The 230,686-nt window shown below is 41.3% G+C and carries 209 protein-coding genes and 3 pseudogenes (1 of these 212 cut by a window edge); 77 read left to right on the plus strand and 135 right to left on the minus strand.

What is annotated here, in order from left to right; all coding sequences use genetic code 11:
• The 3 genes from carB to dapB form a co-directional block, all read right to left on the minus strand.
• Positions 1 to 2,390: the 5' portion of a carbamoyl-phosphate synthase large subunit gene (carB, locus tag A7985_RS05180; protein ID WP_065789357.1), read on the minus strand. It extends 829 nt beyond the left edge of the window; 2,390 of the gene's 3,219 nt are visible here — the first part of the coding sequence; its start codon is at positions 2,388 to 2,390; the stop codon falls past the left edge of the window.
• 18 nt (positions 2,391 to 2,408) lie between these two features.
• Positions 2,409 to 3,545 (minus strand): glutamine-hydrolyzing carbamoyl-phosphate synthase small subunit, encoded by a 1,137-nt coding sequence (gene carA, locus A7985_RS05185; protein ID WP_063382842.1) that lies wholly within the window; start codon positions 3,543 to 3,545, stop codon positions 2,409 to 2,411.
• A 210-nt stretch (positions 3,546 to 3,755) separates the two neighbouring features.
• Positions 3,756 to 4,556, minus strand: coding sequence for a 4-hydroxy-tetrahydrodipicolinate reductase (dapB, locus tag A7985_RS05190; RefSeq protein ID WP_065789358.1), 801 nt, complete (start codon positions 4,554 to 4,556; stop codon positions 3,756 to 3,758).
• A gap of 390 nt (positions 4,557 to 4,946) precedes the next feature.
• Between dapB and A7985_RS05195 the strand changes: the two genes are divergently transcribed.
• The 8 genes from A7985_RS05195 to A7985_RS05230 all read left to right on the plus strand — a co-directional run bounded on the left by A7985_RS05195 (position 4,947) and on the right by A7985_RS05230 (position 17,577).
• A complete protein-coding gene (locus A7985_RS05195) occupies positions 4,947 to 6,260 on the plus strand; it encodes a Na+/H+ antiporter NhaC family protein (protein WP_065789359.1) in 1,314 nt (437 codons plus the stop codon).
• Positions 6,261 to 6,369: 109 nt separating this feature from the next.
• Complete coding sequence (locus A7985_RS05200; protein WP_065789360.1) at positions 6,370 to 7,149, plus strand: nucleoside-binding protein; 780 nt, start codon at positions 6,370 to 6,372, stop codon at positions 7,147 to 7,149.
• 294 nt (positions 7,150 to 7,443) lie between these two features.
• A complete protein-coding gene (locus A7985_RS05205; RefSeq protein ID WP_065789361.1) occupies positions 7,444 to 7,947 on the plus strand; it encodes a hypothetical protein in 504 nt (167 codons plus the stop codon).
• A gap of 680 nt (positions 7,948 to 8,627) precedes the next feature.
• Positions 8,628 to 12,590, plus strand: coding sequence for a TOMM system kinase/cyclase fusion protein (locus A7985_RS05210; RefSeq protein WP_065789362.1), 3,963 nt, complete (start codon positions 8,628 to 8,630; stop codon positions 12,588 to 12,590).
• A complete protein-coding gene (locus A7985_RS05215) occupies positions 12,587 to 13,531 on the plus strand; it encodes a BMA_0021/BMA_0022 family TOMM bacteriocin (RefSeq protein WP_065789363.1) in 945 nt (314 codons plus the stop codon). The genes A7985_RS05210 and A7985_RS05215 overlap by 4 nt, the downstream gene beginning before the upstream one ends.
• Positions 13,532 to 13,585: 54 nt before the next feature.
• Positions 13,586 to 14,347: a phytanoyl-CoA dioxygenase family protein gene (locus A7985_RS05220; protein ID WP_065789364.1), complete on the plus strand. Its 762-nt coding sequence runs from the start codon at positions 13,586 to 13,588 to the stop codon at positions 14,345 to 14,347.
• 3 nt (positions 14,348 to 14,350) lie between these two features.
• Complete coding sequence (locus tag A7985_RS05225; protein ID WP_065789365.1) at positions 14,351 to 15,490, plus strand: amidohydrolase family protein; 1,140 nt, start codon at positions 14,351 to 14,353, stop codon at positions 15,488 to 15,490.
• Entirely contained in the window at positions 15,487 to 17,577 is a 2,091-nt protein-coding gene (locus tag A7985_RS05230; RefSeq protein ID WP_065789366.1) for a YcaO-like family protein, read from the plus strand. Before A7985_RS05225 ends, A7985_RS05230 begins: the two co-directional genes overlap by 4 nt.
• A 483-nt stretch (positions 17,578 to 18,060) precedes the next feature.
• On the opposite strand, the gene A7985_RS05235 is transcribed toward A7985_RS05230, so the two are convergent.
• Positions 18,061 to 19,791, minus strand: coding sequence for a winged helix-turn-helix domain-containing protein (locus A7985_RS05235; RefSeq protein WP_176716683.1), 1,731 nt, complete (start codon positions 19,789 to 19,791; stop codon positions 18,061 to 18,063).
• 160 nt (positions 19,792 to 19,951) lie between these two features.
• On the opposite strand from A7985_RS05235, the gene A7985_RS26825 reads away from it, so the two are divergent.
• Both A7985_RS26825 and A7985_RS26830 read left to right on the plus strand, forming a co-directional pair.
• Positions 19,952 to 20,593: a hypothetical protein gene (locus A7985_RS26825; RefSeq protein WP_256096644.1), complete on the plus strand. Its 642-nt coding sequence runs from the start codon at positions 19,952 to 19,954 to the stop codon at positions 20,591 to 20,593.
• Positions 20,594 to 20,688: 95 nt separating this feature from the next.
• Positions 20,689 to 21,435, plus strand: a complete 747-nt coding sequence (locus A7985_RS26830; protein WP_256096645.1) for an amidohydrolase family protein — start codon at positions 20,689 to 20,691, stop codon at positions 21,433 to 21,435.
• 45 nt (positions 21,436 to 21,480) lie between these two features.
• Here the strand turns inward: A7985_RS26830 and A7985_RS05245 are convergent, their stop codons facing one another.
• Complete coding sequence (locus A7985_RS05245; protein WP_065789367.1) at positions 21,481 to 21,849, minus strand: cupin domain-containing protein; 369 nt, start codon at positions 21,847 to 21,849, stop codon at positions 21,481 to 21,483.
• Between the two features lie 95 nt (positions 21,850 to 21,944).
• On the opposite strand from A7985_RS05245, the gene A7985_RS05250 reads away from it, so the two are divergent.
• From A7985_RS05250 to A7985_RS05290, 9 genes are all read left to right on the plus strand, one after another.
• The gene (locus A7985_RS05250; protein WP_065789368.1) at positions 21,945 to 22,868 is read left to right on the plus strand and encodes a LysR family transcriptional regulator; all 924 of its coding nucleotides are present in this window, start codon (positions 21,945 to 21,947) and stop codon (positions 22,866 to 22,868) included.
• A gap of 122 nt (positions 22,869 to 22,990) precedes the next feature.
• Complete coding sequence (locus tag A7985_RS05255; protein WP_065789369.1) at positions 22,991 to 25,522, plus strand: TonB-dependent receptor plug domain-containing protein; 2,532 nt, start codon at positions 22,991 to 22,993, stop codon at positions 25,520 to 25,522.
• Positions 25,523 to 25,905: 383 nt separating this feature from the next.
• On the plus strand, positions 25,906 to 26,658 hold the full coding sequence (locus A7985_RS05260; protein ID WP_176716685.1) for a DUF3450 family protein: 753 nt from the start codon (positions 25,906 to 25,908) through the stop codon (positions 26,656 to 26,658).
• A complete protein-coding gene (locus A7985_RS05265; protein WP_065789371.1) occupies positions 26,655 to 27,953 on the plus strand; it encodes a MotA/TolQ/ExbB proton channel family protein in 1,299 nt (432 codons plus the stop codon). The genes A7985_RS05260 and A7985_RS05265 overlap by 4 nt, the downstream gene beginning before the upstream one ends.
• Complete coding sequence (locus tag A7985_RS05270) at positions 27,946 to 28,329, plus strand: MotA/TolQ/ExbB proton channel family protein (protein WP_065789372.1); 384 nt, start codon at positions 27,946 to 27,948, stop codon at positions 28,327 to 28,329. The genes A7985_RS05265 and A7985_RS05270 overlap by 8 nt, the downstream gene beginning before the upstream one ends.
• Positions 28,326 to 28,736 carry an ExbD/TolR family protein gene (locus A7985_RS05275; protein WP_065789373.1) on the plus strand — a complete coding sequence of 137 codons (411 nt, stop codon included), beginning with the start codon at positions 28,326 to 28,328 and terminating at the stop codon, positions 28,734 to 28,736. The genes A7985_RS05270 and A7985_RS05275 overlap by 4 nt, the downstream gene beginning before the upstream one ends.
• Positions 28,736 to 29,392, plus strand: a complete 657-nt coding sequence (locus A7985_RS05280) for a hypothetical protein (RefSeq protein WP_065789374.1) — start codon at positions 28,736 to 28,738, stop codon at positions 29,390 to 29,392. The genes A7985_RS05275 and A7985_RS05280 overlap by 1 nt, the downstream gene beginning before the upstream one ends.
• Before the next feature lie 4 nt (positions 29,393 to 29,396).
• Positions 29,397 to 30,758, plus strand: a complete 1,362-nt coding sequence (locus A7985_RS05285; protein ID WP_176716686.1) for a tetratricopeptide repeat protein — start codon at positions 29,397 to 29,399, stop codon at positions 30,756 to 30,758.
• A gap of 12 nt (positions 30,759 to 30,770) precedes the next feature.
• On the plus strand, positions 30,771 to 31,214 hold the full coding sequence (locus A7985_RS05290; protein ID WP_065789376.1) for a DUF2799 domain-containing protein: 444 nt from the start codon (positions 30,771 to 30,773) through the stop codon (positions 31,212 to 31,214).
• A 136-nt stretch (positions 31,215 to 31,350) separates the two neighbouring features.
• Here A7985_RS05290 and A7985_RS26185 read toward each other — a convergent pair whose 3' ends face one another.
• Positions 31,351 to 31,485: a bacteriocin-like protein gene (locus A7985_RS26185; protein ID WP_141685264.1), complete on the minus strand. Its 135-nt coding sequence runs from the start codon at positions 31,483 to 31,485 to the stop codon at positions 31,351 to 31,353.
• A gap of 109 nt (positions 31,486 to 31,594) precedes the next feature.
• On the opposite strand from A7985_RS26185, the pseudogene A7985_RS27130 reads away from it, so the two are divergent.
• A pseudogene (locus tag A7985_RS27130) lies at positions 31,595 to 31,861 on the plus strand (phage portal protein); the annotation flags it as partial.
• Between the two features lie 13 nt (positions 31,862 to 31,874).
• Positions 31,875 to 32,171, plus strand: coding sequence for a hypothetical protein (locus A7985_RS05295; protein ID WP_141685265.1), 297 nt, complete (start codon positions 31,875 to 31,877; stop codon positions 32,169 to 32,171).
• A 585-nt stretch (positions 32,172 to 32,756) separates the two neighbouring features.
• Here the strand turns inward: A7985_RS05295 and A7985_RS05305 are convergent.
• Positions 32,757 to 32,996 (minus strand): PapB/FocB family fimbrial expression transcriptional regulator, encoded by a 240-nt coding sequence (locus A7985_RS05305; protein WP_065789378.1) that lies wholly within the window; start codon positions 32,994 to 32,996, stop codon positions 32,757 to 32,759.
• A gap of 346 nt (positions 32,997 to 33,342) precedes the next feature.
• Here A7985_RS05305 and A7985_RS05310 point away from each other — a divergent pair, with 346 nt between their 5' ends.
• On the plus strand, positions 33,343 to 33,585 hold the full coding sequence (locus tag A7985_RS05310) for an ogr/Delta-like zinc finger family protein (protein WP_065789379.1): 243 nt from the start codon (positions 33,343 to 33,345) through the stop codon (positions 33,583 to 33,585).
• Here A7985_RS05310 and A7985_RS05315 read toward each other — a convergent pair.
• From A7985_RS05315 to A7985_RS05430, 24 genes are all read right to left on the minus strand, one after another.
• On the minus strand, positions 33,571 to 35,517 hold the full coding sequence (locus A7985_RS05315) for a tetratricopeptide repeat protein (protein WP_065789380.1): 1,947 nt from the start codon (positions 35,515 to 35,517) through the stop codon (positions 33,571 to 33,573). The two genes, A7985_RS05310 and A7985_RS05315, sit on opposite strands and share 15 nt — an antisense overlap.
• A gap of 25 nt (positions 35,518 to 35,542) precedes the next feature.
• Positions 35,543 to 36,091 carry a hypothetical protein gene (locus A7985_RS05320; protein ID WP_065789381.1) on the minus strand — a complete coding sequence of 183 codons (549 nt, stop codon included), beginning with the start codon at positions 36,089 to 36,091 and terminating at the stop codon, positions 35,543 to 35,545.
• 354 nt (positions 36,092 to 36,445) lie between these two features.
• Positions 36,446 to 37,402 carry a hypothetical protein gene (locus A7985_RS05325; RefSeq protein WP_065789382.1) on the minus strand — a complete coding sequence of 319 codons (957 nt, stop codon included), beginning with the start codon at positions 37,400 to 37,402 and terminating at the stop codon, positions 36,446 to 36,448.
• The gene (locus tag A7985_RS05330; RefSeq protein ID WP_065789383.1) at positions 37,375 to 38,073 is read right to left on the minus strand and encodes a hypothetical protein; all 699 of its coding nucleotides are present in this window, start codon (positions 38,071 to 38,073) and stop codon (positions 37,375 to 37,377) included. The genes A7985_RS05325 and A7985_RS05330 overlap by 28 nt, the downstream gene beginning before the upstream one ends.
• Position 38,074: 1 nt before the next feature.
• Positions 38,075 to 38,557: a baseplate complex protein gene (locus A7985_RS05335; protein WP_065789384.1), complete on the minus strand. Its 483-nt coding sequence runs from the start codon at positions 38,555 to 38,557 to the stop codon at positions 38,075 to 38,077.
• Positions 38,554 to 39,180: a hypothetical protein gene (locus A7985_RS05340; RefSeq protein WP_256096646.1), complete on the minus strand. Its 627-nt coding sequence runs from the start codon at positions 39,178 to 39,180 to the stop codon at positions 38,554 to 38,556. Before A7985_RS05340 ends, A7985_RS05335 begins: the two co-directional genes overlap by 4 nt.
• The gene (locus A7985_RS05345; RefSeq protein WP_065789385.1) at positions 39,173 to 39,379 is read right to left on the minus strand and encodes a hypothetical protein; all 207 of its coding nucleotides are present in this window, start codon (positions 39,377 to 39,379) and stop codon (positions 39,173 to 39,175) included. Before A7985_RS05345 ends, A7985_RS05340 begins: the two co-directional genes overlap by 8 nt.
• 8 nt (positions 39,380 to 39,387) lie before the next feature.
• Entirely contained in the window at positions 39,388 to 40,095 is a 708-nt protein-coding gene (locus A7985_RS05350) for a hypothetical protein (RefSeq protein WP_065789386.1), read from the minus strand.
• Positions 40,088 to 40,645, minus strand: coding sequence for a phage tail-collar fiber domain-containing protein (locus tag A7985_RS05355; RefSeq protein ID WP_065789387.1), 558 nt, complete (start codon positions 40,643 to 40,645; stop codon positions 40,088 to 40,090). The genes A7985_RS05350 and A7985_RS05355 overlap by 8 nt, the downstream gene beginning before the upstream one ends.
• Positions 40,642 to 41,439 carry a hypothetical protein gene (locus A7985_RS05360; RefSeq protein ID WP_065789388.1) on the minus strand — a complete coding sequence of 266 codons (798 nt, stop codon included), beginning with the start codon at positions 41,437 to 41,439 and terminating at the stop codon, positions 40,642 to 40,644. The genes A7985_RS05355 and A7985_RS05360 overlap by 4 nt, the downstream gene beginning before the upstream one ends.
• Positions 41,432 to 42,568 carry a baseplate J/gp47 family protein gene (locus A7985_RS05365; protein WP_065789389.1) on the minus strand — a complete coding sequence of 379 codons (1,137 nt, stop codon included), beginning with the start codon at positions 42,566 to 42,568 and terminating at the stop codon, positions 41,432 to 41,434. Before A7985_RS05365 ends, A7985_RS05360 begins: the two co-directional genes overlap by 8 nt.
• A complete protein-coding gene (locus A7985_RS05370; protein ID WP_065790039.1) occupies positions 42,558 to 42,884 on the minus strand; it encodes a DUF2590 family protein in 327 nt (108 codons plus the stop codon). Before A7985_RS05370 ends, A7985_RS05365 begins: the two co-directional genes overlap by 11 nt.
• Entirely contained in the window at positions 42,884 to 44,743 is a 1,860-nt protein-coding gene (locus A7985_RS05375; protein WP_065789390.1) for a hypothetical protein, read from the minus strand. Before A7985_RS05375 ends, A7985_RS05370 begins: the two co-directional genes overlap by 1 nt.
• A complete protein-coding gene (locus A7985_RS05380) occupies positions 44,734 to 45,621 on the minus strand; it encodes a phage tail tape measure protein (protein ID WP_065789391.1) in 888 nt (295 codons plus the stop codon). Before A7985_RS05380 ends, A7985_RS05375 begins: the two co-directional genes overlap by 10 nt.
• A 175-nt stretch (positions 45,622 to 45,796) precedes the next feature.
• Positions 45,797 to 46,081 (minus strand): putative phage tail assembly chaperone, encoded by a 285-nt coding sequence (locus A7985_RS05385; RefSeq protein ID WP_065789392.1) that lies wholly within the window; start codon positions 46,079 to 46,081, stop codon positions 45,797 to 45,799.
• Positions 46,071 to 46,697 (minus strand): hypothetical protein, encoded by a 627-nt coding sequence (locus A7985_RS05390; RefSeq protein ID WP_065789393.1) that lies wholly within the window; start codon positions 46,695 to 46,697, stop codon positions 46,071 to 46,073. Before A7985_RS05390 ends, A7985_RS05385 begins: the two co-directional genes overlap by 11 nt.
• Positions 46,697 to 47,149, minus strand: coding sequence for a phage protein (locus tag A7985_RS05395; protein ID WP_065789394.1), 453 nt, complete (start codon positions 47,147 to 47,149; stop codon positions 46,697 to 46,699). Before A7985_RS05395 ends, A7985_RS05390 begins: the two co-directional genes overlap by 1 nt.
• A gap of 9 nt (positions 47,150 to 47,158) precedes the next feature.
• On the minus strand, positions 47,159 to 48,259 hold the full coding sequence (locus tag A7985_RS05400) for a DUF2586 domain-containing protein (protein WP_065789395.1): 1,101 nt from the start codon (positions 48,257 to 48,259) through the stop codon (positions 47,159 to 47,161).
• 17 nt (positions 48,260 to 48,276) lie between these two features.
• On the minus strand, positions 48,277 to 48,939 hold the full coding sequence (locus A7985_RS05405; protein WP_141685266.1) for a hypothetical protein: 663 nt from the start codon (positions 48,937 to 48,939) through the stop codon (positions 48,277 to 48,279).
• Positions 48,932 to 49,405, minus strand: coding sequence for a phage tail protein (locus tag A7985_RS05410; protein WP_065789397.1), 474 nt, complete (start codon positions 49,403 to 49,405; stop codon positions 48,932 to 48,934). Before A7985_RS05410 ends, A7985_RS05405 begins: the two co-directional genes overlap by 8 nt.
• A complete protein-coding gene (locus A7985_RS05415; protein ID WP_065789398.1) occupies positions 49,402 to 49,839 on the minus strand; it encodes a head completion/stabilization protein in 438 nt (145 codons plus the stop codon). Before A7985_RS05415 ends, A7985_RS05410 begins: the two co-directional genes overlap by 4 nt.
• An 80-nt stretch (positions 49,840 to 49,919) precedes the next feature.
• A complete protein-coding gene (gene gpM, locus A7985_RS05420; RefSeq protein ID WP_065789399.1) occupies positions 49,920 to 50,618 on the minus strand; it encodes a phage terminase small subunit in 699 nt (232 codons plus the stop codon).
• A 75-nt stretch (positions 50,619 to 50,693) separates the two neighbouring features.
• Positions 50,694 to 51,731, minus strand: coding sequence for a phage major capsid protein, P2 family (locus A7985_RS05425; RefSeq protein WP_065789400.1), 1,038 nt, complete (start codon positions 51,729 to 51,731; stop codon positions 50,694 to 50,696).
• Between the two features lie 10 nt (positions 51,732 to 51,741).
• Positions 51,742 to 52,641 (minus strand): GPO family capsid scaffolding protein, encoded by a 900-nt coding sequence (locus A7985_RS05430; RefSeq protein WP_065789401.1) that lies wholly within the window; start codon positions 52,639 to 52,641, stop codon positions 51,742 to 51,744.
• A gap of 190 nt (positions 52,642 to 52,831) precedes the next feature.
• Here A7985_RS05430 and A7985_RS05435 point away from each other — a divergent pair, with 190 nt between their 5' ends.
• The 3 genes from A7985_RS05435 to A7985_RS05445 are packed head-to-tail and all read left to right on the plus strand — an operon-like array spanning position 52,832 to position 55,979.
• On the plus strand, positions 52,832 to 54,607 hold the full coding sequence (locus A7985_RS05435; RefSeq protein WP_065789402.1) for a terminase large subunit domain-containing protein: 1,776 nt from the start codon (positions 52,832 to 52,834) through the stop codon (positions 54,605 to 54,607).
• On the plus strand, positions 54,607 to 55,668 hold the full coding sequence (locus tag A7985_RS05440) for a phage portal protein (RefSeq protein WP_141685267.1): 1,062 nt from the start codon (positions 54,607 to 54,609) through the stop codon (positions 55,666 to 55,668). Before A7985_RS05435 ends, A7985_RS05440 begins: the two co-directional genes overlap by 1 nt.
• Positions 55,668 to 55,979 carry a hypothetical protein gene (locus tag A7985_RS05445; RefSeq protein ID WP_065789403.1) on the plus strand — a complete coding sequence of 104 codons (312 nt, stop codon included), beginning with the start codon at positions 55,668 to 55,670 and terminating at the stop codon, positions 55,977 to 55,979. Before A7985_RS05440 ends, A7985_RS05445 begins: the two co-directional genes overlap by 1 nt.
• A 139-nt stretch (positions 55,980 to 56,118) precedes the next feature.
• Here the strand turns inward: A7985_RS05445 and A7985_RS05450 are convergent, their stop codons facing one another.
• On the minus strand, positions 56,119 to 56,772 hold the full coding sequence (locus A7985_RS05450) for a hypothetical protein (protein ID WP_065789404.1): 654 nt from the start codon (positions 56,770 to 56,772) through the stop codon (positions 56,119 to 56,121).
• Positions 56,773 to 56,786: 14 nt separating this feature from the next.
• Complete coding sequence (locus A7985_RS05455; RefSeq protein ID WP_065789405.1) at positions 56,787 to 57,023, minus strand: PapB/FocB family fimbrial expression transcriptional regulator; 237 nt, start codon at positions 57,021 to 57,023, stop codon at positions 56,787 to 56,789.
• Positions 57,024 to 57,369: 346 nt separating this feature from the next.
• Between A7985_RS05455 and A7985_RS05460 the strand changes: the two genes are divergently transcribed.
• Complete coding sequence (locus A7985_RS05460; RefSeq protein ID WP_065789406.1) at positions 57,370 to 57,612, plus strand: ogr/Delta-like zinc finger family protein; 243 nt, start codon at positions 57,370 to 57,372, stop codon at positions 57,610 to 57,612.
• A 41-nt stretch (positions 57,613 to 57,653) separates the two neighbouring features.
• Here A7985_RS05460 and A7985_RS05465 read toward each other — a convergent pair whose 3' ends face one another.
• From A7985_RS05465 to A7985_RS05510, 10 genes are all read right to left on the minus strand, one after another.
• The gene (locus A7985_RS05465) at positions 57,654 to 58,451 is read right to left on the minus strand and encodes a hypothetical protein (RefSeq protein WP_065789407.1); all 798 of its coding nucleotides are present in this window, start codon (positions 58,449 to 58,451) and stop codon (positions 57,654 to 57,656) included.
• A 31-nt stretch (positions 58,452 to 58,482) separates the two neighbouring features.
• Positions 58,483 to 59,316, minus strand: coding sequence for a hypothetical protein (locus A7985_RS05470; protein ID WP_141685268.1), 834 nt, complete (start codon positions 59,314 to 59,316; stop codon positions 58,483 to 58,485).
• A gap of 13 nt (positions 59,317 to 59,329) precedes the next feature.
• Positions 59,330 to 61,882: a replication endonuclease gene (locus tag A7985_RS05475; RefSeq protein WP_065789409.1), complete on the minus strand. Its 2,553-nt coding sequence runs from the start codon at positions 61,880 to 61,882 to the stop codon at positions 59,330 to 59,332.
• 2 nt (positions 61,883 to 61,884) lie between these two features.
• Complete coding sequence (locus A7985_RS05480) at positions 61,885 to 62,160, minus strand: hypothetical protein (protein WP_065789410.1); 276 nt, start codon at positions 62,158 to 62,160, stop codon at positions 61,885 to 61,887.
• 22 nt (positions 62,161 to 62,182) lie between these two features.
• On the minus strand, positions 62,183 to 62,767 hold the full coding sequence (locus A7985_RS05485; protein WP_065789411.1) for a hypothetical protein: 585 nt from the start codon (positions 62,765 to 62,767) through the stop codon (positions 62,183 to 62,185).
• A 103-nt stretch (positions 62,768 to 62,870) separates the two neighbouring features.
• A complete protein-coding gene (locus A7985_RS05490) occupies positions 62,871 to 63,068 on the minus strand; it encodes a hypothetical protein (RefSeq protein WP_065789412.1) in 198 nt (65 codons plus the stop codon).
• Positions 63,069 to 63,081: 13 nt separating this feature from the next.
• Positions 63,082 to 63,435 carry a hypothetical protein gene (locus A7985_RS05495; RefSeq protein ID WP_065789413.1) on the minus strand — a complete coding sequence of 118 codons (354 nt, stop codon included), beginning with the start codon at positions 63,433 to 63,435 and terminating at the stop codon, positions 63,082 to 63,084.
• Positions 63,435 to 63,737 (minus strand): hypothetical protein, encoded by a 303-nt coding sequence (locus A7985_RS05500; protein WP_065789414.1) that lies wholly within the window; start codon positions 63,735 to 63,737, stop codon positions 63,435 to 63,437. The genes A7985_RS05495 and A7985_RS05500 overlap by 1 nt, the downstream gene beginning before the upstream one ends.
• Entirely contained in the window at positions 63,734 to 64,042 is a 309-nt protein-coding gene (locus tag A7985_RS05505) for a hypothetical protein (RefSeq protein WP_065789415.1), read from the minus strand. The genes A7985_RS05500 and A7985_RS05505 overlap by 4 nt, the downstream gene beginning before the upstream one ends.
• Entirely contained in the window at positions 64,039 to 64,326 is a 288-nt protein-coding gene (locus tag A7985_RS05510) for a helix-turn-helix transcriptional regulator (RefSeq protein ID WP_081310432.1), read from the minus strand. Before A7985_RS05510 ends, A7985_RS05505 begins: the two co-directional genes overlap by 4 nt.
• Positions 64,327 to 64,493: 167 nt before the next feature.
• On the opposite strand from A7985_RS05510, the gene A7985_RS26375 reads away from it, so the two are divergent.
• The gene (locus A7985_RS26375) at positions 64,494 to 64,979 is read left to right on the plus strand and encodes a helix-turn-helix domain-containing protein (protein ID WP_065789416.1); all 486 of its coding nucleotides are present in this window, start codon (positions 64,494 to 64,496) and stop codon (positions 64,977 to 64,979) included.
• A gap of 184 nt (positions 64,980 to 65,163) precedes the next feature.
• On the plus strand, positions 65,164 to 65,934 hold the full coding sequence (locus A7985_RS26380) for a hypothetical protein (RefSeq protein ID WP_065789417.1): 771 nt from the start codon (positions 65,164 to 65,166) through the stop codon (positions 65,932 to 65,934).
• Between the two features lie 150 nt (positions 65,935 to 66,084).
• Here the strand turns inward: A7985_RS26380 and A7985_RS05525 are convergent, their stop codons facing one another.
• The 6 genes from A7985_RS05525 to A7985_RS05535 form a co-directional block, all read right to left on the minus strand.
• The gene (locus A7985_RS05525) at positions 66,085 to 66,483 is read right to left on the minus strand and encodes a hypothetical protein (protein ID WP_065789418.1); all 399 of its coding nucleotides are present in this window, start codon (positions 66,481 to 66,483) and stop codon (positions 66,085 to 66,087) included.
• Complete coding sequence (locus A7985_RS05530; protein ID WP_065789419.1) at positions 66,483 to 67,040, minus strand: hypothetical protein; 558 nt, start codon at positions 67,038 to 67,040, stop codon at positions 66,483 to 66,485. The genes A7985_RS05525 and A7985_RS05530 overlap by 1 nt, the downstream gene beginning before the upstream one ends.
• A gap of 26 nt (positions 67,041 to 67,066) precedes the next feature.
• On the minus strand, positions 67,067 to 67,222 hold the full coding sequence (locus A7985_RS26385; protein ID WP_176716687.1) for a hypothetical protein: 156 nt from the start codon (positions 67,220 to 67,222) through the stop codon (positions 67,067 to 67,069).
• A gap of 185 nt (positions 67,223 to 67,407) precedes the next feature.
• The gene (locus A7985_RS26390) at positions 67,408 to 67,551 is read right to left on the minus strand and encodes a hypothetical protein (RefSeq protein ID WP_176716688.1); all 144 of its coding nucleotides are present in this window, start codon (positions 67,549 to 67,551) and stop codon (positions 67,408 to 67,410) included.
• Between the two features lie 15 nt (positions 67,552 to 67,566).
• The gene (locus A7985_RS26395; protein WP_176716689.1) at positions 67,567 to 67,716 is read right to left on the minus strand and encodes a hypothetical protein; all 150 of its coding nucleotides are present in this window, start codon (positions 67,714 to 67,716) and stop codon (positions 67,567 to 67,569) included.
• 387 nt (positions 67,717 to 68,103) lie between these two features.
• Positions 68,104 to 68,715, minus strand: a complete 612-nt coding sequence (locus A7985_RS05535) for a hypothetical protein (RefSeq protein ID WP_065789420.1) — start codon at positions 68,713 to 68,715, stop codon at positions 68,104 to 68,106.
• A gap of 427 nt (positions 68,716 to 69,142) precedes the next feature.
• On the opposite strand from A7985_RS05535, the gene A7985_RS05540 reads away from it, so the two are divergent.
• The 3 genes from A7985_RS05540 (at position 69,143) to A7985_RS05550 (ending at position 71,441) form a co-directional block, all read left to right on the plus strand.
• Positions 69,143 to 69,502, plus strand: a complete 360-nt coding sequence (locus A7985_RS05540) for a helix-turn-helix transcriptional regulator (RefSeq protein ID WP_065789421.1) — start codon at positions 69,143 to 69,145, stop codon at positions 69,500 to 69,502.
• A gap of 16 nt (positions 69,503 to 69,518) precedes the next feature.
• Positions 69,519 to 70,061 (plus strand): ImmA/IrrE family metallo-endopeptidase, encoded by a 543-nt coding sequence (locus A7985_RS05545; RefSeq protein ID WP_065789422.1) that lies wholly within the window; start codon positions 69,519 to 69,521, stop codon positions 70,059 to 70,061.
• A 1,005-nt stretch (positions 70,062 to 71,066) separates the two neighbouring features.
• Positions 71,067 to 71,441 carry a hypothetical protein gene (locus tag A7985_RS05550; RefSeq protein WP_065789423.1) on the plus strand — a complete coding sequence of 125 codons (375 nt, stop codon included), beginning with the start codon at positions 71,067 to 71,069 and terminating at the stop codon, positions 71,439 to 71,441.
• Positions 71,442 to 71,540: 99 nt separating this feature from the next.
• Here the strand turns inward: A7985_RS05550 and A7985_RS05555 are convergent, their stop codons facing one another.
• A complete protein-coding gene (locus A7985_RS05555) occupies positions 71,541 to 72,260 on the minus strand; it encodes an excalibur calcium-binding domain-containing protein (RefSeq protein WP_065789424.1) in 720 nt (239 codons plus the stop codon).
• Between the two features lie 196 nt (positions 72,261 to 72,456).
• Between A7985_RS05555 and A7985_RS05560 the strand changes: the two genes are divergently transcribed.
• From A7985_RS05560 to A7985_RS05570, 3 genes are all read left to right on the plus strand, one after another.
• Positions 72,457 to 72,861: a hypothetical protein gene (locus A7985_RS05560; RefSeq protein WP_141685269.1), complete on the plus strand. Its 405-nt coding sequence runs from the start codon at positions 72,457 to 72,459 to the stop codon at positions 72,859 to 72,861.
• A 213-nt stretch (positions 72,862 to 73,074) separates the two neighbouring features.
• Positions 73,075 to 73,608, plus strand: coding sequence for an SLATT domain-containing protein (locus A7985_RS05565; protein ID WP_081310433.1), 534 nt, complete (start codon positions 73,075 to 73,077; stop codon positions 73,606 to 73,608).
• Positions 73,609 to 73,619: 11 nt separating this feature from the next.
• Positions 73,620 to 74,987: a reverse transcriptase domain-containing protein gene (locus A7985_RS05570; protein ID WP_065789426.1), complete on the plus strand. Its 1,368-nt coding sequence runs from the start codon at positions 73,620 to 73,622 to the stop codon at positions 74,985 to 74,987.
• 24 nt (positions 74,988 to 75,011) lie between these two features.
• Here the strand turns inward: A7985_RS05570 and A7985_RS05575 are convergent, their stop codons facing one another.
• Positions 75,012 to 76,214: a tyrosine-type recombinase/integrase gene (locus A7985_RS05575; RefSeq protein ID WP_065789427.1), complete on the minus strand. Its 1,203-nt coding sequence runs from the start codon at positions 76,212 to 76,214 to the stop codon at positions 75,012 to 75,014.
• A 125-nt stretch (positions 76,215 to 76,339) separates the two neighbouring features.
• Between A7985_RS05575 and sbcB the strand changes: the two genes are divergently transcribed.
• Positions 76,340 to 77,809, plus strand: a complete 1,470-nt coding sequence (gene sbcB, locus A7985_RS05580; RefSeq protein ID WP_065789428.1) for an exodeoxyribonuclease I — start codon at positions 76,340 to 76,342, stop codon at positions 77,807 to 77,809.
• A gap of 41 nt (positions 77,810 to 77,850) precedes the next feature.
• Here the strand turns inward: sbcB and A7985_RS05585 are convergent, their stop codons facing one another.
• The 8 genes from A7985_RS05585 to A7985_RS05625 all read right to left on the minus strand — a co-directional run bounded on the left by A7985_RS05585 (position 77,851) and on the right by A7985_RS05625 (position 86,878).
• Positions 77,851 to 79,020: a cystathionine beta-lyase gene (locus tag A7985_RS05585; RefSeq protein WP_065789429.1), complete on the minus strand. Its 1,170-nt coding sequence runs from the start codon at positions 79,018 to 79,020 to the stop codon at positions 77,851 to 77,853.
• A 3-nt stretch (positions 79,021 to 79,023) separates the two neighbouring features.
• Complete coding sequence (gene nudC, locus A7985_RS05590) at positions 79,024 to 79,959, minus strand: NAD(+) diphosphatase (protein WP_081310434.1); 936 nt, start codon at positions 79,957 to 79,959, stop codon at positions 79,024 to 79,026.
• A 262-nt stretch (positions 79,960 to 80,221) separates the two neighbouring features.
• Positions 80,222 to 81,016 carry a glucosamine-6-phosphate deaminase gene (nagB, locus tag A7985_RS05595; RefSeq protein WP_065789431.1) on the minus strand — a complete coding sequence of 265 codons (795 nt, stop codon included), beginning with the start codon at positions 81,014 to 81,016 and terminating at the stop codon, positions 80,222 to 80,224.
• A gap of 252 nt (positions 81,017 to 81,268) precedes the next feature.
• Complete coding sequence (nagX, locus tag A7985_RS05600; RefSeq protein ID WP_065789432.1) at positions 81,269 to 82,396, minus strand: transmembrane glucosamine N-acetyltransferase NagX; 1,128 nt, start codon at positions 82,394 to 82,396, stop codon at positions 81,269 to 81,271.
• A 68-nt stretch (positions 82,397 to 82,464) separates the two neighbouring features.
• A complete protein-coding gene (gene nagA, locus A7985_RS05605) occupies positions 82,465 to 83,583 on the minus strand; it encodes an N-acetylglucosamine-6-phosphate deacetylase (protein WP_065789433.1) in 1,119 nt (372 codons plus the stop codon).
• A 2-nt stretch (positions 83,584 to 83,585) separates the two neighbouring features.
• Positions 83,586 to 84,497 (minus strand): N-acetylglucosamine kinase, encoded by a 912-nt coding sequence (nagK, locus tag A7985_RS05610; protein WP_065789434.1) that lies wholly within the window; start codon positions 84,495 to 84,497, stop codon positions 83,586 to 83,588.
• Between the two features lie 247 nt (positions 84,498 to 84,744).
• The gene (locus tag A7985_RS05620; protein WP_065789436.1) at positions 84,745 to 85,587 is read right to left on the minus strand and encodes an isopenicillin N synthase family dioxygenase; all 843 of its coding nucleotides are present in this window, start codon (positions 85,585 to 85,587) and stop codon (positions 84,745 to 84,747) included.
• Positions 85,588 to 85,768: 181 nt separating this feature from the next.
• Entirely contained in the window at positions 85,769 to 86,878 is a 1,110-nt protein-coding gene (locus tag A7985_RS05625; RefSeq protein ID WP_065789437.1) for a response regulator, read from the minus strand.
• Between the two features lie 107 nt (positions 86,879 to 86,985).
• Here A7985_RS05625 and A7985_RS05630 point away from each other — a divergent pair, with 107 nt between their 5' ends.
• Positions 86,986 to 90,768 carry a PAS domain-containing hybrid sensor histidine kinase/response regulator gene (locus tag A7985_RS05630; protein ID WP_065789438.1) on the plus strand — a complete coding sequence of 1,261 codons (3,783 nt, stop codon included), beginning with the start codon at positions 86,986 to 86,988 and terminating at the stop codon, positions 90,766 to 90,768.
• Between the two features lie 44 nt (positions 90,769 to 90,812).
• Here A7985_RS05630 and A7985_RS05635 read toward each other — a convergent pair whose 3' ends face one another.
• Positions 90,813 to 91,502 carry a DUF3334 family protein gene (locus A7985_RS05635; RefSeq protein WP_065789439.1) on the minus strand — a complete coding sequence of 230 codons (690 nt, stop codon included), beginning with the start codon at positions 91,500 to 91,502 and terminating at the stop codon, positions 90,813 to 90,815.
• A 117-nt stretch (positions 91,503 to 91,619) separates the two neighbouring features.
• On the opposite strand from A7985_RS05635, the gene cmoA reads away from it, so the two are divergent.
• Both cmoA and cmoB read left to right on the plus strand, forming a co-directional pair.
• The gene (cmoA, locus tag A7985_RS05640; protein WP_065789440.1) at positions 91,620 to 92,345 is read left to right on the plus strand and encodes a carboxy-S-adenosyl-L-methionine synthase CmoA; all 726 of its coding nucleotides are present in this window, start codon (positions 91,620 to 91,622) and stop codon (positions 92,343 to 92,345) included.
• A 10-nt stretch (positions 92,346 to 92,355) separates the two neighbouring features.
• On the plus strand, positions 92,356 to 93,324 hold the full coding sequence (cmoB, locus tag A7985_RS05645) for a tRNA 5-methoxyuridine(34)/uridine 5-oxyacetic acid(34) synthase CmoB (protein WP_065789441.1): 969 nt from the start codon (positions 92,356 to 92,358) through the stop codon (positions 93,322 to 93,324).
• A gap of 201 nt (positions 93,325 to 93,525) precedes the next feature.
• Here the strand turns inward: cmoB and A7985_RS05650 are convergent, their stop codons facing one another.
• Positions 93,526 to 95,079, minus strand: coding sequence for an AbgT family transporter (locus tag A7985_RS05650; protein WP_065789442.1), 1,554 nt, complete (start codon positions 95,077 to 95,079; stop codon positions 93,526 to 93,528).
• A gap of 218 nt (positions 95,080 to 95,297) precedes the next feature.
• On the opposite strand from A7985_RS05650, the gene A7985_RS05655 reads away from it, so the two are divergent.
• The 6 genes from A7985_RS05655 (at position 95,298) to A7985_RS05680 (ending at position 101,951) form a co-directional block, all read left to right on the plus strand.
• On the plus strand, positions 95,298 to 96,140 hold the full coding sequence (locus tag A7985_RS05655) for an HDOD domain-containing protein (protein ID WP_065789443.1): 843 nt from the start codon (positions 95,298 to 95,300) through the stop codon (positions 96,138 to 96,140).
• A gap of 275 nt (positions 96,141 to 96,415) precedes the next feature.
• Positions 96,416 to 97,963: a response regulator gene (locus tag A7985_RS05660; RefSeq protein WP_065789444.1), complete on the plus strand. Its 1,548-nt coding sequence runs from the start codon at positions 96,416 to 96,418 to the stop codon at positions 97,961 to 97,963.
• A gap of 203 nt (positions 97,964 to 98,166) precedes the next feature.
• A complete protein-coding gene (locus A7985_RS05665) occupies positions 98,167 to 98,976 on the plus strand; it encodes a PD40 domain-containing protein (RefSeq protein ID WP_065789445.1) in 810 nt (269 codons plus the stop codon).
• A 407-nt stretch (positions 98,977 to 99,383) separates the two neighbouring features.
• Positions 99,384 to 100,013: a hypothetical protein gene (locus A7985_RS05670; RefSeq protein WP_065789446.1), complete on the plus strand. Its 630-nt coding sequence runs from the start codon at positions 99,384 to 99,386 to the stop codon at positions 100,011 to 100,013.
• Positions 100,014 to 101,513 carry a sensor histidine kinase gene (locus A7985_RS05675; protein WP_065789447.1) on the plus strand — a complete coding sequence of 500 codons (1,500 nt, stop codon included), beginning with the start codon at positions 100,014 to 100,016 and terminating at the stop codon, positions 101,511 to 101,513.
• Between the two features lie 12 nt (positions 101,514 to 101,525).
• Positions 101,526 to 101,951: a response regulator gene (locus A7985_RS05680; RefSeq protein WP_065789448.1), complete on the plus strand. Its 426-nt coding sequence runs from the start codon at positions 101,526 to 101,528 to the stop codon at positions 101,949 to 101,951.
• Positions 101,952 to 101,997: 46 nt separating this feature from the next.
• On the opposite strand, the gene A7985_RS05685 is transcribed toward A7985_RS05680, so the two are convergent.
• The 3 genes from A7985_RS05685 to A7985_RS05695 all read right to left on the minus strand — a co-directional run bounded on the left by A7985_RS05685 (position 101,998) and on the right by A7985_RS05695 (position 104,927).
• The gene (locus A7985_RS05685; RefSeq protein WP_065789449.1) at positions 101,998 to 103,050 is read right to left on the minus strand and encodes a hypothetical protein; all 1,053 of its coding nucleotides are present in this window, start codon (positions 103,048 to 103,050) and stop codon (positions 101,998 to 102,000) included.
• Positions 103,051 to 103,451: 401 nt separating this feature from the next.
• Complete coding sequence (locus A7985_RS05690; RefSeq protein ID WP_065789450.1) at positions 103,452 to 103,913, minus strand: hypothetical protein; 462 nt, start codon at positions 103,911 to 103,913, stop codon at positions 103,452 to 103,454.
• A gap of 36 nt (positions 103,914 to 103,949) precedes the next feature.
• A complete protein-coding gene (locus A7985_RS05695) occupies positions 103,950 to 104,927 on the minus strand; it encodes an aldo/keto reductase (RefSeq protein ID WP_065789451.1) in 978 nt (325 codons plus the stop codon).
• Between the two features lie 152 nt (positions 104,928 to 105,079).
• Between A7985_RS05695 and A7985_RS05700 the strand changes: the two genes are divergently transcribed.
• Together A7985_RS05700 and A7985_RS05705 are read left to right on the plus strand one after the other, a co-directional pair.
• Positions 105,080 to 105,952 carry a LysR family transcriptional regulator gene (locus A7985_RS05700; protein ID WP_218061281.1) on the plus strand — a complete coding sequence of 291 codons (873 nt, stop codon included), beginning with the start codon at positions 105,080 to 105,082 and terminating at the stop codon, positions 105,950 to 105,952.
• A 154-nt stretch (positions 105,953 to 106,106) separates the two neighbouring features.
• A complete protein-coding gene (locus A7985_RS05705) occupies positions 106,107 to 107,282 on the plus strand; it encodes an NRAMP family divalent metal transporter (protein ID WP_065790043.1) in 1,176 nt (391 codons plus the stop codon).
• Positions 107,283 to 107,329: 47 nt separating this feature from the next.
• Here A7985_RS05705 and A7985_RS05710 read toward each other — a convergent pair whose 3' ends face one another.
• The 14 genes from A7985_RS05710 to fadI form a co-directional block, all read right to left on the minus strand.
• Positions 107,330 to 107,608, minus strand: a complete 279-nt coding sequence (locus A7985_RS05710) for a YfcL family protein (RefSeq protein ID WP_065789453.1) — start codon at positions 107,606 to 107,608, stop codon at positions 107,330 to 107,332.
• A gap of 13 nt (positions 107,609 to 107,621) precedes the next feature.
• Positions 107,622 to 108,743, minus strand: coding sequence for an ATP-NAD kinase family protein (locus tag A7985_RS05715; protein ID WP_065789454.1), 1,122 nt, complete (start codon positions 108,741 to 108,743; stop codon positions 107,622 to 107,624).
• On the minus strand, positions 108,733 to 109,287 hold the full coding sequence (locus A7985_RS05720) for an elongation factor P hydroxylase (RefSeq protein ID WP_065789455.1): 555 nt from the start codon (positions 109,285 to 109,287) through the stop codon (positions 108,733 to 108,735). Before A7985_RS05720 ends, A7985_RS05715 begins: the two co-directional genes overlap by 11 nt.
• Before the next feature lie 142 nt (positions 109,288 to 109,429).
• Positions 109,430 to 110,125, minus strand: a complete 696-nt coding sequence (locus A7985_RS05725; RefSeq protein WP_065789456.1) for a TorF family putative porin — start codon at positions 110,123 to 110,125, stop codon at positions 109,430 to 109,432.
• Positions 110,126 to 110,127: 2 nt separating this feature from the next.
• Entirely contained in the window at positions 110,128 to 111,345 is a 1,218-nt protein-coding gene (locus tag A7985_RS05730; protein WP_065789457.1) for a choline transporter, read from the minus strand.
• 159 nt (positions 111,346 to 111,504) lie between these two features.
• Entirely contained in the window at positions 111,505 to 113,157 is a 1,653-nt protein-coding gene (gene betA, locus A7985_RS05735; RefSeq protein WP_065789458.1) for a choline dehydrogenase, read from the minus strand.
• An 8-nt stretch (positions 113,158 to 113,165) separates the two neighbouring features.
• The gene (gene betB, locus A7985_RS05740) at positions 113,166 to 114,629 is read right to left on the minus strand and encodes a betaine-aldehyde dehydrogenase (RefSeq protein ID WP_065789459.1); all 1,464 of its coding nucleotides are present in this window, start codon (positions 114,627 to 114,629) and stop codon (positions 113,166 to 113,168) included.
• Positions 114,626 to 115,222 carry a transcriptional regulator BetI gene (betI, locus tag A7985_RS05745; RefSeq protein ID WP_065789460.1) on the minus strand — a complete coding sequence of 199 codons (597 nt, stop codon included), beginning with the start codon at positions 115,220 to 115,222 and terminating at the stop codon, positions 114,626 to 114,628. Before betI ends, betB begins: the two co-directional genes overlap by 4 nt.
• 376 nt (positions 115,223 to 115,598) lie before the next feature.
• Complete coding sequence (locus A7985_RS05750; RefSeq protein ID WP_065789461.1) at positions 115,599 to 118,703, minus strand: efflux RND transporter permease subunit; 3,105 nt, start codon at positions 118,701 to 118,703, stop codon at positions 115,599 to 115,601.
• Positions 118,700 to 120,016 carry an efflux RND transporter periplasmic adaptor subunit gene (locus A7985_RS05755; protein ID WP_370671163.1) on the minus strand — a complete coding sequence of 439 codons (1,317 nt, stop codon included), beginning with the start codon at positions 120,014 to 120,016 and terminating at the stop codon, positions 118,700 to 118,702. The genes A7985_RS05750 and A7985_RS05755 overlap by 4 nt, the downstream gene beginning before the upstream one ends.
• Entirely contained in the window at positions 120,000 to 121,400 is a 1,401-nt protein-coding gene (locus A7985_RS05760) for an efflux transporter outer membrane subunit (protein WP_065789463.1), read from the minus strand. The genes A7985_RS05755 and A7985_RS05760 overlap by 17 nt, the downstream gene beginning before the upstream one ends.
• Positions 121,401 to 121,757: 357 nt before the next feature.
• Complete coding sequence (locus A7985_RS05765; RefSeq protein WP_065789464.1) at positions 121,758 to 122,165, minus strand: hypothetical protein; 408 nt, start codon at positions 122,163 to 122,165, stop codon at positions 121,758 to 121,760.
• Positions 122,166 to 122,486: 321 nt separating this feature from the next.
• Entirely contained in the window at positions 122,487 to 124,589 is a 2,103-nt protein-coding gene (gene fadJ, locus A7985_RS05770; protein ID WP_065789465.1) for a fatty acid oxidation complex subunit alpha FadJ, read from the minus strand.
• Entirely contained in the window at positions 124,590 to 125,900 is a 1,311-nt protein-coding gene (fadI, locus tag A7985_RS05775) for an acetyl-CoA C-acyltransferase FadI (protein ID WP_065789466.1), read from the minus strand.
• A 293-nt stretch (positions 125,901 to 126,193) separates the two neighbouring features.
• Here fadI and A7985_RS05780 point away from each other — a divergent pair.
• From A7985_RS05780 to A7985_RS05820, 9 genes and pseudogenes are all read left to right on the plus strand, one after another.
• Positions 126,194 to 127,149 (plus strand): annotated as a pseudogene (locus A7985_RS05780) (AAA family ATPase).
• 15 nt (positions 127,150 to 127,164) lie between these two features.
• A complete protein-coding gene (locus tag A7985_RS05785) occupies positions 127,165 to 128,106 on the plus strand; it encodes a DUF58 domain-containing protein (protein WP_065789467.1) in 942 nt (313 codons plus the stop codon).
• Between the two features lie 5 nt (positions 128,107 to 128,111).
• Positions 128,112 to 128,546, plus strand: a complete 435-nt coding sequence (locus A7985_RS05790) for a DUF4381 family protein (protein WP_065789468.1) — start codon at positions 128,112 to 128,114, stop codon at positions 128,544 to 128,546.
• Entirely contained in the window at positions 128,539 to 129,525 is a 987-nt protein-coding gene (locus tag A7985_RS05795; protein WP_065789469.1) for a vWA domain-containing protein, read from the plus strand. The genes A7985_RS05790 and A7985_RS05795 overlap by 8 nt, the downstream gene beginning before the upstream one ends.
• A gap of 1 nt (position 129,526) precedes the next feature.
• Positions 129,527 to 131,401, plus strand: a complete 1,875-nt coding sequence (locus A7985_RS05800; RefSeq protein WP_065789470.1) for a vWA domain-containing protein — start codon at positions 129,527 to 129,529, stop codon at positions 131,399 to 131,401.
• Complete coding sequence (locus tag A7985_RS05805; protein ID WP_065789471.1) at positions 131,395 to 133,038, plus strand: BatD family protein; 1,644 nt, start codon at positions 131,395 to 131,397, stop codon at positions 133,036 to 133,038. Before A7985_RS05800 ends, A7985_RS05805 begins: the two co-directional genes overlap by 7 nt.
• Positions 133,039 to 133,090: 52 nt before the next feature.
• On the plus strand, positions 133,091 to 133,600 hold the full coding sequence (locus A7985_RS05810) for a sigma-70 family RNA polymerase sigma factor (protein ID WP_065789472.1): 510 nt from the start codon (positions 133,091 to 133,093) through the stop codon (positions 133,598 to 133,600).
• Positions 133,601 to 133,605: 5 nt separating this feature from the next.
• The gene (locus A7985_RS05815) at positions 133,606 to 134,328 is read left to right on the plus strand and encodes a DUF3379 family protein (protein WP_065789473.1); all 723 of its coding nucleotides are present in this window, start codon (positions 133,606 to 133,608) and stop codon (positions 134,326 to 134,328) included.
• Positions 134,329 to 134,439: 111 nt separating this feature from the next.
• Positions 134,440 to 135,303, plus strand: a complete 864-nt coding sequence (locus A7985_RS05820) for a Tim44 domain-containing protein (protein ID WP_065789474.1) — start codon at positions 134,440 to 134,442, stop codon at positions 135,301 to 135,303.
• Positions 135,304 to 135,327: 24 nt separating this feature from the next.
• Here the strand turns inward: A7985_RS05820 and A7985_RS05825 are convergent, their stop codons facing one another.
• From A7985_RS05825 to A7985_RS05865, 9 genes are all read right to left on the minus strand, one after another.
• Entirely contained in the window at positions 135,328 to 136,203 is an 876-nt protein-coding gene (locus tag A7985_RS05825) for a hypothetical protein (protein ID WP_081310436.1), read from the minus strand.
• A gap of 4 nt (positions 136,204 to 136,207) precedes the next feature.
• Positions 136,208 to 136,876 carry a response regulator gene (locus tag A7985_RS05830; RefSeq protein WP_065789475.1) on the minus strand — a complete coding sequence of 223 codons (669 nt, stop codon included), beginning with the start codon at positions 136,874 to 136,876 and terminating at the stop codon, positions 136,208 to 136,210.
• 100 nt (positions 136,877 to 136,976) lie between these two features.
• Positions 136,977 to 138,542: an ATP-binding protein gene (locus A7985_RS05835; RefSeq protein ID WP_256096647.1), complete on the minus strand. Its 1,566-nt coding sequence runs from the start codon at positions 138,540 to 138,542 to the stop codon at positions 136,977 to 136,979.
• A 161-nt stretch (positions 138,543 to 138,703) separates the two neighbouring features.
• Positions 138,704 to 139,000: a PilZ domain-containing protein gene (locus A7985_RS05840; protein ID WP_065789476.1), complete on the minus strand. Its 297-nt coding sequence runs from the start codon at positions 138,998 to 139,000 to the stop codon at positions 138,704 to 138,706.
• A gap of 9 nt (positions 139,001 to 139,009) precedes the next feature.
• On the minus strand, positions 139,010 to 139,393 hold the full coding sequence (locus A7985_RS05845) for a response regulator (RefSeq protein WP_063373982.1): 384 nt from the start codon (positions 139,391 to 139,393) through the stop codon (positions 139,010 to 139,012).
• A gap of 85 nt (positions 139,394 to 139,478) precedes the next feature.
• Entirely contained in the window at positions 139,479 to 143,360 is a 3,882-nt protein-coding gene (hrpA, locus tag A7985_RS05850; protein WP_065789477.1) for an ATP-dependent RNA helicase HrpA, read from the minus strand.
• Between the two features lie 79 nt (positions 143,361 to 143,439).
• Positions 143,440 to 143,868, minus strand: coding sequence for a CBS domain-containing protein (locus A7985_RS05855; protein WP_065789478.1), 429 nt, complete (start codon positions 143,866 to 143,868; stop codon positions 143,440 to 143,442).
• Between the two features lie 87 nt (positions 143,869 to 143,955).
• Positions 143,956 to 144,954: an isoaspartyl peptidase/L-asparaginase family protein gene (locus tag A7985_RS05860; RefSeq protein WP_256096661.1), complete on the minus strand. Its 999-nt coding sequence runs from the start codon at positions 144,952 to 144,954 to the stop codon at positions 143,956 to 143,958.
• 300 nt (positions 144,955 to 145,254) lie between these two features.
• Positions 145,255 to 145,965, minus strand: coding sequence for a SapC family protein (locus tag A7985_RS05865; protein ID WP_065789480.1), 711 nt, complete (start codon positions 145,963 to 145,965; stop codon positions 145,255 to 145,257).
• Positions 145,966 to 146,267: 302 nt separating this feature from the next.
• On the opposite strand from A7985_RS05865, the gene A7985_RS05870 reads away from it, so the two are divergent.
• On the plus strand, positions 146,268 to 146,963 hold the full coding sequence (locus tag A7985_RS05870) for a DUF6445 family protein (RefSeq protein WP_065789481.1): 696 nt from the start codon (positions 146,268 to 146,270) through the stop codon (positions 146,961 to 146,963).
• Here the strand turns inward: A7985_RS05870 and A7985_RS05875 are convergent.
• The 5 genes from A7985_RS05875 to pgi form a co-directional block, all read right to left on the minus strand.
• Entirely contained in the window at positions 146,960 to 148,504 is a 1,545-nt protein-coding gene (locus tag A7985_RS05875; protein ID WP_065789482.1) for a tryptophan halogenase family protein, read from the minus strand. The genes A7985_RS05870 and A7985_RS05875 overlap by 4 nt on opposite strands.
• Before the next feature lie 288 nt (positions 148,505 to 148,792).
• Positions 148,793 to 151,435 (minus strand): TonB-dependent receptor, encoded by a 2,643-nt coding sequence (locus A7985_RS05880; RefSeq protein WP_065789483.1) that lies wholly within the window; start codon positions 151,433 to 151,435, stop codon positions 148,793 to 148,795.
• A 796-nt stretch (positions 151,436 to 152,231) separates the two neighbouring features.
• A complete protein-coding gene (gene pgl / locus A7985_RS05885; RefSeq protein ID WP_065789484.1) occupies positions 152,232 to 152,942 on the minus strand; it encodes a 6-phosphogluconolactonase in 711 nt (236 codons plus the stop codon).
• The gene (zwf, locus tag A7985_RS05890) at positions 152,942 to 154,414 is read right to left on the minus strand and encodes a glucose-6-phosphate dehydrogenase (RefSeq protein WP_065789485.1); all 1,473 of its coding nucleotides are present in this window, start codon (positions 154,412 to 154,414) and stop codon (positions 152,942 to 152,944) included. The genes pgl and zwf overlap by 1 nt, the downstream gene beginning before the upstream one ends.
• A 315-nt stretch (positions 154,415 to 154,729) precedes the next feature.
• Positions 154,730 to 156,376, minus strand: coding sequence for a glucose-6-phosphate isomerase (gene pgi / locus A7985_RS05895; protein ID WP_065789486.1), 1,647 nt, complete (start codon positions 156,374 to 156,376; stop codon positions 154,730 to 154,732).
• Positions 156,377 to 156,759: 383 nt separating this feature from the next.
• On the opposite strand from pgi, the gene A7985_RS05900 reads away from it, so the two are divergent.
• Complete coding sequence (locus A7985_RS05900) at positions 156,760 to 157,818, plus strand: LacI family DNA-binding transcriptional regulator (protein ID WP_065789487.1); 1,059 nt, start codon at positions 156,760 to 156,762, stop codon at positions 157,816 to 157,818.
• Here A7985_RS05900 and A7985_RS05905 read toward each other — a convergent pair.
• The 3 genes from A7985_RS05905 to A7985_RS05915 form a co-directional block, all read right to left on the minus strand.
• A complete protein-coding gene (locus A7985_RS05905) occupies positions 157,777 to 159,834 on the minus strand; it encodes an aminotransferase class V-fold PLP-dependent enzyme (protein ID WP_065789488.1) in 2,058 nt (685 codons plus the stop codon). The two genes, A7985_RS05900 and A7985_RS05905, sit on opposite strands and share 42 nt — an antisense overlap.
• A 155-nt stretch (positions 159,835 to 159,989) precedes the next feature.
• A complete protein-coding gene (locus A7985_RS05910; RefSeq protein WP_065789489.1) occupies positions 159,990 to 161,066 on the minus strand; it encodes an AI-2E family transporter in 1,077 nt (358 codons plus the stop codon).
• Positions 161,059 to 161,313, minus strand: coding sequence for a hypothetical protein (locus tag A7985_RS05915; protein WP_141685271.1), 255 nt, complete (start codon positions 161,311 to 161,313; stop codon positions 161,059 to 161,061). The genes A7985_RS05910 and A7985_RS05915 overlap by 8 nt, the downstream gene beginning before the upstream one ends.
• A gap of 283 nt (positions 161,314 to 161,596) precedes the next feature.
• On the opposite strand from A7985_RS05915, the gene A7985_RS05920 reads away from it, so the two are divergent.
• The 5 genes from A7985_RS05920 to A7985_RS05940 all read left to right on the plus strand — a co-directional run bounded on the left by A7985_RS05920 (position 161,597) and on the right by A7985_RS05940 (position 165,175).
• The gene (locus tag A7985_RS05920; RefSeq protein WP_065789491.1) at positions 161,597 to 162,262 is read left to right on the plus strand and encodes a hypothetical protein; all 666 of its coding nucleotides are present in this window, start codon (positions 161,597 to 161,599) and stop codon (positions 162,260 to 162,262) included.
• A 1-nt stretch (position 162,263) separates the two neighbouring features.
• Positions 162,264 to 163,715 (plus strand): beta-barrel assembly-enhancing protease, encoded by a 1,452-nt coding sequence (locus tag A7985_RS05925; RefSeq protein ID WP_065789492.1) that lies wholly within the window; start codon positions 162,264 to 162,266, stop codon positions 163,713 to 163,715.
• A gap of 125 nt (positions 163,716 to 163,840) precedes the next feature.
• Complete coding sequence (gene arsC, locus A7985_RS05930) at positions 163,841 to 164,188, plus strand: arsenate reductase (glutaredoxin) (RefSeq protein ID WP_065789493.1); 348 nt, start codon at positions 163,841 to 163,843, stop codon at positions 164,186 to 164,188.
• Between the two features lie 4 nt (positions 164,189 to 164,192).
• On the plus strand, positions 164,193 to 164,744 hold the full coding sequence (locus A7985_RS05935; protein WP_065789494.1) for an NAD(P)H-dependent oxidoreductase: 552 nt from the start codon (positions 164,193 to 164,195) through the stop codon (positions 164,742 to 164,744).
• Positions 164,741 to 165,175, plus strand: coding sequence for a DUF2069 domain-containing protein (locus A7985_RS05940; RefSeq protein ID WP_065789495.1), 435 nt, complete (start codon positions 164,741 to 164,743; stop codon positions 165,173 to 165,175). The genes A7985_RS05935 and A7985_RS05940 overlap by 4 nt, the downstream gene beginning before the upstream one ends.
• 95 nt (positions 165,176 to 165,270) lie before the next feature.
• Here A7985_RS05940 and A7985_RS05945 read toward each other — a convergent pair whose 3' ends face one another.
• Positions 165,271 to 165,585, minus strand: coding sequence for an RnfH family protein (locus A7985_RS05945; RefSeq protein WP_065789496.1), 315 nt, complete (start codon positions 165,583 to 165,585; stop codon positions 165,271 to 165,273).
• Positions 165,585 to 166,019 carry an SRPBCC family protein gene (locus A7985_RS05950; RefSeq protein WP_065789497.1) on the minus strand — a complete coding sequence of 145 codons (435 nt, stop codon included), beginning with the start codon at positions 166,017 to 166,019 and terminating at the stop codon, positions 165,585 to 165,587. The genes A7985_RS05945 and A7985_RS05950 overlap by 1 nt, the downstream gene beginning before the upstream one ends.
• Positions 166,020 to 166,161: 142 nt before the next feature.
• On the opposite strand from A7985_RS05950, the gene smpB reads away from it, so the two are divergent.
• Positions 166,162 to 166,641: an SsrA-binding protein SmpB gene (gene smpB, locus A7985_RS05955; RefSeq protein WP_023401520.1), complete on the plus strand. Its 480-nt coding sequence runs from the start codon at positions 166,162 to 166,164 to the stop codon at positions 166,639 to 166,641.
• Positions 166,642 to 166,914: 273 nt separating this feature from the next.
• Here smpB and fabB read toward each other — a convergent pair whose 3' ends face one another.
• Positions 166,915 to 168,129, minus strand: a complete 1,215-nt coding sequence (gene fabB / locus A7985_RS05960) for a beta-ketoacyl-ACP synthase I (RefSeq protein WP_065789498.1) — start codon at positions 168,127 to 168,129, stop codon at positions 166,915 to 166,917.
• Between the two features lie 181 nt (positions 168,130 to 168,310).
• On the opposite strand from fabB, the gene mnmC reads away from it, so the two are divergent.
• Entirely contained in the window at positions 168,311 to 170,296 is a 1,986-nt protein-coding gene (mnmC, locus tag A7985_RS05965) for a bifunctional tRNA (5-methylaminomethyl-2-thiouridine)(34)-methyltransferase MnmD/FAD-dependent 5-carboxymethylaminomethyl-2-thiouridine(34) oxidoreductase MnmC (RefSeq protein ID WP_065789499.1), read from the plus strand.
• A 26-nt stretch (positions 170,297 to 170,322) separates the two neighbouring features.
• On the opposite strand, the gene A7985_RS05970 is transcribed toward mnmC, so the two are convergent.
• Positions 170,323 to 171,186: a flagellar protein MotY gene (locus A7985_RS05970; protein WP_256096662.1), complete on the minus strand. Its 864-nt coding sequence runs from the start codon at positions 171,184 to 171,186 to the stop codon at positions 170,323 to 170,325.
• Positions 171,187 to 171,409: 223 nt separating this feature from the next.
• Between A7985_RS05970 and rnt the strand changes: the two genes are divergently transcribed.
• Entirely contained in the window at positions 171,410 to 172,078 is a 669-nt protein-coding gene (gene rnt, locus A7985_RS05975) for a ribonuclease T (protein ID WP_065789501.1), read from the plus strand.
• 52 nt (positions 172,079 to 172,130) lie between these two features.
• On the opposite strand, the gene A7985_RS05980 is transcribed toward rnt, so the two are convergent.
• From A7985_RS05980 to A7985_RS06005, 6 genes are all read right to left on the minus strand, one after another.
• Positions 172,131 to 173,762, minus strand: coding sequence for a DUF342 domain-containing protein (locus A7985_RS05980; protein ID WP_065789502.1), 1,632 nt, complete (start codon positions 173,760 to 173,762; stop codon positions 172,131 to 172,133).
• A gap of 500 nt (positions 173,763 to 174,262) precedes the next feature.
• Positions 174,263 to 175,918: an H-type lectin domain-containing protein gene (locus A7985_RS05985; protein ID WP_065789503.1), complete on the minus strand. Its 1,656-nt coding sequence runs from the start codon at positions 175,916 to 175,918 to the stop codon at positions 174,263 to 174,265.
• A 212-nt stretch (positions 175,919 to 176,130) separates the two neighbouring features.
• A complete protein-coding gene (locus A7985_RS05990) occupies positions 176,131 to 176,664 on the minus strand; it encodes a GNAT family N-acetyltransferase (protein WP_065789504.1) in 534 nt (177 codons plus the stop codon).
• A 208-nt stretch (positions 176,665 to 176,872) separates the two neighbouring features.
• The gene (locus A7985_RS05995) at positions 176,873 to 184,078 is read right to left on the minus strand and encodes a leucine-rich repeat domain-containing protein (RefSeq protein WP_065789505.1); all 7,206 of its coding nucleotides are present in this window, start codon (positions 184,076 to 184,078) and stop codon (positions 176,873 to 176,875) included.
• Positions 184,079 to 184,564: 486 nt separating this feature from the next.
• On the minus strand, positions 184,565 to 185,059 hold the full coding sequence (locus tag A7985_RS06000) for a nuclear transport factor 2 family protein (RefSeq protein WP_065789506.1): 495 nt from the start codon (positions 185,057 to 185,059) through the stop codon (positions 184,565 to 184,567).
• A gap of 107 nt (positions 185,060 to 185,166) precedes the next feature.
• Entirely contained in the window at positions 185,167 to 185,940 is a 774-nt protein-coding gene (locus A7985_RS06005) for an isocitrate lyase/PEP mutase family protein (protein WP_065789507.1), read from the minus strand.
• 144 nt (positions 185,941 to 186,084) lie between these two features.
• Here A7985_RS06005 and A7985_RS06010 point away from each other — a divergent pair, with 144 nt between their 5' ends.
• Both A7985_RS06010 and A7985_RS27065 read left to right on the plus strand, forming a co-directional pair.
• Positions 186,085 to 186,978, plus strand: a complete 894-nt coding sequence (locus tag A7985_RS06010; protein WP_065789508.1) for a LysR substrate-binding domain-containing protein — start codon at positions 186,085 to 186,087, stop codon at positions 186,976 to 186,978.
• A 402-nt stretch (positions 186,979 to 187,380) separates the two neighbouring features.
• A complete protein-coding gene (locus A7985_RS27065) occupies positions 187,381 to 188,661 on the plus strand; it encodes a methyl-accepting chemotaxis protein (RefSeq protein WP_176716690.1) in 1,281 nt (426 codons plus the stop codon).
• A gap of 95 nt (positions 188,662 to 188,756) precedes the next feature.
• Here the strand turns inward: A7985_RS27065 and A7985_RS06020 are convergent, their stop codons facing one another.
• The 8 genes from A7985_RS06020 to A7985_RS06055 form a co-directional block, all read right to left on the minus strand.
• Positions 188,757 to 190,232: a cytochrome P450 gene (locus A7985_RS06020; protein ID WP_065789510.1), complete on the minus strand. Its 1,476-nt coding sequence runs from the start codon at positions 190,230 to 190,232 to the stop codon at positions 188,757 to 188,759.
• 3 nt (positions 190,233 to 190,235) lie between these two features.
• Entirely contained in the window at positions 190,236 to 190,844 is a 609-nt protein-coding gene (locus A7985_RS06025) for a chorismate--pyruvate lyase family protein (RefSeq protein WP_065789511.1), read from the minus strand.
• A gap of 22 nt (positions 190,845 to 190,866) precedes the next feature.
• Positions 190,867 to 192,414 carry an NAD(P)-binding domain-containing protein gene (locus tag A7985_RS06030; protein WP_065789512.1) on the minus strand — a complete coding sequence of 516 codons (1,548 nt, stop codon included), beginning with the start codon at positions 192,412 to 192,414 and terminating at the stop codon, positions 190,867 to 190,869.
• Between the two features lie 97 nt (positions 192,415 to 192,511).
• Entirely contained in the window at positions 192,512 to 194,068 is a 1,557-nt protein-coding gene (locus tag A7985_RS06035; protein ID WP_065789513.1) for an amino acid adenylation domain-containing protein, read from the minus strand.
• Positions 194,065 to 195,207: an acyl-CoA dehydrogenase family protein gene (locus A7985_RS06040; RefSeq protein WP_065789514.1), complete on the minus strand. Its 1,143-nt coding sequence runs from the start codon at positions 195,205 to 195,207 to the stop codon at positions 194,065 to 194,067. The genes A7985_RS06035 and A7985_RS06040 overlap by 4 nt, the downstream gene beginning before the upstream one ends.
• Before the next feature lie 41 nt (positions 195,208 to 195,248).
• Positions 195,249 to 195,791 (minus strand): NAD(P)/FAD-dependent oxidoreductase, encoded by a 543-nt coding sequence (locus tag A7985_RS06045; RefSeq protein ID WP_065789515.1) that lies wholly within the window; start codon positions 195,789 to 195,791, stop codon positions 195,249 to 195,251.
• Between the two features lie 39 nt (positions 195,792 to 195,830).
• Entirely contained in the window at positions 195,831 to 196,469 is a 639-nt protein-coding gene (locus A7985_RS06050) for an NAD(P)/FAD-dependent oxidoreductase (protein WP_065789516.1), read from the minus strand.
• Positions 196,466 to 197,542, minus strand: coding sequence for an alpha/beta fold hydrolase (locus A7985_RS06055; RefSeq protein WP_065789517.1), 1,077 nt, complete (start codon positions 197,540 to 197,542; stop codon positions 196,466 to 196,468). The genes A7985_RS06050 and A7985_RS06055 overlap by 4 nt, the downstream gene beginning before the upstream one ends.
• Before the next feature lie 295 nt (positions 197,543 to 197,837).
• On the opposite strand from A7985_RS06055, the gene A7985_RS06060 reads away from it, so the two are divergent.
• Genes A7985_RS06060 through A7985_RS06070 form a run of 3 tightly spaced genes read left to right on the plus strand, consistent with a single transcriptional unit; the run spans position 197,838 to position 200,014 of the window.
• Positions 197,838 to 198,428, plus strand: a complete 591-nt coding sequence (locus tag A7985_RS06060; protein WP_065789518.1) for a carboxymuconolactone decarboxylase family protein — start codon at positions 197,838 to 197,840, stop codon at positions 198,426 to 198,428.
• Positions 198,429 to 198,438: 10 nt separating this feature from the next.
• Positions 198,439 to 198,759 (plus strand): 2Fe-2S iron-sulfur cluster-binding protein, encoded by a 321-nt coding sequence (locus A7985_RS06065; RefSeq protein ID WP_065789519.1) that lies wholly within the window; start codon positions 198,439 to 198,441, stop codon positions 198,757 to 198,759.
• 10 nt (positions 198,760 to 198,769) lie between these two features.
• Positions 198,770 to 200,014, plus strand: coding sequence for an NAD(P)/FAD-dependent oxidoreductase (locus A7985_RS06070; protein ID WP_065789520.1), 1,245 nt, complete (start codon positions 198,770 to 198,772; stop codon positions 200,012 to 200,014).
• Between the two features lie 65 nt (positions 200,015 to 200,079).
• Here the strand turns inward: A7985_RS06070 and A7985_RS06075 are convergent, their stop codons facing one another.
• The 5 genes from A7985_RS06075 to A7985_RS06095 form a co-directional block, all read right to left on the minus strand.
• Positions 200,080 to 200,895, minus strand: a complete 816-nt coding sequence (locus tag A7985_RS06075; protein WP_065789521.1) for a sterol desaturase family protein — start codon at positions 200,893 to 200,895, stop codon at positions 200,080 to 200,082.
• A gap of 120 nt (positions 200,896 to 201,015) precedes the next feature.
• On the minus strand, positions 201,016 to 204,147 hold the full coding sequence (locus A7985_RS06080; protein ID WP_065789522.1) for an efflux RND transporter permease subunit: 3,132 nt from the start codon (positions 204,145 to 204,147) through the stop codon (positions 201,016 to 201,018).
• Positions 204,147 to 205,499 carry an efflux RND transporter periplasmic adaptor subunit gene (locus A7985_RS06085; RefSeq protein WP_065789523.1) on the minus strand — a complete coding sequence of 451 codons (1,353 nt, stop codon included), beginning with the start codon at positions 205,497 to 205,499 and terminating at the stop codon, positions 204,147 to 204,149. The genes A7985_RS06080 and A7985_RS06085 overlap by 1 nt, the downstream gene beginning before the upstream one ends.
• Positions 205,483 to 206,127, minus strand: coding sequence for a TetR/AcrR family transcriptional regulator (locus A7985_RS06090; RefSeq protein ID WP_065789524.1), 645 nt, complete (start codon positions 206,125 to 206,127; stop codon positions 205,483 to 205,485). Before A7985_RS06090 ends, A7985_RS06085 begins: the two co-directional genes overlap by 17 nt.
• A gap of 96 nt (positions 206,128 to 206,223) precedes the next feature.
• Complete coding sequence (locus A7985_RS06095) at positions 206,224 to 207,123, minus strand: sulfite exporter TauE/SafE family protein (RefSeq protein ID WP_065789525.1); 900 nt, start codon at positions 207,121 to 207,123, stop codon at positions 206,224 to 206,226.
• Between the two features lie 529 nt (positions 207,124 to 207,652).
• Here A7985_RS06095 and A7985_RS06100 point away from each other — a divergent pair.
• Positions 207,653 to 208,321: a helix-turn-helix domain-containing protein gene (locus tag A7985_RS06100; protein WP_065789526.1), complete on the plus strand. Its 669-nt coding sequence runs from the start codon at positions 207,653 to 207,655 to the stop codon at positions 208,319 to 208,321.
• 92 nt (positions 208,322 to 208,413) lie between these two features.
• Here the strand turns inward: A7985_RS06100 and A7985_RS06105 are convergent, their stop codons facing one another.
• On the minus strand, positions 208,414 to 208,776 hold the full coding sequence (locus A7985_RS06105) for a winged helix-turn-helix transcriptional regulator (protein WP_065789527.1): 363 nt from the start codon (positions 208,774 to 208,776) through the stop codon (positions 208,414 to 208,416).
• A 247-nt stretch (positions 208,777 to 209,023) separates the two neighbouring features.
• Here A7985_RS06105 and A7985_RS27135 point away from each other — a divergent pair.
• From A7985_RS27135 to A7985_RS06120, 4 genes and pseudogenes are all read left to right on the plus strand, one after another.
• Positions 209,024 to 209,169 (plus strand): annotated as a pseudogene (locus tag A7985_RS27135) (NAD(P)H-dependent oxidoreductase); the annotation flags it as partial.
• Between the two features lie 47 nt (positions 209,170 to 209,216).
• Positions 209,217 to 209,762, plus strand: a complete 546-nt coding sequence (locus A7985_RS06110; RefSeq protein ID WP_065789528.1) for a peroxiredoxin family protein — start codon at positions 209,217 to 209,219, stop codon at positions 209,760 to 209,762.
• A gap of 73 nt (positions 209,763 to 209,835) precedes the next feature.
• Entirely contained in the window at positions 209,836 to 210,459 is a 624-nt protein-coding gene (locus tag A7985_RS06115) for an NAD(P)H-dependent oxidoreductase (RefSeq protein ID WP_065789529.1), read from the plus strand.
• A complete protein-coding gene (locus A7985_RS06120; protein WP_065789530.1) occupies positions 210,456 to 212,369 on the plus strand; it encodes a monovalent cation:proton antiporter-2 (CPA2) family protein in 1,914 nt (637 codons plus the stop codon). Before A7985_RS06115 ends, A7985_RS06120 begins: the two co-directional genes overlap by 4 nt.
• A gap of 74 nt (positions 212,370 to 212,443) precedes the next feature.
• Here the strand turns inward: A7985_RS06120 and A7985_RS26845 are convergent, their stop codons facing one another.
• The 3 genes from A7985_RS26845 to A7985_RS06130 all read right to left on the minus strand — a co-directional run bounded on the left by A7985_RS26845 (position 212,444) and on the right by A7985_RS06130 (position 213,752).
• On the minus strand, positions 212,444 to 212,566 hold the full coding sequence (locus A7985_RS26845; protein WP_256096648.1) for a hypothetical protein: 123 nt from the start codon (positions 212,564 to 212,566) through the stop codon (positions 212,444 to 212,446).
• Between the two features lie 285 nt (positions 212,567 to 212,851).
• Positions 212,852 to 213,358, minus strand: coding sequence for a GNAT family N-acetyltransferase (locus tag A7985_RS06125; RefSeq protein ID WP_065789531.1), 507 nt, complete (start codon positions 213,356 to 213,358; stop codon positions 212,852 to 212,854).
• Between the two features lie 94 nt (positions 213,359 to 213,452).
• On the minus strand, positions 213,453 to 213,752 hold the full coding sequence (locus A7985_RS06130) for a DUF3088 family protein (protein ID WP_065789532.1): 300 nt from the start codon (positions 213,750 to 213,752) through the stop codon (positions 213,453 to 213,455).
• A gap of 678 nt (positions 213,753 to 214,430) precedes the next feature.
• On the opposite strand from A7985_RS06130, the gene A7985_RS06135 reads away from it, so the two are divergent.
• Positions 214,431 to 214,808 (plus strand): hypothetical protein, encoded by a 378-nt coding sequence (locus tag A7985_RS06135; protein ID WP_065789533.1) that lies wholly within the window; start codon positions 214,431 to 214,433, stop codon positions 214,806 to 214,808.
• A gap of 163 nt (positions 214,809 to 214,971) precedes the next feature.
• Here the strand turns inward: A7985_RS06135 and A7985_RS06140 are convergent, their stop codons facing one another.
• The 10 genes from A7985_RS06140 to A7985_RS06190 all read right to left on the minus strand — a co-directional run bounded on the left by A7985_RS06140 (position 214,972) and on the right by A7985_RS06190 (position 225,216).
• Positions 214,972 to 215,439: a helix-turn-helix domain-containing protein gene (locus A7985_RS06140; protein ID WP_065790046.1), complete on the minus strand. Its 468-nt coding sequence runs from the start codon at positions 215,437 to 215,439 to the stop codon at positions 214,972 to 214,974.
• 213 nt (positions 215,440 to 215,652) lie between these two features.
• Complete coding sequence (locus A7985_RS06145) at positions 215,653 to 216,171, minus strand: YgjV family protein (RefSeq protein ID WP_065789534.1); 519 nt, start codon at positions 216,169 to 216,171, stop codon at positions 215,653 to 215,655.
• 311 nt (positions 216,172 to 216,482) lie between these two features.
• Complete coding sequence (locus tag A7985_RS06150) at positions 216,483 to 217,205, minus strand: SAM-dependent methyltransferase (RefSeq protein ID WP_065789535.1); 723 nt, start codon at positions 217,203 to 217,205, stop codon at positions 216,483 to 216,485.
• Between the two features lie 483 nt (positions 217,206 to 217,688).
• Entirely contained in the window at positions 217,689 to 218,129 is a 441-nt protein-coding gene (locus tag A7985_RS06155; RefSeq protein ID WP_065789536.1) for a hypothetical protein, read from the minus strand.
• A 122-nt stretch (positions 218,130 to 218,251) separates the two neighbouring features.
• Complete coding sequence (locus A7985_RS06160) at positions 218,252 to 218,857, minus strand: hypothetical protein (RefSeq protein WP_065789537.1); 606 nt, start codon at positions 218,855 to 218,857, stop codon at positions 218,252 to 218,254.
• Positions 218,858 to 218,977: 120 nt separating this feature from the next.
• Entirely contained in the window at positions 218,978 to 219,319 is a 342-nt protein-coding gene (locus A7985_RS06165) for a hypothetical protein (RefSeq protein ID WP_065789538.1), read from the minus strand.
• A gap of 465 nt (positions 219,320 to 219,784) precedes the next feature.
• Entirely contained in the window at positions 219,785 to 220,756 is a 972-nt protein-coding gene (locus A7985_RS06170; protein WP_065789539.1) for a hypothetical protein, read from the minus strand.
• A gap of 482 nt (positions 220,757 to 221,238) precedes the next feature.
• Positions 221,239 to 221,970, minus strand: a complete 732-nt coding sequence (locus A7985_RS06175) for a carbon-nitrogen hydrolase family protein (RefSeq protein ID WP_065789540.1) — start codon at positions 221,968 to 221,970, stop codon at positions 221,239 to 221,241.
• 229 nt (positions 221,971 to 222,199) lie between these two features.
• Positions 222,200 to 223,090: an alpha/beta hydrolase gene (locus A7985_RS06180; RefSeq protein WP_065789541.1), complete on the minus strand. Its 891-nt coding sequence runs from the start codon at positions 223,088 to 223,090 to the stop codon at positions 222,200 to 222,202.
• Between the two features lie 572 nt (positions 223,091 to 223,662).
• Positions 223,663 to 225,216, minus strand: a complete 1,554-nt coding sequence (locus tag A7985_RS06190; protein WP_065789543.1) for an MBL fold metallo-hydrolase — start codon at positions 225,214 to 225,216, stop codon at positions 223,663 to 223,665.
• A 200-nt stretch (positions 225,217 to 225,416) separates the two neighbouring features.
• On the opposite strand from A7985_RS06190, the gene A7985_RS06195 reads away from it, so the two are divergent.
• Positions 225,417 to 227,522 carry a winged helix-turn-helix domain-containing protein gene (locus A7985_RS06195; protein ID WP_065789544.1) on the plus strand — a complete coding sequence of 702 codons (2,106 nt, stop codon included), beginning with the start codon at positions 225,417 to 225,419 and terminating at the stop codon, positions 227,520 to 227,522.
• A gap of 75 nt (positions 227,523 to 227,597) precedes the next feature.
• Here A7985_RS06195 and A7985_RS06200 read toward each other — a convergent pair whose 3' ends face one another.
• The 3 genes from A7985_RS06200 to A7985_RS06210 all read right to left on the minus strand — a co-directional run bounded on the left by A7985_RS06200 (position 227,598) and on the right by A7985_RS06210 (position 230,594).
• The gene (locus A7985_RS06200; protein ID WP_065789545.1) at positions 227,598 to 227,906 is read right to left on the minus strand and encodes a hypothetical protein; all 309 of its coding nucleotides are present in this window, start codon (positions 227,904 to 227,906) and stop codon (positions 227,598 to 227,600) included.
• 82 nt (positions 227,907 to 227,988) lie between these two features.
• Positions 227,989 to 228,348 carry a S1 RNA-binding domain-containing protein gene (locus A7985_RS27140; RefSeq protein ID WP_065789546.1) on the minus strand — a complete coding sequence of 120 codons (360 nt, stop codon included), beginning with the start codon at positions 228,346 to 228,348 and terminating at the stop codon, positions 227,989 to 227,991.
• A gap of 341 nt (positions 228,349 to 228,689) precedes the next feature.
• Positions 228,690 to 230,594, minus strand: a complete 1,905-nt coding sequence (locus A7985_RS06210; RefSeq protein ID WP_065789547.1) for a S9 family peptidase — start codon at positions 230,592 to 230,594, stop codon at positions 228,690 to 228,692.
• Positions 230,595 to 230,686 lie beyond the last annotated feature (92 nt).

The raw sequence follows: 230,686 nt of genomic DNA on the forward strand, positions 1-230,686 counted from the left end.
GCTGGTAGTGAACATGCAGAGTCACCTGAGTGAACACCCGCCTGTTCGATGTGCTCCATGATACCGCCGATGATTACGTTTTCACCATCACAGATAGCATCAACGTCAACTTCGATTGCATCGTCTAGGAAACGGTCTAGAAGAACGGGAGCTTCGTTTGAAACAGATACAGCTTCTGTCATATAACGGCGCAAATCGTCTTCGTCGTATACGATTTCCATCGCACGACCACCTAGTACATATGAAGGACGAACAACTAGCGGGAAGCCGATTTCTTGAGACTTCGCTACCGCTTCTTCTAATGAAGTCACTGTTGCGTTTTCAGGTTGTAGCAGGTCAAGACGCTCTACAAGTTGCTGGAAGCGCTCACGGTCTTCTGCACGGTCGATTGCATCAGGAGAAGTACCAATTACTGGCACACCATTCGCTTCAAGGTCACGCGCTAGCTTAAGTGGTGTTTGACCACCGTACTGAACGATAACGCCTTTTGGCTTTTCAACACGTACGATCTCTAGCACATCTTCAAGTGTAATCGGCTCGAAGAATAGACGATCTGAAGTGTCGTAGTCTGTAGAAACTGTCTCAGGGTTACAGTTAACCATGATAGTTTCATAACCGTCTTCACGCATTGCAAGCGCTGCGTGTACACAACAGTAATCGAATTCAATACCTTGACCGATACGGTTAGGGCCACCGCCGATAACCATGATCTTGTCTTTTTCAGAAGGCGCTGCTTCACACTCTTCGTCATAAGAAGAGTACATGTAAGCAGTGTCTGAACTGAATTCTGCTGCACATGTATCAACACGCTTGTAAACAGGTAGGATTTCTAACTGATGACGCTTTTTACGGATTTCTTTTTCTGACACACCTGCAATTTCTGCGATACGTGCATCTGAGAAACCTTTACGCTTAAGGCGACGTAAGAAATCTTTGTTCAAGCCAGCAAGACCAGCTTCCGCAATTTTCGTTTCATCTTTGATGATGTCTTCAATCTGGACTAAGTACCAACGGTCAATCTTAGTTAACTCGAATACATCTTCAACGCTCATACCATGACGCATTGCATCTGCAATGTACCAAATACGCTCTGCGCCTGGCTCGCGTAGTTCACGGATGATTGTTTCTTTTGCTTTAGGGTCATCAAGGGCAACGATTGGATTGAAGCCTGTTGCACCAACTTCTAGACCACGAAGCGCTTTATGAAGAGACTCTTGCTGGTTACGGCCAATCGCCATAACTTCACCAACTGACTTCATTTGCGTCGTTAGACGGTCATTTGCGCCAGCGAACTTTTCAAAGTTAAAACGAGGGATCTTAGTCACAACGTAGTCAATTGAAGGCTCGAATGATGCCGGTGTCGCGCCACCCGTGATGTCGTTTTGAAGCTCGTCTAGCGTGTACCCTACTGCTAGTTTTGCTGCAATTTTCGCGATTGGGAAACCAGTTGCTTTTGATGCAAGTGCCGATGAACGAGATACACGTGGGTTCATCTCGATGATAACCATACGACCATCTTTTGGATTCACACCAAACTGAACGTTTGATCCACCTGTTTCAACACCAATCTCACGCAGTACCGCCATCGATGCGTTACGCATTAACTGATACTCTTTATCAGTCAATGTCTGTGCTGGTGCAACTGTGATTGAGTCACCCGTGTGAACACCCATTGGGTCAAAGTTCTCGATAGAACATACGATGATACAGTTGTCGTTTTTGTCACGTACAACTTCCATCTCGTACTCTTTCCATCCTAACAGGCTTTCATCGATTAAAAGCTCGTTCGTAGGTGAAAGGTCTAAACCACGAGTACAGATCTCTTCGAACTCTTCCATGTTATAAGCAACACCACCACCGGTACCACCCATTGTGAAAGAAGGACGGATGATACATGGGAAGCCAATACGTGTTAATACGTCTTTAGCCTCATCCATTGAGTGCGCGATCTCTGCACGAGGACACTCAAGGCCAATGTTCTTCATCGCGATGTCAAAGCGCTCACGGTTTTCAGCTTTGTCGATTGCATCTGCAGTTGCACCGATTAGCTCAACGTCATGTTTCGCAAGTACACCGTGTTTGTCTAGGTCTAGCGCACAGTTAAGCGCAGTCTGGCCACCCATAGTAGGTAATACGGCATCTGGCTTTTCTTTTTCGATGATCTTTTCAACAACTTCCCAGTGAATTGGCTCGATGTACGTCGCATCAGCCATTTCTGGATCTGTCATAATTGTTGCAGGGTTCGAGTTTACAAGAATTACTCGATAGCCTTCTTCTCTAAGCGCTTTACAGGCCTGAGCACCAGAGTAGTCAAATTCACATGCTTGGCCGATAACAATTGGGCCAGCGCCCAAGATTAGAATGCTTTTTATGTCGGTACGTTTTGGCATTGTTACTCCAGTAATAAATTAGGCTTTACGCGCTTGCATTAATTCAATGAAGTGGTCAAACAACGGTGCTGCGTCGTGAGGACCAGGGCTTGCTTCAGGGTGACCTTGGAAACTGAAAGCAGGCTTATCAGTGCGGTGAATACCCTGTAACGTACCGTCAAAAAGTGATTTGTGAGTTGCTCTAAGGTTCTCCGGCAAGCTCTCTTCATCAGCTGCGAAACCGTGGTTTTGCGCAGTGATCATCACAACATCGCGGTCAAGATCTTTAACCGGGTGGTTACCACCATGGTGGCCAAACTTCATTTTTACAGTTTTAGCACCTGACGCCAACGCCAGTAATTGATGGCCAAGACAAATACCGAAAATTGGTGTGTCGGTCTCAAGGAACGACTTGATAGCATCAATTGCATAAGTACATGGCTCTGGATCACCAGGTCCATTTGAAAGGAAGATGCCATCAGGGTTCAATGCCAGTACTTCTGCAGCGGAGGTTTCTGCAGGTACTACCGTTAGCTTACAGCCACGGTCAACTAGCATACGCAAGATATTTTTCTTAACACCAAAATCATAAGCAACAACATGGAACTGCTCTTCACCCTGCTCTAGCGTTTTAAAGCCTTCGCCCAGTGTCCAGCTACCTTCATTCCACTGGAAAGAAGATTCTGTTGTAACAACTTTCGCTAAATCCATTCCTTTTAGGCCTGGGAATGCCTTAGCCGCTTCATGCGCCTTTTGCTCATCAATATCATCACCTGCGATGATACATCCGTTTTGAGCACCCTTATCACGTAGGATACGCGTCAATTTACGCGTATCGATATCCGCTATCCCTAAGATATTACGTTCTTTTAAATAATCACTTAACGATTGTTCGTTACGGAAATTACTTGCTAGTAATGGTAAGTCACGAATCACTAGGCCCTTGGCCCAGATTTTGTCCGCTTCTTCGTCTTCACTGTTTGTACCAGTGTTTCCGATGTGCGGGTAAGTTAAGGTGACAATTTGTTCCGCATATGACGGATCTGTCAAGATTTCTTGATATCCTGTCATAGACGTATTGAATACTACCTCACCAACAGATATACCGTCGGCGCCGATGGCAGTACCGCGAAACACCGTACCGTCTTCAAGGACTAACAGAGCGGATTTAGTCAAGTTAACCTCCATAGATATAAAAAAACGGGATAAGCAAACACGCTTTTTTCCCGTCTACAAAGCGCTTGGTAACACGCAGATATTAAATTTTTGGCAAATTCGTTATAGTCTACAGCACTTTCTGAGATTCGTCTAACTATTCATTGAAAAAATTTAAAAATAAGCCCTTAAATGTGTTTTCTATATGAAACAGCCAAAAAAATAAACAAACTACTTCAATCCAAGGACATCTTGCATGTCATAAAGTCCTGAGGGCTTATTTTTCAACCATTGCGCAGCCCTTACAGCTCCTGATGCAAACGTAAGTCTCGAAGCCGCTTTATGGGTTAATTCAAGCCTTTCTCCCATCGTTGCGAAATAAGCGGTATGTTCACCAACTATGTCACCTGCTCGGAGGACTGAATAGCCAATTTCATCTTGACTTTTTGCTTCATGCACATTACTGCGGTCATATCGCGCAACTTCGTCGTGATCCCAACCTTTGGCCTCCGCAATTGCTTCACCAATAGCCAAAGCCGTCCCAGACGGCGCGTCTATTTTATTGCGATGGTGCGCCTCAAAGATTTCAATATCCATTTCATCGGCAAGTTTTATCGCAGCCGTTTGCACAAGGTTTAAAAGCAAGTTCACACCAACACTAAAGTTGCGTGCAAACACGATTGGAATCACCTTTGCCGCTTCCCTCAATTGATCCATTTCAGTGTCTGTTAAGCCAGTTGTACCAATAACCATGGGGATTTTGTTTTCAATTGCATTTTGTAAGTGTGTCAGCATGCCTTGCGGTAGTGTGAAATCAATTAAGACTTCCGCGTGATTTACATCACCTTCTTCATCTGAAAATTCCAAGTCAGATGAATGAACAGGTTGTAATGCTTTTATAGGGGTATCTAAAAACGGCGAGCTTGATCTTACAAATGCCGCAGCCAATTGTGCTTCTTTTTCTATTTCTACAGCTTCTATTAAAGCTTGACCCATTCTGCCATTGGCTCCAAATACACCTATTTTTGTCATTATTTTCTCATTCCTATTTTTCAACATCATTTTAAATTTGGCGTTATAACACGCGTCAAACATAGCCCGAGCGCACGAGTAACAGATGATAGCCAAACAGTTACTTGGGGACGCTAGTGAGTAAAATCATTAACTTACAATATCTAAAGTGCTTTACTCAAGCTAAGTCAGGCCTAGAGTTTAGCCCATCTCTATGTCATAGTCAGTTATTGAATAATTATAATAAACACCATTGGACTTTAGACGTCTAAACATATAAACTTCCACATTCGCCGATTTAAATTATTGCGGGCGTTGAAGTTTAAATACAGCTAATAATGACCCTGTTGGCTGATGTTGTATCTACTTACATAGGTCGTATTTAGTAGATAATGGTTTTTGGGGAGTGCTATGCAGCCATCTTTTGACAACTCACGTGCAAAGTTATCTTTGCTGCCTTTACTTACATTTGTTGCACTATTTTTAGGTGCGGGACTTTACTTACATTCGCAAGGTGTTGATTACGCTTTTTATCAGCTACCTGCTCCAGTCGCTATTTTGCCGGCGATTGTTTTAGCGTTTTGGCTAAACAAAACATCAATTAATCAAAGTGTAGAAACCTTTATCAAAGGCGCTGGGCACAGTAACATCATTACTATGTGCTTGATTTACTTGCTAGCAGGTGCATTTTCAGCAGTCGCAGGTGCAACTGGAGGTGTGGACGCTGTGGTAAACGCGGGCTTGTCACTGATACCGCCCTCATTTTTACTACCTGGATTGTTTTTGATTGCCGCTGTCGTATCGACTGCCATGGGTACTTCAATGGGTACTATCGGTGCTATCGGTCCTATTGCATATGCCGTCTCTGTTAAAACCGGTATAGACCCAGCATTAATGGCGGGCACAATTGTCTCTGGCGCAATGTTTGGTGACAACCTGTCTATCATCTCTGACACGACAATTGCAGCCACTCGTACCCAAGGCTGTGAAATGAAAGATAAGTTCAAAGAGAACTTGAAGATAGCTCTGCCTGCGGCCTTGCTAACTGTGCTTCTTTTAGTCTTTTTAACGCCAGAACCTCAGGCTGTTGAAACCAAGCCATTTGACTGGCTACTTGTACTTCCTTATATATTTATTCTGGTCTTGGCTGTCATGGGACTCAATGTCTTCGCAGTGCTATTTAGCGGGATTATTTTCGCAGCAGCTGTTGGATTTGCTGGTGATTACCAAGGCGGAGCTTTTGTAAAAGATGTATACAAAGGCTTTACTGATATGCAGGAGATCTTCTTGTTATCCATGTTTATCGGTGGCTTATCTGAGTTCATAAGAGTTAATGGCGGCCTAGAGTACATCGCTAAAAAAATTCACAAGTTAACAGCAGCACTCGGCAAACTCAATACAAAGGTCGCTGACCAACTGGGTATTGCGGCATTGGTTTTGACCAGCAACATGTGTATCGCAAATAACACGGTAAGTATTATTGTTGCCGGCCCCGTCGCTAAAAAGCTAGCTGAAGATAGCGATATATCGCCAAAACGCTCAGCCAGTTTACTTGATATCTTTGCCTGTGTTATGCAGGGTTCACTGCCATACGGTGCACAAGCGCTGCTGCTTGGTACCACGTTTGGTATTAACCCTTTTGAAGTTTCAATGTCATCATTTTACTGCTTTATTTTAGCAATTACGGCTGTAACGGTCATCATTTTACGTCGCAATCACGCCTAACCTTAATCGCGCCCAGTTTTTGGGCGCGTTATTTACCCTTTGCAAAATTCACATAACTTCATGAATTAATATATAATTACAAAGTTCCTAAACTTTGAAGAATTAATTAATGAATAAAAAGTTATGTCTGACTCTCTCTCTCGCGCTGCTACCTTCAACGACTTTCGCGGCAGACTGGAGCAATACTCAACTTCATATCAACAACGGTGACTTTAAAAACCCATTTAGTCGAGCTGAGTCCAATACTACTGTGTACTCTCTGCAACATAGTTCTGGTTATGCCTATGGTGACAATTTCTTCTTCATTGACTATCTCGTTGATGATTTGAATGATGATTACCAAGACAGAGACTTTTATGGTGAATGGTATTCAACATTTAGTTTGAGTAAGCTTGGCAATATGCAGTTTAACAACAGCTTAATTAAAGATGTGGGTATTGTTGCTGGCTTCAACATGGCTGGCGATTCTAAAGTCATGAAGTACCTACCAGGTGTTAAAGTCTCTTGGAATGTTGAAGGTTTTTCATTTCTTTCGACACTCTTTACGGCATATATTGACGACAGTGAAGGTTTAGCTAAAGGTGGCGCACCAGCTCAAACAAATAGTTGGATGATTGACGTAGCGTGGGGTTATCCTTTTACTCTCGGTAATCAAAAGTTTGAAATCACCGGACATGTTGAATACATCGCCGAGCGTGAAAGTGAAACAGGCAGCGATGTTAAAGGCTGGCTTTTAGCACAACCTATCATTCGTTGGGATTTAGGTCATGCTTTAAATATGGCTGAAAAGCAGTTGTACTTGGGAGTTGAGTGGCAGTATTGGCGCAACAAACTAGGTACGGACACCAATGAGTCTGTCCCTCAAATCCACCTAGCTTGGACGTTTTAAATTCTTCCTGCATGTAGCAAGCTTGAAAAGCACGCTACATGCTATCTCATTTACCTCAAACTTGATGCGCTCCGTGCTTGTTGATGGCACCCTCCCCTGCATTTTAATTGGTTTTTAGCTACAAGTGTCATCATTTAGACTCCCTTTGAATATATAGTTGTACCCAAACCAACCAATCAGGCCTAATTTATAAAATTTAAGATTACCTCTAAAGTATCTTGCTCTTAGGCCGATATATATTTTGGGAGAGTGTGCTCGTCTATCTTTTACAAATTGTTATATCAGGGATTTTGAATGAACTTACTACATGAAATGAGCGTTGCTTATGGCCATATGTTAAAAACAGACATCATGGCGAAAGCAAAAGAAAGGGAACAATCAGACGCTGTAGATGGAGAAAGTGTAGAGAATAAGGAATCGACCACTAAACATACGGAGAAAACGTCAGAGTTAGAAGGCACACATAAACTCTCTGAAGAAGAAAAAGAGAAGCTTTCTGGCCGCGAAGCAAAGGAGAGACAAGAAGATAAGTATGGGGACTTACCAGAGCATATCCGGCGTATGTTGGAACGCTTGGAGGAAATGAAGGAAGAGCTAGATGTGCTTAAACAAGAAGTTGTGCAGCTCAATGCTAAAATTGACCACAACAATGAAACTGAAAAAGCGATATACGACCAAAAAAACCAGCATTTTATCCAGCTCCAAAATCAGTATTTTGACATGATAAAAAATGTTAAAGAAGCAATGAAAGAAGCAGGAGTTACAGATATGAGCGTGCTACTCAAAGCGATAGCATGACTTACCGCCGCTGAAAAGCTGAACGGCGTAGAGACACCAAATAAGCCCCTTTTATACTATTTATCTAAACAATACCCCCTAGGCAATATAACAAAACAAGTTAATTTTCGTATTCATTGAAATGCAGCCAATATTTTCGATAAACAGAATAATAGACACTCACTATTCTGATGGTGAAATAATATTGGTAATCAAATAATCTAACTATCCCACCCTCTCATATAGCTAAAAAAAGCACACCAGCGTATGTAACATCATGTATATCAACACCCTGAGTTTAGCTGAAGGCACAGCCAATCATGCACGTTTAGCACCAAAATTTAAGTTCACTTTAACCCTCCATCAAGCCGCTCAAAATTCAATCAAAAATATTACAGCGCATTACACCTGCATTTACTAATTACATTTAATAACGTAATATAAAATCTGACATGCCAAAAACATAATTGCAAATTATGGAATTAAAAAAGACATAAAACCAGTTTGAAAAAGCCGGGAAAATTAACAACCAACTACCATATTATACCAAATATTTAAAATACTAGTTTTAGTGTTATAAGTAGTTATAATTATGTAGTTTAGGTTTACTAAACAAATGTTACTTAATCGGCCAACTATTTACTTATAGAAGTAAATGCATGCCATAAACGGATATTAATTTAGAGAAGCTAATTACCACTATGTCATTAACTCAATTTTCTGATTCATACATTTACGAACGCTTTGAGTCTTCCAATTACGAGTTGCTAAATAAGATTGGTGAAGGTGGCTTCGGTAAAGTATTTAAGGCCAAGCAAAATAGCACAGGCCAAGACGTTGCTATTAAATTCCTCGCTATTGAACCTCATTGTGAAGAACAAAAAAAACAAAGATACATTGAACGATTCAAACGTGAAACATCATTAAGCAGTCAATTACAGCACCCCAATATCGTCAGACTTTTAGATCAAGGGCAGATCGATGAGGATTTACTGTATGGCGTGTTTGAATTTGTAGAAGGACGTTCATTACGAGAGCACCTCTTAATTGAAGGCCCCTTTAGTGCTCCTGAGGCAACAGATATTATGTCTCAAGTATTGGATGCACTTATCCATGCGCATAGTAAAGGCATTGTTCACCGAGATATTAAACCTGCCAATATCATGCTCAGTAAAACCGGTGCTAAGCTACATGCAAAAATACTAGATTTTGGTATCGGCACGCTTACTCATGACAGCCGCCAAGCAGATTTCAGAACACTCACATTAACTCAAGAAACTTTAGGAACTCCCTCCTATAGTGCGCCAGAGCAATTGCGAGGCGAGCCTGCTACAACGAAAACAGACCTTTACGTATGGGGCCTTGTTTATTTAGAGTGCCTGACAGGCACACCCGCAATGAATGGTACAAGTGTCGCTTCTATCTATCATAAGCAACTGAGCGGAGGGAACATCCCTCTGCCAAGTGCATTAATCGGACACTCTCTCGCAGGGTTGCTCAGACGAGTACTCAATAAAAATGCACACGAACGAGTTATCACAGGCGAAGAAGCATTCAATGAACTTAAAACGATAAATGTTTCTAACATCGTTGGCACCTTGGTTAAAAGGGCAACTCATCACGAAACAAGTGATGAAACCATCGTCATTAGAAATGATAGCGATTCTAATCAATTGCCTGATTATCAACTCACCTCATTAACAGAGCGTAAGCAAATCACCGTATTAGCACTTCGTTTTAGTACCACATTTAAAGATGTACGTGAACACGACCTCGATGTTATCGATACTCTTTTGAAATCTCAACGCAACCATTGCATAGATATAGCAACTCGCTTTGGTGCATACCACGTTGGTAGTGTAGCCGACACTTCTCTATTTTATTTCGGCCACCCCAACACAAGTGATGATGATACTCGCTTATGTGCCAGAAGTGCATTGGAAATAATCAGTGAAATCTCTAAAAGAAATTCATTAATGAAAGATGCGCATGGCGCAATACTAAATGTTCACCTAGGAATGCACACAGGGGTATTTATAACATACGCCAACACGACTCCAGAAGGACACTGTGCAAACGCGGCTATGACACTTGCAAGAACCGCTAAGGAAAGACAAATATTATGTAGCATAGACGCAAAGTCAATTTTAGAGCCCTATGCCGAATTCGGTGATTTTGTAGAGCTTAAACTTGGTAACATGCCCAAACCAGAGCCAGTATTTGAGCTTAAAGGGGAAAGGCAAATAGAAGCTTTCGGCTTTATGAGAGGTACTAGAAATAATTATGAGCTGATAGGACGAGAAAAGGAGTTATCGGCATTCAAATCAATTTTTACAGATGCTGCGGACTCATTCCAAAAAGCACACATTTATGGTGAAGCAGGTATTGGTAAATCTAGATTATTACTTGAAATCCGCTCTTACGCATCTAAATATCAACATCTAGTAGCACAGTGTTTGCCAGAGCATGAAAATAATGCGCTTTACCCCATTCTTAATCTACTTCGAAATTTATTTAATTTTGATAGGTTGGCCCCCAAAGAGGTCAAAAGCACTCTTACGAAGATTTTAAATGATGAACATAAAGAAAAGCTACACCCAGATTCGATACCCATCTTATTAATGTGGCTCAATATTAATCTGGAAGATAGTGTAGAGCTTTCTTTGTTACCGCCTGATGAACAGCGAAATCTGCTATTTTCATGCTTAAAAACGCTTTTGCTTACACAAACAAATAGTATCAATGGAAAAAAACTATACGTCTTTGAAGATATACACTGGGCAGATAGCACTACTTTGGACTTTATCAGCTACTTTTGTGACTATTTACCCAACTCATTTATATTAATTACGACTTCAAGAAACGACCTACCAAATAGTATAAACAGAGAAGCTGTACAACCGTTTCACTTGGAAAAGCTTACTGATAAAGCATCTGAAAAATTCATTAAAAACCTTTTTCAAAACAAACCCATATCAAAAAAAGTAATTGATACAATTCAAGGTAAAACTGATGGCATACCTCTTTTCATAGAGGAACTTGCAGCAATGTTGATTGGAAAAAGCTTAGTCGACTTAAATGATGAAGTTATAGATTTCAAAAGCCCTGAGCACTTAGATCAAGTTCCAAGTACATTGCGGCAGTCATTGCAATTTAAACTAGACAGTTTGAAACATGCCAAGGAAACAGCACAACTTGCATCCGTAATTGGTCGAGAGTTTGACTATGACTTACTCATTTCAACTTCTACTCTTAGTGAAAACCAAATTCAAAATGATATAAATGAACTCATATCATGCGATGTCATTGTTCATCAGAGACGTGTAGAAAGAGATAGCTATATATTTAAACATGCTCTAGTTAGAGATGCCGCTTATGATAGTAACTCAAAATCTTCAGCAGCCAATCATCACATCCGTATAGCTAAACAACTTATTAAGCTTTACAGTGATAAATTTGAAAAGTACAGAGTCATCGCTTCACATTTCGCAAGTGCAAAAGAGTTTGTTCAGGCTGCTGAATATGGTAAACAACATTGCGCTAAACTCGAAGAAACAGGTCTTACTTCAATACTTCTCGAGCAAATCGAGCAAACTTTAAGTTGGTGTGTAAGTGGTGGAAACCAAATTTGCTTGCTAGAGCTGTTAGAACTTAAATTCAGATCAGAAGTTTCTTTAGAAAGCTACTCATCGAAAAACGCAGCATCAACGATAGAACAAATATCGAATATAATCGAAAGTAACCATACTAGCCTTGATGCCTCGTTGGTTGATGAATATCGACAAATCGTTTCAACGCACGCTTTTTTGTACGCCTATTATAAACCAGACTTTGCCAAAGCTAAATTTCTTGCAAAGAACTTACTAGAACATGATTCGATTCTTACTCCTGAAAGAAAGTCTCTTGTAATGTGCTTTTTGTCACAGATCCTTCAATTTGAAGGCTGTATACAAAAATCTATCGATACCTTTGAACAAGCTATAAATTTATACAAAAACTCTAGTGGAAAAAGAGTATTCATTGAGTCAGGTTCAAACTTATTGACCTATTCCTTATCAATGTTATCGCTTTCATATATCCATAAGGGTGACATTTCAAAAGCACAGAAGATTACACATCAAGCCGTTGAATCTTCAAACATTAAAAAGCACCCAGTTTCGACAACGGTAGCATATATCTTTAAAGCGCTAAGTTATTATTATAATGAAGACTATCAAAATGCCATAAATGTATGTAATGCTTATTACGTAATTTCGCCTAGCAAAGATGCAAGGCCGTATCACGCATTTTTTATCGACTTAATATACTTACCACTGACAGGTCAATATCAAAAGGCAATTGACCTGATTGAGAGTTACTACCAATCAGGTATGACATTTTCGTTGAGCTGGTATGCTGCGATTATTATCAAATCGGCAAAAGAAAATGGTTATATCGAAGGAGTAGACAATTTGCTCGAGCTTGCTATTAGCATTGCTCGTCAAAACAACGAAGTATTATCACTACCTATACTACTTACTATAGAGGCTAAATACACTACAGATATAAATAAAGCCACACTATTACTAAATGAAGCACTTGATCTAACTCAAAACCAAGGTGCTGAGTTATTCCTTAATCAAGCAAATAAAATTAAGTCAAAATTACTGGAGAAAATGGAATGAATGAAAACAATGATATCGACTTTCTAAGCTTTCGCTCAGCGTTTATTTCTGCTATTGCCAAATCTTGGACTAAAGGTGAAGAACATTACAGATCAACGTTCGAGGAGATGGGTTCTAAAAAAAGCACCGCTGAAAATACCAATGGTATACTCAGATTCCTAGAGGAATACCCTGCAACAAAAAATACTCGTTTTATAAATCCGTGGCGCAATTTGTCAATACAATTCATATACCCTGATTTAGAGTACGATGAGCAGCTCTTTAAAAAGTGGAAAGGATTCAACAGTGGGATAATAATTAACATCCCCAAAAAGCCTGATAATATGGAAAATGCAGCTGAACTTCTAGCTAGATATTATAATGTTTTCCCAACATTCTATGGACTAGTAAAAAACCCTTCAACAATACAAAGTGCGGTTTCTGAAGAACTTGGGCTAGACTCTAATACAGATGAAAATAATGACGAACAATTTGTAAGTTCTGAGCAATTTAAACGACATATATTATTAAATCAGCACATAAACAAAATTGAAAAGCTATATGATGTAGATATGCTGAGTTATACGGACGAGGAGCTTAGATATTTTTCTGCAATCACGATGGAAGCCATCTCATTATGTTGGACTAATGAAGACTTTAAGGCTCAGCTATGTAATGAAGCTGAATGGCAAGAGGCTGAACGTGAAGGCAAACAATTTGTATCAGATAAATCTAGCGTTCTATCTGAGTGGTTGGACTATAAAAACCCTTGGAATATGAACATAATGTTCAAATATGCAGAAGACTTTGATCTAACCGAAAATTTAGACGACAACAAATTAATTCCAAATAATGTTGTTGCCCTAGCATACCCCAAACCTCCGGTTACTCAAGGTAATTCTCCTGTTGCATTGGCAGATTACAACCACGACGGCTCTGTGCTTCCTTTTTCTTGTAGTTAATTATGAGGCGAATGAGGAGGATGTACTGTATCCTTCTCATCCGTTACCCGTTATATGAATACACAATTTCAAGCGCTTGGCTATTGCCACTCAACAATACAACTAGATAAAGAGTTGGTACTAAAGGCAAAGGAGGAAGCTTTATCTCTATATTTAGATAAAAAGCTCTCAGAAAATTATGAAAACTCGACTGGTATTGTGGATCCCCAGCAGTTGTCAAGGATTGTGCACCCACATTTGACTAGTGCAGGAATAAGACAACTAATACTTAGCAAAGAATTTCAGCAAGCAGCACAATTAGTATGTGACAGTAGCCTAATTAAGGTCTGGGGTTGTCAGCTCTACATCAAACCTGATCAAAGTGCTTACTCTTCCGTCGGTTTTCATACTGATTTTCAACACATGCCTTATTTCGGTGGCAAGGTGATAACCGCTTGGCTCCCCCTAGGTAAATTTGGCGCTCATTCAGGAAGCATCGCCTATGTGAAAGGCTCCAATCTGTGGAGTCTAGACATAGCATGCCTAGGTGCACAACACCTCCAAATTAACCAACAACTCAAAGATCTAAAGTCTCAAGTAAGTGATAAATATACTTTAGATTTGGACGTTATCGATTGTGACGTCGGTGATGTATTTTTTCACTCAAATAAAACTATTCATGGAAGTGGGCCAAATCAATCCGATGAGTTTAGAGTAGCTCTTGCGATTGGTTTAGTTACAAATGAAACGACTGTTGATGACACAGTACCGGATTATGGCTACGGGCAATATATTAATGATGAAACGATCTGTCCGACAATTTTTAAAAGAACATAAAACATGAACAAAATAATTATAGACTGTGATAGGCATGTTATGGAGCCATTGGAAATATGGGAACAATATTGTAGCCCAGAGATTTTTAATAGCATGCCTGTGCATTTCAATCTAGATGATCAAAAGTCTCAAGAAGAACGCTATAAAAGAACAGGCATTGATATTCGACTGTCTCCTACTTTTAAGTTAGGTGAGCACCCTATTCTTTCAAACTGGAGTGAGGAACAGCAAATCGCTTCTGCGTTAATAAGAGATGAAAGCCATGAAACTCGAGCTAGTGCAATGTCTTCTCGTAACCAAGTTGAATCTATGCACAAGAGCGGTATATCAAAAGCGTTAATGTTTCCTACTTTTGCCATGTATATCGTAAATCATGACAAAATTACATCCGAGCAATCAGTCAATTATGCCAAAGCTTATAATTCATGGATACAATCATATTGTGAATCTCATCAAGAGTTGCTCCCTGTGGGTATGATTAGTCGTCACGACTCTGAACTATTGGTTTCACAAATACAAGATATTGTTAAAAAAGGATGGAACATAATTACTACTCGTCCTGAGCCTATCCTTGGTAAAAACTTAGGTCACCCTGACAATGACCCATTTTGGGCGGAATGTGAAAAGCATAATATAGTGATCTGCTTTCATGGAGGGACTCATTTACAAGGGCAAACTGTTGGAATGGATAGGTTTGAATCTCGGTTTGCGCTTCATGCGTGCTCCCATCCAATGGAAGCCCAAATGGCGTTCGTAGATCTCTTAGAGTCCGGAGTTTTAGAAAGACACCCAAATCTTAAATTTGTCTTTTTAGAGGCCGGATGTTCATGGGTCGCTAGCTGGCTTTGGCGGCTAGATAATATTTGTTACGATGAATTTCCAAGCCTTACAAAAGAAAATATTAAGAAAAAACCTTCAGAGTACTTTAAACAGCATTGTTGGGTTGGTGTAGAGATTGGAGAACCTTTAACTGATACGCTAAATGCAATAGGTCACCACAAACTACTTTTTGGAAGTGATTACCCTCACCCTGACCACTTACACTTAAATATTTCAGACATACCTCAACTACTACCTGAGTTATCACAACAACAAATTCAAGACATATTAGAACATAACCCAAAGTCGCTGTTTAATATATGAAAAAGATTATTCTAAAATGGCAAGAACGTTTCCTAGTACAACATTTGCCCAATAAAAGTGTTATTTTAGTAGATAATAATGAAGAGAAATTATTTGATAGCTCTTCATTTCCATTGCTCCATTTGATAGACGGGAAAAGAACTGTTGGCGATATAATGGAACAACAAGATGACCAAGGCCAGATAGAATCCTTCTTGTCATGCTGCGCATTTTTATTAGAAGAGGGTATTTACCTATCTACAGATGCACCTCGGGAGGAAGGTAAAACTAATCGCATTCTAGTATCGGAAAATAATATATTAATTTATTTCCCCCCAAACTCCTATCAACCTGTAAATCTATCTATATGCTCTGATATCAATGTACAAATCCTAATTACAGACAACGTATTGGATAAATGCCTCAGTAATTCTGTGGCCACATACGGTCCAATCAATCCGCGCCTGATTGTGATAGAGCTGTCTAACCATAAGTGCTTAATATCTCCTCTCCTTTCAAGCCAAACAGAGCTGAAGAGGTTTCAACAAGCACTGCTAAGCAACCGGCCTGTGCTTCAATTTTTGCAATGCTACAACAACGGCGACAACGAAGATATATCCTCATGTTTCTCTTCAAATTTAACTAATGAAGGTCTTCAGCAGTATATTCATCAGGTGTTTGATAAAGTGATTTCTCTCTATCAACATCAAGAGTTAGAAAATAACGCGGTTGAATACCACTACAAAACGAAACTACAAATATCACACCCTCTCCAATATTTAGCCCATTCTGCTCACAAAGAAAGCCTCCAGCCATTTCATTTAACTTCGAGGAAAGTAACATTTGATAAGGATGGCGGTTCTAGATGCGTACAAGCACAAAAAACTGTTGAAACAATACTCCCTTTTGTAAGCCCAAAAACGGGCTTAATTACGCACATTGAAGAGCTTTCTCAAACCAAAAAGAACATTATAAAAATTTATAAAACAGCATTCTTTAAGCAATTACAATTAAAAGATGTAGACCAGCTAAATAACAATAGTTTTGTTCAAGCTTGCATGGGCAAAGGGGTGAGTCACGCGCAATCGATGGCCAGTGCATTATGTGAAGCTATAGAGAGAAAAAACGCCCAGTTTACTGGGTTAACCCCTTCTAAATGCTGCGTTTCTGACGAACTAGATTATCCACATTTCTTATTTCAGTCTATTGCGCCTTACAGTGCTAAACAATATGCAGATTTCAGAACTAATACCGTGCAAAGCTTGACCAATGTGATTCCATATAATGATGAACCTATTCATTGGTGTTCAGCCTGGTCATTAACAAATCAATGTAAAGTTTACATCCCATATGTATTGTGTTTTGCAAATACGCCATACACTGATGACAAATTTGGTAAATGGCAATCTAATGGTTGCGCTGCAGGAAACAATCTTGAGGAAGCTATTTTACAAGCGCTTTTTGAATTGATAGAGAGAGATGCCGTGTCGATTTGGTGGTATAACAAGCTACCTAGACCCAGTTTTGACCTAAGAAAAATTACTCCTGAATATTATCAACCACTACATAACTCTATTTCAATCACTCATGATTATTGGGTTTTAGACTTAACGTTCGATACTGGTATTCCTGTTATGGCTGCTATCGGTCGAGACAAAGAAACTGACGGATGGGTTTTCGGGTTTGGTTGCCACCTAAAGCCTGAAATGGCAGCGCAAAGAGCTCTAACTGAACTATGCCAACTGATCCCAATTCGGAACCAAAATGGCGCACCTTTTGACTTTGATGCGATTGCAGAAAGTTCAGACTTTTTGCAACCAAATAATGACTGTAAATCAATTCCTGCGACTATTAAATCGAGCGGAGACTTAAAGTTGGATATATTAGCAGTTGTAGAACAGCTTAAAAGTCTAGAGCTTGAAACGCTTGTATTTGACTATTCTCGAGACCCTATCCCAATCAAAACAGCAAAAGTGTTTGTTCCTGGGCTATGTCATATCTGGCCCCAACTAGGCAATCAAAGACTATACAATGTGCCTGTAAAGCTAGGTATGCGCCCTGCACCTTTAACTGAGACAACCATCAACCAACAAGAGTTATATATTTGAACCATTCAGGCACTTACAATCAAAAGTGCCTTGCCTTTTTATTCAATCAAATTAAACTCGAAAATACATAGCTAAAAAAAGCAGACAATAACGAGCTTCCTAGTCCCATCAACAGAGCAGGAACTCTAAGCCTCTTATTACTAGCCCTAATCAAATCCGCTATTGCAAATTAGTATTTACCATTGCTCCCTCAATATCAGCTTGATGGGTTATTGCTGTATTTGTATCCGACATACGCGCGCTGCATTCCATTCCTATCCTCTCCATGGTTTCCTTTACAAAAATAGGGCTCACCGTCTTGTTCCTCAATGAACCACTAAACTCTAAAGCAGCAGAATTAAGAACACCTTTGACGGCACTAGTTGACGCAGAGCCAACATGGCCCGTCTGAAAGCATCCTCATCCCAGCCAAACGTATGTTAATTGAATGCCTGACAGATGCGTTTTCTTACATGCGCTTTGGCCGCAATTCTTGTAAGCGGGTTAGTTCACTGTCGCTTGCGTGGTTTTCAACTTCTGTAGCCACATGTCACGTATTTGTGCTTCATTAGTGAGATCACTATACATTTCTACAGCAAAGATGTTGTCATTGGCATCGGGCAACCAGCCACTATCCAATAACTCAAATAGTGACCTAGTCAATTTTTCTGGCTCTTCATTTAAAGAATACCAAAACGGCTGATAGCGGATATCCAGTTTTGTCGGCCCATTTAAAAAAGCAGCAATGAGCGCTCTGATTTCCTGTGCTTTACTCCTCTCATCCATCTTCTTTAAAATAAGCGCATAAAGCAAATACACACCAATATGTTCGTTAACGCTTCGATTCAAAGTACTAACTGACTTAAAGTGTTTTTCAAATAGTTGCCTTGCGACACTATACTGCCTAGTTTGATATAGGCCCATGATATAGGGCATCGCATAGTGATTATCATCAGGTGCCAGTAAATAACGTTGTTTTAACAGCTCAATTGCGCCCAGTTTGTCTTGTTGGTACCACTTTAACCCTGCTCGCACGTATAGATTAAATGACGTCACAGTCTGCCGCGTTATTTGGATCTCTTCTGATTTTTGTATTGCTTCTTCTAGGTTTCCTGTACTGAGTAAAAACAAAATATGTGAAAGCTTATGCAACGGGTACACTCGACTGTACTCAGTCATATGTTTTGCATACCAAAGTTTATACTCTTTCGCTCTTTGCATGTTCAGCAAATAGAAATCTAATTGATAAAGCGCAATATGTTTAATGTGGGGTGCGATTTCAACACTGCGCTCAAAATACTTTCGCGCATTTTTTAAGTCTCGGCGATTCAAGTAAGTGTATGCAAGTCCCCTTAATACCGTTGGATTGTTTGGTGCTAGCCTAAACGCTTTTAAATGAGCGTCTAGCGCTTCATCTAGATTGTTTTTCTCTCGATGAAAACGTCCGTACCAATGCCACAACATGGGTGAGTGATTTGACAAAGAAAGCGCTCGATCAAAATATACTTTAGCTTGGTCATACCTTCGGCTTAAAGTTTCTAATCTTGCAAGTGAGGTAAGCACATCAGGATTCTTTCCATCAAGCGCCAAAGCCTTAGATAAAAGTGGTCGACATGAAGCGTCTACCAGTGACTCAGGGAATGAACCATATATTGATAAAGCCATGTACGTATTACAGAGACCACTCATCGCCACAGTGTGCTCTGGATTGACTTCCAAAACTTCAGTGTAAATTTGCTTTGCCTTGGTAATTCTTTCCGGTTGCTTGGATTTAGTAAGGTGTTCGGCTAAAGATACGGCTTCAAAGTGAGGATCACTTTGTGATTCATTTGGATGTTTTTGACCAGTAACATAGATAGTCAGCAAAACTAAAAGTAGCGTTAATATAGCTGCAAGATACAGGTACGAGCGTGTCTTTTTCTTCTTGCTTACGACATTGGAGTCTTGGGTCAATACACCAATTTCGGTCGACAAGCGATACCCTTGACTCGAAATACGTTCGATATGATCAATGCTACTCTCTTCATTGAGCACTTTTCTGAGCATTGCAACAGCTTGGTAGACCGAGTTATCAGACACGATTCTATCAGGCCAAACTAGCTGAGCAAGCTCATCAACGCTCAAAGGACAATTTCGATTTTCAATCAAAGTAGTGAGTAGCGTCATCACTTTTGGCGTCACCACATGCTCCGCCATGGTTTCTACGTGCTTTATTTTGTTTAATTTAGGTGTCACAATCCAGTTTCCTACCTGAACTGTTTCAATCTCACGACTCATATTACTTTTTGTTTTTATTGCTTTTTATTTTTTTAAGAAAAATTTTAGTTCTCTATTATGAGAATTTCATTTCCCTATGCCTAGTTTGTTTTAAGTTCGCCTTTTTACAGGAGGCTATATGAAAAAATATGCTCAAATACTCTCGCTACTGGCAGCCAACTTAGCACACGCCAAAGTAGATTTGCTCATCGATAATGCAACCATTATATCACCAATCAACCAAAGTGAAGTATCCATAAAAACAAATCATTGGGTTTCAATTAGCGATGGAAAGATAATTGAGGTATCAAATAATTTGACTAGGCCCATCGCCAACACAATGATAGATGCAAATGGGCTATTTTTAATTCCAGGCTTAACCGACAGCCATACACACTTAAGAACAATGCCTGGATTATTAAAAACTGATAACGATGGCAAAAGAATGCAATCCCAATTTTTAAAACGCCAAGGAGCCAATTACTTATACTACGGTGTTACACAAGTCATAGACCCGGCAAATACGGCACAGGGCATAGCTGAGTTTAACGGTCAATCATTTTCACCTGATGCTTATTTTTGCGGCGCAATGCCAATATATCAAGGCTATGCGGCTCGAGGAATTAAATACCAAAACCTTCATAAACACCGAGCCTATTACGTTCATCAACACGATGACCCAAGCCACCTATCGACACCAGCAATAACATCTTTGCATCAAGCAAAAACCGCGGTTAGAAGGCTCAAAAAAGACGCGCAATCTGCGCCAAAATTTTTATAGAAGATGGATTTGACAAAGCGAAGAATATCCGGCTCATAAATCAGGAAAGTGTCAAAGAAATAACCGCTGAAGCAAATAGGCTAAAGCTGCCGGTTATGGTCCATGCCAATGCCACAGATATGCAATCAATTGCGCTACAAAACGATATAGATATATTGGCGCACGGTATATGGAACTGGCTGGATGAACACCAACAAGAGGCGAGTCTCTCTGCCAGCCTGCCAATAAATGTAAAACGCGTTGCCAATCAGATTCTGAAAAAAAATACCTATTATCAGCCTTCTTTAAACGTAATGCGTAGCCTCACAGACGTGATGGTCCCCGATCACCTAAACAAAAATGAATACAAAACAGTGCTACCAAATTGGCAGCTGGATTGGTACAAGTCTCCCAATGGTCAGTGGTTTGCGAAAGAGATGTTGTCAGGATGGGACGCTAAGAGCCACCAGCAAAAAATTGAATATATGCAGTCCAAACAAACTAATGGCAAGCGTGTTTTAAATTACCTATATAAAAAAGGAGCGCCAATATTATTGGGCTCTGATACGCCACCAGCACCCACTTATGCTTCTCAACCTGGGTTGTCCACTTTTTGGGAGCTAAGGGATATGCATCACGCTGGTGTTGATCTTGTTGGCTTGTTAGCCAGTGCAACCATAAACAATGCCAAAGCCTATCAACTTGAATCAAAATATGGGGCTGTATTGCCTGGAAAGGTAGCGAATTTATTGCTTCTAAGATCAAATCCTCTCACGAGCGTAGAAGCTTATAATGAGATTAAAAGTGTTATCCTCCATGGCACCGCACATGAAAGAACCACCTTTCATATAAACAATCTTTAAAAAATAAGACTGGGGCTAATGACTTAGCCCCAGTCTTATTTAGACTTAAATCCAGATATCATTATCCGCTGTCAACTCACCACCTGCATCGCCTGTATTTACCACTCCACTTGGTTCAATAATTAAAATATGGCACTCATCGGTAGCAACAGGTTTATGTTCTTCGCCTTTTTTAACTACATACATCTCACCACTTGTTAATGGTACAACCCTGTCTTTAAAATGAATATCCATCGAACCTTTTATAACGAGGAATAATTCATCCGTGTCAACATGCCGATGCCAAGTAAACTCTCCTTTTACTTTTACCAACTTCAGTTGATAGTCATTGAGTTGCGCAACTACTTTGGGTGACCAATGTTCATTAATCAATGCCAGCTTTTGTACAAAATTAATTACTGAGTTCTTATTCATCTTAATCATTCCTGCGTTGTCTAAAACTAGATTAAGTTGCAATTAAACATGAATCAAATGTACATTTTTCAGATAAATATGAATATGGTACATATATGAATCTAAGACAGTTTGACCAGAACTTGTGGTTAGTGCTAGATGCGCTATACCAAACTCAAAGCGTCTCAGGGGCTGCAAAAAGATTAAACTTGAGCCAATCGGCAATGAGCCATGCACTAAAAAGGCTTCGAACTGCGTTTAACGACCCTCTTTTTGTGAGGGAAGACGGCAAGATGCTCCCTACACAAAAAGCTCAAAATATACAATCACTTACACAACAAGGCCTCGAACTTCTCAACCAAGTTGCGAATGGTCTTGATAGCTTTTGTAAAAGCACGTCAAATCGGCAGTTCGTGGTAGCCGCCACCGACTTTACAACTAAGCTGTTTATCTATCCCCTGCTCAATATGTTATCTACTCTTGACTGCAATATACGAATTAAGGTCATTGATCTTAGCTCCGAAATCCCAATCAAAGCATTGTCTTCTAATCATATCGACTTGGTACTGACGTTTAGTCACGCACATGCTTTTGAAAGCAACCTTAGTCAAAAAAAATTAATTTCTGGGCAATATCGCGTCATTGCTAGGAAACAACACCCAATAGTTTCAAATGAACTTTCTTTAGAGGCTTTTCTAAGTGCAAAGCATGTGCTTGTCTCTCCTTGGGGTGCTTCAAGCGGCAGTTTAGACAATGAACTGGAAAAGCTCGGAAAACAACGTCATATAGCGGCCACCGTCCCACAGCTGATGAATGTAGTAGAACTGGTAAGCAACAGTGATCTAATCGCGACGGTCCCCGCAGTTTCTATCAAGCAACATGAAGTAGAGAGTGTCCAGATATTAGAACCGCCCCTTCCATTGCCTGACTATAATTTGTTCATGGTCTGGCATCCATCCTATAACTTAGACCAAGGTCTAATATGGTTGCGTTCTGAGCTTGAAACTATTGCAACACAAATACTTGAAGGTTTTTCATAGTCGCGTTTCCGACAATCTGTTTACATATTTAGAACAAAAATATTGCGCTTGAGTTTTATTTGTGACAACTTCTTAGACAGGCAAAGCCGTTAAAATAAAAAATAATTATAGAGTAGTAAGTTATGACAGGATCTCTCAAGCTATCGCCAATAGCATTAGCACTATTGGCAAGTACCACGATGGCGCAAGCCAATGAACCAACTGACGAAAAAATTGAAACCATTTCGGTCCTTGGTTCAAAAGTTTCCAACCGTACAGCCACCGAGTCAACCTCACCAATCGATATTTTAGATACTGAACAGCTCAACAAAGGTGGTTTCACAGAATTAGGGCAAAGCCTTCAATCAATTGCCCCCTCTTTTAACTTTAGTAGAACTCAAGTATCAGATGGCTCGGATTTATTTCGTCCCGCGACGTTAAGGGGATTGCAACCAGACCAAACATTGGTGCTAATCAATGGTAAAAGAAGACATACTCAAGCTATCTTCGGCTTATCAGGGACTGTAGGCGCAGGTGCCGCGGGAACTGACATGAACTCCATTCCTATGATGGCACTAAAAAATGTTGAAATTTTACGTGACGGTGCTGCGGCAAGGTATGGCTCAGATGCAATTGCAGGCGTTATCAACTTATCTTTGAACGACTCTACAGGTGTCACTACAGGTTTTTTCCAAGGCAGTTCAACTGGAGAAGGTGATGGTGATACATATGCACTAGGCTTGAACCGCGGTTTTGATATTGGTAATGAAGGCGGCTTTATCAATGTCTCTTTAGAATATCGAGATGCGGACGGTACAAATAGAGCAGAAAGAGACACTGGGGGCTCTTCAACAATTGCTAAAGGCAGTTTATCTGACTCAGTTCGCTGGCGTCAGGGCAATTCTGACAGTGAATTCATCTCCATTTTTTACAACGCAGCGCTTCCAGTTGGCGACAAAGAGCTCTACTCATTTGCGGGTTACTCAAATAGAACAGCGTTAGGTAATGGCTTTTATCGTGATTTTGACCGGGCTGAACGTAATGTCCCTCAAGTTTACCCAGATGGCTTTTTACCTCGCATTGATAACGAAGCAGAAGATGTCTCTTTTGCAGTTGGCATCAAAGGGGATATTAACCCAGATTGGAACTTTGACTTATCAACCGTGTACGGCGAAAACCAATACGACTATTCTTCGTCAAACACTATCAATGCATCTTATGCTGCTGAGTATTTAGCAAATAACCCTAATGCCAGTAGTCAAGATATCGCAGATAATGCGGGCCCTAGAGGTGGATACTCTGGGGGCTTCCGATTTGATCAATGGACAACAAACTTAGACGTTAACGGTGTAATAGACCGTGACAATGCAGAGCCAATTTACTTATCTATTGGTGCTGAGTATCGCAAAGAAAACTACCAAATTGTACCTGGTGAGGTGGCCTCTTATGCTTGCGGGGCATCGAATGCCGAGCGCTCATTTGCCTCTGTAATAAATCCAGAAGTGTTTGCAGATTGTGGTTTTCAAGCATATCAGGGGTTAAGACCTGATGCGGCAAACAGCGCTGACCGCTCTAGCCATGCTATCTACGTCGAAGCTGAAACATTACTTAATGAAAATTGGTTGGTAAGTGCAGCCTTAAGGTATGAAGATGTGTCTGATTCAGGCGACGACACGATTTGGAAATTGGCAAGCCGCTATGAAGTAACAGAAGATTTTGCTGTGCGCGCTGCTGCCTCAACCGGCTTCCGAGCGCCGTCACTACAACAATCAGGTTATACCGCGTTTACGACGACATTAGGCGGCGATGGTTCTTTAGCAACTTCATATACTGCAACGGCTGGCTCACCCTTTCCTTCTGCGCTTGGTATTGACGGGTTAAAACTTGAGTCATCGGACAACTATAATTTGGGTTTGGCGTGGGATGTTAGCAGCAACTTATCGCTGACTTTAGACTTCTACCAAATCAAGATTTACGACAGAATTAATTTAGGCAGCTTCATTGGCGCAGATAGCGAAGAGCTCACTAACTTTGCCGACGCAAATACCGCGCTAAAAGCAACTGGTGCTGTTCAAGGCAACTTCTTCTCAAACTCTTTGGACTCGACTACCAAAGGGGTCGACTTAATCGCGTCGTACAATACCGACTTTGCTGACGGAGAGCTTGAGATCACCTTTGCGGCCAATAAGAATGAAACAACCATCGATAGAGTAAACTCTCCTGAGGGGATTCCAGATACTATTGCACTTGATGAACAGCGTCGTTCTTTTTTGACTCATGGGCAGCCTCAAGAGCGTGCTACTTTGACGTTTGATTACCAAGCAGAGCAATGGTCTTCTTTACTAAGATTCAATTACTTTGGAGAAACAGAAGTCAGTTACTTTGCTGGCAGACACATTGTCCTACCTGACTTTTTGTCTCCGACTAATAGCTGGCAACAAACCAGTGTCGTTGAGTCTGCGGTCTTAGTTGATGTGAACTTCGGGTATGAATTGACTGAAAACCTCAATTTATCTGTAGGGATTGATAACCTCTTTGATGAGACGCCTGACGAACTTGGCGAAGACGAGGTACTCAATTTTATCACTAACGGGGCAATGCGCTACCCGCTTAGAGCACTGCCCTACGGCTTTGATGGCATGACGTATTACGCAAAAGTTAGCTTTAGCTTTTAAATAAAAACTGGCTCATGGTGCATTGAATGCTTTTTCAGTGCACCACTTCCCAATCTTCCCAATCTTCCCAATCTTCCCAATCTCCTCACCATACTATGATTGAAAAACAATCAACAAATACAATTAAGATATTTATATATTTGTCAGATCCATTAATTTAAATTGAGAGTCTACGTAAAAAACAAAAATTGCTGACCAAACTGATAGGCTATCTATCTTCCAAATTTAGTAAAATTCATCTTTAAAAATAACCAATACATTGTCTAATTGACATTAATTCAACACAGTTTCTAATATAAGACATGCGCAATATTTGACCTCTAGAATAGGTCTAAATGATAAGGACGTTTATATTGGTTACTCTCAAACGCTTTAGTTTAATTATGCTTTATTTTCTTGTATCAAATACTTCATTAGCTGATGAAGATATTCGTTTGGTTGAAAATTGGCTAAGCCTAGAAAAGCAAAAAAGTGTGCTAAATTCAGCATGGTCAGAACGCAAAGAAAAAATACAGCAACAAATAGCTTTGCTTAAAAAAGAGCAACAGGCATTGGAACAACTCATTGCCAAAAGCGATTCAAACAAAACCGAGGTTTCTGAACAGCGAAAGCTCCTTGTGTCGCAACAAAGAGAGTTTGAAGCATTTGATTCAAAACTTACGACCGAGTTAGACAAGTTGGTGAGCTACTTAAATGGAATAAACGCGAAGCTTCCACAGCCATTGCAACAACAATGGCAAGAAGTGCTGCCAACGCTTAGCCAAAAAGCCAACTCACAGAAATTGGAAAATGTACTCAAACTCCTAAAACAAGCATGGGACTTTGACCAAAGAGTTGTGTTTCATACCGGTCTAGTCAAACTCTCGACGGAAGACGCCAAGTCGATTCTCGTTGAACAAGTTTATCTTGGCATTTCTCATGGGTGGTACGTCTCAGCAGATAACCTGCATTTCGGTTACGGCAGAAGTGATGCTAATAACTGGCAATGGTGGCATGGCTCCCAAGTTGAGCAAGTTTTAAACTTTCCTTTAACGAGCGATCAAGTTTCGGCCGTTACACATATTCTAAAACATCCTACCAGTGCTAGGTATGTTCAACTCCCTCTCGCAGTGAACAAGACAGGAGAACGTTTATGATTCGTTTATCTTGTTACCTACTTATAATATTTTTTAGTGTCACTGTAATTGCTGCACAAGATGAGTCTGAAGAGCTCCAAAAACGGATCGCAACGTCGAACACGCAATTGAAAGAGTTACAATCACATATTGACAGTGAGCACAGAGCATTAGCTAGAGAGTTACACGAACAGCTCCAACGCGTTAAAACTCTGCGTAATAAAGCGAACAACATAAGACGATTGGAAGATGAGCAACTGCTCAATATCAATAAACTGAAAGAACGTAACCAACAGTGGTTGGCACAAAAAAATTATCAATTGCAGCTAGTTTCCGCATTTGAACAGCAGACACAAAGCTTGGTTTCTAAGCAATCTGGTGGAATAGATGCCACTCAAGTGCAAAAACAGTTTAATCGGATGCTATCGCCCCGATTTGAAACTAAGCAGATCATTGGCAGTGATAACAAGCTCGCGAATTTTGAGAGCATCAAATTTGGCCCGGTCGAATATGCCCTTAATGATAAAGAGGCTGGCTTGGTATCTGCACACCCGAACAGTGATGAGGCCTTGCTGAACCCTTTAAGAAATCATAATGGCCTTTACCACAATATGCTCATGCTCAAAGGCGAAGGCACCTCAAATATTCTGTTTGATCCAACTCTTGGTAATGCAGACAAGCTCAACAAAACCCAATTCTCCATGATGGAATATATAGAGCGTGGCGGCACTTGGGCAATTCCTATTATCTCTTTTGCATTGGCAGCGATTGTGATTGGATTAATCAAAGCTGTGCAACTATTTAAATTACCCAACTTAAAAGCGCTCGAACAACAGGTTGTTGCACATGCAGATAATCCACTCTCAAAGCTAAAATTCAAAAGCTGGGTTGAACACTTGGATCCTATACAAAAGTCGTTAACTGACATTGTCATTAAAAACAATGTATCTCAAAAAAGAGACGATTTATTGATAGCGACACTCTCTAAACACAAAGCATCCAACGAAAAGTACATTGGTGTGATAGCAACTTGTGCGGCCGTTGCGCCTTTGCTTGGCCTATTGGGGACCGTTTCAGGCATGATCCACACATTTATGATGATGAATGTATTTGGTTCCGGTGATGCCTCGGTGGTGTCAGGTGGTATTTCTCAGGCGCTTATCACCACTGAGCTTGGGTTGATTGTCGCAATACCTTCATTAGTCATTAGCGCACTTCTGACAAGAAAAGTTAAAAGCTTTCAATCATCATTAGAATCATTGGCCATCCAGTTGAGTAAAGTCGAGTTAACCCAAGCAGGCACTCAACATGATTGAGTTAAGCCTTTTGTTAGAGAATAAAGTGATACTTGCACTACTGGGTATATCAAGCTTCACCTACTTTGTTATTTTTGACCTTTACTTTAGCGAACCAAACGACGGTTGGGCGCAAAGTGTACAAAATTGGCAAGCGGGTCTGTTGTCGTTGATTGCAGCACAACCTTTGCTTGGCCTTCTAGGTACTATTCAAGGGCTTTTGGATACGTTTCAGGTAATTTCAATCTTTGATGCATTAAGTCAACATGCGATTATGTCTGGTGGTATTTCTAGTGCGCTAGTCACAACAAAGCTGGGTCTGTTGCTCGCTATTCCCTCTGTGGTTTTACGCCAACTTTTATTATTCAGATACAAGAAGCTGCGAGGCCAATTATGAAATCCTCTTTCGAACATCGCATAGAGCAAGAAAAAAGCAATGATATTGATTTAGCGCCTTTATTAGATGTGGTCTTTATTTTGTTGATTTTTTTTATCGTCACAACCGTATTTGTCAAAGAGACGGGTGTCGAAGTGAATAAACCTTCAGCGATTTCAAGTAAAAGCCTGGAAAAAAACGTGTTTTTATTAGCGGTTACTCGTGATGGCCAAGTGATATACGGCGGCACTAATATCGGACTAAACGGCATACGCAGTACACTTGAACACTTAAACCGTAAAGATGCTAGGCCGCTTATTATTCAAGCAGATAAATCTGTAACAACAGACCTTTTGGTAAAAGTCATCGATCAGGCGAAACTCGCAGGCATTGATAACATCAACCTTGCAACGCAAGAGACTTTATAATGATGACGCTCAAACATTTTGCATTTCGAGCACTCATTGTCTTAGGAGCTTTGATGCTCTCTGCATTGCTATTTATCTTCATGGTGGTGTTCGACCAAAACTCACCTGCTGAACCAGAGAAACTCATTGTCAATAAGATAGATGTTGCTGTGATTGCTCCCCCACCACCGCCACCGCCCTTAACGCAGTCAAACAACGCGCCCAGTAATGTAAGTGCGATAAATGTTATGGGTCTGGGTGGTCCGGTAAAAGTGCAATACGGCAATAAGAACGTAATGCAAGTGCCTAAATCTGAGGAGCTTGATTTACCGATGTTAGAATTAGACAAACTTGAATTTGTTAGTCACTTTTCTTCCAAAGTTCCCATGCTCAAGGTCGAACACCTCGACAGAGTACCCAAGGTCGTTTCGCAGCGTTATATAAAACCGCCAAAGGCCGTGAGGAAGTATGGCCAAAAACGAATTGAAACGTCTGTTGAGCTCATCATTGACCAAACTGGTAAACCCTATGTTAAGAAGATTATTGATCCCGTATTTCCTGAAATGATTGAAACGATTAGAACATGGGTCAAACACGCGAAATTTGAGATACCTAAGAAGGAAGGTAAAGCAGTGCAAGCTGTTTATTTATACGGAATTAACTTTAACTATGGATAATATCATGAATCTAAAACGCGCGGGTGTATTCTCCCTTATTGCACTTTTAATGGCTGGCTTCAAAGCGCATACACAAGACTATCAACTTGAGTTAGAGCCCGTTAGGTTTGTTTTACCAGCATACAGTGAGCAGTACTCAGATCGGGAAGTCACCTTAGCGCCTGACGAATATGAACTTGCTGAAAAACTCAAATCGTTACTGTCGAGAAAAGACTTTAAGAAAGTCAGCGAAGAACTTGCAACTTTTTATAACATCGAACTAAGCCCTGCACTTTTGATGATAAAGGCGCAGGTCCACTTCTCTTTAAAAGAGTATAGCAATGCCGAAAAAGTTTATAAGTTTGTTTTAAAACGAAAGCCACAATTGGTTCGTGCCCATCAAGACCTTGGGCAACTGTACCTTATCAATGAAGATTTTGAAAAGGCCCAGATACACTTTTCAAATGCCATTGCATATGGCTCGAACAGCGCGATGATCCATGGCCAATTAGGTTATTTAAACCTTCACAAAAATGGGGCTTTCAGCGCGTTGTATGCTTATCAAAAAGCCTACAGCCTAGAACCCGAGAATGAACAGTGGCAACAAGGGTTACTCACTTCTTTGGTTAAAGCAAAAATGTTCCCATCGGCATTAGCATTACTGAGCGAACTGATTACAAAAAACAAGCAGAAACAATCCTATTGGCTTACGAAAGCAGCAATCCATCTCGAAACGCAGCAAAGTGATAAAGCGCTTACATCTCTCGAATATGCACTTTTGCTAGGTGACCTATCACATCAAAACCTGCTTATAATGATCAATCTGCACTTTGAACAATCTCAGTATGACCGCGCTGTCGCACTGCTCAAAGCAAATGTCAGTAAACAGACGTTAGAATTTTCGGATGTTCGAAGTTATTTATATTGGCTCAATTCAGCTAATAGATGGGAAGACAGTGAATGGCTTTTACAACAATTTATTGGCTCTGATGCACTGACTCATATAGATAAAAGCACCATAGCATATACACAAGCACAGATTTTAGAAGCAAACGGAAAGCTTGTTGAGGCCGACAAGTTATACAAAGAGGCTTTGCATAATAATGCGAACAATGAACAGGCACTGTTATCTTACGCGCATCTACTTTTACAGCAAAAAGACTATATAGCTGCGGAGCAAATGTTTTTACGCTCAGAAGCATTTAACAGTGTAAATTTGCACGCAATGCTAGGGCGAGCCCAACTATACATCAATACTGACGATATTCAATCTGCATATAGTTTATTACTAGACGTTAAAAACAAATACCCTGACACACAGGGGATTCAAAACAAAATAGACATACTGGCAAACATTGTTAGCGTACAAGATGCTAATAATTTATAAGGAAAGTAAATCATGAAACTTATGACAATCACGACTATCATAATTGCACTTTTGACTGGGTGTAGCGCTACAAAAGAAACCCTGAGTTACTCTAATTGCACGACTGAAGATTGGACAACATTGGGCTTTAACGCTGCACAATCTGGTAAAGACGTCAGAACATTTGATGCAGTTAAAGCAGAGTGCGGTGCCACCCTTGCTTTAGATGCTCTAGATAAATTTGTTGACGGATATAGCGATGGGCTACTTGAGTACTGTACGTACGAATTAGGATATAAGCATGCAAAAAAAGGCTTAGACCAATCAAGCATTTGTCCAAATGACATGGCGATCGAGTATAAAAAGGGATATGTCATTGGTCACCGTGAGCGTTCTGAAATTGAAGAGTACATGGCAAGGCAACAAAGGGAAATGGATAGACGTAAACTCGGTGAACGCAGAAAAAACGAAAAATAATCGGGTTTTATATGCCATGCGCTATGAGTAGATGCAGAGAAGTCTAACTACCATAACTCGAAGCACAGTGATATTGGAGAAAGTGCAATTAAGGACTTATAGGATCAGGTCCTTAATTGACTATTATCCATCGTGATTAACCGGCAGGAGGCTCATCACCTCTTGCTGTTGTAATATCAATACTACTTATAGTAGTCACACCATTACCACCAACGACTTGCTTTAGATCTTTCGTAGACAACTTTTTTAAGTTCTTTTTTTTCAGTTTCATAATAATTCAACGTATTAAAAATAAAAGAGAATGAAAATTCCTATATGAGGTACCTAGTATACGGGTAAGCATGGAAAAAACGACAAGAATAGTGTTACTTTTTGTACCGAAGGACGAATTTGAACGCTTAAAAAAATTACACTTAACGACATACTGAGTATGCATCGTACGTAACAAGCATTAAACGGGCAAACGCCTGGCGATTCACCGCGCTTTGGTGATTTAGATAAAATAACGCGCATACTACAACAATGAAGTAGTTCCACCTCAAAAAACAATGGCTAGTATTAACCGCTATTTACCAACGCATCTACATATAAACTTTTCAATACCTGAATACTCTGATTTCAGCCCGCAAAGCGAAGGTGCCAAATGATGGATTTATAAACTTGAAACAAATTGCACAGTTTGTTGTTATCAGTATGACGGCTGCGGCCGTTCAACTTTATTTATCGCCCCCCGCTTTTACTTTTGGTCATTACTTCTTTAGCGCACTTATGGCCTTACTTGCAGCATATTTGGTTTCGAGTATTTGTGAGTATCTGGCCGTGGCCGAAAGTGCTAGACTAGGCTTTATAGGCGTGGGGACATATATGGCGCCGAACTTGTTTGAAGGGTTGAATAATTTAGGGCAAAGATTTAGTAAGGACCCTCTGAACGTAATCAATAAATTCGGAAGTAAATAGGTTCATATGAGTAGTTTTTATTTTTGACTGTCAGATTAAACATGAGCAAATTATTACGCTTTATAAATCCTATATTTTCCTTGTACTATTTTTCTAAGTCCAAATAGTACAATAAAAGCCAAAAGAATTGAGTGTAAAGACAGAAACACCCCTAAACTCAAAGCGTGGTAAGTGTATTTACCACTATAAACTATTCTAAATGGCTCAGACAGATAAAAGTGATAAGCACAAAATAACAAGGCCGCACAAATAACAATTAAAGAAAGAACCGTAGAGTAAAACTTTGCTGTCTTCTGAATGTGCACAATTGTCACCTTTACCACTATAAACCTGATAATTAAGAAGTAAACTACTGCAAATGATAAGTTGAAGCCATTAATAACGTAGTCACTAAACCCTTTCCCGTTTAATATATCAAGGATTAGTCCAAATATAGGGAAGCTTGCTATAACTTTGTATTTGCGCTCAATCATAAGAAAACATAAATAAGGAGTCGGATTTTGCATTTTGCATGCCGATGAAAGTTTTATCAACGGCCGCTATTTGCTCGCCGCTGCATTTCAGGTCAAATATGGGCTACGAAGTTCATAACCCGTCAATCTCTTTGATCATTTCAACGACGGCCGCCTTTTCTTCAAGTTTTTTGAGCGCTGCTAAGAAGTTTGGCATTTCAACATGGTTAATGATTGCTGCAGCTTTCTTATCCATGCCACGAACTAAATAATCTCTAAGTGCCGAAATTACTTTCTCACTGCTAATTCGTGTCAGTGATAAAAGCAGTTCGAACCGCTCTTGGCTTTGCATTCCTTTAAATAAATACCTCATGAAATAGTTATGAGTTAAATCATAATAATTTTAATTTAAATGAGTTTTCATTGAATTTCCAATATTTTGGATCTTTTCTTGTCACTCTCATGTCAAAACATGTCACAAGTTTGACATCCTGATCCTTTCGCAATTGCTGGCAGATCCTTATATACAAAGATTGCCACATAATCTCGGTGTCACTGGCAATGTCAAAATCATAAATTTTTTGTGCGAAAGCGGAAGGCGAGGAGGAGTGAATTTTTCGCCCTTTTGGTTTCTCGGATGCGTTTTGGCAGCGAAATTTGCGCCACGGAGTTAACTGTATATAATCACAGTATCTAGATTAGAATTTGAAGGTGTAACAATGCGAGTGACATGCCCACACTGCGGAAGTAAGGCGATAATAACATCGAGGGAGAATGTGGCGGATAACGTATCTGAATTATATTGCTCGTGCTCAAACACTAAAGAATGCGGTGCTACCTTTGTAGCGAGTCTTGCATTTAAGCATTACTTGAATCCGCCTAGGGGTGATGCGGCGCAACTGGCCGCAGCACTACTTAGTAATTTACCAAGAGAAAAGCAGTTAGAACTAATCGGGCTTTAATATTTTTAATCTATTCTTTGCGACTCTTACGTACTCTTTTATTTCCTCATTGCTTGAGTCAGCAAAGTGATTAATTAGTGTCTCATAGGATTTAATTTGTTCTTCTTTCATTTTTAAAAACTCCAATACTTTCCCTTTCTGGAGCATTGCTTGCGCAGTTATTATTTGCATATCTTCATTATCTGAGTCAATAAAACGTACAATCATTGCATCATAAGCTTTTATTTCTTCTTCAAACATTGATTGATCCCTCAGTATGCTCGCTTTACTTCTCATTGCATTAATAACTTCTACTTGTAATCTTTCGTCATCTGAGCCAATAAATCGGTTAATAAGTACCTCATAGGTTTCTATTCCATTTTCGTACTTATCAAGCTTCTCAAGCATAGACCCTTTAGAAATAATTGCTTGAGCAACTTGTAATTGTACTTCACGGTTTTCTGATTCGATAAAGCCAGAAATCAAACTGTCACAAACTTCTATTGCTTTATGAAACTCATTTAATTGGCGCAATGCGGAACTCTTAACCAATACTGCTGCAGCAACTCGGGCTTGTATTGCGTTGTTTTCTCTGTCGATAAAATGAGAAATCAGTCTGTCACAGGCTTCTATTGCTTTATAAAACTCACCGAAGTCTCTCAGGGTATAACTCTTAGTCAACATTGCACCAGAAACTGTAACTTGTATCTCCTCAAGATCTGAGTCAATAAAGCGAGAAATCAAAGAATCCAGGGCTTCTATTGCTTTGTAAGGCGTACCCAACCGCTCAAGTGTAACCCCTCTATTCAACATTGAACTAGCGATTATAGATTGCAATTTGTCGTTTTCTGCATCAAAGAAGCGAGCAATAAGTTCGTCATAGGTATGAACTTCTTCTTCATGTCTACCAAGACTCCTAAGGTTAAACCCTTTATTTAACATTGCTCTAGCTATTTGTAGTTTAAGTTCACTTTTTTCTGAATGACCAAGTCGCTTAATCAAGTCATCATAGGTTTTGATTGCCTCTAACTTTTCTTTGAGCATAGTTAGGCAGTATGCCTTTAATTCATAAACTTTGGCTAGTATTAACTCTTCAGCGATATTTTTCTCTTTCAATAGAATTACATCCCAAACTTTTAGCGATAAGCGATATCGATTATTCGCCAGCATTTCATCCCCAATTTCAAACCAGTCTTTAACCTCCAATTTATCGCTCTCGAAAACTACAGGGTCTATGTTGCTAGATTCATCGACCAATGAATCAATTAATTTTGCTCTAATCAACCTCTTTTCTGCGAATACTTCAGCTCGGTTCTTCTGAACGTTTTCAAATTCTTCAAATTTAGCTTTTAAGTTTTTATTCGTTTCTTCGAAGGTTTCCTGTGCTTGTTTAAGCAAAACATCATTATTTTTATCAAGCCAATCCTTCATATGTGTTTTTGAAGCTTCATTCGCTTGTTCTTTAGCTTTTTGAATCGAAATGTATGTGGTCGAAATACCTAAAATAACGGCTATTAAGGTAATTAGTATGCTGTATAACGTTAGCTCAAATGATATATCAGATATTCGACTATTAAAGTTAGCCAGCTGTTTATCTTGATTTTGCTCTTTATGAAGAAATTTACTTTCTATGACTTCTTTTTGATTGCTTAACTTATTTTGCAGTATTGTTTCTTTTTGGTTTAAAAGAAGCTTCAACTCTTCAAGCTGAAGTTTTAACTCGTTATAAGTTTCTTCCAGACTTTTAGCGTCACCATTCAAAGTGTTTTGCTGTTTTAATTTCTCATCTAGATCAGAAAGCTTATTTTGAATAGCTCCCAATTGCTGAGCCAGAGAAATGTGGACTAGCTGATTTTGGTTATTGCTTTGTCCAACAATTTTCTGTTTCTCATCAGCCAATACAGGTTGCATCGCAAAAATGGCAATGCTCATGAGAATAAAAAAACTACGCATCAAATGTCCTTTAAAGTAAATGAATCTAAGCCATCATCCCTATCCCCCACCAATCGTTATCGCTAATCGCGCTTGCCTCGCCTTCAACGGCTAGTTGAGCGAGTTCAAGATCACCTATCAGGTCTAAACCTTTACCGAGTTTTCGGTTGTGGCCATATATGGTGTTGGATGGAATTGTTCGTTCTTCTAAGTGAGCATAGGTAAAGGCGAGGTCTACAATCTCCCTAGCTTTTTGCCAATGCACGTCTTGTGCTGCTGGCGTCGTTACCCGCTCCATGTCGTTTAACTCTATACGTTTGAAAGAGTTAAGCTTGTTGCCGACAATATAATACACTCGACGACCCGCGACAACGTGGCCAGTTCGTTTTATCTGGTCAATTTGATCTTCATTAAGCACATCCCAATCTGCAATAGCCGACTCTTGGACTTCATAACGCTGCTGCTCTGCCTCTTTTTGGGCGAGAGAATGCGCTACATGCTTGATGTAGTCTTGTTTAAGTGAGTTAACCTGAGCTTTTTTATCTAAGATGAGCAATTGCCCTCCCCTTATTAGGTAAATAAAGCCGTTTCTCATGATCCTTTTTCCAAATCAAGATCAATGGGGTCAGAGTCATTGATCAACAGCCAGTGAAATACGCCAATACAAATTACTCAATTCCAAAATTGTTCCTTTCCGCTTATTTTATAAATCGAAGCCACTTTTCAAATGTGTTACTATGCCTGCGTTAGAAACCAAACACTAAAGCACAATAGATAGCTCACGACTTTATGAAAGAAAACAATAAATTACATACAAAAGAAAATGTTGAAAATATCCCAACTATCTATTGGCACGATTATGAGATAATAAACTTAACCTACTGATTATATTCTGTTTATTTTAAAATAAATTCTTTCCGTATACACACTTATATACACACCTAATTCTTTACCTAGCGACTATTGGCAGTAATACGTCAAGCAACGACTCAGCACTATCTTTAAAACCCTCAAACTCAGTTTTAGTCATTGGTGGTCCGGCTCCTTGGTCTTTATGGCCGTGTGAAGCCAGTTCAATACTTAATAATTTCACCAGCTCAATCAACTCCGCAAGTACTTGCGCAACGTTAACAGAGTCACTTCCAATCCAGATTGTTGCTCCTTCAAGCTTTGCTAATTCTGTTGCTTTAGCGTGGAGAGTCCTCAATGATTCTATGTTTAGATTCTCATGTGCTTTTATATCAATTTGATTTTGACTGCCAAGGAGCAGGCCTTCCAATGCTGTTATTAGCGCTTTTTCACCAACCACAGTTTTTAGTGCGCCCATGATTTTGTTTACTTGATTACCATCGATTTGATTAGTTTCATGAGTACCAATGGACGACTGTTTGATGTGAAATTGCTCTGTGCGCTCACGGGCCTGTACTTTGCTCGAATCACTAACTTGCGTGATTGAATCGTCAGTTTCTATTATCCAATTTCCATCGCGCCCTTGGATTTGTGCTCGAGAATTTTGTTTGAGGCCTACGTCAGTGTGCTTTTGCTCAGGTACCAGACTTTGCCATGGCAAAATACTGGTAATGATGGGAGCACTGTTTAAACCGTCGATGTATTGGATTAAACAAATCATGCCAGGCTTGGGCTCGTTAATTAGTCCTGTATCGCTTGCTTGGCCTGTTGCTAAAGTTACTTGCTCAAAGAGTGGTACGTTTAAGATCTCATAAGTATGTGGGTTTATGAGCTGAATATCTGCCGCTTTGTATGGTCTAAAAGGCGTGCTTATTTTGCTGCCATCTGTGGGTAAATCATAAATGTTTTCGATTCGAGCAAGTTGCGGCAAATGTTTACGCTCGCCTAACTCTGGAAAGTAACGGAGTATTAAACGCTTAACAGCCTGTTTGACCATTGTAATTGCATCCTGTCGTTTTGTAGCGTCACTTCCTGAATGTAACGCCCATTGAGTTTTAACCCTGGTCTTAACTTGGGAATAGCTATCACTTCGCCAGTTGTTGAGCTATTGGCTTTTAGCGAATGTTCAGGGAAATCTTCGATTGTTGACCGAGCCCAACGACTATCTTGCCAGCCACCAACGTAAACTTTGCCGTCCGACCTTTGTTGGAAAATGTACTGTGGAATTTGCCAAACGCGACCTATTTGTCGAAGTGCCTCGACGCCTGTACCCGCGTGACAAAACATGGGGACTTTGATTTGCATGTAATCGGCTTCTGGCGTCACAAATTCAATGCTTTCGTCTAACTCATCTAACACTTGCGAGATAGTCGGGTGACGTAGTGAAAATGGCTTTGGATATACCAGTGCGCCTAACAATTCTCGACACGTTAAATACCAACGCCCGTTTGCAAAATGTTTTGACTCAATCACGCCCAAAAAATAGGGAGTCATATTTGATACTTCATAGCCCAAATGTAATTCAATAAGTCCACTAGGCTCCACTTCTGTAACAACTTCAAAGCGGGCACGGCCTGCGCTATTCAAATCAAGTTGGACTTGCTTGTTGATGACTGTTGTTGCTGGAAAACCGTCAATATGTAGAGAGTCGAATAGACGTACATCCATGTTACGGCCCGTCTATTTGGTCGAATTGCTGCTGTATTTGGGTCTGTGAATCAGTTGCTTGCTGCTCACTAGCTTGATTTGATGTTTCGTCTAGTTGCTGTTGTTCACGCTCTGATACTGAGCGCACTTCTAGCAATTTGAATGAAATTTGCCAGCCTTTTGCGTCCTCTAGTTCAGTTGCTTTCACTTCACCACTGAACTTTGCTTTTCTGATTTTATACGCTTCAGCCAAATCACTGTTAATCGTATAGACTGTTCGTGCGCCGTTTTCGTCTAATGCTTTGGCTTTTGTGATGAGCGACGCTAGGTCATTACTATCAACAAATGCGATTTTTGCTTTGACGTTTAAGATACCCGGCTTTACACCATTGTCTGAACTGAGGGCATATGAACCAAAACCAGATAAATCGGAGCCCGCGAGCTTGATGCCTGCGCTTACTTTTGTGTCGTAACCTGGTACTTGCCAACCATCAATTGCTATCACAATACTTCCTTGATTTTGTTCAATTCGTCAATTTCGCCGACGAATAAACACAGTGCCCAAAATTCTGAATCGTCGCCTACTTGTTCGACCTGGCGTGCTAGTGACTCAATGCTAGAACCTGTCAATAATTGTTTGTTAAGTCCTGTACTTTCAGGCGCGAATTGTTGACTCAACCGCTCGTCCCTTGACGTTTTTAGTTCAACTGTTTCGGTCAGTGCGTCATCAATAGATTTAACTAAACTTTGCCCTTGTTCATTTACTTTTGCCAGCCCCTCTGTGATTTGCTTTTGTTGTAAAGGCTTGAGACTTTGCAAGCTCTGTTCGCACCACTCAAGACTTTGGCCTTCATATACAACTAATTTATCCTGTTCAATTGTACTGAGACTTTGCGCGTATGACGCGCATGTTATCAACCCAGGAATCGGGCATACTTCATTTATCGTTTGAAGTTGCGATGCTAACATTAGTGAACGTGTGCTATTTGCACTCAATAGTAGTCCATTGAGTGATTTAGGGCTCTCATAGCGAGAGCTATCTCTCAATGCGTTCGCGAGCGCTTTCGCGCCCGCTTGCATCTTGCATGGAGCTGCGGTTTCGTTAAAACAAACTGTTAATCTATACATCGAATGGATATTTTTCTTTGATTGCTGCAACCGCTTTTAGTGCTGCCGTTTGTGCAAGCGTGGCCCCCTCATGGTCCCCAGCTGCTTCTTTTCGAATCGCTTCCATAAACAATGGGTCAGACTGTTTTATATATTCATTTAGTCTGTTTCTGCTCGTTACAGCTTTTTGTGTAGATGTGTGAATATCGAGTAGCTTCATATGACCTCCTAGATGATTGTTTGTGGATACCATTCTGCGGCGTTCTGAACATTTCCGGTGGTTATGAATGGTAATGCAACTAAAACAGACCCTGTTGCACTTTTGCGCAATGGATGCGGATGAAAATAGTTGCCAAATCTGCCACTAACTTCACATAACCCATTGCCGAAATGCCATTTATTCAGTGTTGTACCCTCTCCCCAGTACCCAGTGATTTCACCAGACAATACTTTTACAAATGCTCCGTAAGTAAGTAATACTTGCTCAGGGTATGCGCCAGTGCCGCTTTTACTGTATGCTGGAAATGCTAACCAATTTGAGTTTGTTAATTGTGTCCACGATAATTTAATAATGTTAAAGCCTCGGTCATAATATTCATGAGCACGAAGCGACACACCAAGGTCGTCTTCCATACTTTGCAATAATTGCAATTGTGCTGAGGTTCTCTCTTCTGGAGAACGTGGAATTGTTTCAAAAAGCTCTGCAGTGACATCGTCATGCATCATCAACCCTGTTGGTAATTGTGTTGATGCATCTATCTCAAGAAATGGATTTTCAGATACGCAAATCCGAGGCAATTGACTCGACAATGAAGCAGCAGTATTTTGCAACTCAGCAATTGCATTCTGAAGCGTTTCATCAATCTGTGCGTGTTTGTTTTCAACAGTATTCGTTAGCGCGTCGCACGCATCTATTAAACGTCCTAAATCACTCATAATTAAATCCCTTATAAATTTGTTTAACGGCTCTATTCATGTTGTTTATTTGAATGGTCGCTATAGTCAGTAATGTGCTGTCAATTCGGTCTATTTGCGGGCTATAATCAAACATCCATGACTGTGCAGGTATCGTAATTCGAGAAAGTGCTGCGGCGGCTGCAAACTTGAGCACAAACGAGCGGTTATGCACATTGTTCACGCCTTTACGCTTTCGCTGCATGGGCAAGTAATCCACGGCCAAGAGCAAGCCAGCGTCTGTAACAAGCCCTATCCAGTTGTAATCGAAGTCCCCTACATCTTGCTCCAAAACCACAGCCCATGCCACAGTGTTTTCATCCACTCTGCCTTCAACATCGATGTTGCGGCGGTGTACGATTTGCAGTGACGGCGGCATACCTTCATTGGGGTTTCGTGTCGCGTGTTCATTTAGATTGGGAATGTTAGCAAACACCATTTCGGTGACGTTTAAACCCTGATTGTTCAATGCACTTGTTGCTATGTGCGCCTTTCCTGCGTTGGTAATAATCCCTGTTATTATTTGGCTCATAGTGTCGCCAGGCTTACGCCACCCTCCTTGCTGATAAATCCGTATTTCGGTTGTGCTTCGAAACTGTGCCGTACATTAAAATGAGTTGGTAAAAGCAATGTAGTTACAACACGGTTATCTAGCCCTAAAAAACAATTTAAGCGCTCAATATTGAGTGAGTGATTCACATCATGCTTTAACGGTAATAAAGGCGCTACGCTTGATTCATTTTGTAGAGATATAAAACCATGGCTGTATTGCTGTGTTGCTTGATTGTTAGCTTGCAAATGCAATGCATGCTGTACGTGACAGTTGTCCCATTGCACATGTGTTCCACCTAGTGATAGCGACACTTCCGCTTTATTGTGTACAGTCAATTCATAGCGTCTGCATGTACGCCCATAGAGCTGTATTAGCTCTGGTAATAAATTGTTGTTATTAGCCAACGCATTGTCTGTTAAATCAATGGCAATAATGTCCCAATCTCTGCCGTCTAATCGTTCACTTACTTTGAGTACTTCAATGCCAAGGCGCGCAAAAATGTCTTTAATGCACGCAAACTCGCCCGCGTTTATTGTATTTACGAGCGCATGTTGAACGCGACTCCTATAGAGCTCTAAAGGCTCATCATGCAATCGGTCAGTTAAACGCTCCCAAGCCAAAAAGCTCAAAATAGGTTCTTCATTCTGCTGTTCATCTTTTTGATTCACTGCCCACATGACAAATTCACTGGTTTTATTCCAGTAACCAGTAGCAGCTTTTACTAATTTTTCGGCATAGCCTTTGTTTAGCCAAGTTGCAATTTGATTAGCCACGGTTCACCTCCAAGCTCCCCAACACTGGCAACCAATTTTGAGGGTGAATGTCATCAATGTTGATACGAATTGATTTGAGCTGTTCAAACTCTTCGTGCAACTCGCTGATCAACTGACTGATTGAGAACACCGAATTATGCGTAACACGTGTTGGCTTGTACGCCGCGTTTTTTCGAAATGCAGACTCTATAAAACTGGTTATCTGAGAGTGAATATCACTGTCAGTATGCAGTGTATAAACAACAGATACATTGAGTGTTTGCGTTGGCATTGCATATACAACCACATCATCACCAAGCCCATGATGACCATTATCGCGAATATGGCGGTTGATTGTTTCTAGTAATGCACTTGGTACCGTGCCAACATCTAAATAAATATACACATTTGCGGTACCTGGTCCGCGTGGCCCGTTTGTTTCTATCTCAATGTTATCAATGGGCACATGGAATCCCGCGATGATTTGTCTGTAAACATCGTTGGTGTGCCAGCGTGCAGCGGTACCAAAAACGTTTCGAATACGTTCCCGGTAACTCTCGGTGTCTTCTTCGTCATCACCTGGTAGTAAAAGCCAATCGTCAGAATTCGTCACTGTAACCCCGTCTTGCGGCTCTAAAAAATAGCGATAGGAATTCGCGGGTAGATTGAACGCCGCCCCTACTTCTATAGCCTCTGCTAATGCACTAACGGCACTAACTCCTTCATTAAAATTAACGTCTTGCAATAATGTTAGTTCGTAGGATTCTGAGCCAATCACGTCCGTTGTGATTACAGTGCCAGCAACGACAGAGCTTTCACCCTCGCTGTTTTGGCGTGAAAAAGTCAGTAATCCACGTGCTTTCAAGCCAGTTTGAATAAACACATTTCGACTTGGGCCGTGTTTTTCAATTAATGCGTCGCGACTTGCGGTCATGATAAATAGATCTGGCATTACCGTTTGGGCAATCCAATTAAACAGCTTCACAACGGGTTTTGTGATCAAGGCTTCAATAGTTCGCCAGAACGGACCAAATGGAGAGTCATTCGCCACAGAAATATTCTGGCTTTTGAGTTCTTCACGCCATTGATCTGCGGCTTTGTCTTCTGTCAGTGGTAAACCCGCTTTTTCCATAAGAGCTTTAAATTTCATGATAGCCCCCGTACTGTCTGGTTTTTGCGTCAATTGATAGTCCGTTATCGTTTTTTATTATATTGATTGAGCCAGGTTTAAGCCTGTCGTCTTGTTCAATAAGCAATTCAAGCTCGGTCAGAATTGGCTTAATACCGTTTTCATTGCGCAGCCCAACAAGCTTTACAAGCAAACCACTTTCTAAAATGCGGTGCTTAATGTCTTGTGCTATTACGTCTGCTTTTTGCAGTGTTGCAGGACTCAGGGAGTCATTGAGCACAAAGTCCCCATCGACAACGTTTAAATCTATATGCAACTGGATATCGTCAAATGTCATCATGATGCTAACTCCATTACATCTTCGAACGTGCGGGCCATGTCATCTGTTTTTACCGTTAAGCTTTCGATGTGCACGTTCTTAGAGTTGTCACTGCTTGCATTGCTGGTATTGATATTGTTTGTTTTAGCAAGCTGCTGTAAAAATGCAGAGCGCTTTGGCTTGGCCACATAGGTGCTGTTTAGCTCGATTTGCTCTTGCTCTAATGACTGAGCACTTTGTTCAAGAACCTGGCTTTGGGCATTGTTGGTAATTGCGTGATCTAAATAAGCCAATTGCGTATTTTGCGTTAAAGCTTGTTCTGCTCCCACTGCATGATGATTACTATTAGCTATATTATGATTAGCTAGAACTTGTGCATTTAGCGGTATCACGCTGCTTGAAAGCGCTTGGTTTACTTCACTAACTTTTGAAATTGGTGTGTTAGTAAAATTCGCAGTCTGTGGTTGATCTACCGCTGCAAAGTTTTGTTGAGTACGGCTTGTATTGTTAGATACTTGAGCATTTGAAAGTGCCACAACATTACTAGGTAAAACAATAGTCGATTGCGAATACAAAGCACCATTTTGAGTTTGTTCAAGCACTCGATTAGTTACGCTATTACCCGTTTGCAAGCTTGAGAACTGCACAACATTGTTTGATTGTGCCTGATCTAAACTTTGCGATGAGTGACTTTGAACTTGCGGCATAACAGAGTTTATATGTGTTGCGCTTTCTAACGATTGCACTGCTGAGCTTGGCTGCTGGCTAATTTTCTGCACTTCTTCATCATCACTGAAAAAGTCAATCACCATATTTAAAACGCCATTATCTGCAACTGATTTCAAAAAGCCGGTGACACTTGCGGTTATATCCCCAAAAAAATTAAAGAACGTTTTGATTGTAGAGAAAACTCCCTCAAATACTCCTGAAATGATTTTTCCAATTCGAGAAAATACCGCTGAGATAGGCTCATACACAGCCATAAATGCCGAAGTTATAGAACCTGTCACTGTACCGACCAACTCGCCAATAAAGCTAAATGCAGGGGCTACAAAATCATAAATCGCAGAACCAATGGACTTAACGAGATACCATATGATTTGCAGTGGCAAAGTGATTAAATCAAAAGCTACGCGCATACCCTGCCAAAGCATTGAGTTGTCTGCCCAATCACTAAAAGCTGCTGATATTTCATCGAAGTAATATACAAGCGCAGATACGGCTGCGATTGCAGCAACGACCCCTACGACAATCCACGTTATCGGATTAGCAAACAATGCGGCAGAAAACGCCCAAGCTGCGGTGGCTGCGGCTCCCAGTTTTGCAGTGACTAAACTCAAAACGCCAACAACCCCCATACTTTGTAAACGGCTCAGCATACCGCCTGCAAACAATAGAGCATTGCCATAGTTTGCTGCTGCAAAGCTGGCGGCTTTCATAGCTGCGGTTTGTATTACTAATGCACCCGACCACGCTTTAGACCAGATACTTGCAATCTTGGTTGCTTGCGCACCTTGTAGCATAGCCAAACGGTACAAACCCACTAAGGCATTGAAAGTGCCCATTACTATGGTTACACCAACTAAGGCGACAGCAAACGTCCCTATAACACCACTCAATATGGGAAACTCTTGAGTGAGCCAAACAACTCCTTGTAGTAATGTAGCGAGTAGGTCCACAATTGGCTCAATGATTGGTAAAACGGCTTGACCCATGCTTACCAATGCTGCATTAAGTGAGCCGCCGAATCTATCCCATGCGCTACCCATGGCGTCGGCCATTTCAACAGCCACCCCCATATTAGAAATATTACCTAATTGGTTTATGTTGTTTTCAAGCTGATCAACTTGGGGCATAAGCTGTTTAATCAGTGCCACAGCTTCTTTGGTACCAACGCTTTTTGCAGTGCGTCACTTTCTGCAACGGTGTCAATGATCCCAAACTTTTCATGTATTCGGTCCATCACTTCAACCATTGGCAGCATACGCCCTTGTGCGTCAGTGAGTTGAATACCAAGCTTTTGCTGTGCTTTACCAACTCCACCAAGGAATGCGCGGTATTTGGTACCCGCTTCACTGCCAGACATGGTGGCTTGCAACTGACCAAGTACCGCCATGGACTCGTTCATTGTTATGCCGTGGGAATTAGCCTCTGCACCCAACGTGCTGAAAGCTCCCGCCATTTCAGAACCCGTAGTTTTGAACATACGAACTGACGCGGCGGTTTGCCCTGTTAGCATTTGTATCCACTCAGATTTACCAACTTCTTTGGCTGTGTCTTGGTAAATACCATACATGGTACCGAAATAATCGGTGGTGGTCGCCGCGTCACTTTTTGTGCCTTTGGCAAGAATGGCGGATGACTCGGTAAACTGAGCAAGCTCATTACCAGTAAGGCCACTGATGGCAGATTGGATGTCGTAAGAACTGCGAATAACAGCAGCAGTATTACCGCCGTAATTACTTACAAAATTAATTGCGGTGTTATTAAGTTGTGTCAGAGCCTGGTTAGACACATCAAGCGATTGCACCTCGCCCAAAGCGGCTTGTGCTTCAATGGCAGGATTGAGCGAGCCAACTAACATCATGGCCCCACCCGCTGCACTCATTAGTCCGCCTGATAACTGTTCCTTGGCGCTGGCTGTTTGTTCGCTCAGTTGATTTATTTTAGCCATGATCTTATTCACAGGCCCAGTGACTTTATCAATCAGGCCTATTGAATATTGCAACTTGTCCATTTTACTGAGTGAACTCATGTGTTTTACTCTTCGCCGTTTAGTGCCATGCAAATACCGTTGTTTACTGCAACGGTTAGCAACTCCTGTTGCTGAGTTTCAATAAAGAGCGCTTGTGCCAAGGTTTCACCTGATATTGGCAAATTACCAAAGTGTTTGGCGTGATATGCAAATAACTGGTCTAAGCGATTTTGCTTTATTCGCTTGGCTCGCTCTTCGATTTTTTTACTGAGAAGTTAAACTCTGGTGTGTAGTCTTCAATCACTGTGCCGACCATGTGCAACGCTGCACCTGGTTGCTGTAACAGTGCCTTGAGCTCTTTTTTCTGAGCATCATCAACCGTGGCTAATAAAAAGTTAGTTGCTGGTTGAATTTTATTGGTCGGTGTCGTGCTGTTTAGATATTTGTTGTAAGCCTGACCCGTAACATTAAACGTGAACTCTTGTTCATCGGTATCAATGACAATTTGCTTATTCTGCATTTTCCTTGCTCTCTTTAAGTTGGTTTTGTTCAAGTAGCGTATAGCTGAAGGTATTGCCATAACGCTCAGCTGATTGCTCACAAAGATTAATAAATTCGTCAAAGTCGTCTGGGTTCGCGAATACTTGGCAACCCGCGGACCACTTATCAACTTGCTTTGATTCGATGTGTGCACTCGCTCGATGGCAATTAATACCAAAGTAACCAAGTTGCAGCTCGGCCTGTGCTTCATCGGTTTCTAATTCGGCGTTTTTGTCGTTGTCACGAAGTACGATCACAGGTTTGTTTTGAACAAGTGCACGATATTTACCTTGGTGGTAGCCCAGTTTCCACAAGCCGCGATGTTGACCTGGCACCAATACCGCTGTGCCGTCAATGTTCATTGGGTGTTTACGCCAATAAAGGCCCGCATCAGTAGTCGCTTTAAACTGCTTAAGTTGCCACTCGCCGTTTTGCTGATACAGCACACAAATTAGGTCATTAAAGGTATTTGCTCGGGTATTTGCGGCACGAACACCAATAATGTTTAGGTTTAGTTCACCCTCAAACACTTTGTGTTTACTGAGTGCCATAGCACTGAGTAACACTTGCGAGCTAAGTTTGCCGAAGCCCCGCATCACAAATTTCTCACTTCATCAGCTGTGAGATAAGGCACCCCATTGATATACACAAAATCAGGGCTTGTTACTGGGCATTTAATAGAGAAAGTATTCTCTTCGCCCCCTTCGGCTTTAATGTTTAACAACTCCTCGAGTTGCGGCATACAGCCAAAAACTTCAACGTTTAAATCACCTACGGCAACGCTTGCAGTAAAGGCCACATCAAAGGGCTCAATGCCTTTCCAACTACCTGCCTGTTGCGCTTGGGCTTGCAGTAATAAGAAGTTTTCGTGATCAAGTTTTAACGTTACTTCTGCTTCGACTGGGCCATCAATCCAGCCCATAGGAATACCGCGCACTGTTTTAGGTTTTCGGCCATCGGTAATTTTTACATTGGCTTCCACAACGTGCACCATGGAGTTACCCATGAAACAGTCAAAGTCCTTTCCGCCTAATACTTTTCTAGTCATGGTCTGTCCTTACTCAACGTCGTCTAACATGATGTTTGCTAGAACTGTGTTTGGTGAGTCTATCGGTCTCACTTTAAGCATCACATGCAATGTTCGAGCATCCATAAACGTCAGGGTAATACTGTCGTCTTTTGGCGCATCAATCAGACCTGGGAATTTATCCGCACCAATATTTACAGATTTGCTCATATCACGTAGCGGCCTGCCCATAACACGCTTACCAAATTCAATGCCGCTTGTACTATTATTTAAGCGACGGTTTTTAATTTGCTGAATGGCAATAATGCGAACAGCTCGAGATGCTTTATCAAGAATACGACCTGTTTCAATGCGTTGAAAATCGCCCCCTTCAGCATCGAGCATATTGACGTCACCAAAATAGACACCATCAAAATCCGAGTAAAATTGCGTGCAGCTAAAGCGCAATGAATCTAATGTCAACGTTGTTGCATTTGTCAGCGGATTGCCTGAAGAATCTTCTGGTAGAGGCATAAGTGACATAGATCCTGTTAACACACGCATTGGTGAGTCAGCTATAGTCACTGAACGTTTACACAAACGCCCTAACACACCGCCCAGTTCATCACCAAAAAGTAAAGGCACAACGGCGACACGATTACCCACGACACCATCAATTAGGGGTTGTAATGCCGTCACTAATTCTGACCATGTTTGTGTACCGTCTAAACCAGGAGCAGCCACAAGTGTGCGAACATAACGCGCATATTTGTTTAAAATTTCGAGGTTCTTAGCCTGGTATGCTTCAACTTCTGCTTTCCCAGTAACCGGTGTACAAATAGCGATTACTTCGGGGCTAATGTCTTGCTCCATGGCTTTATCAATTAACTCTAAAATATTCTCGCCAGCACCATGAGAAATGGCATAACCGCTTACTAGATCATCACCATTGCGCTGCCATGCTTTAAGTTGGGTTTTTAATTGTGAATCAGCTTCACCAAACAGTGAATCAAAATCACTTTGTGCATTGATTGCTTGAATCACACCATTGTTTGCTGGCGCTTCACCAATCACTAATACCGTGCGCTCTACTTCTTTAATCGCACCGCTACCAGTTTGAACGGCGGCAACCGAAACTTTACCTTGTGCCATAACCTTTCCTTGTTAAATTAACTTTTCTGCTGTAAAAACATTTTTCGTTCTAGCTCAGCTATACGAATTTTGTTTTGCTCGCTCACTGTATTACCCAACAATTCACGAACTGGTCGTTTAATGTCCCATTCTTTCTTACGCTGTTTCTCTGCTGCTTTATTTCTTTCTTTGAGCAATCTAATAATTAAACCAGCTTGTCCAAATTTGAGCTTTCTCCTGATTGTTTTCTCACTCACTTCTTTGAAAGCTTTGTTACGCTTGTCCCACCTTTTGTAACCCAAATCAACCAAGCGTTCAGCTTGAGCTTGGGTTGCTCTTGATCTGTCGTCCGGCAAGTTTCTGTTTTTTAGATTCTTAACGGTAAACTTATCTTTTAATCCTTTGGCGTGAGCGTTGGCGATTGCTCCCCAACGGCCTTTTTTGTAACCGATTACAGAAGTCATTCCGCTTGTTTTTATATATGTGCGTTTCTTCTGGTTTATCTTTTTGAAAATTTTCCCATTCTTTGGATCTTCCCATTTTCTGCCATCTCGGTTTTTGCCTTCTTTGACCCGGTCTACTGATAAGTTACGGGACTTTCTCCCCATATCTCTCAATATGGCTCTGCGTTTTTTTTCTGGTAAAGAAAGTGCTTCAAGTTGAACTAATGCGTCACTTGTATCGAGCTTGATATTAAGCACGGCCAACTTCACCGGCTAAAGTGAACCTCTCTGCAATCCAAAGGCTTTGTTCGCCAAAGTCGTAACTTTTTCCGCCAAGTTCAAAAGGGCCATTGGCAACTTCTACAAGTTCTAACTCTTCCTCAAAAGTACCGATTACAATTTCAATTTCATTTGAGTTGTCGTCGTTAATTGAGCAATTAAACTCCGCACTTTCGGAATCATCACCTTCTGCGTTGTTTTGAAGCCAAAAACTCACATAGGCACTCACTAACTCAACTGGCGCATAACAAGGATCAATTGAAATGATTGAAGAGTAATAAAGCCTTGCTGCTAGTAAACCATTGCCGTTTATTTGCTTACTCGCTGGGGTAATAACTCCCTCTTCCATGTGCGCTTCAAATTGTTCGGGTAACGCCAGCTTATGCCCTTTGTAGTTAGCATCAATTAAGAATCGCTTTAACCTATCTAACTTACTCATGCTCATATCAATTCCGCCGACAAACTTGGGCTTAGCGCTCGAAGTAAGTTGATTTGATTGCGATATTCATCGTGCCAAAACTCAAAATTATCTGACGCTAGCTCATTTTGTGCATTGGCTCTGTCTCGATGCGTAGTGCTTAGCTTTGACTTCAAGCTTTTGGATTTAGCTAAGGCATAAACCGCTGTTCTGTAGAACAGAATTTGTTGCTCATTGAGCGGTGTACCATTAGTTAAAACAGCTTCTTTTAGTTCGTTGTTAACTTCGGCCTGTGACTCTTTGAGAATGCTAACCAACGTTTTTTCATCGTTCGCAAATTCAGAGGGGATCGCATAGCGCTTAATAAAGAATGCCGTTTCCAAATCTGGATAATATCCATTGCCAGATACCACAATGTTTTGCTGTTGCTGATCAGCCACTGGCATGTTTGATAAATTCATATTGCCCTCCTTTATTAGTGTGAGCGCCACTTAGTCTTAAGCAGCTATTCGTATTCCGTTAACTGGTTAAGCTAAGTTGCTCACTGGCGTTGGAGCTTTTTCTGTAATTTTGCGACCAAAGTTTTTACTCCGGCATCCTTATTTATTTCCTGTGCTTGCTCTCCAAATAACACTGCATTACCAGTGTTATCTCTGGCGACCTCCAGCTTGCAAGCTATTGCATATAATTTACCGCCTGCGATTTCTTGTCCTGCCCAGTCCTGGCGGCGCAATAGGTGGATCACCTGGTACAGGCAAAATGCCATGTCTTTGTATCCATCACTTTTATTGTTTTGTAGGTGCCAGTTCACTTCGTCATACAGCTGATCTACCAAAAAAGTTGGCCAGTGCTTAGTGTTAAAACGTGTGGGCAGCGGTTGTTGTTGCTCGATTAACAGCGGCAATAATTCGATTGCCTGCGTCCAACGCTTCAAGTCAACCAACCAGATAAACACCCATGAAAGTACGATGTTTGGATGGTTACCACCGCTCAGCCGATACTGGTTTATGTAACCTAGATAGTCATTGCGTTCCAAGGCCGTCGATTTGTAATCCGCTTTGTCTGCAATATCAGTGAATGTTTTTAGCTGAGCCAAGTCAGAACTTATTGCCGCTTTAAAAAACGCGTACTCAGTTTGCTTTTCATTGCTGCGTTTCACCTTGCTTGGTGCCTGCGCATCCACTGCGCTTTTAGGTACTTCGCCTTTTGATTTGGCTAATGCTTGCTTAACTAGGCTCATTTAAAAACACTCTCTATAAGTTGCTGCTTGAACGACTGAATCAAGCAGCGTTCGTTCTATTCTCAAAGAAGGAATCTAAGACCAAGTACCGTCTTCTGCTTTATGAGTTTTTACCGAGTCAGATTCGATATAAACCGCTTTCTCAAGGTCTTCTACGTAATAACAAGCGTTACGTGACTCGTAGTCTTCAACGCGTTTTTTCTTGGCATTGTTCTCAATGCTCATTCGTGTAGAGCCCGACTGTATGTAATGGCTTAAATTGTCAAAACTGGTCACCAAAATGCCACGTGATGGGAAGAAGGACACCTGAAAGCTAGGTAAACCACCATAAGTGTTGATCACCTGTGCCATTTCCACTTTTGTTTTTTCACTGGGCGTATGTGCATTTTTGGCGTAATGCTTACCTTTGTCTTGGGCAATCAATTCATCACCAATAATGGCAACTAAACCAACACGCTTGTGCAATGGGATACCTTGAATTAAGTCATGTACCGCACAATCAAGGTTTTCGTAATCGCCACCTTCACCAATACGGATTTCTCCCGTCACTGCGCCTTCTTTAATTACACGCTCGGGCGCATCGCGGCGAAGAAGTTGCAACCAACCAATATTAACGTCTTGCATCATTGGGTATTTTGCTAAATCAGTTATTGGCTCTGCTTTGATGCCGTGCCAACCAATCTTGATAATATCGAGGGCTTTTTGCTGACGAACATGATTGCGATAACGGTTATGAAAGTCTGGAAACTTTGACCAGGCATCCATCTTTGCCCACGATAAATGGACATCGATTTCTTCTTCGTAACAGCGATATTCACGCTTACTTAAGCCAGACACGTCTTTAGTTTGACGTTCATTATTGCCATCTTCATCTACACCAGCGCGGCCAGTTACACCCGAGCCCGCTGACATAAATACCGACTGACCAACTAAATCATCAACTAGTGCATGGTTAATACGGGTTAAAAACTCAGCAGATTCATAAACCTTATCGTAAAGCTTTTGTTCAATAGTAGGCTCTACTGCAAAGTTTTCAGATACACTTGCTACGCCGTAATTGGTTGCAAGTCCCGCACATATGGCGGTAAATATTTGAGTTGTTTTAGTGCGCATCGCTGTTTCCTTACAGTAAGTTGCTGTACTTGCCTTCATCACCTGTCGGCTCATCATCGGCATCAGTTGTGTCGTCGGCTTCTTCAGTTGAAAGTTCATCAAATTTGTCTTGAAGCTGATTAAACTTCTCGTCCGTTTTATTGAGCTTTTCACTTATTTGGGTGAGCTGCTCCGTCAGCTCTTTGTTTTGGGTTCCACCCTGACCTTCTTCCTGTTGGTCTTCAGCTTCCTGCTGATTTTGTTTATTGAATTCAGCTAATGAAGTATTAAGCTGAGTAAATGAAGGGTTTAAAGCGTCAGCGACTGCTTTTCCAATATCTGCTTTATCTTGATCTGTTAGTGGCATGGTAGCTTCCTTGTTGAATATATTTTTAAAAAATGGCTTTTTTGATGGCTTTTCAATTTCGCTATACAAGCCAAGGTCAGCACGAAGAAACGAAACATCCTTGTTCTCTATGCCACTCTCTTTGCTAAATTTTGCTCTTGATGTATAAGCACTAGCCGGGTAATCAGTAACAGCTAACCCTGTTAAGTAAGTTTTACCTGTGTCCCTAAAATTACGGTCGATTTCAATTGAGAAGTAAACATGCTGGTCGGCTTGATTTAACAATACGAAACTGGCGTTTGGCGCAAGTACAGCTTTTAGTACTTGGACTCCGTCTTCATTTTTTTCAGTAGTGACCGATATCACATCACCAAGCATCCCTCCATTAAGTTTTACTGATGAAAGGGCTTCTGCTTTCCAACCAGACCAATCCGCATAATGGTCAATGTTTATGCGTGCACCATACATATTAGGGTTATACGTTTCGACAATATCATTAACGTCTTGCTCCTCAATTTCTCTACCATCAACCGTTAAACCAACAGCGGCGATAGTAAGGGGTATTGTGCGTAATTGACCTGACATGTTTTACTCGTTTTAATAATTCGTTCCTTCAACTTGATTGCAGTTTGCACCTGATTTTTAAGATTTTCTAACTGTTTAATTCCTAGAAATTCCTATATTTGCGTTTTAGGAATAACTAGGAATTGAAGTTACAGAATTGAAGCTTTTTAGCCCTTAAACTCACTTTCATGGATTGATTTAGGGGCGCAGGATGCAGCCAAAGTACGGGCCAGAAATACGCAAACAAGCACAAGACTTGTATGTGGTTAATAGCTACACGTTTGATGAAATAGCAGAGCTGCCAAATATGCCAAGCGCACGAAGTATTCGACGCTGGGCTGATGACGGCAAATGGGCTGACATGTGTCCAAGCTACAATGCCGAGATGGCATTCAGCCGCCGCATTAATGTGCTTACCGACAAACCAGAGAAAACAGACGCCGATTATAAAGAATTAGCGTTTTGTACTCGCCAGCTTTGCGCCCTTAACGAAAGTAAACATGCCGCTACCTCCCGACAAAAAGCGACTAATGATGCTCAACCAGTTAACAATGGCACCCATAGTGGCCGCAGTAAAAAGAAGAAGAACAAAAAAAATGACTGTTCAGCAATTACAGTTGAAATGCTGGACGAACTTAAAGACAAGTTGCTTTATCCGCATCAAAAACATTGGTTCGATAACCAGTTTCACCGAAGCCGTTTTATATTAAAACCGCGCCAGATTGGTGCCACATTCTATTTTGCATTTGAAGCGTTCTACGATGCAGTGGTAAATGGCCGAAATAAGATTTTTATTTCTGCATCGCGTGACCAAGCGGAAGTATTCAAAGCCAATATTATCGCACTGGTGCGTGAACACTTTGATATTGAGCTAACGGGTTCACCTATGGTGTTAAACCTGAACGGCGGTAAAACAGTAAAACTTATTTTTAAATCTACCAATGCCCGAACAGCCCAATCAGAAAGCGGCGACTTATACATAGACGAAGTATTTTGGATCCCTAAGTACAAATCGCTACGTGGCCTTGCACAGGCAATGGCGACACATGAACAATACCGAGTCACCTACTTCAGTACTCCCAGTGTTACCAGTCATGAAGCGTATGACCATTGGAATGGCAAGTGGTATCGACATACTAAAGCCTGTAACGATGATGAATTTGCGATTGATTGCAGCCACAAAGCACTCAAAGAAGGTCGCTTATGTGAAGATGGTATTTGGCGGCAAATGCTCAATGTACATGATGTTGTAAACTCGGGCTTTGACCGTATCAACATCAGCATACTTGAAAATGAATATTCACAAGACGAATTCGATAACTTATTTATGTGTAAGTTTATCGACGATGCTCATTCTGCTTTCAACTTAAAACAACTTATGGCCTGTGTGGGCGACTCGAATGAATGGGATGACTTCGAGGAAGGGTTTGAACGCCCGTTTGGTTTAAAACCTGTGGCGATTGGCTTTGATCCTGCTCGATTTGGCGACAAAGCATGTGTTGCCGTATTAAGTTTACCTATGCAACCAGGCGAAAAATTTAGACTACTAGAAACACTCGACTTAAGTGGCAATGATTTTGAGGCCATGGCACGCGAAATCGAAGAACTCACGCATAAATATAACGTGCAGCATATTGGAATTGATACAACAGGTATGGGTTATGGTGTGTGGGAACTGATAACCGCATTTTTCCCTAATGCTGAACCAATTCATTACAACCCAATTATTAAAAACCAAATGGTCATTAAGGCCTTAAATGTTATTAAAAACCGCCGCTTTGAATACGACAAAGACGCAGTAAATATTGCCAGCTCATTTATAAACATTCGTCGTAAAGTAGTTGGCGACCAAATCACATACGCAACTAATCGAACCGAGACAACGGGCCATGCTGACATTGCTTGGGCAATAATGCATGCCATGAAATTTGAACCTCTTGACGGCAACATGATGGGCCGCCAAACATCAGTAGGAATTGCAGCATAATGAACAAGCCAAGGATGAAAGGCGTTAAATCTGGCAGCGCACCAAACTATACAGGTATGAGTGACGTGTTTAGTTTTGGTGATCCGGAGCCAGTTTTAGATAATCGGCTCACAGACTACACGGGCATATTTTCTGATATGAATGGCATATATGAGCCGCCTATCAGTTTATTGGGTTTAGTTAAATTACTTAGGGTGAATGCGCAGCATGGGCCAATACTTGGCTTTAAACGCAACATGATCCTGAAATGGTTTAAACCAAACTCTGTGATCAGTAACGACGCATTTAAAAAGTTTGCCTATGACTACCTATGGTCTGGTAATGCCTATCTTCAAATCATCAAAAATAAGTTTGGGCAAATAATCAGACTCAAGCACCTACCCGCTTTGAACATGCGTTACACAACCGAGCGTAGTGTTTATGCGCAATTAACTAACCGTACTATCGAGCCAATTAAATTCAATGCTGGAGAAGTGATTCATATAAAAGAGTATGACCCAGCCCAAGGTATTTATGGCATACCCGAATATTACGGCGGTATTCAAAGTGCTTTGCTTAATGAAGATGCGACGCTATTTAGGCGCCGCTATTACAAGAACGGCGCACACATGGGCTTTATCTTTAGCATGGCCGACCCAAATTTAAGTGCTGAAGATGAAACCAAACTAAAAAATGCAATCAAAGACAGCAAAGGCGTGGGTAACTTTAGAAGTTTATTTTTCAACTTTCGCAGCAATAAAGCCGACGCTGAAAAGTCGATTAAGATCACACCTGTTGGAGATATCTCTACCAAAGACGAATTCGAGCGCATCAAGAAAATTACTCTCAACGACATGTTGAGTATGCACCGAGCGCAAGAAGCATTGAGCGGCCAAAGCTCTGGCGATTCACCAGGCTTTGGTGATTTAGACAAAATTACCCGTGCATATTACAACAACGAAGTAGTACCGCTCCAACAAACTATGTCTAGCATTAACCGCTATTTGCCAGCCAAACTACACATTGATTTTGCAATACCCGAATACTCTGATTTATACCCGACAAGCAAGGATGCCGAATAATGGACTTTATAAACCTTAAACAAATTGTGCAGTTTGTTGTTATCAGCATGGCCGCAGCTGCCATTCAACTTTACTTATCGCCACACGCGTTTACTTTTGGCCGTTACTTTTTTAACGCGCTCATGGCATTACTTGCTGCTTATTTGGTATCTAGCTTTTGTGATTTTTGGCAAGTAGCCGAAAGCGCCCGACCAGGCTTTATTGGTGTGGGTGCATATCTGGCGCCTCATTTGTTTAATGGTCTGAATAACTTCGGTCACAAGTTTAGTAAAGATCCGATGAATATCATTAACAAGCTAAGGGATAAGTAATACAAACCAATAATATTGACCATTGAAACACGAATATAATGCTTTAGTTAAATACAACTGACAGCCTATTTTCACAAATTAGTGCTTAAAATTAGAAATTAGGCTTCCCATTGAAAAACCAACGCATAAACCATCAACTTTACTTCAGATCATTTACGAAATCATCAACCTCTTTTCTCGCATTAAGTAAAGGCTTTCCAGATAAAATTGTATGCTTTCTTAATGCACTCAAACGATTTGATGCTAATATATTCCACTTAATAGCCTCATCTCTTAAACGGTTGCACCAGTATGTGTTTTCAATAGTTCTTTCTACTAAATTATCACAAAATAAGTGTTTTTGTTTAATTTTAATACTCCAGATTTCAAAAGAGTACCTAGCGAAAACACCCAGCTCATGAAGTTCGACAAATACACTACTATTACTGCTAGGGATTCTAATCTTATACTTAGACTGATTTATTACGAGTTTAGCCAACTTATCCAAGTTATGGCCACATTTTCTTGCTTTCTTATATGCTTCTTTTGCACTAACCTCATCATTACTAGTTGTAATTAGTAATGATTTCAGAGAACACTCAATTGACATTAATAAATCAACAACCATTTTGGAACGATAATTTGTATTTCCTAGATAATCAGAAGATAACGCAATATCATAACGCTTTATAAAAATGTTACCATCAACATAAAAGTTACTGGCTATCATATATTTTACATATTTTTTTCGACATGGTTTTTTTACAGCACCTAAACTATCCTTGAGTCTTTTTATTAAAGCTTCCTCTACCATTTTTAATCAACACCTTATTTATCAAGTTCCTTAATTCTTTCTACCAATTCAGCTTTAACCTCGAGCCTTCTCAAAGCTGCCGACAAGTTGGGTTGCTCAATGCCATTGATTACCGCCGCTGTCTTTTTATCCAAACCACGCACTAAGTAATCCCTCAAAGCCTCAATAATGTTGTCACTGCTAATCCGAGTCAATGATAAAAGCAGTTCGAACCGCTCTGGGCTTTGCATTCCTTTAAATAAGTATTTCATAAAATAGTTATGAGTTAAGTCATAATAATTTTAATATAAATGGGTTTTCGTTGTATTTCCAATATTTTGGATCCTTTCTTGTCATTCATGTGTCAAAACATGTCACAAGTTTGACATTCTGATCCTTTCCTAAATGCTGGCAGATCCATAGGTATAAAGGTTGCCACATAATCTCGGTGTCACAGGCGATGTCAAAGCCGTCAATTTTTTGTGCGAAAGCGGAAGGCGAGGAGGAGTGAATTTTTCGCCCTTTTGGTCTCATGCAGGCGTTCTGGCGGTGATATTTGCGCCACGGAATTAACTGTATATAATCACAGTATTAAGATTGAGATTTGAAGGTGTAACAATGCGAGTGACTTGCCCAAACTGCGGAAGCAAAGCAGTAATAACATCGAGGGAGAATGTGGCGGATAACGTATCTGAATTGTACTGCTCGTGTTCAAACACTAAAGAGTGTGGTGCGACATTTGTTGCAAGTCTTGCATTCAAACACTATTTGAATCCACCAAGGGGAGATGTGGCAAGATTGGCTGCGGGGGTTTTGAAGAATTTACCGAAGCCAATGCAAATTGACCTGCTAAAAGAATAAACTTCAATTGATATCTATTTAATTAAATTTTAGAACTCTAATTAACTCACTTTAGTTAAACTCTCAACACTTTCATCAAAGCGAGCAAGATACTCTCTAAAACCAATCAACTCGAATGCAGAGCCATAAATGTATATAGCGTCATCTTTAAGAGCAAACTGAGCCGCTGCTTCTAAGCTTTCATAGTAAGATAATTTATCAATTGGTTTTATACCAAAGTTACCCAGTAGTAAGTCTTTCCCTTGATATTTGTACAATAGATTAATTACTATTTGTAAATCGACTACAACCTTCTCAATCATGGATTTACACTCCACCTTTAATCTATTATTTTTATTTGAATTATAACTATTTTTAACGTTAACTCTATCTAATAACGATAATGACTTTTCAAATTGTGTACTTATATTATTCTTTAATTCCTCAACTTTCAGCACTGCATCTGCCATTTCTTTTGGAGTAAGTTCAATTTCTTTCTTATCATATATATACAAAGTAACGGCAGTCCACATTGAACCTTCTAGATCAAACTTCAACTTCCTCAGCTCAGAAACAGGCCCGGTTACAAGCTCAGTTTTTTCTTCAATTGCACGATCACGAACATAAAACATATACTGATAAAAAGCTAAGACAGCGGCAACAAATGTGATTATTCCACCAAGAGCACTTCCCCACGCCCCTAATCTATTTGCAAGTTCCTGTTTAACTAGGAAAACTGTAAATGTTGACGCAAAAATTAATGATAAAAAAAGAATAACCAACCAAACTTGCCAAAAGGGATATCTATCATCAAATTCATATAACCAATCATCTAAACTTTTAAATAACTCACTTACCATTATTTTTAACCTATATTTTTGTTGTATTAAGCTAATCTAAAATTGACTTAAAGTCGCTTGCAATGTTCTTTAGCTGAAAGGGGTTTCTTACACTGTTCCGCGCTAGTGTCTTTCTACAAGCGCTATAAACCGGGCGCATAAATTCTTGGGTTTTATTTTCTAGTAAATGTGCCTTAGCATTTGACATAAAACGCTTAGACGGGAAAATACCTAGATAAGATTCGTAACTATCAGTATCAACTTCTCGGCTAATATAATCTACCATTGAATATTCGAGAGCTTGACTTGCGTTATATAAATCAAATGCAGCAGCGCGAGATCTTAAGATAGACTTTTTGTGTTTTTCAATTTCAATACTAAGTTCAGTATAAGTGAACGAAAGCCGGTCCAATTGCTGAATAGCATCATCTGACATTTTCTGGTATTCGATCATTCCACTATTTGATTCTTCAATAACCCTGTTCGCATTACCTAAGAGATTCTCATTTACTTTGTAGTCAGACTTGGCTGCTTGTTCAATTATCAACTCTATTAGAATGACAACATTGACAAAGTTTAGAGATATGTGAGCTTCAAACTGCTCAGATATGCCGAGTAAATGCTCCGTATAAATCCTATGTATATCCGCCCTCATTTCTTTTTCTATAGGCTTTTGGGCAAGGCGGTTAGCCTGAATTCCAAATAGTATTGTGACCACGATTGCAAAAAATGTTAGTACAAAACTCATCCAGCTTGCTGACGCAGACCATTTATCGATAATACTGACATGCTGGCTGAGAATAGACGCAACCCCAAAAAACAGTAAAATAAGCGAAAAAGATAGAATTATCCAAAATGCTTTAAGATTTATAATCGTTTTTTGCACCAAATTTTGACTCCTAAGCCATCATCCCTATCTCCCACCAATCATTATCGCTAATCGCGCTTGCCTCGCCTTCAACAGCGAGTTGAGCAAGTTCAAGATCACCAATCAGGTCTAAGCCCTTTCCGAGCTTTCGGTCATGGCCGTATATGGTGTTGGATGGAATTGTTCGTTCTTCTAATTGAGCATAGGTAAAGGCGAGGTCTACAATCTCCCTAGCTTTTTGCCAATGCACGTCTTGTGCTTCTAGCGTCGTTACCCGCTCCATGTCGTTTAACTCTATACGTTTGAAAGAGTTAAGCTTGTTGCCGACAATATAATACACTCGACGACCCGCGACAACGTGGCCAGTTCGTTTTATCTGGTCAATTTGATCTTCATTAAGCACATCCCAATCAGCAATTGCCGACTCTTGGGCTTCATATCGCTGCTGCTCCGCCTCTTTTTGGGCGAGTGAATGCGCTACATGCTTGATGTAGTCTTGTTTAAGTGAGTTAATCTGGGCTTTTTTATCCAATATGAGCAATTGCCCTCCCCTTATTAGGTAAATAAAGCCGTTTCTCATGATCCTTTTTCCTGCTACGAGATCTTTTTTAATGTCTCTGATCTCATTTTCGCTGCAACCTTGCATATCTAGCACTAACTCGTCGCTATGCCCTGTCGTGCAAGGCGTACAGTTATTCCCACTAGTCCAAGAATAGTCGGCTGAGCCGACGGGGGTGCTGTCTGCACGCGCGTTTTTCTCTGCGGTACCTTTGAGTTGTCTGGTCCATTCAACCAACCTAGTGACGATAGAGCTGTCACTAGCGGCATGCAAAACCCCCTTTATACGCTGAACAACTTCACCGTAGTCGTTGCCAAACTCAGTGTACTCATACAGCGGTTTGAAATTAGCATCTTTACCTACAGACATGCCGCCTTGCAGTTTTACGTAATCCTTCCAGTGCCCCTCGTTTGCTGCATACCTAATAGGCTCAATATTCTGGTCATCACATTCATTGCGTAACCGGCGCAATTCACGATAAACAGTAACGCTTGGTGAACCTAAAAATTGAAATTGACGAATACCCCAAACACTCGCCCAGGCTCTGACTGGGTTGATATTGTTCTTTTTAACTTTGCCCTTTTCATCAAATTCAGCAAAACCTTCCTCTGTTTCAGCGTCTTGATGATCGAGTAACATATATCCATCAATGTTTTTTGAAATGTACTTAGCTATATAACTGGCGGCACTACCTTTACTTTTATCAATCAATACAGCTTCAAATCGCGGGTTAAACGTTTTATAGAATTTGCTAGGCTCCTTTGCCTTTTTACCTTGCGTTTTCTTTAAGCCCCACTCTTTACGCTTTTGTTTGTATAGCTTGAATTGACGGGGCCTGTCTGCCCGTCTCTCATATAATTCTTGCTTGTTTTCTTGGATAAAGTACCAGCGCAAAATGGCGATAATTTCTTGCATCTTCTTTTTGGGCATAAAAAGCATCATATGCCAATGCGGAGTGCCATCAGCGTGAGGTTCCGCCACTCGCACACCAAAGTAATCAAGCCCTCGCCTGTTTAGCTTTGAGCGAGCACGAGACCATGTTCTATTTAAGTAAGCTTGTGCGTCTTTGGGGGTGGTTCCTGCCCACTTTTGGCTATTTGCGTGATAACGCGATGGTGCGGTAAGGGTAAGAAACACGCCAACATAACCCATTTCGTCGGCCAGTTCCTCCGTTTCACGAATCCTAAGCATCAATTCATTGCGACGGTTTTTAGGGTTTGCCATACCCGACTTAACAGCTTCAACTAAATCAATTACAGTGCCGTCGGAGCCTTCTAGCTCCATTAGTTTTAAAAACTCCAATCCAGACTTTTCTGATTGACTGTATTCTTGTTGAGCTAATTTGCTCGAGTAAGGAGAAATGCCTTTGCGGGAGTTCTTTTTGGTCCTCGGGTTATAAAACAAGTCCTTTCCGACCTGACCCGTTGAGATTTCCAAAAGCTCTAAATACTGGCGGCGTACAAGCTTTAATTTTCGCGCCCACCACTTGTCACACTTTAATTTAAGCAATGTCGACTGCAACAGCACATCTGGTAATTTTGAATACTTTGTATTTGAAAATGGCACTCTAACGCCGAATGGCTTAGCGAATGTCTTTAAAGCTATATGCGTCTCTATTAATAACTCTCTATATGAGAGTTCGGTATTGCTATCAGCAAGATCAATCATCAGTCGCATAGCTTCAGTTGCAACAAGCCTTGAGTGGTCCTTCGTCTTTTCAACACTGCTCAAAATATGCCAAGGGAAAGGCATACTTTGAGCAATCCTGAACAACACGCCAAAGCGAGGTTTTAAACGCTTGATAGTGCGGCGCATCCATTCATTAGCTTTGTATTTGCTACCTGCTTTTTTACCGTTATAGCGGTCAATGTATTTACGGGCCATACGGCCCTGCAATGGGATAGGTAATGTGGAGAGTCCGCGAGCTAAGTAGTTGTAATCGTCGATATCGGTAATCGACGCTAATACACCTTTTGCTAGCCCGCTTAAATTAAGTGTATCAACGTCAATAGGCCGAACAGTCATAACTAAACTTCTAGTTTATGAAGTAGCTCGGCGCCTAAATGCAGCTCGTCTAATACCTTTTTGATTTGCGCGTAAATGTCAAAGTCTGCATGTTCACAAATAAGCTTTGCCATTGGCTGCAAATCAGTAAGTACATCTTCGCATGCAATTCGAGTACTAGATGTATCTCTTTTCCAAACTAGGTTAATCGCCTCGTTAGCCTGCTCTACGATTAAATTAACCATTGATTGAGTGATATTCTGATTTTCAGGCAGATCTTGGTCTTTGATATATGTCATTTTCTTGTTCCAAATATTTTATTTAAAAGGGGATGTCGTCTTTGCCAACAGTGATTGGTGCTTGTTTGTGGATGTAAGTGCTTGGCCGTCGGATATTGAAAATACCTTTACTCGCTAATGTTTCGCTTTCAAAAGTGAGGTAGTCGATCCATCCTCCTATGCAGCGCCCCATATATAAATTCCACAACCTTTTAAATAACTCTGGAGAAAATGCTGCAACAATATCGAACCAACTATTGAGTTTATACTGGGTTGGCTGGTAGCTTCCGTTCCATCTGTTTATAATGGTGTCATTAATCCTTCTGACAGCAGATTTTACAATTGAGGGAAGTCTTAAAGTTTGCTCTGCTTGAATTGCTCTTTCGGCTGTAATTAATGTAACGAATCCCCTATTTTTTTTACGCATTGGATTTTTGTGAGAAAGTTTACAAACTTTTATATATGCTGAATTGCACTCAGAATGTAGGTCACCAATAAACTGCTCTAATTGGCTTTTCAGCTCAGCAATTTTATATTCCATCACGAAAACCTTTTTCAAAGCTGCCTTTTCATGTTTTGACAGTTTTAAATGTTTTTCAGACGCAACTTGGTCTTTGATATGTTCCATTTCTTTGGTCCTTTGGGTTAAATTTCGAAAAGGTTGGTGACTAGTGTTTTGGGTTGGTTTTTGCAAAACACAAAGTAGATGCAATCGAAAGGGTTCGTAGAACTCATAGCGCTTTCCTTACTCTGTATTCGTTTACGTCATCGCATTTGGGCAACTTGGCATAGTCTTCTGATGAAAGCTTGGTTAGCTTTTGCAACACCCACTTGTCCATGTAACTGTCAAAGGCTTCGGGGTAACCGCTATTGAGGCGGCGCTTTGTGTATTGGGGTTTACTGAACAGCTTTGTAAAAAAGTTAAACATGATAGCTCCTTGCTTAGTTAACTTTGGCGAAACTGCTGCCTTGAATAAACTTTTGTGGGTCAATTGCCTTAGCATCAAAAAACTGCTGAGAAAGGCCCCTAAACTCTATTATCGCGTCTCGGATAGAAAGTCTCTGGTCATTACTCATTTCATGCCAAAGCATGCCAACTTGTGTTCTGCTAAAGCCGGCGGCAAAACAAAGCAGGTACTTTTGTCTTTCTGGGAGCTGAGCGTAAATACGGCTTGGGCTGTTAAAGTCGCCTTTTAGCTGCTTGCGAGCATTTATAAAGCAAGCAGGTAGCTCGCGCTTTGAACCTTTGATAACTGCTAATTCTGGTACTGTTTGAAGTTGGTTTGGCTGTCCCATCACTTAGCCTCCCCGTTTATGCCTTTAATGTGCTTGTCACGAAATGCTTTAACATCACCAAGGCGGTAGTAATTTCTGCCAAACTTAATAACTTTGGGAAAGTCGTCGTAATTAGCCGCCATATCCCAAAACTTTTTGTGTTTACACAGCAAAATTTCCTTAGCCTCGGCAGTTGTAATAAGGCGGTCATCACCCTCTTTAAGCTGCTCTTTTAGCTCAATGTTTTCTTTAACTACTAAAGAGATAATGCCTTTTACGTCATCAGGTACATTAAGTTGGTCGACTACGCTTAATGAAATCATGAGTTACCTCCAGCCCTTGCTTCATCAACCAGCTTTTTACGAAAGGCTTTAACATCACCAAACCGATAGTAATGGGTATACCCATACGTAACCGCCTTCGGAAAGTCATCATGCTCTTTTGATAAGTCACAAAACTTGTTGCGGGCAATACGTAGGTAGCTCATTGCCTCAGCAGTTGAAACCAAACGCTCGTCACCTTCGTCTAGCTTTTCATTAAGGACTTCAATCTCATGATGCATGCTCAGAAAAATACTTTCAGCTTCAGGAGACAAGCCAAGAGATTTGATTGATTGTTCAGTGATCATGCTGCTTGCTCCTTTTTATGAAGGCTGTTACCACTTTTCAATGTTTGACCATACACTTCATAGAAAGCGTCAATGTCCATAGAGCGCCACAAATCGATATCACTGCCCAACCAGATCACATATTTATTGCTAATCTTATGGCTTGGTGGAAATTTTTTTTGCCCCATCAGTTTGTAAATCATGGCTCTTGAAATTGAACATTTTTCGACGACATCAGCTACCCGGAGGAACTTTTCATCATTACCAACAACATCCCCTGCTAAATTGCGTCTGTAGTTATCCATATTAACCTCGCATATACTAGTAATAGCATCATGCACGGTTCCAATATCAGCCTTGCATATGCTAATCTAATCGATATAAGTTCATTTTAAGCAATAATATCCTCATAACGGATATAAACAGTTCCTCACAAGGAACATGTGACAAATATAGATCCTTGGAAGGTACTATGTCAATTTCTCTAGGTGAAAAATTCAAACTAATTCGGAATACCACAGGCTTGAGTGCAAATAAGTTTGCCGAAAAGGTTGGCATTCCACTGAGTTCATATAAAAAATATGAAGGTGGGCATACTGAAGTGGGTGCACCACCAATAATGGCTATTGCCAACCATCCAGACTTTAAACAGTATGCTTTGTGGCTTATCAATGGAGAGACTAGTCCCGCAGCGGGCCAAATCATGCCTGGAAACGACATAAAAAATGAACCAATGAGTTCATCGTATCTGTCTGAGCAAAAATACAAAGAGCAGTTTGTGGAAGCTGTCACAGATTGCATAATGACATTTGGTTTTTTTCAGTGGATTAAAGTTGATACAGAGAAGATGGATTTTGATAAAGCGTCAGAGTATGTACTCAATAAAGTAACCCCTATTGTTGAAGCTAGATACTCGTCCCAAACACCTAGAACCAGTCAAAAGTCAAATGAAGGGTAAAAGCAAAGCCTTTATCGAACCATACAAGGTTCATATTTCATCTGGGAGGCAGCTAAGAGCGAAAAATGAAAATTGGTGTTCTGTAAAATTCTTGTTTCTTAGATTCTGAGCTATAAGGTTGCTTCCATATTCAGGATAGTGCGCAAGTTGAGAACTATAAAATTGTTAGAGGTAAGGAAGTACCGTGTCTCAAATTAATACTCAAAAAGTTACAAAACCTATTCAATTGTTATCTGCTTGGTTAGTAGGTCTTATTGCTATTAATGGTTCGTTTCTAACCGCAGCTGCAAATATAGATGGTTGGGAAAAATCCTTACTGGTCATCGCAGCTGTAATTAACGTTCCTATATTTTTGGTAGCTATATTTATTTTGCAAACTAAATTTAGACCTGAATTACAAGAAGATTCATTCTATTCCAAATACCTTGACAGCAAGTCAAATAGAGTTGTTAGAGTTGGTAAATTAGACCTCATAGAAAAGGAGCTGGAAGTAATCAAAACACAGGTAATTAACAAACCCGCTCAACAAGTAGCTACAGCAAAACAAGGGTTTAACTGGGGACGTATTTCTATCAATGATAACTTAAGTGACTTTGAGGAAATCAAAACTTACTTTAAAGAAAACAATATACCTATCTACGATATTTTTGGAAAAACTAAAGGTGTAACTGATATTCCAGCAGGTCGTTATATATCTATTGATCATGGTGTTAGTTTTCCTGTTATTGTTGAAATACTTAAACTTGGAATAAAATTCAACATGGATGGGTATGCTTATTATTCAGCGCAAGATGAATTTTCCACTGATGACGTGCTGATTGGCTCATATTCTGACCACGTTGATCATAAATTTTTCCCTATCAACGAAGAACTTAAAAACCTTTTAGAAGAAAAAATTGAACTCTCAGAGCTAAAATGGTTTGAGAAGAAGGGCGTCGTTTCTACTGTCAATTGAAGCATAGCTTTTATCAATGCGTTCCAAGTTGTACCTAAGCTAATTTAGTTGGTCGTTGCCAGCACCTACCCTGACAGATATACTACTATGCATATTATTAGTCTTTAAAACCTTCGGGAGGCATCCCCATTCTCACGAGCACTTTCTCAACTAAACGTTTTTTACAACCGAAAGCTTTGGCTGTTCTTTTGGCGCTAATTTGATTGGTATGTTCTGCATTCGAATACTGTATTCTTTAGCTTTATTAATACTAGCTCTAAGTTGGTCGAACTTTTCCATGGGGTCATTCGAATCCCCAGCCAGCGCTTGCCCTATCTCAACACATATATTGTGAGAAGAAATATTGTCATTAACAATTGAACAGCTAGATTTATCTTCAAACGAGACATCCGCATCTACTCCATTTATTTTTTCATAAAGCGCACTAAACTTTAGCTTTAGCAGCATATAGGCCTCAAGCCTATTAACTTTTTCACAATCTAACGTTGCTAATATTGCAAACGTAGCCACTAGAACAAAAATGGCAATTGATAAAATCAAAATCTCCATTAAGCTTCCTTCTCTTTTTTTATTTTATTCAATCTAGTTGTTACTGGGTACACAGCTACAATAAACAATGCCAGTAAATTACATCCTACAGTAAGTCCCCTATAAATCGACTGTAACCCATTAAAATCGAAGTACCCTCTAGCGATAAGCTGAATAGTATTGATCAACACAATCAATACTATTAAGTGTAAACACCTTTTAGCGGTGATTGAAAACCTACATTTTCTAATTCGGTGAAGAACGTAAATTGCGCCAGCCATCAAAGCTGCATTAACGTTTAGAGAAAAATAGAATAGCCTTCTTAGTTCAAACTTGTCTAGCTCCTGTAACTCCAGCATGCTACTGGCTAAGCCTTGGCCCGTGGTATAAAAGAAAAGGACACAAATTATACAAATAAATGACGAATGCATTTCGTTTTCGTCAGATGACATACATGATGTTTTTCCACCGAAAAACAAATTCCACCTATGTTTTTTGAATTGAATAAGCATGAACAGCAATAGGAGTAATTCAACTCCCCTTATAAGCCATCCAATACCACCTAAAATCTCATTCATGCTTTTCCTTAAGTATTAAACCTTAACTATCCGCCAATTTTGAGCTTTTCCTTTATTAACTCATCTCCAAATACTAATGCCTTAGCCTGAGGTGGCTCGCTAGAATCATGAGTAGTCCCACCCGCAACTTTTCTGAGGTCTTGTGTAGTTAGCTGCTTCAAACTTTTTTTCTTGAGCTTCATATTCTTCATTCCATATTTATAAAACCTTGGTTGTAGGTTTTGTCCTCTTTGCAATTAGCTCTGCAACTGGTGGTTCAGCCGTAGTACCAGCTCCACTTCCACATCCAAAAACTACACCTAACTCTTGTTTAGAAAGACTTTTTAAGTTTCTTTTTTTGAGTCTCATGCTTTTGATGCTCCAAAATTTACAAAGCTTTTACTGTTGGCTTAATTGCCAAATCCATAGCTTGAGGGGGCTCAACAGTACCATTAGAGCCACCTCCTCCACCTTTAACAGCGCTTAGTCCTTTCTCTGACAAGTGTTTTAAACTTCGCTTTTTAAGTCTCATATCTGTCATTCCATGTTAATCTGGATAAACCCAGAAAGGGCCAAGCTCAGTACCCAGTGCCTGTTGTGTTGGAATTACTCCATCGCCGCCACCGCCTGTGCCACCTTTAACTTTGGTTAGCTGGTTAGGTGAAAGCGCTTTTATATCTTTCTTTTTGAGCTTCATTGGTATTTCCTATTTGTAGTTATGAATACGTCCCTATTTACATTACCAAGATGTTAACTTAATTGCTCAAATGTAACAACCATTGCACTAGTTTAGCTCAAACGCAGTGCAACGGGCAAGAAAGCACTGGATAAAAACACAGCAACAATTTAACCAAAATAATCTAAATTAAAAGATAGTTATAACTAGATGGAGGTTTGTAATACAAGGAAGTTCAAAATAGAATGATCCCAAGGAACCACAACGCGACCCCCTTCCTGTTTGAAATAAAGTGCATAGTGCTAATCTTCTCTTTCAATGGGGTAGCGCTGCGCTGCAAGCCAACATTAGCCAGCCTTATAAGGCTAGATAAAACACGTTATTCTGCATTGGCAGTGTAAATGGGATTTAGATTTTAACGTTTTCACAGCCTTTAGCTAGTTTTATACTAGAAGCCTTTAGGGATGTTTTTAAGTCTTCTGTTATGTTTTTTCTTGAATCTAAATCTGAGATAGTTTCTTGTATTCTTTTTGCAAAGTTGCATCTAAACGATTCGGCATGATTTCTTTTCTCTTTGCTTAAAGCTTTGAACCTATCACTTTGTAATACCATTACGTCAGAAGCAACTTTTTCGAGACTTAGATAGTAAAACTGTGTTTTTCGATGTTCATACTTAAGCATGTTCAAGACTCCACTAGCTCTATGACCTAGACCACTTATAAACTCTCTGAAATACCCTTCCAGTGCATAATATTGAAGTGCTTCAACTTCTTTTTTTAGAGTTCTTACCTCTATGAGCGCAGCTTTAGCTTCATTTTTATCTTCATTTGACTGCATCGCTTGGTAAATTGAGGTAAGAGCAGCTAATACTGATACTAGTAACCCTACACCCATTGAGATTGATGGGAGCCTCCCCGCCCAGCCTTGCGAACGATGACAATTTTGACAAATTCGCGCTTCCGTATTAATGGGAGTACAACACCACCGGCATAATTTTTCAGCCTGTTCCTTAACATCCATTTTTCTTTACACCTCAATAGCATCTATCAATCACTTTATATCATTTGCTAACAAGAAGTAGCAAGCAAGCTGACTGCTTAAAATGCAGCCAGATAAATTTTCAAGCCACTGATTCATCTGCATTTCTAGTAAAGATTATGCATGCAACAATAAATGGAAAAATGAGCATTATTTCAACTCTTTGACTTAACAGGACAAGTTTGTCCTTCCGTAACTTGGTGGACATTAGTAGTATCTTTATTTACATAAAAGGCCATTGAGTGAAAATGTCAGCTAAGTAACTAACCCCATCAAGAAATTAACCAACTAGGTTAACAACACTTGACTTTAGGTTAAAAACATGAAATACTATGGTTAAAGGTGGAAAAACACCTCCCATATTGGGTTTAACGGATAAAAATAAGAAATAGTACGAGTGGAGCGGCTTATGTTAACAAAATTTGGAATGGCTATCCGTAAAATACGGATCGACAGAAATATGAAGCTTGGTGACATGGCGAAAGGCTTAGGCGTAACATCGGCTTACTTATCGGCTGTTGAAAACGGTAAGAAGAAGTTAACAAATGACTTTGTAAGTAAGATAGCTGATTACTTAGATCTTTCTTTTGAAGATAGATGTGAAATAGAAGACGCAGCAACTCTTTCACAACAAGAGTTCAGTATTAACGTCAAAGATGAAGACAGTGATTTATTAAGAAGTACTGTTGGAGCTTTTGCAAGAAGAATTGAGTCGTCGGACTTAAGTGATGAAGATGCTGAAGCTATTTTAGAAATTTTGAAGGGATAGTAAGGAATGTAATAACGTGGCAATAAGAACAAAAGGTATAAAAACCAGCCCAAGGAATATTAAACAAATCAGGGAGAAAGTTGAAAAGCTCAAGTCATTTTTCAAAATTGACTTGGAAGAATGTGTGGACATAATCCACCTAATTGATATAACCCTTCCTGATAAAATTCCTGACTTTACATTAGAAATAAAACCAGACTGCGAGATGGAGGACTATGCGGGGTTGACTATACCCTCAGAGTGTAAAATCTATTTAAAACAGTCAGTTTACGATAAAGCTTGCAATGGAGATGGCCAAAGCAGGTTTACTATTGCTCATGAAATTGGTCATTTATTTATGCACGATCAGCCATTAGTTCTCGGTAAGCAAGAAAAGTATTCTGATCACCAAATATGGGAAGATACAGAATGGCAAGCAGACCAATTTGCAGCTGAGTTTTTAATGCCATTTAATATTGTTAAAAACATGAGTTCTTTCCGCGATTTAATGAAAGAATTCATTGTCTCTAATAGTGCTGCAAGATGCAGATTGAGTAAAGTTAAGGGCGAAAAAGATTAATTTCTTTTTCGCTATTAACCGTATTTGGATTTCGTGATAAACAGTCTTGTTTCCACACTGAAATACCTGAATACTTTAAACGTAGCGAGGGAGAGTATATATAAATATGAAAAAAAACACCAATTTTTCGTACACTTTTTTTTGTGGTTTTTTTGCGTTTCAAACAAAACGGTTATGAAAAGACCTTTTTTTATTATAAAAAACAAATAATTAGAGTTATTTAAATAAAGAAACAGTGGTGAGTTGTCCTGTTTCCACATTGTAAAACCTGAGTATTTTAGACGTAGCACTCTTTTCCTACCAAGTTTTTCAATGTTTAGATTATTCAACTCCAAACTAGATTAGAGGATTTTCAAATGCCTTCTAGAACTAAAGTTGTGCCTGTGCGCCGTTATAAAAGATATAAAAACGGCCAGTGGGAAGACGTTTGCAAGCATAAGAGAAGCTTGCCAAGACGCTAAACACTAATGATAAATTAGAAACAGTGGTGAGTTGTCCTGTTTCTACATTGAATACCTTGGGTACTTTAGACGTAGCAATCTATTCCTACCAAGTTTTTCAATGTTTAGGTTATTCAACTCCAAACTAGATTAGAGGATTTTCAAATGCCTTCTAGAACTAAAGTTGTGCCTGTGCGCCGTTATAAAAGATATAAAAACGGCCAATGGGAAGACGTTTGCAAGCATAAGAGAAGCTTGCCACGACGCTAAACACTAATGATAAATTAGAAACAGTGGTGAGTTGTCCTGTTTCTACATTGAATACCTTGGATACTTTAGACGTAGCAATCTATTCCTACCAAGTTTTTCAATGTTTAGGTTATTCAACTCCAACCTATATCGTAGGAATTGAAAATGTTGAACAAGCACATTTTAAACCGATTTATAGCAAATAAACGAGCAGTTACAAAGCGTCTCGAGTGCGGGACTGTAGTCATCGCCAGATAACGCCATTCATTTTGGGGGCTTGCCCCCTTTTTACCAATTAGAAAGTTTAAGGAAGATTATGATTAAACTGATTGCAAATAAAACACACCTAAAGGGACTGTTTGAGTCACTAATGTATTTCATGTTTTTGGCTAGCCTACTTAAGCTCACTATAAGTAATACTTCTCCAGAGGCGTTTTACGAAAGGCTTACTATTGTAATTGCTTTTTTATTACTATCTACTCTAGTCATATTATATTCTTTGATTCATGTCCTAGGACCTATCGTAAAAGCATATCACCCTGATTTTAAGATCCCTTTCGTTGATGCTAAATCCCCTACCGGAATCCCGATGAAAGAGTTCTTTTCCAAAAAAGGGGCTACATTATGGTTGTTTCTTGGAGTTCCATATTATTTGATAGGTATTTACATTGCCGGATTAGGCTTTAATTAGTTTCCCTAGACTTTAAACAATTATCGCCTTGTTCTTGGTAAAGAAACAGGTCAATCTTGACCTGTTTCTTCTTTCTTAGTCTGTATTTTTTAGTTTTTATTATTCACACACTACACCATCACCATCTGCATCTCTCATATACTGGTAGGCAGCATGATCACGAGTCACTGGCGCGATGTTATGACTTCGGGCCTCCGTACAGCTTATCTGCCCGTTTTCGTTATCATCATATAGTGCCAAGACGCCTTGTCTTGGTAAATCATTATTTTCAGGATAGAAAATCATTGCGAAGCTTTGGCAATTGCTCAAAACAGCTTCTAGTGCATTTGCTTCTGCTTGGTCAACGCTTAAGGAGTATTTGGTTTTTATCTCTACAATGCGGTTTGCAAACCAACATTTGTTTTTAATGGGTAACCACTCTGCTGCGTCATAACCACATTTGCCACCCGGGCCACACCGATTGATCTCGGGTGCTGCAAGTGTAAGGTTGAGTAAGTCAGTTGCGAACTCTTTTCTAGTTTCTTCTGATGCATCGCACAGTCCACTGTCGTGCCCTTCTGACGCAGCAACGATATGCTCAATATCTGTTGATGTATCAGACTCAAAATAACGACCTGTATACGGCCCATAAACCAACCCGTCCATATCTTCAACAATGTCATCTTCAACACTTTGGGAATATGGATATTGTTTTTTCTTATCGTATGGTGAACAGCGGTTTTCTTCTGTTACCACCAAGCCTCGCCAGGTATCTTGAGCCATGGCGATAAATGGTAGTTGAGTACTCATGAGACAAACAATTGATAGACGTTTAAACATAGATTTCTCCTTGTTATTTGCAGCTCAAAAAAGTTTACTGCTCGTTTGTTTCAGCACTGTTTACCCTTGTCACCGCTATAGGGTTAATAACAGGCTTTTCACTTTTTCTGTGGATAGGTCAATTTTGACCTTCTTGTTGATCTAACTATAACAATTGCACAAAATACAATAACTGTATATTTAACCAGTATTCGATATGCCTGTTGTAAAATTTAAGTTCAATTACGGACACACTTACCTAACCAGCGGCGGCCTAGCAGCCAAGACCAGTTGTATAACTGGCGATAGCGTGGCGTGCACTATGGCTGATGGGACAAGTCAGTCACTAAAGTTTCGTGGGTTTACGTCAATCTTTAGAACACGTCAGTTTGAGTGTGTAACCGTGCATAACATTATTGGCATCAAGAATGGTAATGCGCTGTTTGGCGGTGGTGACTGGGTTGATGTACAAGGCGACTTTATGGGGGTTTATATTGATGGGTACGTGTATTTGGTGCTTGGTGATCGGGGCTTACCTGTTGTGGATGAGAGCTACGAAAAGCCCAAAGAGAAGCCCCCTGGGCAGGTTGTGAGTATGGAGGAGTTTAGGAAAACTCAATAGTTATCACACGATAGTTAGAAAAAACAATTTATTGACCAAAAATATAAATATATAATATTATATTCCTGCTGGGGGCAACTTGTGTTGGATCTTCATTTTTGAAGGTGAATCTAATAAGTAATACACTTTGTGTATTTGCGCACTACGCGTAAACCTCATTTTGAGGTGTTAAAGTTTCCTAAAAAGTCCCCCAGCACTCAAAAAGGAATTCAAATGTCTGATATTGACGATCATATTTGGTTTACTCGAAAAGCTCGCATTTTCGCCAGCGAAAGGTTATTAAGTAATAACAAGCACTCACAGTATATTCTTATATATTACTCATTGCTTAATGTTATTATTTCAATTTACTCTACAAAGTATGAGTTGATTCTAGGTGAAAGTACCTCACTACATTTGATCATTATGGCAACGTCGATTTTAGTTCTTTCACTTATAGTTTCTAATATGGACTATAAGAGAAAAGCTCTAGAGTTCAAAGATAACTATATCAATCTTCAATTACTGCTTGAAGATAAGTCCATTCATATTAGCTTAAAATGGAAAAAATATTGTGAACTTCTGAAGCAAACAGATAATCATGCGCATATTGATGATTTGATGTTTAGAGTATTAAACAGACATACACTTACCTCTAGAAAGCCTATGAAAAGAGAAATTGCTCATGTTTACCTTTATAGGCTAGCTAAACAAATCATTCTAGCTTTAATTTACTTGTGGCCATTGTTTGCTATTTTTACGCTTTAGGGTAAAGAGTAATGACTGCATATATAAATTTCAGTAGAAACTTCAAAAAGAGAAAGTTGAATTCAACGTATCAAGATCATATTTCTAGTGGTTCTGCTGTCGGCCTAGATAAAGTAACAGCTGAACGCTTCGAAAACACACTTGACCAAGAAATTGATACAATAATAAGAAAAGTCAACAACGAAACTTATAAGTTTACACCGTATAAGCAAAAGCTTATTTCAAAAGGTGCAGACTCAATGCCCAGAGTAATTTCAATCCCTACTTATAGAGATCGATTGACGCTTCGTAGTTTGTGTCAAACACTCTCGGAAACTTACAAAGCCGAATTGCACCTTGAAATACCGCAGGTAAAAATATCACAAGTTAAAGATAATATAACCAATAGGAAATATAGTAAGTATATAAAGATTGATATCTCTGGATATTATCCAAGCATTGATCACGATATGTTATTAAATATCCTAAAAAGAAAAACCCGAAAAAAACAGCTGATAAGTTTAATTCGAAGTGCTATTGAAAACCCTACAATGGCAAAGTCTTCAAAAAATAGGCCCAATAATAATAGAGGTGTCCCTCAAGGCCTCTCAATTTCAAATATATTAGCTGAAATCTACCTTTTTGATTTTGATAAATATTTCAAAAATCTTGATGATATTTTTTACACTAGGTACGTTGATGACATACTAATTTTCTGCCCTGCTAACAAGGTCAAAGCTATCTCTCATAAATGTATTGAAATGTTAAAAGATCTATCTCTTAATCCACATGATTTAGAAGTTGAAGGCTCAAAGTCATGTTCTGGAAACCTTGCAGGCAACTTCGATTATTTAGGGTATAAATTTTCGCAAAGGAAGACGAGTTTAAAAAAACAAAAAATTGAGCGTTTTGAAAGCTCAATAGCTGCCATTTTCACTACATATAGTCATAAAGTCAAAGCGGCTAAGAATGTTAGTGACCTCAATAAGGCATTAAAGATACTCGAGTGGCGATTAAACTTACGAATCACCGGCTGTATTTTCAATAACGCTAAAAGAGGTTGGGTATTCTATTTCTCCCAGTTAGACGACCTAACACTTCTATTCCAAATTGATGCTACGATAAAAAAGCTAATGCGAAGATTTAACGTTGATAAAAAGATAACACCCAAGAAGTTATCTAAAGCATATTTTGAAGCACAACGTGTAGAAAAAGATAGTCATAAATATATTGTTAACTTTGATAGTTTTAACACAAACGAAAAAAAAGATTTTTTGGAGATCTATATAGGCAAAGATAGATTAGCTAAAAAGTCACCTCAAGACATAGATAGACTTTTTGGTATGAGGATTAGAAAAATTATAGAAGAGTTAGAACAAGACCTCGACAACTTTTCATGAAAACTATTTATGTGTACCAATGAATTATAAGCTAACGATTGCATCCTCAACCTTTTTCCAATACAGCTCATAAGCTACAGCCTGATCTTTGAGGTAGTCATGTTTATTGTACACAGCCATGACTCCTCGCATCGCGTGACCTAACATTTTTTCTGTTACGTGCGGCAATACTTCTTGTTCACTTAACAATGTACTTAAAGAACGGCGTGCGTCATGCGGCACAAACTTTGCGACTTTGTGATTGTCATTTAAGTGTTGCCACATACGAGCACAAAACCTATTTACTGCATGAGTTGTGATTGGTTTGTTTGGATTACTGCCCGGTATGACTATTCCACTCTTGCCATAAACCAGAGCCAAATTATCGAGTATTTGGTGCATCTTTTTGCTAATTGGGCGGCGTATTGCTTGATTGGTTTTCGAGTTTTCTGGTGGCACTGTCCAAATGTTATTTTGCAGGTCAAGGTCTTCCCACTTCATGAGCCGGACTTCCGACTGACGTGCACCGGTTAAAAAGATCAGTTGTAAGCACGCTTTATTTGCAGGTGTCGCTTTGGCCTGTTCTATTTGGCGCCATAACAATGCTATCTCATTAAACTGCAAAAAGCGCTGGCCTACTGTAGCCGGCTCCCCAATATCTTTAACTTGTAAGTTGAACAATGTATTACCTTGAGGGATTTCCCCCCTCATTGCCGCCCAGCGTAATATGGTCTTTAGTCGCACAAGCATATTACCCGCGAGCTTTGCTGTGCCTTCCTCCGTTACCATGTCAAAGTATTTAGTCCATAAGATTGGCGTCATTGCGTTTGCAGTAACTTCATTAAGGTAAGGAATAATCCATTTAGACAAGTGGTGGGTGTAGAGCTCTTGGGTTTTAGGTTTGTAACTTGGAACTTTTACTTCCAACCAGCTTTTAGCAAGATCAGACACCGTTGGTTCTGAGACGTCACCTAGTAAGTGTTTTTTGTATGCAACGCGAGGGTCTAGCCCTGATTTAATCCACCCTTTTAACAAGGGCACTAAATCTTGTGCGTCTCTAAGGCTAACTTGAGGATAGTGGCCTAAAGACATAATGACCTGTTTACCCTCAAACCTACATCGATACTGCCAAAGTACAACACCACTCATGTTTCGTTTTACGCGCAAGCCGTCTCTGTGAGACAATGTACACGGAGAATCTTTTTTATTTACGAGATTACGTAGTTTCGCGTCAGTGAGTGCTGCCATAATATGCTATCGTTTTATACACACGTAGTTGTTTTTATATACACATATATATACACACTTGATCGACATTGCAAGAGACTAGAACAAAAAGCGAACAATACAGTTTTAATGTAAACAGTTGATTTATGAACAAAACAGACCAAAAACAGACGCAGCGATCAGAAGAAAATATACCTACAATCTATTGGCACGATTATGAGACTTGGGGAGCCAGTCCTCAGAAAGACAGGCCAAGTCAGTTTGCTGGGATTCGGACTGACTATGATTTGAATATTATTGGCGAACCTCTTATTGAATATTGCCAGCCAGCACCAGACTATTTACCGCACCCTGAGGCGTGTTTAATCACGGGCATTACCCCACAACACGCGCTTAAGCATGGTCTCCCAGAAAGCGAGTTCATGGCAAAAATCCATGCCGAGTTTATCAAGCCAAATACATGTGTTGCTGGCTATAACAGTATTCGGTTTGACGATGAGGTTACCCGTTACAGCCTGTATCGTAATTTTTATGACCCGTACGAGCGTGAATGGCAAAACGGGAATAGCCGTTGGGATATTATTGATCTTGTACGTGCTTGTTATGCACTGCGCCCTGAAGGTATTGAGTGGCCATTGAAAGAAGATGGCTCACCAAGCTTTAGACTTGAAGAGCTCACTGTAGCGAACGGCATTGAACACAGTGCTGCACACGACGCGCTAAGTGATGTGACAGCAACCATAGCACTTGCGAAGTTAATTAAAGAAAAGCAGCCTAAGCTATATCAATTTTTCTTTAACTTACGCACAAAAAAGGCATTAACTGAGCTGGTCGATGTGTTTAATATGCAGCCTTTAGTACACACATCGTCACGAATACCCGCAACGCAGGGTTGTACAACGTGGATCGCACCGATGAGCTTTCACCCGGTCAACAAAAATGCCGTTGTCTGCTTTAACCTAACACATGATCCAAGTGTACTGATTGACTTGTCTGTTGAGGAGTTAAGAGCACGTTTATACACAAAACACGCAGATCTTGAAGAAGGCGAACTTCCTGTTGGTTTAAAACTCGTTCATATCAATAAGTGCCCTATATTAGCACCTGCAAAAACACTGTTGCCTGAAAATGCCGCGCGTTTGGGCATAGATAGAGAGCAGTGCTTGGAGCACTTAAAGTTCTTGAAGTCGCACCCTGAGTTACGCGATAAGGTATCTCAAGTATTTGCCGATCAGGGAGATTTTAGTGAAACAACTAACCCAGATTACCAACTATACAATGGCTTTATAAGTAAGGCTGATAAAGCTAAACTTGCAATCGTGCGCAACTCATCGCCGGTTGAGCTCAGCAGTCTATCGTTAGACTTTGAAGACCCTAAATTTCATGCGTTATTATTTAGATATAGAGCAAGAAACTGGCCCGAAAGTTTATCTCAATCAGAGCTAGAAACTTGGCGAAAATACTGTCAGGGCAAACTCATGCACGGTGAAGATAATCCATCTATCAATGCACAAGACTTTATGCTCACCCTTGAAAATCTAGTGTATGAGCATGAAGGGAACGAAAAGAAAGTCTCGATTTTAAAAGCGCTATATCATTACGCGCAAAGCCTATAAATCAATAAAGGGAGCCCATGGGCTCCCTTTATTCTTTAGAATTAAAGGTGCGATTCGTAAACCTTTAATGCTTGCTCTAAGTCTGCAATAAGATCTTCTACGTCTTCAAGGCCAATGTGTAGACGTATTATAGGTCCATGCTCCCAACCAGTTGTTGTACGCAATGCAGCCATTGTACGGTTGGCTGTCACTAAACTCTCGTACCCACCCCAAGAGAAGCCCATTTTAAAGTGATGTAAACTATCTAAAAAGCGGTTAATTGCTTTTTGGTTTCCTGATTTCATGACAAACGAGAACAATCCATTACTTCCGTCAAAGTCTCGTTTAAAAAACTCATGCCCAGGATTAGTAGGTAACGCCGGATGACGTACATGATCAACAAGTGGATGATCTACGAGCCAGTTGGCGACTTTTATCGCACTTTTTTCATGCTGCTGTAGACGAACAGGCATTGTTCTTAAACCTCTCAAAGCCAAATAGGCATCATCTGCAGATGTACACTGGCCAAGAAGATATGAGTTTTCACGTAACGTTGGCCAATACGCTTCACTTGCAACGGCAACCCCCATCATCACATCAGAGTGACCTACGATGTATTTAGTTGCCGCTTGCATACTGATGTCTACGCCATGGTCAAGCGGCCTGTAATGCCAGCCATTACCATAGGTATTATCTAGCATAGTGATCAAGCCATTTGCTTTTGCCTCTTTAACCAATGCGGGTACGTCTTGTACTTCCATAGTGATTGAACCTGGAGACTCTAGAAATAACACTTTGGTGTTCTCTTGAATCAGATCTTTTATACCCGCACCAATCATTGGATCATAATATGTAGTCGAAATCCCAAGCCCAGCTAAGATTTTGTCGCATAGATCTCGAGTCGGCTCATAAGCCGTATCAACCATCAACAAGTGATCGCCCGTCTTTAAAAAAGATAGTAAGCTTTGGCTGATTGCGGCCGCGCCACTTGGGTACAGTGCACACCCCGCGCCATTTTCTAGCTCAGTGATGGCGTCTTGCAACGCGTAATGGGTATTGGTCCCTCTACGACCATAAAATAGCGTGCGGTTACCACGTTCTTTAATCGCCTCATGCATATCTGCCACAGAGTCAAATACAACTGTAGACGCACGTTGAACTACTGGATTAACTACACCTTGCGTATATTGCGATTTGCGCCCTGCGCTCGCTAATTTAGTATTCTTTTTCATTGTTTACTCTTTATCTGGTAGTTGACGCCAATGTTCAACTAAAAAACGTGATATTGAATCTGGTCTCGTTAGCTTGTAGCCCGGTACATCGTCCCCCCACTGCGCAAAGTTGTTGAGGTCCTCTCGAGAAAACCACTGCGCATGTTCAAGTTCATCTTGTTCAACAAAAATATCCGTTGTCGTTGCTGTAGCGATAAACCCAAGCATCAATGAAGAAGGAAACGGCCAAGGCTGTGAAGCCAAATACTCAACATTCGAAACTTTGACGCCGGCTTCTTCCTCAACTTCACGTGCCACGGCTTGCTCGAGTGTCTCGCCAGGATCTACAAACCCGGCTAAAGTAGAATAAACGCCCTCGGGCCAAGTATCTTGTCGACCAAGTAAGCAGCGTTCAACACCATCAGGGAACGTGTGCTTAACCAACATAATGACGGCAGGATCAGTTCTTGGAAACGTCATGTGTTTACACTCTTTATTCGTACATAAACGAGCGTGTCCAGCTTCAACGCTAAAGTTTTCACAACCACAGCGACCACAAAAATGGTGAGTTTTATGCCAATAACATAGGCCCCGCGCCAATACGCCTACAGAAGCACTCACCTGCTCTATTTTAGGACCGACTTTTCTCATATCTGCAAATTGATAGTCACCGTCTTGGCCGTCATCTGTGCATAGACTCAAGTGATTTTGTAACTCGTCAATTGAAAGACCCGATACATCTAATGCAAAATACGAAAACTTATCATCTTTGCCTAAAAATACGGCGTTATTTCTATCAAACTGTTCTATTTGGGACTGTTTTAACAATGCTAATTCGGACAGGTCACGAGAAAAAAGGTTTTGGTCGTTATGGATTAATAACCAGCGGCTGCATTCACCATATTGCGTGAGTAACCAATTTTTATCTTTTCGCTGAGCAGACGCTCTATCTAGCGTCATTTGTGTGTAGTACAACAAATGCTTGTCCTTTTTAGTTTAGTGTCATTATTTTTATTAAAACTAGCAGTTGCCAACAAAAGTGATTTATACACGCAATGTCCCATAGCCCAATAGCTTAAGCTCTCTTAATCGCGCAAATAACAACCAATTGCACTGCCTTTACTTGCTAAAAAGCCAAGCTAACAATAGTCGTCGGGTTTGCCAATAGTCTAGGCAAAAAAAAAAGCCCTTTCGGGCTTTAAAACTACAGTGTGATTTCACACTACAGAGAGGCAAGATGTGCTTGAAGCTTCTGGTTCTCAGCTTCAATGTGTTTGTAAAACTCGATATTGTCTAGCTTGCTTGCTGCTGCTTCGTCTATAACAATGACTGCATCACGATGTAACTGCAATGCTGATGCAGGGCATGAAGCCGTAAGAGGTCCTTCAACAGTCGCTTTAATAGCGTCTGCTTTGTTTTCGCCGGTAGCTAACAAAACAACCTTTTTAGCATCAAGGATTGTTCCAATACCCATCGTGATAGATAAGTGAGGTTGATATTCATCAGCAGAGAAAAAACGAGCATTGTCGTCGATCGTTTCTTTTGTCAATGTTTTAACGCGTGTTCTTGAAGTCAATCCAGATGAAGGCTCATTGAACCCAATATGACCATTACGACCAATACCCAGTAGTTGAACATCGATTCCGCCCGCAGCAACAATTTGCCCTTCATATTCTTGGCATGCTTCAACTGGGTTTTTCGCATTGCCTGGTGGCACATGTGTATGGTCTTTGTTGATGTCAACGTGATTGAATAACTGTTCATTCATGAAGTATCGATAGCTTTGCGGGTGACTTCCCTCAAGGCCAAGGTATTCATCTAAGTTAAAAGTGACCGCGTTTTTAAAACTGATCTCGTTGTTGCGAGTCTTCTCTATCAAATTTTGATACAAAGCTACAGGTGTAGAACCAGTAGCCAAACCCAACACCGATTCTGCTTTACGATTTAACTGATTTGCGAATATATCTGCACCATAAGCAGCGACTTCAGCAGCATTTTTTAGAATTACTATTTGCATGATATTAAAGCTCAATGTTGAGAAAAATAAGAAAAAATGGGATCTGAGCCTTGCTTCGCGTGCAATCAAAACAAGGTCAGATCAAAACCTAATTGGGATACACTGTATTAGGTTATTACCATTATGACAACGCTGTCATTATTATCAGAAAAAAGAGCTTTGTAAAGTAAAAGTGAAGAAAAACTTGTATTTTTTTTGTGCCAATAAAAAACGTTGCTTAAAAGCAACCGTTTTGCAGGTGATTGTTATTCATTAAACACTAACGAATATTTTGCGTTTATACATCCAGTGAAGCACGAGTAACTGTACTAACAGTAGTGCTACAACAGATATCAATGGCTGCCAGTTGGCGCCCACGGCATTAACAAACCCACCAAATACACTGAGACTTACATAGTCCCAGTTGACTAGACTTGATGCCAAATAAATAATAATCGAGTTGGCACCGATAATAACGAATGGATAGGCAAACTTCTGGCCATTTAAAATATCAACCAACGCATAAAAAACTGCCAGCAAAATTGCACTCCACCCTATCGTTACAAGGACAAACGAGCTGGTCCATAACTCTTTATTCACCGGAAATTGCAAATGCCACAACCAACCCAATGCCACACTAAGGATGCCCGCCGCAAATAAATACCCAGCGACCTTCCACTGGCCGAGTTTATCTGCTTTTGCTATCAATTGGCCTGCAAATACGCCTGCTATCGCATTCACAATCGCTGGTACACTAGACAGGATCCCCTCAGGATCAACCGGTCTGTTTTGATAAGTAATGCCCGGTAATAAATTTTGATCAAACCAAGCATTCCAGCTGCCAGTTCCAGGTGCTGCCAACTGTCCAGCACTGCCACCCGGTACCGGTATAAAGTTCAGCAATAGCCAATAACCAGCCAAAATGCCGCCAGCCACAAGCCCTGTCGTTCTTAAACTCGTATGCCAAACGAGCATTGCACAAAAAAACCAAGCGATAGCAATTCGACCAAGCACACTAGAATAACGGATTTCATCTAAAGCGAGAGGAATACCGGTTCCCCAACCATGGTTATACATAACGCCCAGAGCACATAACAACAACAAGCGCTTTACTGCTTTTTGATAATAAGGCTTACGCTCACTGAGCGGCAGATGATCAATACGCTTGGGCGACAGCCCCATAGCTACGCCAGATAAGAAAATAAATAACGGGAAAATCAAATCGTAAAAAGTGAAACCGTGCCATGGGCTATGTACTGTGTGTGCTTCAAAAAGCTTCCACCCTTGCCAGCCTGTTAGTACAAACAAAGCGGCAAAAATAGATTGGCCTCCTAAGATCCAAAACATATCCATCCCGCGCAGTGCGTCGAGAGAGGTCAATCTTTGTTTTTTATTTGTCATCAATACCTTTCCTGCAAAAACAAAAAATCCCCGCTAAACTACAGCGGGGGTTTTTACCCAGGGAACTTTTAAATTTGTTGCCCACCAATGAAGTTACAAAGCACTTCTTGGCTGTCATTTAGTAGTACAAAGTCCGCATCAGCACCTTCTAGTAGGTGACCTTTAGTATTCAGCCCTAAATATTGAGCTGGATACAAAGAAGCCATTCTAAGTGCTTCAATTAGCGTGATGTCGAGCGTATTCACTGAATTTCTGACTGCACTTGCCATATCCAGCACGCTGCCAGCCAATTCTCCAGTTGTCGAATTCAATCTGTCACCAGTTCTTATCACCTTGCGGCCATCGAAAAAGTCGAACTCCATATCGTCTGTGCCTACTGGTGGCATCGCATCCGTGACCAACATGATTTTTCCACGCTGCTTAGAGCGAATTGCCAATTTTGCCGACGCCGGATGTACATGGTGTCCATCCACAATCAATCCACACCATGCGTTATCTTCCCAAAGTGCAGCACCTACAACACCAGGCTCTCTCGAGGTGTATGCAGACATCGCATTAAATAAATGCGTAAATCCATCAACACCGATTTCTAACGCTGCCATAGTCGTTTCATAGTCAGCATTGGAGTGCCCAATACTCACTTTGACACCCAGTTCGATAAGTCGCTTGATATCAGCCAGCGGTACAGTTTCAGGGGCAAGCGTGACCATTTTTATACCCAGATCTTGTCTCGCGTATACGGCAAACTCCTGCTCTGAGATTGGGCGGATAAATTGCTCGCTATGCGTCCCTTTTTTGGGGTGAGATAGATGAGGACCTTCAAAATGAATACCTACCACACCTGGTTCATTGGCTGCAATCGCTTGTGCTGTTGCATCAGCCGCGCGCTCCATGACTTCTATTTTGTCAGTGATCAAGGTTGGCATGAGTGCCGTTGAACCGAACTTCGCATGCGCTGATACAATCGTTCTTAAACACTCTACTGACTGCTCAGCGTTAAAAAAACCGCCGCCGCCGCCGTTTACTTGAACATCAATAAAACCGGGGGCGACCAAGCCTTCAAGTCTTTCTGGCTGTAAGTCCGACTCTTGCGTCGCATAAGAGATTTTTCCATCAACAACCAGAAACTCAACATTCTGTTTTAATTTGTGCCCATCAAAAAATTGACTTGCCAAATATTTTTTCATTCTTATACCGCCTTTTCTGACTGCTGCTCAACACTTTGGATTGCAAAGAAAATTGCGCCCATCTCAGGCGGCTGCTTTGGAGTTTCAACAATCTTTGCAATTTCAGGGTCAAGCCATTTACGTAGAGGCTCTGATAAACCACCGATCATAGACAATCTTGGCGGGTTATTCTCCATTAACCGATGAGCTAGGTTACTGATATACTTTGCTCCGGTCTCTACAATTTGAAGTGCCACTTCGTCTTTATCTTCTGCTGCTGCAAGCACAAAGCGCGCTAATTGAGCATAGCTACTAGATGGTTTCCCGGCCATTTGCTCGGCAATCCCCATCGCGGTTGTTGTATTAAAATGCTGCTTTAATGTCTCGCTCAATACAGTCTCGGGGCCTAGCTTATCAATACCTAACAACGCTGCTTTTACGGCCTCAAGACCCATCCAAGCACCACTACCCATGTCACCTTGGGCAAAGCCATGCCCACCATAGTTAACAGAAACACCATCAACCATCGCAAATCCACAAGAACCCGTACCTGTTATGATTACAGCCCCATCACCGCCTTCATGCGCGCCGATGCAAGCCGTGTGCAAATCAGTCGTTAAGAACATTTGCTTAAACGGATGGTCCCATCTCATAATTTTGTCATGTAAAGCAGGTAGATTTACGCCAGCAAGCCCTAAGCCTGCATAGAGGTTATGCACTGCTTCTATTCTAAGTCCAGCATCCTGCAACGCCAATTGTGTCGACACCATGATCGATTCAATTGTTCTCTCAAAACCATGAAGAGGATTAGCGGGCCCACCAAGACCAGTGCCCAAAACGCCGTTTTTCATCGAGTAGATGGTGGCTCGACACTTTGTCCCTCCTCCATCGATACCTATATACAACTGGTCTTGTTCAACCTGTTTAGCCATCATTAAGCGACCCCTAAGAAGTAAGATATGAACGCGAATTTCTTCGCGACACAGTATTCAGTCATGTTGATTTGATGTTACACAATAAATGACAGCGTTGTCATTAAGTTTTTTATTATTTTTTCTCAGTTTGAGAAATTCTAATATTGCACACTTTAAATTAATTGTCAGGAAAAAATCGATTTTATCGGTTAAAACGACATAAAAAAACGGCCTATAAAAGACCGTTTTTTTATTATTTATCAGTGAATTACTTAACACCCAATTCACGAAGGCGTTCTTGCAGGTATGAGTCTGCAGTGTAACGCTCTGATAAAACTACCTCAGGTTTAGGATGTAAAAATAGAGGGAGTGAGATGCGAGATTTATCGCTTGCTTTACCAGTTGGGTTAATCACTCGGTGAATTGTTGACGGGAAATAACCGCCTGATGCCTCTTGTAGCATGTCACCGATGTTGATGATTAATGAACCAAAATCACAAGGTACATCTAACCAACTGCCGTCGCCCTTTTGAACTTGTAAACCAGGTTCATTTGAAGCTGGAAGCACAGTCAATAAATTAATATCGCCATGTGCTGCGGCGCGGATTGCACCCGGCTCTTCATCACCCGTCATTGGCGGGTAATGTAAAACGCGTAGTAGCGTTTGATCTGAGTCTTTGATCATATCTTTTAGATCGATCGAAAACTTCTCACGTACATCTTCTGGTGATTCTGCTTGAACCCAGCTTAGTAGCTCAGCTGCAAATTCATTTGCAAGGCGATAGTACTCTCTGATTTCAGCATCTAGCTGAGCAGGAACGCGCCCTTTTGGATAAACGTGAAAATATTCCTTAATATCTTTTACAGTAAAGCCTTTAGCGACTTCTGAAACTTCCGGTGGAAAATAGCCGTCTTGAGTGTCCTTGTCAAATAGGAAGTCGTGCTTTTCTTCTGTGTAGAAGAACTCTTGCCAGTTTTTATAGATAGACTCTACTAACTCTTTAGGAATTGGGTGATTTTTTAAAACACCAAAACCTGTGTTACGTAGAGACTCAACAAATTCTTTTGCTGCTGTTTCTGACTTATAATCAACTGTAGGTAGCTGTTGCATAATGGTTCCACCAATTTAATTGCGTGACTTCAATTCAAAACATTAATTAGAAGAATTATTTATAATTAACCTTAAGAATAAAGATATAAAATCTTTGCTCGGCGAGCTTAGTGAAATACGAGGCCACAGATAAGGACTTATGTCCGCCTTATGGTTGATTAGTTTAGTTCATTGACACAGATCAACCAGCTTCTAAAGGTATTAGTATCACCCATTCAAGTCCGCGCCCTCTCTCAAAAATCTGATAGCTTCCGTGTAAGGCATTTGTGATTAAGTTTGCAGTAACAGCTGCACTTAGTCCTACATGACCAGCATTCCCTCTTTTTGTCGTTACAAAAGGTTTTAACAACTCTTCTACTGTTAGATTTTGCAGCCCCTGACCATAGTCATAGTAATCTATTTGAATCGCTTGATCTGCTTTCTCGATTTCAATTGTAATGGGTTTAGAACCCGCTAGCTTGCCGTGTGCTAAAGAATTAGCAATCAGATTATCTAAAACGGTCGATAAAACTTCATCGTCCGCGATAATAGTATCAGTGAGGGCACGCACCTCCAGTTGCAGAGCTTCATCCTGCCAGCGCTCCTTTAAACTCTCAAAAAAGCCACGCGCTTCTATTTCTCTTGGGTTACTGGGGCGCTCTACTTGCGCAATTTCTTTTAGCATTTTTACAAATTTTGCGACTCTGACTAAACTTCTTTCACATAACCCTGCACTTTCTAAAGAATCATCGAGCCCATCTGATAACTGCTCTGCACTGAGTGTTTGCCCATCAAAAGCGCTTCGTAATTCATGTAGAATACCATCAAAATGTGTCACAGCGGTTATTGCAGTACCCAACGGAGTATTTATCTCATGGGCAACACCAACGACCATTTGGTTCATTACATGAGACAAATGCTGGCGAACAGCTAACTTATGGGCTTCAATCAGTTTTAATTGGGTATTTACTCTCGCGATTACTTCTGCTGGTTTAAAGGGCTTGGTTATATAATCCACGCCGCCTACTTCTAAAGCCGCTACTATATTGTCAGTTTCACTTTGGGCACTGACAAATATGATGGGAATTTGAGCTGTATTCTCAACTTTTTTTAGTGCTCGACAAAACTCCAACCCGTTCATGTGCGGCATTTTAATATCTGAGATAATTAGGTCTGGCAAATGCTCTCCAACAATGGTCAATGCGACCTCAGCACTGATAGCGGCATAAACCTTGTGACCCTCATTACGCAGTATGAGTTGAAGGATCTGTAGATTTTCTGCTACATCATCAACAATTAGGATGTTCGCCATGTAAACACTCCTTACGGTTCTTCCGTTTTTACCGTCTCAATCACTTCGCTTGTTAATTACCCTCGGCGGTCTATTGTTAATATTAGTAAAGTTTTGGAAAGTAAGTTATGTCAACAAAAACAATGTTTCATTCGTTTTTTGTAATACTCTCAATCTTGCTAAGTGCAGGGGTTATCTCGCTATTAACTTGGCATGGTGATATGTCTAAGTACATGCAGCGTTATAATTCAATTAACAATCAACATGAAGCTTTTGTGAACCTGCAATCCATACGTGCCGAGCTTTTCTTTAGCCTTAGTAACTATAACAATGAAAAAGACAATGATAGCCGCAGTATAGCCAGTGCGGAGCTAATAGGCTCGAGAATACAGTTTGAGTCATTGCAGCCTCACCTTCAACCTAGTATTAGCACAAAATCCACCATTGATGCCGTGAATAGCTACCTTTTACTTTACAACATCGCAGAAGAAGCGCTGGTGAAAGATCTCAATCAAGCGAGATACGATATTGATGTAGCAGTATTTGAAAACGCTAACCGAGCCAGTATCGATGCCATTGCTCGGGCTTTAGACCAAACAGACCAGCAAATAATCATTACACAAAACCAAATTGATGCAATTCAAGGTAGGTTATTAATCTCTTTGTCAACCATCTTAACTACCCTGCTCTTATTAGGGGTGGCTGCATATTTTTATTTGGCCAAGCGCTTAGTTACCCCATTTAGTGCGCTACACCAAGCTTTTTGTATTAATAACCCGACCCAGAGTGGGGTCTCATTGCCAAAGGGACTGCAAGGCGAAGTCGCTGATGTTGTTGAAGCGGTTTCACTTACGTATCAAAGCTTGGATGAACGCGCTGACATAGCAAAAATCAGACATGCTTTTGGACGTGAAGTAAGGCATTGCGTTGACCCTGAAGATATGCGCGTCACCACTGCTAATTTTTTAGCACATAATTTTAATGCGCCAAGTGTCGCGATATACAACTATGACGACAACGAATTTACAGAGCAAGTCTGTGTTGGCTTTCCTGCATTTTTCGACGACTCGTCATCACAAATTCAAAGGCTCATTACAGAAAAGACCACCCAAACCTTTTTGAGCAAGCATGAGCAAGCCGTCCTTACGAAAAATGGGATGTCAATGGCACTTCACTCCGTGCTGTATTTGCCTCTCGTCATAAATGAAGAGCTTGCGGGTGCCGCAGTAGTCGCTTTGACGAGCTCAATTAGCGATGCCCAATTACATTGTCTAAACTTACTGTCTGAAGACTTAAGTATACAACTGCGCCTGAGTGAGAATACGCAGAAACAAATTGAAGCTGAAAATGCGCTTGCCGCTCACCTAGAACTCACATTACATATAATCAATGCCATACCTAACCCAACTTACTACAGAGACAAACAAGGTATGTTTATGGGCGTCAATCGCGCTTTTTTAGCGTTTATCGATAAATTTGAAGTTGAAGTTTCCGACTCCCATTTAAACCAAGTCTTTGACGTGCAGACCGCATCCTACCTTGAGTCAAAATCAAAGCATACGATAGAACAAAAAGAAGCCCACTCTTTTGCTTTATCAATGGAAAATAGTTCAAAAGAAATGCGAGAACTCGTTGTTTATGAGGCCCCCTTTTTTGATAGCTTAGGGCAAGTTGGCGGGGTCGTCGGTACCTTTCTAGATGTAACTGAACGCAACGAACTTGAGCGTCAGATGTTAAAAGCAAAAGACGAAGCCGATAAAAATGCACAGGTAAAAGGTGAGTTTTTAGCGAATATGAGCCATGAAATTCGATCTCCGATGAATGCGATTATTGGTATGTCTCATCTCGCCCTGAATACTGATTTGTCCGCTCAACAAGAAGGATACATAACCAAAATTGATTATGCTGCGAAGCAACTATTAAAGTTAATCAATGACATATTAGACTTTTCTAAAATCGAAGCTGGTAAGATTGATATCGAGCATATTCCTTTTCAGTTAGACAAAGTTCTCGACAACGTCGCTACAATTGTTGGTATCAAAGCACAAGAAAAGCAATTAGAGTTCATTTTCAATGTGCCCACAGATTTACCTATTAACTACCTAGGCGACCCGCTAAGGATTTCGCAAGTACTTATTAATTTGGCCGGAAATGCTGTGAAATTCACTGAACAAGGCTGCGTATCTGTTTCTATATCCATGCTGGGCTTGGAGGGAGATCTGGCAAAACTTACTTTTTCTGTAAAAGATACCGGTATCGGCATGAACCAAGAACAACAGAAAAAGCTCTTTCAATCATTTTCTCAAGCAGATACCTCAACAACTAGAAAGTATGGTGGCACTGGTCTGGGTTTAACCATTTCTCAGCAACTCGTTAAGCTTCTTGGTGGGGAGATCTTTGTAGAAAGTGAACAAGATAAAGGTTCTGAATTCTATTTCACCCTGCCGTTAACCATCAATAATCAAGCTTCCACATTATTACAAGACTCAAATAAGTTCGCGGGCAAGCATGCATGCATTGTTGATGACAGTGAAGATGCAAGAGACATTCTTATCGAGATGCTAGAAGGCCTAGGGTTAAAAACGACCGCTTTTGCAAGTGGCAGAGCCTGTATCAAACACTTACAACAGAAAAATCATCAGTTCGACATTATATTCATCGACTGGTTTATGCCTAATATCGATGGGTTAGAAACCGTTAAACAACTAAAGTCACTCGGAGTAAAGAGCAATTTTGTACTCGTGACTGCGCATGGTCATGATATCGCGTTAAATGAAGCACAAAAAACCCTATTCGACAGCATGTTACTTAAGCCGCTTAATCCCTCCAACTTGGTTGACTGCTTGCAAGCCACGTTTATGTCCGCTTCTAACTCTAAGGCACACCACCCTGCTCAGATGCCAGATAAGCGCCTAAGTGGCATTCATGTTCTTGTTGCGGAGGATCAACCTGTAAACCAAGAAATCGCTGTTGAAATACTTTCATTCCATGGTGCAAAAGTCAGTGTTGCCAACAATGGCGAGATTGCAATTCAACAAGTCACGAATAACCAGTTTGATGTTGTGTTAATGGATATGCAAATGCCAGTGATGGATGGAGTACAGGCAACAAAATTAATCCGCGAATCTATTTCACCAGAAATACTCCCCATTTTAGCTATGACGGCCAATGCAATGGGACCTGATATTCAACTTTGTCTAGACGCTGGTATGAATGGTCACGTTGCAAAGCCAATTGATGTTGAGGGGCTAATAGAAGCAATCTTAGAAGTAACCAATCATCAACCTTCGGTCCAGCAAACTTCCCAAGAACCTCCTAAAACGCATGAGATACCAAATACTAACGAGGAGGTAGAGCTAGTGGGTATCGACGTCGCTGAGGGTATTAGACGTGCCGCAAGCAACGAAGAAATTTACTACAAGCTCCTAGAAAAGTTCGTTTTTGAACAGATTGAAGAAATTATCAATTTGAAACAGGCAATTGAAATTGGTAATTACGAATTAGCACTACATATTCTTCATGCCGTCAAAGGTGCAGGCGCCAATTTATCAATGACCTATTTAGCTGATATAGCACAAGAGCTAGAACAACAAATCAAAGAGGATAATGTTAACTCCGACTTGCTCGACACACTTCTAACGCATCTAAAAGCAACCAAACAAAAAGTAGCCGCCATTAAAAGCATTAAAGTTGTGCCTCAAACTGAACCTCAGCATTGCTCTTTAAGTGACTTTGCAACCGCTTTGAAGGAGTATGACTCAAAGGCGACTGAACTTGTCGAACAATTGGAAGTTAACGAGCCGCTAGACCTTGAAACCATCAATGAATTAAAAGTTATGGTCTCTCGATTTCAATTCGCTGAAGCTTACGATTTACTGGAGTCAGCTACAGATAGTAGCTTAAATGAATAAGTTAAAAGCCATGCTATTGCAGAACATGGCTTTTATAGATTTAACTACAGGCCTAGCTCGGCCATAAAATCATCATCTGCCGCATTTTCTTGCGTATCTGCTGGTTTTTCTGCCTTTGCTTTTGCTGACGTTGTATTTTGTTTCGCGATAATGTCATCAGGATCAACAGCTTCAGAAATATCAAAGTCATGTAGCTTGATGAACTCTGTTTTATCCATAGCAAGTTCAAGGTAGAAAATATTCTGGCCTTGCGTCGTGAAGGTGACACGTCTTGCCTGAGGGCGGTCCATTGTCGTATCAACAGAAATTTGCACCTGCTTGTTAATCGCCATCATCTTAGGTTGGTTTTGAGTAATTGAGGTATGTAGCTGCTCTCTAACCTTACTTGTAAAGTCACCTACGATTTGGTTCATAAGTTCACCCAGCACATTCGAAACGTCATCGGACAAATGACTTTGTGCAATTTCACTTTCAGGCATGCCCATATTACGCATATAGTCCTGGTAAACTTCCATTGCAGCTTGCGCCGTGAAGTTAGTTACGACCAACCCAGTAAAGCCCCCATCAAACAACACAAAGCATCCGATATCAGGCCTCATACAAGTACGTGTAATTTTTTGTACCATTGCCGAATAAGCTATTTGGTTGCCACTTGCCGAAGACAGTACTTCTGTAACAGAGTGACAAAGAGTTGATAGGATATCTTCTGTGCTGACCACTTTATTTTTCGCCATTTCTTATCTCATTTTTTACTTCTTATGACTAATAGTAGCCAAGCTACTCAATTTATCACTGACTATCCAGTATAAAATGCTAAAATAGCGAGATTATTTTTGTATGAGAGTAGTAAAGTGACTGGCAAAGACAGTATTTATGCCACAGAGCAGAAAGTTAAGGACTTCACATTTGACGAAAATGTCGTCGAAGTGTTTCCAGATATGATACAGCGTTCCGTTCCAGGTTACGCCACAATGGTCAACAATATGGGAAAGTTGGCAGGTCAGTTTGCACAAAGTAATTCCAACCTGTACGACCTAGGATGCTCTTTGGGTGCCGTCACGTTGAGCATGAGACGGAACATAGACAAAGAAAACTGCCAGATCATCGCTGTTGATAACTCAGCGCCAATGGTTGAACGGTGCCAGCTGCACCTAAAGGGCTTCAAATCAGACGTACCTGTAGATGTACAACTTGGTGATATTAATGATGTTCAAATCGAAAATGCCAGTGTCGTTGCGATGAACTTTACGTTGCAGTTTATTCCACAAGAACAAAGACAAGCTGTTCTAGAAAAAATATTTGTAGGCCTCAAACCTGGTGGAGCCCTACTGCTCTCAGAGAAAATCAAGGGTGAAAATGATGTAAGAGACAATTTGTTAATTGACCTTCATCACGACTTCAAGCGTCAAAATGGCTATTCAGAACTTGAGATCAGCCAAAAACGCACTGCCATTGAAAATATTATGCGCACTGATGCATTGAGCACGCACTTAGAACGATTAAGCACAGTCGGTTTTACAAACACACAAGTTTGGTACCAATGCTTTAACTTTTGCTCAATGATTGCAATTAAATAAAGAGGACACTATGAACGCTTGGTTTACGGACTTTTATGCCGCTATCGCTAAAACACAATTAAGTCATTGGCTTGATACGCTCCCTGCCCAATTGACGCATTGGCAAAAAGAAGCGCAGCATGGTGACTGGCCCAAATGGGAAAAGGTATTGAAGAACCTTCCTGAGATCAATACCGATCAAGTTAACATTGTTGACCGCGTAGAGTTCAGCTCCAGTGACGAATTGTCTGAAGGGCATAAAAAACAATTAAACCACCTGCTTAAGAGAATGATGCCATGGCGCAAAGGGCCTTTTCATATTCATGGCATTCACATTGACACCGAATGGCGCAGTGATTGGAAATGGGACAGGTTACTTCCTCATATCAGTGATCTGCATGGCCGCACTGTGTTAGACATTGGATGTGGTTCTGGATATCACCTTTGGAGAATGAAAGGCGCAGGTGCAGAGTTTGTGGTAGGAATTGATCCTTCGGATTTATTTTTAAGCCAATTTCAAGCGGTCAAACACTTCAACCCAGATCCGAATGTTCATTTGCTTCCACTCGGTGTTGAGCAATTGCCTGAACTAAAAGCTTTCGATACTGTTTTCTCAATGGGCGTGCTATACCACCGCCGCTCACCTATCGACTTTTTAAGTCAGTTACGTGCACAACTGCGTAAAGGAGGTGAACTGGTATTGGAAACTTTGGTTATCGAAGGTGATGTGAATACCGTCTTAGTGCCTACAGACCGCTACGCCAAAATGCGCAATGTTTGGTACATTCCTAGTTGTGACGCGCTAAAACTTTGGCTAGAACGTGTTGGATTTAAGAACGTTCGAGTCGTTAATAAAGACGTGACGTCACTTGACGAGCAGCGAAAAACAGAGTGGATGGAAACAGAATCATTAGCAGACTTCTTGGACCCACTAGATCCATCTAAGACCATCGAGGGGTACCCTGCTCCACTGCGTGCCATATTTGTCGCTGAAGCCTAGGACTTTTTTTGCCTATGTCACCTTATGTTTGTGGCATAGGATTTCCTCTCTGCAAACCTTTTCTAGACACACTACATTGTATATAGAAAGCGGGCTTTTACTTATTAAGTAACTCCCCGTAACTGCGCTTTAAAGTAATTAATAAAGCACAATACACTGGCGTATAAAGAAAAAGCCGCTAAACTAGCGGCTTTTTTGAACTTACCCAGCTGGATAGATGTAGCTCGATTGCAAGCCTAATGGGAAACCAAGTCCCCAATACGCTAGCAAGAAGATGCTCCAACCAACCAAGAAAGCGATAGAGTACGGTATCATTAGAGCAATTAACGTACCAATCCCCGTATTCTTAACGTACTTTTGACAATACACAACCACGAGTGGGAAGTAAGGCATCAACGGCGTAATAATGTTTGAACTAGAGTCACCTACGCGGTAAGCGGCCTGAGTTAAGTCTGGTGACAAACCCAATTGCATCAACATTGGTACAAAAATCGGGCCTAACAATGCCCATTTAGCAGAGCTGGAACCGACGAATAAGTTTACAAATGCGGTAAGGAAAATAATACCAATGACAGTTACTGAACTAGGCAGAGCCATAGCCTTTAAAACCTCTGCACCTTCAATAGCCAATAACGCACCTAAGTTGGACTGACTAAATGCCGCAATGAATAGCGCACAGAAGAATGCCATTACAATGTAGTATGCCATGCTACCCATAGATTTACTCATCGCATCAATCATGTCTTTAGAGGACTTGAATGTACCAACGATAAAGCCATAAACAGCACCTGGTATCCAAAACAATAGGAATATTAGGGGCACAATAGACTGCATTAATGGCGCACTGAACTCCGTTAACGCACCACTAGGACTGCGCAAAGCAGAGTCCTCGCCGCTCGCGGCATACACTAATAACGCAATACCAGCTAGCATCACACCTGAAGCCGCTAAAAAAGCTTTTTTCTCTTTGGCATTAACCTCATCAAAAGACGGTAAGCTGTTGGTGTCGCCATCAACTTCTGTATTTCTAAGTCTCGGCTCAATAATTTTATCTGTGATGTACCAACCCAACAGAATGATAAATAGACTCGAAGCAGAGGTGAAGAACCAATTATTTAGAGGATTAACCGCAATCTCAGGATCAATGATTTGTGCAGCACTTTGCGTAAAGCTTTGCAGTAATGGATCGATACCTGAAGGGATAAAGTTTGCACTAAAGCCTCCACTTACACCAGCAAATGCAGCCGCGATACCCGCTAATGGGTGACGACCCATTGCATAGAAGATCACGCCCGCTAGAGGAATAACCAATACATAACCCGCATCTGTTGCCGTGTGGCTAACGATTGCAATTAAGATAATTGATGGCGTTAATAAAGCTTGAGGCGTTCTTTTTAGCATCAGTTTAAGGCCAGTATTGATATAACCTGAATGCTCAGCGACACCGACGCCTAACATTGCAACCAAAACAACACCCAGTGGTGCGAAACCAGTGAAAGTTTTCACCATTGAAGCTAAGAAATTGGCGAGTGCATCACCACTCAGTAAGTTGTGAACAACAATGGCTTCCCCAGTGCGAGGGTCTATTGCGTCAAAAGTAGTGCCTGAAAGCATCCAAGACAGTAACCATATCAGTAACATCGCTGATAGGAAAATAATGGCAGGATCGGGGAGTTTATTCCCTACGCGCTCGATCCCATTGAGAAAACGCGCAACTGCCCCGCTCGGCGCTGCCGCTTCTGTTGATTGACTCATAATGGTTCCCAAACAATAAAATTGTCTAACCTTAACTTAACAAAGCTAGCGAAAGCAATATTCCGTTCCTGAATTACCAACTGGTTGGCTAAATTGCACGCAAAATTGCGTAATTCATTACGCTAAATCACAAAAATAAGAAACAGACGGGCTATACTATCCTTACTTCAGTGCCAAAAAACCGCGTCGTATAGCAACGCATCATAAGTGGATTAGTTATGATAGAAATCGATAATATTGTTCTCAATGACGTAGAGAAAGGTTTTTCGCTACCTCCAAAACCTGAATTACTAACGCATTTACACGAACTACTTCAATCAGAGGAACCAGAACTGGGGCAAATTGCAGACCTCATTGCAACTGACGTCGCCACGTCTGCGGCAGTACTTAAAGTAATTAACTCATCCTCCTATGGATTTTCGCGGACCATAACAGATATTAAACAAGCGGTTATGTTTCTGGGGTTAAATAGTGTCGCAAATCTCGTCACAGGCTTTTTATTAAAGCAAGCTTTCGATCAGTCACAATGCTGCATCAGCTTGGAGCGATTTTGGGATACTGCCAATGAAATATCAGAAGTCGCAATGCTCATTGGCAGAAAAATGCCTGTTCAAGTCCCTTTAGAAAGCTTGCATATGTTAGGCCTTTTCCATGATGCTGGTATTCCCGCTATGGCCCTAAAGTTTGATGACTATGTCAATGTTCTTTCCAGTGCCAATAGTAACCACGATATGCTGTTGGTAGACCAAGAAAGTGCCATATACAATACCAACCATGCCACAATTGGTTATTTCCTCGCGACGAGCTGGAATCTACCGAGGCCTATTTGCAAACTGATTTTACGGCACCATGATTTAGAGTTTTTTAAAGAACCTCATGAGCAAGATTTTGCCTGCACGATGGCTGCCCTCAAAATGGCCGAACACTTAGTGCAAATTAACAAGCGTTTTGTCTCTGTTCCCGATTGGGAGTATTTAAAAACGGACATACTCCATGTTTTAGAGCTCGACGAGGATGCTTATCAAGATATTAAGGATGATGTCGAAGAACTATTTTCATAGCCACACACCCCGTATAAATTAATTCATCCCCTTTTACTTAACACTACAGAGCGTTTTACTCTGTTGTGTTAAGTTTGCAATTCAAAAATAAATACTCAATTCAATCGTCTAGTTTTTATTGGAACGATTTCACTTTTTAAATAAATGTAAATGAAAGTGAATTTAGGTCTATGATTGCGAACAGAAAGCGATTAGAATACGCGTTCCAAATATAAATACAGTGTTATTTTGCTTGTAGCGATATAGCAAACATTCGGGTCTTAAAAGGGAAAATTGTGCAATATAAAGATCTAAAAATTGCAATAGTCGATCACAACAGTGACAACATTAGATTTTTAGAAGCCTTGCTAAATAAGCAAGGAATATCTCACGTTCGCTCATACCGTTCTGGTAGTGCGTTTGAACGTTCGGCACGACAAAATACCTATGACATTGTATTCTTAGATAATCGCATTGATACAATTAAAAACCTGTATGACCTTGTCAGTGAACTGGTGTCTGACGGTATCCTTCCGGCGACCACTCGTCTCGTCTATATGGCGCAAAGGCAAAGTGCTTTTGATTACGCCTGTGAATACCCGTTTCATAGCAACCAACTACTGGAAGTTCCTTATACGCTTCAAGATCTCGTCACCATCTTAGAAGAGCACACTCTACAGATGAAGGAGTTTAAGCAAGCATACGCCTGTATTGAAAATAAAAAGTTTAAAAACGCATTATTAAAACTCAAAGAACTGCGCAAACAGGAATATCCAAACTATTTAAAAAAAGCACGAAACCAACTGCTAGTTAACTTACTTTTGAAATTGGGTCACTACTCTTTAGCAAAAAAGTTGTTATTACCCTTAGCAGAAAGAAACATTCAGTGGGCTAAATGGTCTTTATTTCATGTGAATTATGAATTAAGAGATTTTGAAGCTTGCAAGCAATTTCTTACTGAACCACAGACTCGACAAGACTACCCAGTAAGGGTGTTCTACTGGCAAATATATATCGCTTTTCAAGCTAATAATAGAGAGCTGGCTACTGCACAAGTATTAGCCTTTCCCGTTGAAGACATGTCTCCGAGTATGTTTCGACTGAGCTTAATGGTGCTTCATGTGTCTAATGAGCTTGATGCTGTAGATAACTTAATCAAACGTAAAGAACGGGTTTATCAAGAAGATCCCGCATTGGCCACATTACTTACTGCACTTTCTATTAAGCTGAAGCTACTCGAAACGCTCAATACGCAGAGTGAACTTAAGCCTAAGGATTTAAAAGAGCGGCAATTAGAACTCAAAGCCTTACTTACCCATTCAGCTGGTAATATTCAGAAATACTGCCCTGAAGAATTTAATTTGATGTTTGTCATGATGATGCTCTTGGAAGGAAAAGCGTCAGAAGCGAGCAGCAAGCTACTGCAACTTAGCCAAAGTTTGCATGACCCCAGCGCTATCGTCATTATTGCTTATCTATTTCATCTGGCCGGCGACAAAGAGCAAGCTAAAGAGATGTTGTTTAACGCCCACAGAGCACTCGGCAAACAACACCGGAATAGCCACTATGTTTTGGCTGGGCTGATGCACCGCGAAATATTCGCGAAGATATACCAAGAAGAAGCAACACAGCAGCAAGCTTATATACATTTTGCATCAAAACTCTTTAATTCCGGTGAATTCAAAGACACCATCAAAATATGCAGCAAAGCACTTAGAAGCGGCATAAACGATAAAGAACTCAATGATTTGCTTCTTCGTTCCACTAAAGAGGCAGGATTAAAAGAACAAGATTACCTCCACTACCTCGCCCCAAAAAGGGCAGCACACACCGTGGTTAGCTAGTGTAACCCCATGAATTAATGGGTTATATTATATTCATTTATAAATCAGCAAGACATCAATTCAACATCATGTGAATACGCTTATTTTTACATACATTCGCTCTGGCAAGGCGTTTAATTTATAAAAATAGGATTACTCAATGAATACATATTTGCACACAATTTTATTATCAATCTCTGCGCTTGTCATAAGCGCCCAATCTATTGGAAGCGAGCAAGAAGGAAATACTGGTTGGCGAATATCTAGGTCAAAAAAAGCCTGGAAATACACCGGCTGTTTTTGCTCCGGGCTATGTATCTGGAAAGCACCGAGACGTTAATGCTTTTTTCTCTCCCGACATGACAGAGTTTTATTTTACTAGGATGGATCTTAAACAGGAAACTTGGGATTTAATTTCTTATACCTTACACAACGGGCAGTGGCGCGAATCAGTCGTAGGACCAAGAGTTGGCAGGCCACTGCTTGCTCCTGATGGGCATACCATGCACTTGGGCCAATACTATATGACCCGTAATCACTGTGGGTGGTCACACTTAAAGCGTCTTGACCCGCCATTTTCGAGAAGAGACTGGGGAATTATGCGACTAAGCGCATCGAAGTCAGGCACCTATATTCTCGACGATTACAAAAGTGGTGACATAATCAGAATTTCTGAAGTTAAAAATGGCAAACGTCAAGCGCCTATAGCACTTGGTCCTGAGATCAATACAGGCAAGTATAATGCTCACCCTTTTATTGCACCCGATGACTCTTATATTATTTGGGATGGTGTGCGAGAGACTGGTTTTGGCGATTCAGATTTATATATCAGTTTCAGAAAACCAGATGGAACTTGGAGTGAAGCATTAAACATGGGAAACACAATTAACACCGAAGTAAGAGAAGCCTCCGCCAGCGTCACACCAGATGGCAAATACTTATTCTTTAATCGCGCAACTAAAAATAACGACAGCGATATCTATTGGGTTGATGCGCAGATAATTTCCACACTCAAGAAACGCGCAAAAATGTAATATTTATAGCTTGTAGCACTGCAATCTCACTATCCGTGTTACAAGCCCTCTTTTCGCGCCTCCACCCCGATATACCCGGTTTTCTTCCTTACGCTTTCGAATAAGCATCGCCATAAGTTAGCGAATACCCAATACACGATTATAATAAACAACCATAAACGGAAATAAAAAACGAGATGAATAATAAGTGTTATTGAAAAGAGCCAAACTTTTCTTCTAAACATCGTTTTTAAATCTAAGCAGACTGTCCTAAATTAACTTAAGTATTTGCTTGTTGATAGTAGCTCTATCAAATGATTGAACTTGATTAAGAAGTTATTGACAGTAATGACGCCAGTGCTGATGTAGTGCTGTACTTGAAACTGTGAACTGAATGTCATTTAGAAATGGATAACTAAGGCAAACATATGACACAACAATCATTTCTTAAGGTATTCTCGACTCTTCTAGTAGTAACGACCGCAGTTATCGTGGCCGTTACCCCACTGCTTGAACGCCAATTGTACAATGCGATGTTTCAGCTCAACCTAGATAAAAACCGAGAACAAGCCGAGAGGCTAGCAACTTTGGTTTCTATCGAGTTAGAAAGAGGCGAAGACTCGAAAAAGGTGCTGGCCGATGTCCAAAGTATGCTCGAAAATACTTTGCAAAGTAGTGAACACTTTGCTTGCATTATTGAACATGAAAATAAAGTTATTGCCCACCCCAAACCCTCTAACGTCAATAAAGATACCACTGGATGGACAATGGACAACGGTGTCGAAATAAAAACGTTCACTCAATCTGCAGGAGAAGGTATTCCTTTTGGCGGCGTTCAAACTAGAACGGACGGTTCCCAAGATATTAACTATCAAATTCCTATTAGCACCAAACCTTGGGCTGTGTCGGTACATACCAAACTAGATATCGTCCACCAACAAGCAAGAAAAGTTCTACAAAGAATAGGGTTTATTATTCTCTCAGGGCTACTGCTCATTATTGTAATAAGCGCTCTTTTAATTACACGCCAAAAAAATCAGACAACAGAGCATAACTAAATGAATGCTTTAGAGAAAAAAATTGCCTTCAGCTTTGGCTTTGTGGTGCTCGCCTTTATATCAATGACACTGATCACACTGTTTAAAATAGATCAGCTTACTGAGTCCTCTAGGCGCATTCAATATATTTTGGAACCCTCAATCAAAGCCAATTTAAAAGTCGCTCAGGCCATTAATACCTCAATCATTAGCCTTCAACATTGGGTGCTAACCAAAGAAGAGAAGTATATTCTCCAAAGACAAGCCACCTGGTCTGTTATTGATAAAAACTATGCGCAACTAAAGAATCAATCAAAACACTGGAGCCGCGAAGAATACATTGAGCTACTGCATGATGTTGCTAACAACTTATCTGTATTAAAACAACTACAGCAAGAAATTCAGAATGCAGCACATTCTCAAGCCCGTCCACAAGCAATTCAGCAACTCAAAGAATCACTCGCGCCACTCGGCCAAAAAACGGTTGAAAAGCTCAGGCAAATCGCTGAGCCACAGCATTGGGAAATGCAACGTACATTTATGAAAGAAGAAGAACAAGAACGCTCATTAAAAGATACAACTTTAATGTTTTTACTGTTTAGCATTTTGGGAGGTGTGTCCTTAGCCACCTTGTTAGCTAGAGCCGTTTTTAAACCCCTAAGCCGTACCATTCATTTAGCTGGCTCGATAGCAAATGGAAACTACAAACTGGGCAAAGCATTTTCAAGTGGGGATGAAAAGCTTGATTCAGCGTTAAGGTCGATGACTGATCAGCTGCACGAAAAAGAGCTAAACAATCAACGATATCAGGCTAAATTAGAGCACATAAATCAAAAATTAATTTCATCAAACGATGAGCTTTCACAATTTTCATATAGAACATCTCATGATTTGAAAGCCCCCTTGATTACAATAAGAGGGCTTGGGAACGCAATTTGTGAAGATATCAAAGATGGTGAATATCACGAGGTGCAAAGAAATGCAGCAAAGATCGCGAGACATGTAAAAACGTTAGAAGACCTAGTAAATGATATTTTAAATTTGACCAAGGCAGAGCTAGAAATAACTGAAAATGAACAAATTGACATAAATGAGATCTTAAACGAAGTTCAACAGCGCTTAAAATCTATTTATATCGACAATGATGTTGAAATTCAGCACCATGTTTGCGGCTCAATAAAAGTCACCGCATCGAAAGCTCGAGTGACGCAAGTCTTGGAAAATTTAATCTCAAATGCCATCAAGTACTCTGATAAAGAAAAGCCTGCTCGCTTTGTAAAAATTGCCGCTAGCGACAACGCAGAAAGTACAGTATTAACTGTTGAGGATAATGGTATCGGTATCCCCAAACAATACTCTGAGCGTGTTTTTGGTATGTTTCAGCGTTTTCACCCCAATGTCGCTTATGGCAGCGGCTTAGGAATGTATATTATCAAGAAGCATGTAGAGAAAATGAACGGTTCCATTCAGTTTACCAGTGCCGAAGGTGGCACCATATTTACCGTAAAATTACCGAAATAAACACGAGACCCTATGAAAAAATTTTCAATGATGATTATCGATGATTGTGAAGATGATCGATACTTACTCAAAAGAGTAATCAATAAACTGTGCATTGCTACTGAAATATTTGAAGCGGATAATGGCGAAGCCGCGCTTAATTTCCTTGTCGACTATGACGAAAACTTTAAAAAATTTAAGGGCGACTTTCCGCCGCTGCTCATCTTTTTAGATATTAACATGCCGCGAATGAATGGGTTTGAATTTCTTGAATCTTTCTCCGAATTAAGAAACGGTAACCCCAACTACTCATCACTGGTGTTTACCATGTTTACTTCTTCAGCATTAGAAGAGGACAAGCGAAAAGCACGCTCCTATGCTTTTGTTAAAGGGTTCCTAAATAAAGGAGACTTGACGCCTGAGAGTCTAGAAAACTTGCTTGACTCCTGCCTAAAATAAAAAAGGCGCCCATGCGCCCTTTCAATTTACAAGAGATTCAAAAAGATTATTGAAAATACTCATCCAATGCGTTTTTTAAATGTTTTTGCATGGCTTTACGGTGGTACTTTCGTACACCATAGCTTTGTTCTAGGTGAATAAAACGTTTAGAAGAGGCATCAGCGCTTTTGTGACAATTATCAACTGAATCATTTGTATGACGCCCTTGTACGTTCCAAGTACCACCTAAGCTTCTAGTATCATTGCCATAAACGCATGCTTTAATAACACCTTCACTCTCAACGCTACGACGAATAGAATGTAAGATACTATGCTCATTGTCATTCGTTGAGTACCTAACTGACTCGCTCAGGTTAAGCATTAAATCGTTGTCGGTACCGCATTGCGCCTGCAATTTCGAACGGGTTGTTTTACCAAAACCATGATATTGGATGAACACGGTTTCTAAATCGTAGTCACTCATGTACTCATGGACCACTTGAAACAGCGACTCAGTCTGGTGTGCAACATCACTAGCTGAATAATTAGTACCTGTACATACACTTACATCATGGCTGCTATCACGACGAGTACCCGCCAGCATTAATAACTTTGTTTGCGTGTATAAAAAGGCGTCTATCGCTTGCGTACCAGTAAATGAATCTCTCTTTGGGTGTGGTGCTTGCAACACTGCATTAGTGCCAGCCAAGTTCATCACATAGGTTCCACCACCCATAAACTTATCGCTTGGTAATTGATATTGTTCTTGAAGTAAGTAATACACTTTATCTGTATCGACATCGTTAAACTGAATAACCTGATAATTTACTGCTTTAGCTAGCTCATCAGCGAGCGGCCAATTTTGTTGATGAAACGCTTCAAATAGGGCTTTAAAGTTAGCTTGAAAATCATCATTAGGTTGCACCCATTTGTTATCTGCTTTGGTACCATAATTGTAAGACTTTAAGTGTCTATCCAACTCTCCAGACATAACTACAATTGCTTTGGTTGGGAAACTTACTACCGTTAAGATGAGCAAAGCGATTGTAAAGACTATGTAGGTGGCTAGTGGACGAGCACCATTAGACAATCGTGGTGAGTGCGGTTCAAATAGTTGCATATAAATACTCCAGTGGCATTAAGGTTAGCTGTGTTAAGCAAACATCCCTGGAAAAAATCAATAACAAAGTATTGGTTTTCAGCTTTAGACCATGTCAAAAGTTGCAAGTATTATTACCAATAACTAAACAAAAGCTCTAGTAAAACTAGTAAAAATGACCTTTTGGTATTACATCAATATGGGAACAGAATTCAGCAATATCGACGTTAAAGGCATTATTATCATAAGGATACAATACTGATACGACCTCTTTGTAAAAATCGAACTTATTGAGAGGTAAAAATGGATTGGGGCACTAAATATTGCAGTTAAAAGAAGATTTCTTTGTATTATTGGGTGGTTTTATGTAGTTGGGTATCGCGTGGCCCAACTACATCATTACACTTAAAGAAATAGAGAGGTCAATAATTAGAGTGTTCTGCGTGCTGCACAGATTTAACCAACACACCCACTTCGTCTTCACTCATGCCTAATTCAGAGAGCAATAGCCGTATCACAAACCGCGTCCGGCCAGAACCACCTTTGCTATGAATGGCTATGACATAACCGCTAGAAATTGCAGCCATAATATGAGGAATTTGATTTTGAATAGAGCATTGAAATTCTTCATCGATATTACTACTCGTTGGTACACTCAGTTGTAACCATTTTACCTGAGTGCTTTCACAAGCAGCTTCCAGATCACACGCACCACTTTGTATTAATTCTTGGTCACTCATAATCGTCAGAATGGCACTTACGCCCTGTTCTTTCAGCTGTTTAATTGAAGAGAATAATGCAACACCTTGAGTCCCTGGGCAAGGCGTAACAAAAAAAGTCGCTCCTTTGCCAGTCTCAAGTTTGCTAAATGGATGTGTAGTCATAGTAAAGCTCCATAAGACCTATGATTTCATCTTATTTTAAGGAAGTGCTTCGCCCCTAGAGCTTACATAAAGGTTATACCAGTCATGTCTATCTAGGTGAATATTAAGTGCACTTACCGCATTTCTAATTCGATTTGTATTTGTTGTACCAATGACAGGCTGAATCCCAGCTGGATGTCGCATTAAAAATGCCAGTACAATCGCTTGGCTTTCAACCTGATACTTATTAGACAATTGCTTAACTAGCTCCGCTGTATTTCTTACATTTTGGTTACTTGAGTATAGTCCGTGTTCACAAAAAATCCCTTTTGATAAACTCCCCCACGCTTGTAATTGAATATTGTTCAGCTGACAGTACTCTAATGTGCCACTTACAAAATCTACTTTGTGATTGCCTTGAGAACCCACCATCACACCTTCATCAAGCCAGTCTAGCTTAGATAGGCTCATTTCAATTTGGTTAGCAATAATCGGCACACCCACTGCCGATTGCAATAAACTAATTTGATGCAAATTCATATTTGAAACAGCAAGGTGATTTATTTTTCCCGACAGCTTAAGACTTTCAACTGCTTTCGCTAACTCATCTATCTCCATAAGTGGATCAGGTCGATGCAGCATGAGTACATCTAGGTATTCGATATTTAGGCGTTTCAAAATGCCGTTCACTGAATGCGTTACCCAGTCGCCAGAGAAATCATAACAGCCAAAATTATCGCCATGTTTAACGCGGATCCCACACTTTGACTGTATGATCATTTGCGCTCTTAGCTGCGGTGACTTATGCAATACTTGGCCAAATACCTGCTCAGCCCTGCCTCTACGATATATATCAGCATGATCAAAAAAATTAATTCCCGACTCCAGTGCACATTCAATGGCACCTTGTGCTTTTGACGTGTCTTCACTAGACAATATATTGTTGTCACCTGGCTCTCCACCAAGCCCCATGCAGCCATACACGATATTACTCGCATCTGGGAAATACTTTTTAATTGGTATACTTTTTCTCATTGACCTTCCCTCCAGGTTCAAGAATAAAAAACGATATGATATTGTTCTCATATAAAAATAAAACATCCGTATTGAAAACATATTGTTCACTATACTGAACAGAAAATATTTGGATATTAGGTTTGCAGGAACATAAAAGAATAGAACTAATAATGCTGTTTGTGAGGCTTGCTGAAGAGCTTAGCTATACCAAAGCAGCATTAGAGCTTGGTGTCTCTAAAGGACACTTGTCTGAACAAATTAAAAAGCTTGAAAGACAACTTAAAACGCCCCTGCTACTGCGTACAACTCGGAGTGTGAAGCTTACCCAATATGGCCATCAGGTTTTTGAACAAGGTAAGCGCCTCAGATCTGAACTCTACAATATCGAACGCAGCATAAGCAGTGAAAAAGTTGAAGGTTTACTTCGCCTAACGGCTCCTCGCATGTTTGCACAAACATTTCTGCTCGACATCTGTTCTCAGTTTAAAGATTTGCACCCAGACATTGAGTTTGAGATTAACGCAAGTTACCAAACGCATGATTTAAATGTGAAAGATTTTGATTTAGGCTTCAGGGCAACAGTTAACCCACCTCAAGACATGATAGCCGCCAAACTACTCACATATCATCACGCTGTCGTCGCTTCTTCTCAGTATTTATCGAGTAACCCGAGTATCTCTACCCCTGAAGACCTTATTGAGCATCAATGCCTAACGGTAAACTCATACTCGACATGGCACTTTTCGCAACAGCAAATTCAAGTCAAAGGGTGGCTTACAAGTAATGACAATACGCTCTTAAAAAACCATGCTTTGAATGGCTTTGGACTCTTTAAGGTGGCCAGTTACTTCGTTCAACAAGAGCTGCAAACAGGTGAATTACAAGAGGTACTTTCGCAGTTCACTCAGCACCCTAGCAACTGTATTTATTTGTTCTACCCCCAAACAATATACCCAACGCATAAATTAAGCACCTTTGTCACGTTCGTAAAACAATACTTCGCAAATCAGTCGATTTGCCACAGGCAGATTCGACCAGTTTGAACGCCTTATTGGGTAATAATGTGCCCGCCAATAACGGGTTGTTAATTTTTTACTTGGATAATTTTAAATAAAAGCTAACATAGCCCATAAAAAAGGAATCGTCGTGCTATCAGGAATAATTTCAAAAAGTAAGTCTTTGGGCCCGGGTGTATTAATGGCCACTGCTGCTGTGGGGGGCTCCCACTTAGTTGCAGCAACACAAGCCGGTGCACTCTTTGGGTGGCAATTGTTATGGATCATTGTTGCCGTAAATATCTTAAAGTACCCATTTTTTAGATTCGGTGTTGAATACACGCTTCATACCAAGCAAAGCTTGGTAAAAGGCTATAAAGATAAAAACCCGTCCCTATTCTACCTTTTTGTAGCCATCAACTTGCTCGCCGCCATCGTTAATTCTGCAGGCGTGCTCTTGTTGACAGCTGCACTCCTGCAATACATTTTACCTTGGAATTTGGCACTCACAGCCATTTGCTATGGGCTACTGGCTGTCTGTCTTGCTATTTTGATATTCGGTCACTACAAATTATTAGATAGTGCCAGTAAGGTGATTATGATATTCCTATGCTTGGCAACCACAGCCGCGCTCATTGTCGCAGTTTCAAACGGCCCAGCCCACCCGGCCCCCACGGTTGCGCCATCACCTTATGAGCTAGCCTTGCTTGGCTTTATGGTGGCATTGATGGGATGGATGCCCGCTCCGATCGAAATATCAGCAATAAACTCTTTGTGGCTCAAAACAAAACTTAAAGCAAATCAATTAACAAGAGAGCAAAGCCTATTTGACTTTAATTTAGGTTATTCGGTCACTCTATTATTGGCCCTGATGTTTTTCATTTTGGGCGTGCTACTACAATATGGCCAAGCTCAAAAAATAGAACTCGCTGGCGTGGCATTCTCTAAACAACTTATTGATATGTATGCGCTCACCATTGGTGAATGGGCAAGGTGGCTGATTGCGGTAGTCGCATTTTTATGTATGTTTGGCACGACATTAACAGTATTAGATGGCTATGCCAGAACATTGGATGAGTCTCTAAAAATCATCAAACCGCATGATAATAAATATAGTTTGTCTGCAATAATCGCGATTCAATCTGGGCTTGGTATGGTGGTTGTTTTGTTCTTTAAAGGTAATTTAAAAGACATGCTGATGTTCGCAATGACCTTGGCATTTTTAACCACACCGTTTTTTGCATGGCTGAACTTGTCATTAATTCGAGGTGAGATTTTCGATGCACAACCTAAGCCTGTCAAAGTGCTCGCAGTACTCGGTTTGGTGTATTTAGTGGCATTTTCACTGTTGTTTGTCGTGTGGAAATGGATTTTGTAGACTTTGGCATTAAGGGCAATCACGGTTGTGATTGCCCTTAATTAAGTTTAGGCTGCAAGTGCTTTTACTTGCTCCCAAATATTAACAACATGCGTTTTGTCGTCTTCTGTTAATTCACCATTTTTATATGCTTTAACTAAGCTCTCTTCAATTTTATTGTTTAGTTCTTCAGGTGCCAAATCTAGCTCTTCTACTTGTGCGTATCCGACTGCTAGATCAAAGTGGCCTCTTAAATAGCCACCAGCAAACAGCTCATCATCATCTGCACGATCGACTAATTCATCAAAAAACTGCTGTGCAGCCTCTATATAGGTTTCAAATGACATTCTGTCTCCTCAGTTATTCTTGGTGCCCTACGGCATACATCACATGATCATTGTACCCTGTGACGACCTTAATATATCCACTTAACTCATCGTCGAGTGATTGGTCGCCGGTGTCGGCAATTAATGGGCGACCATTTAAAGCTTGCAGTTTGCGTTTTGTAGCAACCACAATAATATTTTCTTTGCCTATTTTTCTAATTAAAGCTGGGCTGAGTTGCTGGTTACCGCGACCAAAGATATGGCCTTGGCCACCAATCAGGGTAATGACCAGCTTAGTTGGACAATCTTCTGTCATTTCGAGTAACTGCACTGCTGTTAAATCTTGTCCGACTAATTCATGATCTTGAATCAAATCAACGCCAAGCAGCGTATTCTCAAGGCCTAATTCTTCCATTACCGCTGCTACAGTTGAACCTGAGCCCATGATATAACGCTCATCTTCATCCATTTCTGAAATAACATAGGCGGCGATATCTGCAAGAACAAGCTCATCACTTTCCTTACCGCCATTTTTAACACTTTGAACATAGCGCACTTCACTTGGCACCTGCATTTCACCATAGCGCTTAGCTTTAACAGTGCCCTGCCTAAATGCTGACTCGTCAATATCCATAACATCTGCATCAGCTAGAGTGACAAGCTCACCATTAATCAGCATTTCTACAACGCGGCCAGCTGCTTTTGGCGTAATCGCATAAACTCCACTGTGGATTTTGCAACCTGCCGGCACACCAAGAACAGGCGCTGAATCGTCCACAACCGCACAAATATTACGTGCCGTACCGTCCCCACCTGCAAATAGAATCAAGTCTACTTTTTGTTTGATAAGTAATTCAGCCAAAGCCTCGGTATCTTCAGGCGTCGTTTCTAGCTGAGGTTGATAAACAACATGCGTGGTAAAGCCCAGCTCTTTGGCTACCCGCTCCCCCATTTCGCCGGAAGCCGTAAAAACTTCAATGCTGTGCTTATAGGGTAACAACTGCTCAAGTGCGAGTTTGGTTCTATTATTTGATTTCGGCTCTGCGCCCAACTCCAGCGCTTTTTTCGCAGTCTCGACGCCATCGCTACCTTTTAATGCAACTGAACCACCTAACCCAGCGACGGGGTTAACGATCAAACCTAACTTAAACGACATTTTCAAACTCCTGTGGACAATGCCAAGAAAACTGTTCTGCTGTTAACGGCCAAGACGTTTTATAAAAATCGGCCAACGCTTTTAGAAGTTGTTCTGTACGAGCGTTAAAACCGCTTGTTAGCAATTCAATGACTTTATTATGCACTCTTTTTTGAAAGCTAAAACGGCAGGTTTGTTCGCCATTTAAGTTATCTACGGAGACATTGAAAGTAAATCCAGCAGCAACGCTCAATGCCCACTCAATGGCCTGCGGTTTAACTTCAACTTTTTCAAATTCAGCTTGCTGCACTTTATCTCGACCATCGGGGCAATACCAGTAGCCGTAGTCTTCTTGTAACCTTCTTGACTCACCAGCCACAAGCCAATGGGCTATTTCGTGCAACGCACTGGCATAAAATCCATGGGCAAATACCACCTGATGAAAATCACATGTCTCACTTGCTGGTAAGTAAATGGGCTCATCATTCCCTCGCACTAAACGAGTATTATGGGATTGGCCAAACTGAGAATCGAAAATATTTTTAAGGTCAGATATGTCGTGCATAAACGCCAATAAAGCGCGGTAATTCAATGGCCGATGATTGTACGGATTTTTTATGTGAAAGTAAAAATTTGCAGGCATTAACGCAAAACAAAATGAGTGGATGTTAGGTACACAGAGCAAGTGCACCTAACATTTGGGCGTATTACATTGAGAAAGTCCGAGATACCGACAAAACGATACGCTCATCCGCCGTATCGATATCTAAATTTGTATTTTCGGCAGCCAATTCGATGTTAAATGCATCTATGCTCGTTTGATACGCCAATCTATAATGATAGTAAGACTTGTCACCGTCTTTCCAAAGCCACTTGTCACCGTCCAATGAATTAGACACATCAAAGCTTGCTCTTACAGCATGGTTTGGCGCAACCTCAAAAGTGTGCGCAATCATCGCTATCGTGTGGCCTACATCAACGCCAAAATAGTCCCAACTGTACCAAAAGTTAAACTCTGTTTTCCCTAGGGTATTGTTATAACCAAACTTTGCATATGCCTCAGGGTAGTTCCCATCACTAGACTCACTTGCGCCATGATAGGTGTAATAAGCAACACCATAGTCAACACTCCACGCCGCGTTAAACTCGTGGTACTTGCCAATATAAAAATCCCACTCAAGGTCAGTGTCACCAAAGTCAACATTTGACGCCCAAGAGCCTACATAAAGACCACTGTCGAAAGATTTATCGACACTGCCTTGGAGTGCAGGGTCATTTTGAGTCTGACTAACACCATTGAATGTGTAGTCTGACGCCGCTGTTATAGTCGTACTCAAATCGGCCATCGAAAGTCCTGAGAATAAGGCCAATGGGAGTAATGCAATTTTGTTTATCTTTTTCATATTTAGCTGACTGTTTTTATTTTGTTAAAATCAATTTCATTGTCTTCTGGTGAACTGTGTATTCCACCTACCGCACGCAACTTTTTACCAACAATATACCCAAAGCATGAGAAGAAAATTGCAATAACAATCGCCCCTACCCATTGGATTTGTAAAAAGTTAAGTTGGAACAATAGTGTGAGTAGCGATAACACAATGATATTGAGCGCAATATAATTGCTTTTACCTAAACGCTGCGTGGTCAAGCCCAAGTTGTCTGTATATAAACGTATCAGAGAATCTAAAGAGTTAATCACGAAAACAACGCCCACAAACACCATTGCAAAATTAGTCAGTCCTGCGGTGGAGATCCCAGCTTCATGGTAATGGTACAAGACAGCAAACCAAGCAGCGATAGGAATTGACGGGAATATGAGCATGGCAGCCAAAACTTGATAGGTTTTCAACCCACCGACAAAACGGGCTGTAAATTGACCAATCATAATGCTCCAAGCAAACCACCAAAATAGATAAAATTCGTGATAGGCATTTAGAGGCAAAACAAACTGGTGCATATTGGCAAAGTAGTCGCCCATCAATGCCAAGTTTGTAAAATAACTGCCAATTTCGCCATCGCCAAGTAAGAATGCATCAGTCCATAAAAGAGCAATTAACCCTATGAAAACCCAAGTGGTAGAAACACTGAGTAGCCTCACATACTTAATGTTTGTACTGGAGTAAACAGCAATTGAGATAGCTAAAAAGACGATTAAATAAAATGGTGCGACAATGGATTCACCATCACCTACACTTGGCAGATACCAAGGCAAATTTGATAACAGTAAAAATGCGGTGAAGGCACAAGTGCCAACAATTACCACATTGTTGATAAGTTTTACCAAAGGGATCTCAAAAAACTTCACTTTTGGCTCAATTACGCAGAAATAAAAACAGGTCAGGAAATAAAACCCCCAGATTAGAAATCCCCAAAATCCAAACTCAATGGCGAGCGGGTTGGTAAATCCATATTCTGGGCTTGCGCTTATGTCTGCGTAACCTGCAAACTCGGTCAATGGGAACATGATCAAACCGACATCAAGTCCCGAAGTAAATAAAATCGCGATAAATGTAAATGTTTTAACTGGAGTCACGCCCACAACTTGAACGCTGCCCCATTTGTAAAGAATAAAAGTGATAGATAGAAGGGTAAATAATACGCCTGCGCTAAGCCAAATGGTCATTATCGCCCTCCCAAAATAAGTAAAAATAACTCATATATTTTTCCGTTTAAGGTTGTAATTATTATGCTTGCTTACTTTTCCTAACCTAGATAAGGATGGACACGCCTCAGCAAGCGAATGATGGTTCAAAGACCAGCACTAGACGAATTCTTTAAATATTTAACGTTGTTGATGATGCCAATCGGGGTGAATCAAAGTGATTGCCGTAGAGGGTGGCAAAGGTTCATTCCCTAAAATCATATCTGAGGCTTTTTCAGCTACCATGATCGTTGGTGCATTGAGGTTTCCGTTAGGTATAGTCGGATAGATAGACGAATCGACGACTCGTAGCCCTGTAATTCCATGCACTCGAAGCTCAGAATCAACGACTGCCATATCGTCCTCACCCATCTTGCACGAACAAGACGGATGATAGGCGCTCTCTACAGCTTGACGTACAAACTTGTCAATTTCTTCGTCGGTCTGAATATGCTCACCTGGCTGGATTTCACCCTCCCTGTATTCATCAAATGCCGCTTGTGAAATAATTTCTCGTGTAAGGCGCACACACGCCCTAAACCCTTCTATGTCGTCTTGATGTTGTAAATAGTTAAACTGAATTTTTGGCGCACTCATTGGATCATTAGACTGAACGAGCACAGAGCCTCGACTTTTTGGTTTATTGTGCCCTACATGCACCTGAAAACCGTGCCCCTCAAATGCAGATTTACCATCGTACCGAATAGCTGCGGGTAAAAAATGATATTGAATATCAGGCCACTCGATGCCAGCCTTAGAACGAATAAATGCACACGACTCGAAATGATTTGTCGCACCCAGCCCTGATTTGTTCAAAACCCACTTGGCACCAATCAGGCCTTTGGATATCAAACCAAGTTTGCCATTTAACGTGATGGGCTGTTTGCATTTATATTGAAAGTAAAACTCAAGGTGGTCTTGTAAGTTCATACCCACGCCTGGCAAATGGTGTTTTACTTCAATAGCTGCTTTTTGCAATATCGTAGAATCACCAATGCCTGACAATTGCAAGATATGAGGCGAGCCAATTGGTCCAGCGCTTAAAACAACCTCTTTGTCAGCTAAGGCGGTAACTAAAGCGTCACCCAAAGTGTATTCAACACCTTTTGCATGCTTACCATCTAACAACACTCGTGTTACTTGAGCGCCAGTTACCACAGTCAAGTTATTGCGCGTTTTGATTGGATCCAGATATGCGCGGCTTGTAGAACAGCGAATCCCATCCTTTACAGTCATATGCATTGGGCCAAAGCCCTCTTGCTGCTCACCGTTGTAATCAGAGGTAACCGGATAGCCCGCTTCTTTTCCTGCCTCAATAAAAGCACGATAAAGGGGATTCACCATATTATTGCCATTATTGACACCTATTGGGCCTTCTCCACCTCGATAATCATCTTCGCCCATAAGCCAAGTTTCAGCCTTTTTAAAATAGGGTAAACACGTTCGGTAGTTCCAACCTTTAGCACCATGGCTTTCCCACTCATCAAAGTCCTTTGCATGACCTCTAACGTAAACCATGCCATTAATTGATGAAGAACCGCCGAGCACTTTTCCTCTCGGACAGTGCATTTTACGATTGTTTAAATATGGCTCTTCCTCAGTATGAAATTGCCAAGCATATTTCTCGGTATTCATAGGAATAGAGAGCGCAGTAGGCATCTTAATAAAGATACTCTTATCTGAGCCGCCAGTTTCAAGTAATAGGACTTTGTGCTGTGGTTCGGCTGAAAGGCGATTTGCCAAAACACAACCGGCAGAGCCAGCACCAACAATGATGTAATCAAACTGAGACATAAGCCCTCCTAGAACGGGCTTTCTATCTTGCACATACCAACATACACAGATTTTGTTTGTGTATAGCTGTTAAGCGTTTCGATGCCATTTTCTCTACCAATTCCCGACTGCTTGTAGCCACCAACGGGCATTTCAGCCGGTGAATTTCCATAGCTATTTATCCAGCAGATGCCCGCATTTAATTGATGGATCACCCTATGAGCCCGTTGAATATTTAAAGTAAATACCCCCGCTCCCAAGCCCAGTTCAGTGTTGTTTGCCCGAGCAATGACGTCTGCTTCATCTTCAAATACCAGAACACTCATTACAGGCCCGAATATTTCTTCTTTTACGATGCTCATATCGTCTGTACAGTTAACGAAAACCGTCGGCGCAACAAAGTATCCGTTTGGAGCTGATTGTGGTGATAAAGCATGCCCACCTGTCAAAAGTGTCGCGCCTTCCTTTTTACCGCCTTCTATATAATCAAGAACAAGTTGCTGATGTTTTTTGGAAATTAATGCACCCAAGTTAACTTTGGGGTCAAGTGGATTGCCCGCAATGATATTTTGCTCAGTTCGCGCTTTAAGTTCATCGATAAATCGCTGATAAATATCCTTATGAACATACACTCTTGTACAGTTAGTACAAATCTCACCTTGCGTATAAAAGTTGCCTAGCATCGCCGCGCTGACAGCCTCAGACACATCCGCATCATCGAATACGATAAGTGGCGACTTACCTCCCAACTCCATCGTAACGTCTTTAAGATTAGACGCGGCACTCTGCATGACACGTTTACCAGTCCCAACTTCACCAGTAAAAGAGACTTTTTCAATATTAGAGTCAGACGTTAACCACTGGCCAACTTGTGCAGCGCCTTGCACCACGTTGAATACACCCGGTGGCATGCCAGCTTCTATAAAAATTTCGGCAAGTTTAATCGCACCAAGCGGTGTCTCTTCTGAAGGTTTGAAGATTAAGCTATTGCCTGCCGCAAGCGCAGGGCCTGACTTCCAGCAAGCAATTTGCAATGGATAATTCCATGCTCCTATACCTGCACAAATGCCCAAAGGCTCCTTACGGGTATAAAAAAAATCGCTCCCAACAGGTTGTTGGGTACCAACTTGTGTTGGCGCCAAGCCCGCGAAATACTCAATTACATCGGCGCCTGTTTGAATATCAACGCAATCTGCTTCTTGAATAGGCTTACCTGTATCTAAAACCTCTACTCGTGCGAGCTCGTCATTTCTCTCTCTAAGCAACGCAACTGCTTTGTTTAAAATCCTGCTGCGTTCAACTGGCGCCATCGTTGACCATATTGCAAAACCTTGTTTCGCACTCTCAATTGCGCGAGCTTGAACATACTCATCGGCAACCTCAACATGATAAATGACTTCATCAGTGGCTGGATTTTTAACAGGAAATGTTTCTTGAGATTGGTTCGCGATAAATGCGCCATGAATAAAGTTTTGATAAACCATCGTGGTCATACTTGTACTCCAGAAGATGAGATTAGAGATGAGATATATTGCTTAGCCAGCAACTCGGCTTCTTTGAACGTTTCTTCGTCGGCTTTACTCAGCACAGCACGTAGCCACAGCCCATCAATCATAGCTGCGGCTAGCTTAGCTGCTTGCTGCGCTTCATCTTTCTCAAAATAATGGAGAAATGAATATGCTAAGTTGCTATAGAGCCGCTTCGAATTAATAGCTTGTAAGCGATGCAGCTGTTCATCATGCATTGATTGCGCCCAAAAACTCAGCCACGTTTTTGTCGTTTTGCTCTGTTGTTGGAGCATTGAGAAATTAGCTTCGACGATGAACATCAAACGCGTATGGGCATCGCTGTCGGGTTCAACTTTGGACATCAAACTGGTTTTTAAGTTTGTCAGAAGGTAGCGTACGGTGGCTTCGATCAAGCCCTGCTTTCCACCAAAATAATGACTAATAATCCCTGAGGATAGACCAGCGCGTTTACTAATACTGTTGATAGTTGTTGCATGCAAACCTAGCTCTGCAACTGATTCTAACGTCGCTTCTATTAGCTGTTGACGACGTATTGGTTCCATTCCGACTTTAGGCATAATTTTTTTAATTGAACGTTCAATTAATATAAATTATATAGACCTCTAATTATTATAACAATAAGCAATTTGTTAACACTTCTATTAAAAGCCTCTAAAAAACCGGCCGACATAAATTATGTTACTGTTTTAATTGCACTTATTTTTTGATTTCATAGATAAAAGTTAACCTGCAAGCTTCCAGCACAGTCAATTACCAGTTATCACTCCAATCAAAATAGATAGCTCTCTAACTAAAATACAGGCGGTTTTCTGTGCTTTGTCGTTTCGAGAGTAATGCGAATTAGATGCTCGAACTGATTAGGAAGGTCATAAACAGTATGTGCTACCTTTGAGACTAGATTGCACATACTGTTTTCGATATGTTGTGTTACAGCTATGCTGTTTTAGGGATTAATTGCCTGCCAAAGCTTTTCAGTTTATCAACGATAAGATAGTTAACGGGTACCAAAATAAGCGTAATAAAAGTGGCAAACACAATACCAAAGCCTAAAGATACAGCCATTGGAATTAAGAATTGTGCTTGGGTTTCTTGCTCAAATAGCAGCGGCATTAAGCCAAAGAAAGTAGTGATACTAGTCAGCATAACGGGCCTGAACCTTGCTGCTCCGGCAGTTAATACCGCTTCCATCACCTCTTTACCTCGAGACCTTTGCTTATTGATGTAGTCGACTAGAACCAGTGAGTCGTTAACCACAACACCGATCAATGCCAACATGCCCAGTAAGCTCATAATTGTGAGCTCCATTGACATGATCCAATGACCAACCACCGAGCCGATTAGGCCAAATGGGATCACACTCATCACGATTAGCGGTTGAATGTAAGACTTAAACGGGATCGCAAGCAAAGCATAAATAATGAAGAATACAAACAATAATGCCCAGCCTAGAGAGCCAAACGACTCCCTTTGCTCTTTGGCTTCCCCTTCCAGTGAATGCGTTACTCCGGGGTACTGCAAAACAAGTTGATCTAAGAACACTTTAAGCTCTTCTTGTAACACCGTCATGTTCGTATTTTGCTTTTCGATATCAGCCGTGATGTTGACTGTGCGATAACGATCGATACGATAAATGTTCGACGGGCTTTGACCCGGTGTCAGTGTGGCAACATGGCTTAGTGGCACAGAAGCGGAGTTAGGCGTATCTATCAGCAAAGTATTAAGCGTCGCTAAATTGCTTCGTTCGTTTAGAGGTAAACGTACCATCACTCTCACATCGTCTCTGCCACGTTGAATTCGCTGCACCTGTGCACCAAAAAACGCACTTCTAATCTGGCGAGATACATCTGTACGGGTTAACCCCAGCGCCTTGCCCTGCTCAGTGAGTTCTATCTGTAGCTCCTCTTTGCCATCGCTCAAGCTATCTGTAATATCAAACACCGTTGGAAAAGTCGCCAATTGCGCTTTGACTTTTTCAGCCGCCTCTTTCAATACCTCAAGAGAGGTACCTGTCATTTGTACATCGATGGGATCGCTAGAGCGCCCAATTTCAGCTCTAAATGTGAGACTTTCGGCTCCTGGAATAACGCCGATGAGTGTTCGCCATTCTTTTACTAATTGCCTTGAGTCTACTGAAGCTGAACGAGATTCAGGGGGGGTTATTTCGAAACGGACGCGCCCGGAATTAGAAGCGCCACCACGTCCTCCAGTTGTTGCCAAAATATGTGTTATAACACTTTCCCCAGTATCAGGATCTGTGTATTTATCTTTTAACAACTGCGCTTTATCTGACATTAAATCAATGTACTTTGCCGTGACTTCAAACGGAGTCCCAGTTGGTAGGGTCAAATTCGCTCTTACGGTTTCGCTTGGAATGCGTGGGAAAAATATAAACTTGGTCCACCCACTGGTAATGAGTGCAACGATAATCATGAAAACGCCAATAAATGCACTCAATGTGACTGCTTTGTTTGATACCGCAACCTTTAATGCCGGTTGATAATACTTTAAAATTGCACGTTCGAACCCATCAGCGAAGTTCTGTTGAAACTGACTGAATTTATTCACTTTGACCTTGTCTTTTCGCAATTTCAAATTCTTTAAGTGCGCGGGCAGTACAAATTTAGACTCAATCAAAGACATCAATAATACAGGGATCACAACTGCCGGAATTTGCGCAAAAATGGCACCACGTACCCCGTCAATAAAGGCCAGCGGTAAAAATGCAGCCACTGTTGTTAATATGCCAAAGGTGACAGGGGTTGCGACCTCCTGAGTGCCTTTAATTGCCGCGATTTCACCTGATTCCGAGCTGTTGAGATGTGTGTATATATTTTCGCCTGTTACTATTGCGTCATCTACGACAATGCCAAGTACAAGGATGAACCCAAACAAACTCATGATATTCAAACTCATACCAAAAAGTGGCAGCGCAATAAACGCCCCCATAAACGACACTGGGATACCAATAAAAACCCAAAAAGCAATCGCAGGTCTAAGAAAAAGCGTAAGTAAAGCAAGGACCAGAATACCACCTTGCAATGCATTTGACGTTAGTGTCGCAATACGTTTTTTAACAATGACAGAATCGTCATCCCAGTAGCTCAGTTCGTAGCCGTAGGGTAATGAATCTTGGCGATTTTCGATATAGCTTTTAACTTTATCAGCAACCTCAATGGCGCTTTGCTGACCAATGCGATACACCTCAATAAAGGCGGCTTGTTTCCCGTTAAAGCGGGTTCTCACAGGCGTTTCTTCAAAGCCATCAATGATGTTGGCCACATCCGACAGGTAAATTACTGAGCCATCTGCATTGGTCTTGATCGCAATATTCGCAAATTCATCTTTACGGTATGCCTGTCCCTTTGAGCGCAGCAGTATATCTCCACCGGACGACTTTAAATTTCCTGCGGATATATCCGCACTAGACTTCCCAATCAAGTCAGCAATTTGATTTATGGTTAACTCATATTGCCGCAGTTTGTCTTGGCTAACTTCTATCGCAACTTCATAATCACGCACACCGTCTAAATCGACTTGTGTGACACCAGGTATACGCAACAGATCATCTCGTACCTGCTCAGCAAACTCTCGTGTCTCTTTTTCAGAGTAGCGGCCAGCAACCGTTACGGTGATGACATCTCTTTTGCGTTCTGCAAGGGAGATAACTGGCTTTTCAGCATCTGTTGGGAAAGTATTGATAGCATCTACGCGACTTTTTACGTCCGCGAGCATTTCTCGAGGGTCATAACCATTCTCAACCTCAATGGTGACATTTGCAGACCCTTCTGCTGATCGGCTAGAGATCTTTTCAATCCCTTCAAGGTCTTGTACAGCTTCCTCTATACGGATCGAAACACCTTGCTCAACATCTTCTGGTGTTGCACCCCTTAGTGTCATACTAATGCTGATTCTATCCGTTTCAAATGATGGAAATACCTCTAATGGGATTTTTGTCGATAACGCAAATAATCCGCCAAATAAAATAGAGATCATAAGCAGGTTGGCGGCAACTGAGTTTCGAGTAAACCAAGCAATCATATGCCCTTCTCCTGCGATTTTTGCTGCCTTTCAGCTAAAACTTGTTCAACACTGACGCCGCGCTCTGCTGCAATCTTTTTCACTCTGCGCTGCTGCTTTTCAGTCAGTTGTTCCCAACTTTTCTGCTCATTCTTATCTTTTTGCGGCGACGAACCCATAACGGCAACACGAGTTCCAGAGCTTACTTGCCCAAGAGGTGTTATAACTAGCCTCATACCTTCAGATAAACCTGACTTAATAATCGCACGCTCATCACTTTGCCAAGCAAGCGTGATATCTCTTCGCATCAATAGATTGTTGTCGTCTAAGACATAGACGTAGCTGCCTTGGTATATTGCACTGTTGGGAATGCTAATAGCCTCGCTCAGTGTTCGGCCTGTTATTTCTGCATTGACGTATTGGCCAATTTTTATGGCAAAATTATCTTGTCGCTTCACTGAATATGGATCGTCAATCTGTGCGACCACATATAACTGCTGAGACAGCTCACTAATCGCGCCTTCAGTTCGTACAATGTTGCCTATCCACTGTTGCTCTACTCCCAAATCGGAGCTCAATATGACTTCGGCAAGCTCGCCGTGCTGTGTGCCTTCTCTGGACTGTTCCGGTAACGTCAGAAACGCTAAATCTCTGTTATTGATAGGTAGCCTAACTTCTACATAGTCAATTGCGTAAATTTCAGCAAGTTGGCTATTCGTCGAGATCACCTGCCCCAAGTCCACTTTTTTACTTAAAATACGTCCGGCAAATGGGGCGATTATTTGCGTTCGTTCAAGCGCTAACTCTGCTTGAGCTAACTTCGCTTGTGCCGAAAGCACATTTGCCTGCTGCGCGGCTAATTGCGGCTTTCTCAGCACTAAGTCGCTGGGTTTGGTCCCATCACCTAGTCTTTGCCAGTCAATTTCCGCTTGTTTTGCACGCGCTTCCTCTTCCAATAGGCTTTGCTGTGCACTTAACAAGGTTGCTTTTGCAACTTGCACTTCAGCACGATAATCTCGGTCGTCAATACGCAGCAGCAATTCACCTTTTTCGAAAAAACCGCCATCTCTAAAACTATCGTTGATCTCACTTATCTCGCCTGAAACCTGAGCCACCAGCATACTTTGCGTACGCGGTTGCACAACGCCATAACTGCTAATTTTCATCGTGAAAGGTTCAGCAGTAATGGTTTTAAAATCTACCGTCATCTGTGCTTGAGGCTTACCTTGACCTCGTTTAGCCTTCGGTGGGTTAGAAGTGATAAAAACGACTAATACGATTGAGATTGCCAGTACTGCTACTGGCAAAATAAACTTTTTAACTGGATTCATTATTGTCTTCCTCAGGCTGAGATAATTTAAAGTCTCCGCCCAATGCGAGATGGAGCGCCACACGATTTTTAATTAATTCATTCTTTATTGAAATGAGACTACTTTGCGCTTCAAAAGAACGCTTTTGTGCATCTAACACCGTGGTGTAACTAACCAGACCTTTTTGATATTGCTCAAAAGATAATTGTTCAGCCAATTTTGCATTTTTCTCAGAAACCAACGTCTCTGAATATCTGGTGCGCAATGCTTTCTCTTGGCTGATACCGTTTTCAACTTCCGCAAATGCCGCTTGTAAACTGTCGAGGTAAGATAGTTCTTGCGCTTTTAATTGCACCCGAGCCAACTCTTCATTCGCGGCCAACCTGCCGGCATTAAAAATAGGGGCTGAGATGCCAGATAGTAACGACCAGCCTGCCGATGACATCGAAAATGCATCATTAAAATTGGTGCTACTGGAACCATAATTCGCAGTTAAATTAATACTTGGAAAACGACTTTTGTGCGCGAAAGCAAGTGCCGCATCTTGCGCTAAAAGTTGATACCAACTTGATAGCAATGCCGGTTTACGACTCACTAGCTCAGACGGCACTCCCATGGTGATATTTGAATTTAATAGTGGTAAATCAGCTTCAACTAATAATTGCGCACTGGGATATTCACCGATTAAACGTTTTAGGGCTCTTTTTCTTTCGCTGACTAAAGCGCTCTGTTGCGCAACTTTTGCCTGCTCATTGCTATACTCATTGCGGGTTAAATACACATCTAAAGCACTGTTTAAACCTTGTTTGTAACCATTTTCAATAATGTCCAAATTCTGCTCAACAAGCTCTAGACGCTGATAAAGTAACTCTAACTGCTTTTGCCCTTCAATTACTGAGAACCAACTTACCACCACATCTGCAACCAAATTGTATTGCTGCTGCATAAAACCCGCTTGGCTGGTCATGACCTCCAAGTTAGCTTGGCGCTCATCGGCGGCTAGTTTTCCCCACAAATCTAACTCATAGCTGGCTTTCAGGCCAAGCTCATGGGTGGTAGAAAGCGCGCCGGTATTTGCCGCTTTACGTCTTGAGCTATCAAACGACACTTCAAGGCTTGGCCACAGTGCACTGCCAGTCGCAATCAACCTTTGGCGAGCCGCTTCAATCTCTGTGGCCTGTTTTGCGATTGATAAGTTCTTTTTTAGAGCTTGTGCAACCAAATTGTGTACTTGTGGATTTTCAAGCTGTTGTAACCAACTTTGTTGCACATCACCCTGAGTATGCGCTTGCTGCCATTTGTCTGGCATACTAAGTTGATTTTGATAGTCTTCTGCAATTTGAGAAGTGGTACTACAACCAACTAAAACACCAGTCACTGCAGCAACAAGCATTATGTTTTGCCACATTATTCTCTATTCCTAAAGAGTCTATGAATATTATTTTAGTGTAGTGCGCGATAAAGCAATGACTCAACAAACTTTACATAGCCTTACAATCGCTCAATTTCTGACTAAAATTTGCTAATACCTTGTACTCACAAAGGGTTTAAAAAGATCAATATGCTGAACAGTCGCTGGTCAGAATGGGTGTGGGAAGGTATGAAAAATGAAAGTAACACAATTCTGAAATACAGATATGAAGATAAACTGACGTAAAGGTAAAGCAGAAAAACCGCTTTACCTAAATGGTGGCTACTATGTGTAAAGCGCCACAATGTGCAGCCACCAAACCTCATGTTATAGCGCTAAATTAGAGGTTTGAATTTACGCTCTACCGGAAGCAAAACACTCCCAACCAGGCCCTACAGCCCAGTTTTTGCAATATACGCCTGGTGTTTTTGTAGATTTTGCTGCTTTACGCCAAGCACTTATTGCATTTTGTGTGGCATTCGCTTCACTGTATCCCCATGCACTGACTTTAATGATTTTGCCCGGAGGTGGCGTTGTACTTTTCTTACTTAATCGGCCATCACACTTCCAAGGTGGACCCATTTGCGGGTTGTAACAACTAATACTCAAAACATTGTAATTATTTCTAGATGCATAATTGTAAATTGCACTTTGAGCTTGCGCTTTCGTGCCACCATATGAACTATACGTAATAACATTTGCGAGTACTTGGCATGACCCCATTAACGCAGTGGCCAATATCAGTTTTTTTAGTATTTTCATTTTCTATTCCTTTATCAAAAATCAAGAATAGAATTGATCAAATAACGCGCAACGTAAAGTTATGAATGTTGATATATTTTCAATGTGTTAACAATCAGGACAATTGACAATGTTGGATACAAGCTTATGTATTTAATACCATTTACATACATAGAAACTATTTACCTTGTTTCTACAAACATCAAATTTTAACATGCAGATGGGAAGATTTCTCTCTTCACAAAGCGTATATAAAAGGCGGTATTAACATGCACATGGGCGATCTTAGATTAGAATTGAAGTGAAAACACCCCATGCTTGGGGTGTTTTCTGTGTTGACGCTTATCCGTAGTAGCCTTCGCCAGCCTCAGCTTTGGCTCTTAGCGGCTCAGAAGGTGTGAACACTTCATTCTCTGTTGCATAGGTAGAAAGCTCAGAGCAAACTTTATTGATACCACGTTTATCCATATAGCTAAACGGACCACCTAAGAATGGGGGGAACCCGATACCAAAAATAGCCCCAATATCACCATCACGTGCTGACGCAATAATCCCCTCATCAAGACACCTAGAAGCCTCATTCAACATTTGGGCAACACAACGATTGGCAATTTCTTGTTTGTTGAGTCTTGGCGCTTGAGTAATACCTAATAGCTCATAGACTGACTCATCCACTTTTTTACCCTTCTTGCCTTCGTAAGAGTAAAAACCCCTGCCAGTCTTACGGCCAAGTCGCTTATTATCAATCATACGTTCGAAGGCATTGGGTGCTTTGAATCGTTCTCCCAACTCTTTTTCAAGAATTGGCGCTATTTTTGAACCGATATCAATGCCCACCTCATCAAGTAACGCTAATGGCCCCACTGGGAACCCAAACTCTACCAACGCTGAATCAATTTTCTCGATTGGCTCACCCGCTAATAGCAAGTTTGCTGCTTCATTGACATATGGCGCTAATATACGGTTAACGTAAAAGCCAGCTTTGTCTTTAACAACAATTGGCGTTTTACCTTGTTTACGTGAGAAGTTTACTGTTTTAGAGATAGTCTCTTCAGAGGTGCCTTCGTGAGGAATAATCTCTACAAGCGGCATTTTCTCAACTGGAGAGAAGTAATGTAAACCGATAACGTTTTCTGGGTGGGCCGCTTTTTCTGCAATTTGCGCTATTGGCAACGAAGAGGTATTACTCGCAAATATGGTGCTTTGTGAGCATTCTCTTTCAATGTCTGCAACCATACCCTGCTTAAGAGCCAGATCTTCAAACACCGCTTCAATTACAATATCGATGTCTTTAAAGCCACTGTAATCCGTTGTACCTGTGATGCTATTCATGGTTGACTGCATCTCAGCCTTAGATAGAATGCGCCGCTTTTGTTTTTTTGAGAGAATTTTATAGCTGTAGTTTAGCGCGTTACTGATCCCTTGATGCGCAACGTCTTTAATACGCACGCGAACACCGGCTTTAGCAGCACTTACATGGGTTATACCCGCGCCCATCAAACCACCGCCTAATACAGCAGCACGTTCAACCTTCTCGTTACTGTCGCTTTGCCACTCTTTTTTCATTTCTGTGGTGGCGAAGAAAATACCACGCAATGAACGAGATACTTCGGTCATTACCAAGTCTGCAAAACCTTCCGCTTCTGTTTTGTAAGCTTTTAATTCGTCCAGCTCCACCGACGCTCTGACAGCTTTGATGATTGCAAAAGGCGCTGGATAATGCCCACCCGTTTTCTTTTCGACATTTTCTTGTGCCTTTTTGAAAATCACATTTCTGCCAAACGGATTTGACTCTAAGAGCTGGCTTAACTTATCCAGTTTAGGTTTACGTGGCTTTGGCTTACCTTTTCTGGCAAGTTTTACCGCAACATCCATTAAAATGCTTTGAGGCACACAGTCATCAACTAAGCCAGCTTTGCTCGCTTGTTTTGCCCTAACCTGTTTACCGGTTAGCATCCACTCTAATGCTTTTTGAATACCTACAAGTTTAGGCAGCCTTTGTGTACCGCCACCACCAGGTAGCAAGCCCAATTGAACCTCTGGTAACCCGAGTTTAGTTTTGTCATCACTCGTACAAACACGATAATCACATGCTAACGCAAATTCCAGTCCACCACCGAGCGCTGCACCATGAATAGCTGCAACCGTCGGGTAAGGTAGTGCCTTCATTTTAAAAAATGCTTGTTGGCACATTTCAGATAGGCGTAGCGCATCTTCACGGGTGTTCGCATTGTCTAGCATTTTTATATCTGCACCAGCGATAAAGTTATCTGACTTACCGCTGATAAACACCATCCCAGTTACATCATCGCTTTTACCTTGTTCTAGAATTTCGATCAATTCATCGGCAAATGAGTCACGCAAGGTGTTCATTTTTTCGCCTGGCACATCGATTGTAACTAACGCTACTTTGTGACTGTTCAATTCATAACTAAATACTGACATTTACGCACTCTCCAATACAAAAGCCGCACCTAAACCACCGGCTGCACACGCAGTTGTAAGCGCCAATCCACCACCGCGACGCTTAAGCTCGTTCAAACTTTGCGTAATTAATCTCGCTCCGGTTGCAGCAAATGGGTGTCCATAAGCCAAAGAGCCACCATTGACATTAAATTTATCCATATCTATTTCACCAATCGCTTTACTGCGACCAAGCTTTTCTTGTGCAAATTTATTAGAAGCAAACATTTTCACATTCGCTAGCGCTTGTGCCGCAAATGCCTCATGCATCTCAATAAGATCTAAATCTTTCAATTCGATGCCAGCTCTGTCTAGCGCCAGTGGTGTCGAATGCGCAGGCCCCATTAGCATATCTTCGTGCACACCAATGGCAGAAAACGCGTATGAACGCACATAACCTAGAATTTCATAGCCGAGTGCTTTTGCTTTGCTTTCGCTCATCATTAACACGGCAGCTGCACCATCAGTCAGTGGTGTTGCATTTGCTGCCGTCACTGAGCCGTGTTTTCTATCGAATACAGGGCGTAACTTAGCATAGCCCTCTAACGAAGAGTTCGCTCTTATATTGTTATCTTTATCGATAAAGCCTTTGTAAGGCTCAACATGTGCGGTCATGACCTCCTGAGACAACAGACCAGCGTCCCAAGCTTTTGCAGCCAATGAATGAGAACGGTGCGCCAGTGCATCTTGTTCTTCTCGGCTAATGCCATGCGTTTTGGCCATTTGCTCTGCAGTATCCCCCATAGACAAGCCAGTAGAGTATTCAGCGACGGCTGGTGGCACTGGTAGCAAATCTTTAAGACGCAACTTTGAGAAAATTTTCAATCTTTGCCCTAAAGTACGCGCTTTATTTAGGTCAACTAAACTGCCCGCAAGCTTTTTACTAACACCAATAGGCAGTACAGATGATGAATCAGCACCGCCCGCGATACCAACGGCAGTATGACCTGCAATAATAGACTCCGCCACGTTTGCAACAGCCTGAAAACTGGTTGCGCATGCGCGAGACACTGAGTATGCATCCACGGAGACAGGCATCCCAGTACCTAATACTATTTCGCGCGCAATATTTGGCGCTTCAGGCATTTGAACAACTTGGCCAAAAACGAGTTGGTCGATTTCTTTTTTATCTATGTTCAAACGCTCAAGCATTTCATTGACAACGGTTTTTCCCAAATCTAATGCTGGGACATGGTGATAAGCAGTCGCTTGTTTTGCGAATGGAGTTCGAAGGCCACTAACAATGGCAATACGGTCCCCGTTTATTGTTTTTAGTATGTTTTGTTCAGACATGAATTTTGCTCTCCCGCTGACAGGTCTGACCTGTTATTTTAATTCGATTCTAAACAACCGAACCCGTTATGCCAATAGAAATTTAAAAATTGTCTGTAAAATCACAGCGCCAATTAAACTTAGCGCGAAAATTGTACAATTCAAAAAGCTGCTGAAAAATATATTAAAAATATGGAACTAAACCCAAATGTACGGTCTAAGAAAAAAAGCGAAAATACACCTCAAAAGCTTGAGTTTTCCTTTTCAATCCATATAAATAAGCAACAAATTTGTCAGAACAAGGACAAACAAGCATGGCAGTTAATGAGTTTACTGAACTAAAAAAATTTCTAGATACACAAATATTAGGTCAACCTGATCTTACTGAAGCACTTCTAATTGCAATATTGGCTGATGGGCATTTACTCGTTGAAGGTCCACCGGGGCTAGCTAAGACCGCGCGGTTAACGCCTTAGCAAAGGGCATAGAAGGAAGCTTCCAGCGTGTTCAGTTTACCCCAGACTTATTGCCAGCGGATATCACGGGTACTGATATATACCGACAACAAACTAGTGAGTTTGTTTTTGAAAAAGGCCCTCTTTTCCATAATCTGATTTTGGCCGATGAAATAAACCGTGCGCCAGCAAAAGTGCAATCTGCACTACTAGAAGCGATGGCCGAAAGACAGGTCACGGTAGGTAAAACAACGTACCCACTACCAGACTTATTCATGGTAATGGCAACACAAAACCCACTGGAGCAAGAAGGCACTTACCCGTTACCTGAAGCACAACTAGACCGATTCTTGCTACATCTAAATATTGATTATCCAGCAGCGCAAACAGAGCTAGAGATACTCCGCTTGACTCGAGGTGAAGCACTTAGTGATGAAAAAGTCACCTTTAGCCCAATTAGCCAACAAACGTTGTTTGAAGCACGTAAGAAGGTTTTGGCACTCCATTTGGCTGAACCACTTGAGCAATACTTAGTTCAGTTGATTATTGCGACTAGAGAAGCCGCTAAACTAGACGCGCAGTTAGGCGCTTGGATTGAGTTAGGCGCGAGCCCACGAGCAACAATCGCATTAGATAAGTGTGCTAGAGCGCACGCTTGGTTGCAACAACGAGACTTTGTGACCCCAGATGACATACAAGCGGTTTTACATGATGTGCTTAGACATCGCATCATTCTCAGCTACGAAGCACAAGCGGATGGCATCACAAAAGATCAAGTGATCAGCCGCATTCTTGAGCTAGTGCCTGTGCCATAAACTTGGCTGATTTATATGAAAGCGAACATAGATACAACAAGCTGGTTTTCAAATAGTCATAGCAATGGTTTTGAATTAGGGTTGAAGGAGCTGCTTTATTACAAAGCGAAGTCTCGGTTACTTGATTTAAAGCCTAAAGGGCAGATCCGCAGCGCGCAAGCCGGGCAATATCTCGCACCACACAAAGGACGTGGGATGGAGTTCGCTGAGGTACGCCAATATCAGTACGGCGATGACATTCGCGCAATTGATTGGCGAGTAACGGCGCGTACCGGTGAAGCGCACACCAAGTTATATCAGGAAGAGAAAGAGCGACCCGTTTTTATTTTCACCGATCTGTCAAACAGTATGCTGTTTGGCAGTCAGTTGTTGCTGAAATCTGTTCAAGCAGCTCACTTGAGCGCGCTGGTTGCGTGGTCTGCCACTCAAAGAGGCGATAGACTGGGCGGTGTCGTATTTTCTGAGCACTGCCATCACGAGCTTAAACCCACTGCACGTGACAAAGGTGTCTTGGCTTTTTGTCATCAACTGTGTGACGTTCATGAAACAAGCCTTGCAAATAGAGATGCACCTTTGCAAAGTCGTTTTAATGAAAATTTAAGACGTCTCAAACATCTTGCTAAACCTGGCAGTTTAATTTATCTCATATCCGATTTTTCAGATTTAAATGATGAGAGCTTTTCATTACTTGAAGGCTTGAGTCGCCATTGTGAATTGATTGGGTGTCAAGTCAGTGACCCTTTTGAGCACCACCTACCCGAATACAGTGATGCTATCGAAATTCAGGGGACGCAAACCTCTTGGACCCTACCACTTGGCGACAAAAAGTTTAGAGAAAAGTTTGCCCAACAGGCTGAACACGTGTTTAGCACACGGCTTCATCGTTTAAGCCGCTCAGGCATGACCATGCTTAACTTTTCTGCGGCTCTACCATTGGAAACACAGCTCTCTAGGTAACATTTATGACTCCTTCTCCACTCGATGCCCTAAATGATGTTTTACCACCCGAGCAAGTTGCTTGGTGGCCTCTTTCATTGCCTATGTTGGCGCTCATAGCACTCAGTTCTCTGCTTTTAATAAGCGTCATTGTTATAGCCTATCGCCGCTGGCAATACGGTGCTGCAAAAAGAGAAGCCTTAAAACTAAGCGCCCAACATAGAACCGACCCATTGGCCCTTCATGGCTTACTAAAACGACTGACAAAGCACTATTACGGTAATAACATGGCTGCTCAATCAAGTGCAAACTGGTGTAAGACGCTCAATAAACTCACTAAAGCCAACTTTCAAGAACAAGACATTGTGTCGTTATACAATCCAAACTCGAGTGCTGAATTACTGCCAAAACTCTCAGAAGCAATAAAAACATATAAAATAAAGGAGCGCCTAGATGTTTGAATTTGAATGGCCTTTAGCGTTTTTACTGCTCCCCCTTCCTTGGCTCATCGCCAAGGTAAAACCTCAGCCGGCCAAAGCGTTACAAAAAATCCGTATGCCCAGCTATGCAACATTAGGTGGAAAAGGTACTGAGGTTCAACCCATTTCCACAGCCAAGAGTTGGCTAGAAATACTGATATGGATACTACTCGTAACCGCATTAAGTAACCCTAGCTGGCTTGATGAGCCCATCACGCTTCCCAGTGAAGGGCGAGATATTATGCTTGCAGTGGATCTATCACACTCTATGGCTGAAGAAGACATGGAATACAATGGTCGTTATGTAGACCGTTTGTCTGTCGTTAAGGCTGTGCTTGGCGATTTCATCGAAGAAAGGCAAGGAGACAGGTTAGGTCTCATCTTGTTTGCAGATACTGCGTTTTTACAAACCCCGTTGACACGTGACATCAATACAGTCAGTCAAATGCTCCAAGAGTCACAAATTGGCCTCGTTGGTAGGGCGACCGCGATTGGCGATGCACTTGGCTTAGCCGTGAAGCGTTTTAGCCAAAAAGAAGAGAGTAACCGCATTTTAATTTTGCTTACAGATGGAAGAAACACCGCAGGTAACCTAGAGCCGGACGAAGCATTGATTCTCGCACGTGAAGAAGGGATCAAAGTATATACAGTGGGTGTCGGCTCTGATGGACGCAGAAATTTAGGTTTTTTCTCCATGGGGGGTATGGGTGGTAACAGCATTGACGAACAAACTCTTACTCATATTGCAGATGAAACTGGCGGAAAGTACTTTCGCGCGAAAAACGTTCAGGGTCTTCAGCAAATTTATGCCGAATTAGATAACCTTGAACCTATCACAGAAGAAGATGAAACTTTCAGACCGAAACTCGCACTGTTCTATATTCCATTGCTCGTAGCCGCTGCGCTCTGGGCACTGGCGATTCTCATGCGCACTGCGAAACAATGGAGGCGAGAAAAGTAAGATGACCGAATTTCAGTTTATTCGCCCAGAATTACTTTGGTTGCTTATACCGTGGGCCATAATCTGCCTACTGCAGTGGTATAAGCGCTCTAATACCCAAGATACTCAAATTATTGCACCGCATTTAGCAAATGTTGTGCTCGCAAAAAGTGATGACCAAAAAGTGAGCCAATCATCGTGGCTCACAAGTTTGGTTTTATTGCTTAGTATATTTGCGATAGCTGGCCCAAGCATCGAAAAACAAAGTGTACCTGTATTCTCTGCTAAACAAGCGCGCGTTATCGTCATGGATATGTCTTACTCCATGTATTCAACTGATATTGCACCAAATAGGTTGACCCAAGCACGATTCAAAACGCTAGATATGCTTCAACTGTTTAAAGAGGGTGAAACCGCACTAGTCGCGTACGCCCAAGATGCATTCATTGTCTCTCCTCTTACGAGCGACATTAAAACCTTAGAAAACTTGGTACCCAGTATCAGCCCTCAAATTATGCCCGGTAAAGGCGCAAATGTATTGGCAGGTATCGACCAAGCAAAAACTTTGTTGGAGCAAGCAAACTATTCACAAGGTGAAATTATATTAGTCACTGATGAAGTCGAAACGGACGAGGTAACGGATATCCAGTCCCTGCTGTCAAACAGTGGATTTAAACTCCACGTCTATGGTGTTGGTACAGTTCAAGGAGCACCAATTAGCGTACCTGAGGGTGGTTTTTTGAAAGATAGATATGGACAAATTGTCATCCCTAAATTGTATGTAGACCGATTAAGAACGCTAGCACAACGACTGGGAGGCAAGTATGCGAGCTATACACCTGATAGTTCAGATATACAGTCGTTTACGAGTTTGCAAAGCGGTGAAATCGCACAGCCTGAACAGCCGAATGAAACCCTATGGCGTGTCGATGCCGGTAAGTATCTTATGTTTATTATCTTACCTCTGGCCTTAATGTGCTTTAGAAAAGGGGCTTTAGCGTTAAGTTTAACACTGTTCGCATACCTTCCCAGTACGCCTACGTATGCCGCAGATTGGCAATCTTGGTTTAAAAATACTGACCAAAATGCCCTTTCGGCCTATCAAGCACAGGATTTTGAAGGGGCAAGTTCAGCAAACAACCCGACCTTAAAAGGGGCTGCTTTGTATAAACAAGGCAATTTTGAGCAGGCAGCTGAAACTTTAAAAGATACCAATTCATCGATTGGCCAATACAATTTGGGCAATGCACTTGCCCACCTTGGTAAGTTGGATGAGGCGGTAGATGCATATAATAAAGCACTCGAGATGGATCCAGATTTTGAACAGGCAGCGCAAAACAAAGCTTTGGTAGAACAGCTCAAAGAGCAGCAACAGAATCAACAAAACTCTGATCAAAACGATCAACAACAGGACCAGCAATCGTCGGATCAACAAGACGGAGAGCAGCAATCACAAGATCAGTCTCAGTCCGATTCTGATCAGCAAGGTGAGCAAGATTCTCAGAATAATGACGCTCAAGGCGATAAGTCTGAAGAGCAAAAAAGTGACCAGTCTCAAAATGCTGATGGGGATAAACAAGAAAATAAAGATAATCAAAATCAGCCCGAACTGGCTAATAAAGAAGGTGAAGAAGCGCAACAGTCTCAAGAACAGCAAGCGGCACAGCCAAAGCAGAGCGATGAAGTGCAACAAAATGAAGCGGGACTCAATGAGCAACAAGCTCAAGCCCAAATGAGAGAATTAACCCCTGAAGAAAAAGAAAAGGCACAGCAACTAGATCAACTTTTACGCCGAGTACCTGATGATCCGGCCATTCTCTTGAAAAATAAAATGCTTTTAGAATCAAGACAAAGACAACAACAAAGACAACCGATAGGAGCAGAAAAGTCATGGTAATGCGAAATGCTATTTATGTTTTAATCTTTGCGCTCGCACTACCCGCTTGGGCTGTTGACAAGCTCACTGCGAGTGTCGATAAAAATCCCGTGTTAGTTGGAGAGTACTTCACTCTAACTATCGAAGCCAATGGGAAGGTCTCTGGTCAAATGCCCGACACCTCTGCTCTATCCCAACGTTTTGTTACCGGCCCGATCAGTACAAGCTCGCGTACGCAAATTATCAACGGAAGTATGAGCAGCGCAACAACCTGGCAAATGCAGGTTATGTCGAGACGTGCAGGTGATTTTACAATCCCCTCTTTTGAAGTCGCAGGACAGCAAAGCCAACCAATTGATATTAAAGTTGTTGCGCGTGATCAAGATGCCAGTGAACAAAAAGACGTGTTCATTAAAGTAAGTTTGGAGCCTCAGTCTCTTTACGTACAGCAGGCGGCGCTGTACACGATGAAGCTTTACATTGGTAAGGATTTAATTGAAGCACAGCTCAGTGAGCCGGTGATGACTGATGCGACTTTGACGGCGATGGGTCAACAAAAAGAAGATTACGAAATTGTTGAGGGCCGACGCTATCGCGTGATAACCAGAGACTACCTAATCCAACCTCAAAAAAGTGGCACATATAGCATCGATCCACCCGTGTTTAATGGCCAAGTTCGAGAAGGTTATCGTCGTATGGCAATGAGCGCGATTGGCGAAACAATAGATGTAGAAGTAAAACCAATACCAAGTGATTATCGTGGTGACTGGTTACCCAGTGAGTTAGTTAATTTAGCTGAAGAGTGGCAGCCGAGCGATAATAAAGTGATTGTAGGCTCTCCTATCACACGTACTTTCACGCTTACAGCACTTGGGATCACTAAAGAGCAAATGCCTGATATTGATGTACCCAATGTTGATGGTTTTAGAATTTACCCGGATGAGACAGATAGAAACCAAATGGCACGGGATGGGCGAGTTATATCTCAGCTTGTTGCCTCATACGCAATCCTGCCACAAAAGCCGGGCGTGTATACTTTGCCAGAAATTAAGCTTCCTTGGTTTAATACCGTTATTAACCGAGTTCAATACGCGACACTCCCTGCACGTACAATAGAGGTAATCACAGATCCAAATCAGCCTCAACTACCAAATCACTCGGCCTTGCCTCAAACATCTACAGGCAATGAGCAAATTCAAGCGACAGTCGAACCAAAAATCATATACAAAGACGCTGAAAAATCGGCCATCGACTGGGCAATCTCGGCTTTAGGCTACATACTGTGGGTTATTACAATGGTTATTTGGTTTGTTAAGTCTCGCAAACAGCCAAAACTTGCGCCTACGCATAACAGCAAAGTGCACGAAGTGGATACTTCAGCTTTGGTAAAAGATCTATCGTTGGCCGCTAAGCAAGGTGATGCGAGTGCATTTTACAAGTCACTGAGAAAATATGTAGAAACAGGTCAGCAACTGACTATTAAGTCTTGGCTTAATGCGCAAGACACCGAAATCAGGGACGAAATTGCAAAATTGCAAGCATCCCTTTATAGTGCAAACGAATCTGATGTAGATACTCTCTCGCTGTACAAAAAAATAATAAGTGCTGAAAAGCGTGTTAAATCAGGCACTCAGAATCGTCTAGAGCAGTTGTATTAAAATAATATGGCGAAAAGTGAAATAATATTGCTAAAGACAAGGTCTAGTTAGCATGACCCAAAAACAAAAACGTTATGAATCGTTGGTACAGGTCTACCATACAGAGCTTTATCGCTTTGCTTATTGGTTGTGCCAAGATCCAACTATTGCAGAAGATTTGGTTCAAGAAACTTTTTTACGTGCATGGCGCTCTTTGGACGCTTTGCAAGATGAAAAAGCTGCCAAGTCTTGGTTATTAACTATTTTGCGACGAGAAAATGCTCGTCGCTTTGAAAGAAAACAATTTGACTATGCGGATGTTGAGCACGATACGCTTGAGGATACGAAAAGCACGTCCTTAGATGATGAAATGGAACAAACAGTCGTGCAAAGACAGATTAGCCAGCTAGCACCTGAATATCGTGAACCCCTGTTATTACAGGTTGTCATGGGTTGTTCAGGTGATGAAATCGCAGAAATTTTGGAGTTAAACAAAAACACAGTCATGACTAGATTGTATCGAGCGAGAAATCAGCTAAAAGAGGCATTAACCAACGTGAATGAATCAGCAAAGGGGGCATAAAACTGATGGATGATTTAGAATTTCGTCGTCGCCTGTTCGCCGATCCAAACGATGAACAACTAGCGCGCGAAGCCAAGAGTGACCCTGAAAAGCAGCGGTTAGTCGATGAAGCACAAGACTTTGACGCTATGCTAGGCGATGCGTTTAATGTACCAGTCCCCGATGGCTTACAAGCAAAACTGCTGGCACAAGTTAAAGAAACGCCAGCAGAGTCGTCAGCTAAAGTCGTCAATATCGCTTGGTATAGACGTTTTTCGGTACCCATAGCGTCTGCAGCATCTGTTATGTTGGCCGTTTTGGTCTACTTCAGTTCTGCTGTTCACGCGCCGCTTCACGCCGGTGAGCACGCATTAGAGCATGTATATTATGAAGAAAGTGCACTTCGACTAAACAAAGAAGTAACGTTACAAGTGGTCAATGAAAAATTGGCTATGCTGGGCGGTAAGTTAGAAGCCATGCCTGGTAAAGTGACGTATGCGACATTTTGTAACTTCAAAGGTCAAAGAAGCTTACATCTGATTTTTCAATCTGAGCATGGCCCTATGACCGTATTCATAGTACCGAGCGACAGCAATGATTACAGAGACGGTAAATCTCATTTTAATGATGAAAGATTTGCGGGTTCAATTAACAAAGGCAAGCATGCAGACACAATATTAGTCGCGAATGTTGGAACACCTATTGAAAAATATCAAGGTGAAGTCAACAACTCCTTACGCTGGCTATAAAAATAAGGCGCACTAAGCGCCTTATTTGTTCCTAAAACCAACCTATTTTAGTTCATTTCATCCGTTATTTTATTTAAAATGATTGGCAGTAATTAAACTTAGAGGAAAACCATGAAACAATTTTTTGTTTTATTGACTATCGTTTCGATGTTGTTTGCAACCGCTTTTGACGCTGAAGCTCGTAAAAAGTTTGGCAGTAAAAAGAAAGGCAAAACGCATCAAACATCAACTGTTCAACAGAAAAAGCAAGTAGATACTAAATCTCTTGCGGCTCAGCAAGGTGCTAAGAAAAAATCAAGCAAAAAAGGCATTATGGCAGGTGTATTAGGTGGCCTACTAGCAGGTGGCTTAATTGCAGCCATGCTTGGTGACGACTTTGAAGGCTTCCAATTCCTAGAAATGATTTTATTGGCAGTTGCTGCATTTGTATTGTTCAAAGTTATAAAGAGCTTTATGAGTAAAAAGCAGCAGCCTCAAATGGCTGGTGCACCAAATAACTTCAGTCAGCAGCCTCAGAGCCAACCATTCTCCCAACCACAACAATTTCAAGCGAACCAAAACGCAGGTGGATTTGGTACTCAGCAAGATGTACCTTTCAATTTACCGCGCGATTTTGACGTAAATGGTTTCTTACAGGGAGCACGTTCTCATTATCAAACAATTCAAACTGCTTGGAACAAAAAAGATTACGCGACAATGGCTGAATACTTAAGCCCAGCGCTAGTTGAAGAGTTTCGTCAGGAGCGAGAGCAACAAGGTGATGTTGCGACGGAAGTTATGTTTGTTGATGCTGAACTTGCCCGTGCAGACGTGAGTGCTGACAAATGGGAGATCAGCGTGATGTTCCGAGGAAAATACCGTGACCAAGGTGATATGCAAGAAGAGCCAATTCACGAAGTTTGGCACCTAGAGCGTAAAACGCAGGGTGATGCTCCTTGGTTAATCGTAGGTGTTGAAGACCTAATTGATAGCTAATCAGCTTCAAGTATAGAAAAGGCGCTATCTAGCGCCTTTTTTGTTGCCATCAAAAATAGCTGTTACATTCCGCTCTGCATCTAGCACCAACTCTAAATCACATAGTTTGGGAAGCTGCTCAATCCCCCATTGCGTTAAACGTTGGTACAATTGGATAAACGCTTGCACTTGATGTTGATCCATCCCCCTCCCTGTTTTCATGACTAACTTTTGCTCTTGTTCCAATCGCCAGTTATACACATGTTCAAAACTCCTACCATTTAAAAATAGTAATTTGTCGAACAAACCAAATAAACACTGATAGTCTAAAGCGAGAAACTCATTTACCTGCATTCGATATTCTGACGTCGCATCTTGATGTGCTTCAAACTGATTACAAGCATCGGCTAAAAGTGCCTGTGGCTGAGCTGGGATACCCAGAAACCACCCTTCAATTATCAAAACATCAATCGGACTACTCACCGTCGTCCAATCAGACTCAGGAAATGGGTTGTCCGTTGATTTATCAAATCGAGGAAGTACAAAAGGTTGATTGCTTTTAAAGCTTTGGAGCACCTCTATAGCAGCCCTGATATCATGTGTGCCCGGTGCCCCGCGCGTTTCAAACGCGGGATGATAATTGCTTGCTAAGGCCTTTCTTTGACTCTGGCTGAGATAAAAGTCGTCAATCGAAACAGACTCTGCACGCAAACCATGTTCTCTTAGATAGGCGACCATATAAGCAGACAGTGTAGACTTACCGCTTCCTTGGCATCCCGACACGCCAATAATAAAAGGTTTATTCAACTCCCCCAGCGTGTTATCTAGCCAAGACAATGCCGCAGAGACTTGCGTTACATAATGGGGAGGTAACTGCCAATTTTGACAAAACTGTGCTTGCCAAGGTACTAAACACGTCATCTATTTACACTTCAAACTTATATCCAACGCCATAGATCGAATGAATAAATTCACAATCAGGTGCGATATCATGAAGTTTCTTGCGGATCTTCTTGATATGGCTGTCAATTGTTCTATCACTGACCACCCGATCATCATCGTAAATGGAGTCCATTAAACGAGCTCGGTTGTAAACTCGACCAGGGTGCTTAAACATCGTTTGTAATAGCATAAACTCCACATGAGTTAGGTCTGTTCGATTACCTGCATAATTAACAAATAATGTCTCTTCGTCTAAATGAAGTCCGGTCTGTATAGGCCCTGAGCCGCTTGTACGTCTAAGTACCGCTTTAACTCTCGCAACCACCTCTTTAGGACTGTAAGGTTTACATACATAGTCATCAGCGCCCACTTCCAAGCCTAAGAGCCTGTCGATTTCTTCAACTTTGGCCGTGGTCATGATGATTGGCACCGCTGAGTCCTTACGGACTTCACTGCATATTTGAATGCCGTCTACTGAAGGCAGCATTAAGTCCAATAGAATAATGTCAGGTAAAAAAGTACAAATACGTTTCATCGCATGGGCACCATCCATGACTATGTCATATTCGTATCCTGCTTGTTCAAGGTACTTACCTAAAATTTTTGCGAGTTTTTCTTCATCTTCAACAATTAATACTTTTTGTTTTTTCATGCTCGTACCCTAATCGTTTATTTACTTCACATTGTTGATTTTCGCATTATGTATCTGTGGCTAACTTATTTACCAATCATTTTTATGGCAAATGAGTATGTTATTTAATAGGCAGCGTAATTTCGAATTTAACTCCCCCAAATTCACTGGCTAACGCGATTATTTCACCATTGTGCGCTTTAACAATGCTCTCGCAGATTGCAAGCCCCAACCCAGATCCTCCAGATGCACGATCTCGCGCTTGGTCTACTCTGTACAATCTATCAAACAGTTTAGGGAGTAAATCTTCCTCTACTCCTGGGCTACTATCTTGCCACTGAATACACACGTTGCCATTGCTACGTCGTACATGCACATTTATAACACCTGGCTGCTCCTGCTCTGAGTCTGTATAGCGCAATGTATTTTGCATTAGATTATTGAAGAGCTGTGCCAAGCGAGTTTCATCGCAGCTCAAGCCAACGTTAACGTCACCCGTTATAGACCACTTAAAATGCTTGGTTTTGAGCATCGCTGCATGTGAATCAAATGTGTGCTGGATGATATCCGACAACACGCTATCTGCCATTTTGTAGCTGAGCGAGCCTCGATCCGACATAGACAATTGATGTAAGTCATCAACTAACTTAGTAAGCCTGTTTATCTCGTCGTAAAGCGAATTCAATTGCTCTTCATCAGTCTCGATAATTCCGTCTATCATCCCTTCCAATTCTGCCTTAAACACTGCAATGGGCGTTCTTAGCTCGTGTGAGATATCCGCTATCCATTGCTGACGTGACCGTTGATTTTCAGCAAGTGTGGATGCCAAAGTATTCAAATCTCGCGCTAATAAGCCTAACTCGTCTTTGCTGTGTGATTTAAAAGGCCGTCTGTAATCCCCTGAAGCAATCTTTTTAGCAGCACTTCTTAGGGATAAAACAGGGGCAACCAAAAACCGACTGAATGGAATAGCTAACAAACTACTGACAAGCATCGCAACAATTGCAATACCTAAAAACCAATGTTGTTGGCGGCTTGCAAACAGCGCGTCTAGCGAGTTGCTTATCTCCATACCGTTCGCAATGCCTATATAACCCAGTAATGGGCCTGAGTTATCTGCATTTTGATGCACTGCCATCCAAAGTGCTGTTTTCTTTGATTTGGGCCGCCCCACAAGCATTTCGTCACGAGTAGATTTAAACACTAATCTTGCTTGAGAGGGGGGTTTGGGTTTTGGTGGTCGGCCCTCTCTTCCTTCTGGCCCTCTGGTCGGCTTGCCTTCACCGCGTCGTTCTTTTCCGTGGTGCTGTGGCGGCCCTCTTCTAGGCTTTTTGACCATCTGTTCAATTTCGGCTTCAGAGCGGCCTTCAAATTCACCAACTAGTCTAGGCCATAGAGGGTTGTGTCTTGAGACCCAGCTATCGCCATATAAATCAAAATTGTTTCTTACGGTTGGCATGATAGCTGATAGTTTAGCTCGGCTACTATTTTGTAAATATTCGCGAAAGCTCTTTTCAAACGCTAGCTGGTTAGCATAATAGACAGCTGAGATTAAAACTGCATTCACCAATAGTAAAATGGCAAGCAACTTTCTTCGTAGGGTAAGTCTCATCGCAACTCCATTCTTATCAAACAAAATGGTTTTGGTACCAGTGCTTACCTTTTTCGTCGCAAGTTGTTGTTCCATGTTAGGTTCTATAGAATATATTGACGGTTCTACCCACGGGGAGTGGCAGCTTTACATACAAATATCGGATAAGCTGATCACATTATTTACCAAAAATGTGCAAAAACCGTGGAAGTTACTGAATTATAAAGCGAGCCTAGGCTCGCTTTATAATTAATGATTTAGTTAATCTGTACGATTTCAAGACCAATGATATAAGAGTCAGGAGAGCTCTCATTGCTGCCACAGCGAACGACTTTCGCATTAGCATTAAATGGCGGGATTGTTGCGCTCTTGCTGTTAATAAACACAGTGGTCAACTCTCCCACTTCGAGTGGACTATCGATTTCAACAGAGAGCCCCGTTGCACTTAAATCTTGGCACACCCCAACAATTTTCTCACCAGTTTGGCTAACTGTTAATTCTGCTTGCGCATTAACCATCATACGCATAAAGCGACGTTTGTCTTCATGGATCATAGTGAACTCCTAGACCATATTTTTTATTTTTTCCAAAAGAGATTGCATCGCAAATGGCTTTACTACATATTCATCGCAACCTGCTTCGTACCCTGCTTGCTTTTCCTGTTCAGACTCTAAACCCGATACCATCATAACTGGAATATCTTTGGTCTCAGGTGTGTTTTTTAGCATACGACATGTGTCGTAACCATCAAGGCCCGGCATACAAACATCGAGCAAAATGACATCCGGTGGATCTGCTATTGCATTAGATAAACAACTTAACCCTGATTCCGCATAACTGAATTTAAACGCATCCGACAAGGCCATTGATAACATTTCATAATTGAAATATTCATCGTCAACAACCAGTACGTGCGGTGTTCTACTCCGTCTTTGCTGCGTGGACATAGTCAATGCCGCTTCCTTCTCACAATCCAAAAAATCATATCCTCTTATTAAGGTAATTGTCTCAAGGCAAAATGCAAGTCAATTCCTATAAATCCACTTCATTTAACGCATTACTAACACGCTTAGCCGATATTGGGTAAGGTGTACCTAACGTTTGAGCGAATAATGAGACTCTAAGTTCCTGCAGCATCCAAAAAATATGCAATAATTCTTGAGGTACTGGCATGCCTTTCGGTACTTTGTTGAATTTTTGCAAGTACAGCTCAGACACCTTTTCGATTTCTAAAACGCATAACCGATCTCGGTTTGGGTCCACTGGTAACTTTTCTAAACGTTTTTCAATTGCCTTCAGATATCGCAATAAGTCTGTCATTTTGTCAGCACCATGAGCGCTAACAAAACCTCTAAAAATCAATGATTCTAATTGTGTTTTAATGTCGCCGTGTGCTGTGATCATCGTCAGATCCACACGCCCTTTCATACGTTTGTTGACCGCGTGTGCGATACTTAAAACTTGCTCAACCTGTGAAGCAATTTCAACAACTTTATCGCCTAGTTCACCACGAATATGCTCTTTGGCCCGCTCAAATTCATTTTCATCTCTAATCGCTTCAAATTGACCTAACAGGCTATCTACACCTGCAGCCGTGCAATCTGAAATTAAATCATGAATTTTTCCAAACGGATTAAAATATAGACCTAATTTCGCTTTGTTGGGCAGATGTTGTTGTAAATATTTCACTGGAGAAGGAATATTCAGTAAGACTAGCCTTCTCAACCCAAGCAGGTGTGCCTGTCTCGCTTTGTCTGGATGGTCAAATAAAGCAATTGCGGTACTGTCTTTCTTATCTACTAAAGCAGGAAACGCCTTTATTTCATAGCCGCCTTGCTTCTTAGTATATTCTTTAGGCAGTTCACCAAACTTCCATTCTGTGATGTCCTCTTGCTCAATGCCCTTTTCGGCAACTTTGGATAAGGTTTGCGACACCTTACCTTGAAGTTTTTCTTTCAAGGCATTGAGGTCAAACCCATGAGCTAACACTTTCCCTGTATCGTCAACGATTTCAAACTGCATTTTTAGATGGTTTTCTAACGAGGACAAGTCCCAATCATCTGCTTGTACTTTTACACCCGTCATACGCAGTAATCGTATCGCAAGTGCTTCTAATAAAGGTCCTTGCAATGGCTCTATTGAAGCGAGCACAGCATCTGCATAGTTAGGAGCTGGCACAAAGTTTCTTCTCAAGTTTTTGGGTAAGCTCTTGATTAACGCACAGATCAATTCATGTCGTAACGCAGGTATGTGCCAGTCGAACCCCTCTGCTTGAACTTGGTTCAATAATGCCAGTGGAATAATAACAGATACACCATCGACGGCTTTTCCAGGTTCAAAATGGTAGTTTAATGCTAACGTTAAGTTGCCTTGTTGCCATGTATCAGGGTAGTCAAACGCCGTGACTTTATCAGCGCCATGACGCATGAGTGCGTCGCGGTCCATATGCAACATACGTTTATCGCTTTGCTTTTTCCACCAGTTGTTAAAAGCTGCGCGGTTGTTTACATCAGCAGGAATTCGCTCTTCATAGAACTCAAACATCTGCTGTTCATCAACCAAAATATCTCTGCGTCTCGCTTTATTTTCTAAGGATTGGATCTCTTCAATGAGCGCTTGGTTGTACTCTAAAAACTGAGCTTTTTGCCCTAATTGCTGCCCAATTAACGCTTCTTTGATAAATAACTCACGGCTAATAACGGGATCAATCTGGCTATACACCGTGCGCTTTCTAGATACGATAGTCAGGCCATATAACGTCTGTTGTTCAAACGCAATCACAGCGCCTTGTTTCTTCTCCCAATGCGGCTCACTATAGCTACGTTTAACCAAATGCTGTGCCAGTGAAGACACCCAAGCTAGGTCAATCTTAGCGTTAATCCTTGCGTACAGTTTACTGGTCTCTACAAGCTCTGCTGACATTAACCATTTTGGGCTCTTTTTAAACAAGCCTGAGCCAGGAAAAACATGGAAAATACTATTCCTTGCACCCTTATAATGTTGCTTTTCATCTTTAACACCAATATGGCTCAGCATGCCACTGAGTAACGATTGGTGAATCGCCTCATAACTGGCTTCGTTTCCAGAACCTTTTAAGTCCATCTCATCGCAAACAGTACTCAGCTGATAAACAATGTCTTGCCACTCACGAATACGCATATAAGCTAAGAAATCTTTCTGACATAACTTTCTAAACTGACTTCTTGAGAGTGACTTTTGCTGCTCTTCCAAATACTGCCAGAGGTTTAAAAACGCCATAAAATCAGAGTTAGGATCATCAAAACGGCCATGTTTTTCATCTGCCGCGCCGCGCTTTTCTTGCGGCCTTTCTCTAGGATCTTGAATTGAAAGCGCCGCAGCAATAATGATGACTTCGGTTAACGCACCTTGTTCGACCGAAGACAGTACCATCTTGGCCAAACGCGGATCGATTGGTAAGCGGCTGAGCTTGCGACCTGACTGCGTGAGCGTCGCGTTTTCTCTACGGCTAGCAGCTTTCACAGCACCGAGTTCTTCAAGTAATGACATACCATCTTTGATATTTCTGTTATCAGGTGCTTGAACAAATGGAAACTTGGCAATATCACCAAGCCCCAACGCCAACATTTGTAAAATAACAGATGCTAAGTTGGTTCGTAGAATTTCAGGATCGGTAAACTCAGGGCGAGAAAGGAAGTCTTCCTCGGAATATAAACGAATACAAATACCCGCTGCGACTCGACCACATCGACCCATTCGTTGGTTTGCACTTGCTTGAGATACCGCTTCAATAGGTAGCCTTTGCACTTTGGTACGGTAGCTGTAGCGGCTAATACGCGCTGTGCCTGGATCGATAACATAGCGGATACCCGGTACTGTCAAAGACGTTTCAGCGACGTTAGTAGAAAGCACAATTCTTCGATGGCTATGCGGAGCAAAAATACGGTTTTGTTCAGCATTGGAAAGGCGAGCAAACAGCGGTAATATCTCAACCCCTTTTAAGTTACGCTTACTTAGCGCATCTGCTGTATCTCGGATCTCACGTTCACCATTCATGAAGATCAAAATATCGCCGGGCCCTGCGTCACAAAGCTCATCTACCGCATCGAATATACCTTGAAGTTGATCGTTTTCAGCTTCGCTTTGTTCACCTGAAATATCAACGACAGGCCTGTATCTAACTTCTACTGGAAACGTTCGACCAGAGACTTCAATAATAGGTGCGTCGTTAAAATGCTTCGAAAACCTTTCTGGGTCTATCGTTGCAGACGTAATTATGATTTTAAGATCTGGCCTTTTCGGCAGTAAGTTTTTCAAATAGCCCAGAATGAAATCAATATTTAGACTTCTCTCATGCGCTTCATCAATAATGATGGTGTCATATTGATTGAGGAATCTATCTTGTTGTATTTCGGCAAGTAAAATACCATCAGTCATCAATTTTATGTAGCTTTTGTCAGACACCTGATCACTAAAACGGATTTTGAAACCCACTTCTTCACCAAGCTCACATCCGACTTCCTCAGCAATTCTATTGGCCACGCTGCGTGCGGCAAGGCGTCTAGGCTGCGTATGACCGATATACCCGTCAATCCCACGACCAAGCTCTAAACAGATTTTAGGAAGTTGGGTTGTTTTACCTGAGCCAGTCTCACCGGCAACAATAACGACTTGGTTGTTGGCGATAGCCTCTTTAATGTCTTCTTTCTTTTGGCTAACTGGTAGCGATTCTGGGTAAGAAACCTGTGGCAAACCTTCTTGCCTTTGAGTTTTCAACTGTTGACTGCGCGCAATGGATTCACTGATCTGAGCAACAACCTTTTGCTGTTTTTTCTGATCAGTGATTTTTTTCACACCTTGAAGACGTTTCTTAAATAAAAACTGATCCTTCTTCAAACAAAAAGGAATATCTGAATACAACGACTTTAAGTCCACTACACGACACCTTGAAAATTCCAAAATCGCCGCGTAGTTTATCAAAACCTCACGCTTCTACCCAAGTAAAAACAGACTTTTAAACAAATCTGTTCCCAGATTCATAGGTGTCATGTAAATGTTTATCAAAAGCGAGTAAGACGTGAGCACGCGTTATCACGCCGATTAGCCGCCCGTCCTCATCACATACAGGATATAGCTTAGGTTTGTCGTTTGACATTTTATCAGCAATTTGCAGTATGCTGTCTTCGGGCAGAACGCACACAGGCTCTTTATTCATCACATCTGACACTATGCTGTGCGATTCGTTTTGGTAAGTCGCCTCTAACATTTTTTTAATACAGTCTTGTTCTGACAAAAAACCGATTACTTTGTGGTTGTCGTCCAATACAGGCCCACCTGATTGACCGCTTTGTAAAAGTTTCTCAACTGCCATTTCAATACGCATATTCGCGCTAAATGTGACTGGTCTGTGATTTAGATAATCCGCTACTTTAACTGATTGCATTATTTATTCCCCCAAATAAAACGCCAGCTACTTTTATAATAGTAGCTGCGTTGATAAATTTGCCTAAGAATCAGTAACCGATTAGTTTTACTTAAAAATACCGACGTAAGTAGGCATTGAATTTGACTTACTGGCTCTGTACATGCCCTTAGTGTTAAATGGCATACTGATGTTGCCTTGGTTGTCGACGATAATGACACCTCCGGTTCCACCAGATTGGAACATAGGCCCAAAGATCACATCTTTGCCCGCTTGCTCGATTGATTTGTTTTGGTATTCAACTCTGGCACATATATCGGCAGCTACATTGTAACGTATGAAGTATTCACCATGACCCGTTGCAGAGACTGCGCAAGACTGGTTATCTGCGAAGGTACCAGCACCAATGATAGGTGAGTCTCCCACCCTTCCGTAACGCTTTGCCGTCATGCCGCCAGTGGATGTGCCTGCGGCAAGGTTGCCATTTTTATCTACAGCTACCGCGCCTACTGTACCCATCTTGAACTCTACTGGCATTGATTGATGTGCAGCTTGATAGTCTTTTGTGCCACTTTCTTTTTGCTTTAGCTTTTCTTTAGCACGTAGTAATGATTTATATCGGTCAGGGGTATTAAAGTAATCAGATTTGACCAGTTCAATTCCCTGTTTTTTTGCAAACGCCTCAGCACCTTCTCCACTGAGCATAACGTGGACGGAATTATCCATCACCTCTCTTGCCAAGTTAATTGGATTTTTTACATGCTTAACACCCGATATCGCACCTGCTTGCCGGTTCCGACCATCCATGATAGATGCATCTAACTCATGACTCTCATCATAGGTATAAACAGCGCCCTTACCAGCATTGAAAAAAGGCGAATCTTCAAGAATATTGATTGCTTTTGTAACAGCGTCTAAGCTATCACCGCCATTTTCGAGCACTTTATAGCCTGCTTCCACAGCTTCTCGTAGCTTCGCTCGGTATGCTTTTTCTTTTTCTGGTGTAAAACGGCTTTTTTCGATGGTCCCTGCACCACCATGAATTGCGATTGCGATAGGTTGCTCAGCTTGTTTTGCGACGGCTCCTGAACAAGCCAGTGTTAGCATTAGCCCCAATAAAGTCTTGTTATTCATTTTTATCCTTTTTTTGGATTTTTTAATGCCACTACAATGCGCGCAAAGGTACAGCTAGGCAAGCTTTTGCGTTAAAGCGCGATTGATTGAAACTAACAGAGCGAATTGAATTGAATAAAATGCAGCATGGTCCTTTATAACCCAGGTACTGACATCAATCCATCGGTTATTTCTTGGGGTGATTGTGAAGTGAGTAAATTAAGAACATAAAAAAACGCTCGCGATGCAAGCGTTTTTATATTTCGGTCTTGCCCATAAAGTGGACTGACGATATTAAGCTTCTGTTAGTTGAGCTTTAAGACGAGCTAGACGCGCTACTTGATGCGTTGAAGTCAAGAACGCGAAAATAGGCGCTAAATAACCACGCTTACGAAGCTCTAGGTACTCTTCGTCACTTAATTCGTTTAGTTTACGCTCATCTACTAAGTAAATACCGTTGATGTCTTTCTTCTCACCAGCAATATCTACAGTTAGAGTCTGTTGTACCAGTAGCTCTTTATCAGCAAGGAACTTTGTGAATACTTCAGTTACACGTGCAAACTCAACATAGTTTACAAGCGCTTCTTTACGAGCCTGAAGGTATTCTGATTCTTTACCGTCGGCAAATAGCGCGTTGCCTTCTTCTTCACCAACTAATGGGCTTGCTTCGTCGATAACGATGCCGAACTGATCTTCTTCAGGGTGCTTAACTAAGCCAAAAGGATAACGAGCAGCTGCTAGCGGTGCGAAACCTGCCTGCCACTTGCCGTCTTTAACATATAGGTTTTCACCCGGCTCTAAACCGAATAAAGCGACTGCTTGGAATTGACCAGATTCAGTATTCTTAACAAACGCCATTGGGAATTCAGTCGCTACGCGTGCAAACTCATGTGCAACAACTGGGATAAGGTGCTGTGATTTTAAAAATTCAACATTGATGCCATTTTTAACTTTGATGTTGGCATGCTTCTCGTTGTGTAAAGGCTGCACTTGTTGCTCCGCCATAATACTACTCCATTCAAATTCGTAATTATTACTTTTAGTGGTCCTAAGGCTAATGGTTTTAGGACCAAAAGAAAAGCCCTTAGAGCGGTAATTTTTACATTTACGTCGCTCATGTTAAGGCTTTTTATCTTTTGACTCTTTCTCATGCAAAATTTATAAAACTATCAAGTTAAATTGCACTAAACAAACTTTCAATAATTTGATAAATTGGGAACGGCATTTAACAAACATGCCCCCTCAGTTTGAGCGCCAACAGTAAACCTCTCATGCCCAGCCATGTGATGTTATTGAAAGGATACATAGTGGATCAAGAAATTAAGAATTTAACCCCAATCGACAGTGAAGTACCTATTTATTGCATGAGTACGGGGGAAGAGAGCTTAAAGTGGAAAAAACTCGCCTCAAATTATAAACCGGATTGGGTACAACCAATTAATAGTTATCCAGGCGTTTGGGCACGCGTTCCCGATAGTTATTACGATTTTATCCGACAGGTTATGGCAAAAATGGCGCCTTTTTTCGCAATGGATGTTAACGACGTAAAAAGAGTCAGTGCAAACTATGCTGTTGTAACAAAATCTCAGGCTGAACTGGGCCCTTATCAAACAATTCCTCACTTCGACAATCTAAACCCCAATCAAATTGCGTTAGTTCACTATTTATGTGATAACCAATTTGGCGGTACTGGCTTTTACAAACACCGCGCAACTGGGTTTGAAGAGATCACAGTAGACAACCACGAGCATTATAGGGATATATTAGATAATGAGCTGGACGAACAATCTCATTCTCAGCCTGAATATATACGGTCTAACCACCCTCTATTTCACAGGACCCAATATTTAGAAGCGCAATTTGGGGATATCGTCGCTTTCCCAAGCAATATTTTGCATTCCGCATGTATTGCTGGCGAGCCTCCTGCCGACAAAATGCTCACAGAAGGCCGGCTGACGATTACAAGCTTTATTGTTTTTGGTAAACAAAGTACGCGCGCTTAACTAAGTTTGCGTACTTTTTCCAAATATTCTCGGTGAGAGAGTAAGTTGCTTTTGCAGTACTTCACACCTTTTTCGATTTCAGTTCGCAACTTGTTTATCGCTTCAACGTTATGATACTGATCATATCGGCCATTGAGCTCAGTATTAAAGTTCATGCCGTACAAAACGTATAAATAATTACTCACTCTAAAAGAGTCAACGGTATGTCTAAAATCAAATTGAGAAGGGAGCTTGCGCTGCCACATCTGTAGCTTTTCCGCGAGTTCAGTTGAAATAGACTGCGGATCTCTGTTGTCGACCCAAAACTGTGAGTCTTCACGTTTTGATAGATAGTAATGTAGCTTAATAAAGTCAGATGTGGACTCCCACATTTGGCAAATATCTTCATTGAAGCGTTTAGCACGCAATGGCATGTCTTCTTTAAAATCAGGCAACGCTTCCGAGAACATCCTAGCTGTAACATCAAACATTAATAAACCTGTTGCCTCTAGTGGCTCCACAAATCCTTGAGACAACCCCATTGCGACACAGTTTTTTATCCATGCCTGTTTTTGATAACCAACCTTCATTGAGATTTTACGAGGTTCTATTTGCGCTGCTGATTGGCCAAGATACTCTGCTAAAGTATGCACAGCTTGATCTTCAGACTGATGAGCACTCGAAAAAACGTAACCAACACCTTTTCGTTGGGTTAGCCCGATGTCCCAAATCCATCCATGTTTTTGCGCTGTAGAGATTGTAAAAGGTGGGATCGTTGTATTTTCATCTTCATAGGGAATTTGTATTGCCAAGGCAGTATCTGTAAGTAGAACATCACTTTTATCAATAAACTTGGCACCCATACTCTTTTCGATAAGCATGGCTTTAAACCCTGTGCAATCTACAAACATATCCCCGCTTATTACTCCGGCTGAATCTGTTTCTAAGTGCATAATTTCGCCATCATCATTAAGATGAACGCGCTCTACATTTGCTTTAATATTGCTAATACCCAATTCAGCAGTGCCATGCTCAGATAACATCTGAGTAAACTTCCCCGCATCTAAGTGATATGCATAATTAAACAAACCCGAAAACTCACCATCGCGGTTAAGCTTTGGTGCCAATCCAAGCTCACAGACATGTGACTGAACAGAGACCAAATCAGCAAAGTGCGTTTTGTTTATAGCATTGTTTGAAAGCCAATAAGGCGTTGGGTTGAAAGGTCTAATATTTGGAAAATCAAAGAGATGATGATAATAAGTAGAATGGCCGTCTCGTGGAGCTACTTCCCAGTCAACAAACTTAATACTTTGCTTAAACGTAACGTCACAGCGTTTTATAAACTCGACCTCGCTAATTCCAAAGTATTTTAGCGTGTCTCTCATCACAGGCACGGTACCCTCTCCAACCCCAATCGTTGGAATATCTGGGGAATCAACCAATGTCACCGAGATGCCCCGATTTGTTGATGGCTCCAATTGCTTGGCTAGATGGCAAGCCGCCAACCAGCCAGCAGTGCCACCACCAACAACAACAACTCTCTTTATCTCACCGTTCATATATCACCGTCGAATAACCACTTACGATAAAGTGTCGATAAATTATTATTTAATACCGCAAGGTACTACTAAGTAAAAAAATTACCAGGATTATGGATGGGTTGCATACACATGCAATATCTTAGTCAAAAACCAGTATACTTATTAATCGAATATTTTTATTTGTAGAGAACAAGCGAAATTAGCTGGTCATATTGATAAAGCATTTAAATATTTAACTGGTTATTAAATTACCCTAAAAAAAAAGCCCCAGTCAAACTGGGGCTATTCGATAGCTTTCACTCAATATTAGAAGCGGAAGTCAATCGCCGCAGAGTATCTAGCGTCACCTTGGTAAGACCAAGCTGCAAAACCGTCACGTAATTCAGTCTTCGACCCAGCAGGAGAAACTGCAGGTCCGTATTGAACACTGTCTTCTTCTGTTAGGTTAACTGCTGCAAAACGTAGAGTAATGTTTTCGTTTAGGTTGTAGCTAGCTGTCAAATCAAGTGTACCAAAGTCATCGTGCATACGGTTACCGTAGAAACCAGTTTCACGAATCATGTACTTTGAACGCCAGTTATACGCAAGACGTACACTTAGGTCATCATTTTCATAGTAACCTACAGCGTTGATAGTATTTTCTGAGCTATCAGAGAATACACCTACAGCATCAACGAAGTTTGAAGGATCTACTGAACCATCCGCATATGTGTAGTTGAAGATTGTACCGAAGCCACCACCTAGCTCATGTTGAACTTGGAACTCGATACCAGTGATATCACCACCTTCACCGTCAATTCGGCTATCAATTTGCCAGCTATCTTGACCAGTAACTGGGTCAACGATACCTACAGACTGGTTAAGCAATGTTGAGCTTGTCGTGAAGTTACTAACATCTTTGTAGAAAAGAGTAACCGCAATCATGTTTGCGTCGCCGTAGTAGTACTCATAACCTAAATCAGCTTGAGTCGCTTTGTACGGGTTAAGAGCAGGGTTACCACGAGTTAGCGTTTCGTTTCCACGCTGAGTATCACCATAACCACTGATAGCAGTCGCTGCGAACATGTCATCATAGTTAGGACGCGAAATAACCTGTGCAATCGAGAAACGTGCAATGCTATCTTCAGTTACATCGTACGCTAAGTTGAAGCTAGGTAAGATTTCGCTGTAATCACCTTCAGTCTTGATGATGTTAGTGCTCAGGCCATTGTTTTGTGCAATGTTTGGTGCAACAAACGCAGGGTCTGGCGCGTAGAAGCTTGATGATGCATCTGTTGAGATATAACGAACACCGAAGTTACCACGGAAGTTTTCGCCTTGGTAATTTGCCATTAGGTAAATAGCAATGTTTTCTTCTTCAACAGTAGAGAAACCTGAACGATCTTGGTACCAAGTATCGAATGTAGCTTCAGCGTTAGAACGCATTGCACCAATGTTAGGTAATGGGATAGCAATTGCGTCAGTACCAGCCGCATCTAAAGCGCCCCAAAATTCAGTTGGGTTAATGGTTCTGTGTGCTTTGTGCGTAGGACGGAAAGAGTTTTTCTCTACTTCGTGGTCAGTCCAACGAATACCACCTTTAACACTTGTGATGTATTCGTGGTCTAGTTCATAAGTTACATCTAACTGGAAGTAAGTCTCTTCGTCTTTATTTGGCGCTCTTTGAGAAGCCCAGTTTTGTAAACCATAGCCAGGTACGCCATTATCGTCTACCCAAGTTGGGTCAAACTCAGAACTATTCCAGCCACCTTTAGGAAGAGTCACTGTTGAAGCTTTACCTGAGTTATCGATAACCATGCCATTCAGGTCAGCAGTTGTACCAAGGTAAGTTGCGTGGTTGATAGTTAAATCCGTACCACCTTCAGCTTCTGTCATACCTACGCGCGCTTCAACTTTAAAGCCATCGCCTTCATAGTTGTATGCAACATCGAATACATCAGAATTCATTGAAGCAAAACGAGCAAAAGTTTGAAGGAAAGTTCTGTTTGGCGCTGGGTTATCAACTGTGTTCGAACGCGTTAAACATACGTCAGTCGCTTCGATTTTTGCTGTACAGTTGCCAGTATTAGAGAATAAGAACAAGCTGTTGTTGTTGTTATCAGCCTCTAATTCTAAGCTCATGTAGTGGAAAACAAGTTCTGAATTGTCATTTAGAGCTAATTGAGCCGTTAAATCAATAGACGTTCTTTCACGTTGCTGCTCAAAATAGTTTACTGACTCAGCGCCATCCCAGCCGTAAGAAGCTTCGTTACCACGACGAACATAAGTTGTATCTTCGTAGCCGATCGCACCTAAAATACCGAATGTCTCATCAGCATTTTTCCAGCTGTAAAGACCTGAGAAACCAGGATCTGTTTCTTCAGACTCTGTAGAGTATTCACCTTCAACAGAGAAATAAGCTGAGTTTGCATCTAAATCAAGAGGCTTACGAGTGATAACGTTAACCGTACCACCTACACCACCTTCTACTAAGTCTGCTTGAGATGATTTATAAACCTCAATCGCACCGATCATTTGAGGCGGAAGAAGTGAGTAGTTGAAACTACGGTCAATTGCTTGTTGGTCGTACCAACCAGTTGACGCAACTGATTGTCCATTAAGCGTAGTAAGAGTTAATTGGTTAGAAGCACCACGAATTGATACCTGTTGACCTTGACCAAATTGACGGTTAACAGCAACACCAGGGATACGACCTAACGCTTCACCCACATCGCTGTCAGGAAACTTACCAATGTCTTCCGCAGATACAGCATCAACTACGCTGTTTGCGAAACGTTTTGTATTAATTGATTCCTTTAAAGAACGACGAATACCACGAACTTCAATTACTTCAACGTCTTCTTTAACTTGATTGCCGGTTTCAGCAACTGCTACACCAGATACGCCTGCGGTTAACGCAAGACCAATGTTTGCAGCTAGTAAACTTTTCTTAAAATTATTAGCTAACACAGGATTCCCCTTGAATCATTTTGTTGGTTTTTAAATCACTTCTGCCCAGTGATGATGACAACGCTGTCATCTAATAACAAACCATACACCCAAAATTACATAATCGCTACATGTTTTTTGCCTTAACACATTAAAATTTTTCATTTCAATTGCTAAACCATTAAAAAATAAAGGATTATTCTGAATTTGGATATACTTTGTTACAAACGAGTATTAATATACCACAGTAAATGTATAAATCTGTAGTTTATGAGGCGATTGATACAGTTTTTTTGTATCTAATATTAGGACTGCGTATTTTTAATGCAGCTTTTTGAAGGGTTTACCATACATTAGCCTGGGCAGAAGCTATTCAAGGTGATAAACATTCTCAATGACAACGCTGTCATTTTAGTTTATTTACGAGCTCGTGTCTAGTAAAAGCTGCATTATCACAATACTTGCAGCATCATTAACAAATGAGGAATAAGTAACTTTAAAATTAAGCAGTTATCCAACTGCGTCCCCTTCTGAATTTAAAAACCATCAATAATTGAACAAAAATCACATCTCAAACATCGTTGAACCTTTATAACAATTAATAATAAAGTATGTATTAAAATGTGAAGAAACCTTTCCACATTGAGATATAAAGCTTTTGGTCGATGTCTTGTTACTGAAGAGAATATAAAAGCTTGGTTAGCTATTTCTAAAAATGACTACAAGGGTGATGGATTTATATTTGAGTAGTTAATGTATATGAAGGCGTGAAAAGAAGAAAAGCACACTGGACGTGTGCTTTTCCTTAGTTAACGAATTATGGGCACCAAAATACACTTAGTTTTAAATCAGGTAGCCCTAAAACTGCGCGAAGTGGAATATCTAGTTCAGATCCATCTTTTTTAGCTTCTTCGTAGATTTCTCTTTTCGCATTACCACTGATCAACAAGATGGCATGTTGAGTATTGGCGATACCACTCAACGACAAACTCATTCTTTCTGTAATGCTACCAGTCACTTCACTTTCGATGGCGTTGATGGCACAAACCAATTGTTCCGTTTGCAACGCAGACTCCAAGCCAGTCGCATTAGGAAATAAAGAAGCAGTATGCCCATCTGGACCCATACCTAAAATAGTCACATCAAAAGGTTGCTTTAACGTTTGATACTGCTTTTCAACTTCGTCTCGCCCCAGCTCTGCTGACTCAGCGCCATTTTTCATGGTCACAAAGTTAGCCGACGATGCATTATTTTGAAGTAATGTTGAGTTGATAAAAGCTTCGTTCGATTTTTCGTGAGTTGGCTCAACCCATCTTTCATCAACCATAGCAACAGTGACTTTGCTCCAATCTAGCTCTAGATTTGATAAACGTTTGTATGCGGGAGCCGGAGACGACCCACCTGATACCAGCATACTTGCTTGGCCGTCACTCTTAAGTGCAGCGCTCAATGTGTCTTCAAGTAACGAAGCGAGGTATTCAGTCATCTCATCTTTAGAGTCGAAAAACTGCTCATTTAGTAATGCCATTAGTTGTTCTCTCCTACATTGAACCAAGCATGATTTTTCTCAGCGAGTAACTCATCAGCCGATTCAGGCCCCCAAGATCCAGCACGGTAAAGTGCAGGCGTACCTTTCTCTTGCCATCTAGCAATAATTGGGTCAATCCACTTCCAAGCTTGCCTTACTTCGTCTCGGTGAATGAATAATGATGGGTTATTTGCCGCAGCGTCTAGCATCAAGCGCTTATACGCATCTGAATGGAAACCATTGCTATACTTTTCACTTAATTCAATGTTTAGCGTCACAGGTTCAAGCTGCATTTCTAAATTGTCTAATCGTTTAGACATTAGAGTCAATTGGATGCTTTCTTCAGGTTGCAACCTGATAATTAATCTATTTGGTAAGATTGGTCCAACTTTATTATCATAAACATTATGAGAGACTGATTTGTATTCAACTACAATCTCAGCACAACGCTGCTTCATTCGCTTGCCTGTACGCAGATAGAATGGCACGCCAGACCAGCGCCAGTTTTCAATATGTGCTCTGATCGCCACAAACGTTTCTGTTGTACTTGAGCCTTCACCTAATTCTTCTAAGTAACCAGGCACTAAATTGCCATTTAAATCACCAGGCACATATTGTCCCCGAACAACATTCTCGTCCACTAACTCATCAGTAAGCGGTCTCAGCGCTTCAAGTACCTTTAACTTTTCATTGCGGATGCTGTTCGCGTTGAGTTTATGCGGAGATTCCATTGCCACCAAACAAAGCAGTTGTAGAAGGTGGTTTTGAACCATGTCTCGTAAAGCACCTGCTTTGTCGTAAAAACCAGCACGACTCTCTAAACCTACAGTTTCTGAAATGCTGATTTGGATGTTGTCGATCGTTTTTGCATCCCACAGATTTTCGAACAAAACATTTGAAAATCTAAGTGCCATTAGGTTTTGAACTGTTTCTTTACCTAAGTAATGGTCAATCCTAAAGATTTGTTCTTCTTCAAAATACTCTGCAATCTTAGAGTTAATTTCTTCTGCTGATTCTCCGCAGTATCCAATTGGTTTTTCAACAACTACGCGAGAGTTTTTAGAGATGAGGGATTTTTTAGAAAGGAGTTCACAACATGTGCCATATACAGCGGGAGGAAGAGATAAGTAGAATACGCGAGATTTGTCTTCCTCATCTGTGTCCAGTATTTCTCGTAATAAATCCCAGTTTTCATCCGCTTCGGTTACATTTACAACAACTGGAACTAAAAACTTTGAAAACTCATTCCAATCTTTCTGATTGTATTCGCCACTGCTTAAATATTCCTGAAGAGCTTTGTGTGCCGTTTCTACATATTCGTTTTTTTTACTTTCTTCTCGAACCGTCGGCAATATGCGAGTACCCTGAGGCAAGTTGCCTTCTTGATATGCTCGATACATTGCGGGCAACAATTTTCTCAACGCTAAGTCGCCGCCCCCACCAAAAATTACGATATCAAAAGGATTAAGCATAATTATATCTCACAAGGTTAGGCGCGCGATCATATTGAGGAGCGAACACGCGCGATAATCAAAACCGTTTGGTGTTCAAAGGTGAATAGACCAAACTCTACTTCTTTTAGGTTTGAATTCGTTCGCAGATTATTTTACTTACTTAGAGTTGAGCACAAAAGCACATAAGTAAGTTGTATTCAAATTAAATAATTTAGCCAAAAATGAGTCTTAGGGGCTCTGTAATTCCTCTCACAAAAATACAGGCCCTAAGTACTCCAGCGCTACCCGTTCAAAGGTATTCTTTTCTCATCAAGCTGCCTTTAAGCAACTCGGTTAATTGTTTCTTTTTTGCTTGTAATAAGCAATTAATCCAGCTGTTGAACTGTCGTGCTCATGAGCAACATTTTCTTCCGTCAACTCCGCTTCGATATTCGTTGCCAAGCCTTTACCAAGTTCAACGCCCCATTGATCAAAAGAGCAAACACTTAAAATAATGCCTTGGCAGAAAATTTTATGCTCGTACATGGCAATGAGTCGACCAACTGCTTTTGCATCCACTTTATCTAAAACGATAGATGTTGTTGGACGATTACCTTGATGTATCTTATGAGCAACTAGTTCTTCTATTTCCTGCTCAGATTTACCTTTTGCCTGCAAATCTGTACGAACTTGCTCTTCGTTTACGCCCGCCATCATGGCTTCAGTTTGCGCTAAAAAGTTAGAAAGCAGCACATCATGGTGCTTACCTAGCGCTACTTGCGGCTCAACTGAGGCAATAAAGTCAGCTGGAACAATCACATTGCCTTGGTGCAGGCATTGATAAAAAGCGTGTTGTCCATTGATACCTGTCATGCCCCAAATAATTGGTACAGTTGTATATGGTACAGTCTGACCATCAAATGTTACATGTTTACCATTGCTCTCCATTTCACCTTGTTGCAGATAAGCTGGTAGCATATGCAATGCTTGGTCGTACGGCAAAATTGCCTGTGACGTGTGACCAAGGAAACTGGTGTTCCAAACACTCAACAACGCCATAATCAAGGGAACGTTATGTTCAAACTCTGCTGTTTTGAAGTGTTCGTCTACTTCAAATGCTCCCTCAAGTACTTCGACAAATTTATCAAAGCCTAGATATAAAGCGATAGGTAACCCAATTGCACTCCAAAGAGAGAATCGACCGCCAACCCAATCCCACATGGTAAAGACATTTTCATCTGCGATGCCAAATTCGCGAGTTTTTTCTAAGTTTGTGCTTACCGCAACAAAATGCTTAGCAATTGCGCTCTTATCCTGCGCACTTTCTAAAAACCAATTTACTGAAGAGCGCGCGTTATTCATGGTCTCAGAAGTAGTAAATGTTTTAGAAGAAATCACAAATAAAGTGGTCTCTGCATCTACTTTTTTAAGAACTTGCGCAAGCTGCACGCCATCTACGTTTGAAACATAGTGTACATTCAGCGTGTCATCGGCATAGGCACTTAACGCTTCAGTCACCATTTGCGGACCTAAGTTAGAACCACCTACACCTATCGCGACAACATTTTTAACTTGCTTGCCAGTATAGCCCTTCCACTCACCGCTTCTTACGCGTTCGGAAAAGCCTTTCATTTTTTCAAGTTCTGACTGAACTTGCTCTGCCACATTAACGCCATCAACTAAAATAGGCGTGTTAGCCCTATTTCTTAGCGCAATGTGCAATACAGCTCGGTTTTCTGTGAAATTAATCTTTTCACCAGAAAACATTTTGTCTCGCCAAGCTGCGATGTCGGATTCTTTCGCTAGTTCAATCAACTGCTCAAATGATGAGTTATCAATCAATTGTTTGGAGAAGTCAAAAAGGACTCCAGGAATATGTCTAGAAAATTTATCAAAACGTCCTGAGTCATTGTCAAAAAGCGTTTTTAAATGTTGCTTTTTTAATCTTTCTGACGATGCTGTTAATGCTTGCCAACTTTGTAAAGATGTACGGCAATTCATAATTATTCCCCTAGCGATGATCGTGTGCAAAATACTCAGATAGCACACATAAACATAATCGAGCGTTAACCATAAGTTAAAATGACAACGCTGTCAAACTTCATGTTTTTCATTTTACTATCCCTATAATAACTGATTTTTTATTTTTTGACACCGGTATCATAAAATAATTTCAAGATATTCAGTTGCAGTTAAATTTACGACTCAATACTAATCAGACTAATTTGATCGTTTCCTGAAAAGCCGAAATATACTATATTGCGTTTTAATTATTAAACGTGTCATTCGTTTTGAGTGTTAAGCCCGCTATTTTAAAAGGCTGAACCAAAGTTACCCATATTTTGGCGGTACAAAACGCCTTTTGATTTCATAGAAGAAAAAAAATGAAAGTAACCATCAACGACGTCGCTAAACATGCAGGCGTTTCAATGAAGACAGTATCGAGGGTTATTAATAAAGAACCTTCCGTTAGAAAGAAAACATACGATATCGTTATGCAAGCTGTTAAGGAGCTTAACTACCAGCCTAACACTGCTGCTCGAAACCTTGCTGGCACCTCCTCATTCGCTATCGGTTTAGTTTATGATAACCCAAACGCGTACTACATTATTGACATGCAAAACGGCGTACTTTCAAGGTGTAAAGAAGAAGGTTATGAGCTCGTTATACATCCTTGCTCTGCTGGTGATCCAGATATGCAGCAAGAAATTGCCACGATGATCCAACGCTCTAGACTTGCAGGGCTCGTGCTGACTCCTCCCCTATCTGAGCAAAAACATATCATTAAAATGCTCGATGACCTTGGTATCTCTTACGTCAGACTTTTATCTGGTCAAAATACCCCGTCTGAAGAGAACGAATCCAAAGAGTCTATCAAAAACAACAACTGTATTTATGTGGATGACTATGCAGCTGCGTATGAAATTACTGAGCATTTGATAAAACTAGGCCATAAAACCATTGCATTTGCTTGTGGAGATGCAGAGCACAAATCTACAACTGAGCGTTTATCAGGTTACAAGCAAGCATTGAAAGACCATAACCTTTCTTATAACGACTCTTTAGTTTATGAAGGTACTTATTCATTTGAATCAGGTGTAGAAGGCGCAAAATCGCTTCTTAAAAACAATAACGAATCTGGCATCACCGCGATTTTAGGAGGGAACGATGAAATCGCCGCTGGTGCTTTATTTGCGTCGCGCCTTATGAATATTGCAATTCCAGAACAATTATCTATTTCTGGGTTCGAGGACTCGCCATTCTCTAGACAAACTTGGCCAAAACTAACGACGGCTCATCAAGCAAATAGCGTCATTTCTGAGCACGCTGCCCGTTTGCTATTCTCTAAAACCAGAGGGAGCCGCTCGCACGACAAAGATATTATAACGACCTTTACTCCCTCAGTTGTAATTCGTGAAAGTACAGGCCCAGCCCCTAAATAATCTCAATTTGGCGCTGTCAATCCAGCGCAGCCCGCCATTCAAATTCTCCAGTCTCATAAAGCCTGAAACGGTTAAGGCTTGCAGTGTGCTTTTTGACCGCGTGCCGGTGCGGCAAATCAGCAGATACGCCATATTTGCGTCCAGCTCATTTTCCAAAAACGCATTCGCAAGACGACTTCGTGGAATGTTAATAACCCTAGAGCTATCGGATAATTCGAACAAGGCTTTGATATGCTCAATAGATGCATCATGCTCAGTCTGCTCTCTTACATCCAATATCTTTGCCTCGGTATCAGACAACCACAGCTTCGCTTCTTCAATAGTATTACAGCCTACAAGGCTAGGCTGCGCTGCGTTTTTCTCTGACGCAGCAAATTCAAAGCTTGCACCTTTTGAAGAGCAGGTTAATTCACGTGAGAATAAACATGTTGAAACATCTTCTGAAAATCTGACTGTACTTTTACCCCTGACCTTTAACAGGTAGCTTACGGTATCATTCCCTCGCTCTTCTACTAACGCCCATTTTTGGTTGTTATATGATTGCACTTTGTCAGACAGAGTGTGTTGCCCAAGCGAAGTAAGTAAGTTATTTCTCGCATACTTTTGTTCTTCTGAATCATTTTTGAGAAGGATCGCTTTACACTTAAGGTCTTGAGTCAAAATAATGCGTGATAGCTTTGGAATAATGCGCTCAATAGGGTTGTAAACAAAGGCTTCTGAATTTTCAGTCACGTACAACCAGCAACTTTGACTGCCATACACTAATTGAGTTAATCCAATACAATTTGGGAGCATTGATTTGCTCTCTCCACAGCCCCTTAAGTACATTTTTTGCAAAGATGACTTCACACTACGGATCGACTCACAAGCCATCGCAATAAACTCGCTGTCGTCTGCTGGACCAAAAGACAGCCGTACAGCGTTTTCGCACTCCCAATGTCCTAACTTCATTGCTTCGAGCACAAAGCTGCTTGTCGCCCCTGCGCTGCATGCCGATCCCCCACTCACCCGGATCCCAACCGCATCGAACAAATCCATTATTTCTTTGCTAGTAAGATAAGGCACTGAAAAGTTGATCGTTGTCGCAACGCTGAGCGCCAATTCACTATGATAAGATACGACTTCAAAGGTATCATTCAACGCTTCTATAAATAATGCTCGATGCGCTTGCAACTGCGTGCTTGAATGAAATGCACTATCATCACTTTTCAGTAGTTCAAACAAAGCTTTCAAGCCCACTATACCAGGCAGGTTTTCAGTGCCAGAGCGCATACCCGACTCTTGTCCCCCACCTGCGATAAATGGCGTGTATGGTCGTCCAGAACGAATATATAAAAACCCAATCCCCTTGGGAGCATACAGTTTATGGCCGGAGAAAGGCGCATAATCGATTGACGTTGAGTCCATAACTAACGGTATCTTGCCAAGTGCTTGTACACAATCAACTAACCAAGCAGCATTTTTGTTCACTGCTCTGATAGTCTCTTCCAGTGCAGTTAAGTTTTGCACTACGCCTGTTTCATTATTCACTGCCATTGTGCAGATCATCACAGCTTGCTGAACATGCTCTGCAATAAAGTGGTGATCTAATAAACCTAGATTGTCGACTGGTATTTCAAGAATGCGAGCATTGAGTCCCAACATTTTGTTCCAATGAACCAGCGTATTTGGCACCGCCTTGTGTTCCGTAGCACCATAAAGCAAAACCGGAGATTCATACTTTAAATGTTCGTTTTCAAGATAACCACTTATTGCAGAGACCACCGCGGTTTGAATTCCTTCCGTGGCCCCAGAGGTAAACAATAACTCACCTGTTTGCGTGCCGATTAAATCACGCCCGAGCGACCGTGTTTCTTCAAGTAAGCGCTTTGCTTTTACGCCTGTGATATGTGCACTGGATGGGTTACCAAAATTATTCATCATCGCGTTCATCACTTTCGTTGCGATAGGCTCCAACACAGGCGTTGTTGCATTGGCATCTAAATAAATGGGTTGTAGGGACTGAGGTTGGATCACAGGCGAGATTTATAACTAAAAGAAATATATTATTTCATTTTACACTATCAAAGTAACTTAGTTAAGACGATTTTATCTTGTAAATAGAGGTATTTATTCCTTTTGGATACTAAAAAGGGGGCTAATGCCCCCTTTATTACGAGTAAGATCTTAAGTCAATTCGCTTCATGATTATGTAAGCGTTTGTGGCTCGTAGACCACGCATTTCCTAGCGCTTTCACTAAAGACGCCAGTGGGATCGCAAAAAATACCCCCCAAAAACCCCATAACCCGCCGAAAAATAACACCGCAACGATGATATAAACAGGGTTTAGATCAACTGCCTCAGAGAATAACAAAGGCACCAGTAGGTTACCGTCAAGCGCTTGAATGATGCCGTATACAATTAAAATGGTCCAAAACTCTGGCGCAACGCCAAATTGAAATAACGCCACCGCTGCAACAGGAATGGTCACTAAGGCAGCCCCAATGAAAGGAATTAATACCGACAGTCCGACCAAAGTCCCAAGCAACGCTGCATACCTCAGCTCAAGGACAGCAAAGGCAATAAAGCTTGTACCACCTACAATCACAATCTCAATGACTTTGCCACGAATATAATTCATGATTTGATGATCCATTTCTTCCCAAACTTGAGTAATAAGTCGGCGGTCTTTTGGTATTAACTGTTTAATACCTGCTGTTAAAGGTTCTTTATCTTTGAGCATAAAAAAGACGAGAAGAGGCACTAGAATGAGATAAATTAACCACGCAACAAAGTCTTTGATAGAAGTAAGAGATACAGAGACAATCAACTCCCCTAATGCGACAACTTTACTTTCAACAGCTGCAACAATATTTTGCACTTGTTGAACAGAAATCAGGTTGGGGTAGTTATCTGGTAGGTGAAGTAAGTAATCTTTGCCTTTTTCTATCATACTTGGCGCTTCTTGAACTAAGTTGCTCGTTTGCGACCATAACACTGGCACGATCACCAACAACAGAGCGAGTACCACACCAACAAACCCGAGCATCACAATATTTGTCGCCATGATCCTACTTGGGAGCAACCTTTGTAACCTTGTCACAGGCCAATCCAGCAAATAAGCAATGACCAGCGCAACCAGCACAGGGATTACAAAAGCGCCAAAAAAGTACAGCATTGTTCCTGTAAACAATAATAGGAGTAGCAAAGTCACTGAATCAGGATCAGAGAATTTATCTTGATACCAAGATTTAATTAGTTCAAACATCCGTGCTGTGCACCTCTATGAAGTTTATTTTACCATCGGATTTTACCGAAAAGTTCATTTTACAATTTTCTAAATATCTTACCACGTCGCTTAAATCCTGTTCCTTATCATAACTAAACCTGATGACATCGGCGTGATCTTTGTGGGTTTTTAACTGCCACTTAAATTGGACAAATAACTGTGGACATTCGTAGCATCGAAGATCTACTGCATAGATATTTTGGTCATTCATATTATCAATATGCAAACATACACTCCCAAGCCTTATCAATAATTAAAAGTGAAACCAATATGATTAACCTAAAAATTACAACTTCCAACTTTTAGTTAATTTAACTCTACATGCATGATATAAAAGCGACGCCTTTATACAGACACGTAACTGACCTCAACTCGCTTTATAGAGTATATAAGCACTTGGTGGCAAGTAATAAATTGTGTCTTTAGGTAATAATTAAACTTTGTTTCTATGGCTTGTATCTAGGCAATGGTTTATTCTTATAGATACAACAAGCATTACGGGAAACCACATGCCACGAGCAAATAATAAGGCACGTTTGCCGGCTAACCCAACATTAAAAGAGATCAATTGGTACAAAAAACAAATCAATTGGGGTGAGCTTCCTCCTTTTTACCACCTTGTTGCTTCTTCAGTTAGTGAGAGTGAAGGTATTTTTCAGCATGGCTTTGATAATGCAATCAAACGCCTAATCGACAAACGAAATTGGAATCTGCTTCTGTTAGATGGGTACGAGGATGACAATGGCATAATTCATTGCGAAACAGCGCCAAAAATCCACCTGCATCAAGTATTCACCGACAGAGGGTTTGAGCTTTGGGCTTACCCAATTGCACGTAACGTAAAAGTCGACACTTACCTCAAAGATAATAAATTTTTGGAGTTCAACGTGTGGGATCCACACGCAATGAAAACTCTGGTGAGATTTAGCCAACTACATAAATTTATTAGATTTTATTTTGAGCGCGGCGATATTGCTGATAAAGCACTTATTCTTCATGCGCATAAAGTGGTGCATCAAACTATCTCTCTTTTGAAAAGAGAATTGAACGTTGTGTGTGTTGACGGGGTCTCAATAAAAGATTTTTATATGTTATGTGAAAAAGACGCCAGAGCATGCGAAGACGAAATCAATCTCGCAAAAATTATGCTCGGCGACGATTTAAAGAAGGACTAGAATGCAATTTAAAAAAGCAATTGTCACCACTTTGTGTGCCCTATCTCTGAGTTTTTCTGCTGCTAATCAGGCAAAGTCCGACTTTAAGCTACCCGACCTTGGTACATCGGCTGTGCAAGTTTTGCCAATTGAGAAAGAACAGCTCATTGGCGATGTTATGATGATGCAAATACGCTCTGGATCTCCACTGGTTCAAGATCCAGTGCTAGACGAATATTTATCTACATTGGGTAATAAACTCGTGGCAAGTGCCAATGATGTGCGATTTCCCTTCACATTTTTTTGGTTAGACAATAAAGCCATCAATGCATTTGCATTCTATGGCGGTCATGTAGGTGTCCACACCGGACTTCTCGCCCAATCTGACAACGAAAGTCAGTTAGCTTCGGTCTTAGGCCACGAAATAGCGCATGTTACCCAGCGTCACTTAGCGAGAAGAATTCAACAAGCGAAAGATAACAGCGCACTGACAATTGCTGGATTAATAACGGGGATTTTGGCAACAGTCGTTGCACCAGATGCAGGCATGGCGATTCTCGCGGCAAACAGTACGCAGGCTTCTTTGAGTCAACTAACTCATAGCCGTAAAGCTGAGCAAGAGGCCGATCGGTTTGGTATGCAAACGCTTGAAAGAGCGGGTTACGACCCTTATGCAGCCAGTGAATTTCTAACCAAACTTGCGGCGCAAGTGAGGTTTCAAAACAAGCCCCCTGCATTCTTGTTGACTCACCCGCTGCCTGAATCTAGGGTGTCTGATGTGCGTCTACGAGCACAACAATATCCCAAAAAATATGTGCCAAGCAGCGCTGACTTTCACTATGCGAAAAGTCGCGTTATGGCGCGCTACCATATGAAAGAATCGGATGCTCAGGCCTTTTTTGAAAACCAATTGAGAACAAGCTCCGCGCTCGATAATAGCGCACTTCAATATGGTCTAGCCATTGCCCTACTAGATCAGGATAAGTATCAACAAGCTGAAGAAATCATAATTAAGCTAATGGCTTCAAAGCCCAATAACCTGTTCTTTTTAGATGTGTATACTGACATAAAAATTGGTCAAGAAAAGTATCAAGATGCCATCAAACTTCTTGATAAAAAGCATGAACTTAGACCTAACAATCAAGTTATTACACTCAACTTAGCTAATACCGCGATTAAAGCACAGCAGTACGACAAAGCTGAACAATTGCTAAAAGTTTATTTGCTTGATAAACCCAATCATGTACTTGCAAAACAATTACTAACGGAAACATACAAACTCAGTAAAAACAAAGCGGCTTACCATGAAGCAAATGCCAGCTTGTTATCTCACTATGGCGCATTTATGAAAGCGGCAGACGAAGTACAAAAAGCACTGAACTTCGTAGAAAAAGAAGACGAGATAAAGCGCTTGAGGCTTAAAGCTTTACTAGCCAACTACCGAAAAATGCAAAAAGAGTTAGCAAAACTCTAAACCACACATGCTGCCTAACAGAAGCTCGATGTATTTTAGTCGCCATAAACGTTAGGCAGTATGATTTTGTTACGATACAATCTCACTCAATCAGTAAAAACAAATTCGCTCATTAAGGGATTCTTATGTCTGTTATTATTTATCATAACCCTCGCTGTTCTAAGTCTAGACAAACGCTCGCACTACTGGAAGAGAACGCCGTTCAACCTGAAGTTGTTGAGTATTTAAAAACCCCCGTTGACGCAGCAACTTTAGACACTCTCATCGCAAAATTAGGGTTTGAATCAGCACACCAATTAGTGCGAAACAAAGAAACCATCTACAAAGAGCTAGGGTTAAGCAAAGAGAGTGATGAGCAAACTCTTAGACAAGCTATGATCGACAACCCAAAACTAATAGAGCGTCCAATCGTAGTGAATGGTGATAAAGCCGCATTAGGTCGTCCTCCAGAGTCTGTGCTAGAGATCATTTAAACATATGCCAACCATTCTAGTGCTTTATCACTCTAGCCAAGGCTCTGTTGCAGCTATGGCAGATGAGATATCCGATACACTCAGCGCCCTTGGCGCTGATGTAAGGTTACGCACCTTTGTGCAGCGCCAACCTCACGATGTTGTCGTAACTAAGCAAGACTTAATAGAGTGTAATGGACTCGCGTTTGGCTCGCCCACACGGTTTGGTATGATGGCTGCTCAAGCCAAAACATTTTGGGAAACAACCAGTGACATTTGGTTGAAAGGCGAACTCATAGACAAACCAGCCTGTGTGTTTTCTTCTTCTAGCAGTATGCACGGAGGGAATGAAGCAACCTTGCTGAACCTGTCTTTACCCCTGCTTCACCATGGAATGATGCTAATGGGAGTACCCTATGATGTACCAGAGTTATTGTCTACCACAAGCGGTGGTACACCTTATGGTGCTAGCCACGTAGCAGGCATGGATAACAGCGCCGAACTGACAGAAACAGAAATTAAAATCTGTAGAGCCTTAGCGACACGCCTATTTAACGTATCTAAAAAGTTATTATGAGCCACATCCCAAAGCAACCTAAAACTCAATTATTTTATAAACTAGCCTTGTTCGGCTATATCGGGTTATTGATATTAATGCCAGTTTGGCTGTTCCTTATCTCGCCAAGGGAAGGACACAGTATTGGCTTTATGTTTGTTGTATACATATTGCCACTACTATTACCGCTTAAAGGCATAATTAAAGATAAACCGTATACCTTTGCATGGGCGAATTTCATCGTGCTAATTTATTTTATTCATGGCTTTACACTGCTTTGGATAGCGACTGATGAACTTGTCTGGGTAATACTGGAGCTGCTTTTTTCTACTTGTATGTTTATCGGCTGTACTTATTATGCTCGCCACCGAGGACAAGAGTTAGGCCTAAAAATTCGCAAACTGAAAGAAGACTTAGCTGATGAAAAATCGGCCCATGAAAGCGAAGAATAGGCATACCTATCGCGCGATTATTTTGAGAGTTACAACATAAAGCCACACTATCATGTGGCTTTATCGCTCAAAGCTGTGCACTCACCCTTTTCCTACTAGGCTCTGCCACCCGTTATTTTATTTGCTCTTCCCTCTTCTTTCGCTTTATCGGCTCGTCGCCTTCTCGCCTCTTTCGGGTCAGCAATCAGAGGTCGGTAGACTTCAATCCTATCCCCCTCTTTAACCACTTGATGCGCCTTAACGGTTCTATTCCAAATACCCAAACTTAAACTAGTTGGATCTATTTCTGGGCACCGTTCTAAAATACCTGATTGCAGTACGACTTGCTCAGCTGATGTTCCCTCTGCAACATCGACTGTCACAGTGGTTGCTTTGTCTGGTAGCGCAAAAACAACTTCTACCTTTATCATTACCTAGCTCCATAGACTGATTTAGCACGTTGGGTAAACGCTGAGACCATATTTTTTGCAACTTCATTAAACACTTTGCCAAACGCCAATTCGATTAATTTACTGGCGAATTCGAACTCTAGTTTTAAGTTAACTTTGCACGCATGCTCATCTAGCTCAACAAACTCCCAATAACCTTGCAAAGATTTAAATGGTCCGTCAACCAATTGCATTCTAACTTTATTACCTTCAAATATATTTTTGGTGGTAAACCATTTTGTCAGACCAGCCTTCGTAATTTCTAGGCTGGCAGTCATTTCTTCATTAGAACTACTAAGTACCTTTGCACCAGAACAGTTTGGTAAGAAATCCGGATAGGCATTTACATCATTGACTAGGTCAAACATTTCTTGTGTGCTGTACATCACCAATGCACTTTTTTCTACTTGTGGCATACGATCTCCAAACCTTTATCAGAGCGATTTTACCAAGGTTTTAAAGATTTATCTTGTTTGCAAAGTCACTGTAGGCGAAAATATGCCATAAAAATTAAATAACACTGTTTTCCAATTCGATTTGTAGGTAGACTAAGCCATTATGGCAAAGAAAAAATCAAATAAATCAACAAGCAATACCATCGCGCTCAATAAAAAAGCGCGTCATGAGTATTTTTTACACGATAAGTTCGAAGCAGGTATGGAACTACAAGGTTGGGAAGTTAAAAGCATCCGGGCTGGTAAAGTTAATATCTCTGAAACTTATATTCATCTAAAAGACGGCGAAGCATTTTTGTTAGGCAGTCAAATTCAGCCATTGAACAGCGCATCTACCCACGTAATATGTGATCCTTTACGTTACCGCAAGTTGCTTTTAAATAAACGTGAAATTGACCGTTTAATCGGTGCAACTGAGCGTGATGGCTTCTCCTTGGTAGCTACAGCGATGTACTGGAAAAAATGTTGGGTAAAACTTGAGTTTCACCTCGCTAAAGGTAAGAAGATGCATGATAAACGTGCCGATATCAAAGACCGCGACTGGTCTCGTGATAAAGAGCGCCTTATGAAGCATAAAGTTTAAGCCTATTCACAGTAGCCGCTAATTTCACTGCGGCTACTCAATCTACTTATTGTCCTAAATAACCACCCTACAAAATATTTACTAGCCTCTTTGCACATCAAACGACTTTAGAACAACCATTACGCAGTATTGAGTAGGGGTTGAGATAACCGATTAAACTTTTAGTTTGCTATGTATTATCGACAAGCGTAGTTTTGAGTAATTTTGCTACCAAGCTATTACGGATTGCAAAAAAAAAAGCCCTTACGGGCTTTTTTATAGGGCTAATTAAAATTAACCCTTATATTTTTGTACAACCAATGTTGCGTTCGTACCGCCAAAACCAAAGCTATTAGACATTACTGTGTTTAGCTCTACATCACGACGTTCTGTTACGATATCTAGGCCTTTCGCTTCTTCATCTAACTCGTCAATGTTGATTGAAGGAGTGATGAAGTTATTTTCAAGCATTAGCACTGAGTAAATAGCTTCGTGCACGCCAGCAGCACCCAAAGCATGACCTGTCATCGCTTTTGTTGCACTGATAGCAGGCGAGTTGTCACCGAATAACTCTTGAATCGCACCCAGTTCTTTAACATCACCAACAGGCGTAGATGTACCGTGAGTATTCAGATAATCAATCTCACCTTCCACGGTTGCCATTGCTTGCTTCATACAACGAATAGCACCTTCACCAGATGGTGCTACCATGTCATAACCATCTGACGTCGCGCCATAGCCCACAATCTCACCATAGATGTGTGCACCGCGCGCCAAAGCATGCTCAAGCTCTTCGATAACCATAATACCGCCACCACCAGAGATAACGAAACCATCACGGTTTGCATCATATGTACGAGATGCTTTCTCTGGTTCTTCATTGTATTTAGTTGATAGCGCACCCATCGCGTCAAATTCCATTGCCAGTGTCCAGTGAAGTTCTTCACCACCACCTGCAAAGATAACATCCTGTTTGCCAAGTTGGATTTGCTCAACAGCGTGTCCTACACAGTGTGCAGAAGTAGCACATGCAGAACTAATTGAGTAGTTAACGCCTTTAATTTTGAATGGTGTTGCAAGACATGCAGATGTCGTACTAGCCATAGTACGAGGTACCATGTAAGGACCTACACGCTTAACACCACGCGCGCGCAAAGTGTCTGCCGCCTCAACTTGGTATTTAGAAGAACCACCACCTGAGCCAACAACAAGGCCAGTACGTTCGTTTGAGACTTGCTCTTCATTCAAGCCTGAGTCTTCAATTGCCTGAGCCATTGCAATGTAAGAATACGCAGCAGCATCACCCATAAAACGATGCGCTTTACGGTCAACCAGTGATTTCACGTCGATGTCAATCTTGCCAGACACGTTACTACGTAAGTTCATGTCTGCAAATTCTTGGTTAAAAGCAATACCACTTTTACCCGCTTTCAAAGATTCTAATACTTCTTGCTTGTTGTTACCGATGCTAGATACAACACCGATCCCCGTAATAACGGCTCTTCTCATGGGTAATTCCCTTAGAACTTAAAAAATTTAGGTGTATTCTACGCGTAAAATGCTAATCAAGTGGTCAGCTTTCCAGCGTACACACGTACTCTGAACTGATATTTGCAAAATTGCAACGGACTAATGCAAATAAAAGCAGTAAAATAGCGAATAATTACTGAAGATATTCTAACGTATTTCTATGATAAGTAACGCACAAATCCACTTTAACGACTTAGGCACACCTGTTGCTGATAATTTCGATGACGTTTATTTCTCCAACGACGATGGACTCGCGGAGTCTAATTACGTCTTTTTTGAGCAAAATAATTTGCCAGAGCGCTTCGACAATCACCCACGACCTCACTTTGTTATAGCCGAAACTGGATTTGGTACTGGGCTAAACTTTTTAAATAGTTGGCAGCGATTTAATAGTAAGTCAAATGAGTCGAGTATCGAACGCCTTTACTTCATTTCATTCGAAAAATACCCCATTAAGTTGGAAGATTTAAAACAGGCTTTGCAAGCCTGGCCAACGCTTAAGCCACTCTCTGATCAACTTTGTGACAAGTACCCAATGGCCTTGCAAGGATGCCATCGACTTGAGTTTGAACAAGGCCGAGTGGTGCTTGATTTATGGTTTGGCGACGTTCAGTCCTCACTCCCTCAAATAGCCTATAAAGATAAGGGAATAGTCGATGCGTGGTTCCTTGATGGGTTTGCGCCGAGTAAAAACCCTGATATGTGGCAACAATCTTTGTTTGATGCCATGGCAAATTTAAGTCAAGCCGATGCGACTTTTGCGACATTTACAGCCGCAGGTTTTGTCAGAAGAGGCCTTCAACAAGCCGGGTTTGACTGTAAAAAAGTCAAAGGCTACGGTAGAAAAAGAGAGATGGTGGTTGGTCAACTGGAAAACCCAACCCCTCACCAGACTACACCTATTTATTTTCAACAAAATAAAGCTTCGCTCGATAATGTGGCGATTATTGGTGGAGGTATCGCGACAAGTTGCTTAATGTACAACTTGGCAAAAAGAGGTATCAAAACAACGCTATTTTGTGAGGATGATACGCTGGCACAAGGCGCATCTCATAATCGCCAAGGGGCTGTTTATCCAAACCTACAAAGTGAATTTGGAATACCCTCTGAGTTTTATGCGCACAGTTTTTTGTACGCCCTGCGATTTTACCAATCATTAGCAAAGCAAAATTACCATTTTGCCCACCAATGGTGTGGTGTACTGCTACAAAGCGTCACTGAAGCAAAAAAACTACAACACCATAAAATAGCTACCAGCTCCCTGTATCCTGAGCAGCTCATCAAGTCAGTTACAGCAGCACAGGCACAAGAAATTGCAAATATCGACACGCCCTATGGAGGGCTGTTTATAGAGCAAGGAGGCTGGGTAAGCCCGCCAGAGCTAACGCAGGCGGTATTTGAAGCCGCAAATGACCTTGTGCCGAACAAGACGTATTTTAATACTTGTATCGATAAATTGGAGCGAAAGCAGAACGGCTGGTACTTGATTTCTAAAGGAGCAGAACTGGGGCCATTTTCGGAAGTTTTTGTATGTGCTGGAGAACATAGCGATCGCTTTGAGCAAACAAAGGATATCGGTATTCACGGCGTTCGGGGTCAAGTTTCTCACATAGAGGCTGGCGAATCATCAGAGCAGCTTTCAACCGTCATTTGCCATAAAGGCTACTTCACGCCAAGTCAAAATGGTCAACATTGTATGGGGGCTACTTTTGAAAAACACTCAAAATCGAGAGAAGTGACTGTTCAAGATAATATTACTAACCGAAAGCAGTTAGCTGGCTTTTACCAAGGCACAAAATTTGACAACAGTTTAGGTGAAGTAAAAAGTGCCAAGGCAGCAGTAAGGTGCTGCTTTAACGACCACACCCCAATGATCGGGCAAGTGCAACAAAAAGAGGATGTAATTCAAGCTTATCGCAATATCAGTAAAGGTAAGTTTTATGACTATTCACCTCAAGCGCTGCCACATCAAGGTCTACACATTGTTACGGGATTTGGTGCGAGAGGCTTATGTTCAGCACCCATGGTCACAGAGCACCTTGTTGCAAGCCTTTTAGATGAGCCGCTTCCTTTTAGCGAACGCGTACACGAATCCCTTCACCCTTCAAGGTTATACATACGAGACCTGATACGTAATAAGGTATAGTCTGCTTCGAATTGGCCAAGCCCTGCTTAGGGCTTGGATATTTGAATAATAACGCGTCGGTTTGCCTCTCGACCGATTGGAGTTGTATTAATCGCCACGTGGCGTTTTTCCCCAAAGCCATCTGCAACGATCTTATTGGCTGGTACGCCCTTACTGGCCATATAATCCTTAATGGCCATTGCCCGCTTCTTAGACAAGTTTAGATTGACATTTTTGCCACCGTAGCTGTCAGAATATGCTGAGATGTAAATAGAGCCTATGTTCGGGTCGTTGTTTAAGTACTCGCCTATCATATCCAGTCTTTTGCGCGAAGATTGAGTTAACTCGCTAGAATTTTTACGGTAATTCATGACTACAAAAGCGATATCTTCAAAGCTGTATGGGAGTAAATTATCTCTACATTGCAAGAACTCCCAGTACGATTTTTTAAAATTAACCGAAGACAGTGACACGGAAATTTGGTCGTGTTTATTGTTCCAATCTTGGTAGTAAAATGTTGGCTGATACCCTTTTTCTAACTCAGTTAACATTTCCCAAGCGACCGGATTACTTAGTTCTCCGTCGAACTTTTTAAGAAGAGACATTTTACCCATACTTCTCGCGGGTAAGCCTGCACGCCAACTAGGCGGTACCGATTCAAGGCCAGCGAAATCGTAACTTTCAGGCCTGATCACCATATCCAAACTAAAGGTGAGATCTTTGTTTTTACTGGCAGTGGAACTAAAAATAGCTTCACCGTAATAAGGAACGTTGTGAGATAAAGTGCAAGACAGGCGTGTTGTCCGATCAACCATCCACTTAGAACTATCTACTGAGGCACTATATTGCCGCATAGCACCTTGCGCAGGCAAAACAACTGACAATCCAATTGTTGCAACTAAGACGTTGATATTAAACTTCACTTTTATTACCTCAAGCACTGTAGCTGATGTTCAGACTGATAATCTATCATCCGAATGTTCTTACTGCTCTAATTTAAGCAATTAACATACCGATTTACAGTGTCAAAAATACAGCTGTACACTTAAATTGTTATTTATCAGCTTATACTAATTAGCATCTTGGCGCACGATCAGTATAATAGGCGGCTCGATTTAGAAAACCAAGTTGACCATGGCAGAACAAGAGCAATCCCTATTCGCAAAGCGCTTCCGAGGCTTTTTCCCCGTTGTAATCGATGTAGAAACAGCAGGATTTAATAAAGATACTGACGCCCTTTTAGAAATCGCAGTTAGCCTATTAAAAATGAACGATGAGGGCGAGCTTAGTATTGATAAAACACTACACTTTCACGTTGCGCCTTTTGAAGGTGCTAACATTGAACAGTCCGCAATCGAATTTAATGGTATAGACCCATTCTCGCCACTGCGTGGCGCTGTAGACGAAAGTGAAGCGATTAAAGAAATTTGTAAAGCCGTCAGAAAAGCGCAAAAAGACACTGGGTGTCAGCGTTCAGTCATCGTGGCTCATAATGCTGCTTTTGACCATGGCTTTTTAAATGCCGCCATTGAGCGCAATAATATCAAACGTACTCCTTTCCACCCATTTGTTAGTTTTGATACCACTTCACTTGCGGGTCTAGCATTGGGGCAAACCGTGTTGGCAAAAGCGTGCAGAGCAGCTGGTATAGAATTTGACAACGCACAAGCCCATTCAGCGTTATATGATACAGAACGTACTGCGGAGCTATTTTGTTACATTGTTAATAAATGGCAAGCTTTGGGCGGATGGCCATTGCCTCAAGAAGACGAACAGGATACTCCGACTGGTGATGACGAGTAACGTTCATTCACAAAAAAAAGCAGCGAGAGCTGCTTTTTTTGTTTAAATATAATTAATTATTGAACTCTTGGGTAATTTTGCCTTCATCGAGCTTTACGAGATGTGGCGGGTAAATTCTAGAAAAAGAGCGGCTATCTTTTGCGATTGTCAGTTCGATACCCGGGTGCATTAATTCATTTACCTTTACACGACTCAATTTAACTAAGCGTTTAAGCTTTTGAGCAACTAATTTACTGTTCCTCACATTGCGCTGATAATGTGTATCCAAACGCTTTTCTGTGATTTCGAGCTTTTTCAAATACGCATCACGCTTTTCTGAAGCTTTCGTTTTTTTCGCTTTAATTTGGGCTCTCTTTACAGCCAAAAGTTTGTCAGACAAGAGTTTATCGAGGTTTTTAAACTCATTTTGTTTTTTCTTCAAATCATACCAGTCTTGAGCCAATACAATTCTGGTACGTGTGCCAGATGGCGCACCCACTTCGCCAGCTTCAATACGCATCGCATTATACACGTTGCCACCAATGAGTTTACCTCGAGGTGTATCACCCTTTCCTACCCGAATCAGTCGTTTAGATTTTAAATCGCAGTGCAGCGCTTGGCGCTCAATAAAGAGATCTTGATCTGACTCTATGTGGCAGTACTGGCCATAACCTACAGAGATAGTGCGCTTAGCCTTGATAATACAAGAAAAGTCTTCACCCTCTATTCGTTTTCGCCCAATGGCTCCGAGCATAACTGTGACCGCACTCTCACTTTCCAAATGGGCGGACTCAACAAAACCTATCACGGTTATATCACCAGTGGCTTTTATTTTCATGCCATCTTTGACATCACCACTGACCACAACACTACCATCGAATTCTATATGCCCAGTTGTGACGTCAACATTGTCATAGCACAGCACATCATCTACTCGCATACCGCGAGGTACAGCAACTGGGACGCCTTTGGCTTCCGCAATGAGCAGGTTTGGGTCATCCGGACTGACTCTCGTTCCCTCTGAGACTTGTAAGGTGAAATCTCTTCCAGGTTTTGGTTCGAGTATATCACCAAACACAGAGAAACCTTGTTCTCCTGGGGTCGGAGGCACGCGCTTCATCAATGGGCTACCCGGTTTGACCGTTATAATTGCTCCTAAATCACGCATGTCTACTTTACCGCCCGACTTCTGTTGCGGGCTAAGCACTCTATCTTGGGCTGTCATACATAAACGGACAAACCTTGCGTCGGTGCCGTCTTTTGCTCTTACACCATGTGCGACGATACCCGAGTAGACACTTCCGGGTGGTTGCTCAAACTGTTGGCCTAAAAACGTATCTAGCGCCCTCTCATTTATCCCCTTAACCACGCCAGCGCTTGTTAACGCAGCTCTTGCCTCATCGATTGAAATAAGCTTTCCGCCTCTAGCAGTGGTTAGCCGAGCTTCAGCTAGCATGTTATTTTCTTCGACATGGATCATGACAGAGGCGTCAACGGCTCTTGCGACGATCAGTAAATCTTTTTCACGATCATCGGATGGTGAAAACAATTGACCAATGTTGGCGTGAATGACATCAAAGTCAGCATAAGGAGATTGCTCTAACAGCTCAACGAGCTGCGCAGCACTCGCGGGAAACCCGGAATGCGCAGGGTGTTCCTTCATAGAAACATACCCAGACTCCTCATCAAAATGAAACAAAGACATCACTTCCTTCCTAAATACTCTTGCATTTTTTATTTGTTTTTATGCAACCATCCTCATTTCAGCACAACAACCCTGTAATGTTAAGTCAAAAAAAGCAGCTTTTAGCGCCAATTATGAATGAATGTAAACACGGTTAGTGCCAAAAATGGACAAGTTACTATTATTACTAAATTTATCGTGAAAATACGTGATTTCTTTAGCAAAATACGCAATATGAGACTTTTTACCTAGTCTTAAAGTATCAAAAAACAAGATGTTTAATCACGTATTCACGTGCTTTAACTTCAACAAATAGAAAGCAGTATAAAAATCACTATTAGCATTCACTTCAAAAGATAGCAGTAATTTCTATGCATTATTTAGGCCACAAATTGGGTAACGCTGTGTATTTAATAAAGGTCCGATGTCAATAACATGCAATGTTTGAGCTCAAAAGCTAAGGGGGAGTAATCGATATAAAAAAGCCCTCTAGAGGGCCGAGACAGATGTCCAAGGGTTGATCAATCTTTGCGCCTGATACTTAAGTTATCATCTCCGTTGCTACTAACCTGCTGAACAAGGCTAATACCACCGATGTCCATCACGTGGACTGTTTCCATGGTATGATTTAACTCTTTATCTTTTGAAGTCTCTTCAACTAACAAATAGTAGTGTTCACCAATTTGACCGCCTGTGTGATTAATATCTTCACTGAATAACTCATAAGTGGGGCTGCCAGATTGCGTTTCTAACGTACCTGTAGAACCACTTCCTGGCACAATTGCAATGTAGGATACAGTTTCGTATACATGGCCTTCGTTTAGGGTGTCTTGCTCATAAAAAGCCGCTTTAAAACCTGTGGTTGTGATGTCCTTTACGCGCGTAGCAATCGTATGCCCGCCATTAAAAGTTTGTACTTGAACGAAAACATGCGGCGCACTGGCAAAGCTTTGGCTAAAACTTGTTTGCTTAAAGACTTTTGTATCATTAAGTTCAAAGCTACCTACTTCAATGACTGTACCATCCGCCATAGTGTAACGGCCCTGCTCTAATGCCATATAATCAAAAGATTCTTTGTATGGATGGACTTGGTCTAAATAATTCCATTCTTTAAATGCAACGTCAAAACTCGTTGGCGACACATTTCTCAATCGATTAACCCCGCCGTGACTGCCATTAAAGCTCGGTGCTGAAGTAAAGACGGCTGGCGCGAAAAAGTTAGCATCGGCTGTAGAGTGCGATTGCCATTTATGGTCTAGGTTTTTTACGATTGAATTAGAAACCAAAGTGATTTTATTATCCAACGCACAGGGATCTGCCTGATAGCAGGCAACTGGTGCTCCTGAATGTGTCGCAAGGTCGTTAATTCGTAAAGGTAAGGTTGCAACTAAACATGTGCCGCCAGTCTGCATATTGACTTTATACAGTTCAGACTGATTTCTGTGACCATGGTCGTTGATCACTGCGCGGCTAACAAGCACATCGCCATTTTGGCCAATTGTTGCGCCTGTAACAGCAATTAGATTATGGTCAGCCTGTTTAATGAGTTCATAATTGTTCTCATCTGTTCGGTCAATTAAATAAACAGAAGTAGAAGACACTAGATACAGTTGGCCTTGATAGAACACCAAATCGCCTCGGTATTGTCCATCAATATCACCAAAATGCATCAGCTTGGTTGCCACTCCTGTGCCTTTGTCTATCTCGTAAAGGTCGGTGTAGCTATTAGCTATCAGTACATCATTTACTTCATCGTAAACCATGCCAATAACTGACTTGGTTCTATCGACAACGTGATGCTCTTGAGTCGCAAAATCGTAGTAAGCTAAACGGGTGTATTTAAACCTGTCGCCTTGAACGGGGATTTGGGCGAGCACTTCAGGCGAAGCGTTTAGCGCGCTTAAGTCCACTTTGTATTCAAATGGAATTGGCGAAGACGCATAATACATTCTATTGAGGCTTGTATCGTAGGCCATTGCTGCAGAGCTAAACTCTGCCATAGAAATTGCTTTTGCCGACTTGTCTTGCTCTTGTAGACTAAATAAAACCCCAGGTGCGCCACGACCTGAATTAATAGAGTATAGCTCGCCTAAGCAACTGTTTGCGCTGGCAACAGATGAGTAAACACTGGATGATGCGATCAGTAAGGGGAAAACTGCGCGTGACATATTTAGCATGTTAGAACCTTTTACTTCAATTCTAAATCGTTAAAATGACACAAAGAAATGACATACAATTGCTATATATGCCTTACGTCCTTTAAGGTAAGCGCGTCCTTTATAACTTTGTAACCTGTGATTGAACTATGCAAAATTCATATTTGTTATGCAATCAAATCAGGCTACAAATATCATGAACGGCAAATTCGAAAGTATAAACGGTTAACCTGTCAAATCTGTTTGTACATTGGCACAAATGTGATTGTTACCTCATCACTCAATTGATACTCGACAGAACCCCGCCCAGAAAACCCATGTTTTTCATATAGCTTTACACCCGGCAAGGTAGCCATCAGTTCGAGTTTTGAATACCCCAGTTTTATCGCCTCAGATTCACACTTTTTCATAAGCATTGAGCCAAGCCCTTGCCTGGCATACTGAGGTTTGACAAAAAATGCCCGTACTTTTGCCGCTTGGGATTCGGGGTCTAACTGAGTCGCATTACGACTTTTTTCATTGTCATTGCCAAAGAGTGTCGTGCGATAACTCCACCCTCCACAAGCAATAATCTCGTCTTGGTCTTCAATACAAAAATAGGTTTTATCTTTAATTAGTTGCGTATCAACTCCTAAAGCGCTTTCTAATGCCAGCTCTATTTGTTCCTCTGAATAATGCCGCTTAGACAACTCCCTTGTTGACTCACTGATGATTTTTTTCAAAACCGAAATATCTTGCTCTTGTGCTATTCTCAACGTGTAATTCATAGCTTCTCTCTCCTTGTCTTCACGTACGAAAAATTCGTTCGACAGCTAATGAGAATACGTTTAACACTAACCTGACGCAAGCACCACCACATTCAATCCAGCATGCATAGAATTGATTTATCTTGGAAAGAATCGCTGCTAGAAACAAAAAAGCTCCTACGCCATTTAAAACATAACGTAGGAGCTTAACAATATCGTACTTAGTCTTTTAGATGCGGTTTATTGCAGTGCAAAAATCACCTAGCTTTCCCTCCTTACACACAAGGGCAAATATTCTGCCATAATGCCTTTGCAAGTGAGACATTGCTTTGTCGCTAACAGTGGTGTCACCTAAGTAAATTTTAACATTTCGAACAGATGCGCCCCCTGTCACCTCGTCTAAGGTGTTACCTCTAAACTCTATCTGTAAATTCCCTATACCTTCCGGTAAATTAAGTGCTTTAATTGCCGTATTGTTTACTCTAAGCACTTCAAAAGTATTTAAAATTTCAATGCTATTGATAGCGGTTCCGCTGATTGAAAGCTGCTTCAAACCCGTATAGGTTGATAAATCAAACTCTTTCAATAATGTGTTATCTACAAACAACATTGCCATTAGGTGTTGGTCAGGCTTACTAAGCTCCACCAGCGGGTTGTTAGACAAATTGAGCACTCGCAGTCTCGAGAACTTACCAATATCAAACGTACTGACATGATTATCTGACAACCTCAAATTAACAATAGTGTGGTTCTGAGTGACACCTAACGCTTCCAAGCTGTTGCCAGATACATCTAGCGTTCTCAACGTAGAATCCTCTGGTATTTGCAGCGCCTTAAGCAAATTATTTTGCACACGTAGTAATGAAAGCTTGGGATTATTTCCCAACCTTAAATGCGCAATTTTACTATCTGCAGCGTGCACCATCGCAAGCTCAATCATATCCGTCAAATCAAGCTCTGTTAATTGAGTATTTGATAATGCAAGAATACGCATGCGATTTTTATTAACTGCAAGGTTTTCTAACGGTGTATTTTGCGCATTTAGTTTTGAAAGATTAGCCAAAGACGAAAGATCAAGGCTTCTAATTGTAGTGCCTTCAACTTCCAGTGTTTCTAACAACGTAAACTGACTAAAATCAACCTCTTCAATTAACGTATTTTTAAGCCCTAAAGTTTTAATTCGATTGCTTTGTGAAATACCCGTTATTGACGCAAGCGGTGCATTTGTGGCCCTTAAAGTTTCAAGTTGATTACTTTGGCCCAAATCCACAGACTTAATCGTACTGTAACTAATATCTAGCGAAGATAAATTGGTTTGGCCTGTCAAATCTAAGTGCTCCGGACCACTCACAGAAATATTTAGTGAGGTTAACTGCCCCCCCTGTGGTAGTGTCACTTCGGTTAGATCCGTCACTTTTAGCGTCAGTGATTTTAACTCTGTTAATTTAGACAAATCCAAATTAGATTGCGTCATATCAGCAAGGCTCAAACTGGTCAGGTTAGACATGCCGTTTAATTGTTCTTGCGCGAGATCACTCAGACTATCAATACCAGACAACGATAAACGCTCTAGCTTTTTAAACTTAACCAATTCAGAAAGATCCGTGAGAGAACGTATTTCCCCACCACTACACGATAAACTCTCGCTATATTCTAAGTTGCGGTGCACGTCATATGAGTCTACACATGCCTTTAAGTAGGGTTCTGAGATACCTAGTTTTTCAGACATTAGTTCCGGCACATTTGTAAACTTCGCTTTGATAGCACACGACTGCGAAATCTGTTTATTTGTAAACACCAGATGTGTGTCCGAATGCGTTAATGAATGAGATAAACCACACCCTTCAATGCTTTCGAGGTACATGCCCCAATCATGTTTTACAGTGACTTCTAACGACTGGCCAAGCAACAAGTAGGAGTGAATCGCATTCAGCTCAATGCTGCCGCCGGTCGTCGCTTCAACTTCGACGGTATACACGGGTATGTCATACTGCATTTCTCGAAGGGTGCCTTCAGCACAGGTACTGCCATCCAAATACTCACAAAATGTCATGGTTTCAGCATCGCTGCGCACAACTTCTAATATATAGTCTGCACCATTACGATTGTACTTGAGTTTACCGCCTAACAATTGCGCCTGTTGGTGCGGATATGTACCAGTTCCAATTTGTAAGCCATTGAGCTCTGAGTGATAGAGGTGCCAAAGCTGTAGCCCTCTGTCGGTTCGCTCATACAACCGCAGATAATCTGCACCAAAGTCTTTGTGGCCTTTAAAAGATGGGCTCCACAGAAAGTGTGGTTCGATTTCAGATACGCTCGTTTGTTTATCTAGCGTGATCACCCGTAGCCCTTCCACATCATTTTTATGATGTGAGAATGTGTTTGGCTTCTCTTTTCTTTCAATGGCATAGAGTTTGTCATTGTGCTTTGCGACCACTAAGTATTCACGCTTAAACCCTTGTGAGCAATGTTCAAATTCTAATTCACATGCTGGATCAAAAACCTTCTCTCTATCATTGAATAAAGCAGATACGGTAAGCTTATTGCCTTCCCAACTCGTTTTCGCTGCCCCGTTTAAATACCCTTTTCTAAAGACACCTTCTGGATATAATTCAAATCCTTCCGCACCGTATGAAGACTGATATCGCCACTTACCCACAAGGTTATCTATTTTAAAAGTGTTATCCTGTATTTTAACCAGCGCACCCGCACCGAGGAATGGCTTCACATTTTTTAAATCCGTATTACTGGCAGATATGTGTACCTTCTCAGTCACCAAATTAAAGCCGTCATTTCTTGCCTCCGTCATCTTAAACTCCACAAAGAAATCATACTCATCATGGAATACTTCTAGGTGACCAAACGAATTGATCCGCCAAGATATTATCAAATCTGGATCAGCTTGAGATTGAGCAATCTCTGGGTTCAAAGTGATCAACGACATCGAGCCTTGGTGGTCTTGCGACAAAGTCAATTTGTAGTTTTGTCCCGAGTGAACCAATGATTCATTATCCAAAGCGTGATGAGTGAGTAGCCAAGTGCCTTGCATATCTTCAGCAGTCACAGGCACCGTCGGCAACTCACTTTTATTGGCTACTTGTATCGGATCTAAATCGTACTCTTCGTTATCAATTTCGTTCACTGCTCGCCAAATGATTTGGTGTCCTTGATCTGTGGTTTTGAGATCAAAGCCAATGGCTTTAAAAACATCGATACCATTGGTAGATATGCGCGCAGTGCCACCTTTGAAGCGCGCTCGATATAACCCCTCTGATATCTTAGTCATATCTGTCGCTGTAAAACTGTCATGGGTATAGAGCATCCCATGGTGAATGTTACCAAACGATAAACGCCAGCTATGTGGGATTTCAGAGCGTGTGTTAACAAAAACAACGTCGCCTACATAGGGTGGACTTGGCACAAAAACAGCTTTGATTGCGCAGTCATGTTTGGGCGCATTTACAGAAAAAATATGTCTGAGATCAGAGGTGGTTTGTAACTTGCCGTCACAGCCTTCAATGCTCTTTAGCTCATATCCATCGTCAGGACTAGCCTCGATGGTAAAGCTCTCGCCATAGCTATAAGTATTTTTAGATGAAATGAGTTGGCCAAGGCCTTCTTGCTCAAGATTAATATTTAATGCTGGGCGTGTTGGTGAATAATGCAGCGTATTTGCAGCTGTACACTCAGCGCTCTCTATAAAATGACAAATTGAAAATCCGTTATCATTGACATCTATAAACTGTAAGTAAGAAACGCGACCATTTGCAATATGAGTCAGTTGAATTCGATCTGATAAAGCAAAAAGGAAATAGTCCTCACCATTGATTGATACGGCTTCTTGACACACCTTTCTAGGTACACTCCCTGTGCAGTGAGTAAATCGACTCAGGTTTACGACATCCGTCTCTGTTTGTGCGAAAAGCTCAGCACGCCCATCAAATGCATATTGATATCTATCTGTTTTGGTAAATGCGGCATGAATATCTGAATGAGTAAGCGCTTCATCGCTTAGTTCGAACAACATCACATTGCTGAAAGTAAAACCTCCAAATGACGCATTACCTATTTGAGAAAATTCAACGGCAATTTTATCTTCGTAAGTTGCCAAAAGCTTCAACTGGTGTGTAAAAAGAATCTCACAGTTCGGCAGCGACACGTCACAAAAGTCAACTTCGGTTCGATCCAAGGTGTAAATATGACGCAACAATTTTCCATCAACTTTTTCGACTGCCTCTGCATGTTTAAAAAAGTAATTGATCTGGTTATTTTCATCGATTTCAAACGCCGCTGTTCTCCCTTTTTGTTCAATTGGTGTCCATGTTCTTTGATAATCGATATCATCAAAACTAACATTTTGATGCTTAATCAATAAGGCTGATAAAAGGCTGCGTTTATTAAGATACATGTCCTCAAGGTAGATCAATTTGCCAATCGGTAAATTACGAACAAACTTTGCTGTCACATCATCACCGTGTTTATTAAAAAACATCTCGTGGTTTTTAATACCCCAAGGGATCTGCATTGGGTTGATATATGAAGAAATATCAGCCTCTCCATTATCGAGAAACTCAATAGCATAACTGTTTTTATTACCAAACTTATCTTGATAAGCGATTGACCATTGACCAATAAAATCTTCAGCTTGCTGTTCAGGCTTTGAGTCTTGGGAAATCAATCCAGAATGGAAGGCTTTTACTGTCTGCGACTTCCCATCAGAGAACATGCTAATATCACCGGAGAAGCGGCCTTTACTATTTTCATAGACATCGATGGTAATGGTTGAAACATAGTCAGTTGGAGATTTAAACTCACCTGTTCCGTATAATGGAAGCGGCTCAGCCAAGCGTAGCTCAATTTTAGAGCCATCTCGGTCCCAAGTAAAAGATACGTTTTGCTTAGCAGTTAATTGCCCTGTGCGATCTTCATTAAATGAAAGGGCAGCGACAAAGCCATTCATTAAAGTACGCTCACCAATGAAGTAGGTACCCAAAAGTGGTTCAGCCCCCTCGTTCATGAGATCTTTATCGGCCTTAATTTCAGCGCGCAACCTCGCCACAAGTTCAGGCTCTGACTTTTTAAGCTTTTTAAGCATTTTTCGAGCTTCGCGAAGGTTGTTAGCAAGCTCTAATGTCGAGTTTATGCCATCGGGTAACCCGTGACCATGGTCTATTATCGCCTTAAGTAATGCCGCAACTTCGAGCTTTTCTTCAACGTCAACATGTGCTCGCGCTTCTGTTAATTCAGCTTCACTAGTAAACGCGGGGGTCCCTTCTTTGAGCAATGCATACTCGGCAGTGGTTACGTTGGTAATATTGATGCCGAAATACTCTTTCGAATCAACGGTGTTATCTTCTCCTGCGGCTTCAACTAAACCCGCAACTTCACCAAGCTGAGAAACCAAAGCCACATCCTTTTGGCTGCCCACACCTTGTGCTGATAGCTCTATAAGGAGATTCTTTTGCGATTCATCAAGGTCAATACCTATTTCATAATTACCATTCGCATCCGCAATAGTTTGAAAAACATGCTCCCCCACTTTCAGTTGCACATTCGCATTGGCAATTGGTGAATCGGTCACCTTACCCTTAAGCGTTGTCGATGTTCGTAAATGCGCCACTTTAGCTGTAAACGCACTACCCGCTAGTGCGCCTTGATGATCAGTAACCACCACCGTGAAAGTGATAGTTTGATCTTCTGTGATATCAGGCACCTCAACAGTTAACGAATCACTATTTTCGCCTGCCAAGGTTAATTCTAAGGCTGAATCATGTTGCCAATAATATGTTTCTATCTGCCCATCAACATCCGTTGCATTGGCCGTTAAAGTAAATCGTGTACGCTCTTCAAACGCTGTATTTGACGCAGAGATGGTAACTTCAGGAGGGACATTCGGTAAAGGTATGACGGTGATTTGGTGTTCTTTTGTGGCTACGGCTCCTTGATTATCTGTAACCGTAACAAAAAACTTAATATCTATACCTTCATCCACACTAATTCCGGATACATGAAGTTCCTCAGAACCTGTATCACCAACATTAATAGAAACAGGCGATTCATATGACCAACGGTGGCTAACAATACTGCCATCTAAATCCTCCGACTGTGAAGACAAAGTAAATGCCATCTCTTCACCGATAGAAGTTGGACCTACTATCTCGACAACAGGGGCTAAGTTGCTTTTGGCAATAATGGTCACGGCCTTCGTTATAGTGGCCTCTGCGCCATCGTCATCCGTCACGGTAACTGTAAAATTAACTTGTTTATCTTCTAGTATATCGGGTGTGAGTATTGCGATACTTCTCGCTTGCACTTCTGTTGGGGATAAATCTAATCCACCATCATTACGCCATTTATATCCAACAATGCTGCCGTCGCTATCCGTCGCTTTTGCCTCTAGTGAGATAATCTGACCTTCTTCAACAAAAGAAGGTGCCAGTATGTGCACAGCAGGTGCTTCGTTTGGCTTAGGTGTCAATGATATCGTATGTGTTTTGAAGGTACTTTGGCCTTGCTCATCTGAAGCACTAGCCGTAAACGTAACTGTAGTTCGCGTTTCTATGTCTGGTATGGATATGGTGAGTTTCGCAGTCTCCTCACCAGACATATTAAATTCTAAGTCAGAATCATGTTGCCAACTGACTGCAACGTCACTCCCTTCAGGGTCGGTAACCGAAGCGATGAGCTGTAATTGTGAAAGCCCTTGTGCATCTGATGGCCCAGAGATCTCAATCTCTGGCGCTAAATTGATCAGTGGTTCAATGCGAACCATATGAGACTTTTCAAACATATTGTCACTAGTATCAACGACTAATACTGTGAAATTAACATTTTCTTCCGTTTCAATATCAGCACTGATAACACTTAACGTAGGCGTATTTTCACCTTTTAGTTGCAAAGGTAATTTTGAATCATGCCGCCATTGATAGCTCGCGACTTCAATCGACTGCTCTGCTATCTCACTTGTTAAGCTAAAAGGTTCAGATTCCGGCACCGATTCTATGCCAGTGATATTGATCGTTGGGACTGGCAATAGCGTTAACGCATGTTGTGCAGATGCTGAGCTGCCTTTATCATCTTTCACAGTTAGCGTAAAAGTAACACGATGAGGCTCGGCAATATCTGGACTGATAACTTTTAAATCTGGGCTGTTATAGTCACTGATATCTAACTCTAAATGGCTATTATGCTGCCATTGATAGTGAGCGATGCCTCCATCATCTTGTGCAGTTCCAAGCAATTTAAACTGGGTTTGTTCGAGTATTTTATTATCCCCAGAGACGACCACCGTAGGCGCTTTGTTGGCAGTCTGTTTACTATCATTATTTTGACTACTTGAGCCACCCCCACATGCTGTCAACGTTAGACAGCTAAAAATAATCGTACCTATTCTCTTTGCTTGACTACAGCCAATAGAATCCTTTAAGAAAAACACAAGCTTTATCCCTTTTCATTTCCTTTGTCCCTATTATCTTATCAAAGAAACCGTTTTTAAAATACAAGTCTTAACCCAAAGACAATCATTTATTAAAAATTTAAACCAAATAATTAAAATTTTTATTTTTAGTTAAATAGCGCTTAAATTAAGAACTTTATCGACCATAACACAACAAAGTTCGCAAAACCCCCTAAGCAATCCACAACATCAAATAGATTTTTTATTCCACAATAAACTTTTTACTTGATTTTTTAATGCACTATAAATTGGATGATAGATACTAGTTTAACTCCGAGATCGAGTATCACTGAATAACAAGTATTATTTAAATCAATTGAAAGAAGGTAACCTATCATTTCATGGCTACCTCTAAAAGAAGTGTAGATTTTTAAGAGTTACTATAAACAAAGCACTCGCGTTATTCCGTACTTTGAAAAAACGAGGCCGTTCGCAATCCATAGACTGTCGCCTCCCATTGTCGACCTAAATACATCGACCGGATATACCCCCCTCAATCGATATCGGGTATTTTGGATTCTCCACTTGATAAAACAACGATATTATTTGCCATTGTCCTTTAGTTTTGACTAACTGAATACTATTAACACCCGTAAACTCAGGTGCCTTTTGATCCTGGCTAAATCGAGTCTCTACAACACTATAAACTTGAGAGAAATGATCATAACGCTCGACTTTTCTTACAACCTCGCATTCGTAAAACCCCCCTTTCGAGGGCTTATTCAACAATTTAATAAAGTCCGAGCCAGAGTTAACCATCAGATTGTGTTTTTCCTCTTTCAAATGCACTCCAAAAACGGTGGCATCCGAATGGAATAGTTGTTGTAAGCGGGTAACATCGGCTGTGTCATTTTCATCATGTGATAGGGCTTTCCAAAGTTGACTCACAACCTGCTCAGGAGAAGAAGCGAGGGCATTGCATGACATAGCAATAGTGAACATAATTAGTATAAATCGCATAGTGGGTCCTTTTATCGTTTTTCTTTTGCATAAAGCTTTAAAACCTCTAAAGCAACCTAACTCATTTATTTCACTTTATCTATAGCCCACGCTTCTTCGCATTCAATTTACAAACTGTTTGGCGCGAATAAAGTATTGCAATCCCTCTGTGATTTGATGTCTTTCATTATTTTTTCTAACTGATTCGAAATCGATAAATGCGCGAAATTCCCCATACTAATGCGCTTAACACCTAACTTTGACAGTGCATCAAATGTGGGTAATTCAGGCATCGCCATAACATTGATAGGTAATGGCGTTGCAGCCACAACCGCCTTGATATCAGACTCGACTGTCACACAAGGGAAAAATAATCCATCAGCTCCTGCACTTTGGTAGCTTTTAGCCCGTTTGACCGCTTCTTCAGTCGCATTGTCCAAACCCAGCAAAAAAGCGTCGCAGCGAACATTAACAAAAACTTGAGTGTCGCTGGCTCTTAGATGCCCCATAATTTCAGATAAAGACGCTGCAAAAGTATCTTTATCTATAAGGGCTCTTGTTTGGGTTACTCTGCTATCTTCAATATTCACACCCACCACACCTAAATCAACCAGCTGTCTTATGTTTGCTGCAACCTCTTTGGGATCTCGACTATATCCAGACTCAATATCCACACTCAGTGGCAACGAGCTTGAAGCAGAAATTCTTTTTACCATAAACAAGAGCGCCTCAAATGGCATTTGCTCACCATCTTCATAACCTAATACGGCGGCAACTGCTGCGCTTGATGTCCCTATAGCTTGATATCCAGCACTTTCGGCACGCTTGACACTTTCAGCATCCCAAACATTTGCTATAAGTAAGGGCTGTGTTTGTTGGTGAAGCATTTCAAATTTATTCATGATGTTTTCCGTGTAAACTAATTTTATTGTCTGCGATGGCACTATTTTCTTCATATTCATTTACAAACACCAACGATGAAAATCGACTTTTAATATAAGCAGAGCTTATAATAATAAATACAAAGACATAAAAATTTAGATAACGTGTTTAAGAATATAAATCTGCTCGTAACATTCGAATGTGCAGCAAGACACAAGAGCTACAGCCGAGCGGCTCAAGAGCTCTGTATTTCGCAAGCTGCTGTGAGTCAGCAAATGCGCCAATTGGAAAATTTGCTCAATACGAGTTTGTTTGTACGCAAGGGTAAACAGATGCTACTTAGTCAATCTGGGAAAACTCTGTTTGAACATGCCCAACACGGATTAACGATTTTAAACTCTGGCGTCAACCAACTACGAGAAGAGCGTATTGAAGGTGAGTTGACGATTACCTCTACGCAAGCATTTATTGCGCTTTGGCTTATGCCAAGATTGCAGTCATTTACAGAACTTTATCCAGACATTCAGATAAACGTCTCGTCTTCTGCCAGTTTCGTAGATTTAAAGCAGCATCATATTGATTTAGCAATACGGTTTGGCGCCAATGTCGAGCAACATACGCCAAGCAACTTTAATTGCGATTACTTCGGTGAGTCCGGTGTTTATCCGATTTGCTCCTCCCAGCTAGCCCAGCAACTTACTTCACAATCGCCCGAAGCTTTGCTAAACCAAAAATTGGTGACACTCGAAACCCCCGGCCCCTACGATTGGCCAACCTGGTTTCAAAGTGCGGGAGTTTTGAGTGTGAACGACTATAAACAATGGACTAAAGTTAACTCAACAGATATAGCACTCAGCGCGGTTTGCAGTGGTCATGGTGTTACATTAGCAGTACCCTATTTATGTCAACATCAACTCGACTCCGGGGAGCTATCGATTCCTTTTGATTTGCCTCATCCTAACACTGTAAAAAGATACTTCGTTTACGACCCCACCTCTCCACGCGTGGCTAGATTAAGAGTGTTCACCGATTGGTTAAAAAGTGAGATGGCTGCTTAAGGCACGATAAAGGGGCATGTTAAAATCGTAAAATATGTCAACGCTTTACTCATGGCTGATATCTCTTTTTTGTATTAGGTAGGTATAAAATCACACTTATTACATATAATTGAGAGAAACTTCCACACTCACAAACCAAGAGCGCAAGCAAATGTAAGCGTTATAAATTAGCCAACGCGCGCAGCGAACTTACAGCTACCTTACTTAATTTTTACTTATTCAAACAATCGTGGGGACGAATTTACAAGAAAAACCCGCTCTTCTGGCAAACTCAGAACTTAGGATGATATTTACTTCCAACGATTGACATGTTTACCCTGACTGCAATAATGCCGCTTTTGTCAACAATAAGTGCACGGGGCTTTATTATCAATGTTTACCTTCGGAAAAGAAAAGAGAGCTTTGCAGCTTTCACTTGAGCAAGAGCGCAATCAGAAACAATTGCTAGAGCAAACACTTGCTTCGGTAGGCCGTTCCACAGCAATCATTGAATTTTCCCCGGATGGTAAAATTATCACTGCAAATCAGAATTTTTTAGATGCCATGGAGTATTCGCATGCGGAATTAGTTGGCAAGCATCACCGCATATTTTGTGATAAGCAGTATACAAATAGTCCAGAGTATAATGCTCTTTGGCGCACCTTGAATAATGGTGAGTTTTTCTCTGGTACGATTGAGCGCTTTACGAAATCAGGAAAGCAACTTTGGCTTGAAGCAAGTTATAACCCAGTTTTGGACAGCGCAGGAAAACTGCAAAAAATCGTAAAGTTTGCTGCGGATGTGACCAAGCGAGAGCTCGATGCAGTGTCACAACAAAATCTAATTGATGCCCTGTATCGTTCTATGGCTATAATCGAATTTGATGTATCTGGCAATGTTTTAACTGCCAATGAAAACTTTCTGGCGGCAACTGGATACCACTTAGATGAAATAAAAGGGCAACATCACCGAATTTTCTGCCCAAGCCATATTGTAAACTCCCCAGACTATAGTTTGTTGTGGCGACAGTTAGCCAATGGCCAGTATTTTAGTGGCCAAGTAGAGCGCAAAGATAAGCATGGTCATGAGCTTTGGTTAGAAGCCAGTTATAACCCAGTAATCGATAAGAATGGCCAGGTGATAAAAGTTACTAAGTTTGCCTCGGATATTACAGAACGAATTGTTGCAACACGCCAAACTCAAGAAAATGTTGGACGCGCGTCTGAGCTTGCGGATACCGCAGCACAAAGTGGTGCAGGCTCAGTAAAAGCCGCCATTAAGCTCATGCAAGATTTGAGCTCGGATATGCATGTTGCAGTGACCAATATCGAAGCCCTAAATAAGCAATCTGACCAAATTAATAACATTGTCTCGACAATCAGTGCGATTGCTGAACAAACTAATTTGCTCGCCTTAAACGCTGCAATTGAAGCTGCTCGCGCAGGTGAGCAAGGCAGAGGGTTTGCGGTTGTCGCAGATGAAGTGCGACAATTGGCCGCACGCACCAGTTCTTCGACGACCGAAATTGCAGAAGTTGTCAAAGAAAACGTGGCTTTATCCACCGAAGCCACTGCATCTATGGACAAAAGTGCCAAACAAGTAGAATCAGGCGTTCAACTCATTGAAGAGCTCAATAACACGATTACCGACATCAACCGCCAAGTTGAAAGTATCGTCGGCGCAGTATCACAACTGAGCCAATAGAAAAGTAGGTCAACCACTCTTTTGACCTACTTCATAAAAAAACCACCGGTAACGGTGGTTTTAACGTACTTAGTCATAATACTAAATAAAGAGAATTAAAAGCGTGGCTTAACTTTAATCTCGACTTCTTCTGGCACCAGAAATACACCAGAAATCGCTTTTAAGTTCGCCTTTTTACCTTCAGGAATTGAGAACTCAAACTTGTGTGCCAATTGTGCAAATAAAGTATGAATAATGTATTTGCCAAAATGCTCCCCTAAACAACGACGTTGTCCAAGCCCAAATGGAAATGCCTTACCTTGCTGCTTTTTACTCAACTCACCATTATCATCCAAAAAACGTTCTGGAATAAATGCATCTGGCTGCTCCCACAGTGTTTCATCACGCGTGATACTGTAGTTATTGATAACCAGAGGTGTGCCACCGGGTATAAAATAACCGTCTAGCAAAGTATCTTTACTGGTTGCATAGTTAGCCGCTGGCATGGACGTAATTGAGCAATGGCGCAATACCTCGGCGATAAATGCCTGTGTATATGGTAAGTCTGCTTTGTGTTTATTCAATGGGACTTCATCACGTCCTACGACTTCATCTAATTCTTTTTGCACGCGCGCTTGGTATTCTGGGAAAGCAGCTAGGTATAGCAGTGCCCAGCGCATTGCAAATGCGCCAACACCACCACCTGCCCCCGCAACCTGAGTTAATGAACCAACAACAATTTCTTTTTCACCAATGTTTAATGCTGCTTTTGTCGCATCATCGACACTGTCATTGGCTTCAAATAAATAATCACATAAATCGCGGTATTCACCTGGCACATAATCTTCTTTGCGACGACCCACATTAAAAGATACATATTGATCTAACCCATTTAAATTTGAGCTGAACTTTTCAATTGCATCGCCATATTGTGCGTAATATTTTTCCTGCAAGTTTTCAGGCATTAATTCATGTCGCGTACTGTTAATAAACCCATTTGGAAGCCAACTTAAGCTCTTTTCATCAAAGATACTCACCTCGAATTCACCAAATCGGTCGTCAAACATTACTTTGTGTAAGAAGCTCGCTAACTTTAAAGAAACTTCTCTATTTGGATCAAATGCAATATCACCTTGTTCTTTCCAAACGGCAGCAATGTCATTAATCTCTGTTGTCATCCAATCTTCAATTTGATCCCAACGGGTCGCAAAGTACTCACGCATCGCATGTGCAAACACTTTACGGTGTACCTGCCATTGATCGCCCGCTTCCAATTCTAAGAAGTGCTTTTGCGGTGCAATTTGTAAAATTTCATAATCTGCTCGCACATTAAACACATCATTTTGCGCTACCAGCGCCTCTCGGATGTATTGATATCCATTTAGTGCAACAATTGGCCCCTTCGCCGTCTCCACTGAGTAGATATCGCCGTATTTTTTTGATAACTCCTCAATAATAAGGTGGTAATCTTCGCCCCAGAAAAAGCGCTGGCCATCTTCGCTATTAAAAGGAATATGAGGAATCGTTGGTGTTAACTTGTCTATGTCTAATTTGCTCTGTGGCAAAGCTTCTGCTGTATCGGTATTTTTCATTGGTCAAATCCCACTGACTAAGGTTGATAATTCTGCTGATGCGAATTGAGAGTCGAACTGCTCTGATTGCATATACCAAGCAAATGGAAACTTCTCGGTAATACGAAATATTTTTTTGCCTTGTGAATACACGAGATAGGTGCGGTATAACACAAGATCACTGGGCTCAACAGCGAAGTGATGCGACAGTTCACCTGCATATTCAAAGCCCCATGAGAGCAAGGTCTTATAGGTTTCTATTTGAAATTTTTCCCACGCTTTTCCGATGGGAATGCGTGTTTCTGTTAAAGCCCGAGAAAAGTTCACATTCATATTGCCGTGATACACCAATGAGTCGGCGTATAAATAAGGTAACCCAGTTTTAGCCCCATTGAGCGTGATCACGCGCTGTTGACAGTGCATATCTTCCTCATGGGGAAGTACGTTCACATCGGCCTCGAGTAACTTCTCGACCACGATCTGTTCGCCTACAATACTTTCAAGTAACTGCGTGACCGTACCATCGGTGCCCAAGATAATTTTCTGTAGGTAACTGAGTCTGCTTAAGTTATAGGTTTGCGCTTCTAGATTTTCATCTAAGTTGCTCAAACACTCATCTGACAATTGGATCATGTCCTTTCCTCGTACTTGTTATTTACTTGCTGATTTCGCGTAACCCATCTAAACGCAGACGGGATAGCAATTTTTGCGCTGCCAAGGCGACTTCAAAATGAATGATCCGCGGCCAAGAGCTAATGTTTGGAAAGCTCAGTAAAAACTCACGCGCTGTATGCGTCATGTTGTTTGGCCCATCAAGACGGTACTGGGCAGCAAATTGTGGGTTGTGAAGTAGCTTGACTCGCAGCAATGGATCTTTAAACAAGCTCGGGATCTGTGGCATACAGCCGACCAGCTTGGCCATCGAATCCATGTAGTGGCAGTAATTCACCAAAGAAGCCACATGCGGTGTGATCTTGTACTCAGTTTGCCAGTGCTTGGTATCATGCTTTACAGTGTCATGCATTTCCGACAAAGTTGGTAAGTGTGCCTCACCACTAGCCAACTTTGATAAATATCGACACTGCATTTCTGCGATTACGGGTATTCCTCCCTGCTGAGGACGAACGAATCCAATAAAAGACAGCGTATGGCCCATCTCAGGAATAAACATTTGCTTAAAGAGGTCACGCATATTTGCAATACTGACATCTAAAAATGGGAAGCTCAGCTGATAACCGGTACAAAATACGACAGCATCAATTTCTTCGCGTGTGCCATCTTTAAATACCACTGCATTCTTTTCAAAGCGCTCGATACCTCCAATGTTAGGCACGACTTTTCCATCTGCGATGGGTCGGAAAAGGCGCTCGTTTTTAGTCACCGCTTGGTGATGCGAAGGGCCCGATTTTTTCAGCCACTCACCGCGAATACGTACATGGTCGTTGCGGCTATTTACGTATTTATTGAAAATACCTTTGGTGATCCCACCGTGATATTTGTGCGGTAGTTTATTTACGATACGAGAAGTCAACCACGACGTATCAATCGTAAAATAGGGGTCTTCTTGAAACGCCATATAGCGCGGCGCAACGGCTGGGTAACGGCGCAGTGACAAGATACACTTACGCGCGACTTCTGATATTTCCGATGTAATGTCTGCCGAACTCTCGCCAAGCCCCACACACAATACTCGCTTACCGGTGTATTTGTGCTTGTCACGATAGTCATTGGAGTGTTCTATTTCTCCTTTGAACATCTCTAGGCCTGGCAAATCCGGTAGTTTCGGCTTCTGGAAATGTCCAGAGCACACGGCGACCATATCAAACTCTTTGCTGTGCTCTTTATCACCGTTTTTACATGTGACTACCCACTTATCCCCCTGCTTCTCGACGCGACGTACTTCGTGGTCATAGTGAATATGTTTATTAATATCAAAACGCTGGATGTATTCACCCAAGTAGTTTATGTATTCTTTTTTCGACCAAAATTTTAACTTTTGGTGATTCGGAACATAATCCGAATACGCCATAAAATAATTCGAAATTGTGAGGTGTAAGTCGTCGTAGATTTTCTTATCTGCAAACACCCCTCCGAAGCTCTCGGCTTTTTCAAAACAAGTGACTTCGTGGCCGCCATCCGTTAATTGTTTGACGGCGGCAATACCAGATAAACCAGCACCTATGACTGCTATGGTCTTATTCATAATTCTCTCCGTGTATAGCAAGGAGCTGCTCGTTATTACCGGTAAAACAGCATCTAGCAACAACTCCTAGGTTAATGTTTACAATGACGTAAACTGGTTACGCACCACCCTGCACTGCGGCAGTCGTTTGTTGTGGGCGCGATTCTGATAAGCTTTGACGCGATAGTTTGCCGTTACGATTACGCGGTAATGCGTCCCAATACACAATCTGTTCAGGAAGCATGTATTTTGGTAAGCGCTTGGCGCAGTGCATTTTTAACGTCAGCAACGACGGGGGATCAGATTCTGTCGCTATATGTGCTTCGAGCGTCTTAGTCTCACTTAAAACAACTAAGCACTCCTTAATAGCTGGGTGTTGATATAGTGCACGCTCCACTTCCCCTAGGTGCACGCGATACCCTTTCACTTTGACCATGTGGTCTTGTCGCCCGACATACATCAGCTCGCCAAGTTCGTTGATGTAGCCAATATCTCCGGTGTTGTAGGCGGTATCTGTCCTTTCTTCCTTTCCCCAATAGCCAGAGAATACGGTTGGACCAACCACGGTGATAAAGCCCTGTTCGCCCAGTTCGACTTGGTTGCCTCTTTCATCGCAAATGGTGATGCGTGCACCACTTGCTGCATAGCCAATTGGGAGTGTTTCAGGCACCACTTCGGGTACCTTGTAATAGCTACAGACGTTGGTTTCTGTTGGGCCATAAAAATTGAAAAGATCCGAATTGGGAAATTGTGCACGCAGTGCTTTGAGCGACTTCACATCGAATGCCTCACCGGCAAAGATTATGGTATGAAGTTGCTTACAGGACTCACCAAACTGAGGGTCTGCATTCATCATCATGGTTAGGGCTGTCGGCACGGAATACCAAATGGTAATGCCACGCTCAGCAATAAAATTCACTAATTTTTGCGGTACATAACTGTCCAATTCAGAAACCAGATGTACACTCGCGCCCGTTGCCAGCGCCACATAAATATCCAACACAGACAAGTCAAAGTGCCAAGGTGCATGATTAGAAAAGCGATCCTGTGAAGCCGGCTTTACCTTTTCAATTACCCACTTTATAAATGCAAGTGCGTTAGTGTGACTTATTCGTACACCTTTTGGCACACCAGTAGAGCCCGAGGTATAGAGCATGTAGGCTAGATCATCACCCCCCACATCAGCACTTATTCTCAAACTGGAAGGCTGACACCGCTTAATATCTCGCCAACTGCTGGCTTGATTAATCTCAAGTGCCTTTGCAGCAGACGCGGTAAACTCGCCTTCACTGTCTAGTACGATAAAATGACAGCCCTCAGCGTATTGCTCGCGATATTGTGAGAATTTAGCTTGTGTGGTGAACATCACTTTCATCGCGCAATCATTGCGGATAATATCAACGCGAACCATGGGGTTCATGGGATCTATCGGCACATAGACAGCGCCAAGTTTTGTCACCGCTAGCATGGCGGCGAGTGCGCGACATGACTTATCTGCCCAAATCCCAACGCGATCACCCGCCTCTACCCCTTTGCTTTGCAAAAGCACAGCAATTTGCGTTACCGACAGCGATAACTCGCCATAACTGTATGACTCAACACTGTCCGTCACGGCCAGTGCATGGTCGCCAACTTTAGCAAGCCCGGTTGTTAGTACGTCACTGAGTATCTTCATAGCAGGCCCAACCTATTACAGATCAATTCTCGTTGAATATCGGACGTGCCAGAGAATAGCACTGACCCTAATGCATCTCTGATGCTCGCATCAACACCACTTTCCTGTAGGTAACCGAGTGCGCCATGAACACGAATAGAGTCTATGCCAGACTGAACAAACGCTTCACTAATCGCGAGCTTACTCGACGCAACCGCCTTCGTATTATCAACGTTTTGCGACTTTTGCCACGCGGCAAAATAAAGTAGTAATCTCGCACTTTGTAAACGCACTTCCATATCTGCAATACGATGTGAAACAGCTTGGAATTTACTGATTGTCTTGTCGCCTTGTTTACGCGTATTGGCGTATTCAATACAGCGCTCTAGGTCACGCTGCATAACACCTATAAATAATGCAAATAAACAGCAACGCTCCCAATCCATTGAGGCGGCAAAGATGCGTGCCCCCTGACCTTCACTGCCCAAAACATAATCTTTATGCACTTTTACTTCGTCGAAGAATACTTGATTAAGTTGCGCCGAGTTCAAACCCAACTTTTTGTAACTGTTACCCACTTCAATGCCTGGTAAGTCAGCCGGCACAACAAACGCCGTTTGGCCCAAGTACCCAAATTTAGGATTGGTTGTGGCATACAGAACAAAATAATCAGCAACGCTGCCATTCGTTACGTAGGACTTTGCGCCTTTGATGACGTAATAGTCGCCTTCGCGCCATGCTTTGGTCGTTAACTTGCCAATGTCAGAGCCGGCTTCTGCTTCAGATATCGCATTGGCTGCGATTTTTTCACCGCTCGTTAACCCCGGTAGCAATTCCATTTTTAGTTTTTCACTGCCATGTTCGTAAATTGGCATTGCACACGCGAAGGTATGCGCTGCGCCCGCAAACAAAATGCCAGTGTCAGTACTACCTTGCCCTAGACCTTCTAGAATTTTTACCGTGGTTAAAATGTCAAAACCACTGCCGCAAGATGAATACTTGCTGTCAATCGGCAATCCATAGTAACCAAACTCGCCAAGCGCGCGCCAAGCATCTTTTGGAAACACTCCATTAGGCACTTTCGAAAAATCTAAGTCCCTAGCAAAGCTTAGTGCGTGCTCAAACAACTCGAGCTGATCCTCATTCCACTCAAAGTTCATAATCAATCCTTCCCTTAGAAGGAAAAGCGCAATGCTTTTCCTTAACCAGCCATCTGCTTACGGTCGTATTCTTCAATCGCATTTCTAAAGATGGTAGGCGCTTTCCAACCTTCACAATCAAAACAACAACCACCAAGTAAACGAATTACTTCGTCACGTAAATCAGGGTTTTGCATTTGATATCCAAAGAAAATTGGGTAGATCCAGAAGTAACGAATGAGGTCAGCGGCTATCTGTTGACCGCCATTACTCCAATCACGATAAGCATAGAATGGGGTTTTCCAATCATTGCCATCAATGGCTTGTTTAATCGCATCCGCGGCACGGATCCCCTCTTTCATCGCAAATGACACACCATACGAAAAGATTGGGTCCAAGAAGCGGTGTGCATCACCAATACATAACCAACCATCACCAACAAATGGTTCAATACGATAAGAGAAATCAGCCATTGATTGCGAATCGCCGATACGCTCTGCGTTTTGGAAACGTCTTCTGATCTCTGGGCTGATGTTTTGCATCCCCCACTCGATAGCATCGTCTGGGTTTTTACACTCTTTGTAGTAAAGGTCTTTCGGGATCACGATGCCTAGACTGTCTGTATCTGGTGAGATTGGGATGATTCAAGACCAGTGATACTGTTTTGAGTACAAGATGGTGGTGTTAGTTGAAAACGGTGGTAAATCACGTTCCACGCCTTTGTAATGAGCAAAAGAAGCGATTTGTTGAGAAAAGAATTCAATTTCACGCTTACCTGCGATCCCTTTTCTCGACAAGAATGTGTTTTGACCACTGGCATCTACAAGCACTTTTGAGCGCACTTGGTGCTCCATGTCATCTGCTTTATAAATAGCACCGACAACCTTACCTTCATGCTTGATAACGTCTTTGACAAGGCCTTGCTGATATTCAACACCATGCTCTAGCGCTTTGCGCTTCAGCATATTGTCAAAATCGCTGCGCCTTACTTGCCAAGTAGGTGCCAAGATTGGTATGAAAAACTCATTTTTAGATAAAGAGCCGATCACGTTTACGCCTGGTTTGTCTGGAAAGCCTGCCGCGTCCATTTCTTCGGCAAGACCCAAATCACGAATAATCTGGCCCGCATTACCTGTCAGCGATTCTCCAATATGAAAACGTGGAAATTCATCCTTTTCTATACACAGAACTGAAAGTCCCTTTTTACGGCATTCGATACCACATAAACTTCCTGCAGGGCCGCTGCCAATAATAACTACGTCGTAACTTTTGAATGCGTTCATGCCATTTCCACCTTGTTTAAGAAATCTTCGACAACCCAAACAAATTCTTCTGGGCGTTCTGATGCAGAAAAGTGGCCACATCTAGAAAGTCTTGTAACGGTTGCGTTTTCAAGCTTTTCAGCTGCTTTTTCACTCCACTCTGGCGGAATAATTTGGTCGTGATTACCAGCGACAAATAACGTTGGTACTTTGACACCATCAAATGTCGTGGCCATGGATTTACGTGCGTATTCGTCCAAGAAGGTGTGGTATGCAGGACGAGATAATACATCGTTAAGTAAATCTTCAAGCGCAGGGGTCATCTTAGGCGGGTGGTAGTAAGCAGCAGCTAAGAATTGCTCAGGGTTCGCAGACATTTTCTTCAAGTCTCCCCACCAGCTTTCAACGTCATCTACCAAACCGAAACCTGTACACACCAGCGCTTTTACTTTGTCTGGGTGGCGTCTTGCAATTTCGGTCGCAATCATACTACCCGCCGAGTTAGCAACTAATACCCACTCTTTTTCTTCAAGTGTTTCAAGGTATTGCAAAGTGTATTCAACATGATCGACATATGAAGGAGAGTCGTTTTCACTCTCGCTCAAACCAAAACCCGCTAAGTCCAATGCAACTGCGTTATGACGACCTTGCACTGAGCGCAGTGTTGAAGACCAAGATGTTGAAGGGTTACCTAGTGCCGGTAACAAAATCCATAAAGGCCCATCTCCCTTTACACGCAGTGTATGCTGCTTAAACCCAGCACCTGCGGCAACTAATTCGCTTTTAATGCCGTAGCTTTCTTGTAACTTAACAAGACGGTCAAGCTCAGAGCTGGCTTCGTCAGATTCAACCTGCTCTTCTGCACTCAGTGTTTTAATAAGTGCACACAATGTTTCAATGTTTTCGAAATGTACTGGCGTGATGTCATGTTCTGGAATTTTAGCGCCATAACGCTGATCAACATGAGCAAGTAATCTCACCATAGATAGAGAATTCAAAATCCCCAACTCTAGTAGTGGTGTGTGCTGGTCCAGATCCGGGGCTGCCCCTTCCAGTAAGTCTTGATTTATAAATTCAATAAGTTCTTCAATCATCCTAGTTTCCTATCTAGTCTGGCAATATTGTTGACCCTCAAACAACGCTCAAAACCAAGTCGGCTTTGCGTTTCATCAGGCTAGTTTTCTGTCCGCATTCACCAAATAGACATGTATTTGAAATATCTAAGGTGAGATGCAATCGCGTTTCGTTCGCCTAAAAAAACCTTACCGCTATCGAGGTTTTTTCAACATAGCCCCTGTGGACTATCCCTTTGGTCCAAACGGACTATAGGCATCTGCGTGCAAAGAATTTACTTTGTTGAGAACTTTCACCAAGTCAGGAAACAAGGAAATGAATCAGGGTAAAAACCATCTAGTCACACCGGTAGAGAGAGCGTCAACGCCTCATTTGGAACCAATTTATCAGGCGATAGAAAATAATCTTGGTTTTATCCCTAACGGCATATTGACTATGGCTAAAAATCCGATGTTAGCGCAGGCCTTTGGACAGATGTTTGGCTGTTTAAGTAAATTTGAGCACATCAGCAATGAGTTGAAATGGGCAATTGCAACAATCAGCAGTAATGCAGCAGGTTGCCAATACTGCCAAGGTCACTTTTCGCATATTGCCAGCAGAGTCAACGTCAACAGAGCCAAAGTATTGGCTGCATTTGAGTTCGAAACCAACGTGTTATACGACGACGCCGAACGCGCCGCGCTAAGATTTGCATTTGCATGTAGTACAGCTCCGGCACATCTAGAAAAAGCCCACTACGAGGAATTAGGACAGTACTATTCTGAAGCAGCCGTCATTGAAATCGCGGCGGTTATTGCCATTTGTGGATTCTTGAATCGCTGGAATACTGCAATGGATAGCCAGTTAGAGGCCGATCCCGCCGCCATTTTGGATGAGATTAATCAAATTACTAAGTTCACAGTATAAGGACACCGCTATGCCTGAGATTACATTCGTTGATTTTACTGGAAATGAAACCAAGGTAGATGTACCAAGCGGTACTTCTTTGATGCAAGCTGCCATGGAAAATATGGTCGAGGGCATCGAGGCTGAATGCGGCGGTTCTGGTAGCTGTGCTACCTGCCACTGCTATTTGACCAGTGATTGGCAAGGAAAAATTTCGGACCCAGATAGTAATGAAAGTGACATGTTAGAAATGGTCACAGAGCCAAAAGATCTGAGCCGATTAAGCTGTCAAATATTGGTGTCTGACGAGCATCATGGCTTACATGTTCATTTACCAGAGTCGCAATATTAAGGAAGATGTTATGAAAAGGTGTGTCATTATCGGGGGTGGCCATGCTGGCGCCCAAGCTTGTGCAAGTTTGCGCAAAGAAGGATGGACAGGACAGATCATGCTGATCACCGATGAAGACAGCCTGCCCTATCACCGCCCTCCTTTGTCCAAAACCTACTTGCAAAATCAAGTCTCGGCAGCACAATTATTAATTAGACCTGAGGCTGCCTATATCAAAGATGAGATTGATGTTTGGTTGAATACGAGAGTCGATAAAATAGAACCTGCAATTCAAAGTATTCAATTGCAAAGCGGAGAACACATTAGTTTTGACAAATTACTGATTTGTACAGGCAGCAGAGCCCGTAAAGCAGATTGCATGGGCGCAGAGTTGGATAATATCTTCTATATCAAAACACTCAACGACATCGAGAGCTTGTCTGCGACATTAACTGGTGATGGTTCAAAAAAATCTCGCCGCATTGTCATGGTAGGAGGTGGTTATATAGGACTTGAAACGGCCTCAGTACTAAAGAAAATGGGCCATGATGTGACCATTATCGAGCGAGAGCCTAGATTACTGGCAAGAGTCACTGCGCAGACCATTTCTACTTTTTATCATAAATTGCACAAAAGCAATGGGATTAAAATATTTACCGACACCAATGTTGTTGCATTCCAAGGCAAAGATACGGTCAGTACCGTGCTCTGTGAGGACAAAGTCATTCCTGCTGATATCGTCATTGTCGGTATTGGTGCGCAAACAAATACTGAGCTTGCACAAAGTGCAGGACTACTTGTTGAAAACGGCGGTATTGTTGTCAATGAACTTTGCCAAACAACCGATGTTAATATCTATGCAGCAGGAGATTGTACCATTGGCATTGAACATCACAGTGGCCTCGCAACCCGAATTGAGTCAGTGCCCAACGCATTAGAACAAGCTAAAACTGCCGCTGCAACTATCTGCGGAAAACACAAGCCAGTCACCGCGGTGCCTTGGTTTTGGTCAGATCAGTTCGATTGTAAAATCCAAATCGCAGGTTTAAACACGGGATACGATGAAACCCTGCTAAGACAAACTAACAACAAAACATTGTCACTGTGGTACTTCAAGCAAGGAAGAATAATCGCCGCAGACTGTATTAACTCTGCTAAAGATTTTATGGCGGCAAAAAAAATCATCGCACAAAACATTCATGTCCCAAAAGAAGTTTTAACCAATTTAGAAACAGATTTAATTAAAGAATTAGCTAAGCTGACTCAACCTAGCTAACCGACTCACATACAATGTACGCACCCCAAGCGTGAACCAAAAGAAGCCCGTTAAGGGCTCTTTTTTTATTCTTTTGTCGGCTTTTTTCGACGATAGACCCGTGGATTAAAAGGGTGAAGCAGTTCGCCAATGAATGTTTTGCTGTAGCCGTCACGCACACCTAAACTGGTATTACATGGCCCGGGCACCCGATATGTGCCAAACGCTCGATCAAACACAGAAAAAACAGTCGCAAAATTTGTTTGGTAAGCTTCTCGGTCCGTTGCGTGATGCCAGCGATGCATTGTTGGCGATACAAATAGCGCACTCCACCTTCCGTAAGTCCATGGAATGTCTGCATGAATAAAGTAGCCGTAATAGTTACGGATCATATTATTGGCAACAATGGCAAACGGTGGCGCCCCCATAATAATCAAAAATGATGTGTCTATGATAAATGTGGTTAAGAAGTTGAGTGGGTGAAACCGTTGCAATGTTAACCAATTCATATGTTCATCCGTATGGTGAACCCGATGAAGTGGCCATAAAACCCTCGAGTGTTCAAATCGGTGACGCCAGTAGCCAATAAAATCCCCCAAAAAAACAGCGATGAAAATAGCAACGGGTTGCGGTAATTCATACCAAAGACTTCTATCGACGATGCTCAATTGATAGCCATACAAATAGGTTAGTACTACAGACATCACAGGCGCTAAAAGAAGTAAGTTGACACTCATCAGAGAAAAGTTAAACGCGCTTCCTGTGAGCGCTGGTTTTGCCTGCTTATATACCTCTTTACCCTTTAAGAGATAAGCTAACAAAACAAAAAATGCAGCTATCGCTATTAAATTGTTAAATGCGGTAAAAACCTGTCTTGCTCCGGCCTCTAATACTTCCAGCATAATTTGGGGCTGACCTTGATATTCGCTAATAGCGCTGTTTTACCAATAAAAAAAGGTGCCTACAAGCACCTTTTGTCTGAGCGTAAAAACCAGCCGTGTTAACGGTCGTAATTACATTAATTAAGCATGGACAGACTTGTGTGAAGTATGCGGTCTTGCCACCCCAAAATCCTCTAATATGCTGTATAAACAGGGTAATACCAATAACACCAAACAGGTTGACGTCATAATGCCAAAAACAATACTGGTGGCCAAAGGAATTAAAATTTGCGCCTGAAGGCTGGTTTCAAACAACAATGGTGTCATGCCTGCAATTGTCGTGATCGATGTTAAAACAACAGCTCTAAATCGGTCATGACTAGCCTGTGCGGCCGCTTCATGGACACTCATTCCCTGCTTTACTCTACTTTTTACAAACTGCACAAGTAAAATCGAGTCATTCACCACGATACCAGCCAGTGATATGAACCCCATCAAAGAAGGCATTGAAAAGTTAATTCCCATTATAAAGTGCCCCCAAATAACCCCTATCATTGCAAGCGGTATGGATACCATTACAATTAACGGCTCAATGTAGCTATGAAATTGCAGCGCAAGTAACAAGAAAATACCAATCATACCCATTAACATGGCTCGGCGCATCGACCCTTGTGTGATACCTGCATTTTTCACTTCGCCTTCGATAGTGTAAGTGACATAAGGAAAACGCGTCTGTAGATCGTTCAAAAATCGCGTCTTTAAGTCTCCAACAACCGCACTTGCAGTATTGATTTCACTGTCGACATCAGCATAAACAGAGACGCTAGTTTGATTATCAACCCGATTAATCACGGCAAAGCCTCTTGTTTGCTCAATATTTACGAGCGCTGAAAGTGGAATAGCAACACGCGAAGATGGATGAATAATGGGAAAATTATCAAAATCACTGTATTCGTTTAAACTCTCGTCTTCTAATTTGACTGTGACTTCGTAGTCCTCCAACCCGACGTGTGTTTCAAGCAGTTTTGTACCTTGGAAAGCAGGTCGCAACTGGTTTGCTATGGTGGCTGAATTAATTCCTAAATCTAATGTGCCAGGCTTAAGCGTTAAGGTGTATTCCGGCTTTCCTGAGCGCAAATTGTCTGTGATATTTTGCACCCCCTCATACCCTTTTAACCAGTTTTTTAGCTCATATGCGGCATGAGTCAATTGAGTGATATCATCTCCTTTTAACCTGACATCAACCGCTCTGCCCTGAGGACCTAATTTGGGCTCTTTAAATGACAAAGTTAGAACTTCAGGCAAAACCCCTAACTCTTCCCGCCATGTATCAGAAAATGCTTGTATCGTCGTATTGCGCTGCTCCGCACTTAAAAGATCCACTGAAATGGTTGCTAAGTTAGCGCCTTGATCTTGGTAATCAGGATTTTCACCATACGTGATCGTGACGGCTTTGACTAACTCAGCATCTTCGTCTTCACTCAGTCTTTGATTCGTACGTTTTAGTGCATCTTCTATTTTGCGCATCGTTTGTTGCGTCACCTGAAAAGGCGTACCATTTGGCATCAATAGCCGCCCCTGCAACACATCGCCATCGATATCAGGAAAAGCAGTGAACTTTAATGTACCCGATATAAGCATACTCAAAGAGAACAAAAAGCACGCCACAACACTCCCTATTACCAAATAGCGATACCTTATAAGCTTGGTATTCAACGCTAATATTTGATCATTCCAGTGACGAAATTTGACTTCAAATCGTGCCCGGATATCGCCAACTTTTACCGCCAATCGAGTATCTTTTGATTTGCTCTGCAATGCATGGGATAGATGGTTAGGTAAAATCAAGAATGCTTCTATCAACGACACTGTGATAACAGATATTAATACAATGGGGATCACTTTAAGGATTTGTCCTAAGTTACCCTCAATAAACACCAACCCTACAAATATGCATAATGTGGTAACGAATGAAGACAATACGCCGGGTAATACAACCAAGGTGCCTTGTAGTACAGCCTCTTTTATGGGTAATCCTTGCTCTACTTTCGTTCCTATAGATTCTGCAATTACAATCGCATCATCCATTAATATGCCCAATGCTAACAGCAAGGCCACCATGGATAGCATGTTGATAGAAATACCAAAGTGCAACATCAAGAAGAAGCTGGCCAAAAATGATACTGGCAGTCCCATAACGACCCAAAACGCGTATTTGAACGAGAAAAATAACCACATAACGCCAAATACCAATAACAAGCCTTGCCACGCGTTACTGATCAGCAGTGAGATTCTATCCTTTACCAAGCTTGTATTATCACTTGTAAGGGTAAGTAAAACGGTCTCGGGCAAGCGCTGCCTTATTTGCTCAATTACTTCCTCCGTCGCATTGAGTACCCTCAAACTGTCATCTACAGAGTTTTTCTGTACCGTTAAAATTGCGGCCTGCTGATCGTTATAAAAAATTCGATTCTCATCTCTCTCAAATGTGTCTTTGACATCTCCTATATCAGCGATGGTGACATCATTACCTTCTGAACCATAAGAAACCACCAGTTCTTGCAGACTCTCAGAATCTCTACGCTCGTCCATCATGCGTATTTGCGTATCGGAATAAGGGGTTTTGAGTGTTCCGAGAGGCAGCTCTATGTTTTGATTTTTTACGCGTTGACCTAACTCTTGCACGCTCAAACCGTGCTGCCTTAGCATTGCTTGTGAGGCAGTTACACGCAACTGATGCTTTGAAAAGTCATTAATTTCAACAATTGGGATTTCCGGGTGCCTGAGCAATTGTTGTTTGACCTGCTCTGCCAAAGCCTTCAGTTCAACCCTAGATAAAGAACTTCCTTTGGCTGCCAGTGCCACGCTTACTACATCCTGTGTTCTGCCACGTTCTTTGATAGTCCACTGCTCAACTTGCGCAGGAAAATCATCAATGGTGTCGATGGCATTTTTCACATCTGTCGTAAACTGCTCAAAGTCGCCATGCTCAAACATTTTTACCGTCATCTGACCAAGGTTCTGCCTTGCAATACAGTGCTTTTCTTCCATAAAACTAATGCCATCAAGGGCACTTTCTAAGCTTAAGCAAATCTTTTGCTCTACGTTCTCGGGCGTGGCTCCCGGATAAGGTACGAAGATGTCGATTTGATAGGTTTCAATTTCAGGCAGCGTTTCTCTTTTAATTTGAGGTAGGCTAAAAATGCCAACAGCCAGAAATAGCACCATCAAAATATTCGCAGCGGTAGGATGCGCAATAAAGAACCGTATCATCAGTGCAGCTCCTTCACGTCTAGTGTGCTCATCTGCTCTGAAGTTTCAGTGAAGTACAATTTAGAGCCTTCAATGGCCGGGAATAGATCTGTGGTAACGAGCTTAGCGCCTTCTAAATTTAAGCTTTGTAGCAGAAAGCTGTCGTCTTGTTTAAGCGCCCCCTGCATATCAACTTTTCTCAACAAATTATTTTCATCAGCAATCAATGCATATCGGCCTCTCACCGCATGCCTTGGCACCACGACAAAGTTTTGCATTGTTGCTTGAAGTGAAACTTTTGCGCGCATCCCTGCCAGCAAAGGCGGCTTTTCGCCAAGCTTAATTTGCTCATAGCTGTTTTCAATTGCGACGACAACACCTATTGTTTGACTTTGTGGATCAATTTCATCACTCAATCGCTCTATGTTCGCATGCCATGTGGTGCCGCTTTGAGACAAAATTTCAACATCCGCTCTCAAATCCTGGGCATTTAAGTAAGATGCCATGCCACCACTGGAGATATTCTCAAGATTGGGTCTTTGTTTGAAAAAGCCTGAAAACTGGTTGAATGTGCTGTACGTGAATTGCGCATTGATAAGGACTTTCTCTACGTCGCTAGCACTGAAAAGCGCGGCCCCTTTTGTCACAAGTTGTGAACGTTCAACATTAACCTTATGGATGCGGCCGGTAAACGGCAGACGAATTTCAGTACGATTAATATCTAATTCTGCCTTATTGACATCTGCTTGTGCTTTTTTTACCTGAGCCTGCAAGGCTTTAATTTCGAGCGGGATCAAACGCTTTTGATTCATATAGCGCTGAAGATCTTGCTGTTGAATCAACACACTTTGTTGTGCTCTATCTAGTTCAGTTTGAGACACACTCGATTTATCAAAGAGCTTTTTTATTCTCTGAAATTCAGACTCTGCAATACCTAGTTTGTGTTCACTCAGCCGAATATCTAATTTATTATTTTCTTGCGATGTTTTTTTGGCAGCTAGATCAACTTCAGCCGCGGCTAAGTTGGCCTGTGCTTTAGCCATTTGCAATTTATAGTCGCTATCATCAATTTTAATCAACAATGTCTCGGCTTTAAAAATCTCTCCTTTTTTTAATGCAGGATGTAGGTAAGTAACAGTGCCTGTGACTTCAGCGAGACTATTTAATTGAATATTGGGTTTAACTTTACCGTAGCCTATGATTTTAGGGCGGATGGATTGTTGAGTTAACACTTGATATTGAGCGAGCTGCCCAACCAACTCACCATTGTCATGTTTGATTGAGGATTTCAGCTTAACAACCAATATCACCAACACTATGCCAACTACAATCGCAATTGGCAGGTTTTTTCTTGCACTAAAATTCCACCTCATTGATGTCACTCTCCTTAAGTCCGAATACAAATCGCTGGTATAAATCCTTTGTCCATTGCTCACCTTGAATCTCTGTGTCGCTAATTCCCCACGCTTGTTGTCTTAGTGTTTTTAAAATATAAGGAGAGACCAGTAATGTAATGAGCTGAAAAGCGGCTAACCTCGCTTTTTTAGAATCTTCAATTCCTGTTTCTTGTTTAATAAACTGAGGTAAAAACTTCGATACACGTGCAGGGAAGGCCTCCATAAATGCCTGTGCCAACGGTGTCGTTTTGTTTAACACTTCCTCACTCAGTAGATGTACAAAGCCCGGATGCGTTTGCAATACTTCTGCAAAACGGCAAATAAACAAATAAAGTGGTTTGTTATGTTCCCCTAGGTTTTCAAACTGGGAAAAGTGCTCATCTGCTAATGATTGTATTAGTTGAACAAACAAATTTTCTTTGCCACCAAAGTAATACTTAATCATCGCCGAATTAATATTCGCTTCTGCAGCAATGTCTCTTATTGTTATTTGGCTGTAAGACTTAATATTTAGTAACTCTTTCGCTGCAAGTATCAGCTTTGCGCGCTGCTCAGCTTGCTTGACCTCACATACCGGCCTGCCTCTTGTGACTTTTGTTGTCATATCCTGCTCCAACATCTTTTTTATTTTTTTAATCACCTAGTTAATTAAATAAAAAGTTTATGCCACAGTCAAACAAATGTTTAATATTTATTCAGATTAAACCCCTACTCCCTGATACCAAAGTTCATAGCTCGTAAAAGAAACCTCTAAGGCAATGAGTAAAAGTAAGAAACTAACTAACTGGCCGACTTTGACCTTCGAGCACACATACGCACCAAGAGGTGCACCCACAACGACAATAGGAATTGCAGCGAGTAAATAGCTCTCTATTTGTGGAGTAATTGCATTTAAATACCAAGCATTTATCGCGCTTCCTACGAGTGAAGTAAATGCCATTACCACAACAGAAGTCGCCGTCGCCTTTTTAATATCTGCGTTATAGGCAATCACCAATAGGGCAAATAATGCGATATCAGAACCCGACCCTACTAACCCACTGGCAATACCACCAAAAAATGCGACTAACATAAACCGCACGGTGCTTGGGTCAATGCGCTGTGCACTCTCTTGATGGTGAGCTTTTCTCCACCAACGCAGTAGCATAGTGACAGCAAAACACAGTAGCAAAAAGCTGAAAATAGACTTTACAACCAACCTTGGTGATAAAGGGGCAAGATATATTAGACTCAATCCCACCCCAAGCGCTGACATAGGTAACGCAAGTAGAACCAAGTTTGTATAAATTGGGATCCGTCGACACAGGATTGTTATTGTCGCGGCAGTCATACCAAAGCTCTGTATTGCCAACGAAAACACCTTTGCGGTACTGGGTTCGATATTCAGGACCTTTGTCATGACAGGGAATGCCACTGCGCCGCCCCCTAATGCAGTGCCACCGGCAACAAATGATCCAAGAGCCATTGTGGCTGCAATTTCGACTTCCTGCAGGATTTGCAATAAAGCGCTTGAAAACCCTTGCATCCAAATCAACGTGGCATAGATAAAAAGCGTGAAGTATAAAGGCCATGTCGTTGGCTTTCTTAGTTTATCAATCATGGTATTTCTCAGTCCCTGCTACGATTACAAATATTCTAACAAGAGGAAAAGAACGCTGCGAATAGTCCCTTTGGACCATGGTGGTCCATGAATTTGTAAAAAATATTTTGTATACGAAATGTAAAAGAGAATCGATCATTTTTTTCAAATCTCTACACGCACTTTTCTCTCTCATTTTTGATTTAGATCAACTTGACATTTTTTGATAAAAGAAAACACGTTCACAAAATCACTATATATCCATAAAAAACATACAGATAGACAGAATAAAAAATTCATCACACACCAGCAACCAAGGGTATATAAATATTTAAATACAGCTAAAAAAGCGTAAAAGTACATTTTTTTAAACTTTTATACTTATTTACCACACAATTCTTTCACTTTTCGTTGATATCAATTCCCCGTTCATGTTTAATTAATCGTGCGATTAATTAAATGGAAGACCGTCAAAACAAGATCGGCTTAGATCCATAGAATCTATTAGCTGATGTGCCTTTTGAGATCGTATTTGTAAAGGAGAATGCATATGTTTTTGGGTTGCACTAAAGAATTGTCTAGCGTATTAAAAGCAATCGAATTGTTGAAAACATCGATTTTTGAACATTCACTAGATGGAACAATATTTCAAGAAGCGATGTCCTTCGCTGAGTCAGATGAACTTTATTTAGCACTAATAGATAAAACTAGCTTAGAGGTTAAAACCGAATACTTACGTTCATTTCCCGAGCACTTTAAAGAAGATTTATTGACTGTTGCGAAACTTAAGAAGTTTAAAAACCTAAATTTACTAAAAAGCCTATGTAAAGACAGAAACCCATTGTCCGACGTAACCGTCTATGATTTAGATAACCCCAATTCAAAATATCTGACGCTGGTTGCTTTTAACAATAAGCGCTCAAACCGAAGCGCGCCAGCCTCTTATTTAATCGAACTTATATTGCCTTACCTTCACAAAGCACTCATTTCACGTTATCAATCAGATAAAACTAGTCGCTCTCCAATTAAGTCTCTTACCTGCCGAGAGAAAGAGGTTTTGGATTGGATTTCATCAGGTAAAACAAATGGTGAGATCGGCATGATCCTTGGTATTAGTCAATACACTGTAAAAAACCATGTCGCAAAAATATTAGAAAAGCTAAATGCTCCAAACCGCTCGGCGGCAATGGCGCTCAGTAAAGAGTTGGGCCACAGATAACTTTAAGTTTGAGCTAAAGCATGAAAATACTCATGTATTGCGCTATACGTAAGGCAATGCATGGGTATCTTGCAAAAATTGATTTTTTATCATTATAGTTCAATACCATGTGACTCAGACCAAACCCTTAGTAACTCTAGAATTCCCAAAGCTGAACGGCCAAACTCGGTTAATTCGTATGTTACAGCAAGGGGTCGATCACTAATTACTCTTCTGATCACCATCCCCTCCTGTTCTAGCTCTTTAAGTCGCTGGTCTACCATTTTTTTTGTTGCGCCACCTAACAATCGCACCAAGTCGTTAAACCTCACAGGCTCATCTTTTAAGTGATAGATTATTGACCCTTTCCATTTGCCTCCAATTAAGCGCATTCCTTTCTCAATTGCACAGGGTTCATTACAAGCATCAACCACTATTTTTCTTCCTTTACTGTCTATTTTTACGGAGCTTTTCATAATGTTAACTCAAAAAATCTAGGTTACTAAAAGTATACTAATTGAAAATAACGATCAGGTATCTAAACTATACCGTATATTAACAATGAGAAAAAACAACAAAACAGCGGTTAAAATATGGGCTATGCGTTGTTTGGAAGAGTGTAACTTGGCTTTCTAAAACAGTATATGGGTGGCGTATATACCGTAAAAACGGCTGGGGCGCCGCGTAAAGATGGCCGCGTAAATGCACAAGCATAGGCACTTAAATAACAAAGACAGCTTTTTTGATGGCAAATCTATTGAGGGTCTACTATTTCCTATGCACGTAAACTTTAAATTTTTTGATATGCCCCATTGCCATCGTTTGCTTGCTTCGACGTGATGAAGAACGCAGATAGTGCTTCTAACTAGCTGCATTTTGAAGCACGTTTATCACAATACTTTTAAGGAATACGAATATGTCTAACAGCGCTACAAACAAACTTCACCCAGGTACAAAGTTTCCTGAATTTACACTACCGCTTTTAAATGGAGAGATGCGAACACTAGGTAAGCCCCACAATGGATGTGACTGGCAACTTGTGCTTATCTATCGGGGGCGGCATTGTCCATTATGTACTAAGTATATGAACCAACTGCAAATATTAAAGGATGATTTTAAGAAAATAGGTGTAGATATCATCGCAGTATCTGGAGACAGTAAAGCACAACTTGAAGCCCACCTCGAGCAACTCACTGCCGATTATGCGATCGCGTATGGCCTGTCGTTAGAACAAATGAAAGCATACGGACTGTATATCTCCGACCCTCGCTCAGAGCAAGAAACTGATCACCCTTTTTCAGAACCAGGATTATTTGTGATAAACGCTCAAGGTAATATTCAAGTGGTTGATATATCTAACAACCCTTTTGTTAGACCCGAGTTAGATGCTTTAAGAAGTGGCCTAGCGTGGATCCGTAACCCCGACAATAACTACCCAATACGAGGAATGCATGTATATTAACTACAGGTTAGTGGTATGTTGCTGACTAGGTACACACCAATATGTTGCATAGACTTATATACGGCGGTTTAATATGAAAAAGAATAGAATACTGCTTCTTTTTGCACACCCTTCACAGCATCGTTCGAATGTTAATGCTCCTTTGTTTGAATATGCGAAATCCTTAGATTACGTTACAGCTGTTGATTTATATGCAAAATACCCAACGTATCAAATTGATATTGATGACGAACAACAGCTGCTAAACGCGCATGATGTCGTAATATTTCAATTCCCTTTTTATTGGTATTCAACACCTTCAATTCTAAAAGAATGGCAAGATCTGGTACTGGAATACGGATATGCATATGGACAAGATGGTAAAGCACTGCAAGGTAAACTGTTTATCTGTGCAATCAGTGCAGGTGGCAAAGAAGAAGCCTATCGGGCAAAAGGTTATAATCATTTTACCGTCAGAGAGCTGCTGCAACCTCTTGAGCAGACAGCATATATAACAGGCATGACCTACTTACCGCCATTCGCATTGTTCAGTAGTCGCTCCGCACAATTCGATCACGCACTTTCATCACACCTAGCCCAATGGAAGTTGCTACTTCAAGCACTGTATCACAATTCGATTGACGTAAGAGCTACTGAGTCACTGATCACTATAAATGAACTTTTGGGTGGCAGCAAAACGCAGGGGGATAAAGCATGACAATTTACTTTATTCAAGCATTTGTATATCTGCTGGCCGCAGTAATCACTGTCCCTCTTGCTAAAAAGCTTGGGCTAGGTTCGGTGCTGGGGTACTTAATCGCCGGGGTTATCATTGGCCCAGTTACTGGCATAGTGGGACAAGAGACTGTAACAATTCAACATTTTGCAGAGTTTGGCGTGGTCATGATGCTTTTTTTGGTGGGGCTCGAACTACACCCACAAATGCTTTGGAAAATGCGCAATCGATTAATCGGACTTGGTGGATTGCAGGTTTTATTAAGTACTATATTAATAAGCTTGGTTACTTATCTTCTGGGACAAGCTTTCACCGTCGCTATCGCCGTGGGTTTGATATTTTCACTGTCTTCTACCGCGATTGTTCTACAGACTTTTAATGAAAAAGGCCTCAGTAAAACTGACGGGGGCAAAAACGCTTTTTCTGTTTTATTGATGCAAGATATCGCTGTTATTCCTATGCTGGCCTTTATTCCCATGCTAGCACTGCCCGAGTTGGTAGCTTTAGCAGAACAAGGCAAAGTTGCTGCACAACACCACGAAGAGCTTAGCTTAGTTGCTGGCTTACCTACCTGGGCTTATGCACTTGCCATTTTAGCAAGTATCAGTAGTGTCGTTGTTCTAGGGCATTTTTTGAGTCGTCCACTATTTCATTATGTCGCTCAGTCTGGTCTTAGAGAAATCTTCGTAGCAACAGCGCTGCTCATTGTAATTGGCATCGCTGCACTTATGAGCCTAGTCGGTTTATCACCAGCCCTAGGGACCTTTATGGCCGGAGTCGTTCTGGCAAATAGCGAGTTTAGGCACGAGTTAGAGTCAAATATTGAGCCATTCAAGGGGTTACTCTTAGGACTTTTCTTTATAACCGTTGGCGCAGGTATAGACTTTAATGTGCTAACCAGTCATTTTGCTGTCGTCGTAGGTTTAACTGTGGCTGTTATGGTTATAAAAGGTGGTGTGCTTTGGGGGCTTGCGAGCCTATTCAAAATTCGCAACAGTGATCGATGGTTGTTTGCTTTAAGTCTTGCTCAAGCAGGTGAATTTGGCTTTGTGTTACTTAGCTTTTCCATTCAAAACAGTGTTATACCTGACCACGTTGCACAGATACTGCAACTTGTCGTAGCACTATCGATGTTCCTTACTCCCTCTCTATTCATTTTATTTGAGAAGGTAATAATGCCTCGTTACCAGACGACAAACAGTTCTCAACCTTTTGATGTGATAGATGAGAAAGGAAAAGTGATAATCGCTGGGGGCGGCCGCTTTGGCCAAGTTGTAAATAGGCTGCTTGTTGCAAATGACATTAAAACAGTTGTTATGGATCTAGATGCATCCCAGGTTGAGAATCTCAGAACAATCAAAATAAAAACCTTCTTTGGTGACGCGACAAGACCCGAATTGCTGCATACAGCAGGTATCGACAATGCGAGTGCACTTGTTGTGGCAATAGACGATAGAGAAAGCGCTAAAAGTCTCGTGCATTATGCCAAGCAGAGCTTCCCAAACATCAAAATCATCACTCGTGCATATGATAGAGGGCATAATTATGAGCTCAGGCAAGCTGGAGCCGATATCATTGTCAATGAGACTTATCACTCAGCCCTTGAGGTAGGTGCTCAAGCCATGACGTCTTTAGGTTACCATCCCTTTTTAGTCGAGCAGAAAAAATTTGCGTTTATCAAAACAGAAGTTCAAGCCTCTCAGCATTTATACGAGCGGTGGTCACTAAGAAGTGAAGGTGAACAGTATGATCACGATTACCGCAAACTGTTTATGCAGATTGAAGAAGCCATCAAAGAAGCCATGCAATCAGATCGACTTGATAAGCATAGCCACGATGAGCGAGGGTGGACACCGCCACCCAAGGGGTATGAAAATGATTTTGACTCATAACAGGTAAATATTAGAAGTATGAGCATCTCTAATATTGATGTGTTATATATTTGCAAACACCTAAGGAATGATATTTACCTCGGGTTATCTTCATACCGATTGTCATTTAAATCCGGATTAACCGCAGTGACCACGTAACCTGTGAGCACAGAGGAAAGATTAATGGGCTTTGTGACATTAATCTTTTCACTGTTCATATAGTCTCGGTCTCCTTGCAGACCGAAAGCAATCTTATTGTCATAAAATATATAAATGTGACTTAACGATATGAAAATGTGGCGCAACTGTTCCTGTGTAGATGTCTAGTGGAATACTAAAGCAAAGCTTTTTGGCGTCCGAGCCAAAAGGTTTCGTTGCGACATATATTCGACAGTAAAGTCGAATAGGTGCAGGCTGTTAAAGTGAAAATAAACTAAAGAAATACGGAAGATTCATACATAATACACTTAAGAATAACTGTAAACGCATCCAATCGATCGCGATTAGTTGTCTAACACATAGCCCAAAATCACGCTATTTTGCGATCCACTGGTCCGTTTATTGGGGTCACAAAAAGTCTCGTAAATTGTAAAACCAGCATTCTTCATCATCCCCGCGGACGCTAAGTTTTCTTCGTGGCGTTCAATGAGAACAAGCTTCGAGTTAAGAGTCTGCGCTTTGAGTACACACTCCCTTAATAATTGGGACGCAATCCCCTTTTTGGCATGTTTTTTTGATACGACAACATCACCGATGAATGATGCTTCAGTCGCTCGACCATATTTCTCCACATAGTTAGGTGCATCTATACCAGAGATAAGAATTGCAAACCCAACTATTTCGTCTTCGTAAAGCGCTACGGTGGCAAACGCCTTGCCACTTTCTACGAGCTGCAGCTCGTCGTTCACCCCTTCTTCTGTCAGGTAATTCCACTCATTGGGTCCATGCTCCCAAAGTAGCGATTTTAGTTCTCCTACTTCTGTGGCTTTGGCCAGCCTATAACTAATCACTACAATAACTCCCTTATCATATATTTATAATCAGAGGTCTGACTTCGACCCAGTTAGCAAATCTAGAATATAAATCTTCAAACCCTAACGTACATTACGGGTGAGCTGCGGCTCCACCATACTTATCAGCAAGATAGTTAATAATTTCCACAGGTGAAGTAATAGTTTCACCACTTTCTATAACCAATACAGGCAACCACTGCTTATCTTCTCCGAGTAATTCGACTAGCGCCTTGCGAGGACGTTTAAAGTCAAGACGCTGTACATTCACTTCATCTTTCCAGTGAGAATTAACAGCTAAAGCCCCTTCAATCATTGCGCAGTGCGAACAAATCCACATTTTTCCAGGTCCATCTTCAAATGGCATTTTTAAAACAAAGAGCTTTGGCTTCATATTTATATAACTTCCTAAAAAAAATTTAAATTTAGCTAGAATTATTCAGACAACTAAAGACGAAAATAAATCATAACATGTACACTCTCAATTAATAACCACTTAGATTACTACCCTCAGTCCAGCAATAAAGTATTGAATCGCTGTGAGCCCCCTACTTTGGCTCCTATTACTATTCACCATTAGAAAGCTGGCATTGTAACTTCGTAAACCCCAGCGCAAAAAGCTTGTGAGTGGCACATAAAAAGCTTTATAAACTCGCTTTTAATACTAAAAAGGCAACTCCAAAGCGTCTATTAATCTCGAAAATCTCTCCATCTCAGCTTACACAAAGAAAAAATGAATATATTCATTCGGCGTAAACTCTTACACGGACCATATAAAAATGGGGGTGGCAACGGTGCTGTTTTGGTATTTGCAAGCATTGAAATGAAAATAAATTAGAATATAAGCTTTATAAACAAAGAATTATTTATTGCAAATGCACATTGATTACAACCTCACATTTCAATTGATTATCATAGACTTGCGTTGCCATAATATAACTTAAATATAACCACTAAAACCACTCAAGATTATGTGTTATTTCTTGTTGACTAGGTTAACTTTCCTTTATTAACTTGTTATTGCGCTCTACTGAACGCACAACAATAAAATTGATAAACAACAGGAAAAGACATGAAGACAACAATAAAAGCACTTACATTAATAGCGAGTACAGTATTCGCGGGACAAGCATTCTCTGCAGAATTAGTATGTGCCGTATATGCAAAAAGTGGTGGCAGCTCATGGGGTAACGGCACTGCGAACTGTGAGGCTTTCGATTACTCATTCGGAAACTCTACAGGGGGTCGATTTTACCTTAAAGGGGTAACTAAACAGATTAAAGAAGTACGATGGAGTGGAGCTGCCCGATGCGGTACCACGACAAGTTCTAGCTGTAGCGCCACAATTCGTGCCTATGGTACTAATTCTGCAAGTGCTACTATCTTGTATACAGATGGTACTTGGGAACAAACAAACACAGCAAGAGCAAGCTATGAAACAGGCCATTAATTGAGAATTAGTTAGATAATTTGCAGCACCTGTTGTTTGTTGTAGGTACTGCTTTTCGACTACTGACCTTGAGGTTACACACTCAGATTAGTGTTTTCGGCTTTCAACTCGTCATCACATGGGTGGTCGCGGCGCAAATGAATTTAGTCATCGGGATAATTCATCATGGTACAGAATCATCTTCAGTTTCGAACCAAATATCATATTTGTCGCCTTGCCATTTCAACGCAGTATACAAATATGCTGTGAATAATAATATCAGCCCGCCTACCAGAGCAGCTTCACTGTATAACCCCAGCAAGCAAAAAGTAAGGCCAAACATATGGCACTGTATTTCAACTCGCGTAGCAGTCGCTCTACTCGGCCTTATTTGTAAATAGTTAAACGCAAAGCAAATTTTCAGCAAAACAGGCAAGTTTTTCCAATTATCTGAATACCTGTCTATTTTGATTTCGGCATCGAACAAGGCATCGATACTTATCTCCAGTGCTGCCGCAATACACTTTTGTGACTCTAAGCTCGCATTTGCGCCACTTTCAATACGTTGGATAGTTCTTACGCTCAACCCTGACATATGTGCCAACTGGTCTTGGGTCAACCCCCTGCTTAATCTCAGCTGTTTTAAAACCATGTTATGCTCTCCCATTATCAATCTCTATATAATGACCTAGGTACATCGTTATTGGTTACGGCATTTACCCGACACATGGACGACAATTGCTCGACATATTTAGGTGTTTATCAGCTAAAAACACCTAACATCATAAAAGTATTATTAATAATTTACATCTCAAACCAAGCTTCGTATTTTAAAGCAATACATGGATAAGTTTAGTTTGCCGCTTTACTTTTCAACTTTATCTAAGAAAGTCCCCGCATCTGAGCGATAGTGTCGATAAAGACCTACAACACCACTTACGACAAAGCATAGCTCCAATAAAATAGCGACAGGAGACAGCAAAATAATATTGTGCACCAACCAAATTGAGCCACCAATTACCATCAAAATACGCATTTTTTTATCTTTGCAAAACCCTGACATCGTTATAAATACCGTTGCACTTAGCCCTAACAAACTCAACAGCCCAGTGTAAGTGAAAAATGTAACCCCAACGCTCATTGATAAGAAAAAGGTCGCAAGCTTAAAGCTCTGCCACCTGAGGTTTATTAAAAACCGGACGCTTGAAAGAAGGAAGATAAATCCGGCGGTAGCTTGTCCCAACAAAAAGTAATGAACTCCGTTAAACAAGCAGCTTAGAGAAAGTAACACTAACAAGTGCTGCTTTTGTTTCATCTGCATAGCAGTACCTTCAACTACTAATGCGATTGTTACCAGAACCTGCGATACAATAAAAGCGGACATATTACTCCTTGCTTATTTTCAGATGACTGCGGTGTTTTTTACCAAGCTCAAATAGTAGAAAAGCCAAAATTAAGTCTTTCAGGAAAAATACCTAATCTAAAAAATCATCCTTTATCAATTTCCGCTAGGCTCTAATAACCATGCGTATGAAGCGATTAAGAATTAAAATGGTTTCTTCAAACTCAGATATTAAAGTGATATTTTTAGCGTAAAATAAAGGACTGCGCCCAGCATCTTTACAGTACTAACCCAGTGATGACATACAAATAATCTTAACTTCTATGTTCAGAAGTAAGCCCTAAGTAAAAACGCTACAAATCAACTTTTTCAAATAGGTAAAAGCCATACCCTAAGTGGTCTCTGCCCCACTTCACATAGGCATCAAGCCAATGCTGAATGCGAGCTTGTTCATCCAACAAGGCTTTGTTGTCAGGCTCAAGTTTCAATTTATTATTAATATTTAGCTTGCGACGCCATTCAAAGTCATCCCACTCTTCTTGATTACTCGACGTGGCATAAAGCGGTTTAAATCCATGCCTTTCAATCACTTCCATATTTCCTTTGTAATGACGATAAATGCTTGAAGGCTGACCCAGAAACTCTAAAAATGCTTGAGGTGGTTGCTTTTTCCAGTAGCACTCCCCCAGTAAAAAGCGCCCTCCGCAATTCAATAAATCGTGCGCCTGCTGCGCCATTTTATTCAAAGCGCCTTCTCCTATACCAAACGCATGTGACGAACCATTACAAATGAATGTGTCATAATAGTGTGACTTGAGTGTTAGTTCATCAAAACGTTTACATATAAACTGATATTGCGTTTCGCACACCTCAGCTTTGGCCGCTTCGGTAGCGGCTGATACGAGTTCTGCATTGATATCAATGCCTAAAATATTAACATCGCTTGCCTCAACTAGGTTCAGCAATAATTTGCCATTCCCACATCCCACTTCTATCACTTTATTTTTAGGTTGCAAGTTCAATAGAGAGATCAGTGTACGTTCTTTCTCTTTGCTAAGTGGACTGTTATATTCCATTTTTTGTTATCCTTTTCATTAAGAAGCCTGCAAGATATAACACTAGAAAATAATTTAAAACCAAATTATAAAATAAAAACCTCAAAATTAGCGAAGACCACAATCAATAGAACGTGAATAATTAAAGCTCTTCATATAATAAAATGAAAATAAAAATTGAGGAGACGACTTGCACTGTATTACCCAGCTCAAGAACAGAGTTATTTTATAACAAAGTGCCTATAAAAAGGTTGGCTATGATTATTCTTGCGTATAGCGTTTCGACGCATTCATTACGCTCGAGTTTGCGTAAAAAACAGAAACGACTGACTAATCGAACAAATTATTTATGCGCCATAAAGTCCCTGCTTTTTCTGGCCAGTCACAGCCTTTGTCGTAAACCAACAGCCATGTTTAGCGAGAGAAAAAGGCGTCATCACCGCTGCAGATATTTATAAATCGCTCGTGATTTAAAGCTGCTGCTCAATATGCATACGCTCTTTATTATTGTAGGTTGGGTTTGGTTGCTACACGTGGTCTTTCAACGCCCAAAAGAGGTAACCCCCTTCTTTGCTTATAGGTAAATGCAAGCTCAATACAGTGAGACAGCACTACATTGGGTATTGGTTCCGAGATGCTTAAAATGATTGCTCGGTTTTTTTGGAATACTAAGCGCTTGCCATACACAACTCGAAACGTGTCCACCAGCTTTGTTTGGCAATTAAAAAAGATAAAATACTGAGTTGGTGAGCTTCTTTTCCAATCAATTCGTATGGGGCTACCAGATTTAACCGAGTAGCTTGCTTCTCCCCATTTCAAAGACTCATCTACAGGCCCTAATTCTAAATTACCTGCTACATCTATAATAAGCGCATGCAATTCACCTAACTTCTCTCGGACATGGTCTGGATATTCAGCAAACTTTTGCTTAATCAGTCTGTTCAAACCGCCACCTTTATAAACTCAATAAGCCAGTTTATCTCAAAGTTTCAATACTATGCCTAACTTATTAACCATCATAAGTCCTTATCGAAAATTTGGCCACAGAGTATCTGCAGCCGATTGTATTACAATTTTGAAGCCCTAAACTCCAGACCAAACTCCTTGATCATTCTATCTAGCTTTTTCTCATTTTTAGGGTCCAAAATTGTTGCATAAACCCATTTGTAATATCTATTTGTCGATAAGTTTTCTTGCGCCTTTTGCTTACCAACAAGCTCAGCAAGCGCGATATATTCAAGGTAGCAAACCACAATGTGGCTCAATGTACTCCCTTCATCTCTGCTGCCATACGGGAAACCCACTTTGACTATCGGAAAGTCTTGCTTGATACGAGCACGATACTCTTCTATGTTTGGCTTACCATTGATAATAACGTGCCAGTGAAATTGCTCATGCAAATATGTAGAAAGCAGCTTAATTTTATCTTCTAAATACTTTTTTTGTGTACTCATCGTAATGACTGGGTGACTATAAGGCACTTTCGCCCCCTGATCGACCAGTACTTTATGCGTGTAAATCCAAGGGCTGAGATCATATTGCAGATGCAACGCCTCTAGGTCAGATTTAATTTTCTGCTCTTTTGCAGATTGATTTGCCGTTGTGATGTCTACTTTTGCTACAGATGAAAAAGCGGATAGAAAAAAGAAAACAAGTACAAACAAAGATCTCATAGTAATCCAGTAATATTATATTGTTATTTATAGATTTAAGGCCAAATTAAATAAGAAGAGAAACTTAAAGCTTAGAAAGGAACATTTATTCCAAGTAAGAAAAGTTTCTCATTTTATATATTAAAACCCAATAGCAAGCATTAACTTACACTCTTTGGTTATCATACCATCCCAATCTTGCGAATCATTTGCATGAACAATAATGGGAGTTTTTAATTGATAAGCTTCCTTAATAAAGTCATACAGCGCGGCATTTTTGTCACTTGCGCCATCTAGCCAGTAACCACTAGGGCATAGAGCACGAGCTTCTTCGTCTTGGTTTTCCAAAGCAAACTTAAATACACCACCTGTATAATCCGACCAAGTCATTAGGTATGATATTTTTTGTGGTGTTTTAGTTTGCATAACAGCAAAAGAATCGAAAGATAATATGGTGGCGAGTATTACTAGTAAATATTTCATTTAATTTTCCTTATACAAACGAAATGCAAATATAACAATAAACACGCATCTTACAAACACAAAAAAAACAAAAGCCAAGCAATATTAATTTAATTATAAAAACAGGAACAAGCGAACAAAAAGTCATCTAACTCCTTTACTTCTACCGTTCAACAATGTTCAATCAAGCTATACGATATCGCCGCAATCACCTCATAAATAAGTGACTAGCAGGCGCAGTGATTAGATTTAGTAGGAGTATGCAAAGACAAAAAGCGTATACACTTGCCTTTATAGTGCGCACGTGAAAGTTCCTCTGCGATTGCAAGCTTTTTTGTTTTAATTGTTGCAAGGCATGCACATCACCCCTGCGTTTTTCACGAGTTTGAACGAAAACTCGTGAAAGCATCAAATATTAACTGTTAAGCGTAATAACTGGACCACCTTCAGTTTGATGACCTGCTGACATACACTATTTAGCATTTCCTAAACGACATAATCCACCTGTTGGATCAAGCCAGGCGTCCCATTTTCACTGAGATAAAAACCAGATTTCCTCACTGCACCCTTTAACTCTCTAGACTGCCTAATATTCAAGGGCGTCTGCACATTGGCAACCGAAACGGCACCTATTTTTGCCTCTTCGAGCGAAATAAGTTTATCTTCGTCTTTGTTTTTTACCCAAACTCGCAAACTATCAAAAATGCTGTCATGTTCATCGATAAAGCCATTTTGGTCTTCATCATATCGCGCCAAATCCGAAAATCCGTTACCACTCAGCGCACCAAAAAGCTCTGTGCCATCATCGACTTTATTGTTTTGATTAAGATCCAATGCCAAATAACCATACCCTTTCTTTAAATGGGCAAATTGGTCTTTTTTTCCATCAGCATCAATATCAAAATGCATATCTTCTTTATCTAGCTCTACCGCTCTATTGGTAAAACTAATGACTAAAGGATCTTTCATATTGACGTTTTCAATTGCTCTGTGATAACTCGTATAAGACTGTTCAAACTCGGCTTTGAATAAAAAGTTAAGTTGCTTGCCATTTTCAAGTTTAATTTGACCGCCTACTTTCAAAGCATTCGACTGGCTTTCGTGAATTAAGCGCTCTACCATGACTTGAGTCGGCGGGTTTTGCTCACCTGTCGAGCTTTGAGTGCGTGAGATCATTTGAGAGGCTTCATGGTGAGAGATGTCCTTTCCAATCACATCTTCATACCACTTTACTTCTTTACCCGTTAGCCTCTGTACCAACAATTTAAGAATATACATCTTGGCATCCATGTTCATGCCTAATTCATCATCTATTTCCGCACCCTCTAGTTGCTTAGCAACTGAATTTTCTGTTATATCTGAATTAGTTGAACGAGTAATTTCAGTTCGCTTTTCATAAATGTGTCGTTTCTCGTCATGTTTGTTCACTAAATTAATTTGTGCACTTTCAATTTTCATAACGCCTCCTGACACACCTATACACTTCTATATCGGCCGAAAAAAACAAAAATTGAGCAAATTATATTCGATGATGTACGAGCGAGAATACCTGACTGGCCAATATTGAAGTCGTTTACAGGCGACAAATAGGGCTTTCAGAGATTGTGCAAGCAATGGGTCGTTTGTCTTTTGAAGTCAAGTTGGTTTGAGAGTGATACACAAAAGCGCTAGCCCAGCATATCAGCGCCCCGCTTTGTTAGCCCCGAAGAGGTTGTTGCATGACTCATAGAACATTGGAATCCGGGACTATCGTGTACTGAAATTTTGATAGGTTTTTTTCATTTCTACATATAGACAAAACGAGCTGGGCGGTTAAGCCCGTGCTCTGGCAATATAAAGTGAATGATTTGACTCACAAATACTCTTAAATATTAAGTACTTCGTGGACTGATTGAAGTACAGCTATATTCTGAGCAGAGATTAATGACACCAAGCGCACATTACATTTTATGTACCTTGCCGACCCATGAATCGCCTCTCGCCAGAGCAATCACAATGGCATCTTCACACTGTTCGACTTGCGCAATGAGATTGTTTTTAAACCAAATTGCACTTTTACCTGCTGTAGCAAGCCCGCCACTGGGCTTACTGTAATTCGCAATGGCGACTAACATTTCGTACTCAGACGCATAATGAGACCACAATTTAGCGTCTTTGGTATAGCCTGTTGGCGTAACGAGTACCCCTGCGATATACACGTTTGCCCCTAGTTCAAAGCACAACTGCGCGTGCTCAGGGTTTACGGTATCCGCGCAGATTGCATTAGCAATGGTGTACTTATCTGCTTGAAGCAAATGGTGCTTATCGCCATGACTAAAGTACAGCTCTTCACCTTCATGTAAAAACATTTTCTCGTACTTTTCGACTGCGCCTGTATTGTGAATTAAAATCAAGCCTATCTTGGGTAACCCCTTAGATGCCAATGGTGCACCAACACCAATCGACAAATTGTACTTTTTAGCTGCGCTTATCAGAGGTTCAAGGCGCACATCTCCCTCTGTAAAAGCTAACTCGTCGGCTAACTCCGGCTCATAACCCGTAAGAGACAACTCAGGAAAAACTAAGTAATGAACCCCTTGATTACTCGCCTCTTGAATAAACCTTAGGTGTTCATCAATATTAGATTCAACATTCCCTCGTATCGAACTACATTGCGCTACGGCTATTTTCATCTTTACTCCTTGCTAAATTAGTCCTGAAATGTGCTCTGTTTATATTAAGGTCTGGGCGATAATAGCATGGTTATATAACTGGTAAAAAATAACATACCTGAGATAAACACTTTGCCATCAGAAATGAAAAAGCCTTCACTGTCGCGAAGGCCTTATCATTTTTAATGGGCTTCAGGTTAGTTCAATAAGCAGCTGCAAAGCCCTATTTAAGAACATTTGCAGCAACTCGCTATTTGTCTTGACTAGCTGATACTACGGACTTATCACACGTAACTGGATAGCATTCAAATGCCGCTCTTAAACCTTTGTATAAGCTCTGATGTAGCATGGACACATGATTTTCATCCTGAAATACGTCATATGTGCCTTTGGTCTTGTTTGCAGCCAATAATAAGTGACCGGTGCGAGCAATGGCCTGAATATGCGCAAGATAATCAGCGAAAAAATTTCCTGCATTTTCATGGTCATGCCCTGCAGCTACATAAATATTGTATGCTTTTGAATTGAATAAGTTCAACGATAGCTCAATTTGGTTCACAACAGCGGCATTATCCCACCACATAGACGGGTCGAGTGCGACATATGATTTAAAAGTATCTTGAATCTGTTCATTAAGCGCAGCTGTCATCGTAAATAGACCCCCTAACGAATGCCCAACCAAGACTCTAAAGTCATTCGTACGGTACTGATTGTCAATAAACGGGACAACTTCTGTTTGTATAAACTCTTGGAACCTTGCACTTTGCCCCGTTGTATCTGGAGAGCTATGGCCGTCATTGGGCACTGTTGGTGTTAGGTCTCTTGCTCGGTTTTGTCGCGTATCAATGGCAACGAGTATCGCCTCGGGAATGTGTCCGACGATATTCGCAAACCACATGCTTTGCGCAGTTATAAATTGATAAAGCGCACCGTCTGTAACGTAGACAACCGGATAGCGTTTTTGTGCATTTTCTGGTCTATGGTAGCCCTGTGGGAGAACAACCCAAACCTTTTTACTTTCGGGTAATATATTCGGGTCAAATTTAAGTTCTACAGGCTCATGGCGATAAGTATACGGCTCATAATCTGCGAACGCAGAGAAACAAAATAACGTTATTAAAATACCAAATATTGCTTTCATATAAATCTCCTTTTAATTGGTCGAGACTATAGACAACACCAGCATCAATTTGTTCGCAAATTTTGTATAATTTTCATCCACAACATAGAGCCACTACATCCATTATTAAAGTTAACAGCCCCCTGATGAAACGCTTTTAAGTGACTATATATGGAGTAATTAATAGATATGAGTGATGAACCCGCGTGAACCGCACCGATAGCTGGCCCTCAAATGAGCCTAAACTTTCGCTGTGTAAAATACGCTTTCTATCAGATACTTATATCTATATAAAATCTTTTGTCGATTTGCAAAAACATATTTGCTCTGCAGCAAGCCGCTCAGCCTGACCAGAGCACCTCCGCATAACTTATCGGCTGCTGCATTTCAGCATACTTGTTTAAAGCATGTTGCGAACGGTCTGCTCGATATTGCATGTTGAGCAAGTAAAAAAAGTAGCAGTCCGAATACAACACAATAAAAACAATGCGCAGAAATTGACTTAGCTTCAAAACATTCATAAATGAAACAATGATAGAGCCTATTACCAGCGGCTCTATTGTATTAAATAAATCGGTTTTCAAAGTTTAGTTTTACTCTTTAAACAAGCGGTTTTCTAACTCGCTATTGGGTGGACAAACAAGCTTTAGAGCCTGCTTAAAATCGGCATTAGAAAGCACACGCCCATGGTGTGATGACACATACTTTTGCACATCAATTCCAACAGAGTGCACCTTCTGTTCGAGCGTTTCAGAGCGATAATACACATCGCGACTTGGCCAGCTGTTTGGCGAATGAAACCCATGCTCAAAACTGCTCCCGAACATATCTTCTGCAAATAGCACTTTATACTCTGCCAAGTAAACGACCAAGTTATGATCAGCATGACTACTTGGGACATCAAAAACTTGGATTTTACCATTAGCCAACTGCATGGCATCCTGAATAAAAGTCAGGTTTTCTGGGGAAATTGCCGAATGACTAGTACGCACAGCCTCAACATGCTCAGGTAAAAGCAGCAATTGAGCCCCATGCTCAATGACGTCTTGAAGCCCGATTAAATGGTCATCATGGTGGTGTGTAACAATAAAATGAGATACGGGTTTATCGCCCCCCGTAAATTGATGCAAGTGTGCCAGACGTTGCTTCCAAGAAAATACATCATTGGGCATTTGCCAAGAGCCCATAGAAACATATGACTCTCCGATATCTGCAAATAGGGTAAACCCCCAGTCTTGCCCTACTAAAAAAACGCCCTCAGCGACTTGCTTCACACTGGGTTTAGCAAAATCTAAAAAGTTGAATGAACGCTTAGGTTTGTATTTTTCTGGTATCAATGTGAGCGAGTCATTTGCCAAGTCTGCCGTCAACTTGCGTGATGTCACATGTTTATTAGGGTGTTGATCAGTGCTCACCATTGTTTGATAAGCCCATACAATGCCTTGACTACTTCGAGTATGATTAAGAAAATCGAACCGTGTTTTTGAGTTATCTTTTTTGTGCACGACTCTCGATAATAGGCCCGTTGAGGTATCAAAGAACATCGTTTGTTGAATATTGTTCTTATTCATTCCGAGCACATTATGCGCCCTCCCTTTAATAAACATCGTACCCAAGTGCTTGATTTGTAATTTTGACTCAGCTAAGGCTTTAACAATTAAGGGGTCTACCGTCTGCTCCATCCCGAGTGAGACTGAATCCCAACTTATTCGCGTGGTTTGTTGAATTGTCTGCAAACAGTGGTCAATGTTGTAGCCCTTTCCTTCTCCAAACCGCCTATCAACGGCCGTCATATCATAATATCCATAATTACCAATTAAGTTTTGGTCACTGCGCTTAAATACTTTTCTCTTAGATGTATAGTCAATTTGTAATTGTTGCTGATATTTATGCAGCTGAATGCCATGTGCACCATGCGCTGCAAACCCGCTTTGACCTTCAGAAAATCGATATAATTGCTCTTCAATTTGCAACCGCTCAAGCGACATCAACGCTTCTCCCCCATAAGCTTCAACGGCCCGTTTTACTATTTTATCAACAGTTTCGTCAGCCGCGGCCCCGTGACAGTGAAAAGCCAAAACACTGCCTAAGAGGTATGAAATTACCCTCTGCTTTTTGGCAAAATGAAATTGAAAAAAAATACACATCGTGTGACTCCTTAACTTGTGCAAAATCAGAGTCTCTACTTTGTGTAAAGCTACCTAGAGTACAACAATGGGGGACTGATGAAATCATGATTAATAGCTGATATCTATACTTTACAAAGAGTTATAATACTTAATGGCACTCGACATCCGCTGAACATATCCATATACTCAGGCTTATTCCTTGCAGCAATATTTAATCTATGACCTTACCTCTGCGTTTTATCATCGATGGCTACCTGATAGATATGTCTCGTTCAGAGGTGACGGGTAAAGCAGGTAGCATTAAAGTAGAACCCAAGGTACTTCAAGTCTTACTTTTGCTCGCTCAAAACGCACAGCAAGTCGTCAGTCACCAACAGATTATGGAGCAGGTTTGGCAAGGTTCAGAAGTGGTACCCAATGCCCTGCAACGGTGTATAGCGAGGTTGCGTAAAGTACTTGATGATGATGCTAAATCACCACGTATTATTGCGACTCACCCTAAAATTGGCTATCGGCTTATGGTTGATGTGCAATGGCAGCAAGAACAACCGAAGCAACGTGCAGTAATCAACAACCCACGAGAATTAAAAGGGCGCTGGAAATGGATAGCTCTTGTGGTTTTGTTCATGACATTCGGGCTGTTTTTCGCTGTGTTCACCACCTCCTTAGAACCAAAAATAAAATCAATAAAAACAATAACTCACACTGATTCTTTTGAAAGTGAAGTCTCATACAGTCCCAATGGGCAGTACATTGTATTTAACCGTCAAACCCAGTCGTGTTACAGCCATATTTGGGCCAAAAATTTAAAAACGGGGATTGAATCTAGACTGAGCGAACAAGCAGGGTTTTATAGAGACACTCGATTTACTTTTGATGGCCGAAGTATCATTTTTACACAGCAAAAAAACTGTGACCAAAAGGCGAGAGAGTTTGAGCCCCAAAGCGCAAACTGTTGGCAGATCAATAGCCTAGATTTTGCAGCTTCATTAAGCTCTCCACAACCCGCTGCGGTGCGCTACCAATGTCAAAATCAGTCGATTTCGCGTCCAATTGCACTGCCAAACCACCAATATGCTTTTTTGCAAACAGAACACGGCAACTCAGGGTTAATTCATTACAACGCACTAAATCAACAAAGCGACATTTTATTCGCGCCCTCGGCTCTTTCCATTTATAGCTATGACTATTCTCCTGTTCAGTCGCAATATGCAGTCATTGGTTTTAATCCTGATTCTGAGCATGTGTTGAGCATACTGAATGAGCAAGGTAGAGTTTTGCAGCAACATATCGTTACTCTTCAAAAGACTATTCTTCCTCTGGCACAGTTTGAAATTCGTTATTCAAATGAGGGAGATGCCTTATTGGCCGTGAATGACGGCACTTTGTATCACTTGAATCTGAACGGTGAGCTTAGCGAATATAAACCACTGCTGCAAAACATAATAAGTGTCGACAAGCACCCTAAAAATGCGCAAGTCATTGCTATTACTGGGTACAAAGATACGGATATAGCCAATGTGCCAATTTATACAGAACACAATACCCCAATACAATCCGGGATCAATCAGAGTGTGCAGCCATACAAAAGCTTTGCACGCACAAAAAGCGCCGAAAAATCTGCAAAATTTCAGCCCTTCGGCGACCTGATTGCTTTTATCTCAGAAAGAAGTGGTAATGATGAAGTCTGGCTATGGGATGGCGCGCAGGCAACACAGTTAAGTGACTTTGCGAATAATAGCCGTATTGAGCAACTCACTTGGTCTCCTGATGGCAAGCAAATCGCCGTGGTGAGCAATGGGTTACTCAAATTAACCGATTTAGACGGAAACACACAAAGCTTCAATGCTCCCGTTCTGTTGGAGAAAGTTGCTGGCTGGCACCAAAATTCGAGCTTACTGGTCACTGCAACAGCGGCAAATGCTCGCGCTTTGTGGGCTCTAGATTTAAAGACATTGCAATTCACCCCTCTCCCAATTGAGGGGGTTAGCAATACATGGTCTACGAGCCACACTCTGTATTTTAGCCACTTAAACGGCAAAGTGTTTCGCGTTTCTCTACCAATTGACTCTCAAGCTCCCGAATACATGTCCGCTTTAAATGGTAAAAGCTTAGTGCTATCTCAGAACAAGTTTTATAGCTATGACCCAACCTCAAGGTACCTATCTATGTACAATCTGGAAGGTGAGCTTATAAAACAAATACGCCCGCTTAAACCGTTCGCATGGAAACTATCAGACGTCAAAGGTCAACATATGCTCTTAGAGCAAGTAATTGAAGTCAACCAAGATATCATTGAGCTAGAGCTGTCTTATGACCATTAGCTCAATTCAGCTTCTCGAACTTTTAAAAAAGTACATGGCTTAATTTTTTGCACTTCCTACTGCCTAGACTCGCAATTAGAGCTCTCTTACTGACGTATTTCCTTCAAAATAAATGACACACTCAGCTTGTATGTTATGTTTGCTTCGTTGCGTTTCACACTCTTCAAGTGCTCTTTTATTTGCAAGCTTTTGGGTTGGAAAACCGTAACTAAACCCACTTCCCCAAACGCCATTGTCATCAAGCGCAGCTGCATATGCCTTTTTGGCAGAGCTGCAAGACAGGTATTTTTCAACGTCTACTTCAAACTCACTGACATCTAAAAAGGAGCCAGTGCTACAGGCAGTCAATAAGCTGATAGAAAATAAACTCACAAATAACTTCATAGTATATTTATTCCTAAGTGGCATCGAACACTGTCAACCATGCACCTTTGGTAACCTGAGACAATGTGTTCAAATTTACATGTTACATTATTAGGTACAATATACCAACCGCAACAATTAATGTTAAGGCCAAGAACACCGCTACGCCATTCGAGCCATGTAGTTTTGGGCTGACTAACTTGTGAACAGTAACCCCATCAGGCGCCATTTTATGCGCTTTTACAGCTGCACCTTTTGATTTGTACTCTGGCTTCTCAATGCTAATGATTAGCTCCGTACCAACTTTATGCACGTTTCTATCATACCCCTCTATATCTTTTAGAGGTAAAAACCCATGCCTTTGCGCCCCAAAATCTACGAACGCAGCCTCTAATGTGGGCTCAATACGCGTGATTTGCGCTTGAAAATAGTTACCTTTCACGAACAAGTCTACTGAACTCAATTTTGCTCCTTATCTAAAATTTCCTATGAAAAACAATAACGATAACACTGAGTAAGCAAACTGTGAACTCAAATTGAGTTAACGTAATTCGCTTATTTAGCATTTTCTATTTCATATAAGAAGTGCTCTAAGACCGTTTTGCTGTAAGATAATTTAGCGACCTCCTCATTGACCTATTTAATTTGGTCATGCAACAAGTCGATAAGCTCATCACAAGGTTCAAATACGTGCTGGTCGCCTCTAATGCAAAGCAAGGCTCGCTCACAAGTGACCTCGAAAAGAAAAAATGCCAGCTACAAGCTGGCATTTTTAACTTTTGCAATGTGAGTCATTATATTTAGTTACAGTGTCTCATCTAACCATTTAAAGAACTCACGTTGCCAAACAATGCCATTTTGTGGTGTCAGTACCCAGTGGTTTTCTTCTGGGAAGTATAAGAAACGGCTCTTGAGTCCACGTAATTTAGCTGCTTGGAACGCCTGAATGCCCTGCCCTAGCGGCACACGATAGTCTTTACCGCCATGGATCACAAACATAGGAGAATCCCATTTATCAACAAAATTCACCGGGTTAAACTCAGAGTAAGCTTTGCTTGCAGCTACATTGTCTTTTTCCCAGTACGCGCCACCTAAATCATGGTTAACAAAGAATACCTCTTCTGTCGTGCCATACATGCTGCGCGTATCGAAAATACCGCAATGTGAGATAAAGGTTTTAAAACGCCCTTCATGATTACCAGCTAAATAAAACGCTGAATAGCCACCAAAACTTGCACCAATTGCGCCAATGCGTTTCTTATCGACATATGACTCTTTTGCAATATCGTCAATTGCATCAAGGTAGTCTTGCATCGCTTTGCCACCCCAGTCCTTACTGATGTCCTCATTCCACTTAACACCATGGCCCGGCATACCTCTGCGGTTTGGTGCGACCACAATATAACCTTTCGATGCCATTACTTGGAAGTTCCAACGGAAAGAGTAAAATTGCGATAGCGAAGATTGCGGTCCGCCTTGAAGGTATAACAAAGTTGGGTACTTTTTGCGCTTGTCAAAGTTAGGCGGATAGATAACCCAACTCAGCATGTTTTGACCATCTTTCGTCTCAACCATGCGCTTTTCTACTTTTGGTAGATCCAAGTTTGCATAAAACGCCTCGTTAACCTTGGTTAACGCAACCATCTTTTTGCTGCGAAGATTCAACTTAAAGATTTCCTTCGCTTTATTCATGCTGTTACGAGTAACAATCAACTGTCCATTAAGTGCAGCAACGATACCATTGACATCAAATTGCCCTTTCGTCAGCTGCTTGATTTTAGGCTTCGCTTTAGACCTTGTATTAACTGCGACTTGAAATAGCTGAATGGTGCCGCCTGTGGGTGCCACAAAGTAGATATGCTTACCATCGTGGCTCCATTTAAAGCTATAAACAGTGCCATCCCAATGTTCAGTCAAGTTTACTTTGTTGTTATTCGCCAAAACAATGATGTCATTCTTATCGGCTTCATAGCCTGGTTCATCCATTTGGAGCCAAGCAAGTTCACCTTTAGGAGAAAACGCAGGGCTTTTGTCATAACCTAGATTGCTTTTAGTTATGTTGGTTGTTTTTTTATCAGCCAGATTATAACGATAAATATCTGTGTTTGTGCTCTTTACATAATCAACACCCGTTAATTTCTTAGAGACGTAATAAATATTTTCGCCTTTAGGCCCCCAAATATAATCCTCTGAGCCACCAAAAGGTGAAGTCGGGCTATCAAAAGGCTTACCTTCCATGATATCGACTTTGGCTTCCGTTTTTAAATCTTGGTAAAACACATGCTTAACGCTGCCATCTTTCCATGTGTCCCAGTGTCGATAATTTAAATCATCAAAGACATAGGCGTTTGCACTGCTTAAATCTTCATGCTTATCAGACGCTAAAATAGCATTCATTTGCACTGATTCATGAAATAGCTTTTTGCTACCATCAGGAGAGACATTACTGTCTTGAAGCAGCCCTTGATACGCCTCGAGTAGCTGAGCCGACCCGCCTTTTAAGGGCACTTGGTACACTTTGCTAGAAAAGTTATTTTTCTCAACACTCGGTGTCGTTACACGATAAATCACATGGGTATTTTCTTTATTTAGACCCAGCGCACTGACACGCTTAACTTGCCATAGTTTTTCAGGGGTCATCACCTCTTTGGCTGACGCGCCCGCACTGACAGCTAGCCCCAAGCTAGCACACAAAAGAATTCGCTTCATCGCGAAATGCCTCCAAAAATAAAAACCCGTCTAGACTACATAAATAAACAAGAACTTAAAAGGCATCAATGTCAGATTATTGTTATCAATCA

The sequence above is a fragment of the Pseudoalteromonas luteoviolacea genome (assembly GCF_001696455.1).
Lineage (GTDB): Bacteria > Pseudomonadota > Gammaproteobacteria > Enterobacterales > Alteromonadaceae > Pseudoalteromonas > Pseudoalteromonas luteoviolacea_C.

Excerpts from the sequence above, each read along its gene's own strand:
- dapB (WP_065789358.1), bottom strand. The coding sequence starts at position 4,556 with ATGACAAAAATAGGTGTATTTGGAGCCAATGGCAGAATGGGTCAAGCT.
- A7985_RS05195 (WP_065789359.1), top strand. The coding sequence starts at position 4,947 with ATGCAGCCATCTTTTGACAACTCACGTGCAAAGTTATCTTTGCTGCCT.
- A7985_RS05200 (WP_065789360.1), top strand. The coding sequence starts at position 6,370 with ATGAATAAAAAGTTATGTCTGACTCTCTCTCTCGCGCTGCTACCTTCA.
- A7985_RS05205 (WP_065789361.1), top strand. The coding sequence starts at position 7,444 with ATGAACTTACTACATGAAATGAGCGTTGCTTATGGCCATATGTTAAAA.
- A7985_RS05210 (WP_065789362.1), top strand. The coding sequence starts at position 8,628 with ATGTCATTAACTCAATTTTCTGATTCATACATTTACGAACGCTTTGAG.
- A7985_RS05215 (WP_065789363.1), top strand. The coding sequence starts at position 12,587 with ATGAATGAAAACAATGATATCGACTTTCTAAGCTTTCGCTCAGCGTTT.
- A7985_RS05220 (WP_065789364.1), top strand. The coding sequence starts at position 13,586 with ATGAATACACAATTTCAAGCGCTTGGCTATTGCCACTCAACAATACAA.
- A7985_RS05225 (WP_065789365.1), top strand. The coding sequence starts at position 14,351 with ATGAACAAAATAATTATAGACTGTGATAGGCATGTTATGGAGCCATTG.
- A7985_RS05230 (WP_065789366.1), top strand. The coding sequence starts at position 15,487 with ATGAAAAAGATTATTCTAAAATGGCAAGAACGTTTCCTAGTACAACAT.
- A7985_RS26825 (WP_256096644.1), top strand. The coding sequence starts at position 19,952 with ATGAAAAAATATGCTCAAATACTCTCGCTACTGGCAGCCAACTTAGCA.
- A7985_RS26830 (WP_256096645.1), top strand. The coding sequence starts at position 20,689 with ATGGTCCATGCCAATGCCACAGATATGCAATCAATTGCGCTACAAAAC.
- A7985_RS05245 (WP_065789367.1), bottom strand. The coding sequence starts at position 21,849 with ATGAATAAGAACTCAGTAATTAATTTTGTACAAAAGCTGGCATTGATT.
- A7985_RS05250 (WP_065789368.1), top strand. The coding sequence starts at position 21,945 with ATGAATCTAAGACAGTTTGACCAGAACTTGTGGTTAGTGCTAGATGCG.
- A7985_RS05255 (WP_065789369.1), top strand. The coding sequence starts at position 22,991 with ATGACAGGATCTCTCAAGCTATCGCCAATAGCATTAGCACTATTGGCA.
- A7985_RS05260 (WP_176716685.1), top strand. The coding sequence starts at position 25,906 with ATGCTTTATTTTCTTGTATCAAATACTTCATTAGCTGATGAAGATATT.
- A7985_RS05265 (WP_065789371.1), top strand. The coding sequence starts at position 26,655 with ATGATTCGTTTATCTTGTTACCTACTTATAATATTTTTTAGTGTCACT.
- A7985_RS05270 (WP_065789372.1), top strand. The coding sequence starts at position 27,946 with ATGATTGAGTTAAGCCTTTTGTTAGAGAATAAAGTGATACTTGCACTA.
- A7985_RS05275 (WP_065789373.1), top strand. The coding sequence starts at position 28,326 with ATGAAATCCTCTTTCGAACATCGCATAGAGCAAGAAAAAAGCAATGAT.
- A7985_RS05280 (WP_065789374.1), top strand. The coding sequence starts at position 28,736 with ATGATGACGCTCAAACATTTTGCATTTCGAGCACTCATTGTCTTAGGA.
- A7985_RS05285 (WP_176716686.1), top strand. The coding sequence starts at position 29,397 with ATGAATCTAAAACGCGCGGGTGTATTCTCCCTTATTGCACTTTTAATG.
- A7985_RS05290 (WP_065789376.1), top strand. The coding sequence starts at position 30,771 with ATGAAACTTATGACAATCACGACTATCATAATTGCACTTTTGACTGGG.
- A7985_RS26185 (WP_141685264.1), bottom strand. The coding sequence starts at position 31,485 with ATGAAACTGAAAAAAAAGAACTTAAAAAAGTTGTCTACGAAAGATCTA.
- A7985_RS05305 (WP_065789378.1), bottom strand. The coding sequence starts at position 32,996 with ATGAGGTATTTATTTAAAGGAATGCAAAGCCAAGAGCGGTTCGAACTG.
- A7985_RS05310 (WP_065789379.1), top strand. The coding sequence starts at position 33,343 with ATGCGAGTGACATGCCCACACTGCGGAAGTAAGGCGATAATAACATCG.
- A7985_RS05315 (WP_065789380.1), bottom strand. The coding sequence starts at position 35,517 with ATGCGTAGTTTTTTTATTCTCATGAGCATTGCCATTTTTGCGATGCAA.
- A7985_RS05320 (WP_065789381.1), bottom strand. The coding sequence starts at position 36,091 with ATGAGAAACGGCTTTATTTACCTAATAAGGGGAGGGCAATTGCTCATC.
- A7985_RS05325 (WP_065789382.1), bottom strand. The coding sequence starts at position 37,402 with ATGGTCAAACAGGCTGTTAAGCGTTTAATACTCCGTTACTTTCCAGAG.
- A7985_RS05330 (WP_065789383.1), bottom strand. The coding sequence starts at position 38,073 with ATGGATGTACGTCTATTCGACTCTCTACATATTGACGGTTTTCCAGCA.
- A7985_RS05340 (WP_256096646.1), bottom strand. The coding sequence starts at position 39,180 with ATGTATAGATTAACAGTTTGTTTTAACGAAACCGCAGCTCCATGCAAG.
- A7985_RS05345 (WP_065789385.1), bottom strand. The coding sequence starts at position 39,379 with ATGAAGCTACTCGATATTCACACATCTACACAAAAAGCTGTAACGAGC.
- A7985_RS05350 (WP_065789386.1), bottom strand. The coding sequence starts at position 40,095 with ATGAGTGATTTAGGACGTTTAATAGATGCGTGCGACGCGCTAACGAAT.
- A7985_RS05355 (WP_065789387.1), bottom strand. The coding sequence starts at position 40,645 with ATGAGCCAAATAATAACAGGGATTATTACCAACGCAGGAAAGGCGCAC.
- A7985_RS05365 (WP_065789389.1), bottom strand. The coding sequence starts at position 42,568 with ATGAAATTTAAAGCTCTTATGGAAAAAGCGGGTTTACCACTGACAGAA.
- A7985_RS05370 (WP_065790039.1), bottom strand. The coding sequence starts at position 42,884 with ATGACATTTGACGATATCCAGTTGCATATAGATTTAAACGTTGTCGAT.
- A7985_RS05380 (WP_065789391.1), bottom strand. The coding sequence starts at position 45,621 with ATGAGTTCACTCAGTAAAATGGACAAGTTGCAATATTCAATAGGCCTG.
- A7985_RS05385 (WP_065789392.1), bottom strand. The coding sequence starts at position 46,081 with ATGCAGAATAAGCAAATTGTCATTGATACCGATGAACAAGAGTTCACG.
- A7985_RS05390 (WP_065789393.1), bottom strand. The coding sequence starts at position 46,697 with ATGCGGGGCTTCGGCAAACTTAGCTCGCAAGTGTTACTCAGTGCTATG.
- A7985_RS05395 (WP_065789394.1), bottom strand. The coding sequence starts at position 47,149 with ATGACTAGAAAAGTATTAGGCGGAAAGGACTTTGACTGTTTCATGGGT.
- A7985_RS05400 (WP_065789395.1), bottom strand. The coding sequence starts at position 48,259 with ATGGCACAAGGTAAAGTTTCGGTTGCCGCCGTTCAAACTGGTAGCGGT.
- A7985_RS05410 (WP_065789397.1), bottom strand. The coding sequence starts at position 49,405 with ATGAGCATGAGTAAGTTAGATAGGTTAAAGCGATTCTTAATTGATGCT.
- A7985_RS05415 (WP_065789398.1), bottom strand. The coding sequence starts at position 49,839 with ATGAATTTATCAAACATGCCAGTGGCTGATCAGCAACAGCAAAACATT.
- gpM (WP_065789399.1), bottom strand. The coding sequence starts at position 50,618 with ATGAGCCTAGTTAAGCAAGCATTAGCCAAATCAAAAGGCGAAGTACCT.
- A7985_RS05425 (WP_065789400.1), bottom strand. The coding sequence starts at position 51,731 with ATGCGCACTAAAACAACTCAAATATTTACCGCCATATGTGCGGGACTT.
- A7985_RS05430 (WP_065789401.1), bottom strand. The coding sequence starts at position 52,641 with ATGTCAGGTCAATTACGCACAATACCCCTTACTATCGCCGCTGTTGGT.
- A7985_RS05435 (WP_065789402.1), top strand. The coding sequence starts at position 52,832 with ATGCAGCCAAAGTACGGGCCAGAAATACGCAAACAAGCACAAGACTTG.
- A7985_RS05440 (WP_141685267.1), top strand. The coding sequence starts at position 54,607 with ATGAACAAGCCAAGGATGAAAGGCGTTAAATCTGGCAGCGCACCAAAC.
- A7985_RS05445 (WP_065789403.1), top strand. The coding sequence starts at position 55,668 with ATGGACTTTATAAACCTTAAACAAATTGTGCAGTTTGTTGTTATCAGC.
- A7985_RS05450 (WP_065789404.1), bottom strand. The coding sequence starts at position 56,772 with ATGGTAGAGGAAGCTTTAATAAAAAGACTCAAGGATAGTTTAGGTGCT.
- A7985_RS05455 (WP_065789405.1), bottom strand. The coding sequence starts at position 57,023 with ATGAAATACTTATTTAAAGGAATGCAAAGCCCAGAGCGGTTCGAACTG.
- A7985_RS05460 (WP_065789406.1), top strand. The coding sequence starts at position 57,370 with ATGCGAGTGACTTGCCCAAACTGCGGAAGCAAAGCAGTAATAACATCG.
- A7985_RS05465 (WP_065789407.1), bottom strand. The coding sequence starts at position 58,451 with ATGGTAAGTGAGTTATTTAAAAGTTTAGATGATTGGTTATATGAATTT.
- A7985_RS05475 (WP_065789409.1), bottom strand. The coding sequence starts at position 61,882 with ATGACTGTTCGGCCTATTGACGTTGATACACTTAATTTAAGCGGGCTA.
- A7985_RS05480 (WP_065789410.1), bottom strand. The coding sequence starts at position 62,160 with ATGACATATATCAAAGACCAAGATCTGCCTGAAAATCAGAATATCACT.
- A7985_RS05485 (WP_065789411.1), bottom strand. The coding sequence starts at position 62,767 with ATGGAACATATCAAAGACCAAGTTGCGTCTGAAAAACATTTAAAACTG.
- A7985_RS05490 (WP_065789412.1), bottom strand. The coding sequence starts at position 63,068 with ATGTTTAACTTTTTTACAAAGCTGTTCAGTAAACCCCAATACACAAAG.
- A7985_RS05495 (WP_065789413.1), bottom strand. The coding sequence starts at position 63,435 with ATGGGACAGCCAAACCAACTTCAAACAGTACCAGAATTAGCAGTTATC.
- A7985_RS05500 (WP_065789414.1), bottom strand. The coding sequence starts at position 63,737 with ATGATTTCATTAAGCGTAGTCGACCAACTTAATGTACCTGATGACGTA.
- A7985_RS05505 (WP_065789415.1), bottom strand. The coding sequence starts at position 64,042 with ATGATCACTGAACAATCAATCAAATCTCTTGGCTTGTCTCCTGAAGCT.
- A7985_RS05510 (WP_081310432.1), bottom strand. The coding sequence starts at position 64,326 with ATGGATAACTACAGACGCAATTTAGCAGGGGATGTTGTTGGTAATGAT.
- A7985_RS26375 (WP_065789416.1), top strand. The coding sequence starts at position 64,494 with ATGTCAATTTCTCTAGGTGAAAAATTCAAACTAATTCGGAATACCACA.
- A7985_RS05525 (WP_065789418.1), bottom strand. The coding sequence starts at position 66,483 with ATGGAGATTTTGATTTTATCAATTGCCATTTTTGTTCTAGTGGCTACG.
- A7985_RS05530 (WP_065789419.1), bottom strand. The coding sequence starts at position 67,040 with ATGAATGAGATTTTAGGTGGTATTGGATGGCTTATAAGGGGAGTTGAA.
- A7985_RS26385 (WP_176716687.1), bottom strand. The coding sequence starts at position 67,222 with ATGAAGCTCAAGAAAAAAAGTTTGAAGCAGCTAACTACACAAGACCTC.
- A7985_RS26390 (WP_176716688.1), bottom strand. The coding sequence starts at position 67,551 with ATGAGACTTAAAAAGCGAAGTTTAAAACACTTGTCAGAGAAAGGACTA.
- A7985_RS26395 (WP_176716689.1), bottom strand. The coding sequence starts at position 67,716 with ATGAAGCTCAAAAAGAAAGATATAAAAGCGCTTTCACCTAACCAGCTA.
- A7985_RS05535 (WP_065789420.1), bottom strand. The coding sequence starts at position 68,715 with ATGGATGTTAAGGAACAGGCTGAAAAATTATGCCGGTGGTGTTGTACT.
- A7985_RS05540 (WP_065789421.1), top strand. The coding sequence starts at position 69,143 with ATGTTAACAAAATTTGGAATGGCTATCCGTAAAATACGGATCGACAGA.
- A7985_RS05550 (WP_065789423.1), top strand. The coding sequence starts at position 71,067 with ATGATTAAACTGATTGCAAATAAAACACACCTAAAGGGACTGTTTGAG.
- A7985_RS05555 (WP_065789424.1), bottom strand. The coding sequence starts at position 72,260 with ATGTTTAAACGTCTATCAATTGTTTGTCTCATGAGTACTCAACTACCA.
- A7985_RS05560 (WP_141685269.1), top strand. The coding sequence starts at position 72,457 with ATGCCTGTTGTAAAATTTAAGTTCAATTACGGACACACTTACCTAACC.
- A7985_RS05565 (WP_081310433.1), top strand. The coding sequence starts at position 73,075 with ATGTCTGATATTGACGATCATATTTGGTTTACTCGAAAAGCTCGCATT.
- A7985_RS05570 (WP_065789426.1), top strand. The coding sequence starts at position 73,620 with ATGACTGCATATATAAATTTCAGTAGAAACTTCAAAAAGAGAAAGTTG.
- A7985_RS05575 (WP_065789427.1), bottom strand. The coding sequence starts at position 76,214 with ATGGCAGCACTCACTGACGCGAAACTACGTAATCTCGTAAATAAAAAA.
- sbcB (WP_065789428.1), top strand. The coding sequence starts at position 76,340 with ATGAACAAAACAGACCAAAAACAGACGCAGCGATCAGAAGAAAATATA.
- A7985_RS05585 (WP_065789429.1), bottom strand. The coding sequence starts at position 79,020 with ATGAAAAAGAATACTAAATTAGCGAGCGCAGGGCGCAAATCGCAATAT.
- nudC (WP_081310434.1), bottom strand. The coding sequence starts at position 79,959 with ATGACGCTAGATAGAGCGTCTGCTCAGCGAAAAGATAAAAATTGGTTA.
- nagB (WP_065789431.1), bottom strand. The coding sequence starts at position 81,016 with ATGCAAATAGTAATTCTAAAAAATGCTGCTGAAGTCGCTGCTTATGGT.
- nagX (WP_065789432.1), bottom strand. The coding sequence starts at position 82,396 with ATGACAAATAAAAAACAAAGATTGACCTCTCTCGACGCACTGCGCGGG.
- nagA (WP_065789433.1), bottom strand. The coding sequence starts at position 83,583 with ATGAAAAAATATTTGGCAAGTCAATTTTTTGATGGGCACAAATTAAAA.
- nagK (WP_065789434.1), bottom strand. The coding sequence starts at position 84,497 with ATGATGGCTAAACAGGTTGAACAAGACCAGTTGTATATAGGTATCGAT.
- A7985_RS05620 (WP_065789436.1), bottom strand. The coding sequence starts at position 85,587 with ATGCAACAGCTACCTACAGTTGATTATAAGTCAGAAACAGCAGCAAAA.
- A7985_RS05625 (WP_065789437.1), bottom strand. The coding sequence starts at position 86,878 with ATGGCGAACATCCTAATTGTTGATGATGTAGCAGAAAATCTACAGATC.
- A7985_RS05630 (WP_065789438.1), top strand. The coding sequence starts at position 86,986 with ATGTCAACAAAAACAATGTTTCATTCGTTTTTTGTAATACTCTCAATC.
- A7985_RS05635 (WP_065789439.1), bottom strand. The coding sequence starts at position 91,502 with ATGGCGAAAAATAAAGTGGTCAGCACAGAAGATATCCTATCAACTCTT.
- cmoB (WP_065789441.1), top strand. The coding sequence starts at position 92,356 with ATGAACGCTTGGTTTACGGACTTTTATGCCGCTATCGCTAAAACACAA.
- A7985_RS05650 (WP_065789442.1), bottom strand. The coding sequence starts at position 95,079 with ATGAGTCAATCAACAGAAGCGGCAGCGCCGAGCGGGGCAGTTGCGCGT.
- A7985_RS05655 (WP_065789443.1), top strand. The coding sequence starts at position 95,298 with ATGATAGAAATCGATAATATTGTTCTCAATGACGTAGAGAAAGGTTTT.
- A7985_RS05670 (WP_065789446.1), top strand. The coding sequence starts at position 99,384 with ATGACACAACAATCATTTCTTAAGGTATTCTCGACTCTTCTAGTAGTA.
- A7985_RS05675 (WP_065789447.1), top strand. The coding sequence starts at position 100,014 with ATGAATGCTTTAGAGAAAAAAATTGCCTTCAGCTTTGGCTTTGTGGTG.
- A7985_RS05680 (WP_065789448.1), top strand. The coding sequence starts at position 101,526 with ATGAAAAAATTTTCAATGATGATTATCGATGATTGTGAAGATGATCGA.
- A7985_RS05685 (WP_065789449.1), bottom strand. The coding sequence starts at position 103,050 with ATGCAACTATTTGAACCGCACTCACCACGATTGTCTAATGGTGCTCGT.
- A7985_RS05690 (WP_065789450.1), bottom strand. The coding sequence starts at position 103,913 with ATGACTACACATCCATTTAGCAAACTTGAGACTGGCAAAGGAGCGACT.
- A7985_RS05695 (WP_065789451.1), bottom strand. The coding sequence starts at position 104,927 with ATGAGAAAAAGTATACCAATTAAAAAGTATTTCCCAGATGCGAGTAAT.
- A7985_RS05700 (WP_218061281.1), top strand. The coding sequence starts at position 105,080 with ATGCTGTTTGTGAGGCTTGCTGAAGAGCTTAGCTATACCAAAGCAGCA.
- A7985_RS05705 (WP_065790043.1), top strand. The coding sequence starts at position 106,107 with ATGGCCACTGCTGCTGTGGGGGGCTCCCACTTAGTTGCAGCAACACAA.
- A7985_RS05710 (WP_065789453.1), bottom strand. The coding sequence starts at position 107,608 with ATGTCATTTGAAACCTATATAGAGGCTGCACAGCAGTTTTTTGATGAA.
- A7985_RS05715 (WP_065789454.1), bottom strand. The coding sequence starts at position 108,743 with ATGTCGTTTAAGTTAGGTTTGATCGTTAACCCCGTCGCTGGGTTAGGT.
- A7985_RS05720 (WP_065789455.1), bottom strand. The coding sequence starts at position 109,287 with ATGCACGACATATCTGACCTTAAAAATATTTTCGATTCTCAGTTTGGC.
- A7985_RS05725 (WP_065789456.1), bottom strand. The coding sequence starts at position 110,125 with ATGAAAAAGATAAACAAAATTGCATTACTCCCATTGGCCTTATTCTCA.
- A7985_RS05730 (WP_065789457.1), bottom strand. The coding sequence starts at position 111,345 with ATGACCATTTGGCTTAGCGCAGGCGTATTATTTACCCTTCTATCTATC.
- betA (WP_065789458.1), bottom strand. The coding sequence starts at position 113,157 with ATGTCTCAGTTTGATTACATCATTGTTGGTGCTGGCTCTGCCGGTTGT.
- betB (WP_065789459.1), bottom strand. The coding sequence starts at position 114,629 with ATGACCACGATGGTTTATCAAAACTTTATTCATGGCGCATTTATCGCG.
- betI (WP_065789460.1), bottom strand. The coding sequence starts at position 115,222 with ATGCCTAAAGTCGGAATGGAACCAATACGTCGTCAACAGCTAATAGAA.
- A7985_RS05750 (WP_065789461.1), bottom strand. The coding sequence starts at position 118,703 with ATGATTGCTTGGTTTACTCGAAACTCAGTTGCCGCCAACCTGCTTATG.
- A7985_RS05760 (WP_065789463.1), bottom strand. The coding sequence starts at position 121,400 with ATGTGGCAAAACATAATGCTTGTTGCTGCAGTGACTGGTGTTTTAGTT.
- A7985_RS05765 (WP_065789464.1), bottom strand. The coding sequence starts at position 122,165 with ATGAAAATACTAAAAAAACTGATATTGGCCACTGCGTTAATGGGGTCA.
- fadJ (WP_065789465.1), bottom strand. The coding sequence starts at position 124,589 with ATGTCAGTATTTAGTTATGAATTGAACAGTCACAAAGTAGCGTTAGTT.
- fadI (WP_065789466.1), bottom strand. The coding sequence starts at position 125,900 with ATGTCTGAACAAAACATACTAAAAACAATAAACGGGGACCGTATTGCC.
- A7985_RS05785 (WP_065789467.1), top strand. The coding sequence starts at position 127,165 with ATGAAAGCGAACATAGATACAACAAGCTGGTTTTCAAATAGTCATAGC.
- A7985_RS05790 (WP_065789468.1), top strand. The coding sequence starts at position 128,112 with ATGACTCCTTCTCCACTCGATGCCCTAAATGATGTTTTACCACCCGAG.
- A7985_RS05795 (WP_065789469.1), top strand. The coding sequence starts at position 128,539 with ATGTTTGAATTTGAATGGCCTTTAGCGTTTTTACTGCTCCCCCTTCCT.
- A7985_RS05800 (WP_065789470.1), top strand. The coding sequence starts at position 129,527 with ATGACCGAATTTCAGTTTATTCGCCCAGAATTACTTTGGTTGCTTATA.
- A7985_RS05805 (WP_065789471.1), top strand. The coding sequence starts at position 131,395 with ATGGTAATGCGAAATGCTATTTATGTTTTAATCTTTGCGCTCGCACTA.
- A7985_RS05810 (WP_065789472.1), top strand. The coding sequence starts at position 133,091 with ATGACCCAAAAACAAAAACGTTATGAATCGTTGGTACAGGTCTACCAT.
- A7985_RS05815 (WP_065789473.1), top strand. The coding sequence starts at position 133,606 with ATGGATGATTTAGAATTTCGTCGTCGCCTGTTCGCCGATCCAAACGAT.
- A7985_RS05820 (WP_065789474.1), top strand. The coding sequence starts at position 134,440 with ATGAAACAATTTTTTGTTTTATTGACTATCGTTTCGATGTTGTTTGCA.
- A7985_RS05825 (WP_081310436.1), bottom strand. The coding sequence starts at position 136,203 with ATGACGTGTTTAGTACCTTGGCAAGCACAGTTTTGTCAAAATTGGCAG.
- A7985_RS05830 (WP_065789475.1), bottom strand. The coding sequence starts at position 136,876 with ATGAAAAAACAAAAAGTATTAATTGTTGAAGATGAAGAAAAACTCGCA.
- A7985_RS05835 (WP_256096647.1), bottom strand. The coding sequence starts at position 138,542 with ATGGAACAACAACTTGCGACGAAAAAGGTAAGCACTGGTACCAAAACC.
- A7985_RS05840 (WP_065789476.1), bottom strand. The coding sequence starts at position 139,000 with ATGATCCATGAAGACAAACGTCGCTTTATGCGTATGATGGTTAATGCG.
- A7985_RS05845 (WP_063373982.1), bottom strand. The coding sequence starts at position 139,393 with ATGTCCACGCAGCAAAGACGGAGTAGAACACCGCACGTACTGGTTGTT.
- A7985_RS05855 (WP_065789478.1), bottom strand. The coding sequence starts at position 143,868 with ATGCAATCAGTTAAAGTAGCGGATTATCTAAATCACAGACCAGTCACA.
- A7985_RS05860 (WP_256096661.1), bottom strand. The coding sequence starts at position 144,954 with ATGCTAACACTGGCTTGTTCAGGAGCCGTCGCAAAACAAGCTGAGCAA.
- A7985_RS05865 (WP_065789480.1), bottom strand. The coding sequence starts at position 145,965 with ATGGCGGAGCAACAAGTGCAGCCTTTACACAACGAGAAGCATGCCAAC.
- A7985_RS05875 (WP_065789482.1), bottom strand. The coding sequence starts at position 148,504 with ATGAACGGTGAGATAAAGAGAGTTGTTGTTGTTGGTGGTGGCACTGCT.
- pgl (WP_065789484.1), bottom strand. The coding sequence starts at position 152,942 with ATGGCATTACTAAATGAGCAGTTTTTCGACTCTAAAGATGAGATGACT.
- zwf (WP_065789485.1), bottom strand. The coding sequence starts at position 154,414 with ATGCTTAATCCTTTTGATATCGTAATTTTTGGTGGGGGCGGCGACTTA.
- pgi (WP_065789486.1), bottom strand. The coding sequence starts at position 156,376 with ATGAATTGCCGTACATCTTTACAAAGTTGGCAAGCATTAACAGCATCG.
- A7985_RS05900 (WP_065789487.1), top strand. The coding sequence starts at position 156,760 with ATGAAAGTAACCATCAACGACGTCGCTAAACATGCAGGCGTTTCAATG.
- A7985_RS05910 (WP_065789489.1), bottom strand. The coding sequence starts at position 161,066 with ATGTTTGAACTAATTAAATCTTGGTATCAAGATAAATTCTCTGATCCT.
- A7985_RS05920 (WP_065789491.1), top strand. The coding sequence starts at position 161,597 with ATGCCACGAGCAAATAATAAGGCACGTTTGCCGGCTAACCCAACATTA.
- A7985_RS05925 (WP_065789492.1), top strand. The coding sequence starts at position 162,264 with ATGCAATTTAAAAAAGCAATTGTCACCACTTTGTGTGCCCTATCTCTG.
- arsC (WP_065789493.1), top strand. The coding sequence starts at position 163,841 with ATGTCTGTTATTATTTATCATAACCCTCGCTGTTCTAAGTCTAGACAA.
- A7985_RS05935 (WP_065789494.1), top strand. The coding sequence starts at position 164,193 with ATGCCAACCATTCTAGTGCTTTATCACTCTAGCCAAGGCTCTGTTGCA.
- A7985_RS05940 (WP_065789495.1), top strand. The coding sequence starts at position 164,741 with ATGAGCCACATCCCAAAGCAACCTAAAACTCAATTATTTTATAAACTA.
- A7985_RS05945 (WP_065789496.1), bottom strand. The coding sequence starts at position 165,585 with ATGATAAAGGTAGAAGTTGTTTTTGCGCTACCAGACAAAGCAACCACT.
- A7985_RS05950 (WP_065789497.1), bottom strand. The coding sequence starts at position 166,019 with ATGCCACAAGTAGAAAAAAGTGCATTGGTGATGTACAGCACACAAGAA.
- smpB (WP_023401520.1), top strand. The coding sequence starts at position 166,162 with ATGGCAAAGAAAAAATCAAATAAATCAACAAGCAATACCATCGCGCTC.
- fabB (WP_065789498.1), bottom strand. The coding sequence starts at position 168,129 with ATGAGAAGAGCCGTTATTACGGGGATCGGTGTTGTATCTAGCATCGGT.
- mnmC (WP_065789499.1), top strand. The coding sequence starts at position 168,311 with ATGATAAGTAACGCACAAATCCACTTTAACGACTTAGGCACACCTGTT.
- rnt (WP_065789501.1), top strand. The coding sequence starts at position 171,410 with ATGGCAGAACAAGAGCAATCCCTATTCGCAAAGCGCTTCCGAGGCTTT.
- A7985_RS05980 (WP_065789502.1), bottom strand. The coding sequence starts at position 173,762 with ATGTCTTTGTTTCATTTTGATGAGGAGTCTGGGTATGTTTCTATGAAG.
- A7985_RS05985 (WP_065789503.1), bottom strand. The coding sequence starts at position 175,918 with ATGCTAAATATGTCACGCGCAGTTTTCCCCTTACTGATCGCATCATCC.
- A7985_RS05990 (WP_065789504.1), bottom strand. The coding sequence starts at position 176,664 with ATGAATTACACGTTGAGAATAGCACAAGAGCAAGATATTTCGGTTTTG.
- A7985_RS06000 (WP_065789506.1), bottom strand. The coding sequence starts at position 185,059 with ATGCGATTTATACTAATTATGTTCACTATTGCTATGTCATGCAATGCC.
- A7985_RS06005 (WP_065789507.1), bottom strand. The coding sequence starts at position 185,940 with ATGAATAAATTTGAAATGCTTCACCAACAAACACAGCCCTTACTTATA.
- A7985_RS06020 (WP_065789510.1), bottom strand. The coding sequence starts at position 190,232 with ATGAAAAATACCGATACAGCAGAAGCTTTGCCACAGAGCAAATTAGAC.
- A7985_RS06025 (WP_065789511.1), bottom strand. The coding sequence starts at position 190,844 with ATGATCCAATTGTCAGATGAGTGTTTGAGCAACTTAGATGAAAATCTA.
- A7985_RS06030 (WP_065789512.1), bottom strand. The coding sequence starts at position 192,414 with ATGAATAAGACCATAGCAGTCATAGGTGCTGGTTTATCTGGTATTGCC.
- A7985_RS06035 (WP_065789513.1), bottom strand. The coding sequence starts at position 194,068 with ATGAAGATACTCAGTGACGTACTAACAACCGGGCTTGCTAAAGTTGGC.
- A7985_RS06040 (WP_065789514.1), bottom strand. The coding sequence starts at position 195,207 with ATGAACTTTGAGTGGAATGAGGATCAGCTCGAGTTGTTTGAGCACGCA.
- A7985_RS06050 (WP_065789516.1), bottom strand. The coding sequence starts at position 196,469 with ATGAACGCATTCAAAAGTTACGACGTAGTTATTATTGGCAGCGGCCCT.
- A7985_RS06055 (WP_065789517.1), bottom strand. The coding sequence starts at position 197,542 with ATGATTGAAGAACTTATTGAATTTATAAATCAAGACTTACTGGAAGGG.
- A7985_RS06060 (WP_065789518.1), top strand. The coding sequence starts at position 197,838 with ATGAATCAGGGTAAAAACCATCTAGTCACACCGGTAGAGAGAGCGTCA.
- A7985_RS06065 (WP_065789519.1), top strand. The coding sequence starts at position 198,439 with ATGCCTGAGATTACATTCGTTGATTTTACTGGAAATGAAACCAAGGTA.
- A7985_RS06070 (WP_065789520.1), top strand. The coding sequence starts at position 198,770 with ATGAAAAGGTGTGTCATTATCGGGGGTGGCCATGCTGGCGCCCAAGCT.
- A7985_RS06075 (WP_065789521.1), bottom strand. The coding sequence starts at position 200,895 with ATGCTGGAAGTATTAGAGGCCGGAGCAAGACAGGTTTTTACCGCATTT.
- A7985_RS06080 (WP_065789522.1), bottom strand. The coding sequence starts at position 204,147 with ATGATACGGTTCTTTATTGCGCATCCTACCGCTGCGAATATTTTGATG.
- A7985_RS06085 (WP_065789523.1), bottom strand. The coding sequence starts at position 205,499 with ATGAGGTGGAATTTTAGTGCAAGAAAAAACCTGCCAATTGCGATTGTA.
- A7985_RS06090 (WP_065789524.1), bottom strand. The coding sequence starts at position 206,127 with ATGACAACAAAAGTCACAAGAGGCAGGCCGGTATGTGAGGTCAAGCAA.
- A7985_RS06095 (WP_065789525.1), bottom strand. The coding sequence starts at position 207,123 with ATGATTGATAAACTAAGAAAGCCAACGACATGGCCTTTATACTTCACG.
- A7985_RS06100 (WP_065789526.1), top strand. The coding sequence starts at position 207,653 with ATGTTTTTGGGTTGCACTAAAGAATTGTCTAGCGTATTAAAAGCAATC.
- A7985_RS06105 (WP_065789527.1), bottom strand. The coding sequence starts at position 208,776 with ATGAAAAGCTCCGTAAAAATAGACAGTAAAGGAAGAAAAATAGTGGTT.
- A7985_RS06110 (WP_065789528.1), top strand. The coding sequence starts at position 209,217 with ATGTCTAACAGCGCTACAAACAAACTTCACCCAGGTACAAAGTTTCCT.
- A7985_RS06115 (WP_065789529.1), top strand. The coding sequence starts at position 209,836 with ATGAAAAAGAATAGAATACTGCTTCTTTTTGCACACCCTTCACAGCAT.
- A7985_RS06120 (WP_065789530.1), top strand. The coding sequence starts at position 210,456 with ATGACAATTTACTTTATTCAAGCATTTGTATATCTGCTGGCCGCAGTA.
- A7985_RS26845 (WP_256096648.1), bottom strand. The coding sequence starts at position 212,566 with ATGAACAGTGAAAAGATTAATGTCACAAAGCCCATTAATCTTTCCTCT.
- A7985_RS06130 (WP_065789532.1), bottom strand. The coding sequence starts at position 213,752 with ATGAAGCCAAAGCTCTTTGTTTTAAAAATGCCATTTGAAGATGGACCT.
- A7985_RS06135 (WP_065789533.1), top strand. The coding sequence starts at position 214,431 with ATGAAGACAACAATAAAAGCACTTACATTAATAGCGAGTACAGTATTC.
- A7985_RS06140 (WP_065790046.1), bottom strand. The coding sequence starts at position 215,439 with ATGGTTTTAAAACAGCTGAGATTAAGCAGGGGGTTGACCCAAGACCAG.
- A7985_RS06145 (WP_065789534.1), bottom strand. The coding sequence starts at position 216,171 with ATGTCCGCTTTTATTGTATCGCAGGTTCTGGTAACAATCGCATTAGTA.
- A7985_RS06150 (WP_065789535.1), bottom strand. The coding sequence starts at position 217,205 with ATGGAATATAACAGTCCACTTAGCAAAGAGAAAGAACGTACACTGATC.
- A7985_RS06160 (WP_065789537.1), bottom strand. The coding sequence starts at position 218,857 with ATGAGATCTTTGTTTGTACTTGTTTTCTTTTTTCTATCCGCTTTTTCA.
- A7985_RS06165 (WP_065789538.1), bottom strand. The coding sequence starts at position 219,319 with ATGAAATATTTACTAGTAATACTCGCCACCATATTATCTTTCGATTCT.
- A7985_RS06170 (WP_065789539.1), bottom strand. The coding sequence starts at position 220,756 with ATGAAAATTGAAAGTGCACAAATTAATTTAGTGAACAAACATGACGAG.
- A7985_RS06175 (WP_065789540.1), bottom strand. The coding sequence starts at position 221,970 with ATGAAAATAGCCGTAGCGCAATGTAGTTCGATACGAGGGAATGTTGAA.
- A7985_RS06180 (WP_065789541.1), bottom strand. The coding sequence starts at position 223,090 with ATGAAAGCAATATTTGGTATTTTAATAACGTTATTTTGTTTCTCTGCG.
- A7985_RS06190 (WP_065789543.1), bottom strand. The coding sequence starts at position 225,216 with ATGTGTATTTTTTTTCAATTTCATTTTGCCAAAAAGCAGAGGGTAATT.
- A7985_RS06195 (WP_065789544.1), top strand. The coding sequence starts at position 225,417 with ATGACCTTACCTCTGCGTTTTATCATCGATGGCTACCTGATAGATATG.
- A7985_RS06200 (WP_065789545.1), bottom strand. The coding sequence starts at position 227,906 with ATGAAGTTATTTGTGAGTTTATTTTCTATCAGCTTATTGACTGCCTGT.
- A7985_RS06210 (WP_065789547.1), bottom strand. The coding sequence starts at position 230,594 with ATGAAGCGAATTCTTTTGTGTGCTAGCTTGGGGCTAGCTGTCAGTGCG.